Raw genomic sequence first — 226837 nt, 5'->3', positions numbered from 1 at the left:
GAGCGCCGACTCGAGCGGATCGCCCACCACCTGCTCACCGACTCCCCCGTCGAGACCGTGCAGGCCGCGGCCGAACGCGCCGGCTGGGAGCCGCCCAAGACGCTGACCGCCGTGATCGTGCCCGAGTCACAGGTGCGGCCCGTGCTCGCCTCCGTCTCGCCGGCGACGATCGCGGTGGGCGAGGCGCCCGACCTCGACGAGAGCGTGCTGCTGCTGGTGCCCGATGCGCACGGGCACCGGCGTACGGCGTTGCTCCGCACCCTCGGCACCCGTGGGTGCACCGCCGGGCCGGCCAGACCCTGGCTCGAGGTGCGGGCGTCGTACGACCGCGCGCTGCGTGCCCGCGCCGCCGGCCTCGAGCTGGACACCGAGGCGCACCTGGTGCCACTGGTCCTCGAGGCCGACCCGGCCGCCCGCGCCGACCTCCGCGCCCAGCTGCTCGCGCCACTCGCCGACCTGCGCCCCGGCACGGCGGAGAAGCTGACCGACACGCTGCGGTCGTGGCTGCTGCACCAGGGCCGTCGCGAGGACGTCGCCGCCGACCTCTTCGTGCACGCCCAGACGGTGCGCTACCGGATGGGGCAGCTGCGTGAGCTGTACGGCGACCGGCTCGACGACCCGGACATGGTGCTGGCGCTGACGGTGGCCCTGGGCTGAGTCCGAGAACGTCTGCAGGAAGCACACCGTTGCCGACGGGCGAGCGTCATACGAATCGTGGGCCAGAGGCCTCGATTCGTATGACGTCCGCTCAACGGCCGGTGGCGAGCCGATCAGCGCCTCGACCTCGGTCCCGGCGAGCGGCGGCTCCTGTCCGATGGAGCTCCCAGTCATGTGCGGCACACCAATGACATCTCGGACGATCTACTTCCCCGACTGCGCGAGCGCTGCAGGCCCCCGAGCTGATCCAGGCATCCCCGGGGATCACCGCCGACCGGCTCGGCCTCGCGCTCGGCGTGACCGGACGGGCGGCACGGAGGTACGTCGCGGCCCGGGTGCCGCGCCCCGAGGTCGTCGGGGACGCGACCCGGACTGGTGCGCCGTCAGCTCGCCCGGATCCCGGCGGTCGCCGCGCTGGGCCGCCGCCTGATCGCATCAGCGGGTGAATGGATCTAGGGTCGACACATGCTCGAGACCCAGCGCGAGAAGGTCCCCCGCGACGACGACGGCGAGCTCTCCACCGCCCACGCCTTCCTCGACTTCGCACGCGCCTGCCTGCTCAAGAAGGTCGACGGACTAGACGAGGAGCAGCTCCGCCAGCGGCTGGTCGTGTCCGACACCACCCTGCTCGGTCTGGTCCAGCACTGCGCTGCCGGCGAGCGCTGGTGGTTCGCGCACCACGTCGGCGGCGACCCGGCGTACGCCGACATCGACTTCTCCATGGTCGTGCCTCCCGAGCGCACCGCGGCGGAGGTGATCGCGGACTACCGCGCCGCGATCGACGAGGCCGACTGGCACATCGCCGCCGCCGGCTCGCCCGAGACGTTGACGGCCGTCGAGGTCGACGGCCGCCGCAAGACGCTGCGCTGGGTGCTCGCCCACACGACCAGCGAGGTGATCCGCCACGTCGGGCACGCCGACATCCTCCGTGAGCAGATCGACGAGGTCACTGGGCGATAGCCGCCCGAGCGTTGATCTCCGCAGTCAGCTCCGCACGCAGCTCGTCGTGCTGCGGACCGCGCCACTAGGCGGGCCGTTCGAGCCGCCCGAAGCCGCTGCGGTGGAAGACCAGAGGCGTCGTCGCGCCCTCGGGGTCGACGTGCTCCACCGCGTGCAGTGCGAGCAGCACGAGGATGTGGTCGCCGGCGTCGACCTCCTGGTAGATCGTGCAGTCGAAGCGCGCCAGCCCCTCGTCGAGGGTGACCGCACCGTCGTCGCTGACGACGTGCGCGACCCCTGTGAACCGGTCGTCGACCGGGCCGGCGAGCTTGCGGCACACGACGGCCTGGCTGTCGGAGAGCACCGTGACACCGAGGTGGCGGGCCCGGCGCAGGTCGGGCCAGGTCTTCGACGTCCGGGCGAGGTTGATGGAGATCAGGGCGGGCTCGAGGCTGACCGAGGTGAAGGAGCTGGCAGCGAGGCCGACCAGCCGCCCATCGACCTGGGCGGCGACGGCGACCACCCCGGTCGGGAAGATGCCGAACGCCGCCCGCAGTCGGGTCGGGTCGAGATCCTGGTTGGTGGGCAGGGTGATGATCGGCACGGTCATGCCGCACTCCCTCTCGAGTTGGTGGTGACGATGGCGACCCCGCTCAACTGGCGGCCCGCCAGTCCGCGCTCACGACGTCCGGCAGATCGGATCCCAGCTTGAGCGACTCGAGGAACAGCACGATCGTCGCGGCGACCGAGCGGTGCGAGGCGTCGTTGAGCACGTCATGACGACCGTTGTTGACCACGCGCACCCGCACGGTGCCTGCCTCGGCGTACGGCGCGAGGGCCGCGGCCACCGGCGTGATCGGGTCGGCCGAGCCGTGCAGCAGCAGGGTGGGCTTGTCGGAGGGCGCCAGCGAGACCGACGGCCACGGCAGCGCTTCGTTGAGGCCGCCGCGTCCGAAGTCCTGGTCCTGGGAGATCACGCCTCGGTGCACCGGACAGGCGGTGCGCGCCTCCACCTCCTCCTCCCACGACCCGACGCCGGACGAGTCCGGGAGAGCGAGACCGGCGAGCACCACGGCGTCGGCCGGGAGCTCGGGCGCGAGCAGCGCCGCTAGTGTCGCCCCGCTGTCGGTGCCGACGAGCACCTTCGGGCCCGGCAGCGCCTCGTCGGCGAGCAGCTTCTCGACGGTCACCCGGGCGGCGTCGAGGTCGTCGAGCTCAACGGACACCAGGCGCACGCGGTAGGCGTCGGCCGAGAGCCGCCGCCCGAAGCGTTGGTACGACGCGGCGGTCTCACCGCGGCCGGGTAGCACGATCAGGGTGCCGCGCGGCGTGGCGCCGCTCGGTTCGTCCCAGGCAGTGACGGTCATCAACGTGCTCCTCTCAGTGCGCCCACGTGGAGGTGAACCAGTGGACGGCTCCGGTGTCGGGGTCGTACGAGCGGCGCGGGAGGGTGCCGATGTCGGCGCCGTAGACGTGGATCCCGAGGACGGGCTGGTCTCCGCCGCACCGCACCTGGTGGACGTCGTCGTCGGTCGTGCAGCAGACGGTGACCTCGCCCGCCCCCCACTCGTCGGTGCCCTGAGGCGTGAGCGGGAGGTCGGGGATGGTCGGCTTCTCGAAGCGGGTCTCGACCTCGACGCCGCTGTAGATGCCGACGACGCCCCAGGTCTCGTGCCCGTGCACCGGAGTGCCCTGGCCGACGTCCCAGACCGCGCTCGCGATGGAGAAGGAGCCGTCGGGCGCCACGTGCAGCGGGTACATGACGTAGCGCTTCGGGTCCGGCCTGGTCTTGTCGGGCGGCAGCGCGAAGCCCGCCGCCAGGGTCGCCGTCAGCTCGGCCTGGATCGCCGAGGTGAGGGCGCGCTCGTCGAGGCCTCGACCGATCAGGTCCTCGACCGTGCGGGCGAACGCCGCGAGCTCGGGGACGTCGGTGTCGACGGGGATGATCTGCTGGGTCACTGCGTACTCCTTGTCAGGACGGGGGCGGCGTACGCCGCGAGACGGTCGCGCAGGCCGGGCACGGCCACGCTGCGAGCCAGCGCGGCCAGGTCGGCGTCGGCATCGTGCGGCGGACGGGTGGGCGGCCCGGCTCGGAGCACCCGGGAGAGATCGTCGGGCTGCCCGGTGACCAGGTCGGCGCCCAGCTCCGCGCGCCGTACGGCGCCGAGCGCGACCCCGAACGCCGAGCCCGGGAAGCGGAGAGTGACGTCGGGTCCCACGAGCCGGTGGTCGCAGGCGAGCACCAGGTCGGCACCAGCGCCGACGGCCGCGCCCTCGGCGACCGCGACGGTGACGAACGGCGCGGCGATCAGTCGCTCGAGCAGCAGCCCGATCCGCAGGAACCGCAGCGCCAACGACGCGTCCGTCTGCTCGTCGAGGCCACCCAGGTCGACGCCGGCCGCGAAGTGCCGGGCGTTGCCGCGCAGCACCAGCGCCTCGGGCCGCGCCTCCTCGGCGGCGTCGAGCGCATGGTGCAGCGCCTCGACGAGATCGACCGACAGCGCGTTCGCGCGCTCCGGGCGGTCGAGGGTCACCGTCCACACGTCGCCACGATCGATGCGGATGCTCATGTCGTCACCCACTCGTCGTAGACCGCTGCGTCGGCGCCGAGGCGCGGGGCTCCCCGGTCGAGCCGGGGCTGCTGCCCCTCGATCCGAACGGGGAACACCACCGTCGGAGTCGGCCCCGCGACCGGCACGTCGACAGGGGCGACCAGACCGGTGGCCTCCACGTGCGGGTCCGCGAGGATCTCGCCGAAGGTGTTGACGGGACCGCACGGGACGCCGCGGGCGCGCAGCTCGGTGAGCCAGTGCTCGCGCTTCTCGCCCGCGAACCTCTCCTGCAGCAGCGACTCGAGCTCCGCCTGGTGGCGGACCCGGTCGACCTGCGTGACGAAGCGCGGGTCGCCGACCAGCTCGGTCCGGCCGACCACCTCGGCGACGGCGGCCCACAGCCGGTCGTTGCCGGCCGCGACCGTGAAGTCGCCGTCGGCCGCCGAGAAGCCCTGGTACGGCGCGTTGCGCGGGTGCGCCGTACCCAGCCGCTGCGGCTCGCGTCCACTGCCCCAGTACTCGCTCGTCTGGAGGGCCGAGACGCCGAGCAGGCAGTCGAGCATCGGGCAGTCCACGCGCACCGACCGGCCGGTGCCGCGGACCTGCGGCAGCAGGGCGGCGATCGTGTAGGCGGCGTACAGCCCGGCGGTGAAGTCACCGACGGGCACGCCCGCCTTGACCGGGTTGCCGTCCGGCTCGCCGGTCACGCTCATCAGCCCGGACATGCCCTGGATGACAACGTCGTAGGCACCGTCGTCGCGATAGGGGCTGGTCAGGCCGTAGCCCGAGATCGAGCAGTAGACGAGGCCGGGGTGACCTTCGCTGACCGTCGAGTAGCCGAGCCCCAGCCGGTCGAGGACACCCGGCCGGTAGTTCTCGACGACCACGTCGGCGGCCGCGACCAGGGCCTGCGCCCGGGACAGGTCGACCGGGTCCTTGAGGTCGGCGACCACCGACCGCTTGTTGCGGTTGACCGACGCGAAGTTGTGGCTGAACCGCTCCTCGCCGTCGTCGGCGAAGGGCGGCCAGCCCCGCATCTGGTCTCCGGTCGGCGGCTCGACCTTGACCACGTCGGCGCCGAGGTCCGCGAGCAGCATGCCCGCGAACGGCCCGGCGGCCACGTGAGCCAGCTCGACCACCCGCACCCCGTCTAGTGGCCCCACGATCAGACGGCCGCCTTCTCGACCCGGGTGGCCGCGCGGTGGGCGAGCTCCTGGCGGACCAGCGGCAGCAGGTCGCGGCCGTAGTCGATGGCGTCCTGGAGCGGGTCGTAGCCCCGGATGAGCACCGTGTCGACGCCGATCTCGACGTAGTCGAGGATCGCGGCGGCCACCGTCTCCGGCGACCCGACGAGCGCGGTGGAGTTGCCGCCGCCGCCCACCGCCTGGGTCGTCGGGGTCCAGAGGCAGCGATCGTGCAGCTCACCCTTCTCGGCGACGGCGAGCAGCCGCTGGGAGCCGGCGTTCTCGGGTGTCGCACCCTGCGGGTGCATCTGCCCGACCTTCTCCTTGAACTGCGCGCCGACAGCGCCGTTGATCGTGTCGAGGATGCCGTGCGCGCGCTCCCACGCCTCGGCGTCCGTGCGGCCGAGGATCGGCCGGAACGACACCGAGATCCGCGGGCGTGCCGGCCGGCCGTGCTCGTCGGCGAGCCGGGCGACCGAGGCGATCTGGTCGCCGGTCTCCTTCAGCGGCTCGCCCCAGAGCATGTAGGTGTCCGCGTGCTTCGAGCCCACGGCGTACGCCGACGGCGAGCTGCCGCCGAAGAAGAGCTCGAGATGCCGGTCCTCGTAGGGGAAGACCTGGGGCGTCGCGCCCTCGAACCGGTAGTAGACGCCCTCGAAGTCGTGCGTGCCGCGGGTGTCCCAGAGGCTGCGGAGGATCGTCAGGTACTCGTCGGTGCGCGCGTAGCGCTCGTCGTGCGGCACGTAGTCACCCTCGCGGCGCTGCTCCACGTTGCTGCTGCCGGTCACGATGTTGAGGGCGACCCGGCCCCCGCTGAACTGGTCGAGGGTCGTGAACGTGCGCGCGGCCAGCGTCGGGTGCACGACCCCGGGCCGGTGGGCGATCAGCAGGCCGAGCCGCTCGGTGTGCGCTGCGGCGTACGCCGCGACCTGCGTCCCCTCGGACCACCCCGAGCCGTAGCCGATCAGGACGCGGTCGAAGCCGCCCTCCTCGTGGGCCCTGGCGAAGCGCGCCGTGTAGTCCGGGTCGATCACCGGACCGCGGCTCGGGCGGATCTCGGATGCGTCGGCGGTGCCGATCATCCCGAGGATCTCGACGTCGCCATAGCTGTCGGTGTGGCTCATGGGGTTCTCCGTTCGTCGGGGTTACGTCGGTGGCGGTGCGGGTGGGGATGGACGGCTCAGGCCGACTCGCGCTCGGCCTGGTGGCCGCCGAGTCGGTCGCGCCAGGAAGCGGCGACGTGGCAGGCCGCGAGCCGGCCCGGCGCGCGCTGGATCGGCAGCAGCGCCGGCTGGTCGGTGCAGGCATCGTGGGCGAAGGGGCAGCGCTGCGCGAAGACGCAGACGCCGTCGGTGGGCCAGGGCCGGCTGCCCGCTGGCGGGACCAGCTGCTCGGGTCGCAACCGGGCGCTCTGACCGGCACCTGGCTCCACACTCGGGGCGGAGGCCGTCAGCAGCGCGGTGTAGGGATGCGCCGGGCGTTCCAGCACCTCGTGGATCGGCCCCTGCTCGACGATCCGGCCGCGGTAGAAGACCGCGACGCGATCGGCGATGCCGGCCAGGGAGCTGAGGTCGTGGGCGATGATGACGACGGCGAGGCCGAGCTCACGGCGCAGCTGGTCGAGCAGGTTGAGGACCAGGTTGCGGTTGGAGACGTCGAGCGCCGAGACCGGCTCGTCGCAGAAGAGAAGCCGCGGACGGGTCGAGATCGCGCGGGCGATCGAGACGCGCTGGCGCTGGCCGCCCGAGAGCTCACGCGGCTGCCGGTCCCGCATCGCGTCGGGGTCGAGGCCGACCAGCCGGAGCGACTCGTCGACCCGCTCGGCACGGTCGCGCCGAGACAGCGTGCCGGCGATGTCGAGGGGCTCGCGGACCAGGTCGGCGACCGTGAGGTCGGGGTCGAGCGAGCGGAGCGGGTCCTGGAAGACCAGCTGCACCTGCCCCGACCGGCGGAAGGCGCGCAGCGCCCGGCCACGCAGCGCTCCGACGTCCTCGCCGGCGAACTCGATGCTGCCGGCGAGCGGGCGCACCAGCCCCACGGTGGCCCGTGCGAGCGTGGTCTTGCCGGAGCCGGTCTCGCCGACGATGCCGACCACCTCACCGAGCCGGACGTCGAGGTCGGCGTCGGCGAGGGCTGCTCCGGTGCCGAGGCTCGCCGCCTTCCGGGGCGGTGCGTACGACACCGACAGGCCACGCACCTGGAGCAGCGACGCCTCGGCCTCGGCGACGCGTCCCGGCACCCGGACCTCGTGGGTGGTCGTCATGCGGACACCTCCTGGACGGACGGGGCGGACAGGTCGTCGACGAGCACGCAGCGGGCGGAGCGCTCGTGGCCGAGATCGGTCAGCGGCACGGCGCCGGCGACGCACCGGGCGCTGGCGTAGGCGCAGCGCGGCGCGAACCGGCACCCGGGCATCTCCGCACCGGCGGCGGGCGGCTGGCCGGGGATCACGTCGAGCTTGCGCCGTTGCCAGTTGCCGATCGTCGCGACGCCCATCAGGGCCTGGGTGTAGGGGTGCCGCGGGCTGCGCAGCACCTCCTCCGTCGGGCCGCTCTCGACGATCTGGCCGCCGTACATGACGAGGATCCGCTCGCACGTCTCGGCCACCACCGCCAGGTCGTGGGTGACGAGCAGCAGCGAGAGCTGATGGGTCTCACGCAGCCGGCGGAGCAACCCGAGGATCTCCGCCTGGATGACCACGTCGAGCGCCGTCGTCGCCTCGTCCGCGATCAGCAGCTCGGGCTCGCAGGACACGGCGATCGCGATGAGGACGCGCTGGAGCATGCCGCCGGACAGCTGGTGCGGGTACTGGTGGAACACCCCGGCGGGGTCGCGGAGCCCGACCTCGGCGAACAGCTCGACCGAGCGCGCGTGCGCGTCCCGGCGAGACAGCCGCCGCTTGACTCGCAGCTGCTCGGCGAGCTGGTGGCCGACCGTGAGAGAGGGGTTGAGGTATGACGTCGGGTCCTGGAACACCGCGCCGAGCCGCAGCCCGCGCACCCGGTCCCAGGTGCCGCGCTTCGCGTCGGTCAGCTCGACCGTGTCCGCGCCGTCGCCGAGGACGATCCGGCCGCGGTCGACGTGGCCGGTCGCGGGGAGCAGACCGAGCACGGCCCGGCAGGTCAGCGTCTTCCCGCTGCCGGACTCCCCGACGAGCCCGACGGACTCACCGCGGCCGATCGTGAAGGACACGTCCTGCACGGCGACCAGGTGGTCGCCGACGGAGACCTGGAGGTCGGTGACCTCCAGGGTCCGCCGAGGCTGGTGATCAGGCTGGGACGACATCGCTCTGCTCCTCACGGCTCTGCTTCTCCGGGCGTGCGGTCGTACGACGCGGGCGGCGCCGCGGGGCGGTGGTGGCGCCGGTGACGTCGCGCATCGAGTCGGCGAGGAGGTTGAGCGATCCGACGGTGGCCATCATCAGCAGCGCCGGGAAGATCGGCGCCCAGGGCTGCTGGGAGAGGTAGCCGAGGTCGGCCGAGAGCATCCCGCCCCAGGTGGGCGCGGGCGGGGTGATGCCGAGCCCGAGGAAGGCGAGCGACGCGACGACCAGCAGCGCGGCGCCCATCGCCTGCGCCGCGGTCACCGCGACGTTCGGCAGCACCTTGCTCCAGATGTGCTTGCGCAGCGTCCACCACTCGGTGGCGCCCATCAGCTCGGCGGCCTCGACGTACTGCGTCCGGCGCAGGCCGATGGCGGCCGCCCGGGTGACCCGGTAGAAGATCGGGCTCATCAGGACGCCGATCGCGATCATCGCCTGCTGGAGGCCATTGCCGAGCGTGCCGGCGACCGCGATGGCGAACACCGTGAACGGCAGGATCACCAGGGTGTCGCTGATCCGCAGCGTGATCCACTCGAGGCGCGGCCCGAGCCATGCCGACACCAGCCCGGACGGGACCCCGAGCAGGGCGCCGATGAGGACCGCCTCGAGGGCCCCGACCACCGACAGCCGGGTGCCGGCCATCAGCCGGCTCAGCACGTCGCGGCCGACGTAGTCGGTGCCGAGCCAGTGCGCGCTGCTCGGGCCCTGGAGGACCTCGTCGGTGTACTGCTTCAGCGGGTCGTGCGGCGCGAGCGCGCCGCCGAACACCGCGAGGAACGCGATCGCCGCGAGGACCAGGAGCGCCAGCCGCGCGCTCGGGATGCGCCAGAGTGCCTTCAGGGTCTTCATCGGGCTGCCTTCGCCGTACCGGCACCGCGACGCGCGACCGGGTTGAGCGCCGTCTGCAGCACGTTGATCACCAGACTCGCCGCGACCACGATCACCGCGGTTACCAGCAGGGTGCCGAGCACGACCGGGACGTCGCCCTTCTCCGCCGACTGGAGCGCCAGCTGGGCGATGCCGGGCAGACCGAAGAGCTTCTCGGTCATCACCGCGCCGCCGATGATCAGCGGGATCGCGAGGCCGATGACGGCCAGCGTCGGGCCGGCGGCGTTGCGCAGCACGTGCCCGAAGAGCACCCGCCGCCGTCCGAAGCCGCGCATCTCCGCTCCGACCGCGTAGTTCTCGCGCAGCTCGCCGACCAGCGACGTGCGCAGCTGGCGGGCGATCGAGGCCGCCACGTCGAGGCTGAGCGCCAGAGCCGGCAGGATCGAGAACCGCAGCCACTCGCCCGGGTCGACGTTGATCGGCACGTAGCCGCCCGCCGGCAGGACCTGGAGCTTGACCGCGAAGACGACGATCAGCGCCATGCCGATGACGAACGGCGGCAGCGTGCCGAGGATCGAGCAGACCAGCGTCACCGCGCGGTCGATGATCCCGCCGTTGCTGAGCGCGGCACCGATCCCGGCGCCGCCGCCGATGACGAGGGCGAGCACGAGCGCGAGCGCCGCGATCGAGAGGTCGACAGGGAGGGCGGTCTTGATGCTGTCGGTGACCGGGATCGTGGTGAACCAGGACCGGCCGAGGTCGCCGGTGAGCGCATTGCCGACCCACGAGAAGTACTGGACGACCAGCGGCCGGTCGAGTCCGAACTCGTGGTTGAGCCGGTCGATGTCCTGCTGGGTCGCGGTCTCGCCGAGCGCGGCCGCCGCCGGGTTGCTGTCGCTCAGCGCGCCGAGCGTGAAGGTGATGACCGACGCCAGGAAGAGCACCGTCACGGTGACGACCAGGACCCCGAGCAGGGACCGCAGGAACGGCAAGGTGCGGCTGGCCGCCCGTGGCACCTGCGGGGCGCGCGCCACGGCCGCCGGAGCCGGCGCGGCCAGGCTCACGACGCGGTCACTCCCTCGAAGCGGCGCAGGCTCGGCGAGGCCGGTAGCTTCGAGACGCCCTTGCGAACGACGATCGACGGCGTCTGGAAGAGGAAGGTGTTCGGGTACGACGTCACCGCGATCTTGGTCGCCTCCTGAAGGAGCGCGGGGTACTCGGCCGCATCGGTCGGCGTCTCCTTGACCTTCTTCAGCTGTGCCTCGAGCGCCGGGTTGCTCCAGCGGTTCGGGTTCATCAAGCCCTCCGCGCCGAACAGCACCTGGAACGCCTGCACCGGCGACTCACGGCCGGCGAAGCCGTCGTACGTCAGCGCCTTCGAGTGCTCGATGTAGACGAGCTGGGTGTGCTGGGTGCCGGGGATCGTCTCGATCTTCGCCTCGAAGCCGACCTCGTTGAGCTGCGCCTGGATCAGCTCCACCGCCGCGGGAGCGAACCCGGAGCTGGTGAGGACCACCGGGACCGGCTTGTCGTAGCCGGCATCGGCGAGCAGCGAGCGCGCCTTCTCGGGGTCGAAGGCGTAGACCTCGGCGAGGTCCTCGTTGTAGCCGACGTACCCGGGCGGGAACGGCTGGTAGTTGACGTCGCCGATCCCGAAGTTGGCGACCTCCTTGATCTTCTCGCGGTCGATCGCGAACTTGAGCGCCTCGACGGCGGCCGGGTCGTCGAACGGCGCCATGCCGGAGTGGACGTCGAGGCAGCTGACGAACATCGACTCGATCACGTCGACGTCGAGACCGGCCTGCTTGGCCTGCTCGACCTGGGCGCCACCGATGCGGACGAGGTTGAACTGGCCGGACTGCACGGCCGCCACCGCGGTCGCCGGGTCGGGCTGCGGGTAGAGGTCGAACGCCGCGACCTCGATCTCGTCGGCCGCGAAGAAGTGGCTGTTCTTCTTCATGGTGGCGTGGTCGTTCTGCGTGTAGCTCGTGACCGCGAACGGTCCGGAGCCGGCCGGCTGCGTCGCCAGCGAGTCGGCGTCCTTCTCGAACACCGCCGGGTTGACGACCATGCCCGTCTTGCCGGCGAACAGCAGCGGGTACTGATAGTCGACCTCGCTGAGCTCGACCACGACGTCGAGCTCGCCGGAGGCCGAGACCTTCTTGATGGTCGCCAGCTGCGGCGCGATGAGGGACCCGTCCTGGGTCCGGCCGCGCTCGATCGACTTCGCGACCGCCTCGGCGTCCAGCGGACTTCCGTCGCTGAACTTCAGGCCGCTCTTGAGCTTGAAGGTCACCTGCTTGCCCGACTTGTCGTAGGTCCAGGACTCGGCGAGCCAGGGGATCGCGTTGCCCTGCTCGTCGAGAGCGGTGATCGGGTCGTAGGCGAGCGCAAGCATCTGCACGTCCGAGCCGGCGGAGGACGTGACCGGGTCCCAGGTCGTCGGCAGCTGCCAGGCCCACTTGATCGTGCCGCCGCCGGAGCCGCCGCCGGAGCCGCTGGCACCGCCGGACGACGTACCGCCGCAGGCCTCGAGCGCGAGGATCAGACCGGCACCCAGGCTGGCGCCCAGGAAGGTACGGCGGTTCAGGTTCGGCACGTTGGTGCGGGTGGAACGGGAGAACGTCGGCATCGGGCTGGTGCCTTTCGGGGGTTCGGGGAGGGATTCGTACGTAGTGCCGGGCGCCCGACCGGGTGCGGGCCGGGCGCCCGGGCCTTCAGACCGGCACGCCGGCGCCCGCTCGGGCGGCGGTGTGACGGTTGACCGGCACGGGGAGCCCGAGATGGCCCCGCAGCGTGGTCGCGTCGTAGTCGGCGCGGTAGACACCGCGCTCCTGGAGGATCGGGATGACCTCGTCGACGACCCGCTGGAAGTTCGACGGGTGGTCGACCCCGATGTTGAAGCCGTCGCAGGCGCGGGCCTCCCACCACTCGACGAGCTTGTCGGCAACAGTGGTGGCCGAGCCGACGAACTCGCTCTTGCGGAAGTAGCGGGTCGCCTCGACGGTCTGGCGCAGGGTCCAGCCGTTGTCGACGGCGCGGTCGGTGATCGCCTTGGCCTGGGTGTAGAACGAGCGGCGCCCGAGCTCGAGGGTCTCGGCGGGGAAGGGCGCGTCGAGGTCGTACTGGGTGAAGTCGTGCCAGCCGAAGGGGCGACCGAACTCCGCGAGTGCCGCCGCGAAGGTGTGATCGCGGTCGTTGTTGAAGGCCTCGATCTCGCGGGCCTCCTCGTCGGTGTCACCGACGACGACCTTGATGCCCGGCATGATCACCAGGTGGTCGGGGTTGCGCCCGAACCTGTCGCGGGCGCGGCCCTTGATGTCGTCGTAGAAGGCCTGCCCCGCGGGGATGTCCGGCGCGTGGGTGAAGATCCCCTCGCCGACGCTGGCGCCGAGGTCGCGGCCCTGGTCGGAGTCTCCGGCCTGGAAGACCACGGGGTGGCCCTGGGCGGAGCGGACCAGGTTGAGCGGGCCGCGGACCTTGAAGTACTGCCCTTCGTGGTCGAGCACGTGCTGCTTGGCCCGGTCGAGGAAGACCCCGGTCTCGCGGTCACGGACGAACGCGTCGTCCTCGTACGAGTCCCACAGCGCGCGGGCCAGCTCGACGTACTCCTGCGCCCGTCCGTAGCGGGTGTCGTAGTCGTAGTGGTCGTCGAGGCCGTAGTTGCCGGCGGTGCCGGCGTCGCCGGTGGTCACGACGTTCCAGCCGGCGCGGCCGCGACTGATCAGGTCGAGGGAGCCGAAGCGGCGCACCAGGTTGAAGGGGCTGTTGAAGCTGGTGGTGGCGGTGCCGACCAGCCCGATCCGCTCGGTGCGCCCGGCCAGCGCACTCAGCAGCGTCAGCGGCTCCAGGCGGTTGAGGTAATGGGGCGGCGAGTACGGCGTGATGAACTGGCTGTCGACGATGAAGAGCAAGTCGAACTTCCCGCGCTCGGCGAGCGCGGCCACGCCGGCGTACCAGTCGATGTCGACGCTCGCGTCGACCGGGATCTCCGGGTCGAGCCAGAGCGTGTGGCTGCCCGGGCCACCGGTGCCGTAGGGCACCGCACCGAGGTGGATCTGGCGCTGGACGACCATGTCGGCTCTCCCCTGTCCGTCGTTGTTTCTTATGTGTAGCAACTTAGTTGACAAAAGGGCGGGACTCCAACGCGGCTTTGTGATGCGGACCGATCACGAGAAGCAATGGCTCCCTGGGTTACTCTGAGAAATATGAGCGGATCACTCGACATTGCGACGCTGCGCAGCCTGGTGGCCATCGCCGACTGCGGCGGCTTCCAGCGCGCCGCCTCGTCGCTGCACCTGAGCCAGGGCGCCGTCAGCCAGCACGTACGCCGGCTGGAGTCCACGATCGGCCGGCCCTTGGTGGAGCGGCACGGGCGCGGCTCCCGCTTCACGTCCGACGGCGAGCAGCTGGTCGTGCAGGCGCGCCGCATCCTGGCTCTCCACGACGACACGCTGCGCGGCTTCGGCGCCGAGACCGAGGAGACGGTGACGATCGGGTCGACCGAGCACGCCGCCGCACAGCTGCTCCCCGCGCTGGCGGCCGGGCTCGCGGACGCCGCGCCGAGCCACCGGGTCCGCTTCCGGATCGACCGAGGCGCTCGGCTGCGCGAAGGCGTCGCGACCGGCCGGCTCGACCTGGCGTTGCTCCTCAACGCCGAGGGGTCGCGTGCCGAGCTGGTGGGCGACCTCGACCTGGCGTGGTACGCCGCCCCGAGCTGGTCTCGGCCCGACGCTCACGCGTCGGTGCCCGTGGTCGCGTTCGACAGCCCGTGCTCCCTGCGCAACCGGGCCCTGGAGACGCTCTCTGCGCACGACCTGCCTGCGGTGATCAGCGCCGAGGCGACCCAGCTCGCCGGGGTTCAGGCAGCGGTCGGCGCCGGGCTCGGCGTCGCCCTGATGGCGACCCTCGGCCACACCCCCGAGGGGCTCGTCCCCTGTCACGACCTGCCGACGCCGGAGCCGCTCCAGCTCTACGTCTGCTCCCGGCCCGGGCTGCGCGGGCCGATCGCGCGCACCGTGGCCGAGGCCCTTCGACCTCTCCTCGGCGCCGAGGCAGGACTGGCTCGGGGAGCTTAGAGATCCTGCCAGGACGGCTTGCCGGCGTACACCTCGCGGTAGTAGCCGAGGCGTTCGAGCGACGACGCGGCCGCCTCGTCGAGGAGCACGGTCGCGTGCGGGTGCAGCTGGAGGACCGAGGCCGGGCACGACGCGGACAGCGGGCCCTCGACGGCGGCGGCGACCGCCGCGGCCTTGCCCGCGCCGGTGGCGACGAGCAGCAGGTGGCGGGCCCGCAGGATGGTGCCGAGCCCCTGGGTCAGCACGTGCCGCGGGACCTCGTCGACCGAGCCGAAGAAGCGCGCGTTGTCGCGGCGGGTCTGGTCGGTCAGCGTCTTCATCCGAGTGGCGGAGGCGAGCGACGACCCGGGCTCGTTGAAGGCCAGGTGGCCGTCGGCACCGATGCCGAGCACCTGCACGTCCACGCCGCCCGCGGCGACGATCGCCTCCTCGTAGCGGAGGCCGGCGTGCTCGGGGTCGGACGCGTCCGGACTGGCGACCCGGTCGCGCGCGATGCCGAGCCCGTCGGTGAGCTCGCGGAAGATCGTCTCCCGATAGCTCTCCGGGTGGCCGACGGGCAGGCCGACGTACTCGTCCAACGTGAAGCAGCGGACCCCGTCGTACGACGGAGCCGAGCCGTCGCGATGCCGGCGGATCAGCTCCTGGTACGCCGGCAGCGGGCTCGAGCCGGTCGCCAGCCCGAGCACCGCGTCGGTGCGGGCGCGGACCAGCGCCTCGATGGTGTCGGCCGCGACCGCACCGACCTCGGCCGCTGTCGAGAGCGGGACGACCTCCATCAGAGCAGCTCCAGGTCGTCGGTGAGCTCGATCCGCTCCTCGCGGGGCGGGAGGCCGAGCAGCGCGAGCGGGGTCGTCGTGGCGGTGGCGAGCGCTTCCCCGACGGAGCAGCCGGTCTGGGCGACCAGGACGCGCAGGCAGTCGAGCAGAGAAGCGGCCGACCCGGCGAGGGTGCCGTCGTGGAGCCGCACGGTCCCGTCGGCGACGACCACGTCCTGGTCACCGAGCCGGGTCGCACCGTCGGGCAGGCCCAGGGCGGCCGTCGTGTCCGACACGGAGAGGAAGCGCGACGGCCCGAGCGCACGCCAGGCGGTCCGCAGGAAGTCGGGGTGCAGGTGGTGCCCGTCGGCGATCACGCCGGCCACCAGGTCGCCGGCCCCGAGAGATCCACCCAGCGCGACGCCGATCGGGCCGGGCTCGCGGGTCTGCATCGGCGGCATCGCGTTGCCGAGGTGGGTGACGCACCGGGCACCGGCCTCCACGGCGGCACGCACCGCGGCCGTGTCGGCAGCGGTGTGGCCCACCGAGACGACGACCCCCTGGGAGACCAGTCGCTCGATGACCTCCAGCGCGCCCGGCAGCTCGGGCGCGATCGTGGCCATCACCACGCCGGCCTCACGCGACCAGCCGTCGACCAGGTCCAGCGACGGCGGTCGCAGCCAGTGCTCGGGATGCGCGCCCTTGCGGCTGGGCGCGATCATCGGCCCCTCGAAGTGCAGGCCGAGCGGCTCGGCGCCGGTCCACCCCGCCGGCGGTCCGTCGGCGAGGGTGACCAGGGCCAGCTCACGCGCGGCCGGGTCGCTGGTGATGACGGTCGGCACGAACGCGACGACGCCGTACGCCGGCAGCGCGGAGGCGACCTCCCAGAGCCGGTGCGGCTCGGCAGTGAGGTCGATGCCGGCCGCGCCGTTGACCTGGAGGTCGACGAGGCCCGGGACCCTGTGCACTCCCGGGCTCATCGGCCGAGGTAGGCCGCGCCCACGGCGGCGACCGGGTAGTCCGACGGGATGACCCGGAGCCGACCGGCCAGGTCCAGCGAGGCCAGGAACGGCGAGCTCGACGCCTGCGCGAGGAGCGCCTGGGCCACCGACATCCGCAGCGGGTCGCCGAGCTGGGCGACCCCGCCGCCGAGGACGATGCTGGCCGGGTCGACGGCCAGGCTGAGCACCCGGATCGCGCTGGCGACGCCGGCGGAGAACCGGTCCCGGGCCGCGATCGCGGCCGGGTCGCCGGAGCGGGCGGCGGCGAACAGCGCCTGCGCCGGGGGCACTCCGCCCGACGGCCAGGCAGCGGCGAGGGCCGAGCCGGAGGCGATCGTCTCCAGGCAGCCGCGCTGGCCGCACTGGCACACGACGCCCTGTGGGTCGACGGGCACGTGCCCGATCTCGCCGGCGGCACCGTGCTCGCCGCGGCGCAGCCGGCCGTCGAGCATCAGGCCTGCGGCGAGGCCGGTGCCGATGCTGACGTAGACGAGATCGGTGGCGTCGTCGAGGGCCGCGGCACCAAGGGTGGCGGCGTTGACGTCGTTCTCGAGCACCACCGGGACGCCGAGCCGCTCGGCGAGGAGGTCGCGCAGCGGCAGCCAGTCACCGTTCACGCCGAGGTTGACCGCGTGCTTGACCGCCCCCCGCTCGACCTCCACGAGGCCGGGGATCCCGACGCCGACGGTGCCCTCGAGCGGCTGGCCGGTGGCGACCCGCAACGCCTCGAAGACCCGGGCGGCCGAGCGCACGATGCCCTCGGCACCGGGCTCGGTCGGCTCACGGACCTCGGCCAGGATCGCCCCGTCCGGGTCGAGCACGAGCCCGAGCGTCTTCGTGGCCCCGATGTCGAGTCCCACGCTCAGTGCGGCGGTCACCGCTTCCACCCGGCCTTCCTCAGCAGTTCGGTCACGGCGGCTGCCCCGGGACGAGAGTAGCCACGCGTGCAGATCCTCGGCGCGGGTCCGGCGTGCGGACCCGGCCAGCCCCACTCGACGACGACGGCCGCACCATCGACCACGATCTCGGGCCGGCGGTGCGCGTCGCGCACCTGCAGGACGACCGGCCGGCCCGTCGGGGCGGGCTCGCCGGGGGCGATCACCACATCGGGCTCGAGGCCCCACGGGACCTCGCCGATCGCGATGTTGGCGGCTGTGGCGACGCTGACCACGACGGCGTCGCGCAGGTCGGGCAGCTCACCTTCGACCGTCAGCGCCCGGCGGGCGCCCTTGAGCTGGGCGTCCGCGTCGACGGCGTACGCCGCGGGCGCGGCGAGCCGGTCGAGCATCCGGTCGATCCGAGCGACGGCCTCCTCGAGACGCGCGCGGGAGAGGCGTCCCGCCTCCACCGCGGCGACGACGGCGTCCTGGGTCGCCCGCACGGTCGCGACCGCGACGTCGGTGCCGATGCAGAGCAGGTCGGTGCCAGCGGCGAGCGACAGCACCGCGGCCTCCGGGATGCCGCGCCCGGCCGAGGCGCCGGCCATGTCGAGGGCGTCGCTGACGATGACGCCGTCGTACCCCAGCCGGTCCCGCAGCAGCCCGAGCACGGGGGCGCTCAGGGTGCCGGGGAGCTCGGGATCGAGGGCGGGTACGACGATGTGGGAGGTCATCACCGAGGCGATCCCGACCTCGACGGCCGCCGCGAACGGCACCAGCTCGCGGGCGAAGAGGGTCTCGAGGTCGGCCTCGACCGTCGGCAGCTCGAGGTGGCTGTCCTGCGCGGTGTCGCCGTGCCCGGGGAAGTGCTTGGCGCAGGCGGCGACGCCTGCCTCCTGCAGCCCGGTCACCCACGCCGCGACGTGGGCGGCGGCAGGGGCGGGCTCCGTCCCGAAGCTGCGGGTGCCGATCACCGGGTTGTCCGGGTTGGAGTTGACGTCGGCGACCGGCCCGAGGTCGAGGTTGATCCCGGCCGCGGCCAGCTCGGCGCCGATCGCGCGGGCGGTGTCGCGGGTGAGCCCGAGGTCGCCGGCGGCGCCGAGAGCCGCGGGGCCGAGCACCGGGCTGCCGTCGAGGGCGTGCAGCCGGGTGACGTCACCACCCTCCTCGTCCACGGCGATCACCGCGCGGGGGTTGGCGGCCCTGATCGCGGCGCTGAGCTCGGCGACGGCGGCGGGCCCGTCGGAGGTGTTGGTGGCGAAGTAGCAGACCCCACCCAGTCCCTCGGCCAGCAGTTCGGCGTACTCGTCGGGCAGCGTCGTCCCGACGAAGGCGGGGAGCTGGACCTGCAAGGCCAGTGTGCGCAGGCTGGTCATCCCTTCACCGCCCCGGAGGTGAGGCCGCTGACCATCCGGCCCTGGACGATCAGGAAGAAGACGATGACGGGGACGGCGATCAGGGTGGAGCCGGCCATGATGCCGCCCCAGTCGGTGCCGCGGTTGACGTCGGTGAAGGTCGAGAGCCACAGCGGCAGGGTGCGCTGGTCCTCACGGGTCATCACGACGAGCGCGAGGGTGAACTCGTTCCAGGCCTGGATGAAGCCGAAGACGCCGGTGGCGACCAGGCCGGGCGCCAGCAGCGGGAAGGTGATCCGGAAGAACGCCTGCGTGCGTGAGCAGCCATCCATCATGGCCGCCTCCTCCAGCTCGTAGGGCACCCCGGCGACGAACCCGCGCAGGGTCCAGATCGTGAAGGGCAGCACCAGCGACACGTAGACGATGCTGAGCCCGACGACCGTGTTGAGCAGGTCCATCGTCTCCAGCATCTTGTACTGGGAGATGAAGAGCCCCTCGACGGGGATCATCTGGATCACCAGCAGCGTGACGATGAAGGACATCCGCCCGCGGAACCGGAAGCGGGACACCGCGACCGCCGCGACGAACGCGAAGGCCAGCGCGACCACGATCGTCAGCAGGGTGACCATCAGGCTGATCTTGAGCGCGTTGACGAACTGGTCGGTCTCGAAGACGGTCCGGTAGTTGTCCAGGCTGCCCCCGAAGGGGACCCAGGTCGGGACCGGGTTGCGGATCTCGTTGCGGTCCAGGAAGGAGCTGTTGACCATCCAATAGACCGGGAAGACGGTGACCAGGAAGGCGAGGACGCCGAGGGTGTTGGCGGTGATCCGCAGCGAGCGGCGGGGAGCCCGTGCCATCAGTCCTCCTTCTCCTGCTTGAGCATGGACCGGACGTACGGCGCGGTCAGGATGACCGTGAGGACGAGCATGAAGACGGCGACGGCCGCGGCCATGCCGAACTTCCCGCCGCCGATGCCGAGCCGGTAGATGTAGGTGCCCAGGAGGTTGGTGTCGCGAGTCGTCCCGCCGGCCTCCTGGAGGATGTAGATCTGGGTGAACACGCGCAGGTCCCAGATGATCTGGAGCAGGCCGACCACGAGCAGCACCGGCCGGATGGTCGGCAGCACGATGTGGCGCAGGCGCTGGAACGGTCCGGCCCCGTCGATCTCGGCCGCCTCCTCCATGTCCTCGGAGACCTGGGTGAGCGCGGCGTACACGGTGAACGCGACGAACGGGACGCTCATCCAGACGACGATCACGGTCGCGACGAAGAAGAAGGAGAGCGGCTGCAGCAGCCAGGAGTGGCCCTCGTAGTCGAGGCCGATCCCGGTGAGCAGGTAGTTGATGACGCCGTACTGGGTGTCGAAGAGCCACTCCCAGACGGTGAGCGTGGCGACGACCGGCATCGCCCAGGCCAGCAGCAGCCCGGTCTGCACCAGGATCCGCACCGACTTCGACATGTGCCGCATCAGGAGCGCGAGGCCCACGCCGATCAGCAGCGTGAGGCCGGCGTTGACCAGGCAGAAGAGCAGGGACCGCAGGGTGACCCGCCAGAGGTACGGGTCCGTGACCAGGTCGCGGTAGTTCTGCAGCCCGATCCACTCGGGCGCCTTGCCGAACTGCTGCTGCAGGCCGAACTCCTGGAAGGACAGCATCAGCTGGCGCACCAGCGGGTAGCCGAGCGCCAGGCCGAGGGCGGCGACGGCGGGGACCAGGAACAGGTACGGCAAGACGCTGCGGCGTGGCTTCGGCGGACGGCCGAGCTCAGCGTCGGCCTTGACGGTCATGTCGGTCATCGTCTCCTCCCTTCATCTCCGGTTGTCGAGCCTGTCGAGACACACCGGGGCATGGCACGGCCGGGGCGGCGGATCGCACCGCCCCGGCCGTCTTGCTGGTCGAGCTCGTGGTCGCGGCTGGTCAGCCGTTGATCTGCTCGTCCATCTGCTCGTCGGCCTTGGCGGCCAGCTCGGCCACGTCGCCACCCTGGGCGATCGCGACGAACAGGTCCTCCAGGACCCGCGAGCCCTCGACGTTGGCCCAGCCCGGCGCCGCCGGGGTGAGCTTGGCGTTGGAGGCGGCGGCAATGGTGGCCTCGGCGAACTCGTCGTCACCGAGCAGCGGCGCGAGCGAGGTCAGCGCCGGCGTGAGACCGGCCTGGGCCATGATCGTCTGGTAGTCCTCGCTGAGCATCAGCGCGACGGCCTTCTGGGCCAGACTCTGGTTGGCGGACTTGGCCGCGATCGCGATGTCCGAGCCGCCGAGCAGGACCGGGGCGGGCTCGCCGTCAGTGCCGGGCAGGGCGAAGACGCCGATCTCCTTGCCGTAGGTGTCGGGGCACCCGGTCTTCGGGTCCTCGATCAGGCCCTTGATCCAGCCGGGGGCCGACACCATGCCGATCTCGCCGGCGCAGAACGGCGTCCACGAGTCGGCCTCGTTGCCGTCCTTGGGCGCACCCGAGGCCTCGGTGAAGAGCTTCTGCGCGGTCTCGAGACCGGCGACGGAGTCCTCGTCGGCCAGGGCACCGGACCACTCGTCGCCGTCAGCGACCGCCAGGTCGCCACCCGCGTTCCAGATGAAGGCGGCACCGTTGCGCCAGTCCTGTCCGGGGAACCAGAAGCCGGAGAAGTTCGCCGGCTTGGGGTTGTCCTTCTTGAGGGCGATGGCCACGTCGACGAACTCGTCCATCGTCGTCGGCACGTCCAGGCCGGCCGCCTTGAAGAGGTCCTTGCGGTAGAAGATGTACTTCGAGCCGGCGTAGTACGGCACGGCGTACGTCTTGCCGTCGATGGTGGCGCCGTCGACGAAGCCCTGGAGCAGGTCGTCGCCGCCCAGGCTGTCGAGCTGGTCGGACATGTCGGAGAACGCACCGGCCGAAGTGAACGTCGGGGCCTGCGTGTTGCCGATCTCGACGACGTCCGGGGTCTCCGACTCGCTGGAGAGCGAGGTCGTCAGACGCTCGACGAGGCCTTCCCACTCCTGCTGCTCGATGGTCAGCGTGGAGCCGGGGTTCTGGTCCTCGAAGGTCTTCTTGAGCCAGTCGCGGGCCTCCTGGGGCGTGTCCGTCCCGTTGAGCCAGACGCGGATGTCCGCCGTCTTGGGCCCGTCGCTCGACGCGTCACCGTCGCTGCTGTCGCTGCCGCAGGCGGCCAGGGTCGCCGCGGCCATCGCGGCGATGGCCGCGACCGCCAAAGTCTTCTTGATGCGCACCGCTGATTCCTCTCGTCGAGCTTCTCTTGCTGGGTTGTGTGGGTCGTGCCGGTTCCGAGATGGGTGTCAGGAGACGCCGAGCTGTCCGGAGAGGACGAGGACGGCGGCTCCGACGAGGACGACGTCCTCGCCGAGCTCCGAGGTGCGGACCACGAGTCCGGCTGAGCTGACCGGCATGGTCCGCTCGCGGATGCTCCGGTCGGCGGCCTCGAGCAGCGGCCCGTCGAGCAGCTCCTGCGGTCCGCTGAGCACCAGCTCGTGCAGGTTGAGCGTCCCGACGACCGGCGCCAGTGCAGCCCCGAGCTGCTCACCGACGCGGCCGAGGATCTCGTCCGCATCGCCTCCTTCCGCGAGGCGACGACGCAGGTGGGGTACGGCGAGGATCGTCTCGAGGCAGCCCGTGCGCGAGCAGGCGCAGCGCTCGCCGTCGGGGTCGACGACGACGTGGCCGATCTCGCCCGCGGCGCCGAGGTGGCCGTGGAGCAGGGAGCCGCCGAGCACCAGGCCGGCACCCACACCGGTCCCGATCCGGAGCACCATCAGGCCGCCGTCGCCGGAGGCGCCGAAGGTGTGCTCGCCGAGGACGGCGGTGTTGGCGTCGTTCGCGACGAAGACCGGGACGCCGAGGGCGTCGGCGAGACTGGCCGCCAGCGGGGTGTCGGTCCAGGCCAGGTTGGGGGCGTCGATGACCGTGCCGGCGGCGTCGACGACACCGGGGCTGCCGACGCCGATGCCGAGCACCGGGCGGTCGGTCATCGCGATCAGCTCTTGGGCGAGCCGGTGCACGAGCGCGACGGCGGCATCGCCGACGGCTCCATCGAGGGGCAGCTCGTGGCGGGCCTGCACCTTGCCTGCGAGGTTGATGACGGCGCCGGTCATCCGGTCCGTGGCCGACAGGTCGATCCCGATCACGTGGGTCGAGTCGGCGGCCAGCCCGACCAGCATCGGCGGCTTGCCGACCCGACTCTCGGTCGGGGCGCCGAGCTCCTGGACGAGCCCGTCGGTGACCAGCTCGCCGACCAGGTCGGACACGGTGACCCGGGTCAGCCCGCTGGTGCGGGCCAGGTCGGCGCGACTCGCAGGCCCCTCCCGGAAGAGCTGCTGGAGCAGCAGCGACCGGTGATGGCGACGGGCGTCCTCCTGGAGGAGCTTGCCGCGAGGCCGGAGCTGCCGGCCCACTGGTGAGGTCTGGGTCACGTTTGTTAGTTCAGCGCACTTACATATTCGTCGTCAAGCGTTTCGCGGAAATTCGTGGCTCAGGGATACCCGGTCCACCGGGTATCCCTGAGCTTCTGGGCCTTTGCATCGCCCGAGAACTTCATGAAGTGCCCGAGGAGTCACGCCGCTCGCGACCAGGCCGTCAACCGAGCGCCGGCCAGCGCGGCGACCACCGCCAGGCTGATGCAGGTGGTCGCGATCGCGGCCAGCGGCACCCACGGGATGGTCAGGCCCACGGCGGGTACGTCGCGGGTGGTCGCGTAGCGGATCAGCCCGCCGACGAACACCACCACCGCGCCCCCGACGAGCAGCGCAGCGGCGCCCACCGACCCCGCCTCCCAGACCGCCATCCGGCGCAGCTGGTCGGGGGTGGCGCCGAACAGCGCCACGGTGCGCCGCTGCCGCCGGCGCTGCGAGGCGCCGATCAGGACGGCGTTGACGATCGCGATCCCGGCGTACAGCCCGGCCGGACCGAGGAGCACCCACAGTCCGACCTCGTTCGAGGCCCGGGTGCGCGCGTCGACCTCCTCGATCCAGGCGTCGGACGTCAGCACCCGGGCGTCGGTGCCGGCCAGCAGGGTGCGTACTTCGGCGCTGCCCGGGTCCACGAAGACCGGGTCGGGCACGGCCCGCTCGGCCTGCCGCGGCACGAGCCCGCGCGGCAGCAGCACGTCGGCGTACAGGTCGGGTGCGTCCTTCACGACCGCGACCACCGTCGGTCGCAGCGTCCTGCTCCCCACCTGGAGCCGGACGCGACTGCCGAGGACGGTGCCGGAGTCGAGCGCGTAGGTCTCGGTGACGGCGACGTGCCGGTCGCCGACGCGGTCCAGTGAACCGCGCACGGCGGTCAGGCCGCGGGCAGCCGCGGCGGCGGCGACGTCGACGACGTCGATCTCCTCGCGGTCATCCTCGGAGCCGAGCCCGACGGTGATCGTCGTCCGCGGGTCCGCGACCGCGATCCCCGACGCGCCGGCGAGACGTACGGCGGCCTCGCGGTCGCCGTTGGTCTCCACGACCAGCGGCGCGTGCAGTTGCGCCCGGTCCATCGCCGTCGTCCAGTCCGCGGTGAAGCTGAGCGCGACGACGAGCGACCCGGCGATGGCCGAGATCGCCAGGATCGGCGCGGCGATCGCCGCCGGGGTGCGTACGGCGGTGCGCACGTGGTCGCGGGCGAGCCGGGCCGAGACGCTGCGCCCGACGAACGGCCGCACGAGAAGCCCACCCAGCCACGGGAAGAGCAGGCCCCCGAAGCAGACCAGCCCGATCACCACGACCTCCGGCAGCAGCACCGCCATCACCAGCGCGAAGAGCGGGCTGATCTCGCGCGCCACCAGCAGGACGGCGACCGACCCCGCGAGGCAGGTCGTGCAAGCTGCTCGGCCGGCGCCGCGACGACGGGCCGCTCGCGACGCTGACCGAGCGCGAGCGCGAGGTGCTCGCGCTGATGGCCAAAGGCCGCACCAACGGCTCGATCGCCGAGGTGCTCGTGGTCAGCGAGGCGGCGGTGCGCAAGCACGTCGGCAACATCTTCGCCAAGCTGCGGTTCGAGCCCGGCTCCGACCGCCGGGTCTCCGCGGTGCTCGCCTACCTGCGCGGGTCGGCCGACCCGACGGGCTGAGCCCTACGGCGTGAGCGAGGGCATGTCCGGGAACGACAGGGTCAGCACGGCGTCCTCGATCAACGGGTGCTCCTCGATGTCGGCCTCGACCCTGCGCAGGCGCACGGCGAGGTGCGCCTCGGTGTCGTCGCCGACGAGGTCCACGGCCGCGACCACGAAGACCCGCGAGGGACCCACGAACTCGAGGTGCAGGTAGGTCAGGCGCTCGACCTGCGGGTGCTCGAGGATGCCGGCGATCACCCGAGATCGGGTCTCGGCCGACGGCGCCTCGCCGAGCAGGTAGTCCATGTTGCGGCGGATCAGGAAGACCGCGACGAAGGCCAGCAGCACGCCGATCGCGATCGACCCGATCGCGTCGAAGACGGCGTTGCCGGTGAGCTGGTGCAGCCCGATGCCGGCCACCGCGATCAGGATGCCGAGCAGCGCCGAGAAGTCCTCGAAGAAGACGGCGCGCAACGTCGGGTTGGACGTCTGGGTGACGTACCGCAGCGGGTGCATGCCGAAGCGCCGCGACGCACCGTGGATCTGCCTGCTCGCCTGCACGAACGACGTGCCCTCGAGGAGGAACGCGATGCCGAGCACCACGTAGTTGACCAGGAAGCTGGTCTCCTCGGACTCGGAGGTCAGTTGCGTGACGCCGTGCCAGATCGAGACGACGGCGCCGGCGGTGAAGAGCCCGAAGGCGGCGATCATCGACCAGGCGTACGTCGCCCGCCCGTACCCGCGCGGGTGCTCCTCGTCGCGCGGTCGGCTGCCGCTGCGCTCGGCGATCAGCAGGAAGACCTCGTTGCCCGCGTCGGCCCACGAGTGCGCGGCCTCCGCGACCATCGCCGCAGACCCGGTCAGCAGGGCGGCAACCGTCTTCGCGACCGCCAGCACGGCGTTGGCGGTGAGCGCAACCACGACGGTCAGCAGCGACTCGCCTCCGGAGGGCGCGGCCGGGTCGTCGCTGGAGGCCATGGTCGCCAGTATCCGCCCCGCCCGTACGGTCGACGTCATGCGCCGCGCCCTGATCGCCCTGCTCCTGCCGGGGGTCCTTCTCGCCGGGTGCGGCAGCGACCCCGAATCAGCGCCCCCGCCGGGTCCCGCTGAGACGACCGGCAGCCCGGTGGCCGCGCCGACGGCGTACGACACGTACGTCGCGCTCGGCGACTCCTACACCGCGGCCCCGCTCGTTCCGCCGACCGACACCAGCAACGCCTGCCTGCGCTCGGGCGTCAACTACCCCGCCCTGGTCGCCAAGGGGATGCCCGGGACGGCGCTGACCGACGTCAGCTGCAGCGGCGCCGCGACCGAGGACATGACGAGCCCGCAACGCGGGATGACCGGCGCCGTACCCCCGCAGTTCGACGCGCTCCGTCGCGGCACCGACCTCGTCACGATCGGCCTGGGCGGCAACGACGACGGCCTCTTCGCGGCCGTGCTCGGCCAGTGCACCGAGCTGGCGTCGTCGGACCCCACCGGCAGCCCGTGCACCGCCAGGTTCGAGGACCGGACCGACGCGTCGCTCGAGCGGATCCGCAGCAACCTCGCCGACGTCGTGTCGGGCGTCCGCGAGCGCTCCCCGAAGGCCCGCATCCTGCTCGTCGGCTATCCACAGATCGTGCCGGAGTCCGGCAGCTGCGACGAGCTCCCTCTCGCCGAGGGCGACTACGCGTTCGCCCGGCAGGTCAACGAGGACCTGAACGACGCGGTCGAGGAGGCCGCCGGCGACACGGAGGCGGACTACGTCGACCTCTGGGAGCCCAGCGCCGGCCACGACATCTGCGGCGACGAGCCGTGGATCAACGGCCGGGTCACGTCGGCGGGCCGAGCCCTCGCCTACCACCCGCTCGCCGTCGAGCAGCAGGCCGTCGCCGGCCTGGTCCTCGAGCGGCTGCGCTAGCGAGCGTCGCTCACGACGCGGCCGGCGACGGCGGTCAGGGCGACGGGCATGGCCCGGAGCTCGCGGCCGAGCGCGGCCGTGTCCGTCGCCTCCACGTCACGCAGCAGCGGATCGCGGTCGAGGAGCACCAGGTCACCACGGGAGCCGGCGGCGACCGTCGGCTGACCGTCGACGGAGGCGGCCAGCACCTCGCGGACGGTCAGCGCCTGCTCGCCGTGCCACGGCCCGCGGTCGTCGGCGCTGCGGTGCACGGCGGCGGCCATCGCCAGCCACGGGTCGAGCGGTGAGACGGGTGCGTCGGACCCCAGGGCCAGCTCGACCCCGTCGTCGAGCATCCACCGGAAGGCGAAGCAGCGCTCCGCACGCTCACCCCAGATCTTGTCGGTCAGGTCTCGGTCGTCGAGCAGATGTGCGGGCTGCACGCTGGCCCGGACGCCGAGCTGCGCCATCCGCCGTACGTCGTCTCGGCGCGCCATCTGCGCGTGCTCGATCGAGCCGTGCGCGCCGGTCTCGGCGTACGCCTCCAGTGCCTCCCGCACGGCGGCGTCACCGATCGCGTGGGTGGCGATCTCCAGGCCGGCGGCGTGCGCCCGCGCGAGCTGCTCGCGCAGGTCGGCGCCGGAGAGGTTCGGCTGGCCGGACGGGTACTCGAGCTTGTGGGCGTCGCCGTACGGCTCGCAGCACCAGGCCGTCCGGGTGTTGAGCGAGCCATCGCTGATGATCTTGAGCGGGCCCATCGTCGCGCGGTCGTCGCAGCCGGGGAGCACGTCGCCGGTGCGCAGTCCGGCGGCGATCACGTCGTCGAGCAGATGTGAGTACGTCGCGGCGCGGATCCGCAGGCGGTCGCAGCCCTGCACCCACCGCTCGCTCCACTCCTCGATGCCCGCGCCGAACTCGAAGTCGACCAGGCCGGCGATCCCCCGGCCCGCGGCCTCGTCGAGCATCCGGCGGTAGGCCTCGGGCGAGGTGCCGTCGTTGCCGACGAGCGTGACCAGACGGGGGTACGCCGCGAACCACTCGGTCTCGCGCACCACCGAGTCGCGGACCGGCATCGCGAGGTGCAGCAGCGCCGTGGTGTTCAGCCAGGCGTGGTGGCCGTCGCCGCTGATCAGCACCACGGCCGTGTCGCCCGAGACGGCGTCGAGCTCCGACACCGTGACCTCGCGGTGCCACCCGGCCGAGCGGTGGCCCCACCCGATCACCGGGAGGTCGGGGTAGTCCGCGATCCGCTCGGCGACCAGCCGAGTGGCGTCCTCGGGCGAGCGCGCCCCCGCCAGGTCGAGCCGCTGGGACGACAGCGTCCACTGCGCCAGGTGGGTGTGCTGGTCCCAGAGTCCCGGGATCACCCAGCGCCCCTCGGCGTCGATCTCCTCGACCCCATTGGGCCGCTCGAGCGCCGAACCGATCGCCGTCACGACGCCGCGCTCGACCGCGATGTCGACCGGCGCGTCGGGTGCGGTCTCCCCGGCACCCAGCGGCACCAGGCGGGCGTTGCGGATCAGCAGGCTACTCACCGCCCGCACGCTAGCGGGCGGCCTCGCCTCCAGGTCGCGCGGGGAGGGACCCACCGGAGTCGTGGACGAAGCAGACGCCAGCGACGTCACCGTTGGGTTCGAAGTCGTCGGGCGAATCCCAGGCGATGTAGAGGAGGTAGCCCCGCAGCCGGGGCGGGATGCCCGCCTCGCACTGGACAGCGGCGACCTCCCGCTCGTGCTTGGTCGGGTACTCGTCGAGACGACTGTGCCGCGATGGGCGGCGCCACACCAGACCCGATCCACCGCACCCGCCATTGGCCGTTGACCGCGGTCGTCGCGCCGCCGAGCGCGTGGTCGGTGGTGTGGCCGGTGGCGTGGTCAGCCGACGGTGGCCAAGCTCCATTCGAGGTTCTGCGTTGCACGAACGTTCGAACAACGCGAACGTCACGTCATCGCTGAGGGCCGGCGAGGTGACGGCCCACGCGGCCCCCGGTGGTCGAGCCTGCCGAGACCCCCGCAACCCAGACAGGGCCCTCAGGTGCGGGGGCCTCGACGACGCCCGCCCGAGCTCGCTTGCTCAACCACCGGGACACCCGCGTTGTCAGCCAACGGCAGCCAAGCTCCATTCGAGGTTCTGCGTTGCACGAACGTTCGAACAACGCGAACGTCACGTCATCGCTCAGTGAGGGGCCGGCGAGGTGACGGCCCGCGCGGCCCCCGGTGGTCGAGCCTGTCGAGACCCCCGCAGCCCAGACAGGGCCCTCAGGTGCGGGGGTCTCGACGACGCTCGCCGGAGCTCGCTGCTCGACCACCGAGACGCCCCCGTTGTCAGCCGACCGCAGCCAAGCTCCATTCCAGGTTCTGCGTTGCACGAACGTTCGAACAACGCGAACGTCACGTCATCGCTGAGGGGCCGGCGAGGTGACGGCCCACGCGGCCCCCGGTGGTCGAGCCTGTCAAGGCTCGGGCCTAACGGCCATCACACCTCAACCACCGGCACTCACTCAGGCGGCGTCCGGGCAGGGCTCCTCGTCAGGGACGACGGCGTGCGGGTCCATGGTTGCCATCGGCTTGGGCCGCAGGAACACGCCACCGATGATCGCGGCGAGGCCGGCGAAGGCCGCGCCGGCTGCGAACGCGAGCTGGAAGCCGCCATTGAGCGCCTCGAGCGATCCGGCGCCGTCAGCGAGGAGCGAGGAGGTCTGTGAGGACGACAGGCTGACCAGCACGGCCAGGCCGAGTGCGCCGCCCATCATGAAGGACGTGTTGACGACGCCCGAGGCGAGCCCGGACTCGTGCGGCTCGACGTCACCCATCGCCGCCAGCAGCACCGGGTTGAAGGCGATGCCGGCACCGGCGCCGAGCAGCAGCATCGAGGGCAACACGTCAGCGAGGAAGCTCCCGTCGACAGGGGCACGGGAGAAGAGCGCCAGGCTGGCGCAGGCCAGCAACAGACCCGCGACGAGCGGCGGACGGATGCCGAGGCGCAGCACCAGCTTGTCGGAGACCCGCAGCGAGCAGTACGCCATCACGACGCTGGTCGGGACGAACGCCAGCCCGACCTCGAGGGCGTCGTACCCCAGCACCTGCTGGAGATAGAGCGCCGCCAGGAAGAACCAGGCGAACATCGCGGCGGCCCACAGCACGCCGACGACCTGCGACACCACGACGTTGCGGAGGCGGAAGAGCCGCAGCGGGACCAGCGGCTCGGCGACCCGTGACTCCCACAGCACGAACACCGCGAGCAGCACCACGCTGCCGGCGATCAGCCACGCCTCACTCTCGACGATCCCGTAGACCGACAGCATCAGTGCGGCGGTCACCAGGACCGCGCCGAGCACGTCGATCCGGCCGCGCTGCTCGACCACGTCGTCCGCGGGCAGCACGCGACGGGCGGCGATCCACACCCCGACGCCGACCGGCACGTTGACGAGGAAGATCCAGTGCCAGGAGAAGAGGCCGGTGAGCACGCCACCGAGGAGTACGCCGACGGCGCCGCCACCGGACATCACGAAGCCGAAGAAGCCCATCGCCTTTGCCCGCTCGGTCGGATCCTGGAACAACCCGACGATCAGCGAGAGCGCGACCGCGGAGACGGCGGCCCCGCCCAGGCCCTGGACCGCACGGCCGGCGACAAGTAGCCCGGCCGTCGGCGCCAGTCCGCAGGCGACCGACGCGACCACGAAGGCCACGACACCGCCCATGAAGACGCGCCGGTTGCCGAGCAGGTCGCCGAGCCGCCCCGACAGCAGCAGGAAACCGCCGAAGGTCAGCAGGTAGGCGTTGACCACCCATGCGAGCGCCGCCTGGGAGAAGCCCAGGTCGGACTGGATGGAGGGCAGCGCGACGTTCACGATGCTCGAGTCGAGCACGATCATGAGGTCGCCCAGGCACAGCACGTAGAGCGCCAGCCAGCGGGTCTTGACGTCGGTCATCGGGATCTCCTGGGTGGGAGGGTTTCGTCACCTTCTCCACGAACGGGGGACTACGAAATCGACAGACCTGCCGAAACTTCTCGAATCATCGGTGGTTTCACCGCCTAAACGGGCCGACGCGACTGCGCGATCCGGAACCGCGGTGCCACGAAGGCCGCGTCGAGGAAGGTCGCACCCGAGGCGGGGCTGGCGCCGGCGCCGTAGAAGTCCGAGAACGCCGACACCGTGTTGACGTAGACCTGGTCGAGCAGGTTCTCCGACAGGGCCACGCCGACATCGAGGGCGACGTCGCGCACCTCGTCGACGACGGCCGGCGACGTCGAGTAGACCGAGGCCGACACGGCTCCGTGTCTACTGGCCATCAGGTAGAAGAGCGCGATCGACTCCTCCGTGTCAGCGGTCTCGACCAGGTAGCAGACCGCGCCGAGGTTCTCGCCCGAGTAGACGTCGGCGTCGACGGCCTGCAGGCCGACCAGCACCGGAGTGTGCACCTCGGCGTCGGCGTACATCGGGTGGGTGACGCGGCGGCTGGCGATGAGCACCTCACCCTCCTTGGACGCCGACTCGACGAACTCCAGCACCGCCGGACTGGCGAGGGCACCCAGGATCTCCACGGCACTCTCGTCGTCGGACAGCAGTCGGTCGAACGCGGCCGCGAGGCCGTCGGCCACCTCGCGGGGCGACTTGAGGCCCTCGTCGGTCTCGATGCCGTCGCGCGGCACCAGCAAGTTCTGGGGTGCCGTGCTCATCTGGCCCGTGCACAGGGCCAGCGACCTGGCGAGGTGGCCGCACAGGGCACCGAAGTCGTCGGTGGAGTCGAGGATCACGCTGTTGACGCCGGGCGAGTCGGTGAAGAGCACGGCCTGCCCGGCCCGCTCCTCGAGCCAGTTGCAGAAGCTGGCGGACCCGGTGAAGTCGATGATCCGCACCTCAGGACGTACGGCGAGCTGCTCGTGCAGGTGGTCCGCGTGGTCACCGACGGCGAGCGTCACCAGGCCGACGTCGAACCCGGCCTCGGCGAGCACCTCCTGGCAGACCTGCACCGTGATCGCCAGCGGCAACACCGCCGAGGGGTGTGGCTGGACGACGACCCGGTTGCCCGCGGCCAAGGAGGCGAAGAGCGCCGGCCACGCGTTCCACGTCGGGAAGACGTCGCTGCCGATCACCAACGAGGTGCCCCGCGGGATGACGGTGTAAGTCTTCTCCATCCCCCCGCCACCGTCACCCGGCCGCGTCCACACTGCGGTGGGGGCTACCCGGGACTGCGCCTGCCACGACCACGCGAGCGCCTCGAGGCTCCGGTCGAGGGTGTTGGCGACGCTGGACGAGAAGGCGACACCGAACGGCTGGCCACTGGTGTGCCGTACGGCGCTCGCGATCTCGAAGCCCCGGTCGTACAGCCGGTCCAGGATCTGCATGCAGACGCCGACCCGCCCGTCCGGGCCGGCGTCGCGCCACGCTCGGGCGCCCCGGCGGGGAGCGAGCAAGGTCTCGATGTCCGTGACCCGGGGGTACCGCACCCGGAGGTCGAAGCCGAACGGCGAGCGCTCGGTCGCCACCGTCCCGTCCGCACCCGGCGTGGCCAGCGGGAACTCCTCGTCCAGCCAGGACCGAAAGGCCGCGGTACCCGTTCGTCGCGCCGCTGCGCCGGAGGGACCCGGCGAAGGCGAGGCCTCGAAGGCGGAGAAGTAGGTGCGGGCCGCGGACGCGGCGACCGCAGCGTCCAACCGCTCACGGTGTCGATCGATCCAGATCTCGCTCATTCGGTGCCCCTCCGAGTGGTCAGCGCTGTCACACTCTGGCACACGATCCGGCACCGACCAGTCAAACCCGCAATCGACCCGCCCCGTCCGCAGGAGCGGGCGTGCGCGGATACGGTGTGCCGCATGGTGCGCTGGATCGGGTTGGCGCTCGCTCTCGCCCTGATGGCAGGGGCGGTCGGCTACTGGTTGGGCACCGAGCGACCCACCGACCCGACGACGTTCTCCGCCGTCCCGGTCCCGGCCTCGTCACCCAGCTATCCGGTCATCCCGGCCGTCGTGGTCGCCGACAACCTCGCGCCGGCGCTCCGCCCGGACGTGCGCGTACGTCGCCAGACGGTCGGCGCCCCGCCGTTCCAGGTGAAGGTCCCGATCCCGCGAGGCTGGGTGCGCAGCGAAGCAAACGCCAGCGAGTGGAAGTGGTACCCGTCGTGGCGGCTGACCAGGAACGTCTACTTCATCAAGGTCCTCCAGATCGGCAACGGCTACCGCACCATCGACTCGGCGGTCCGCAACCGCATCGCCGACCTCGACAGCGCTGCGGATGTCACCAACCTGGAGGTCGAGCGAGAGCCGGACCGGTTCGCGGCGAGCTACGTGGCCGACAAGCACCGCCGGTTCTCGTACGAGGGCTACCTGTCCCGCCCGGGATCGGGCTTCGCCGACGTCTACATCGGGGTGATCGGGCGGGAGGCGGACCGCCCCGGGCTCAAGGCGCTCTTCGACCGGATGATGTCGGAGACGGACGTCAGCTGAAGCCGTGGGTCTCGACCGAGTCGAGCACCTGGTTGGCCGTCGCCGTGGTGGAGCTCCGGACCTGCACCCACAGCAGCCGGTTGTCGGTGAGCCGGACGACGCGCTCGACCATCACCCCGTCGTCGCACCCGGTGTAGAAGACCGTGATCGCCTCGCGGCCGGTGCCGTCACCATCCACCGGCTCCTGCGCGGTGGTGCACTCGGGGTGTCCGGGCACCCGGGCAGGCAGGTCGGTGCCGGGCAGGATGCCCACGAACACCCCCTGGGAGTCCAGCTCGTCGCTCCAGCCCGGCTCCGTGCCGACCGAGAGTGCCGGGTAGTCCGACGTCTCGTGCGGAGGCTGCCAGCCGTCATCGGCGACCGCGCGCTTCCACCCGATCGGCACCGTGACGGTCAGGGCGCCGTCCTCATCGCTGACCGTCGCCTCGTCCGGACCGTCCCCGGCGGCGACGTAGCCACCGACGCCCGCCAGGGCCACGACCAGCGCGGCAACAGCGAGCCCGGCGAGCCAGCGCCTTCTCGTACGCCGGGGCAGGGCCGGCTCGGGCAGCGGTCCGTCGTCGACCTTCAGCGAGGGCGCCGCACCGAGCTGGGTCAGGTGTGGGTCGAGGGGCAGCCAGACCTCGGCATCGGTCTCGGCGTCCGTGCCGGCGACCGGCACGAGCGCGGCCTCCAGCGCCGCGACGTACGACGCCACGTCGGGCCAGCGGTCCTCGCGGTCGGCCGCCAACCCACGGCACACGACGGCCTCGACCTCGGGCGGGTACGGCCGCTCCTCGGTCGACAGCGGCGGCGGCGGCCCCGGGGTCGCCGCGGCCGACAGCGAGGCGTGGGAGAACGCCGCGCGGGAGGCGAGCATCAGGTAGGTCAGAGCGGCGAGAGAGTACTGGTCGGCGCGGGGGTCGAGCGGCTCGCCCTGCGCCTGCTCGGGGGCGACGAACGACGGCGTCCCGGCGATCACCGTGAGCCGCGACGACACCTCCATCGACTTGCCGAGACCGAGGTCGGCGACCATCGCACGGACGCGCCCGTCGACCGCTCGGAAGAGCACGTTGGCGGGCTTGAGGTCGCGGTGCAGCACTCCGCGCTCGTGCAGGGTCTGCAGCCCGGCGCCGATCTCGCGGATCACCCCCAGCACCTGCGCGGCCGTCAGCCCGTCGATCTCCAACCGGTCGGCGAGGGTCCCCTGGTCGGCGTACGACATCACCAGGTAGGGGCGCCCATCGTCGAGCTCGCCCGCGTCGTAGACGGTCACGACGTACGGCGACTCGACCTTGCGCAGGAAGCGACCCTCCTCCAGGAACCGCCGGCGCACGGCCAGGTCCTCGCTCCAGTTCTCGGCGAGCACCTTGACCGCGACGGCTGAGTCGAGCTGCTCGTCGTACGCCAGCCAGACGGTCGCGAACGCGCCCGCGCCGATGCGGCGGCGCACGGCATAGCGACCGAGACGAGCAGGCATGGGCACGACCGCATTATGGCGGGGCCACGGGTTGGGGCCAGGGGTGCTACCCCGAGAGGACTCGGGGTCGGCTCAGGGATCAGGTGCCCCGTCTCCCCGATGTGGGCACCCCCTCGGGCCCGCGAGGCTCAGGTCATGATCAAGGTCGAGTCCCTCAGCAAGCAGTACGGCGGGTTCGCTGCCGTCGACGATGTCAGCTTCACGGCGCGGCCCGGCCGCGTCACCGGATTCCTGGGCCCCAACGGCGCCGGGAAGACCACCACCATGCGGATCATGGTCGGGCTCACCCCCGCCACGTCCGGATCCGCCACCGTCAGCGGGCGGCGCTTCGCCGACCTGCCCAACCCGGGCCTCGAGGTGGGCGTCCTCCTGGACGCCTCGGCCCAGCACGCCGGACGCACCGGCCGCGAGATCCTCACCGTCGCGCAGCGCACGATGGGGCTGCCCGCGGCCCGGGTCGACGAGATCCTCGACCTGGTCAGCCTGACACCGACCGAGGCCGGTCGCCGGGTGCGCAACTACTCGCTCGGCATGCGCCAGCGGCTCGGCATCGCGGCCGCGCTGCTCGGCGAGCCAGAGGTCTTGATCCTGGACGAGCCGGCCAACGGCCTCGACCCGGCCGGCATCCGCTGGATGCGCGACCTGCTCCGCGGGTACGCCGACCGCGGCGGCACCGTCCTGCTCTCGTCGCACCTGCTGCACGAGATCGAGGTCATCGCCGACGACCTGGTCGTCATCGGCAACGGCCGCATCGTCGCCCAGGGCACCAAGGCCGAGTTGCTCGCCTCCGCGGGCACGCTGGTCCGCACCCGCGACGTACCCGCCCTCACCCGCGGCCTCGTCGACGCCGGCCTGGACTTCTCCCAGATGACCGACGCGCTCAGGGTCGACGCCGAGCCGGACGTCGTCGGGCAGGTGGCTCTGGGAGCCGGTGTCGCCCTGACCGAGCTCCGCGCCGCCGAAGGCGCCGGGCTCGAGGAGATGTTCCTCGAGCTCACCGCAGACACCCAGCGAGAAGGAGTAGCAGCATGAGCGCCACGACCATCGACGCCGTCACCGAGGTGACGCGTACGGCGCGGCCGGCCCCCACGCGGATCCCGATGTCGCGGCTGATGTCCGTCGAGTTGCGCAAGTCGTTCGACACCCGGTCCGGCTTCTGGCTGATGGCCAGCATCGCGATCCTCGCGGTGGTCGCCACCGCTGCGACGATCGTGTTCGCACCCGACAGCGAGCTCACCTACGAGTCGTTCGCCTCGGCGATCGGCTTCCCGATGGCGGTGCTCCTGCCGATCATCGCCGCCCTGTCGGTGACCAGTGAGTGGAGCCAGCGCACCGGGCTGACGACGTTCACCCTGGTGCCCCACCGCAGTCGGGTGATCGGCGCCAAGCTCGCCGTCACGATCGGCATCGGCGTGGTCTCCATGCTGATGGCTGCCGCGATCGGCGCCGTCGGCAACGTGCTCGGCACCGCGATCACCGGCACCGACACGGTCTGGAACGTCAGCGCGACCGAGCTCTCGTACATCATCGTGGCCAACGTCCTCGGCATGCTCGTCGGCTTCATGCTCGGCGTGCTGATCCGCAACTCGGCCGCCGCCATCGTCGGCTACTTCGTCTACGGGTTCGCTCTGCCGCCGCTGACGATGCTGCTCGCCATGAACCAGCAGTGGTTCGAGGACCTGCAGCCGTGGGTCGACTTCAACTTCGCCCAGGGCAACCTCTTCAACGGCGTCATGACCGGCGAGAACTGGGCCCAGCTGGCCGTCACCGGCTTCTTCTGGTTGGTCGTCCCCCTCGCGGTCGGGCTCCGGATGGTCGTCCGGTCCGAGGTCAAGTAGCTCCCGGGCCGACATCGGTCGGGTGAGGTCGCAACCGCATCGTCGGTTGCGACCTCATCCGTTTGTCCTGTGCCTAGCCCAGCTTGGCGGGGTTGCTGCCGGCGCGGACCTCTCGACCGTCGGAGGCGCCCCCGCGGTCGGTGTCCCAGTTCAGCGGGTTGCTCGGCATCCGCCCGTGGCGCTTGTTGCGCTTGCCGGTCACCTCGGCGCGGTCGCCCAGGCCATCGCGGTCGGAGTCCTTCGAGCGCGGGTTGCTGACGTAGCGGACGTGGTAGCGCTTGTTCTTGAAGCCACGCACCTCGACCCGGTCGCCGAGCCCGTCCCGGTCGGTGTCCTTCCGCGACGGATCGGTCCGCACCAGACCGATCCGGTGGGCCTTCTTGCCGTGCACGGAGACCTTCCGCTTGATCTTGATGCCGCGGGCCTCGCGTCGGTCCTTGATGCCGTCACCGTCGGTGTCGGTCTTCAGCGGGTTGGTCCGGACGACGCCGATGCCGGGGATCTTGAACCCGTTGACCTCTCGGCCGTCCTGGATCCGGTCGCCATCGGTGTCGGCCTTGAGCGGGTTCGTCCTGGCCAGGACCTCCTGCCCGTCCTGGAGTCCGTCACCGTCGGTGTCGGCGACAAGGGGGTTGGTCCCCCTGATGCCCTCACCGCCGTCGGAGAGCAGGTCGCCGTCCGTGTCCGGGTTGACGGGGTTGGTGCCGCCCCGCAGCTCGTCGGCGTCGCTCACGCCATCACCATCGGTGTCCGTGCCGGGTGCGCCGGCGCCTGGAGACGCGGAGTCGAGCGGGTCAGAACCGTTGACGACCTCGTATCCGTCCCCGTAGCCGTCACCGTCGGTGTCGGCGTTGCCCGGGTCGGTGCCGTACTGGGTCTCCTGGGCGTTGGTCAGCCCGTCACCGTCCGGGTCCGCGGCGCTGCCGCCACCGGCGCTCCTGGCACAGTCGACACCACCTGCGGGGGCCGTCGCGGCGGCGCTGAGCGGCAGCAGGTCGACGTCGAGGAGCGACGAGCCGGCGAGCCCGAGAGCCACGTGCAGCACGGTCGCCGAGCCACTGGCCGAGCTGCCGTCAGCGCTCTCGGTCTGCGAGGCGAGCCCGGGTGCGGACACCTCGAGGCTCAGGCCCGGGTTGGCCGGGAGAGCGATGGAGACGGGGCTGCCGTTGCTGGGCACGGCGTACGACTGTCCGCCCGCGACGACCGAGACGGCTGGTGCGTCGTACGTGACGTCGGCGCTGCCGCTGGTGCCGCCCGCGGTCGCCGTCAGGACTGCCGGGTCGAGCACCTTGATCGTCGCGGCACCCCCGAGCAGCTCGACGTCGACCGTCGAGCCGGAGGCGGTGGCGCGGACCGCGTCACCGCCGGTGCGGCCGACGAGCTGCGTGTGCTGCGACGTCGCGACGTCCTTCGGCAGCGTCAGCACGCTGACGTCACCCAACCCGGGGATGTTCGCCGGGACCACGGTCGCCCCAGCCGTCGTGGCCGTGGAGGCCGACGACAGTGCACCCACCGGAAGACACGAGCCGTCGGCCGTGGTGCGTGCCTGGGCCGTCGACGTGGAGAGACCGAGGTCGACCAGGCCAGGCACCGTGACGGGCGCGGTGGTCGCGGTCGTCAGGTCGGGCGACGGTGCCCCTGTCGTCGCCTCGCTGTGAGCCGACGACAGCAACGGGAGCGGAGTGCCCGCGAGCCCGGTGCCACCCAGGTTGCGGGCGTCGGCCGAGGCGCGTGGCGTCGCGGTCGAGCCGGCGGCACCGGTCACCCCAAGCGATCGAGAGGTCGGCCACGGAAGGAAGCCCGGGCAGGCTGATCGCATTCACGTGCGCGACCTCGGCGTGCGTCGAGGCGCCGTACGGGCCGGGCGGCGCTGCTCCGGCGGCGGCCGCGAGCAACGGAGCACCTCCGATGCTGAGACCGGCCCACCCCAGTGTGAGCACGGTCGTGACTGCGGCAGGCGTCTTCCAGGAACTGGCTTTCATCGCATCCCCCGAACGAGTCGATGTCGGGCCCTCCGAGTGGTGGCCCTGACCATGACGAACGAGCCGTAGGTGCCCACGGTTACGCGAGTCACCCGCCCTCGGCGAACAACCACCCGTTCGGGTGGGGCCTGCACAATGAGCACACAACGGGGAAGGGTGCGTTCATGACGACCGATGGTCTGGGGCCGGACGAGATCGACGAGCTCGCGCGCCGCGCGCAGGACGGAGACCGAGACTCCCTGGAGGCGCTCCTCACCGCCATCCGGCCCCGAGCGCTCAACGTCTGTCGCGGCGTCCTCCCGCACCTGCCCGACGCGGAGGACGCGTGCCAGGAGGCGCTGCTCAACATCGCCAACAAGGTCGGGTCCTGGAACGGTCAGGGTCGCTTCACCACCTGGATGCACGTGGTCGCGCTCAACAGCGCGCGCTCGACGTACCGCCGGATGAAGAACCTGGCGACGCCCCGCGACCCGATGGAGTACGCCGGCGTCGATCGTCCCGACCCGCGCACGACCAGCGTCATCGCCGGCACCCGCCTCGACCTGCTCGAGGCGATGGAGACGATCGAGCGGGACCACCCCCAGTTCGTCGAGCCGCTCCTCCTGCGGGACGTCTACGGGCTCTCGTATGAGGAGATCGCCCGCCAGGTCGGCGCCCCGCTCGGCACCGTCAAGGCGCAGATCCATCACGGTCGCAAGCTCGCCCGGCCATTGCTGTGGGGCTCCGAGTGAGGGTGGTCGCCGCCCTGGTCGCCGGCGTCCTGCTGCTCGCCGGCTGCACGTCCTCGGACGACGAGCCGGACGGCTCACCGTCGCCGGCGCCCAGCGCACAGGCGACGACGAGTTCGGAGTCGCCGGGTTTGAGCAACCCCGTTGAAGACGGGGTCTATCCCGAGGTGGGCGACCCGGGCGTGGACGCCCTGGAGTACGCGCTCGACATCGCGTGGGACCCCGACACCCGCACCATGACGGGCCGCGAGACCGTGCGGCTGCGAGCCACCGACGACGCCGACCACCTGCAGCTGGACCTCGCCGCCGACCTCGAGATCGGGTCGGTATCGGTCGACGGCTCGGACGCGGCGTACGAGCACCGCGGTAAGGACCTGGTGATCTCGCACGCCGCGCGGGCCGACCAGGTCTACCGGCTGGTCATCGAGTACGACGGCACGCCGACGCCGGTGCCGGCACCCTCTCAGCGCAGGGACATGGACACCATCGGCTGGGAGACCACCGCCGACGGCGAGGTCTGGACGATGCAGCAGCCGTACGGCGCCTACTCCTGGTACGCCGTCAACGACCAGCCCTCCGACAAGGCGCTCTACTCCTTCACCATCACCGCGCCCGCTCCGCTGGTCGGCGTCGCCAACGGCGAGCTGGTCTCGCGCAGCACGACGGCCGGGGAGACCACCACCCGCTGGGAGCTCGACGAGCCGGCGGCGTCGTACCTCGTCACGATCGCGATCGCCGACCTGGTCGAGACGAAGGAGCGCTCGGCGTCCGGCGTCCCGATCGCCTACTGGACGCCCCGCGGGCGCCCCGAGCTCGTCGCGAAGCTCCGGGAGGCACCGGCCGGGCTGGACTGGCTGGAGGAGCGGCTGGGCCCGTATCCGTTCGGGTCGCTCGGCTTCCTGATCGTGGACTCCACGAGCGGCATGGAGACCCAGACGATGATCACCCTCGGCGACTCGGCGTACGCGACGTCACCGGAGGTGCTGGTCCACGAGATGGCGCACCAGTGGTGGGGCGACCAGGTCACGCCGGTCGACTGGCGCGACATGTGGATGAACGAGGGCATGGCGATGTTCATCCAGGGCGCGTGGCAGGCCCAGTCCGACGGCACCACGATCGAGTCGGTGATGGACGAGTGGGCAGAGACGGAGCCGCGGCTGCGCTCGGACCACGGCCCGCCGGCCGACTACGATCCGGAGGCCTTCGGCGCCGGGAACGTCTACTACGGCCCCGCGCTGATGTGGGACGAGCTCCGCAAGCGGTTGGGCGACGACGAGTTCTGGCGCCTGGTGCGCGCGTGGCCGGCCGCCCACGACAACGGCAACGCCGACTACGCCGACATCACGACGTGGTGGTCCGAGCAGACCGGCGAGGACCTGTCGGGGTTCTTCGACGACTGGCTGCTGGGCGAGACGACGCCGCAGCGGAGCTAGGTGGGGGTCGCGGGTTTCCCCGGGCGCCCGGGGAAACCTGCCGACACGCCGCTACGGCGACGGCGCGTCGGCAGGTTTCGGCTGCCAACCCAGCGCCGGACCGAGGCGGGTCGCCATGTCGGTCAGGATCTGCACGTAGTCGGCCTCCTCGAAGGTGAACGGCAGCGCGAAGGCGACCTCGTCGACCTCGCGGAACGCCGCGTGCGCGTTCAGCCGCTCGGCGACATCGTCCGAGGTCCCGACGATGTCGGGCGCGAACATCAGCCGCCCCGGTCCCTGCGGCTCGCTCGTCCGCGCCAGCCGGGACTCGGCGTACGCCGTGTAGCGCGCCCGTTGGTCGGCGGAGGCGCCGTCGGTCGGGATGACGACCAGGCCCTGCGACACGCGGGCGGCGCCATCCAGCGGATGCGCCGCGCGGAACGCGCGGATCTGCGACAGCTGCACCTCTTCGAAGTCCTCCGACTCCTCCGCCTTGACCACGCTGCTGGTCAAGAGGTTGAGCCCCTGCTCGCCGGCCCACCGCGCCGAGCCCAGGGACGCAGCGCCGTACCAGATCCGAGACGCGAGGCCGGGTGAGTGCGGCTCGACGCGATCCGAGAAGTCCTCGATGCCCGCGCGCCCCCGGAAGGGGCTCGCCGGCTCGCCACGCACCAGCCGGAGCAACCGCTCGACCCGCTCGTAGCTGAAGTCCTCGAGGTCGCCGGCGTCCGGGTAGAGCGCCCCGCGGACCTCGTCGTACCGCATCGGCGGCCCGACGCTCAGTCCCGGGTTCAGCCGGCCGCCGGAGAGGACGTCGACGGTGGCCCAGTCCTCGGCGAGGCGCAGCGGGTTCTCCCAGCCGAGGGGGGTGACCGCCGTACCGAGCTCGATCCGGCTGGTGCGCTGCGAGGCCGCCGCGAGCACCGCGACCGGCGACGAGATGCCGTACTGCAGGTGCCGGTGCCGAAGCCACGCGTTGTCGAAGCCGAGCTCCTCCCCGAGCTCGATGATCCGGAGCGTCGACTCGTGTCCCGCAGCCGGGTCGCCGGGGTCGAAGAGTCCGATCGTGAGGAAGCCGAGCCTGTTCACGACCTGCTGCTCCTCTCGGGGTCTGCTGTTGGCTGAATCGCTTGCCTCCTCGCTTCATTCCCGCAAGCGTTGCGGACATGAAGCTCCTGGTGCTCGGCGGTTCGGTGTTCCTTTCCAAGGCGGTCGCGGCGGACGCCGTACGCCGCGGGCACGACGTCACCTGCGCCAACCGCGGTACGTCGGGGTCGGGGTCGGTGCCGGAGGGCGCGCAGCCCGTGAAGTGGGATCGCGCGGAACCCGCGCCGACCGACCTCGCCGACGACTTCGACGCAGTGGTCGACGTCGGCCGCTACCCCTCTTCGACACGATCGGCGGTCGCCGCTCTTCCCAACGCCCACTGGGTCTTCGTCTCCACGGTCAACGTCTACTCCGACGAGTCCACCCCCGGGGGTCGGCCCGGCACCCTGCCGTTGCGCGAGCCCCTCCACGAGGACGTCGACCTGTCCGTCGACCTGGAGGCCTACGGCCCGATGAAGGTCGCGTGTGAGCAGATCGTCCGTGACGGTTCCGCCTCGGCCACCGTCATCCGGCCGGGCCTGATCGTGGGACCGGGCGACCCGAGCGGCCGGTTCACCTACTGGCCTGCGCGGATGGCCGACGGCGGGTCGGTGCTCGCACCCGGTCGCCCCGACGACAGCACGCAGGTGATCGACGTGCACGACCTCGCGACCTGGATCGTCACCGCCGCCGAGTCCCGGCTCGTCGGCGACTACGACGGCGTTGGGCACGCGACGACCATGGTCGACGTGCTCACCGCCGTCGCGGAGGGCTGCGACGCCGAGGTCGAGCTCACCTGGGTGCCGCAGGAGTTCCTGACCGAGCAGGGCGTCGAGCCGTGGGCCGGCCCCGACTCGCTGCCGCTGTGGCTCCCCCGCCCGGCGTACGACGGCATGACCGCTCACGACGCGACCCCGTCGTACGACGCCGGGCTGGTGACGCGCCCGGTCGCCGACACCGCCCGCGAGACCCTCGCCTGGCTGCAGGCGACCCCGGACGCGAAGGTCACGGGCATGAGCCGCGAGCGCGAGTCCGAGGTGCTCGCCGCCTGGCGCGACCGCTAGCGACACCGGTCGTCACGGACCAGTGCGGTGGCACGCCGGCCACCATGCTGCCGAGCTCGCGCAGGAGCGGAAGGATCGGGGGCTCACCCATGCCGGGCGAGCCCCCGAAGGCGCCCCGGCATTCCCCGACCCGACCCGTTAGCCTTCGCTGATGAACGCCCCCACGCCGTCCCGCCTCTCGGCCGCCGAGCTCATCGACCTCGTCCTCGACGAGGGTTCGTGGAGCTCCTGGGACGTGCCGCCGTCGTACGGCGAGATCCCGGAGGCGTACGCTGCCGAGCTCGCGGCCGCCCGGGAGAAGAGCGGCGTCGACGAGTCAGTGCTCACCGGCGAGGGTCTGATGCACGGGCGGCGGGTCGCGGTCGTGATGGGCGAGTTCCGGTTCCTGGCCGGCTCGATCGGGCGGGCGTCCGCGGACCGGCTGGTCGCGGCGATCGAGCGGGCGACCCGCGAGGGGCTGCCGCTGCTCGCCGGCCCGATCAGCGGCGGCACCCGGATGCAGGAGGGCACCCCGGCGTTCGTGCAGATGGTGCGGATCACCCAGGCGGTGGCGGCCCACAAGGCGGCCGCGCTGCCGTACCTCGTCTACCTGCGCCACCCCACCACCGGTGGCGTGATGGCGTCCTGGGGCTCGCTGGGCCACGTGACCGTCGCCGAGCCCGGTGCCTTGATCGGGTTCCTCGGACCGAGGGTCTACGAGGCGCTCTACGGCAAGCCGTTCCCCGAGGGCGTCCAGACCTCGGAGAACCTCTACGCGCACGGCATCATCGACGCGGTCATGCCGCCCGAGGAGATCGCCGGCATCCTGGACCGGGCGCTCTCGATCCTGCTCGCGCCGCGGCACGGCATCAGCCCGGTGCCCGACCCGGTGCCGCTCACGCCGGTCCCCGACGTCGAGACGTGGGACGCCGTCACCCGCTCTCGACGACCCGACCGGCCCGGCGTACGGCGGCTGCTGAAGTACGCCGCCAGCGACGTGATCCCGCTCAACGGCACGGGTCAGGGCGAGCACGACCCCGGGCTGCTGTTGGCGCTGGTGAGCTTCGGCGAGGCGCCGTGCGTGTTCCTCGGGCAGGACCGGCGAGGTCAGACCGCCGAGCACCCGATGGGCCCGGAGGCGTTGCGCGAGGCCCAGCGCGGGATGAAGCTGGCCGCCGACCTCGGCCTGCCGCTGGTCACCGTGATCGACACCCGCGGCGCCGCCCTGTCGGCCGAGGCCGAGAACGGCGGCATGGCCGGCGAGATCGCCCGCTGCCTCAACGAGCTGGTCACCCTCGACGCCCCCACGCTCTGCCTGATGCTGGGCGAGGGCAACGGCGGCGGCGCGCTCGCCTTCCTGCCCGCAGACCGGGTGATCGCGGCCCAGCACGCCTGGCTCTCGCCGCTGCCGCCGGAGGGCGCCAGCGCGATCGTCCACCGCGACCTCGACCACGCACCGGAGATGGCTCGCGCGCAGAAGGTCCGCGCCCTCGACCTGCGCGACCGCGGCATCGTCGACCGGATCGTCGCCGAGTTGCCGGACGCCGCCGACGAGCCCGAGGCGTTCTGCCAGCGCGTGGGTGCGGTGCTCGAGCACGAGCTCGCCGCTCTGCTGGACTCCGGCCCCGGCTCTCCCGCCGACCGGGCCCGCCGCTACGCCTGAGCCGACAACTAGAACGCGTTACGGTTCCGGCCATGAAGACGTACGCCGTCACCGGCGCCGCCTCCGGGATCGGGGCCGCGACCACCGCACTGCTGCGCGAGCGGGGCCATCGGGTGATCACCGTGGACCGACCGGGCACCGACGCCGACCTGACGGCCGACCTGGCGACCGTGGAGGGACGAGCCGCGGCCGTGGCCGGCGTACAGGCGCTGACCGACGTGCTGCACGGGCTGGTACCGGCCGCAGGCATCGCCGGCCGCACCGGCGTACCCGGCGACCTGCTGGTGTCGGTGAACTTCTTCGGCGCGGTCGCGCTCGTCCGCGGGCTGCAAGCCGAGCTCGCCGCGGCGAAGGGCGCGGGCGTCGTGCTCCTCGCGTCCAACTCGATCACCGGCATGCCGGGCTGGAACGCGCCCGCGGCCCAGGCCTGCCTGCGCGACGACGAGCCGCTCGCCCGCGAGGAGGCCGCGAAGGTCGACTCGGTGATGACCTACCCGTCCAGCAAGGCCGCGCTCGCCTGGTGGGCCCGTCGCGAGGGGGTGAAGCCGGAGTGGGCCGGCGCCGGCATCCGCCTCAACGCCGTCGCCCCCGGCGCCACCGAGACCCCGATGGTCGAGGAGATGCGCGCCGACCCGCTGCTCGGCTCGGCGATCGACGCCTACCCCAACGCCATCGGCCGCCTCGGCCGGCCGGAGGAGGTCGCGGCCACCATCGCGTTCCTGCTCTCGGACGGCGCCGCCAACATCGTCGGGGCGGTCATCTTCGTGGATGGCGGCACCGACGCGATGCTGCACCCGATCTCGCCGCCGGGCTGGGAGGTCGGCCCGATCGAGGCCTGACTACACCGGGGCGAACATGTCGGAAACCCCCGACAAGGAGCGCTCCCCCGTGCTGTCCGACAATGCACATCGGGAGCTGGACGGCGCTGGCGTTGCCACAACGGCATGGCTGGTCGGACCCTTCACCGTGGTGGGGTCGACGCTCCGGACGCGTGGACCGCCGACCACGTCGACGGCGCCGGTCAACACCGTGCCCGGCGCGCAGACCCTCGCCTTAGCCGAGGAGCATCCGGGAGCTCCCACCCGCGCTGACTAGGGTGCAGGCATGCCTCCACAGCGCGTCGCCCTGGTCCTGGGCTCCGGTGGCGCCCGCGGCTATGCGCACATCGGCGCCATCGCCGAGATCGAGTCCCGCGGGCACGAGGTCGTCGCGGTGGCCGGCTCGTCGATGGGCGCGTTGGTCGGCGGCCTGTACGCCGCGGGAGTGCTCGACGCCTACACCGAGTGGGTCCGCAACCTGAAGCAGCGCGAGATCCTCCGCCTCCTCGACCCGAAGTGGTCGGCAGGTGGGGCGATCGCCGCCAACCGGATCTTCGCCGAGGTCGAGGAGCTGATCGGCGAGCAGCTGATCGAGGGGCTCCCGATGGCGTTCACCGCCGTCGCCACCGACCTGAGGGCCCGGCGCGAGGTGTGGTTCCAGCGTGGCCCGCTGTTGTCGGCGATCCGCGCCTCGATCGCGATCCCGGGCGTCATCACGCCGGTCGTCATGAACGGTCGCCTGCTGGCCGACGGTGGCCTGATGAACCCCGTCCCGATCGAGCCGACCGCCGCCGCGGCCGCCGACCTCACCATCGCGATCTCCCTCCAGGGCAACCGGAGCGCTCGCGAGCAGAGCAGTCCGGCCCGCGAACCGGCCACCCCGACCTGGCGCGAGGAGATCGTCGACCGGGTACGCCGTACGGTCGGTCGCGAACGCGAGCTCGAACCCCCAGTTTCGATGGAGCCGGTCGAGCCCGATCCGCTGCGGATCTCCGACGTCGTGGGGCTCTCGCTGGACGCCATGCAGGGTCTGGTCGCGCGCTACCGGATGGCCGGCCTGCCGCCCGATGTCCTGGTGACCGTGCCGGTCTCGGCCGCGCGCTCGCTCGACTTCCACCGCGTCACGGAGATGATCGAGCTCGGCCGGCGCCTCACCGCCGAGGCGCTGGACGCGTCCGGCCACTGATCACCAGCGGTTGCGGGCCTCCTCGGCCCATCCGCGCAGGTTGGCGCGGTGCAACGGCGTACGACTCCGGCCGACGGCATCCGGGTTCAGCCGGCCGTCGGGCAGGCACAGGTCGGTTGCCTGGGCGATCCCGCGTTCCACCACGTCTACCGGGGAGGTCGTCAGCTGGAACCTGCCGACACGCCGTTGCTGCAACGGCGTGTCGGCGGGTTTCCCCGGGCGGCCGGGGAAACCCGCCCGCCTCAGAACAGCAGCGCGCTCGCCGGGTCCTCGAGCACCCCGGCCACGTCGGCGAGGAAGCGCGAGCCCTTCTCGCCGTCGATGTGCCGGTGGTCGAAGGAGAGCGACAGGGTGCAGACCTGCCGCACCACGATCTGGTCGTCCACCACCCACGGCGCCTTCTTGACGGCGCCGAAGCACAGGATCGCGGACTCGCCCGGGTTGATGATCGGGGTGCCACCGTCGACGCCGAACGGGCCGACGTTGGTGATCGTGAACGTCCCGCCGCTCATCTCGGCCGGCTGCGTCTTGCCCTCGCGCGCGGTCGCGGTCAGCGCGTTGAGCGCCGAGGCCAGCTCGAGCAGCGAGAGGTCCTGGGCGTCCTTGACGTTGGGCACGACCAGCCCGCGAGGGGTGGCCGCGGCGATGCCGAGGTTGACGTAGCCCTTGAAGACGACCTCGCCGGCCGCCTCGTCCCAGAGCGAGTTGATCTCCGGCGTACGACGCATCGCGAGCATCACGGCGCGCGACAGCACCAGCAGCGGCGAGACCTTGACGTCCCGGAACTCGCGACGACCCTTCAGCCGCTCGACGAACTCCATCGTGCGGGTCACGTCGACGGTCACCCACTCGGTGACGTGCGGGATGGTGAACGCCGAGCTCACCATCGCCTGGCCCATCATCTTGCGGACGCCCTTGATCGGCTCGCGGGTCTCCCGCTCCACGGTCGCCGAGGTGCGAGGCGCGCTAGCGCCGAGCCTCGGAACCTCCGTGGACCCAGCGGCCGCGGCCTCCACGTCCTCCCGGCACACCGTGCCGTTGCGACCGGTCGGCGTCAGCGTGCTGATGTCGACCCCGAGGTCCTTGGCCAGCTTGCGCACCGGCGGCTTCGCCAGGGCGCGTACGGCGGCGGGCGATGCCGGCTCGGGAGCGGCCGCGACAGCGGGCACGGACTCGGGCTCCTCGACGGCCTCCACCATCGGCGCCGCGCCGGACTCGAAGGCCGCCTGGGCCTGCATGTGCGCGGCCACGGCACCCGACGACACCTTGCGCGCCCGCCGGACCGGGCCGCGGTCGGCCTTGTTGCGGCCGACCAACGACTCACCCTCGCCGCCACCGGAGGCGGCCGGGTTGGAGAGGTCGATCTCGGCCGGCGCGTCGTCCCCGATCGCGATGATCGGCGTACCGACGGCGACCATCTCACCCTCGGCCACCATCAGCGCGCTCACGGCACCGGCGTACGGCGACGGCAGCTCGACGATCGACTTGGCGGTCTCGATCTCGACGATGATGTCGTTGATCGCGACGACGTCGCCGACCTTGACCTTCCAGCTGACGATCTCGGCCTCGGTCAGACCCTCGCCCACGTCGGGCAGCTTGAACTCACCCATCAGAACCCCAAGGATCGATCGACGGCATCGAGCACCCGGTCCAGGTCGGGGAGGTAGTCCTCCTCGATCCGCGACGGCGGATAGGGCGTGTCGAACGCGCCGACCCGCAGCACCGGGGCCTCGAGCGAGTAGAAGCACTCCTCGGTGATCCGCGCGGAGACCTCCGCGCCCATGCCGAGATTGACGTGCGCCTCGTGGGCGATGACCGCGCGGCCGGTGCGGCGTACGGACTCGAAGACCGGACCCATGTCGAGGGGCGACAGCGTGCGCAGGTCGATGACCTCGATCGACTTGCCCTCATCGGCGGCCGCCTCGGCGACCTTCATCGCGGTCTTCACCGTCGGCCCGTAGGCGAGCACGGTCACGTCGGTGCCGCGGCGTACGACGCGCGAGGTGAAGAGCGGCTCGGGCGTCGCGGTGTCGTCGAGCTCGGCCTTGTCGGCGTGGTACTGCCGCTTGGGCTCGAGGAAGATCACCGGGTCGTCGCACGCGATGGCCTGCTGGATCATCCAGTAGCCGTCGACCGGGTTGGAGCAGGCGACCACCTTGAGGCCGGGCGTGTGCGCGAACTGCGCCTCCGGCGACTCGCTGTGGTGCTCGACCGCGCCGATGCCGCCGCCGAACGGGATCCGGATGACCATCGGCATCTTGGACTTGCCCTGGCTGCGGAAGGTCATCTTCGCGACCTGGCAGACGATCTGGTCGTACGCCGGGTAGACGAACCCGTCGAACTGGATCTCGACGACGGGCCGGTAGCCGCGCAACGCGAGGCCGACCGCGGTGCCGACGATGCCGGATTCGGCCAGCGGCGAGTCGATGACCCGGTCCTCGCCGAAGTCCTTCTGCAGGCCGTCGGTGATCCGGAAGACGCCGCCGAGCTTGCCGACGTCCTCCCCCATGAGCAGGACCTTCGAGTCGTCCTCCATGGCCTTGCGCAGGCCCATGTTGAGGCCCTTGGCGAGCGTGATCTTCTCCGTCATGAACGTGCCCCCTCGAACGACTCGAGGTAGGCCTCGAAGCCGGCTCGTTGCTGCTCGAGCTCCTCGGTCATCTCGGTGTAGACGTGGTCGAAGATCGACAGCGGCGACGGGTCGGGCAGCGCCTTGCAGCCCTCGCGCAGCCGGGCGCCGAGGTCGTCGGCCTCCTGCTGCACGGCGGCGATGAAGTCGTCATCGGCCAGCCCATTGCGCCGGAGATAGACCTCGACCCGGGCGATCGGGTCCTTGAGCTTCCAGCGCTCGAGGTCGTCGGAGAGCCGGTAGCGGGTCGGGTCGTCGGTCGTGGTGTGCGCGCCCATCCGGTAGGTGTAGGCCTCCACGAACGTCGGCCCCTGGCCGTCGCGGGCCCGCTGGAGAGCCGCCTGCGTGACGGCGTACGTCGCGAGGACGTCGTTGCCGTCGACGCGTACGCCGGGGAAGCCGAAGCCCAAAGCCCTTTGGTAGAGCGGGATTCGCGTCTGACGCTCGATCGGCTCCGAGATCGCCCACTGGTTGTTCTGGCAGAAGAAGACGACGGGGGCGTTGTAGGACGCGGCGAAGATGAAGGCCTCGTTGACGTCGCCCTGCGAGGAGGCGCCGTCACCGAAGTGCGCGATCACGGCCGCGTCGCGGTCGGGGTCGCCGGTGCCGACGACGCCGTCGCGCTGCATGCCCATCGCGTAGCCGGTCGCGTGCAGGGTCTGGGCGCCGATCACGATCGTGTAGAGCCCGAAGTTGTTCTCGGCCGGGTCCCATCGACCCTGGTCGACGCCGCGGAAGAGGCCGAGGAGGTCGAGCGGGTCGACGCCCCTGCACCACGCGACACCGTGCTCGCGGTAGGTCGGGAAGACGTAGTCCTGCGGTCGCAGCGCGCGGCCGGCGCCGATCTGCGCGGCCTCCTGGCCGAGCAGCTGCGCCCAGATGCCGAGCTCGCCGTGCCGCTGGAGCGCGGTCGCCTCGACGTCGATCCGACGGGTGAGCACCATGTCGCGGTAGAAGCCGCGGACCTGGTCGGCGGAGAAGTCGAGGTCGAACTCGGGGTGGTGGATCCGCTCACCCTCGGGAGTGAGGAGCTGGACGAGCTCGGGGCCGCCGTCCTGCTGGGAGGGTCCGAAGACCTCCGCGAGATCCGGGCCGAAGCCTGACTGCTGGGTCACGTGCACTCCTTCGAGGTCACCGGCGTCGGCGGGGTCTCCGCTTGCCGAGGTCATATCGGTCCCGGGTCGTCGGGACGCGGGGGTGGTGCGCCCTGTGACCCGGAACACAATCGTGCCCAATCAACCTATCTGCCGCATCGTCGGCGTCGCCAATCCGGTCCCGCCTAGGTCGTCGACCCGCCCCATCACCACGGCGGCAGCAGGGCGGGGCGGCGTTGAGTGGCTCGTCGAGGGCACGTCGCACCACCCCTTCACAGGTGATGGCGATCTTCCACGGCCCGAGAGCGTGCCAGAAGGTCACTGCAGAGCCATCGCGTCCGGTTGCCGACAGGTATGCGGCGGTCAGCTGGACACCGTGCTGAGCATCTCCTACGCCCTGGAGCAGATCGTGCCGTTGCTCGCCGACCCTTCTTCCGGCACCTGAGGCCTCAGGTCCCGCAGAAGGTCTGGTAAGCCGCCCCGAAGTCAGCCGGCGCAGGGGCGGCGTAGGCCTCGAGACCGGCCCGTTCGTCGTACGGCGCACGCACGGCGACCAGCAGCTGCTGGAGCGGAGCGAGGTCGCCGCCGGTCGCCGCGGTCAGCGCGGCCTCGACCAGGTGGTTGCGTGGGATGTAGACCGGGTTGACCCGCTCCATCGCGTCGGCGTCCGGGCCGGTCGCGAGCCACCGCTCGGCCCAGGCGTCGAAGGCGGCGAGGTCCAGGACCAGGCCGCGGGCGGGCTCGGCATCGCCGCGGGCGGCGTGGCCCAGCGCCCGGAAGAACGTCGTCAGGTCGACCCGGCCGGCCTGCATCAGGACCAGCAGGTCGTTGACCAGCGGGGCCACGACCTCGTCGTCGAGCCCGGCAGGCAGCCCGAGCTTGCCCCGCATCCCGTCCAGCCAGGCGGCGCCGTACAGCTGGCTGAAGGAGGTGAGCGAGGCCGTGGCCAGCTCCACGGCCCGGTCCTGGTCCTCGCTGATCAGGGGCAGGAGCGACTCAGCGAGACGCGCGAGGTTCCACTGGGTGATGCCCGGCTGGTTGCCGTAGGCGTAGCGCCCGCCCTCGTCGATCGAGCTGTAGACGGTCGCGGGGTCGAAGGCCTCCATGAAGGCGCAGGGGCCGTAGTCGATCGTCTCGCCGGAGATCGTGACGTTGTCGGTGTTCATCACCCCGTGGACGAAGCCGACGAGCATCCACTGCGCGACGAGCCGCGCCTGGGCGGCGACCACCGCATCGAAGAGCGCGAGGTACGGCGAGTCCGCCGTCGCGGCCTCCGGGTGGTGCCGGTCGATCGCGAGGTCGGCGAGCCTTCGGATGAGCCCCACGTTGCCCTGTGCCGCCGCGAACTGGAAGCTGCCGACCCGCAGGTGGCTGCTCGCGACCCGGGCGAGGACGGCGCCGGGCAGGACGGTCTCCCGGCGTACGCCGCGTCCGGTCGCCACGACGGCGAGCGCGCGGGTGGTCGGGATGCCGAGGGCGTGCATGGCCTCGCTGACGACGTACTCCCGCAGCATCGGGCCGACGGCCGCGAGGCCGTCGCCGCCACGGGCGAAGGGGGTGCGGCCGGAGCCCTTGAGATGCAGGTCGCGCACCTGCCCGGCGCGGTCGACGAGCTCGCCGAGCAGCAGCGCCCGGCCGTCGCCGAGCCTCGGGTTGAACCCGCCGAACTGGTGGCCGGCGTACGCCTGCGCGACCGGGTGCGCCCCGGGCGGCACGACCGTCCCGGTGAGCAGGCCGAGCCCGTCGGCGCTGCGGAGCGCGGCGGGATCGAGGCCGAGCTCGGCGGCCAGCGGCTCGTTCAGCGCCAGGAGGCTCGGCTCCGGCGCCGGCTCGGCCTGCCAGGGCACCGCCAGCTCCGGAACCGTGCGGGCGAACCGGTCGTCCAAGGCGATGGTCAGGTCGGGCGCGGCTCTCACGTCACCGAGGCTACGTGTCGCGTCGGCACCCGTCGGCGGCGAGACGGAGTTGCGGACGACGGCGGGCCCGCCAACACTTGACCGTTGGCGACGCGCGGGCAGACGGAGGCACAGGTGGATCGGCGGGACTTTCCGACCGGGGTCGGGCTCGGACCGATGACCAGGATGAGCATGGACTCGGTCCAGGCCGTCCTGGACGCCGCGGCCGCGCTTCAGGTACGCCGGAGCGAGGCAGCGGCGCAGGCGACTCGCGGCGAGCTGACCGGCGGCGAGGTCGTCGCCGTCGGCTCCTGGCGGCGCTGGGCGTGAAGTCCCGCTTCGCGGCGGCGACCCGTCTCGCTCGGCTGGAGGTCGGACGATGACCGACCGTCCCGTCGACCTCCCCGTGGGCGTGGGCAACGGGCCGTCGACCCGCCTCAGCGGCGTGGCCGTGCAAGCGGTCCTGGACGCCGCGGCCGCGTTGCAGGTACGCCGGAGCGAAGCAGCGGCCCAGGGGGCACGCGGCGAGCTGACCGGCGGTGAGATCGTCGCCGTCGGGACCGCGGCCACCCACGACTGGCTGCACACGCAGGCGGACACCTGGCGCGAGGTGCTCTCGGTCCGCCCGGCAGCAACCACCACCCAGCTGCGCGCGGGCCTCCCCTACAACCGGGCGTTCGTCGCGTCCGGGGCGCGGATGGTGAGCGTCTTCGACTACTACGGCCTCGACACGGACGCACGCCTCCTGCTCGCCAACGAGCCCGTCGGCGACTACCTCTTCGGCCGGGCGCCGGTGCAGATGAAGATCATCGACCGTCGCTTCGTGCTCCTGGACGGGCCGGTCGTCGACGGTTCGATGAGCCTGATGACGGTGCACTCCGGCGCCTGCCTGGACGCCGCCTGGCGCTACTGGGACGCGATCGTCGCCTCCGCGATCCCGGTCGAGGACGCTGGCATCTCCGACCTGGGCCTCCTCACCAAGCGGCAGCGGCAGGTCGTGGCCCTGATGGCGTCCGACCTGGGCGACGACGCGATCGCGGCCTCGCTCGGCGTCAGCGTCCGGACCGTCCGCTCCGAGGTCGCTGCCATCCTGGCCGCGCTGGGGGTCAAGTCCCGCTTCGCCGCAGGGGTCCGCGTCCAGATGTGGAGCCACGGCTCCTGACCCGTTCTGCAGGAACCTGCAACGGCCGCGACAACGCGGCGGCCTTGGTGTCTGCTGTGTGTGGGCTGAGTCGGCCGATGATCGGGGGAATCGGCCGGCTCACTTCTCGGTCCCGTCTCGGGTGGCCCGACTGACTAGTGGACCTCGCCGAGATCTTCGTGGTCCTGGTGGCTGACCGGCTCGACCTGGAAGGTCGAGTGGCGTACGTCGAAGTGCTCGGCCGTGCAGTCGGCCAGCCGGTCCAGGACGCCGCCGACGCCGTGCTCGTCGAGGACCTCCTGGGTGACGGTCACGTGTGCCGAGAGGCTCGGCATCCCGCTGGTGATCGTCCAGGCGTGCAGGTCGTGGACGTCGACGACGCCGGGCATCTCCATCAGGTGCCGGCGCACGTCCTCGAGGTCCATGCCGGCCGGCGCGTTCTCGAGCAGGATCGAGGCCGACTCCCGCAGCAGGATCAGCGATCGAGGCAGGATCAGCACGGCGATCAGCAGCGAGGCGATCGAGTCTGCGCGGTCCCAGCCCCAGAGGAGGATCACGACACCGGCGAGCACGGCCAGGATCGAGCCGACCAGGTCGGCGAGCACCTCGTTGGCCGCGCCGCGCAGGTTGAGCGACCCGGTCTCCGAGCGGTTCAGGATCACGAGGGAGACACCGTTGGCGACCAGGCCGACGGCTGCGAAGGCGATCATCGGCCCGGCGTCGACCGAGGTCGGGTCAGCCAGCCGCGAGATCCCGGCGTACGCGAGGTAGCCGCACACCACCAGCAGCACCACGGCGTTGAGCATCGCGGCGAGGATCTCGGCACGGTGCAGGCCGAAGGTCGAGCGCGGCCCGGCCGGCCTCGAGGCGACGTACGACGCCCCGAGCGCGAGCACCACGGCGGCCGCATCGGTGGCCATGTGCCCGGCATCGGCGAGGAGGGCGAGGGAGCCGGTGAGGAAGGCACCGACGACCTCGAAGGCCAGGACGACGACCGTGACGCCCAGGACCCAGCGCAGGCGCGAGCGGTCCTCCGCCCGGCCTGCGGCGTGGCCGTGATCGTGCCCGTGTCCCATGCCGCCAGCCTAGGGACTGTCACCCACGACCGTGCGGCTCCAGCCAGACAGTGGGATCGGGGCCCTTGGGCACGATCTGCGTGGGGTTCACCGTCTGGTGCACGACGTAGTAGTGCGTCTTGATCTGCTCGAAGTCGGTGTTGTCGCCGAACGCCGGAACCGCGTAGAGCTCACGCGCGTAGCTCCAGAGGTGCGGCATCTCGGTGAGCTTCTGCCGGTTGCACTTGAAGTGGCCGTGGTAGACGGCGTCGAAGCGGGCCAGCGTGGTCCACAGTCGTACGTCGGCCTCGGTGAGCGCGTCGCCCATCAGGTAGCGCCGGGTCGCGAGCCGGTCCTCGAGCCAGTCCAGCGCCGTCCAGAGCCGGTCGTACGCCGCGTCGTACGCCTCCTGCGAGCTGGCGAAGCCACAGCGGTAGACCCCGTTGTTGACCTCGGTGTAGACGCGCTGCATGACCTCCTCCATCTCCTCGCGGAGGTCGGCCGGCCACAGGTCGGGGGCGTCGGCGCGGTGGTGGTCGCGCCACTCGAAGAAGAAGTCGTGCGTGATCCAGGGGAAGTCGTTGGTCACGACGCCACCCGACGGCACGTCCACGATCGCCGGCACGGTGATGCCGCGCGGGTAGTCCGGGAAGCGCTTGAAGTAGGCCTGCTGGATCCGCTCGATGCCGAGCACCGGGTCGACGCCACCGGGGTCGAGCTCGAAGGTCCAGCTGCGCTCGTCGTGGACCGGGCCGGGGGTGCCGAGGGAGATCACGTCCTCGAGACCGAGCAGCTGGCGCACGATGATCGCCCGGGTCGCCCAGGGGCAGGCCTTCGCGGCGACCAGCCGGTAGCGGCCGGGCGCGACCGGCCACAGCTCCCCGTCGACCGGGCCGTGCTCGGGGCGACGCCCGTCCCGGGTGATCCGGTCGGAGATGTAGCTGGCGTCCCGCTTGAACTCGCCCGCGCTGCTCATCCGCCCAGCGTAGGTGAACGCTCAACGACCAACCGGGCTGCCGGGCGCGCTTGAGCGTGGCGCGGATGCTGCTGTCACCTAGCTAGTCGCGTGGGAGGCGCCCCCAAGCCGATCCGCTCCGCCCGAAGCCAGACCGGCCCGTGTACAAGCCGCCGGCCCCACCTTGCGTCCAACCGGTCACGTAGCCAACGCTGTAGGCGCTGGTGTCGAGTCCAACGAGCCCGGCGAGCACCTAGGCCACGGACTCGGCCTCGTGAAGCATCGTCTTGGCGGCCTGGGCGCGGGCCAGGTCCTCGTCGACGACGATCTCCTTGGTGCCGTCGGTGGTGGTGTAGCCGTTGGTCTCCCCCGGGATCTTCTTGCGGGTGACGGTCCACCCGCGCTCAGCCATCTAGTGGTGATGGTGGTGGTGGACGGGTTGGAGGTAGTGCGAAGCCACATACCTTGCGACGTTCAGACCGAGCGCCTTGCCCTGCAGATCGGCGGTGCGGAAGTGCAGGCCGGCCCAGATGCGTGCTTCGACGATCTCGTCGACCGCCTGCGAGAGGCTGCCGAAGGAGCGGGTCCGAGCATCCGCGGGTCCGAGGAGGGTCGACAGGCTCGTGATCGAGTAGCCACCAGGGATCGTGTCGCCGAAGAACATCCGCAGGATGCGAGTGTGTGCGCCGTCGAGGCAGAGGTGGCCCGATGGGTGCTCGGGGTACGGCGCCGCGATCAGCGGCAGCCAGGCGGCGTCCGGGCTCGTGGCCGGGTTGCCGTCCTCCGCGGCGCGTTGGATCGCGTTCCACGGACGCCAGAAGTCCCAGTGGTACTTGTCGTTCCAGCAGTTGATCGACGCGTCAGCGCCACTCAGGTTCTGCAGTGCGAGTAGGCGGGCAGTGTCGAGGGCATTCAGGCCGTGACGCATCGCGAGCTGGCGGCCAACCTCGTTCCAGCTCTTGGCCGGCGTGCTCTGCCACCAACGGGCGATATAGGTCTGCGTCGCTGTCCGGGTGGTGCTGTTCACCGCGCCGATGGCCTTCACCTCGTTGAGCTCCCTCGCCCACCTGCTGCTGGAGAGCCTGAGTGGGCCACGGGTTCGGAACTGCGAAGGGGACTTCAGGGTGAACGGGTCCACCGCGCCCACCCACGGGGTCGGGTCGAGGATGGGTTGTCCGGTGGCCGGGTCGGTCTGCGGCCACCAGTGCCCCGGAGCGGTGTCGGGCACCCACTGCGATGGTCCGAACCGTCCGTCGTCCGCGCGCGCCGCGATCATGGCAGCCGCAGCGGCCTCCCCGGCTGCCACGCCCTTCGTCTCGGTCCAACCGTCTGGGATTGCGGCCAACGCGCCCGCGTACTGCGTGGCGAGCGTCGCGAGCGCGGTCGTCCGGTTGGCCTCAGCGAGGTTCGGCACCGTTGACACGATGTCGCGGAGCACCCCGTAGGCGGCCGCGGCGACCGCGGCGTCTGTGGAGGCCTGGGCGGGGAAGCGCTGCTTCAGCAGGTAGGACCGGTAGTGCTTGCGCCCGATCGAGTTGACCGCGTCGAAGACCGCTCCCTGAACCATCGCCACATGGACCTGTGCGGCCGGCGGGGCGCCACCGGCAGGGCCGGGGAGGCCGATGAGCGTGTTCACCGCGATCTCGTTCCACGCTCTGACGGCGGCGCCGCTGGCGTTATCGGCGTGACTGTGGCCGATGCGAGCGTCGCTGGACGACGCCGACACGCCGCCGACCGCGAGCACCGCCGCAGTCGTCAGACCTATCAGCTTCCGGTTCGATTTCATCGTCGCTCCTCCAACGTCAGAAGAGGACGCGATCCCCAGGACGGTCCTCTGGGTGGTATCGACGACCTCACCCAACCCGTCCGTAACCGTCAGGACATCGCCCAACTTGGTGATCTTGTCGACCGTCCTGACAAGCCCAAAGTTGGGGAACCTTCAACCGACCGCGGCGCGGGACGTCATCCGAATCGAGGGCCAGGGGCCACGATTCGTATGACGTCCCGCGGGCTGCGAGCTACATGTACACACCGCCCGCGGTGAACGCCGCAGCCACGACCAGGCTGAGCGGGAGGCTGAGCACGAACGCGGCAATGGTGACGACGGGCCGCCGCAGGGACGCGGCCAGCATCGCGAGCGCGAGCAGGACCAGCACCCGCGGCTCGCCACCGACGGCACCGTAGGAGCCGTGCGCAAGCTGCCAGGCGTCCCCGAGCAGCAGCGCGACCCCGACGGCCAGGCCAGCGGCCGCAAGGACAGGCGAACGTCCGGACGCCCACGCGCCGGCCGGACCGAAGACCGCTCCGGCGACGCCCGCGAGGACCAGCCACTCCATGGCGACCGGGGAGGTCAGGACGGTGCGGTCGCTGAACTGGAGCACGACCTCCGCCGCGTAGTAGGCCTCCACGGCCACAGCGAGCATGACGACCGCCGCGACCGCGGCGCGCAGGGCGTCGACCCGCAGGGCCGCTCCCAGGACGAACGCGCAGGCAGCCCAGCCCGCGCAGGAGTTGGCGACCGACGACCAGGCCGACGGGTGGTAGGTCGACCACCACAGGTCGACCACCCCGAGCACGACGCCCGCCGCGACCGCCACCGTGAGCACGGCGGGCGTGGCCGGGCCGGCGTACGCCGAGGACGGGGTCGCGGTCGGCGTGGGCGGAAGGGCGTGGTCCGTGCTCATGTCCTCCAGCCTGCTCCGAAAGGGACCGTCGGACCTCGCCCTCAGGTACCGGACTACGGGCCGGAGGTACCGCCATCGGCCGACCGCAGCGAGGCCACGAAGTCGAGCTTGTCGAGCACCGGCGGCGGGATCACGAACGGGTAGAGGTCGTCCTTGCCCATGCTCCGGTTGACCATGTTGAGCGCGATCGACAGCGGGATCCAGATCCCGCGCACGACGTCGGCGAAGCTGCTGAACGCGGTGACCGGCGCGACCGCCGTGAGGCCGTACTCACCGGCGGTCTCGATCGTGTCGCAGATGTGCAGGTAGTGGGCCCAGGTCTCGGCGAAGTCCTCGAACGGGTGCATGGTGGCGTACGTCGAGATGTAATGCTCCTCCCAATCGACAGGCGCTCCCTCGTCGTAGTGCCGCTGGATCTCGGCCTGGTAGTCCTTCGACTCGTCCCCGAAGAGCTCCCGGCAGCGCACCATCCGCTCGTCGCCCCGCACCAGCTGCCACTCGTAGTAGTGGCCGACCTCGTGCCGGAAGTGGCCGAGCATCGTGCGGTAGGGCTCGGCGAGCTGCGCCCGCACCTTCTCCCGGTAGGCGTCGTCGCTCTCGGCGAGGTCGATGGTGATCAGGCCGTTCTCGTGCCCGATGACGACGTTCGACTCGACAGAGCGGTCGGTGGTGCTGAGGAGGTCGAAGGCCAGGCCGTTCTCGGGATCGGCGCTCTTGCCGACCACCGGGAAGCCGAGGGTGTCGAGCTCGACGACGAGGTGCCGCTTGGCCTGCTCCGCTAGCCGGAACTGCTCCAGCCCCTCGAGGTCGTCGTCCGCCGGACGGGTACGAGTGAGGTCGCAGGCGAAGCAGGTGCCACCCTGCAGCGGCGCCAGCCAGGTGCAGCCCGAGAGGTTGAGGTTGGCACAGACCCACCAGATCGCGCCGGACGGGCCGACGTACCGCCCGGTCTCGTCGACCGGCACGATGGACCGCTCGTCGCGGGAGAACCCGAGCGCCGTGCCGCAGGAGACGCAGACGGAGTTCTCGAAGTAGAGCGGGTTGTCGCAGACGCGACAGCGGTAGGCCTTCACGGGACAGACGTTCCCAGTCGGCGTACGTTCCACGCCACCCGCGTCCCGCTCGTCAGGGAGGGCTTGCAGGAACCTGCAAGGACGGATTCCCGGGTCAGTTACCCACGAGTCGCTTCGGAGGCGCATACTCAGAGGACCGTGAGCACTTCATCCGGGCCCCGAGGCCGACACCTCGCCAGCAGCCCTTTCAAGCCCAAGGTCGAACTCCCGATCGAGAACTTCGAGACCGGCGACCTGGTGTCGCACGACTCCTACGGAGTCGGTCGTGTCGTGGGGATCGAGGCGGACGCAGTGTCGGTCGACTTCCGCGACCAGACCGTGCGGGTCTCCAGCCCGTACCGGAAGATGACCAAGCTCTAGCTCGGCCGCTCAGACCGGCGCGACGTCGACCGACACGTCGAGCGTGGACGTCGTCGCCTCGGTGAAGATCACGCCCTTGACCGGTGGGACGTCGCCGTAGTCGCGACCCCACGCGACCGTCACGTAGCGGTCGTTGACCCACTGGTCGTTCGTCGGGTCGAGCGCGAGCCACTCGCCGGACTCCGACAGCCACACCGCCACCCACGCGTGCGACGCGTCGGCTCCGACGATCCGCTCGCGGCCCGGCGGCGGCTCGGTCGCGAGGTAGCCGCTGACGTAGCGCGCGGCGAGACCGTGCGAGCGCAGGCAGGCGATGGTCAGGTGTGCGAAGTCCTGGCAGACCCCGGCCCGCTCGCGGAACGTCTCCGCCACCGTCGAGGTGACGGTCGTGGCGGTCGCGTCGTACTCGAAGTCGGCGTGGATGCGGTGCATCAGGTCGGTGACGGCCTCGCCGATCGGTCGCCCCGGCAGCAGCGACTCCGCGCCGTACGCGTGGGCCTCGGCGGTCTGCTCGACGGCCGAGGACGGCAGCACGAAGTCGGTGGCTCGCCAGGCGTCCGGCAAGGTCGGGTCGAGCATCGGCCGGGCCCGCTCCCACGGTCTCGCCAGCGCCGCCTCGTCGTACGACGGCATCGAGACCTCGACCTCGGAGCGGCCGCAGACGACCAGCTCACGGTGGGCCTCGGTCACTTGGAAGTAGGTCGCGCTGTTGCCGTAGCAGTCGGTGTCGTAGGACAGGTCCACCGGCGCGGGCAGCACCTCCACCTCCGCCGACGCGACGGTCTGCGACGGCAGCACCCGCGGCAGGAGGTGGGCGACGCCGAGGCTGTCGGTGACCTCGTCGTCGTAGGAGTACGTCGTGGCGTGGGTGACCAGGTATCTCATGACGGAGCTCTCACGAGCCCGCCTCCGACACGAGCGCCGACCCGAGCGAGCCGAGTGGCCGCGGCGGCGGGCCGCTGGCGAAGTGCACCTCGGCGACCGCGTCGGCCACGCGTTCGAGGGTGACCCGGAAGCCGGCGAGGAAGCGCACCAGGTGGGGCCGCTCGACGCCGCCGATGGTGACCAGCTGCGCGACGTCGACCTGCGCGAGCTCGTCGAGGAGGTCCGCGAGCAGGCGCTCGGGTCGCGAGGAGCCGGTCGACCCGGGCAGCCCCGCGAGGTGATCGCGGGCGGTGGCGAGGGAGAACGCGATGGAGCGCGGGTTCTCGGCGTCCATCAGCAGCAGCTCGACGACCCCGGCCGGCCGCACGTAGCCGCGGTAGCGGCGCCGGTGCGTCACCGCGCTCTCCGTCGAGACCAGGACGGCGTCGAGCACCTCACGGTCGACGTCGATGCCGCGTCGCTCGGTCGTGGTGGCGCTCAGCAGGTGGCACACCTGGAGCGCCCGCTCGAGCGAGCGGCCGAGACCGATCGCGTGCCAGCTGGGGTCGCGGATCATGCTCGCGGTCACGCCCTGCAGCGACAGGATCCCGGTCAGCATCCGGCCGGCGCTCTCCGCGACCTGGTGGCTGTGCGGGTTGCCCTCGAGCGCCTCGATCGCGCGGTCGGTGGCGCCGAAGGCGTGCCAGGTGTCGGGCGAGAGCTGGTCGCGGACGCCGCGCAGCACATCGCGCAGCCCATCGAGCCCGTAGGCCACGCCGCCCACCCGGCCGCCGTCGAGGAGCAACGAGCGGAAGTCGGAGTCGAGGTCGTCGGCCACGTACGGCGACGGGCCGGCCATCCGGTGCACCGCACCCATCAGCACCGACAGGCTCGCGCCGCCGGTGGAGCGCGGGCGGGTCACGAAGTCCTCGGCCAGCGCGTGCGCGGCGAGCACCAGCCGCAGCAGGTCCTCGACGCGCTCGGCGTACCGGCCGAACCAGAACATGTCCTCGAGCACGCGCGGCACCGTCGCCGGCACCGACCGCGCCGCCGTCATCGGCAACACCCCGGACAGGCCCTGGTCGGCGTCGCCGGCGTTGGCCTTGAGCACCCACACGTCCTTGCTCGTGGGGGTGGTGGCGTCGAGCCAGCCGCTCGCCATGCCGCCGACCAGCGGGCGGTACGCCGAGCCGTAGCGCAGGGTGAACGTGCGCAGCGTGACCGGCGCCGGCCGAGCGCCCCCGCGCGACCAGGTCGGCGATTGCGAGAGCGGCAGCGCCTCCTGCCCGACATAGCGGTACGGCGCCGCCAGCACGCGCGCGCGGAGCTCGTCGGGCGCCACGTCGGCGAGGGCGTCCGGGCGGCCGTCGATCTCGGTCACGACGAGGTCGTCGAGCCGGTCGAGGACGTGCTCGAGCCCGTCGGGGTCGCCGCACCACCAGGTCGGCACCGACGCCAGCCGGAGCGGCTCACCCAGCAGTGCCTCGCAGGCGGCGGGCAGATAGGGCAGCAGTCCGGGGTTCTCCAGCACGCCGGCGCCGAGGCCGTTGACGACCCGCACCCGGCCGCGGCGTACGGCCTCCACCAGCCCGGCGACGCCCAGCTGGGAGTCACCGCGCAGCTCCAGCGGGTCGCTCCACGCCGCGTCGACCCGGCGCAGGATCACGTCGACCCGCTCGAGCCGGCCGGGCGCGCGCAGGTAGACCCAGCCGTCGCGCACGACGAGATCGCTGCCCTCGACGAGCGGGAAGCCCAGGGCGGAGGCGACGAACGCCTGGTCGTACGCCGTCTCCGACTGGCTGCCCGGCGACAGCACGACGACCCGCGGGTCAGCGAGGTCGCCCTGGGCGGACTGGATCAGTGCGGAGCGCAGCGCCCAGAAGTAGGGCTCCATCCGGTGCAGCCCGGCCTCGCGGTAGAGCTCGGGCATCACCCGCGAGATGACCCGGCGGTTCTCCATGGCGTAGCCGATGCCCGAGGGCGCCTGCGCCCGGTCGGCGATCACCCGCCACTGGCCGTCGGCGTCGCGGCCGAGGTCGGTCGCGGCCAGGACCAGCGGCCGCGGGTCGATGGCCTCGGGGCGAGCGACCACGCGGGTGTAGCCGGAGTGGCCGAAGACGACCGCCGCCGGCACGATGCGCTCGGCGAGCAGCCGCTGCTCGCCGTACAGATCCACGAGGATCGCGTTGAGCAGGTCGGCGCGCTGCGCGAGGCCGACCTCGACCGGCGCCCACGCTGCGGCGTCGATGACCAGCGGCACCGGGTCGAGCCGCCACCGGCCGTGGCCGCGACCGGGCCGGGCGTAGGTGACGCCGTCGTCGGAGAGGAAGCGGCCGATCTCGCCGTGCACCCGCCGCAGGTCGGCCTCGGTGAGACCGACGGCAACCTCGGCCAGACCCTTCCAGGCGGTGCGCAGCGACCCGTCGGGCGCCACCACCTCGTCGTACCGCGCGCTGACGCCCAACGCCGGCTGGGTGACCGCAGCGGCGTAGTCGCGCAGCACGGTCATGCGGGTGGGACCCGTCGGAGGTCCAGCAGCCGCGGGTAGTCCTCGGACGCCGCGCGCCGGCCCGCGTCGATCGCGGCGGCCACGTCGATCCGCCCGGGCGTGTGGCCGCGCGGCTCGAACCGACCGAGGCGCCGCGCCTCCGCCTCCTGGGCGTTGACGGGCGGGTGGTCGTAGGAGCGGCCGCCGGGGTGGACGACGTGGTACGTCGCGCCGCCGAGCGAGGTCTCGGAGTCGACGTCGACCACATCGAAGTGCAGCGGCGCGTGCACGGGGATCGACGGGTGCAGGGCCGACCACGGCTGCCAGGCGCGGTAGCGGACGCCGGCGTAGTGAGCAGCCTCGTCGGCATGGCCGGCGGTCGCGGTCAGGGGCACGGGGACACCCTGACACGTCACCATGTGCCGGGAGGTGTCGATCCCGCGGACCAGCACCTGGAGCCGCTCGACGGAGGAGTCGACGTACCGCGCCGTGCCACCGGCCGTCGCCTCCTCACCCAGCACGTGCCAGGGCTCGATGGCAGACCGGAGCTCGATCTCGATGCCGTCGCCGAGCGTCGCCAGCCCGATGCGCGGGAAGCGGAACTCGGTGAACGGGTCCAGCCAGGAGTCCTCGAACGGGATGCCGAACGCGCGCAGGTCGGCGGCGACCTCGGCGATGTCGCGGGTCGCGCCCTCGGGCAGCAGGAAGTCCTCGTGCAGCCGGGTGCCCCACCGCACCAGCGGAGCGGTGAGGGGCTGCTCCCAGAACATCGCCACCAGGCTGCGCACCAGCAGCGCCTGCACCAGCGCCATCTGCGGGTGCGGCGGCATCTCGAACCCACGCAGCTCCAGCAGGCCGAGCCGGCCGCGGGACGAGTCGGGGCTGTACAGCTTGTCGACGCAGAACTCCGCGCGGTGGGTGTTGCCGGTCAGGTCGGTCAGCAGGTGCCGCAGCGCGCGGTCGACGAGCCACGGCGCTGCGCCGGTGGTCGAGCCTGTCGAGACCCCGGCACCCGCGAGCCGCGCGATCTCGGCCGCCGCGATCTCCATCTCGTAGACGGCCTCGGGCCGGCCCTCGTCGAATCGCGGCGCCTGGCTGGTCGGGCCGATGAAGCGGCCCGAGAAGAGGTACGACAGAGAGGGGTGCCGCTGCCAGTAGGTGATCAGGCTGACCAGCAGGTCGGGCCGGCGCAGCAGCGGCGAGTCCACCGGCTCGGTGCCGCCGAGGGTGATGTGGTTGCCGCCGCCGGTGCCGGTGTGCAGCCCGTCGACGTCGAACTTCTCCGTCGTCAGGGCGCAGTGCCGCGCCGCGTCGTACAGCGTCATGGTGAGGTCGCGCTGCTCGGCCCAGCTCGCCGTCGGCTGCACGTTGACCTCGATGACACCCGGGTCGGGGGTGACCACGAGCTGGGTGAGGCGCGGGTCCGGCGGGGGTCCGTAGCCCTCGAGCACGACCGGACAGCCGACCCGCCGGGTGGCGACCTCGACGAGCCGGAGCAGGTCGGTGTAGTCCTCGAGCCGTTCGGTCGGCGGCAGGAAGACGTGCACCTGCCCGTCGCGCGCCTCGAAGGTCAGCGCCGTCGTCGGAGCACCCTCCGGGTCGCTGAGCCGCACCCGCCGGACGATCGGGTGCAGCGGCGGGCCGGACTCGAGGTACGACGGCTCGCCGGCGTACTCCGGGTCCTTCCACGAGATCGCGTCGAGGGGCAGCCGCAACCCCACCGGCGACGTGCCGGGTGTGAGCACCAGCCGGCCGCGGCGGAACCGCCAGGCCGGGCTCGTCCAGTCGTCCTCACCGGTCGCGAGCGGCAGCACCCAGCCGCGCACCTCGGTGACCTCGGCGTCCAGTGCCTCCACGTCGACGTCCTCATGCGCGGGCTCACCGACCGGCTTGCGCACCTCGGCGACGAGCTCGGCCAGCGGGTCGTCGTACGCCGGGCGCAGCTGGTCGTGCGGGAGCCCGAGGCTCTCGGTGACGCGTCGTGCCAGCGCCTCGGCGTTGGCCGCGGCATCGGGATCGGCCTTGCCGCTCCACGGGTCGGCGAAGAGCTCCGCGTCCTCCCAGAGCGGGACGCCGTCCGTGCGCCACTGGAGCGCGATGTTCCAGCGCGGGAGAGGCTCGCCCGGGTACCACTTGCCCTGGCCGCGGTGCACGACCCCGCCGACGGCGTACACCTGGCGGAGCCGGTCGGCGAGCTCGTTGGCGAGCTCGCGCTTCTCGGGGCCGTCGGCGTCGGTGTTCCACTGGGGCGTGGTCGCATCGTCTCGGGAGACGAACGTCGGCTCGCCGCCCATCGTCAGGCGGACGTCGCCGGCCCGCAACCGCTCGTCGACGGCCTCGCCGAGCGCGTCGATGCGGGCCCACTGGGCGTCGGTGTAGGGCTTGGTGACCCGAGGGTCCTCGTGGACGCGACGCACCTCGTTGTGGAACGAGAAGGTCACCTCCACCGGGTCGGTCGCACCCTCGATCGGGGCGGCGGCGCTCGGGTGCGGTGTCGCGGAGAGCGGGATGTGGCCCTCCCCCGCGAAGAGCGCGGACGTCGGGTCGAGGCCGACCCAGCCCGCTCCGGGGACGAAGACCTCGGCCCAGGCGTGCAGGTCGGTGAAGTCCTGGGCGGTCCCGGTGGGTCCGTCGAGGCCGACCATGCTGTCCGGATCGGCGGCCAGCTGCACGAGGTAGCCGGAGACGAAGCGCGCGGCCAGGCCGTACTGCCGCAGCAGACTCACCAGCAGCCAGGCGCTGTCGCGGCACGAGCCGATGCCGATTCGTAGCGTCTCGTCCGGCGCCTGGACGCCCGCCTCCATCCGCACCGAGTAGGCGACGTCGCGGTTGACGGCGGAGTTGATGCCGGCCAGGAACTGCACGATCGGCACCCCGTCGGCGGGCAGCGGCGGCAGCCCCTCGCGCCAGGCGCCGGCGGCGTCGCTGTCGTCGACCGGCCGGAGGTAGGGCGCCAGATCGGCCGCGAGCGAGGGTTCGTAGTCGAAGGGGAAGCGCTCGGCGTACTCCTCCACGAAGAAGTCGAGCGGGTTGATCACCATCAGGTCGGCGACCAGCCCGACGGTGATGTCGAGCTCGCTGACCTTGTCGGGGAAGACGATCCGGGCCAGCCAGTTGCCGAACGGGTCCTGCTGCCAGTTGAGGAAGTGGCCCTTCGGGCTCACCGTGAGTGAGTACGCCTCGATCGGCGTGCGCGCGTGCGGCGCGGGCCGCAGCCGGACGACGTGCGGCGCGACGTTGACCGGGTGGGCGAAGGTGTACGTGGTCCGATGCTCGAGCGCGACCTTGACCGACATGGTGCCCAGCCTGCACGCCATGCGTTGCGGGAAGGTAACTCGCCCGGCCGTTGATGGCGGTCACGGTGGTTGAGGTGCGAGGAGCGCTGGCGACGAGCCTCGAAACCTCCCTCACCGTCAGAGCAGACCCTGGCGCTCCTTGGCGGTGAGGATGCGGAGGGCCGAGGCCTCGACCCGGGCGCGGAACAACTTGTCCTCACGAGCCCGCTTCAGCACCGCGCGGTACATCGCGGGCAGCGTCTCCGGGTGGACGAGGAGCACGAGGTCGCCACCGGCGGCGATGAACCGCACCGCACGCTGCCCCGCGGGGACGTCGATGACCTGCACCGCGTCGCTGAGGTCGTCGGAGATCACCACCCCCTTGAAGCCGAGGTCGCCGCGGAGGATCCGCCGGACGACGTACGGCGAGAACGCGGCGGGCCGCTTCGGGTCGAGCCGGGCGTAGCGCGCCGTCGACATCATCACGAACGGCGCCCCCGCCTCGACCGCCGCCCGGAACGGCTCCAGGTAGGGGTCGTGGCGCCGGGTGACCCGGTCGACGACGTTGGCCCGGGTGTCGGTGTTGGCGCGCACCCGGCCGAGGCCGGGGAAGTGCTTGACGGCGGTCGCCACCCCGCCGGCGGTCATGCCGCGCAGGAAGGCGAGCCCGTGGTCCGTGACGACCTTCGGGGAGTAGCCGAACTGGCGGTCGTACCCGCCGATCGGTGGGTTGCGCTTCGCCGCTCGCGGGCTCGGGACGGTGTCGAGGACGGGCGCCAGGTCGAGGTTCACGCCCACCTGCCGCAGCTCGCCGGCCCAGCCCTCGGCGGCGGCGCGCAGCTTGGCCGGGCGCCACCGACCCTGCTCGAGCGCGCTCGGGATCTCCGAGAACCCTGGGCCCTGCAGGACCCGGATCACCCCGCCCTCCTGGTCGGTGGCGACGAAGAGCCGGACTCCGGCCGTGGCGGGCTTCGAGACCTGGGCCTGCATCGTCCGCGAGACCCGCTTGGGCAGCCGGACGCCGTCGTAGCTGCGGCGGGTGAGCATCACGTTGCCGACGTGGAACCGGCCGATCTGCGCCCTGGTCCGCGGGTCGACCCGGTCCGCCGGCGTACCGACCATGAAGAGCTGGCCCACCTGCTGAGCCAGGGTCATCCGGTCGAGCCTGACCTCGGCCGCGCTCGGCGCCGGTCGCTCGTGGTGCACCGGGAGCGGCGCCCCGATCGAGGTGGCGAGCAGCGCAGTGGACAGGACGACAGACGGGGAGAACACGCCCGGGACGGTACCGGCCGGTCGGCGGTGACCGGCATTCGCCACCCGGTCGGCCGGGTGAACTCGGGGCCCAGATAGCAAAATTCTGTTTGCAAAGATGGCGACCTGGGCCGACCAGCTGCCGTGCTATTGGACCTACCTGATCACCTTCCTGGTCTGCGGCGCACCGCGCTACGTCGTGTTCGCGCTCGACCGGCGCTGGCGCGAGATCGACGCACGCCCGTCAGGCGATGACGCCGGCCCGGATCGCGAGCAGGGCGAGCGCGACGCGGTCCCGGCTGTCGGTCTTGTCGAGCACGTTGCTGATGTGCGTCTTGACCGTGCTGAGAGAGAGGTGCAGCCGCGCCGCGATCTCCGTGTTGTTGAGCCCGGCGCCGACCAGCGCCAGGACGTCGGTCTCCCGCCTCGTCAGTGAGTACGCCGTCAGGTCGGCCGTGCCCGACGTCCCGCTCGACCGCACCCGCGCCAGGACGGCGCCGGTCACCTCCGGCGACAGGATCGAGTCGCCGGCAGCGACCCGGCGTACGGCGTCGACCAGCTCACGACCGCTGCACCGCTTGAGCACGAAGCCCCGGGCGCCCGCAGCGATCGCGTCGAGCACGTAGGCGTCGTCGTCAAAGGTCGTGACGACGATGACGACGGGCGCGTGCGGGATCGCGGCGAGGGCACGAGTAGCAGCGAGGCCGTCGAGGACCGGCATCCGGATGTCGACCAGGGCCACGTCGATCCGGGGGTCGGCGCGCACCGCGTCGAGGAACTGACGCCCGTCCTCCGCCTGCGCCGCGACCTCCATGTCGGCCTGGGCGCCGAGGATCATCGCGAACCCCTCGCGCACCAGCTGCTGGTCGTCGACCACGGCCACCCGGATCGTCATCGGACCACCGGCAGGTAGGCGTCCACGATCGTGCCGCCGCCGGGGCGTCGACCGATGCTCCAGACCCCGCCGAGTGCGGTGACCCGCTCCGCGATGCCGATCAACCCAGAGCCGCGGGTCACCTCGTCCGGAGGGCCGAGGCCGTCGTCGCTGACCCGTAGCCGCGTGTTGTCGCCCGCCGCCGCGAGCTCGACCCAGACCTGCGTCGCCTGCGCGTGCCGTGCGACGTTCGTGAGCGCTTCCTGGACGATCCGGTACGCCGACAGCGCGGTCATCTCGTCGAGCTCCACCTCGGGGTCGAGCTCGACGATGACGACGACCCCCTGGTGCCGCAGGGGCGCGGCCAGCAGCTCATCGATGTCGGAGAGCCGCGGCGGCGCCGAGACGCTCAGCGGCGAGTCCGGGTCGCGCAGGTGCACGACCAGGGCGTCGAGCTCGCCGAGGGCGGTCCGGCCCAGACCGCCGATCTCGCGCAACGCCCGCTCGGGGTCACCGACCAGCCCGGCCTCGGCCTGCACGACCATCGCCGTCACGTGGTGGCCGACCACGTCGTGCAGCTCGCGGGCCAGGCTGGTGCGCTGCTCCAGCCACGCCGCCTGTCCACGCAGCTGCCTGGTCTCGCCCACCAGCCGGTCGCTGCGGTCGAACGCTCGCACCAGCATGCCCAGCGCGCCACCGAGCGCGACGGCCAGGAACGGCGCCGGGGTCGCGGCGTAGCTGTAGGCGAACAAGGAGGTCACCGAACCGACGCCGCCGGCCACCCAGGCCAGCCAGGGCAGCTCAGCCGGGTCGTCGGCGATCGAGATGTAGACCAGGCCGGTGACGGCCGGCCACAGGAAGACCGCGTCGGGCACATAGACGGCGACCACACCGGCGGCGACCCCGAGCACGACGTAGCGCCAGGCCTTGAGCCACCAGCTCAAGGCCGCCACGACCGGGACCAGGACCGCCAGTGCGGGCGATGCCGTCTCCGGCTCGAAGAGCACCGAGATCGTGAACGACCAGATCGTGGCGATGACCGAGGCCCAGAAGAGCACCCGCCGGACCCGCCCGGGCACCGTCACCGCGCGCCGGACGCGGTCCGCCAGCCCCGTGGTCACATCTCGCACGCGGCCAGTCTCGGCGACAGTTGCCCCGATTGTCCCGGCTGTCCGGCGAAGTCGGTACCGGGGTACCGGTCGACCAGGCACCCGGGGTGGTTCTGGACCGGACCGTTCCGGGCGAGCGTGCTGCCATGACGACCTCGATTCTCGGCCGCCCGGCCATGGCGCCGCTCCCACTGCCGCTGCCCGTCGGCCGGTTCGACACCTGGCCCAACCTGGTCACCCTCCTGCGCACCGCGGTCGCCGTGGTGCTCGGCGGCTACGCGATCGCGACGCACGACCTGCGGATCAGCGCGCTCGCGTACGCGGCGTACTGGCTCGGCGACATCCTCGACGGCTGGCTGGCGCGGCGTCTCGACCAGGAGACCCGCCTCGGCGCCGTCCTCGACATCGTCAGCGACCGCGCCTGCACGGCGCTGCTGTGCGCCGGACTGCTCGCGCACCTGCCGGGCGCGTGGGTGCTCGCGGTCGCGTTCCTGCTGTCCTTCGCGGTGCTGGACACGGTGCTCTCGCTGGCGTTCCTCTGCTGGCCCATCCTCGGACCCAACGACTTCCACCTGGTCGACCCGGTCGTCTGGCGGCTGAACTGGTCCCCGCTCGCGAAGGCCGCCAACACCGCCGGCGTCGTCGTCGCGATCGCCCTCGGGTGGTACGCCGTCGGCCTCCTGGTCGTCGTCGCGGTCGGCGCCGTCAAGGTCTGGTCGGCGGCGCGGGTCCTGCGGATGCTGCCGTGACCGACATCCTCGCCGTCCTGGGTGCGCTCGGGACCGGGGCGGCCTCGGCGCTGCTCCCCCTCGTCAACGCCGAGGCCTACGCGATCCTGGCGGCGACCCGCTCGCATGCGTGGCTGGCCGTGCTGCTCGTGCTCGCCCTCGCGATCGGCCAGACCGCGGGCAAGCTGGTGCTCTTCGAGTCCGCTCGTCGCGGCGCCGGCCGCTGGGCCGCCAAGCTCGCCGACAGCCGCTGGGCCGGTCGGGCGACCGGGCCCTTCGTCGTCCTGGGCTCTGCCACGCTCGGCCTCCCGCCGCTGGCGATCGTCAGCCTGGCGGCAGGCGCGGCCGGCCAGCGCCGACTGACCTTCGGCGTGCTGTGCCTCGTCGGCCGCACCGTGCGGTTCGTGGTCCTGGTGCTGCCGGTCGCCTGGGCGCTCTAGTGTCGCGCGCTGGCTACGCGTGGACCATCGCGACGCAGTCCGGACAGGCACGGCCAGCCGCGTCCAGCTCGTCGAAGACCGCCCGGTCCGTGGTGACCGTGACGAAGTCCTGGCTGCCGTCGGGGGCGCAGACGACGCCACCGTCGTAGTACCAGTGGCACCGGTCGTCCTCATGGACCGACGCGGCCTCGGCCGGCTCTGCTGACTCCCCAGCCGGCGGCGGGCCGAGCGTCGGACCCTGCGTCGGTTCTGACGGCGCGGATCGCCTGGAACGCCTCCTCATGGCCCTGTTTCGGAGCGACATGGTCGTCTGATCTCTCTAGCCCGCGAAGACCGCGGCCACCGAGATGAGCCGGTCGTTGGCCTCGGACTCACCGATCGACACGCGGGCACCCTCGCCCACGAACGGGCGTACGACGATCCCGGCCTCGTCGGCAGCGGACGCGAAGTCCCTCGTCCTCTCTCCCAGCCCGAACCAGACGAAGTTGCCCTGGGCATCGGGCACATCCCAGCCGACGTCCCGCAGTCCGGCGACGACGCGGTCCCGCTCGGCCACCAGCGCATCCACCCGCTCGAGCAGCTCGTCGCGGCGCTCCAGCGATGCGATCGCCGCGGCCTGCGCGATCGTCGAGACGCCGAAGGGCAGCGACAGCGCGCGCAGGGCGGCCGCGATCGGCGCCGGCGCGACGGCGTACCCGACCCGGATTCCGGCCAGGCCGTAGGCCTTCGAGAAGGTGCGCGTGAGCACGACGTTGTCGTGGCGGCGGTACGTCGCGATGCCGTCGACCGCGTCGTCCATCCGGACGAACTCCAGGTAGGCCTCGTCGACCACGACGAGCACGTGCGACGGCACCCGTGCGAGGAGCGCGTCCAGCTCGGCCTGGGTGACGGCAGGACCGGTCGGGTTGTTGGGCGTGCAGACCAGCACCACCTTCGTGCGGTCGGTGACCGCCGCCGCCATGGCGTCGAGGTCGTGGCGACCGTCGGGGAGCACCGGCACCTTCACGGCCGTCGCGGCGGCTGCGGTGACGGCGATCGGGTAGGCCTCGAACGACCGCCAGGCGAAGACGACCTCGTCGCCGGGATCGCAGAACGCCTGCACCAGCTGGTAGATGAGCCCGACCGAGCCGGTCGCGACCGAGAGGTGGTCGGCCGGTACGCCGAACGTCTCGGCCAGCGCGGCGTAGAGGGCGCTGCTGCCCATGTCGGGGTAGCGGTTCATCGCGCCGACGCCGGCCTGCACGGCCTCGATCACGCCGGGCAGCGGCGGGTAGGGGTTCTCGTTGGAGGACAGCTTGTACGACGTCATCCCGGGTCGGATCGTCGGCGGCTTGCCCGCGACGTACGGCGGGATCTCCGCCACGTTCGCTCGGGGCTGGGGGGTGCTCACGTGACCACCCTATTCACGTCGTACGGCGGTAGCGCCAGGGCCGGAGCACCAGAGCCAGCACAATTCCGATGCCCACGCCGAGCGCGGCGCCGGTGACGTTGTCGATCACGTCGGTGACGTCGCAGGCCCGGTCGATCCGGGCCAGGGCGAGCTGGGTGGCCTCGATCCCGATCGAGTACGCCGCCAGACCGGCCAGGCCGAACGGCACCAGGACCCAGGCGGCGCGCCAGCGGGCGCAGGCCAGCACCAGCAGCACACCGGCCGGGACGAACACCACCATGTTGAGCAGCCGCTGCCCGCCGGAGAAGATCCAGAAGCCGTCGGGGGCCGGGCCGCCGATGTCCCACGAGCAGGTGGTCAGCCGACCCTCCGCGGCGACGATGCCCGGGGCGCCGTTGGCCGGGATGAGCGTGATCGACGCGATCACCGCGATCGACCAGACGAACCCGGCGATCGACAGGGCCGACAGCCAACCCAGCCGGGGTCGGAGCACGAGAGCGAGCAGACCGCAGGCCAGGCCCGAGACCGCGACCAGCAGCAGCATCACCCCCACGCCACCGACCGGAAACACGTCGCCGAGGCTACCCAGCGGGTGGCTCGCTCACCCCTCAGGGAGCAAGCGCTGTGAGCAGGTTCATCAGCAGCGGCGCCAGGATCTCGCCCTCGGGGTCCTCGACCACATGGCTCAGGCCGCTCAGCTCGATCATCACGTAGCCGTGCAGCGCCGCCCAGAACTGGCCGGCGACCGCCGCCGGGTCGCCGCGCCGGATCTGCCCGGAGTCCATCACCCGCTCCACCGCGGTCACGAGCTGCCCGAACGCGGCCATGCCGACCTCGAGCTCCTGCTCGGTGAGGCGGTACTCCCCCAGCGAGGCGGAGCCGAACATGACGAAGAACAGGTGCGGGTCGGCCAGCGCGTGCGCGCGGTACGCCGCCGCCGAGGCGACCAGGTCGGCCAACGGGTCGTCGCTCTGTCCGACCTCCGCCACCCGGGCGTAGAGCCGCGCGAACCCCTCGGCCACGACGGCCCGGACCAGTCCCGGCATCCCGCCGAAGTGCGTGTAGACGGCCATCGTCGAGGTGCCGGCCTCGCGGGCGAGGCGGCGGGCGCTGAGAGCGGAGGGGCCCTCCTCGCCGAGCAGGTCGGCGGCCACCTCGATGAGGCGGCGGCGTACGTCGACGTCGGCCGGTCCAGCGGGAGAGCTCATGGTTGCCATGCTGTCATAACGGCGTTATGGTCGATTGATAACGCTGTTATGTCGCGCGTCACCGGCAGAGGAGACGACCATGAACCGCTACCTGCAGGACAGCTTCGCTCCCGTCCACGAGGAGCTCACGGCCTTCGACCTCGAGGTCACCGGGGCGATCCCCGACCACCTCGACGGCCGCTACCTGCGGATCGGACCCAACCCGGCGACCGATCCCGGCGAGGGCTACCACTGGTTCCTCGGCGAGGGGATGGTGCACGGCGTACGCCTCGAGGACGGGCACGCCCGGTGGTACCGCAACCGCTACGTCCGCCAGCACGGCGACGACTTCCCGCCCAACACCAACGTGCTCGAGCACGCCGGGCGCACCCTCGCGATCGTGGAGGCGGGCGCCAAGCCGTACGAGCTCACCCACGACCTCGACACCGTCGGGCCGTGCGACCTCGGCACGGTCACCGGCGGCTACACGGCCCACCCGCACGAGGACCCGAACACCGGCGAGCTGCACGCGGTCTCGTACAACTGGGCGCGCGGCAACCTCGTCGACTACTCCGTCATCGGCACCGACGGCCGGGTCCGGCACCAGGCCGAGATCGAGGTGACGGGCAGTCCGATGATCCACGACTGCGCGCTGACCGAGCACTACCTCGTCGTCTACGACCTGCCGGTCACCTTCGACCTGGGCATGGTCGCGGGCGAGGCGCCGCGTCCGCTGCAGGGCCAGCTCCAGGCGACGGACCGGCTGATCGACCAGACGCTGCGCCGGGGCCGCACCGCGCGGGTCCTGCCGTACTCCTGGGACGCCGACTACCCGGCCCGGATCGGCCTGCTCCCGCGCGAGGGCACCAGCGCCGACGTGCAGTGGTGCGAGATCGACCCCTGCTACGTCTTCCACACCCTCAACGCCTACGAGGAGGGGTCGGACGTGATGATCGACGTGGTCCGCCACGACCGGATGTTCGCCAGCGACTTCACCGGCCCCAACGAGGGCCCGGCGTACCTCACCCGCTTCACCATCGACACCGCCGCCGGCAAGGTCCGCGAGCACCGCTTCGACGAGCACAGCCAGGAGTTCCCTCGCCACGACGAGCGGCTCACGGGCCGCCGGCACCGCTACGGGTACGCCGCCGGCGTGGTCGCGACCGGCGTACGCACCGGCGACTCGGTGCTCAAGCACGACCTCGTCGCCGGCACCACCACCGAGCGCCGACTGGGTGCCGGTCGCGAGGTCAGCGAGTTCTGCTTCGTGCCGTCGGCGCCGGACTCGGCCGAGGACGCGGGCGTGCTGATGGGCTACGTCTTCGATCCCGCGGCCGGCATCAGCGACCTGATGCTGCTCGACGCGGAGACGCTGGAGGACGTGGCCGCCGTACACCTGCCGGGTCGCGTGCCCGCCGGCTTCCACGGCAACTGGGCGTCCACGGGCTGATCCGGCCGGGTTGTCAGCCGAAACCTGCGGACACGCCGTTGCCGCAACGGCGTGTCGGCAGGTTTCCCCGGGCAGCCGGGGAAACCCGTGACGCGTCACACCGGCGGCAGCACGACCTCGCCACCAGGCACGGACGGCAGGTCACGACCGATGCGGACGTCGACCGGGTTGGTCAGGCAGCGGACCGAGCCACCGCCCTTGTGGAACTCGGACAGGTCGAGGATCACGACCTCGAAGCCCCACTCCTCGAGCTGCGCCCGCACCCGGTCGGGGCACGCCGGCATGATCACGACGTTGCCGATGACGATCGAGTTGGCGCAGAACGTCGTCAGCGCCTCCTCCTCGGTCAGCACCAGCGGCTCGGGCACGAGGTCGAGCAGGGCGGCGGCCGAGGCCTCGTCCAGCGCGGCCGGACAGACCAGCGCGCGGCGCTCGTCGAGCGGGCAGAAGGCCAGGTCGAGGTGGTACATCCCCGGGTGCGTGATCCGCAGCCCGCGGACCCGGATGCCGAGGTCGGACGCGAGATGCTTGAGCGCGAGCTCCTCGGTGCGCGGGCCGTAGCCCACGACCAGCGCGTCGCCGAACGCGAACGCGTCACCGGCCTCCAGGTGGGCGCCGACGCCGTCGCGACCGACGTACGACGTCGCGAAGCCGCGCTCGGCGAACCAGGGCTGCGCCGACTCGGTCTCCATCCGGCGCTGCGGGTAGCGCATGTGGGACATCACGACCTGCGGGGTGCCGTCCTCGGCGACCAGGCCGAGGCCGAGGTTCATCGCGTAGACCATGTCGGGGGCGTCGGCCCGCTGCGGGAGCGCGTCGACGGTGCCGCCGCAGCGCTCGATCGTCGCGACGAGCTCGCGCCACTGCGCCATCGCCAGCTCGGGATCGGGCTGGTCGGCGGGGTCCATGAACGGGTTGATGACGTACTCCACGCGGAAGTGCGCCGGCTCGACCATCACGTAGTGACGGCCCCAGCTGAGCTGCTCCATGGATTCCTCCAGACACTGATCCGGCGATTGCCTGATTGTCCGACAATCTGACATAGCGAGTGTAGAGCACAATGGTCGGCATGTCCCATTCCGGAGCCCAGGAGAAGGCGGAGGCTGCCGACTCCCCGTTCGGCTCCCTGCACCTCGAGCTCTCCTCGACCGTGGACCGGGTCGCCGACGAGCTCCGCCGGGCCGTCTTCGACGGGGAGCTCGAGTCCGGCACCCCGCTGCGCGAGGTCGCTCTCGCGGCGTCGCTCGGCGTCTCCCGGCCGACGGTCCGCGAGGCGCTCGGCGTGCTGGTCGCGGAGGGCCTCGCCACCCGCGAGCCCAACCGTGGCGTCTCCGTGTCCACCCCGGACCCGGACTCGGTGCGCGACATCTGCCGCGCCCGCCTGGTGCTGGAGGGCGACGGCGTACGCCGGTGGCCGACCGCCGACGAGTCGCTGCGTGACGCCGTACGCACCTCGCTGGTCCGCTACACGAGCGCGATGCGTGCGGGTGCGACCTACCAGGAGCTCAACGAGCGCCACCTCGCCTTCCACGTGTCGCTCGTCGGGCTCGCCGACTCGCCCCGACTGCTCGCGATGGCCGAGAGCCTGATGGTCGAGCTCAAGCTCGCGCTCGCCCAGGTCGACCGGATCCGCCGCAACGCCCACGACCAGGCCGACAGCCACACCGCGCTGGTGATGCTGCTCGAACGGGGTGACATCGAGGGCGCGTCGACGTTCCTCGAGAAGCACCTCGCCAACGCCGAGTCGTCCATCCTCGACGCGCTGGGCCTGCGAGCGGGACCCGTCGGGGACCGCTGACCCGCTAGCCTGCCGTCGTGGGTTTCCTCAGGTTCATCGGCTGGCTCGCCACCAACGCCATCGCGCTCGCCGTGGCCGCCTGGCTCTTCGACGGCATCGGGTTCCGCGAGGGACCGGACTGGCAGGACAAGATCTGGCCGCTGCTCTTCGTGGCACTGATCCTGGGCATCGTGAACTCGTTCGTGGCCCCGGTCCTGAAGTTCCTCTCCATCCCGTTCATCATCATCACGCTGGGGCTGTTCCTGCTCCTGATCAACGCGCTGATGCTGCTGTTCACGGAGTGGCTGGTCAACCTCTTCGACGTCGACTTCTACGTCAACGGGTTCTGGAACGCGGTCGGCGGCGCCATCGTCATCACCATCGTCACCTGGGTCGTGGGCCTGATCTTCGGCGACGCCGCCGACGACCACGCCGTGGTCTGAGCGATGCCGCCGTCGGCCCTGCCGCCGGCGCGCCGGCCCGGCAGCTACCGGATCGAGCTGGTCTGCCTCGGCAACATCTGTCGCTCGCCGACGGCGCACGTCGTCCTCGAGGACCGGCTGGCCGACGCCGGTCTCGACCGGGTCGAGGTGTCCAGCTCCGGCACCGGCGACTGGCACGTCGGCCACCCGATGGACCGCCGAGCGGCGGCGACCCTGGCCGCCGCGGGGTACGACCCCTCACGCCATCGGGCCCGTCAGCACGACCCGGCCGAGGACGTCGACCTCGTCCTCGCGATGGACGAGGCCAACCTGGCCGACCTCGGTGGCCGCACCGACCGGATCCGCAAGTTCCGCGACCTCGACCCTCTCGAACCCGCGAGCGACGTACCTGACCCGTACTACGGTGGGGACGACGGCTTCGAGGAGGTGCTGACGATGGTCGAACGGACGGCGTCCGCGATCGTCGACGCCCTGCGCCGTGAACGCCCGTGGTCCGACCGGGACGCGCACACACCGTGACCCGGCAGCCGCTGGTCGCCAGGCGTGCCGAGGAGCTCCTCGGGACGTCCGTGATCGCGACCGCCCCCGTGGCCGGCGGCGACATCGCGACGGCCACCCGGCTGCGGCTCAGCGACGGCACCACCGCGCTGATGAAGACGCTGCCGCACGCACCGGAGGACTTCTTCACCGACGAGGCCGACGGGCTGCGCTGGCTGGGCGAGCCGGCCACCGACGGCGGCGCCCAGGTGCCGGCGGTGCTCGGGGCCGATCACGAGTGCCTGATCATCCGGTGGGTGGAGCCCGGCAAGCAGTCGGTCGACGCCGCGACTGCGTTCGGCCGCGAGCTCGCGGCCACCCACGCGGCGGGCGCCGACCAGTTCGGGCTCGGACGCGACGGCTACATCGGCAAGCTCCCGCTGCCCAACCGGCCGACCGACACGTGGGCGGAGTTCTACGCCGTACGCCGCGTGCTGCCCTACCTCAAGCTGGCCCGGGACCGGGGGGCCGTGGACGAGGGCGACGCCGCGACCATCGAGGCCGTGGTCGCCAGGCTCTCGGACCTGGTGCCCACCGAGCCACCCGCCCGGCTCCACGGCGACCTGTGGAACGGCAACGTGCTCTGGGGTCTCGACGGCCGGGTCTGGCTGATCGACCCGGCGGCGTACGGCGGGCACCGGGAGGTCGACCTCGCGATGCTCGCGCTCTTCGGGCTGCCCCACCTGCCCCGGGTGCTCGACGCCTACGTCGAGGCCTGCGCCGACTCCCGGCCGCTCGCCGACGGCTGGCAGGACCGCGCGGCCCTGCACCAGATCTTCCCGCTGCTCGTGCACGCCTGCCACTTCGGCGGGGGCTACGCCGCCCGGGCGGCGCAGGCCGCGGCGACGTACCTCTGAGCTGTTCTCAGTACCGACTCAGGCACGGCTGGCAGAGTGGGGCCGTGAGCACCATGCCTCTCCCCCGCCCTCGTGTCCTCGTCGTCGACGACGACAAGGCGGTCCGTGAGTCGCTGCGCCGGTCCCTGGAGTTCAACGGGTACGACGTGTCGCTCGCGTCCGACGGCGCCGAGGCCCTCGCCGGCATCGCCGCCACCGACCCCGACGTCGTGGTGATGGACGTGATGATGCCGCGGCTCGACGGCCTCGAGGCGACCAGGGCGCTGCGCAAGGCCGGCAACGACCTGCCGATCCTGGTCCTCACCGCTCGCGACGCCGTCGGCGATCGCGTGGAGGGTCTCGACGCGGGTGCCGACGACTACCTGACCAAGCCGTTCGCCCTGCAGGAGCTGCTCGCTCGGCTGCGCGCCCTGCTGCGCCGCGCCGTACCCCGTGAGGACGACCAGGACGAGACCATCGGGTTCTCCGACCTCACCATGGACCTCGCGACCCGCGAGGTGAAGCGCGGTGAGCGGCAGATCGAGCTGACCCGCACGGAGTTCACGCTGCTCGAGATGTTCCTGCGCCGACCGCGCCGGGTGCTGGAGCGCTCGTTCATCCTCGAGGAGGTGTGGGGCTACGACTTCCCGACCACTGCCAACTCGCTCGAGGTGTACGTCGGCTACCTCCGCCGCAAGACCGAGGCGGAGGGCGAGTCCCGGCTGATCCACACTGTGCGCGGTGTGGGCTACGTGCTGAAGGAATCGTGACGATCCTTCCGCCCCCGAGCGCGGACGGGCGCTGGCACTACCGCCGGTCGCTCGCCTCCCGGGTCACGATCCTCACCACCCTGGCCGCCGTCGCGACCGTCGCGCTGATGGCGCTCGGTGCCTACCTCACCGTGCGGATGCAGCTCCAGAGCACCATGGACGACGACCTGTTCCGTCGTGCCGAGAGCGCCTCCACCGACCTCTGCCAGCCGGGGCTGACGATCCCCAAGGGCTACCTCGGTGCCTCGAGCTCGGCCGCCCTCTGCGTCACGCCGGGCGCCGTGCTCGGAAGCGCCTCCGACCTCGGGCTCTCGTCCCTGACCCTGGGTGAACCCGAAGCCAAGGTGATCCGCGGCACGGACGACGAATCCATCCGCACCCTCACCGCCGACGACGGCACCCGCTTCCGCGTGATCGCGCTGGGCCGCGACGACAATCGCACGATGATCATCGCCCAATCCCTCGACTCCCAGGAGGCCCTGCTCGCCAAGCTCGGCAGCGTGATGCTCCTCTTCGGTCTCGCGGGAGTGATCGGGGCAGGCCTTGCGGGCTGGGGTGTGGCTCGCAACGGTCTGCGCCCCGTCCGCGAGCTCACCTCATCGGTCGAGGTGATCGCCCGCACCGAGGACCTCACCCCGCTGCCGGTCGAGGGTGACGACGAGATCGCTCGCCTGGCCACGGCGTTCAACCAGATGCTCACCGCACTGGCGGCATCCCGCGACCGCCAGCGCCAGCTGGTCGCAGACGCCGGCCACGAGCTGCGCACGCCGCTCACCTCGCTGCGCACCAACCTCGACCTGCTCAGCCAGGTCGACGCGGAGGGGACCGGGCTGCCCCCACAGGCACGGGCCGAGCTGCTCGAGGACGTGCACGCCCAGATCGAGGAGCTCACCACCCTGATCGGCGACCTGGTCGAGCTGGCCCGCGACGAGCCACTGACCCACGTGGTCGAGCCGGTCGACGTACCCGAGCTCGTCGACCGGGTGATCGCGCGGGTCCGGCGGCGTGCGACCGGGCTGTCCTTCGACGTCGAGATGGCCCCCTGGTACGTGATCGGCGAGGGCCCCAGCCTCGAGCGTGCGGTCACCAACCTGCTCGACAACGCCGCGAAGTGGAGTCCCGAGGACGGCACCGTGACCGTGCGCCTGCTCGACGGGACGCTCACCGTCGACGACCAGGGCCCCGGCATCGCGGCGGTCGACCGGCCGCACGTCTTCGACCGCTTCTACCGCTCGCAGGAGTCCCGAGGCATGTCCGGCTCCGGCCTCGGTCTCTCGATCGTCCGCCAGGTCGCGGAGCGGCACTCCGGCACGGTCAGTGCCGACGACGCCCCCGGCGGTGGCGCGCGGCTCACCCTCTGGCTCCCGGGCGCCTCCTCGCCGGTGCCGACCTGGACCCCCGCCTGATGCGGGCGCTGATCCTCGTCGCCGCGGTCACCGCGGCGACCGCCCTCGCCGGCTGCTCCTCCGACGGCTCCGACCCGTCGTCCGCCTCCTCACCTGACGCGTCGGACATCGCCGGAGTCGCCTGGAGCCCGTGCGACGACCTCACCGCCGCCTCGGTCAGCCGCCTGGTCGGCGCTGCGGTCAAGGAGGACAACGGCACGCCCGGGGCACCCCGGTGCACGTTCACCCCGGCGCGCACGGGCGGCGCGGCATACGACGTCAGCTATCTGTGGTTCGACGGCGGCCTGGACGCCGCGCTCGACACCATGGGCGCGTCCGGTGCGCAGCTGAAGAAGGTGGACGTCGCAGGAGCCGACGCTGCCCGCCTCGTGGTCAGCGCCAAGAAGGCCGGCGTGCTGGTCACCGGCTTCGTGCAGACCGACGGCCTGGTCCAGAGCGTGAACGCGGTGCAGATCGCGCCGTACGACGAGGAGCAGGTGGTCGGCGGCACAAAGGCACTGCTCGGCGAGCTGGCGAAGCTCGCGCCCGCGTCACCATCGGGGTAGTCCCTGACGGAATGGTCCGATCTCACACGAATAGAGACCAAAACGTCAGGGACTATCCGGACAATGGCCCCGTGACCGACGAGATCTCCTTCTTCACCCACGCCGGGGACGACCTCGTCCCGACGCCCCTCGCCTGCAGCATGTGGAGCGACGACCAGCTGCACGGCGTGGCGGTGAGCGGCGCCCTGGCGCGGGCAGCCGAGCAGGGCCTGGCCGCGACCGGGCGCACCGACCTTCGGCCGGCCCGGTGGGTGGTGGACCTCTTCAAGGCAGCGCGGATGCAGCCGTGCACGTTCGAGACGAGCGTCGTGCGCGAGGGCTCGCGGATCTGCCTGGTGGACGTGACGCTGACCCAGGGCGACGTACGGGTGGCCCGCGCGTCGGCGACCTTCCTGAAGCCGTCGGTCGCGGCGCCGGGCGAGGTCTGGCAGCCCGACGACCGACCGGAGCCGCCGCCGCTCGACGTCGCGCCCGAGACCGACGAGCCACGGGTGCCCTTCATGCGCTCGTCGTCGCCCTGGTCGCAGAACTTCACCGAGCACCAGAACGGCGACCGCAAGGCGTCGTGGAGCAGCGTGATCCCGGTCGTGCCGGACGAGCCGCTGACGCCGTTCCAGGCCGTCGCGTCCGCCGCCGACGGCGCCAGCATGGTGACCAACTGGGGCACCCGCGGCGTGGAGTACATCAACACCGACGTCGCCCTGACCCTCGCCCGTACGCCGGTCGGCGTGGAGATCGGCCTGCTGGCGACCGACCGGGTCGAGCACGACGGCATCGCCTCCGGCACGACCGCCGTCTTCGACCGGGCCGGCGCTCTGGGCACCGTAACGGTGGCCGCGCTCGCCAACGCGAAGCGCACGGTGGACATGGGTGGGGTCGAGTACTCCGACAACGGCGAGCGCCGGGCGACCCGGGTCTGACCCGGGCTAGACGCCGGTGGCGTTGGGGTCGCGCCAGGACCGCTCGAACGGCAGCCGCCAGGCGTGCGGCGCGATCAGCTGGTGGATCGCGTTGGGGCCCCAGCTGCCCGGTGAGTAGGCGCGCACCGGTGACGGGTTCTCGATCAGCGGCGTGGACTTCTCCCACAGCGTCTCGATGCCCTCGGCCGTCGTGAAGAGCGTGTGGTCACCTCGGATCGCGTCGTGGATCAGTCGCTCGTACGCCTCCAGTACCGCGCCCGAGGATGCGGTGTCGTGGGTCGCGAACTGCATCGACAGCTTCTCCAGCTTCATCCCGGGGCCGGGGCGCTTGCCGTAGAACGACAGCGACATCTTCGACTGGTCGGCCAGGTCGAAGGTGAGGTGGTCGGGACCCTGGGTGCCGGCGTTGGACCCGGCCGGGAACATCGTCAGCGGCGGCTCCTTGAACGCGATCGAGATGATCCGCGCGCCCTCGGCGAGCTTCTTGCCGGTGCGCAGGAAGAACGGCACGCCGGCCCAGCGCCAGTTGTCGATCTCGACCTTGAGCGCCACGAACGTCTCGGTGTCGGAGTCGTCGGCGGTGTCGTGGTGCTGGCGGTAGCCGCTGTACTGACCACGGACGACGTTGTGCGGCTCCAGCGGCCGCATCGAGCGGAAGACCTTGTTCTTCTCGTCGCTGATCGGTCCCGGCGCCAGCGAGGTCGGCGGCTCCATCGCCATGAACGCGAGCACCTGCATCAGGTGGGTGACGACCATGTCGCGGTAGGCGCCGGTGGTCTCGTAGAACTTGGTGCGGTCCTCGAGGCCGAGGGTCTCCGGGACGTCGATCTGCACGTGGTCGATGAAGTTGCGGTTCCAGATCGGCTCGAAGAGGCCGTTGGCGAAGCGGAAGGCGAGGATGTTCTGCGCCGCCTCCTTGCCGAGGAAGTGGTCGATCCGGAAGATCTGGCTCTCGTCGAACACCTGGTGCAGGCGGGCGTTGAGCTTCCTCGCCGACTTGAGGTCGGTGCCGAACGGCTTCTCCATGATGATCCGAGAACGCTCGACCAGCTGCGCCTCGTCGAGCTGTCGGACCACGTCGAGGGCGGCCTTGGGCGGGACGCTCAGGTAGTGCAGGAAGTTGACCTCGCGGCCGGGCTCGCTCACCTCCTGCTCGGCCTCGCGCACGGCAGCGGCCAGTGCCTCGGGGCCGGCGGACTGCGGGACGTACCTGAGCATCTCCGAGAACGGCGCCCACCGCTCCTCGGAGACCGGGCGGTGCCCGAACTCGTCGCAGGACGTGCGGGCGATCTTCACGAACGTCTCGGTGTCGATGTCCTCGAGCGACGTGCCGACGATCCGGGAGTCATCGAGCAGCCCCGCCTCCCAGAGGCGCAGCATGCCCGGCAGCAACTTGCGCCGGGACAAGTCTCCCGTCGCTCCGAAGAGCACGATGACGTGCGGGTTCTCCATGACTTCGAGGGTAGACCCGCGGTGTTGCTCAGGCATTACGAGCGCTCGAACACCCGGCGCAGTCGATCGGCCTTCCAGTGCGACTCGGCCCACTCGTCCACGACGTCCGAGCGCACGGTGATCCCACCCCCGGTGCCGAGGAGGTAGCGCCCGTCGCCGGCCGTCATCAGACTCCGGATGACCACACCGAGGTCGGCCCGGCCGTCCGCGCTGATCCAGCCGAACGCGCCGGCGTACGCGCCCCTCGGCGAGTCCTCGACCTCCTCGATGACCTGCATGGTGCGGAGCTTGGGCGCCCCGGTCATCGAGCCGGCTGGGAAGAGCGCGCGCAGCGCCTGCACAGTCGTCACCTCCGGGCGGAGCCGACCGCGGACCGTGCTGACGAGCTGGTGCACGGACTCGTAGGACTCGACCTCCATCAGCGCCGGGACCTCGACCGTGCCGGGCTCGCAGACCATCGAGAGGTCGTTGCGGAGCAGGTCGACGATCATCAGGTTCTCGGCGCGGGTCTTGGGGTCACTCGCGAGGTGGCGGCTCAGCTCCTCGTCCTCGGCGGCCGTCGCGCCGCGCGGCGCGGTGCCCTTGATCGGCTTGGTCTCGAGGGTCCGGTCGGCGCCGACCAGCGCGTAGCGCTCCGGGCTCGAGCTGAGCAACCAGCCCCGCGCGCCCGGCACGTCGTGCTGCACGAACCCGGCGTACGGCGCGGGGTTGAGCTCGCGCAGTCGGAGGTACGCCGTCACCGGGTCCAGGTCGCTCTCGGCCGTCGCCCGGTAGGTCAGGTTGACCTCGTAGCTGTTGCCCGCGTGCAGCTGCTCCTGGACCTGGTTGAAGGCGGCGGCGTAGGAGGGGTCAGCGTCCCAGGGATACCCGGTTAACCGGGTATCCCTGAGGTTCTCGGCTTGCGGAGAGCCCGAGAACCTCCTGAACTGCCCGAGAACCCCGTGGTCGAAGAGCCGCACCCGGCTCGGCCGCATCCACACGGCGTCGGGCAGGCCGGATCCCACCGAGGCCGGCAGGTCCGGACGGCAGGCGTAGCCGAAGTAGCCGAACCACTGGTCGGAGGAGGACCCGGCGGCGAGCTCGGCCTCCAGCACCGCGAACGGGTCGTCGCCGACCACCTCCGCCCGCCCGCCCGCGTGGCGGGTGACCAGGCGCGTGCCGGCGTCGTAGGTCAGCGACACGTCGTCGGGCGCCAGCCACCCCACGAGGGAGCGCCGCCCGGACCACTCGCGCGCCCCGCCACCGTCGAGCCAGAAGCAGCGGGGGTACGCCGCGGCGGTCGAGCGGAAGACCGAGACCGGGTCGGAGGTCATGCCAGATCCAGGAAGTTCGCGACCAGGCGGGCGCCGTGCTCCGACAGGATCGACTCGGGGTGGAACTGCACGCCCTCCAGGGGCAGGGTCCGGTGCCGCACGCCCATCACGACGTCGCCGACGGTCGCCGTCACCTCGAGGACGGACGGCACGACCAGCGCCGCGAGCGAGTGGTAGCGGACGGCGGTCAGCGGGTTCGGGATCCCCGCGAAGACGCCGCGGCCGTCGTGCTCGACCGACGCCACCTCGCCGTGCGCGGGCTCGACCCGACCGACTTCGCCGCCGTACGTCGTCACCAGGCCCTGCATGCCGAGACAGACTCCGAGCACCGGGCGAGTGGCCCGCCGCAGCACCTCGCCGCCGACAGCGAAGTCGGCCGGGTCGGCCGGATGCCCGGGGCCGGGTGAGAGCACCACGTGGGTGTGCGCCAGCACGTCGGACGCGGAGACCTCGTCGTGCTGCACGACAGTGGGCAGCACCCCCGTCACCGAGGCGACCAGGTGCACGAGGTTCCACGTGTACGAGTCGTGGTGGTCGACCACGACCACGTCGACTGGCGGATTCGGCATCGGCACCATCTGTAGGGGTCCACGCTGCTCCGTCATCGGCCCACATCGCTCACGCCCCGGGGGCGGGCGCGTCGCGATGACCAGAAACACCTCGATAAGGTTCCGGAATGCTCTCACACGCCAAACGCGTCGCAGGCTCAGTCCGGGCACTGCCGCGGCATCTCCACTACGACCGCATGGAACGCAGCGGAGTATCACCGTTCGTGTGCACCTCCCCGACACCCCTCTCGAAGTCCGAGGCCCGCTACCAGCTCGAGCATGGCCAGCTGATGGTCCCGAACGTCTCCGGCTTCTACCACGGCATCCTCAAGGGCTGGTGGGAGAAGTACGGGTTGGGAGAGAACTGCCTGCTGATCTCGGAGACGCACGCCGTCGGGGAGGTCTTCCACAAGCGCTACCCCGACACGACGTTCGTGACCACGGACTACTTCGTCGACCTGCAGCCGCACCCCACCTGCGACGTGGTGTGGGACCTCTGCTCCTCGAGCGTGCCCGACGACCTTCGCACCATGCAGTCCGTCGTCTGCCAGGCGACGCTCGAGCACATCCAGGACCCGGTGCAGGTCATGCGGAATCTCGCTGCGGTCCTCGCGCCCGGCGGCATGCTGTACGTCCAGACGCACACGCCGGCGTTCCACTACCACGGCTACCCGAAGGACTACCTTCGCTACTTCCCCGACTGGTTCGTCGACATCTGCCAGATCGTCGACTCACTCGAGCTGGTCGAACTGCTGTGCATCGACGGGCACGCGTTCGCGGCCTACCGCAGAACGGCCGCCTGACCCTCGTCGAGCCGCCCGAGAGCCCGAAACCGGCTCGGAAATGGCGGAGGGCCCGATGAAGCTGGGGGGCAGTCTTCACCGGGCCCACGAACGGCACCGCCGTACGCAGAACCCTACCGTCCGTCACCCGGCGTTGTCGCGGGGTCGGAGGAGAAGGTCACGGACCAATGTGTGGAGCAGGTCGAAGCCGTTCTCGGTGAGGATCGACTCCGCGTGGAACTGGATTCCGCGGTAGTGCGGACCGCGCAGCAGATGGATGTCACCGGTCTCGCCGTCCGCCTCGACCGCGACCCCGTCGGGCACGCCCGCGGCGCCGACCCGGCCCACGAAGGTGTTGTAGAAACCGACCCGCTCGGTGCGCCCGTCGATGCTGACCGGCGACTGGGTGCCCTGGAAGACGATGTCCTTGTAGGCGAGCTCTAGGCCCAGGTGGTGGCACAGCGCCTGGTGGCCGAGACACACCGCGAGGAACGCCCGCTCGGCGGCCATCAGCTCGGCGACGGCGGCCCGCAGCTGCGCCATCTTGGGGTCGTCGCCGTCGCGCGGGTCGCCCGGCCCGGGTCCGACGATCACCAGGTCGAAGCCGTCGAGGCTGCCGGGCACGTAGTCCTCGTGGCGTACGACGGAGCTGCTCATGCCGAAGACGCCGAGCACGTGCCGCAGCATGTTCACGAAGTCGTCCTCGCCGTCGAGGATCACCGCGGACCTGCCGGCCAGCCGTGGGTCCGGGGCAGCCCCGCCCTGGTCGGTCAGCCAGAACCTCGACAGGCGCTGGTTGCGGGCGTTGAGGGCCAGCAGCACGTCCTCGTCGCTGACCAGCTCGGCGACGTTCACGCTCGGGGTGGGAGCGGGCGGCACCAGGCCGAAGGCGCTGAGGATCCCACCGGCCTTCGCGTGCGTCTCCGCGACCTCGTACGCCGCGTCGGAGTCGCGCACCAGGGTCGCGCCGGCGGTGACCGTCAGCCTGCCATCGAGCCCGACGTCGGCGGTGCGGATCACGATCGGGCTGTCGACGACCGGCCCGCCCTCCTCGTCGCGGCCGAGGATCGCGAGCGCGGCACCGTAGTAGCCGCGGCCGACGGACTCGTACTGCTTGATCAGGCGGCACGCGTTCTCGACCGGTGACCCGGTGACGGTCGCGGCGTACATCGTGTCCCGCAGCACCTCGCGCGGGTCGCGGGTGGTGCGGCCGGCGAGGAGGTACTCGGTGTGCACGAGACGGCTCATCGGCTTGAGGAACGGGCCCAGCACCTGGCCGCCCTCGTGGCAGATGTCGCACATCATCTTCAGCTCTTCGTCGACGACCATGAAGAGCTCGTAGATCTCCTTCTCGTCCGCGAGGAAGTCGAGCAGCTCCCGCTTCAGGCCGGGCCCGGCCTCAGCATCGCTGTCGCTCGGGATCCGGAAGGTGCCGCTGATCGGGTTCATCCGGACGTCCCCGCCGTGGATCGACACGTGCCGCTCCGGGCTCGCGCCGACCAGGTAGCGGTCGCCGGTGAAGAAGACGTAGGTCCAGTACGACCCGCGCTCGCGCTCGAGCAGGCGCTTGAAGACGGTGAGCGCCTTGTCGGCTCCCCAGTCGGCGACGCTGGCGCGGTAGTGCCGGCCGATCACCAGGTTGGCGCCCTCGCCCTGGCCGATCTCGTCGCGGATGATCGCCTCGACGAGCTTGCCGTACTCCTCGTCGTCGGTCTCGAAGCCGCCGCGGTCGGAGAACTCCAAGCCGGTGTCGTCGATCGCGTCGATGACCTCGGCCACCGAGAACTCCAGCTCGGCCTCGACGTCGACCACGACGAGCGGCGTGCCGTCGTCGTGCGCCTCGAAGCCACGCTCCCTCACCTGCCGGAACGGGATCGCCACCAAACGGTCGGCGATGTGTCCGGCCTCCGGCACGCCCTCGGCGAGCGGTACGTCGAGGATCGACTCGACGACGCTCCGCCGGCCTCCCACGACGCCGACCGTCGGCCGGTCGCCGGCCCGGGTGGAGCGCCGGATGATCGCCCACGCCTCGTGCCCCTGAATGGCCGCGATGGCTTCCCGGGCGGAGGGTGTCGTCGTCATGGGCCGACTCTAGTTGCGTCCGGTCACCCCACGCGGAGCCGGAACCGATCCTGGACGCACCCGCGGAGGATGACGTTGCCGTGCCGGTGCTGACGCCGGAGCTCGTCGATCCCCTGGACCCGGACCTTCTTGGCACTCCAGGCCTTCGGCACGAAGACCCGCAGCGAGCACGGGTCGGCCCCGGGGTCGCGCTTCCCCACGAGGTCGAAGGTTCCGGCGCGCCCGTCGGACTCCAGCCGCTTGATCCTGCCGGGAACGGCGCGGGCCAGCGGGCGGAAGAGCGCCTCGGCGTACGCCGGCGCGGGAGCCGACGCACGCTTGCCGGACGGGCAGCTGTAGCGGATCAGGCTGGGCGAGATCGGGTCGGGCTGCTCGCCCGGGCGGTGGATGACATGGGGGTCGCCGCACGCCTGCTTCCAGCTCCACCACGCCGAGCCTCTCCGCGGTGGCAGCCTCCGACACGAACCCGCCCTCGATCGTGTTCGGAGAGATCCCCTCGGCGTAGATGTGGGGGGCGAAGACGATGTTCCTGTCCTTGCGGCCGTAGAACCTGCCGAGCGCCGCGGTCTCCGCGCCCGAGTTCGACCCGAGGCCGGGCTCGTTGAGCAGGTCGTAGCCGGCCACCGCGGGGTTGCGCGCGACGTCGCCGGCGAGCCGCGCCCAGGTCCGGACGAGGTGCGTCTGGATGCCTCGGGTGCCGGCGTAGAAGTGGTCCCAGGCACGCTTCACGGCGGGCGCGAGATCTCGGGTGCCGCCGTGGCAGGTGGACTGACCGTCCGTGATCGTCGCCCAGGCGGGCGCCCCGTCCCAGCCGTTCGCCGGGTCGGTGCCGGGCGGGCAGACCTCGCCGGCCCGGGTGTCGACCGCGGGGCCCCACGCGTCCTGGTGCTACAGCCCGTACGACGCCGCCTGCCGCACAGCCTTCTTGATCCGCGCGACGTACGCCTCGTCGTACGCCCCACGCGTGGGCTCGAGCCGCGACCAGCTCACGATGAGCCGGACCGAGTCGAACCCCCGCCGCGCGATCTCGGCGAAGTCCGAGCGCCGGACCGGCACGGTCGTCGCGAAGTCCGGGTTGGCCTGGTAGTACTCACCAAGCCCGTTCACGTTCACGGAGCTCAGGTCGACCCGGGCGCCCCTCTCGTTGAAGATCCCCCGGGCTGTTCCCGGTCGTGGCGTGGAGCCTCGTCAGCCGACCGGGGTCGGCAACGGCGGCTTCCTCGGCGAGCAGACCGACGAGGAGAACGAGGACGAGAGCGGCGACCGCCGTACGAACTGGCCTCACGCACGCATCTTGACTGGCCGGTGTCGCCGCTGGCACGACAACGGACGGGTCCGATCGTAAAATCGCACGGAGCGCCGCAAGCGTTCCCGGGGCTACCGATAGAGTCAGGGCGCCCGTCGGCGGGGCGCCGATCGGAGGACGAGACAAGCGTGCAGAGCACCGAGGTGCCCGCGGGCCGGTCGGCCTCCGCGGGCCGGCGGCGCGCCGAGCGCCCCAGCCCCGCACGTGCGTTGCGCGCGAAGTGGTCCAGTATCGGCGTGCCGCCGGTGACCTCGTGGTCCGGCGCAGTCTGGACCGTGGCGATCGCGCTCGACTTCTTCTGGCTCTCCATCCCGTACGTCTTCACGGAGTTCGACGAGTCTCGGCAGCTCGCCTGCGTGGCGACGGTCATCGCGGTGCTGTTGACACTCCCCCGGATGAGGGTGCGCCGCCCGTCGTGGGCGGTCGTGGCGATGCTCGCCTTCGCCTTCTCCTCGGCGCTCTGGTCAGGCGACCCCAGACTGACGGTCAGTTTCACGACGGACTACCTGGTGATCGCCACCATCGCGACCGTGATCGCCTGGAGCGCCTCGGCCCGCACGGTCGCCCAGGGGATCACGCTCGGCGGGGTCGTGATCTTCACGACCTCGGTCTACGCCTTCCGAGCCGGACTGCCCTTGGCCGACGTACCTCCCGGCGGGCAGGGCTACCTCGCGGGAGTGGGCGCCAACCGCAACATCCTCTCGTACACCCTGGTCCTCGCCCTGTGCTTCGCCATCAGCTTCATGCCGCGGTACTGGTGGGCCCGGTTGATGTGGGCTTTGGGGCTCGGCTCCATCCTGGTGGGGATCTTTCTCGCCCAGTCGAGCACCGGCTATATCGCCGCATTGGTGCTGCTCTGCTCGGCGGCGACGTTGGCATGGCTGGACCGTCCACGCGCTGCAGGCACCGTTCGCACCGCACTACGGGGTCGTCGAGCGCTCCTTCCGCTCGTGGCCGTCGTCGTCGCAGGGGCGGTCGCCCTCGAGATCCTCGGCCGCCTTCTCGGACGGGACACCTCCACCCTGTCGGGCCGGGTCCCGCTGTGGCAGGCGGTCTGGGAGAGCACGACCGGGCTCGACCGTTGGGTCGGGGCCGGGTGGGGAGCGGTGTGGCCACACCCGTGGCACCCTGCCTCGAGCAGCGGTCTCTACACCGACATCATCGACCGTGCGGACATCACGCTGCTGCACGGCCACAACTCGTTCTTCGACCTGTTGCCCGAGGTCGGATTGGTCGGAAGTGCGGTGTTCGCGCTCGTGTACGTCCAGACGGTCTGGTCGGCGCTGCGCCTGCGCGACCCGCGACGGAGGCCCTATCCGGGGCGGGCCGCCGCGTCGCGCGCGATGCTTCTCGGCGTCCTCGCGCTCGTCCTGCTGGGGCTGACCGAGCCCATGTCGACGATCCCGCTCGGCTGGTTCATCGCCGCGCTGCTCGCCACCGGCCTCAGGCCGCCACCTGTCCGACCGGTCACGGTGAAGTCGGCGCCCGGTGCCGACCTGACCCGCGCCTCGCGGCATCGGGGCGGGAGCCGCCGCGCGCGCTGAACAGCGGCAAGCGTCGGCCCCGGCCGGGTCAGGCCCCGGGCTGCTCGGACCACCGGCCGTGGCCAGCGGCGACGTATCCGGCTGCCGGTTCTGGGGCACCTGGCGCCGGGCGGTACGCCACGACCAGCGGGACGAGGAACATCCACAGCAAGGTGGACTCGCGGTTGCCGGTGAGCGCGGGCATGCCGAAGGACGCGCCGACGGTGAGCAGGACGACCGCTCCAGCGAAGAGCGACGTCGACCGCGGCACGATCCGGCGGTTGGACACCCACCGAGCGACGAGCACGACGTAGACCAACAGCATCAGCACGAGACCCACGACGCCGCCGACGATCATCGCCTCGGTCCAGGTCGAGTCGTACGCCACCTGGAGACCACGCGCACCGACGCCGAACACTGGCTGGTTGTCGAGGATCTGATGTGCGACGTCACTCAGGCCCGTCGGGAGCGGTACCTCGGGCTCAGTGGTCGGTCCGCCCGCGCCATCGGTGCCGGACCCGCCTGTGTCGACGGGCGCGGACGGGGTGATGCTCGGGGCCGCACCGTTGTCTCCGGGGGTGCCGAAGCGACCGGCACTGAGCGTGTAGGGGAACGAGTCGCCGGCCTGGATGCTGACCCGGTACCAGTTGAGCATGATCGACGCTCCCCAGGATCCGGCGAGATTGGCCATCCCGAGGCCCGCAGCAACCCCGACCGCGAGGATCCCCACCGGCACCGACTGCCGACGGTTGCGCCGGTCGGTGATCGCCGTGATGAGCGCGAGGACGAGACCCCCGACCACGAAGACCTTCGAGAGGGTGAGCAGCCCGCCGATCACGACGAGGGCCAGCAGCACCCAGAGAACCGGACGCGGAGCCTGCGGTTCGACCCTCGCCAGGAAGAGGATGCCGAGCGCAGCGAGGCTGTAGGCGACACCGGCCTCGGCCGGCTGGTTGAAAACCCCGGAGAAGCGCCCCATCTGCTCGGCCAGCACCGCTACCGAGGAGTCGAATCCACCGGCCCCCCAGAAGCGACCGATGCCGGGCACGGCGTCCAGGCCGAGGTAGGTGGTGACGATCGCGAGCACCGCGTTGGCCCCCATCGCCCACGCGACCACCCACGACACCAGGCGCAGCACGGACTCGCTGCCGGCCAGGCTGGTCCAGAAGGTGAAGACGACAATCGAGGCCAGCGGCAGAAGCGCATTGTCGACACCCGCGACGAGCGAGCCGGACGGCCACGGCATGTGGTTGTCGATGATCAGTCCTCCGCCGACGACCACGACGGCGTACGCCGCCCAGAGCCCCAGGACCAGGAGCGCCGGTCGCAGGATCTGGAACAGCCGAGGCAGCTGGGTCACGACCACCGCGGCCGCCGACCCGTAGATCACCAACTGCTCCGTTCGCGCACCCGAGACGATGTACGGACCGAACACCCCGAGAACGCAGACGATGACCCAGTAACGCAGCCAGGACGGCATGGACGAGTCGCAAATCTTGTCTGACACCTAGCGATGGTAACGTTGTTGACTCCGCTGACCGTCTTCGGGCAGGTGGGAGCGCGCCACGGCCGATTCCCTTATTCGGGTAATCTCAGCGGCCGAGTGGTCCCGGGCGTCGTCGATCTGAAGGACGCCCACGGTTCGAGATTGAGGTCTTTGTGAGCGACTTGGCGCAGCGCACGGTGCTGGTCACGGGCGGTACCGGCTCTTTCGGCTCGACGATGGTCAAGTACCTACTCGACCGTGACGTCCGCCAGGTCCGGGTGCTGAGCCGTGACGAGCTCAAGCAGGACGACATGCGACGGCAGATCAACGACCCGCGCGTCGCCTTCTACCTCGGCGATGTGCGCGACCGCGCGTCGGTCGACCGCGCGACGCGCGACGCCGACTTCGTGTTCCACGCGGCGGCGCTGAAGCAGGTGCCGTCCTGCGAGTTCTTCCCGCTCGAGGCCGTGCAGACCAACATCCTGGGCTCGGCCAACGTCATCGAGTCCAGCCACGCGAACGGCGTACAGCGTGTCGTCTGCCTCGGCACCGACAAGGCCGTCTATCCGGTCAACGCCATGGGCAACTCGAAGGCCCTGATGGAGAAGACGGCGCAGGCATTCGCCCGCAACAACCCGAACTCGGAGACGGTCGTCTCGACCGTCCGCTACGGCAACGTGCTCTGCTCCCGCGGATCCGTCGTGCCGTTGTTCGTCGAGCAGTTGCGCGCCGGTCGCCGGCTGACGATCACGGATCCGGCGATGACCCGCTTCCTGATGTCCCTGGAGGAGGCGGTCGACCTCGTCGACCACGCCTTCCGCGTCTCCAAGCCCGGTGACCTGTTCATCCGCAAGGCTCCGGCGTCGACCATCGAGACCCTCGCCCAGGCAGTCGCCTCGATCCTGGGGCTCGAGCCCGAGGTCGACGTCATCGGCACCCGACACGGCGAGAAGCTCTACGAGACGCTGGCCACCCGCGAGGAGCTCGCGCGCAGTGTCGACCAGGGCGACTACTTCCGGGTCCCGATCGACTCGCGCGACCTCAACTACGGCCAGTACTTCGAAGAGGGCGACTCCGTCGTCGAGTCCGCCGACGACTACCACTCCCACAACACGACGAGGCTCAGCGTCGACGAGGTGATCGAGCAGCTCACGGCGCTCCCCGCCTTCCAACGCCTGCTCCAGTGACCGCCTTCCTCGTCGCGCTCATCGCGTCGGTGGTGCTGGTCGGCGTCGTCACCGCGGCACTGCCCCTGCTGGGCGTCATGGACGTGCCCAACCACCGCTCCTCGCACCGGCGCCCGGTCCCGCGCGGAGGCGGGATCGCACTGGTGCCCTGCATGGCCCTGGGCATCAGCGTGTCGTCCTCGTGGACGTCAGCCCTGGCCTGGCTCGTCGGAGGCGCCTTGGCCCTGGGCATCGTCGGACTGGCGGACGACGTCCGCGACATCCCGGCGCCGGTGCGGCTCGGGCTGCAGCTCATCGTCACAGCGGCAGTCGGCGTCGCCGTGGTCCGTACGCTGAGCGATCTCTCCACCGCAGCGGCAGTCGCGACCGGACTCGTCGGGGCCGTCTGGCTGACCGGGTTGGTCAACGTCTTCAACTTCATGGACGGCGCCAACGGCGTCGCCGGTTTCCAGGCGGTGGTCGCCGGCGGCTGGTTCGCCTACGTGGGTTCACGCGAGGACGTCACGTCACTGCTGGTGGGCGGGCTCGTCCTGCTCGGTGCCGCGCTGGGCTTCCTCCCGTGGAACTACCCGCGCGCCCGGGTCTTCCTCGGCGACGTCGGCTCGTACTCCCTGGGCCTCGTCCTCGGCGCACTGAGCCTCGTGACCGTGCTCAGCACGCACTCGGTACTGCTGGCCGTCGCGCCCGTGTGCGTGTTCCTCGCCGACACGACGCTCACATTGGTACGGCGGGCAGTCGCCGGCAAACCGGTCATGACCGCGCACCGGGAGCATGTCTACCAGCGCCTCACGACGGTCCCGGGCTCGCCCTGGCCGGCGGTCGCACCGACCGCGACGTCCGTCGTGTGCGTCGTGGTCGCGGCAGCGACCCCGCTGACGATCTGCCTGGTCCTCTGGTGCCTCGCCATCGGCACCTACGTCGCCCTGCCCTGGCTCCTCGATCGACAGCGGGCCGCCGGACTCCGCTGATCGCCGGGTCAGCGCGCGATGTCGGCGAGCATCGACTCGACGTGTGCGACGCCTCGGGACAACGAGAACTCGCGCCGGTAGTAGTCGAGGCCGACCGCACCCCACGACTGCAGCTCTGAGCGGTCGCAGGCGGCGACCTGTCGCAGCACGTCCGCGAGAGCGTCCGGGCTGGGGGCGACGATCCCGGCTCCGGACTCCGTGATCACGCGGGCGGCGTCGCCGGCGCCGTTGAGGACCACCGGACGGGCCAACGCCAGCACCGACGGGAGCTTGCTCGGCATCGTGACCCGCATCAGGGGTGTGTCCACGAGAGACACGAGATGGACATCGGCCGCCGAGGACAGGTCGCCCATCTCCTCCGGCGCGCGCCGGCCCATGAAGTGGACGTTGGTCGCGCCGAGGTCACGTGCCAGCGCCCGCAGACCCTCGTCCGCGATCCCGGATCCGACGACCACGAAGTGCAGGCCGGTGTCGCGCACCTCGGAAGCAGCCCGCACCGCGGCATCCAGGCCCTGGACGTGGCCCAGAGCGCCGGCGTACATGAGCACCACGCGAGCGTCACGGGCCGCCTCGGGCAGCACCGAGCGGTCGGCCGGTCGGGGGGAGAAGATGGCCTCGTCGGCCCACACGGGGCAGTACTCCAGCAGGTCGGCCGGGACTCCTCGGGAGACCAGCAGATCCCGTTGACCCGGCGACGTCAGGGCGATGCGCGAGGCTGCGTCGTACCCCCGGCGGACCAGCGCCGACAGGGCGTCGCCGACCCTCGCGGCAGCGCGGCCCTGGTCCACCATCCCGCTCTCGATGACCGAGTCCGGCCACACGTCCATGATGTGCAGGAGGTACGGCACGCCGTACCTCCGCCGGACCCGACGCGCCACCAGGGGGACGGTCGCCGGGGAGTTGAACACCCACATGGCGTCACGGTCGCTGAGGTCGCGAGCCCCGATCGCCGCGGCCGAGCCGGCGAACGAGAGGTAGTTCAGCGAACGCCGGGCGGCGCGCTGGTCGTGGCTGGCGTAGAGCGGCACCCGTCGTACGTCGAGCGAAGGCCGCAGCGTCTCCCGGACGTGGAGTCCCTGTCGGTAGCCCGGGTAGATCCGACCGGTGGGGTAGTTCGGGAACCCCGTCACCACCTGGACGTCGTGGCCGCGATCGACCAGTCCGTTCGCCAGCACCGTCGGCACCGCACCGCCACCCGGCTCCGGTGCGAACCACTGACTCAGGACGCCCAGCCTCATCGATCACGACCTCCTCGGGGTCCTCCACCGCGGCCCGGAGGCAACCCGAGCGCTCTACCTGGACGCAAGGATTGCACGGCGTTGTCGGTAGCATCGCGCCGTCACCACGAAACCGAAGGCAAGCAGCGAGGCGAGGCCAACATGCAGGGCGAAGACCGTGCTCCGACCGACAGCGTTCTGGTTCTGGGAGCGTCGGGCATGCTCGGGCACGCGCTGCTCCACGAGCTGACGGCGGTCCTCCCCGACGCGGCCGTCCACGGCACCGTGCGTTCGCTCGACGGTCTCCCGGCACCCTTCCTCGAGCGGTTCGCCGACCGCCTGGTGCCGGGCGTCGACGTTCTGTCCTATGACACCGTCCAGGCGGCCATCGAGCGCTACCGGCCGACCGTCGTCATCAACGCGGTCGGCGTCATCAAGCAGGCGCCCGGGGTCGACGACCATGTCATCACCACGGAGATCAACGCACTCCTGCCCCATCTGCTCGCACGGTCGTGCACCGCGGCCGGGGCGCGCCTCGTGCAGATCAGCACCGACTGCGTGTTCTCGGGCCGCACCGGCAGGTACATCGAGGACGACGTCCCGGACCCCGTCGACTTCTACGGACGCAGCAAGCTCCTCGGCGAGGTGGGCGCTCCGCACGTGACCCTCCGCACGTCGATCATCGGCCACGAGATGCGGTACGGCGGGTCACTGATCGAGTGGTTCCTCAGCCAACGCGGCCAGCACGTCCACGGGTTCACGAAGGCCATCTATAGCGGCCTTCCCACCGTCGAGCTCGCGCACGTGATCGCCCACCAGGTGCTCCCCCGGCCCGAGATCACCGGCCTCTGGCACGTGGCGTCGGCAGCGATCTCGAAGTTCGACCTGCTCCAGCTCGTCGCGGCCGAGTACGGGTGGGAGGGAGAGGTGAGCCCCGCTGACACGCTCGTCTGCGACCGGTCCCTGTCCGCCGGCCGCTTCGCCGATGCCACCGGCTACACCGCGCCCTCGTGGCCGGAGCTGGTCCACGAGATGCGGGTGTCCCACGAACGCTGGAACCAGGGCTGAGGGGCGCGCGCGTGAAGATCATGACAGTGCTCGGGACCCGTCCCGAGATCATTCGGCTGTCCCGTGTCATTCCCCTACTGGACCAGCTCGCCGACCACGTGCTGGTGCACACGGGGCAGAACTGGGACGACCGGCTGAACGGCATCTTCTTCCGGGAGCTGGGGCTGCGTACGCCTGACCACAACCTGGGCGCCGACACCTCGTCGCTGGGCGCCACTATGGGCGACATCCTCCGCAAGATCGAGGGCGTGCTCGCCGCCGAGCGACCGGACGCGTTCCTGGTCCTCGGCGACACCAACAGCGCCATCTCCGCGGTGATGGCGCGACGCATGCACGTGCCCGTCTACCACATGGAGGCAGGCAACCGGTCGTTCGACGAGAACGTCCCCGAGGAGGTCAACCGCCGGCTGGTCGACCACGTCGCCGACTTCAACCTCGCCTACACCGAGCACGCCCGCCGCAACCTGCTGGCCGAGGGCCTGCACCCTCGTCGGGTAGCGGTCACCGGCTCGCCGATGTGGGAGGTGCTGCAGCACTACAGCGCGGACATCGCGGCATCGACAACCCTGCAGGACCTGGACCTGACCAGCGGTGAGTACTTCGTGGCGAGCATGCACCGGGAGGAGAACGTCGACAGCCGGGCGCGCCTCACCCAGCTACTCGAGTGCCTGCGCCGTCTGGCCGACGACTCCGGGATGCCGGTGATCCTCTCCACGCATCCACGCACGCGCAAGCGGCTCGAGGAGCTCGGCGCGGACGGAGACGACGCCGTCCGCATGCTGCCGCCCTTCGGGTTCTTCGACTACATCGCGCTGCAGCAGGCTTCGCGGTGCGCGGTCTCGGACAGCGGCACCATCTCCGAGGAGGCGGCCATGCTCGGCTTCCCCGCGGTGACCCTGCGTGACTCGATGGAGCGGCCCGAGGCGCTGGAGGCCGGTTCGGTGCTCATGTCCGGCCTGGACCCGGCCGAACTCCTGCGCAACGTCCAGGCGGCGATCGCGTCCGGACCGCAGGTGCCGCCGCCGGCGTACCAGGTGCGGAACACCGCGCAGCGGACCGTGAACTTCATCCTGTCCACCGCCGGTCGACACGGCGACTGGTTCGGTCTGCGCTCGTGAGCTCCGCGGGGACACCTGCTCCGGGCACCGACGGCGGGGGCGTTCCCGAGCGTCGATCGTCCCCCGGGGGCAACGTCGTCACGGGTTCGCTCGCCGCGGTCGGGTTCCACCAGCCCGCGTCCGTCGCGCTCGTCGAGACGGTGCGCCCGCGTCGGCAGCCACTCGACGTGGTGCTGAGCCAGAACGCGTGGAACTTCCTGTCGCGGTCGGAGTTCGCGGCGCTGGCTCGCGACTACGATCCGCGGCGCCGAACCCTCTATCGGGCGCGACGTACCGTCGCGCGGGTCAACACGAGGCGCGCCCGGTCCAACGTGGTGCTGTCCCACTACATGGCAGACCTGCTCACCGCCCGCGGCCTCTCGCCGGTGGTCTCTCCCGTGACCCTGCCGCTCGAGCTCTGCGCCACCGGACCTGCACCGATCCGTGCCCCCGCCGGCATCGACGGTCCGTTCGTGGTGGTCCCGGGCACCCTGACGCCGTACAAGCGCGCGGACTACGCGCTCGACCTGCTGCGGCTGCTCCCTCCGAGCGAGCGGCCGCTCCTCGTGCTGGCCGGCACCGATGACGGCTCAGGCCAGCAGCAGCGCCTCTCCTCGATCCTCGAGACCGCGCAGGTGCGGCACTGGATCGGATCCGTCGACCGCGACGAGATGAGCTGGCTGCTCGCTCACGCGGTCGCCACCCTGGTGCCGAGCCGGCTGGAGAGCCTCAGCTTCAGCGTCGCCGAAGCGCTCGTGCTCTCACCGCGGGTGATGGCCTCACCGCTGTCGGTGCACCGCGAGGTTGCCGAGCGGCTGGGCCTCGATCCGCAGTGGCTCCCGCCCGAGCCGGACATCGAGACCGCTCGAGCGCTACTCGATCCGGTCGCCGCGGCGCCCACGGTCGACCGCGCGGGCTACCGCCAGGAGTGGCACGACCTCGCCGCCCTGATCGCCGAACGATCGGACCAGAAGTGAGCGAGCACGTGGCAGATCCGGTGACGGTGGGTGTCCTGGGGGCCCGCAGCCCCGTGGGTGACGCGGTCCTCGACGAGCTGGCGGGCTCCGGCCGGGTCCTGCGCTTCAGCAGGGAGCAGCGTGAGCCGGACTCCCGCGGCGAGTGGCGGGTCCTCGGCGACCCCGGGGCGGGACCGATCGGGACGGTGATCAGCCTGATGCCGATCTGGGCGCTCGTCGACCAGTTGGGTTGGCTCGCCGAGTCCGGGTGCCGGCACCTCGTCGCCCTGTCCTCGACCAGCCGGTTCACGAAGCAGGAGTCCGCCCGGTCGGCCGACCGCGATCTCGCCGAGCGGTTGCGCCTGGGCGAGGACGCCACCGTGGAGTGGGGACGTCGAGCAGGCGTCGAGGTCACGCTGCTGCGCCCCACCATGATCTACGGGCACGAGCGGGACGGGAACGTCTCGACGATGCGGAACGTCCTGCGTCGTTTCCGCGTCTTCCCTGTGGTCGGCGCCGCAGCCGGCCGGCGCCAGCCCGTCCATGTCGCTGACGTCGCCTGGGCGGCCGCCCGGCTGGCCACCGCACCCGCGGGCACGCTCGGGTCGGCGTACACGATCTCGGGTGCGGAGGTGCTGACCTACCGCGAGATGGTGGACCGGGTCCGCGCGACGGTGCCGGGCCCCACCCTCGTCCTCCGGGTCCCGGCGGCCCTGTTCCGCGGCGCGGAGCGGGTGGCTCCCAGCTCCCGGACGGCACACACGGCCGCCGGCATGGCAGACCGGATGGCGAGCGACATGACGTTCGAGCACCGTGAGGCGCACGACGACTTCGGCTACTCCCCGCGCCGCTTCGACCCGTCAGGCCCCTGAGACCCGCCACTGCTGCGCCACCCGGTCGAAGCTCTCGCCCCGCCCCTGGAGCTGCTGCTCCAGGGCGTTGACGGCCACCTGGATGTCCGGCAGGTCGGTCCGCGTGTAGTCGTAGCGGTAGTAGCCGCGCTTGAAGATCCGGTAGCCCAGCCCACGAGCGCGCCACGCGGCCTCACGGAGCCCGCCGACGACGAAGCCGGCGAGCAGCCCGGGGGCGCGCCACCAGCTGCACCGGACGTTCGCCGCCAGGCTGGCCAGGACGGGCTGCGCGAACTTCGGGTTGTGCACCAATGTCTGGGCATGGAGCCGCCCGACGTTGAGCCGACGGCCGGTCCCCTCCTTGTCGACCTCGTCGAGCGTGGCGAGGGCCGCCTGCGCCCAGACCGTCTGGACTGAGTAGACGGGGGGGACCTGCGGAGGCCAGGTCGCCGCGAACGCCGCGGTCTGGGGCGTCTCGGCCAGGCTGCCCGCGTGCTGCTTCATCCCACTGAGGCCCGCACCGCTCCGCGCGGAGCTCCCGGGCACGAACAGCGGGTAGTCGATCCGCACCAGGGTCCGGACGTACTGGGCCAGGCCGACCGCGCCGGAGATGTCCGGACTGGCGCCGAAGAAGCACCCTCCGGCATCAGCGCGCAGGTCGTCGAGGCAGCTGCGGCGTACGACGCCGTAGTAGATCCGAGGCAGCCGGTCGAAGGTCTGGAAGGAGTTGCGCGCCGACGACCGCAGCTCGGCGGGTGCATCCAACGTCGACACGGCTCCGGAGAAGTCACGGAGCACCAGGCGACCGGCGTCCGAGTCGCCGTAGTAGGCGTGCCGGAAGTCCGGCCAGTTGTACGCCGCCGGCAGCGTGGGTGAGATCGCGTCCCACCCCTGCTCATCGGCCAGCGTCGCCGCCAGCGCCAGCGCCGAGCCGATGCCGTCGTCGTCGCCGACGATGGTCACGAACCTCCCGCGCGCCAGCGACACCGTCTTGTCGAAGGTCTCGGCGAACGACATGGGCGGAGCCGAGTAGACGTAGCGCAGCCGAGCGTCTCCTGCGAATCTGCTGGCGAGCTCGGCCTCCGCCCGCTGCTCGTCGCTGGTGTCGTGGATGACCACCTCCAGGTCGTCACCACCGTGCTCGAGGACGTTGGCCACCGTGTGCACCAGGGTGCCGAGTCGATTGCGGGTCGGGATGAGCACCGACAGCAACGGCTCACGCTCAGTGCCTGCGACGTCCGAGTGGTCAAGAGACATGTTCCGTCCTCGTTCTCAGTTCCTTGACGATCGGGTGCCGCATCAGGTCGATGGCGCCCACCAGCCCCAGTGCCGCGAGCCCACCGACGACCGTCAGCAGGAGCCCGCGCCCGTCCACGGACAGGCTGATGAGCAGGCTCAGCAGCACCACGGCGCCGGCCGCGACCGCGAAAACGACCTGCTCCGCCGGCAGGAGATCGCGGATCTTCAGGCCCGACGTGTGGATGTAGTGCACGTTCACCATAGAGCTCGCGATCACGAGGGCGAGGGCGACTCCGGCCGCCAGCCCGTAGCCGCCGAACCACCAACCGAGGCCGGCACCGGCGACAGCGATCACGGCCAGCGAGGTGTAGTTGGCCGCGATGTTGACCCGGAAGTCGTCGAGCGTCACACCGACGAAGTACGCCGGTCCACACAGGCAGTTCGCGATCCACCCGACCGACAGCAGGACGCCGAACCAGACCACGGTGGCGCTGGTCTCCCCGAACACGAAGGACGACAGGAGCGGCAGGACGACGAGCGCCCCGCCGAAGCCGAGGATGGTCAACGGGAAGATCGCCTGGAAGGACTTGCGGAACGCCTGGGCCGGCTGGAACCCCTCAGCCGAGGCGCGCACGGCGACGACCGGAACGATCGCCTGGTTCGCGGCGTGCACGAGGGCGCTCACCTGCTGGAGCAGCCGGTTGGCGATCTCGTAGTAGGCGATCGCGGAGAGGCCAGCGAACATGTCCAGCAGTGCCTTCGCCAGTGGTTCGTAGGCGAGCGTCGGCAGGGTCAGCACGTGCATCTTCAGGTTGTACCGGGCGACCTCACCGACGTTCGACGGCGTCCGCATCCCCGAGGACAGTCCGCGGGAGAGATAGCTGATGTAGGTCAGCAAAGCCACCACGACACAGGCCTGCTGGGCGAGCGTCCCGTAGGCCAGCGCCACCACGCCGTGGGAGGGCAGCCCGACGATGACGACCGCGAGGTAGACCAGTGACGAGGACATCACGACCGCGGCGCGGGCATAGCTCCGGCTGGTGCCGTCCATCAGCCCCTGCGCCGTCGTGGAAACCGGTGCGAGGCAGGCAGCGGCGAGGATCACCGGCGCGAGCTGGGCTGCCAACCGCCGGTCGTGCGGCGAGAGCGAGGCCAGCGCGTAGACATGGAGGCCCAGATAGATGATCACCGCCATCAAGGCGGCGCCAAGCAAGGTGACGCCCACCGAGAGGAGGACGAGGGGACGAAGGTCGTGCTGGCGCCCCTGCCCCCACGCCACGGCGACGTGCCGCGCCGCGCCTACGCCGAACCCGAGACTGCCGAGCTGCGTCAGCGTGCCGAACGCGAAGTACAGGGAGTACAGGCCGAAGTCGTGCTGGCCGACCGACTGGACCGCGAGCCTGTAGGACACCAGCAGCACGCCACTGATGACCACGACCTGCAGCGCCGAGACGCCTCCGTTGACGAACGCACGCCGAGCCGAGTAGTTGACCCTCAACCTCGGACCCGCCGGATCGGGAGTCGCAGCTCGATCACATCCCTGCTCGTGCCGCGATCTCGAGGTCGATCACGTCCGAGGGGCTGAGAACGGGCACGGAGACCGAGCGGATCATCGGGTGGCCGGTCGCCCGGGCGTGCTCGTCCTCGCTGAACAGCGTCTCGTGCAGCTTCTCGCCGGAGCGCAGACCGGTGAACACGACCTCGACACCTCGGCCCCCCGAGAGCGCGATCATCCGTCGGGCGACGTCGAGGATCTTCACCGGTTCGCCCATCTCGAGGACCATCACCTCGCCCTCACGACCGACGGCGCCGGCCTGGACCACGAGCTCGCAGGCCTCGGGGATGGTCATGAAGTAGCGGGTGACGTCGGGGTGCGTGACCGTGACCGGCCCGCCTGCAGCGATCTGGGCGTTGAAGGTGTGCAACATCGAGCCGCGCGATCCGAGGACGTTGCCGAACCGGACGCTGATGTACGGGCGGCCGGTCTGCTGGGCGTGCCATGCGGTGAGCTGCTCGGCCGCACGCTTGGTCGCGCCGAGCACGCTCGTCGCGTCGGCGGCCTTGTCGGTGGAGATGTTGACGAAGTGGTCGACCTCGAACTCGGAGGAGAGCCGCAGCAGGTTGAGCGTGCCCAGCACGTTGGTCTTCCAGCCTTCGTCGGGGAACCGCTCCAGCATCGGCAGGTGCTTGAGCGCGGCCGCATGGAACACGATCTCGGGCTGGTGCGCCTGGAAGATCTTGCGGAGGCTGTCGACCTCGCGGATGTCGGCCAGCACCGTGTCCGGGCTGTCGAGCAGGCCGTGCCCGTAGATGGCGAGCTGCACCGAGTGCAGCGCCGACTCGTCGCGGTCGAGCAGGATGAGCGTCGACGGACCGAAGTGGTGGACCTGACGGGCCAGCTCGGCTCCGATCGAGCCGCCTGCGCCGGTGATCAGGACCCGCTTGCCACTCAGGTAGCCGGCGATCGCGCTCAGGTCGGTCGAGACCTGGTGCCTCCCCAGGACGTCGCTGATCTCGACCCGTCGGATGTCCGACGCCGCGACTCTGCCGCCGATGAGCTCGCTGACACGCGGCAGCAGGAAGAGCTCTAGGTCGGCGTCGTCGGCCACCTCCTGGACCCGCCCGATGAGGGCGCCGCCGGCACCCGGAACGGCGAGGATGACCGCGTGGGCGTCGTACTCGGCGGCCACCGAGGCCAGGTTGTGGCCGGTGCCGAGGACCGGGATCCCTTGGATCCGCAGGTATCGCTTGGCCTGGTTGTCGTCGACGTAGCCGACGACGCGAAACGAGAGGTCCGGGTCGTTGCGCACCAGTCGCGCGACCTGGCGTCCGGCGTCACCGGCGCCGTAGATGATCGCGTTGCGCACCACGACGCCGGGGCCGCTGCCGGGGGAACCCTCGGTCCGTTCGCGCAGCACGCGGAAGACGTAGCGGCCCGCGGCGCTGATCAGCAGCGCCATTGGCGGGACGAGCACGGGAATGCTCCGGGGCAGGCCGGGATAGAGCAGCGGCGCGGCCAGCAGCGCGAGCACGGCGACGGTCCCGATGTGCAGCGCGAGACCCAGCGCCTCGTCGAACGATCCGACCAGGAAGCGACCGCGGTAGAACTTCGTGGCGTATCCCAGGCCGACCATCAGCGCACCCGCGGTGAGGCCGTAGCGAACGATGGATGCCCACTGGACGTCGGTGATGCTGAAGTCGAGGCGAACGCCGACGATCACCGCGAGAGCAAGCCCCCAGCTGGTCACGTCCAGGGCTGCCAGGGCCGCCCGACGTAGCCACGGTGTCGCAAGCATCAGTGCCCCTAGTCCGCCCCGCTGGTCGACGCGGCGCACGGTCATGTTTTTTCTCCCCCGAGAATACGGCGTTGGCGCGGAGACCCCGCGACAGCAGCGTGCATGGTATCGCGAACGCCAGGTGAACGCCCAGGTCGCGCCCGGTTGACGCGCCGGGGTCGGGAAACGTCAGCCCAGCGTGGTCAGCAACTGCGTCGCGCGGGTCAGTACGACGTACAGGGTTGCCCGACCCGTGACCGACTCGTCCTCGATCTCCTGCGGTCGGACGACGACGATCCCGTCGAACTCGAGTCCCTTGGTGTCGAGGCCGGTCAGCACTACGATCCGGTCCTCACCGGACGGTGTGACCGTCGAGTCGACGGAGGCCCGGGCACCGGCGGCGTCGTCGGCGAACTCGGGCCACGAGGCCAGCCAGGCGTTGACCTCGGAGCGGCGTGCAGCGGGCACCACGATGCCGACCGTGCCGCCGACCTCCGAGGCGATCGCGGCGACCGCCTCGCGGGTCGCGGCCTCGAGCTCCCCGTCGGGGACACCGGTCCGCACGACCGGCTCGATGCCCGTCGAGCGGACAGCGGTCGGGAGGTCGACGTCGAGGCCGACCCGGTCGGCGTACGCCGCGGCGTGGGCGTAGATCTCGGAGGAGTTGCGGTAGTTGGTCGAGAGGTGGAACTCGTGGAGCTCCTTGCCCTCGAGCGCGGCGGCCCGCGCGGCCGCCGACTCCGCCGGCACCGGCCACGACGACTGGGCCGGGTCGCCGACGATCGTCCACGACGCCGTACGGCCGCGACGACCGACCATCCGCCACTGCATCGGGGTCAGGTCCTGCGCCTCGTCGATGAGGACGTGGGCGAACGGGTCGTCCTCGATCTTGTGCGTCGGCGGAGCCCAGGCCCGGCCGGTCGGCGCGAACTCGCGGTCGGCCGCCGTGAAGAGCTCCTGCATGTCGATGCCGCCGTCGAGCAGACCGGTGTCGGCGAGGGTCGCCTCGTCGTCGGTGCGCGCCGGGACGTCGCCGATCGCGTAGCGCAGCTCGTCGAGCAGCGGGACGTCCTGCACCGAGAAGTCGGTCGCGTCGGCCCACGACTTCGTGAGGAGGCGCTGCTCCTCGGGCCCGATCACGCCGTCGCCGACGCGCGCCAGGAACTCAGGGTCGCGCAGCCAGCCGAAGACGTCGGACGCCTCCAGGGGCGGCCACCAGGCGGCGGCGAAGTCGAGGAAGGACTGGTCGGACTGCATGTCGTCGTCGAAGGCCTCACGCCCCCGGTCGCGGCCGCGCTCGCCGCGCACCTGGCGCCACATGGCGTCGAGCAGCGTGCCGACGACGCGCGGGAGCTGGCGGTTGCGGCGGCCCTGCGACATCAGGTTGCGGCGGATGGCGCCGAGCTGGCCGCGGCTGAGCACGATCGTGTCGTCGCGCCAGAAGATCCGGAACTCGCTCGGGCTGCCCGGCGCCTGCTGCCGCGCCGTACGGCGGACCAGCTCGGCCATCGCCGCGGAGCCCTTGACGTCGGCGACCGCCGGCTCGTCGTGCCGCGTGGCGCGCACGCCGTCCACGACCTCGCCGAGCGAGCGCAGCGCGACCGCCGTCTCGCCGAGGCTCGGCAGCACCCGCTCGATGTAGCGCATGAAGACGCCGCTGGGTCCGACCACCAGGACGCCGCCGGTCTCGTAGCGGCGGCGGTCGGTGTAGAGGAGGTACGCCGCGCGGTGGAGCGCGACCACGGTCTTGCCGGTGCCCGGGCCGCCGGAGATCGCGACCACGCCGCGACCGGGAGCCCGGATCGCCTTGTCCTGCTCGGCCTGGATGGTGGCGACGATCGAGTGCATCGACCGGTCGCGGGCGCGCGACAGCTGGGCCATCAGGGCGCCCTCGCCGATGATCGGCAGGGTCGTCTCGGCCTCGGCGTCGAGCAGCTCGTCCTCGACCCCGACGACCTCGCGGCCCGAGGCCCGCAGCACCCGGCGTCGTACGACGCGCTGCGGCTCGGCAGCGGTCGCCTGGTAGAACACGGCGGCCGCCGGGGCGCGCCAGTCGATCAGCAGCGAGTCGCGGTTGGCGTCGCGCAGGCCGATCCGGCCGATGTAGCGGGGGTCGGGGTCGACCTCGGCGAGCATGTCGAGACGGCCGAAGACCAGGCCCTCGTGCGCGGCGTCGAGCTGCGCGATCCGACGAGCGGCCTGGAACACCATCGCGTCGCGCTCGACCAGCCCGCCCTCGTGGCCCAGCCGTCCCCGGCTGTGGCCCTCCTTGGCAAGCTCTTGCGCCGCCTTCGCGGACACCTCCAATTGACGGTAGACCTGATCCACGAACGCCTGCTCGGCCGCGATCTCCCGTTCGACCAGCTCTTCCGACACGCCTGTCCCCTCAACGTTTCAGCGAGTCGACAAGCCTACCCCGCGTCTACTTCTTCCGAGACAGGAACGTCGCCATCGCCTCGCGCGCCTCGTCGGACGCGAAGAGCCGCGAGGACAGCTCCGCCATCTCGTCGCCGTGGGCGTCGATGCGGGCGAGCAGGTCGCGGTTGAGGATCCGCTTGGACTCACGCAGCCCCTGGGCGGCGCCGGTCGCGAGCGATGCGCACACCCGGGCGACCTCGGCGTCGAGGTCGTCGGCCGCGACGGCCTTCGTCACCAGGCCGTACGCCGCCGCCTCGGCGCCGGTGAACACCTCGCCGCCGAGCGTGGTGAGCGCCGCGGCCCGCGGATGCATCCGGGCGTGCACGGTGAGCGAGATGATCGCCGCCGCGAGTCCGAGCTTCACCTCCGTGAGCGCGAACGTGGCGTCCTCGGCCGCGACGACGACGTCGGAGGCTGCGACGATGCCGATGCCTCCGGCCCGGACGGCGCCGCCGAGGCGGGTCACCACGGGCTTGTCCATCGAGACGATCAACCGCTGGAGCGCCACGATCCTGCGGGTGCCCTCGTCCATGCCCTCGGACGACGCCTCGGAGAGATCGGCGCCGGAGCAGAAGACCCGGCCCGCCGACGTGACCAGCACGACCTTGACCTCGGGGTCCGCCGCGGCGGCCTCCAGGCCCGCGAACAGCTCGGAGACGAGCTGCCGCGACAGGGCGTTGCGGTTGTGCTGGGAGTCGAGGGTGATGGTCGCGACCGCGTCGGCGACTGAGTAGTGCACGAGCTCGGGCATGCGGCTCATCCTGCCGCATGCCCGAGCCCGGACATCGATCCGGTCAGCGCCGCAGGCTGACTGTGAACGCCTTCCCGCCGATGCGCAGCGTGACCTTGCGGACCGCCTTCCCGCGCAGCGCCGTCCTGCCCGCCTTGGTCTTGACCAGCCTCAGCTTGGCCTCGGTGCCGGCCTCGACCGAGTAGGTCACCGTGGCCAGCACCGTGCCCTTCTTGACGACGTGTCCGTTCACCTTCGTCCGCTTCGAGGCGACGAGCTGCGCCCGGCCGGTGCAGTCCTCGGCGCCCGAGCAGGAGACCGTCGTGGTCACCGCGGACTTCGAGACCAGCGCCTTGACGGCCACCAGACGCACCGACGACGGCGCGGCAGGAGCGACCGGGTTGTGGGGAACGACCGGGCTCACCGGACTGACCGGCGAGGTGTCGACCTGGAACGCCACGCTCGACGAGTTGTCGTCCGTGGTGGTCTCGGCCGTGCTGGTCGAGACCGTCGCGGTGTTGGTGACGGTGCCGCCGGCGTCCGCACCCTTCTCGGTGCGGTTGGCCAGGCAGTGCAGGTAGAGGTCGGCGTCGAGCGGCTGGTCGGTCGGGTTGAAGAGCTTGAACACCCGGATGACCGGCCGCGGGTCGTTGCCGAGCACGACCAGGCCCGGGTCCACGTCGTACCCCGCCACGACGCCCTTGGCGTCGCCGGCGCAGCTCAGCGTGATCTCGGAGACCTGGCCCGGCCGGACCGTGACCCTCTGCCGCACCTCGTCGAAGCCGAGCTCGTGCTGATGCCCGTCGGCCTCACTGGTGAGCACGTCGAGGCACCGGAGGGTGAAGGTGCCCGCCGAGGCGCCGCCGGCGTTGTCGACCGCGAAGGTCCAGCCGCGCTCACCGTTGGGGTACGACGTGACGACCGGCGCCGCATCGTCGAGCGCCCACCCGGGCTGCACCGGGACCTGGCCCGTGTCGCACGTCAGGGTGACGTCGGTGCGACCCGTCGGCAGGCTCCGCGTCTCGGACTGCTGGTCGCTGGTCACCAGCTGGTGCTGGTGGCCGTTGACGACCTCGCTGTCGCGGGCGACGCAGACCGAGAACACCTTGGCCTGAGCCCGGCCGGTGGCGTTGTTGACGAACCGGGCGGTCCAGCCGTCCTCCCCGACGGCGTGGTTGTCGGTCATCACGACGTCGGCGAGGGTGCCGGTGTCCTGGTCGACGTGGTCGATGCGGCCGGAGCCGTCGGTCGCGACGTACCCGGTCGGGCAGGTGACCGTGCCGGCCGCCTGGCTGCCGGGCTCGACGTCGACGTGGACCTCGGTCTTCTGCACGTCGAACAGGTGCTGGTGGTCGACCCCGGTCACCGGGAGCGGCGAGACTTGCACCCGGACGCCGACGGCCCGGGTCTGGCCGGCGACCAGCGTGCCCAGCTCGCAGCGCACCGTGCTGCCGGACACGGTGCACGGCGCATCGGCGGACTCGAGGGTGACCCCGTCGGGCAGCGCGTCCACGACGACCACGTCGTGGGCCGCGGCCGCGCCGGCGTTGGTGACCGTGAGGGTGTAGGTGACGACGTCACCGACGCGCGGCGTGGCGTCGTCGAGCGTCTTCGTGACCTTCACGTTGGTGACCGTCGGCTGCACCGGGGTGGTCGTCGAGTCGGTGTCCTGGACGGTGCTCCCGCTCGGGGCCCGGCCCGTCGCGGTGGCGGTGTTGTCGACCCGGCCGAGGTCCTGGTCGGCCGCGGTGATCGAGTAGGTCACCGGCGTGCAGTCGACCGAGTCACCCGGCTCGAGCGCGCCGTCCGGGCAGGTGACCGGGCCGACCTTCGGGTCGGAGACGGTCACCGGGTCGAGCCGGACGTTGCCGGTGTTGGCGACGTGGAACGAGTAGACGATCGTGTCGCCCTCATCCGGTCCGTTACCGTCGAGGTCGGTGACCTCACCGGCGGTCTTCACCAGCTGGATCGCGCCGGTGGCCGGCAGCTCCACGACGCGCGTGTCGTCGTCGCCGACCGTCTCGTCCGTCGGCGTCGTACCCGTGGCGGTCGCGGTGTTGACCACCGAGCCGTGGTCGATGTCGTCCTGCGTCAACACGTAGGTGCGCGGGTCGCAGGTCAGCGACTGACCGGGGGCCAGCGTCGTGGCCGGGCAGGTGACCTGGCCGACCTTCGGGTCGCTGACGCCGATCAGGCTCAGCGACACGTTGCCGGTGTTGGTGACCTTGAAGCCGTAGCTGATCGTGTCGCCGGCGTCGAGGCCGTTGCCGTTCACGTCGGTGACGGGGCCGGCCGACTTGGTCAGCTCCAGGGCGCCGTGCGGCGCGACCGGGGTGTGGGTCGAGTCGGTGGCGGTGACCTTCGGCCCGTGCGGCGGAGTGCCGGTCGCCTTCGCGGTGTTGTCCACCTTGCCGGCGTCGACGTCGGCCTGGGTCAGGACGTACGCCGCGGCGGTGCAGGTGGTCGAGGCACCTGGTGCCAGCGTCGTGACCGGGCAGGTCACCTGGCCGACCTTCGCGTCGGCGACGCCGACGGCCGAGAGCGTGACGGTGCCGGTGTTGGTGACCAGGAACGTGTAGGCGATGGTGTCGCCCTTGTCGGGGCCGTTGTCATCGGTGTCAGTGATCGCACCCGCGGTCTTGTCCAGCGCGATCGCCGGGGTGCCGCTGACCGGCGTGTGGGTGCCGTCGGTGTCGGTGACCGGCGAGCCCGTCGGCGGCGTACCGCTGGCGGTCGCCGTGTTGTCCACGGCGCCGGAGTCCACGTCGGCCTGGGTCAGCGTGTAGGTCTTCGAAGTGCAGGTCCGCGACGCGCCAGGCGCGAGCGGCCCGGTGCCGCAGTCGACCGCCCCGCCGAGCATCGGGTCGGTGACCGTGACCGGGTCCAGGGTGACCGTGCCGGCGTTGGTGACCTTGAAGCCGTACGCGATCGTGTCGCCCTTGTCGGGTCCGTTGCCGTCGGTGTCGGTGATCGTGCTCGCGGTCTTGTCGAGGACGATCGCCGGCGTGCCCGGCAGCGTGGTCGTGGTGGTGTCGGCGCCGGTCACCGCCGAGCCCGTCGGCGGCGTGCCGGACGTGCTGGCGGTGTTGACCACCTTGCCGGCGTTCACGTCTGCGTGGGTCAGGGTGTAGGCCTTCGACGAGCAGGTCCGCGACGCGCCCGGCGCGAGCGTCCCGGTCGGGCAGGTGATCGCGCCGCCGAGCAGCGGGTCGGTGACCGTGACCGGATTGAGGGTCACGTTGCCGGTGTTGGTCACCACGAAGCCGTAGGTGATCGTGTCGCCCGCGTCGGGGCCGTTGGCGTCGGTGTCGGTGATCGGGCCCGCGGTCTTGTCGAGGGCGATGACCGGGCGCGAGGTGATCGGCACGGTCACGGAGTCGTCGTCGGTGACGACCACGCCGTTCGAGCCCTTGCCCGTCGCGGTGGCGGTGTTGTCGACCTTGCCCGCGTCGACCTCCGCCTGCGTCACGGCGTACGTCTTCGGCGTGCAGGTGACCGAGGCGCCGACAGCGAGGGCGCCGGTCGGGCAGGTGATCGCGCCGAGCTTCGGGTCGGCGACGCTCACCGGGTTGAGCACGATGTTGCCGGTGTTGGTCACCACGAAGCCGTAGGTGATGGTGTCGCCCGCGTCGGAGCCGTTGCCGTCGGCGTCGGCGAGCGAGCCGGCAGTCTTGTCGAGCTGGATCGCCGGCAGCAGCGGGAGGTTGGTGAAGGTGCAGGTGACGGTGCTGCCCGAGCCGGCCGGCATCGCGAACGTGCCGGTGTTGCCCGTGCCGCTCGCGACCGTGGCGCCGCTGCCACCGGAGACGCACTTCCAGGTGGTCGTGTAGTCACCGAGGTCGGTGCCGCCCGCGGCCGTCTGGGTGATCGTGTACGTCGTGCTGGGCAGCACCACGACCGGACCGGCGACCTCGTCGTCGGTGCTCTGCAGGCCGGAGTCGGTGCCCGCCGTCGTGCCGGTGTTGCCGCTGGAGACGCCGCCGCCCGTGATCGCGACCGTGAACTGGTCGGCGTCGTCGTGGCGGCCCGAGGGCAGATTGACGTTGGCGCTCGCGGTGCTGGGGGTCGAGCAGGAGGCCATGTCGGAGAGCTGCAGGCTGGTCGACTTGGTCGTGACCGCGGCGCCGCTGGACGGGTTGACGCGCAGGATCGTGCCGCTGCCCGTGCCGATCACGAGGTAGCCGCCGCCGTCGAAGGCCATCGACGCGTACTGGCCCGAGTTGCCGGGCAGTGTGGCGAGCTTGGTCGAGGCGAGGGAGCGGGTGCCCGCGGTGGTCGGCAGCGGGCCGTTGACGCGGGCCAGCGTGCCGGACGCATTGGTGCTCGCGTTGCTGACGACGTACAGGTTGCCGACCGCGTCGAAGGCCATGTCGCCGTTGACGGACAGGCCGCTGATCGTCCCCACCTGGCCGATCGCCTGGTTGGTGCCGGTGTCGAAGGCGTAGAGCTTCCACGGGTCGCCGCCGGCGGCGTAGTAGTAGATCCCGGTCGCCGAGTTGATCGCGCCCGCGATCACGCTGCTGGCGCTGCTGTTGGACGGCGGGCTGTAGGAGACGGTGTTGCCCGTGGTGGCGTCGAAGCGCAGCACCTTGTTGGCGGAGCGGTTGAACGCGTAGGCGTACCGGCCACCGCCGCCCGGCAGCGCGAACGCGTTGACCGCGTCACCCGGGTCGGCGTCGAACGAGCCGTTGGAGCTCGATGCCCCGGTCGACGCCGTGACCTTCCGCAGCCCGTGCGAGTCCTGGTCGATGCTGTAGACGGTGTCCGTGGCGCAGACGAAGCTCGACGTCGAGCCGCCCCCCGAACCGCCCCCGGTGGCCGACGCCGGAGCGGTCGGCAGCAGGGCGAGGACCCCTGCGGTGAGACCGATGACGACCGCAGCGGTGCCGCCTCGTCGGGCCCGCGATTCCGGTTTCGCCCGGAAAATTGCGCGCGACAGTGACATGTGTCAGCCCCCCAGCTGTGTGCGCCCAGGTGCGGGCGGTTCGACCTGGGACAGTACGCGTCCGTAATGGCGTCCTGCCCCAGTTGCGGAAACCTTGCAGGTTTCCTGCGGAGATCTTGCCTCAGGGAGGCGGCGGCTCCATCCGATCGCGGCGGCGCCCAGGTCCATCCTGCAACAACAAATCCCCGAAGAAGTTGCCCGCCTGTCCAATCCGTTCGACGACGGGTACCGAACCACTCTCAACTGACGACGCGCGGGCAAGGATCGACACATGGACCACCTCCGACCGGTGAGCTCCGGGGAGCTCGACGGGCCACCCGGGGACGACGCCGGCGCAGCGCCCGACCTGGCCGACCTGCTGAGGCGGGCCGGTCGGGCCGACGAGGCAGCGTTCGCCCGGCTGTACGACGCCACCTCGTCCCGCGTCTTCGGCCTGGCCCTCCGGGTCGTCCGCGACCCGGCCCAGGCCGAGGAGGTGACCCAGGAGGTGTTCCTCGAGATCTGGCGCACCGCCGGGCGGTTCGACGAGACCAAGGGCAGTCCGTTCGCCTGGATCCTGACGATCACGCACCGCAAGGCAGTGGACCGGGTCCGGTCCGCCGAGGCGTCGACCCGCCGCGACACGACGTACCACCAGAGCAATCAGCCGACCGACCACGACACGACCGTGGAAGCGGTCCAGGCGTCGCTCGAGGCGCGCCGCGTCCGCGGTGCGCTGAAGACCCTCACCGACGTACAGCAAGAGGCCATCGGCCTCGCGTACTTCGGTGGCTACACGCACACGGAGGTGGCGACGATGCTCGATCTGCCGGTCGGCACCGCCAAGACTCGTATCCGAGACGGACTCATCCGGCTTCGCGACGCACTGGGAGTCGGCTCATGAGCACCCCACGAGACTGTGGCCGTCCCCCGCTCCGCTCCTCCCGTCCACACTTTCGAGGGGGCCCCGCATGACCACGCCGAACGACATCCACGCTCTCTCCGGCGCCTACGCCGTCGATGCGCTCGACGACATCGAGCGCGCGGGCTTCGAGCGTCACCTGACCGAGTGCGCCGAGTGCCGTGCCGAGGTCGCCGGCCTCCGCGAGGCTGCCGCCCTGCTCGCCGAGACCACGGCCACCGAGCCGCCGGCCGCCCTGCGCGACCGGGTGCTCGCCGACATCACCAAGGTCCGGCCACTGCCGCCCGAGACCCCGGCCGCCCCTCCTGTCCCGGCCCGACGCCAGGGACGCGGCGTCCGGCTCCTGGCAGCGGCAGCCGCAGTCGTCGTGCTCGGCGGTGGCGCCGCGGTGGTTTGGCAGCAGCCCTGGCAGGACAGCACCGGCGAAGCGCCGTCGGTCGCCGACCAGGTCCTGAGCGCCCCGGACGCCCGCAGCACCTCGCTCGACTTCCCGGGCGGCGCCAAGGCGACGGTCACCCACTCCGACTCGATGGGCAAGGCCGTCCTGGTCACGGAGAAGATGCCGCCGCCTCCGAAGGGCATGGTCTACCAGCTCTGGCTGGACCAGCCCGTGAGTGGCATGGTCTCGGCCGGTGTGATGCCGGTGAAGGCCGACCAGAAGATCATGCTCGAGGGCGACGCGAGGACGGCCGACGCGGCCGGCATCACCATCGAGCCGGAGGGCGGGTCCGATCACCCGACCTCCGACCCGATCGCGCTCTTCGACTTCGGGCAGGGCGCATGAGCACAACCTCCGAGCGCCGCGTCGCGGTCGTCGGCTCGGGCGTCGCTGGGCTGACGGCGGCGTACTTCGTGTCCCAGACGGCGTCGGTCACGCTCTACGAGGCCGACGACCGGCTGGGCGGGCACGCCGACACCCACCAGGTCGAGGACCTGGCGATCGACACCGGCTTCATCGTGCACAACGAGCGCGCCTACCCGGTGCTGCTGCGGATGTTCCGCGAGCTGGGGGTGGAGACACAGCCGTCGGAGATGTCCCTGTCGGTGCGCGACGACGCCACCGGCCTGGAGTGGGCCGGCGCGCTGGGTCGGCGCGGGCTCTTCCCCGATCGCCGCAACCTCTCGCGCCCGGCGTACCTGCGGATGCTCACCGAGATCCCCCGCTTCCACCGCCAGGCCCGCAAGCTGCTCGCGACCGAGGGCGCGGACCAGACACTGAGCGCCTTCCTGGACGCCGGCCGCTCCACGCCGTACTTCCGGCGGCACTTCATGGAGCCGCTGGTCGCGTCGGTGTGGTCGTGCGACCCGGCGGTGGCGCTGGACTACCCGGCCCGCTACCTCTTCTCGTTCCTCGACCACCACGGCATGCTCGGCATCTTCGGGTCGCCGGAGTGGCGCACGGTCACCGGCGGCTCGCGGACGTACGTCGAGCGGGTCGCCGCCACCATCGACGAGGTCCGCACCGGCACCAAGGTGACCTCGGTCCTCGAGACCGACGCCGGGGTCGACGTGACCGACGGAAACGGCGTCGTCACGACGTACGACGCCGTGGTGGTCGCGACGCATCCCAGCCACGCGCTGGCGATGCTGGCAGCGCCGACGACCGCGCAGCGCGACGTGCTCGCGGCGCTCCCCTACTCCCGCAACGTGGCACTGCTGCACACCGACGCCTCGGTGCTGCCGAGGGCCGAAGGCGCCCGGGCATCGTGGAACTTCCGGCGCCCGGTCGACGCCACCGACCACGTCACGGTGACCTACGACCTGACGCGGCTGCAGGGGCTGCCCACCACCACGCACTACCTGGTCACGCTCGGCGGCGAAGACGTCGTCGACCCGGCGACCGTCATCGACCGCATGGAGTACGAGCACCCGCTCTACACACCCGAGTCCGTCGCCGCCCGAGCTCGCCTGAGCGAGATCGACACCGAGCGAGTCGCCTTCGCCGGTGCCTACTACGGCTGGGGCTTCCACGAGGACGGCGCGCGGTCGGGACTGGCCGCCGCCGAGCGGCTGGGGCTGACCTGGGGCGAGCCTCCGACTGATTCCTCGGCCGGGGCCGCGACCGGCATCTACGCCACCACGGTCCGGCACACCCGACGTGCGCCGTGGAAGCGGTCGTTCACGCACCGCTCCCAGACCTGGCTGGTCGACCTCGACTCGCTGCCCGACCACGGTGTCCTCAACCCGGTGCTCGGCAGCTTCGAGGCGCGCGACCACCTCGGTGACCCGGACCGCACCATCCGGCAGAACCTTGCGGAGTTCCTGCGGCTCCAGGGCATCGAGCTGGGCGCCGGCCGGGTGCTGATGGCCGCTCAACCACGGGCTTTCGGCTTCTGCTTCAACCCGATCAGCGTCTTCTGGGTGTGGCCGACCGCCAGCGACCCGTGCGTCGTCGTCGAGGTCCACAACACGTACGGCGACCGGCACGCGTACCTCGTCCATCCGGACAAGCGCGGGCGGGCCACGACACCCAAGCAGATGTACGTCTCGCCGTTCCACGGCACCGACGGCACCTACGACCTCGCAGTTCCGGTGCCCGACGACCAGCTGCTGATCAGCGTCAACCTCACCACCGATGACGGGGTCCGGTTCAGCGCAGCGCTGAACGGGCACCGCAGTGGCACGAGTCCACTGCGTGCCGCCCCGGCCGCGCTCCGGGGCGCACTGCTCATCCGCCTGCACGGGGTCGCGCTCTGGCTGCGCCGGCTCCCGATCCGCCCCAGACCCGCACACCACCAGGAGGGAGTCCGGTGACACTCACCCCGACCCGCCCCACGCCCGGCGCCTGGCCCGGACTCGACGCCGTACCCGGCGGTCCGCGCACCGCTGTCTCCGCCGCCGTCGCGCGTCGGCTCTTCCTGGCCGCCGTACGCCGGCTGGCCGTGAGCGTGACCCTCGACGGCGACGTGATCGGCACCGGCGGTCCGGCGATGACCGTGCACCGGCCCGACGAGCTCTTCGCGCGACTCGGTCGCGACGGCCTGATCGGCTTCGGCGAGGCCTATCTCACCGGCGCCTGGGACGCCGAGGACCTGACGCCGTTCCTCACCGTGCTGGCGGCCGACATCGCCGACCTGGTGCCCCGCCCGCTGCAGCGTCTGCGTGGCCTCGTCCAGCACCGGATGCCCCAGCACCACCGCACCTCCAAGGACCAGACCCGCGAGCTGATCGCGCACCACTACGACCTCTCCAACGACCTCTTCCGGCTCTTCCTGGACGAGTCGCTCAGCTACTCCGCCGCGCTCTTCGAACGCGACCTCTCGCTCGACCTGGCGACCGCACAGCAGCGCAAGATCGACCGGCTGCTCGATGTGACGCAGGTCGGCGAGGGCACCCGGGTGCTCGAGATCGGCACCGGCTGGGGCGAGCTCGCGATCCGCGCCGCGGCCCGAGGTGCCACCGTCCGGTCGGTGACGCTCTCGTCCGAGCAGCAGGCCCTCGCCCGCGAGCGGATCGAGGCCGCCGGCTTCGCCGACCGGGTCCAGGTCGACCTGAGCGACTACCGCGACGTCGAGGGCGAGTACGACGCCGTGCTCAGCGTCGAGATGATCGAGGCGGTCGGGCACGAGTTCTGGCCGACGTACTTCTCGACCATCGACGCCCTGCTCGCCCCCGGGGGACGGGCCGGCATCCAGGCGATCCTGATGCCGCACGACCGGATGCTCGCGACCCGCGGCAGCTTCACGTGGATCAACAAGTACATCTTCCCCGGTGGGTTCCTGCCGTCGGCAGAGGCGATCGACGAGGCCACCACGGCACACACGTCGCTGCGGGTCACCGACCGACTGGCCTTCGGCCACGACTACGCCGAGACGCTGCGGCGGTGGGACGAGACCTTCCTGGCCCGTGCCGCCGAGGTGAAGGAGCTCGGCTTCGACGACACCTTCCTGCGGATGTGGCACTTCTACCTCTGCTACTCGCGCGCCGGTTTCGCATCCGGCTACCTCGACGTGGAGCAGGTGCTGCTCGAACGTGCCTGACTACCTCGTCGTCGCCGGGCTGTCGCTGGTCACGGCCGCGATCGTGATGACCCTGACCGCTGTCGCTGCGGCCCGGTCCGGCCACGTCTCCGTGGTCGACACCGCGTGGGGCATCGCCCTCTCCACGGTGTCCGTGGTGTGCGCGGCGTGGTCCGGGACCTGGCAGAGCTGGGTGCTGGTCGCCCTCGTCGGCATCTGGGCCGGTCGGCTCTCCTCGCACATCTTCACCCGCTCACGCGGCCACGGCGAGGACCCGCGCTACCTCGCCGTGCTGGGCGGTCCGCTGTCCGAGGTCGGGCTCGGCGTCGCCGTACGCCGCGTGTTCCTGGTCCAGGGTGCTGCCGTCTGGCTCGTCTCGCTCCCCCTCCAGGCCGCCGCCGTCGCCGACCTCTCCTGGACCTGGGTCGCCTGGCTCGGCGTCGTCGTCTGGGCCGTCGGCGTCCTCTTCGAGACCGTCGGCGACGCCCAGCTCGCGGCGTACAAGCGCGACCCCGTCCGCGGCCCCGTCATGGACCGCGGCCTCTGGTCCTGGTCGCGGCACCCCAACTACTTCGGCGACGCCTGCGTCTGGTGGGGCATCTGGCTCGCCGGCGGCCTCGCCTCCGGCTGGCTGGCCGCCCTCGTGTCGGTGCTCGCTCCAGTCGCCATGACCGTCTGGCTCGTCTGGATCACCGGCGCCCGCTTGCTCGAGAAGACCATGATGAAGCGCCCCGGCTACGCCGAGTACGCCGCCCGCACCTCGATGTTCGTCCCGCTGCCGCCAAGGCGCGCCCGCGCGGGACACCGGCGGTAGAGCAAGCGGCGGCCCGCCGGGACCCCGGTGGTGAGATGTGAGGCGCACTAGCGCCGAGCCTCGAACCCACGCGAGCGCGCATGCCTTCCCTCGCGCCCTCTCACGAGCGCCGCGCGCCGTCGTGGTTGCAGTCGGTAACGCGACGGACGGGATATGTGGTCACCGCCCCAGAAACCCCGCCTGGGCATGGCTGTGGCCCCGCCGGCGGTGCCGGCGGCTCAGAACCCTCTATTTCACTGGGTTCTGGGTCACGACTAGGTCACGATCCCGGGGCTTCATCCACACCACCGGGCATCGCCTGTGGAGGGCTAAGGACGAACGTACGAACAACCGAAAGGTCGGGCACCAGACGACCCGCCTGCGACCGGAAGCCCGGCAAGCAGCCGCCACCACCCGCCCGCCGTACCCGGCGTAGCTGCCTATCGGCGGCCAACCCGGGCGGACCCGCAGACCACGCCCATTGCTCTGCCTGCGCCGAGGATCGGGGGCCGCATCCTGGCGCCGTACGGAAGGACGACGAACCACCAGACCGTGACACTCATTGCCCTGCGCACGCTGCGCTGTTTCGAGGCTCGGCGCCAGCGCGCCTCCCACCTCAACCACCGGGGCCGACCGTCGGCACTACTCGGCGGTGCCGTCGGCCTCGCGCTCGCGCTTCTTCTGCTCGTCGTACTGCTTGCGTTGGGCCTCGGCGCGCTCGCGGACCTGGCGGAGGAAGTCGGCGTCCTGGTCGGGGTCGACGGCGGCCGCGCGGCCGGGGCGGTCGTACTCGGGAAAGTCCGGCTGGGAGCGTTCGTACGCCGAGCGGCGGGCGTTGGTCGACTCGGGTCGGCCGGCGACGATCCAGGCGATCGAACCGATGAACGGGAAGAGCAGGATCAGGATGATCCAGGCCACCTTGGGCAGGTTGCGGACCCGGTCGGACCGGCTGCCGATCGCGTCGACCAGGCAGAACACCCAGAGGGCGAAGGTCGCGATCCCGAAGAGAAGCTCGAGCTTGATCACGGCGAGATTGTGGCGGACGGCGGGTCCCGCCGTCTCCGATTTCGAATGGAAGAGCCGCATGGAAGACTCGGGCAGATGGGCGACCGGGTCTCGGACGCGTTCGCGGCAGTGCCGCGGGAGTGGTTCCTGCCGGAGCGTGAGCGGGACCGGGCGGCGTACGACGGCCCGATCGAGATCGGCCACGGACAGACGAACTCCCAGCCCCGGACGGTAGAGGCGATGCTCCGGTTGCTGGAGGTGCGCCCCGGCGATCGGGTGCTCGACGTCGGCACGGGCTCCGGCTGGACGACCGGGCTGCTCGCCCACCTGACCGGCCCCGAGGGCACCGTCCGGGGACTCGAGCTCGAGCCCGACCTGGTGGCGTTCGGCCGCGCCAACCTGAGCCAGGGCGACTGGCCATGGGCGAGCATCGACGCGGCCGCACCAGGCGTGCTCGGCGACCCCGCCGGCGCGCCGTACGACCGGATCCTGGTGTCCGCCGAAGCACGCAACCTCCCCACCGAGCTGGTCTCCCAGCTCGGTGAGAAGGCGCGGATGGTGCTGCCGGTCGCCGGCGAGATGCTGCTGATCCAGCAGGAGAGCGGATCAGTACAGGTCAGCCGGCACGGCCGCTACCGGTTCGTCCCACTGCGCTGACCCAGTGGGTGGGCTCAGAACGCGTAGGCGTACGCATCGAAGGTCGACCAGTGCGAGCCGTTCGCCGGACGCCAGGAGCCGACGACCTCGTACTCCGACTGCCAGTGGCCCTTCACGCAGATCGACGGCAGGCAGGTCTCGAACTTCCCGTGGGTCACCGGGATGTTGCCACGGTTGCTGTGATCGAGCGTGAAGGCACTGATCTTCCCGCTGCCGAACGACAGATGGACCTTGAGCCCGCTGTGGTCCCTGCCCATGTAGGTGCCGACGTACGGCTTGATCGGCTGCTCGAGGTAGACCGAGAAGTGGGTCCACGAGCCGCCCCCTTCGCGCCACGAGCCGGTGATGTGGTTATCGGTCACCCACATGCCCTTGGTGCAGAAGCCGCCGTGGCAGGTCTCGTGCCAGGCGCCCGTGGACACGTGGGCTCCGCCGATGACCTTGTGGCCGACGGTGAAGTGGGACATGTAGTTGCCGCTGAACGACAGCGTGACCATCCGGCCGCTGTGGTCGACACCGGCATAGTTCCCGTGTGCCGGCAGCACCGACTTCGCGTCGGCGCCGGAGGTGACGACCATGGTCAGGCCGGTGGTGATGGCGATGGCGGCCAGGACGGCCATTACCTTGCGCAGCATGAGAGAGCTCCCCGCTCGAGATGCGTCAGATGGACACAGCCCCGAGGCCGCGCCACACGCTAGGCGACGGAAGTCGTTCACGTGCCGGAAAGCCGGACGTATCTGGACCAGCCCTATGCTGCGGTCGTGAGCAACACCCCGACCTCCGACGCCACCGCGCCTCGCGAGTTGGCCCGCCTGGCCTCCGCCGACAACTTCCGCGACGTGGCCGGCACCGGCGCCGGCTATCCGGTCGCCGGCGGGGGGCGAGTACGACGTGGCGTCTTCTTCAGGTCCAATGAGCTCCAGCTGACGGCGGCCGACGCCGGCACCCTGGCCGACCTCGGGATCGCCCGCATCCACGACCTGCGTGGGCAGATGGAGATCGATGCGCACCCCGACGTCGAGGTCCCGGGCGCCGTCTGGCACCACGTCGAGGTGTCCGGCATCCCGATGGAGATGATCTCGGGGCTCGAGGACTCCGACGCCGCCGTGCGCGTGATGTGCCAGGTGTACGACGCGTTCGTGCGGGCGCCGGCGGCCCGCGCGTCGTACGCCGAGCTCCTCACCGACCTCGCGACCGGCCCGGTGCCACAGCTCTTCCATTGCACGGCCGGCAAGGACCGCACCGGCTGGGCGGCGGCCCTGCTCCTCGAGATCGCCGGGGTCGACCGGGCCACCATCCTGGACGACTACCTGCTGACCAACACGTTCTCGTCGGCGACGCGGGCGAAGTACCTGGCGCTGATCGGCGAGCACCTCGGCGCCGACAAGGTCGCGGTCTACGAGCCGACGATGATCGTCGAGCCCGCCTTCCTGCAGACGGCGTACGACACGGTCACCGAGCTCTACGGCTCGGTCGACGGCTACCTGCGCGACGGGCTGGGTCTGTCGGACGACGTCGTCGCCCTGTTGCGTTCCCGACTGGTCGACTGACGGTCACACTGGTGCGATGACCCGGGCGCCGTACGCCGTCCGCGAGGTCGCGGTCGTCGTGCTCGTGCAGGCCGTGGCCCTGATGGTGCTTGCGCCGTACTACGGTCCGCACCGCGACGAGCTCTACTTCGTCGCCGCGGGAGACCACCCGGCTTGGGGCTATCCCGACCAGCCGGCGTTCACCCCGATGCTTGCCCGCCTCGCCGACCTGGTCGCTCCGTCGAACCTGGTCGTGCTGCGCCTGCCGAGCGTCCTCGCGGTGGCCGCGGTCGTGCTGCTGTCCGTGCAGCTCGCGCGGCTGCTCGGCGCGGCCCGGGCCGGTCAGGTGCTGACGGCCGTGACGGTCGGGTTCTCGGCGATGGTGCCCGGCTTCGGCCACCTGCTGTCGACCGCGACCTTCGACCTGCTCGCCTGGACCGCAATCCTGGTGGTGGTCGCGCAGGCGCTGGTCGACGACCGGCCGAGGCTCTGGCTGCTGGCCGGGGTCCTCGCGGGCGTCGGCCTCAACAACAAGCACGCCGTCGTCTTCTGCCTCCTCGGGATCCTCGTCGGAGTCGCGTTGGTCCGCGAGACGCGGCCGGTCCTGCGCACCCCCTGGCCCTGGCTGGGCGGTCTGCTGGCTCTCGCGATGTGGGTGCCCAACTTGGTCTGGCAGGGCCGGCACGACTGGCCCGTGCTCGACCTCTCGGCCGACATCGCGGACGAGTACGGCGGCCTCGGCGGCCGTCTCGGGCTCGTGCTCCAGGCGCTGGTGATGTTCAGCCCGGTGATCTCCGCGGTCTGGATCCTCGGGATCGTCCGCCTGGTCCGCCGACCGGACTGGGGGCAGGTCCGACCGCTGGCGCTCGCCTTCCTCGTCGTGCTCGCGGTCTTCCTGGTGACCGGCGGCAAGGGCTACTACCTCGCCGGCCTGATCCCGCCGCTGATCGCGGCCGGCGCCACCGACCTCGCCGAGCGCTGGTCGACCCGAGCGGTCACCGTCGCCGGCGCGGTCCTGGTCGCCTCGGCCGCGGTCGCCTACCCCGCGGTCGTCCCGGTGGTGCCCGCCTCGACCTTCGCCAACTCGGTCTGGTCGGACATGAACGACGTCCAGCTCGACACCATCGGCTGGCCCGACTACACCGACCAGGTGCGCGCCGTGGTCGGCGGCCTCAGCCCCGAGGAGCGGCGTACGGCGGTGATCTTCACCGGCAACTACGGCGAGGCCGGGGCGATCTCCTGGTATGACGTCGGCCTGCCGGTCTACAGCGGCCACAACGGCTACCGGTTCTGGGGCCCACCCGCAGACGACGCGCTCCCCGTCGTGCTCGTCCTGCAGGGACCGCCGGACGGGTTCGACGGCTGCGAGCTGAAGGACCGACTGCGCAACGACGACGACACTGACAACGAGGAGGTCGGCGCCGGCATCTGGGTGTGCGACGGTCCGCGCGGGTCCTGGTCCGAATCCTGGGCGGGTCTCGCCCACTACGACGCGTGATCGGCCTGGTCGTCCTCTGACTCGGGGCGTCGCAGGCGCAGCTTCTGAGTGTCGGTGAAGGTGACCTCCACGGTCTCGAAACCCTTGTGACGTTGGGCTCTCGCGTATCCGATGTAGGCACGACGGTCGGCATCGGTGAGCTCGACGTTGTCCGTGAACGGCGTCAGCAGAGCACGCGGCCACAACCGGCGCTCGAGCACGACGTTCACCTCGATGCCGAGCACTCCCGCCGCCGCGGTCAGCCAGATGAGGCCGATGAGACCGAGGACCAGCGCGAAGGTCTGGTTCATGCCGACCGTCTCGCCGATGACGTTGGTGACATAGATGGTCCCCACCTTCTGCAGCCCGATCCAGAGCAGGGAGGCGGCGACGGCGCCCGGGATGGAGCCACGCCAGATGTTGTGGCTGCGCGCGGCCCCGACCCGGAACAGGGCCGTGAGCACGATGGTGTTGACCACCACGGTGAGCAGCGTGATCGGCCACTTGTACGACGACACCGTCTCGCCGAGCACCTCCGTGTTGGCCGCCAGCGTGGAGAGCACCGAGATGGTGAGCACGGCGATGCCGGCGGTGAGCAGCAGGAAGAGGCTCTTCAGCCGGAGCAGGATCGGGTTGGGCCTGCTGTTGCGCGGCACCGACCAGGCGATGTTGAGCGCGTTCTGCAGTGCCTGTCCGAGGCCCATCGCGCCGTAGAGCGCGACGAGGCCACCGATGACCACCACGGTGATGGAGCCCTCGATGCTCTCGGGCCGACCGAGCTGGTCGCCGATGATCGGGAACTGGGCGAGCGCCGAGTCCAGCAGCTCCTTCTGGAGCTCCGGGTTGCCCTCGAGGAAGAAGCCGAGGATCGACGAGCCGAGCAGCAGAAGCGGGAAGATCGCGATGAACGCGTAGTAGGTGATGATCGCGGCGAGATAGTTGCCCTGGTCGTCGAAGTACTTGTAGATCACCGCGATCGGATAGCCGAGCACCGACCAACGGCGCTGCACCCGATCGGCGCCGTCGATCATCCTGCCCACCGGGACAACCTACCGAGGTTCGTCCTCCACCACGCTCAGGTTGCCGTCGACATCGGTCGTGAAGAGCTCCACGCCGTCGGTGACGGCCGCCGCATCGGCCCCGAGGGCGACCGCGATCTTGTTGGCCGCGTTGCGGGCCACGTCGAGCACGACCTCGACGACCTGCTCGGGCGCGAGGTGGGCCAGCGCGTCCTCGGCCACCTGCCGCGGCACGAGGTACGGCGTCCAGATCATCGTGTCGGTGAGCGCGAGTGCGGCCTTCGTGGCGGCGGGCAGGTCGCTGCCGGCGAAGTCGTCGACTGCCTCGAAGGTCGACTCGTCCGCGCCCGCGTCGATGGCCGCGAGCGAGCGTCGGGACCTGCACAGGCGGCACTCGTGCTGGCGCGCGCCACGAAGCCGCACCAGCTCGGTGAGCACCGGGTCGAGCGAGTCGAGCCGCGCCACCTGGCGCATGAACTCCTCGACCAGCGGCCAGAGCTCCGTCGGCTCACCGACCTCGCCGGACCACGACCCACCACCCAGCACCTCGCCGGACACGCTCGCGATCCGCGGCCAGTAGTCGTCGACGTAGATCGCCTGGGTGACCTCGAACGCCGTCGGCCCGGTCGCCTCGAGGAAGCGGCGCCGCAGGTCGTCGTCGATGACCGAGACGTCCACCCCGAACTGGTCGGCGAAGTTCTCGACCCGGGGGTCGTCGAGATCGATGTCCAGTGCCGTGCGAGCGGCGTACACGGCGGACAGGGCAGCCGCGGCCTCGGGTGCGTACTGCTCGATCGGGTTGGACATGGCGTTCAGCGTAGACGCGGCGTCGGACGGTGCTGGCTCGGTCCGGGGCTGCTCGGACCGGGGTCTGGCAGCGTGGGCATCTCCAGGCCTGTGTGCCGGCCCACCAGGACGGCCCGCTTCACCGAGCTCGACCCGAACCGGTCGCGCACCCGGTCCAGCGCGACGTCGAGGCTGCTGGCAGCGGTCTCAGCGGCGAAGAGCGGCAGCTCGAGCTGCTCGTCGGTGCTCGCGTCGACGAGCCCGGAGATGGTGATGCCGAGCAAGGTGCAGCCGCGCTCCTCGATCAGCGGCCAGGCCACGTCGAGCAGCCCGCGACCGGTCTCCAGCCAGGCGGCCGTCGACGCGGTCGACCGCGGGATCGTCGACGAGCGGGTCGCGCGGGTGAAGTCGTCGAACCGCAGCCGCAGCGTGAACGTCCGGCCGATCCGCTCGCCGCCGCGCAGGCGCCGCGCGACCCGGTCGACCAGCCCGGCGAGCAGCGCGTCGAGGTCCTCTTGCGACTTGCGATGACCAGCACGCCCGATCGCGGCCTGCGAGCCGATCGACCGGCGACGACGCCCGACCTCGACCGGGCGGGGGTCCCGCAGGTTGGCGAGCGCCCACAGGTGCCGGCCGGCGGCCTTGCCGACCGCCGCGGTCAGCTCCAGCTCCTGGCGCCGGGCGAGCTCCCCGATGGTGCGGATCCCGTCGGCGTGCAGCTTGGCCGCGGTGATGGCGCCGACTCCCCAGAGCCGCTCGACCGGCAGCGGGTGCAGGAACTCCTGCTCACCGTCCGGTGGCACCAGCAGCAGCCCGTCGGGCTTGCAGACGGCGCTGGCCACCTTGGCGAGGTACTTCGTGCGGGCGATGCCCACCGAGATCGGGAGCCCCACCTCGTCGCGCACCCGCCGACGCAGCGTCGCCCCGATCGTCTCCGGGTCGCCGACGAGCCGGCGCAGCCCGCCAACGTCGAGGAAGGCCTCGTCGATCGAGATGCCCTCGACCAGCGGCGTCGTGTCGTCGAAGACGGCGAAGACCGCCCGGCTCGCCTCGACGTACGCCGAGAAGCGGGGTGACACCACCAGCGCGTTCGGACACAGCCGTTGTGCCTGCCGCCCACCCATGGCCGAGCGCACGCCGTACGCCTTGGCCTCGTAGCTCGCGGCGAGCACGACTCCGGCGCCGACGATCACCGGCCGCCCACGCAGCCGGGGGTCGTCGCGCTGCTCGACGGAGGCGAAGAACGAGTCGAGGTCGGCATGCAGGATGCTCGCCGTCTCGCTGCTCCGGATCTTCGCCACGCCCCATGATCGAACAGGTGTTCGATCAACGCAAGGCGGCGGCGATCCCTTCGGCCGAGCTGCTGGCGGCATCGAGCACGACCTCGACGGCCTGCGCGGGGGTGAGGAGCTCGTGGACGGCCTCGACGGTCGACCCGGGGATCGCGGTCGGCGTCCGGAACATCCCGTCGGTCAGCGCGAGCGCCGCCTGGCCGGCGTCGGTCTGGTCGGCGTCGAGGCTCTCCAGCTGCGCCACCGAGTCGGTGAAACCGCGGATCGCGACCTGTGTGTCGCCCACGGGGTAGCGCCGGCGACCGGGCCACTCGCTCGACGACCCGAACAGCGCATCCAGCGTCTCCCGGATCCTGGGTGAGACGTCGGAGATCCAGACCATGTCGACGACGGCCGCGGCGTGGTCGCCGGTGGCCTGCGCGAACCGGTCCCGGACCTCGGGGTCGATCCGGCCTGCGTCGGCACCGAACTGCTGGGCGAACGCCGCGACCTCGGGCGACTCCAGCAGCTCGTCGTGCACGCCGAGCGGCCGCACCGACACCAGCAGGCCGTACGAGGTCAGCACCTCGGGGGCGTACATCGCGAGCGCGGCTGCTCCTCCGCTGGTCCAGCTGTCGGCGCCACCGTCGTTCGCGTCATCTGTCATCACTCTCGACTGTGACAGACAGGCGTCTACATAGCCATGCCTGCTCAGTAGGACTTGGGCAGCCCCAGGGAGTGCATGGCGACGAAGTTGAGGATCATCTCGCGGCTGACCGGGGCGATCCGGCCGGCGCGGGTCGCGACCAGGAGGCCGGCCATGCCGTACTCCTGGGTGATCCCGTTGCCGCCGTGGGTCTGCACGGCACGGTCGGCGGCGTCGCAGGCGGCCTCGGCCGCGGCGTACTTGGCCATGTTGGCGGCCTCGCCGGCGCCCAGGTCGTCGCCGGCGTCGTAGAGCGCGGCGGCCTTCTGGGTCATCAGGCGGGCCATCTCGATCTCGATGTGCGACTGCGCCAGTGGGTGCGCGACCGCCTGGTGGGAGCCGATGGCGTCCTTGAAGACCACGCGCTCCTTGGCGTACGCCGTCGCCTTGTCGAGAGCGAAGCGCGCCAGTCCGGTGGAGAAGCTCGCGGCCATGATGCGCTCCGGGTTGAGGCCGGCGAAGAGCTGCACGAGGCCTCCGTCCTCGTCGCCCACGAGAGCGTCGGCGGGGAGCCGCACGTCGTCGATGAAGACCTGGAACTGCAGCTCGGGGCTGACGATCTCCATCGGGATCGACTTCGCCTCGAAGCCCTCGGCGTCCGTCGGCACGACGAAGAGGCAGGGCTTGAGCTTGCCCGTCTTGGCGTCTTCTGTGCGCGCGACGACGAGCACGTTGTCGGCCTCGTCGACGCCGGAGATGTAGATCTTGCGACCGTTGAGCACCCAGCCGTCGCCATCTCGGCGCGCGGTCGTGGTGATGTTGTGCGAGTTGGTGCCGGCGTCCGGCTCGGTGATCGCGAAGGCCATCGTGCCGGTGCCGTCGCAGATGCCCGGGAGCCAGCGCTGCTTCTGCTCCTCGGTGCCGTAGCGGGTGATGATCGTGCCGCAGATCGCGGGGCTGACGACCATCAGCAGCAGCGGGCAACCCTGCGCGGCGAGTTCCTCGCAGACCGCCGCGATGTCACCGATGCCGCCGCCGCCCCCGCCGTACTGCTCGGGGATGTTGATGCCGAGGTAGCCGTTCTTGCCGATCTCGAGCCAGAGGTCGGTGGTCTTCTCGCCGGCGCGGGCCTTCTCGGTGAACCAGTCGCGGCCGTACTTGGCGGCCAGCTTCGCGACCTGCTTGCGCAACTCCTGGCGCTCCTCGGCCTCGCTGAACCCGTGGGTCTCGGTCATGCTTCTACTCCTTCGACGACGGCGAGTACTTCTCCCGAGGCGACCTGCGCACCGGTCTTCACATTGATCTCCGCGACGACGCCGGCGTACGGCGCGCTCACGGTGTGCTGCATCTTCATGGCCTCGAGGACGAGCACGGGCTCGCCCGCCTCGACTGTCTGGCCGGTCTCGACCGCGACCCGGACGACGGTGCCGGGCATCGGGGCCAGCAGGCTGCCGCTCGCGACCGCGTCGGCGGGGTCGACGAACCTCGGCACCCGGGTCAGTCGGACATGGCCCCGCGGGCTGTCCACGTTGACGTCATACGAATCGTGGCCTGGGACGCTCACTTCGTATGACGTCCGGACGCCGTCGGTCTCAAGAACGACTCGATCCGGGGACGCCGAGACGACCGCGAGCCCCTCGACGATGTAGCCGTCGCGACCGCCGAACCACTCGACGGTGCATTGCTCGAAGAGGGTTCGCTGCGGCTGGGAGGTGACGTTGCGCCAGGCGACCGGGATGCCGCGCTGGACCGTACGGCGGGCTCGGGTCTGCTCGGCCAGCGCGATCGCCGCAGCGACAGCGGCGTCGCGCGGTGGTTGAGGTGCGAGCTCTGAGTCACTTCTTGGGAGCCCCGAAACCACCCCGGAGGACTCGATGAACTGGGTGCTGACGTCCCCCGCGAGGAACTTCTGGTCCCGCAGGATCGCCACGAGGAGGTCTCTGTTGGTGACGAGCCCGTGGATCCTGGCCCGGCTGAGCACGCCCGCCAGCTTGCGCGCCGCGGCTCGGCGGGTCGGGGCGTGGGCGACCACCTTCGCCAGCATCGCGTCGTAGTGCGTGGACACCTCACTGCCGGTCTCGAACCCGGCGTCCACCCGGACTCCGTCCTCGCGAGGGATCTCGAAGGTGGTGAGCACACCGCTCTGCGGCTGGTAGTCGGCGGACGGGTCCTCCGCATACAGGCGCACCTCGATCGCGTGGCCGACCGGCCGCGCGGCCATCCGGTCCTCCGAGGTGTCCTCGGACCGCTTCTCCATCTCTTCCAGCACCAGGTCGCTGAACCCGTGACCCTCGGCGACGTCGAGCTGCATCTCGACGAGGTCGATCCCGAAGACGGCCTCGGTGACCGGGTGCTCGACCTGGAGCCGGGTGTTCATCTCGAGGAAGTAGAAGCGATCGCGCTCACTGTCGACGAGGAACTCGACGGTCCCGGCGCCCCAGTAGTCGATGGCCTCCGCGGCCCGGCGCGCGGCGTCGAGCAGCTGTTCCTCCAGGGCGACGCTCGGAAGGGCGGGACCCGGGGCCTCCTCGACCACCTTCTGGTGACGACGCTGGACCGAGCAGTCGCGGGTGCCCAGGACGAGGACACCGTCTCGAGTACCGACGACCTGCACCTCGACGTGCCGACCACGCTCGATGTAGGGCTCGACGAACACCGTGCCGTCGCCGAACGCCGACACCGCCTCGGCGGCCGCCTTCTCGATCTCGGACGGCAGCTCCGCGAGGGAGCGCACGATCCGCATGCCGCGACCGCCTCCGCCCGCCGACGCCTTCACGATCAGCGGCAGGTCGGCCTCGGTCGGCTGCTCCGGGGCCTCGAGCAACGGCACGCCGGCGTCGCGCATCAGCTGCTTCGCCCCGATCTTGGAGCCCATGGCCTCGATCGACTCCGGACGCGGCCCGATCCACACCAGCCCCGCGTCGATCACCGCCCGGGCGAACTCGGCGTTCTCCGAGAGGAAGCCGTAGCCGGGGTGGACCGCGTCCGCACCCGTACGGCGAGCCGCGTCGATCACGAGGTCGGCCCGCAGATAGGTGTCGGTGGGCGCGTTGCCCGGCAGATGTACGACGTGGTCGGCCTCGCGCACGTAGGGCAGCTCGGCGTCGGCGTCGGAGTGGATCGCCACGGTCTCGATGCCGAGCGAGCGACACGTGCGGAAGACCCGCGAGGCGATCTCGGCCCGGTTGGCGACGAGCACCCGCTGCAGGGGGGTCGTTCCGATGGTGGTCATGGGCGGAACACCCCGAATCGGTCGGTGCCGGCGTACGGCTTGTTCTCGATGACGGACAGGCAGATGCCGAGGACCGTGCGGGTGTCCCGCGGGTCGATCACCCCGTCGTCGTACAGCATCCCGGAGAGGAAGTGCGGCATCGACTGCGCCTCGATCTGCGTCTCGACGATCTCCTTGACGCCCTTGAACCCCTCGGCGTCGAAGGTCTGGCCCTTGGACTCCGCCGACTGCTGCGCGACGATCTCGAGCACGCCGGCGAGCTGGGCCGGGCCCATGACGGCGGACTTCGCGGACGGCCAGGTGAAGAGGAAGCGCGGGTCGAAGGCGCGACCGTTCATGCCGTAGTTGCCGGCGCCGTACGACGCCCCCATGATCACGCTGAGGTGCGGGACCGTGGAGTTGCTGATCGCGTTGATCATCATCGCGCCGTGCTTGATGATCCCGCCCTGCTCGTACTCCTTGCCGACCATGTAGCCGGTGGTGTTGTGCAGGAAGAGCAGCGGGGTGTCGGTCTGGTTGGCCAGCTGGACGAACTGCGTGGCCTTCTGCGCCTCCTGGGAGAACAACACGCCCTGCGCGTTGGCGAGGATGCCGAGCGGGCGGCCGTGCAGCCGCGCCCATCCGGTCACCAACGACGGGCCGTAGAGCGGCTTGAACTCGTCGAACACGACGCCGTTGGTCTCACTGACGCCGTCGCAGATCCGTCGGATCACCTCACGGGGGTCGAACGGCTCCTTGAGGTCGCCCGGGATCAGGTCGAGCAGGTCGTCGGGGTCCTCGTCGGGCTCGGCGTACTCGAGGACGTCATACGGATGGTGTGTCCCCTTGCTCTGTCCGTATGACGTCCCGCGCTTGCGCCAGTTCAATCGAGCAACGATCCGCCGCCCGATCCGGATGGCGTCGAGCTCGTCCTCGGCGAGGTGGTCGGCGAGGCCCGACGTACGCGCATGCATCTCGGCGCCGCCGAGCGACTCGTCGTCGGACTCCTCCCCGGTCGCCATCTTGACCAGCGGCGGGCCGCCGAGGAACACCTTGGCAGCGCCGCGCACCATCACCGTGTAGTCGGACATGCCGGGCACGTAGGCGCCGCCGGCAGTCGAGTTGCCGAAGACCAGCGCGATCGTGGGCTCCTTGCGGGCACTCGCGCGGGTGATGTCGCGGAACAGCTTGCCGCCCGGGATGAAGATCTCCTTCTGGGTCGGCAGGTCCGCACCGCCGGACTCGACCAGCGAGACCGTGGGCAGCCCGTTCTCCTCGGCGATCTGCGAGGCCCGGAAGATCTTCTTCACCGTCCAGGGGTTGCTCGCGCCACCCTTCACGGTCGGGTCGTTGGCGGTGATCATGCACTCGACGCCCTCGATCACGCCGATGCCGGTGACCACGCTGGCGCCGACGGTGAAGTCGGACCCCCAGCCCGCCAACGGCGAGAGCTCGAGGAAGGCCGACCCCTCGTCGACGAGCAGCTCGATCCGCTCGCGAGGCAGCAGCTTGCCGCGCTTGTGGTGCCGATCGACGGACCGCTCACCTCCACCGGCAACCGCCTTCGCGTGCTCGGTGTCGAGGTCGGCGAGCTTCTCCAGCATCGCTTCTCTGTTGGTCATGACGCGTAGCCCAAGAGCTTCGCGGCCAGGTCGGTGAGCACCTCCGACGCTCCTCCTCCGATCGGCAGGATCCGGGCGTCGCGGTAGTGCCGCTCCACCTCGGTCCCGTGCATGTATCCCGTCCCGCCGTGCAGCTGGACGGCCTGGTCGCAGACGTACGTCGCGCAGTCGACCGCGGTCTGCTTCGCCAGACAGGCCTCGGCGATGACGTCCTCACCGGCGGCATGACGACGGGCGACCTCGCGGGTGTAGGTCCGCGCCACCTCGACCTGACGACGCATCTCGACGAGCTGGTGCCGCACGACCTGCCGGCTGATCAGCGGCCTGCCGAAGGTCTCACGGTCACGGCAGTACGCCGCAGTGAGCTCGAGCGAGCGCCCTGCGATGCCATAGGCATGGACCGCCAGCGCCAGCCGCTCCACGACGAACTGCGCGGCGATCTGCCGGAAGCCCGAGTTCTCGTCGCCGACCAGGTTGGCGACCGGCACCCGCACGTCGACGTACGACAGCTCGGCGGTGTCGGAGCAGTGCCAGCCCATCTTGCGCAGCGACCGGTCGGCAGTGAAGCCGGGCGTGCCCTTCTCGACGACGAGCAGGCTGACGCCACCCGCGCCGGGGCCACCGGTGCGGACCGCGGTGGTCACGAAGTCGGCGCGCACGCCGCTGGTGATGAACGTCTTCGCGCCGTTGACGATGTAGTGACCACCGTCCCGTACGGCGGTCGTGGTGATGCCGCCGACGTCGGAGCCGCCGCCGGGCTCGGTGATGCCGAGCGCGCCGATCGTCTCTCCGGCCAGCGTCGGGCGGACGAACCGGTCGATCAGGTCCGCGTTGCTCGAGGCCGCGATGTGTGGCAGCGCGATGCCGCCGGTGAAGAGCGCGGCCATGAAGCCGCTGGACGCGCCGGCCTCGAACATGCCCTCCTGCAGGTCCACCGAGTCGAGCACGTCGCCGCCTTCGCCGCCGACGTCCTCCGGGACCGAGATGCCGAGGAGGCCCTGCTTCGCGGCCGTGTGGTGGAGAGATCGCGGGACCTCGCCGGCGTCCTCCCACTCCTGGAGATGGGGTGCGACCTCGCGGCGTACGAACTCGGCCCCCAGGGCGTGGAGGTCAGTCATCGTGCGGCTCCTGGGGCGGCGGCGGTGCTGCTGCTGTTTCATCAAGGTATGAAGTCGGGGCCGCACATCCCCCGGCGTGCCCGCCCTGGAAAGTGCGGGCTGACCTGCATCCCTTGATGAACCAGCGGCACCCGCTCACAACAACCCCTCCTGGATGTGCACGACCCGCGAGCGCATCCACTCGCCGAGGCCCTTGGCCTGCGGATCGAAGCGCGTCGACGCGGCGACCCCGTCGCCGAGCAGGCCGCGGACCAGCACGTTGACCCCGCCGAGGTTCGGCAGCACGTGCACCTCGACGTCGAGCTCCGCGGCCTCGGGGAGCAGCTCGCGCACCTTGCGGGGCGTGATCAGCTTGGTCAGCCAGGTGACCCGAGCGTCGTACTTGTCGGAGCCGTCGTGCATCACCCACAGCCCGAGGTTGGCGTCGCCGCCCTTGTCGCCGGAGCGCGCGTGCACGAAGGAGCCGAGCGGAGCGCGTCGGGTGAGCGAGTCACGTGGAGCAGGGAACGGCGACGGTCGCAGGCTGTCGCGGTCGTCGCCGGCGCCGAACTCCGTCGGGTCGGCGACCACCTCGCGCCGCCCGTCGGCGTGCACCACGGTGTGCGCGACGGCCGAGCGGTCGACGTACGCCGCGCGATAGAGGCCGTACGGCGCAGGAGGCGCGGGCGGGGCGGTCATCGTGAAGCCGGGGTACGACGCGAGCGCGAGCTCGACCGCGGCGCTGGTGAAGGCGCGGCCGACCGGGTCCGGCCCGGAGTCCTTGACCGTGCACCGCAGCAGGCAGGACGCGCCCTCCTCGGTGTCGGCGTCGGCCGGCGGCAGCGCGGTGCGGGTCCAGGCCACCTCGCTCGCGGTCAGCGACGGCGTGAGCTGCTCACGCACCCAGTCGGCCTTGGCGTCGATGTCGAGGCCGGTGAGCACGAACTCCACGGTGTTGCGCCAGCCGCCGAGCTCGTTGAGGCAGACCTTGAGCCGCTCGGGCGGCGCCTCACCACGCACACCCGAGACGGAGACCCGGTCGCGGCCGACGTCGCGCAGCTCGACGGTGTCGAGGCGCGTGGTGATGTCGGGGTTGAGGTAGCGCGTCGACTGGATCTCGTAGAGCAGCTGGGCCGTGACCGTGTCGACCGTGACCGCGCCGCCGGTGCCGTCGTGCTTGGTGATCACGCATGAGCCGTCGGCGGCGATCTCGGCGATCGGGAAGCCGAGCGGGCTCTGCAGAATTTCGGGGCGATCGTGGCGGAGCGTCTTGAACCCGGAGAAGTTGCCGCCCGTGGCCTGGGTGCCGCACTCGAGCACATGGCCCGCGACGACGGCGCCCGCCAGCTCGTCGTACGACGTCAGTGTCCAGCCGTGGTGCGCGACCGCGGGCCCCACGACCAGCGAAGCGTCGGTGACCCGACCGGTGACGACGAGGTCGGCGCCGGCGTTCAGGGCTGCGGCGATGCCGAAGCCGCCGAGATAGGCGTTGGCGGTCAGCGCACCCTCGCGGAGGTCGAGCGAGCGGACGTCGTCGCCCTCGACATGGGCGATCGCGGGGTCGAGCCCGAGCCCACGGGCGACCTCGCGGAGCCGGTCCGCGAGACCCGCGGGGTTGAGGCCACCGGCGTTGCTGACGATCTTGACGCCCTGCTCGAGCGCGAGACCGAGGCAGTCCTCGACCTGGCGGACGAACGTCTTGGCGTACCCCAGCGACGGGTCCTTCATGATGTCCTTGCCGAGGATCAGCATGGTCAGCTCGGCGAGGTAGTCGCCGGTCAGGTAGTCGAGCCGGCCGCCTTCCAGCATCTGGCGCATCGCGGCGATCCGGTCCCCGTAGAAGCCGGAGCAGTTCCCGATCCTCACCGCTTGCCTCGTCCCTCACCGGCCGGGCCGGCGAAGGCCTGCGCGATCGTCAGCCACTGCTCGGCGTCCGCGCCCGACGCGACCAGGTCGGTGTCGTCGCGGTGCACCCGCTGGGTGACCAGCAGGCAGAAGTCCCACGCCGATCCGGTCACCGTCTGCGCGGCGTCCTCCGGCCCCCAGCTCCACTGGTCGCCGGACGGGGAGACCAGGTCGGTCCGGAACTCCTCGGTCGGCGGTGGCAGCTCGTGCACGGAGAACGCGAAGTCGCGGGTGCGTACGCCGAGGTGCGCGACATGCCGGATCCGGTCGCTCTGCTCGGGCTCGACGCCGAGCGCGTCGCACACGTCGAGCGCGTGCGCCCAGGTCTCCATGAACCGTGCGGTCGCCATCGACGTCGGCGACATCGGCGGGCCGAACCACGGCATCTTCTGGCCGTTGGGGACCGCTCGCAGCGCGGCGGGCAGTGCCTCGCGCGCCTTGCCCCATCGGGCGAGCAACGCCTCGGGCGAGAGTCGGGCGACCTCGATCGCCTGCTGGTCGACGTACCTGGTCGGGTCCTGGATCGCGACCAGGACGAGCTCGTCCCAGGCGTCCTTGTCCGTGGCCGCCACGACGGCGACCTCGTCGGTCCAGAGCAGGTGCGCCACGGTCGTGGCGACCGTCCACCCGGCCGCGGGCGTGGGTGTCCGCCAGCCGTCGGCGTCGAGGCCGGCAACCGCGTTCCAGAGCTGGTCGCCCTCGAGCTTCAGGTCAGCGAGCAGGTCGTCGAGGAGGCTCATGCCGGTCCCTTCAGGACGGTGTCGAGGGTGTCGGCCCAGGTGTCGAGGATGCGAACGCGCCGACGGGTGTCGTCCGAGATCGTGTTGGCCAGGCCCAGCCCGCGGACCAGGTCGAGGGTTGCCTGCACGAGCTCGCGGACGCCCGGGACGGACTCGTCGGCACCGAGCAGCTCGACCGTGAGCCGGTGCGTCTCGCGCCCGACCCGCTGCTCGAGCGGCCCGACGGCGGCGAGCAGGTGGGCGTCGGTGCGGGCCGCGACCCAGAGCTCCAGTGCGGCGATGAAGACCGGCGACGCGAAATGGTCGCCCAGCATCTGCATCACCGCGCGGGTGTGCCGCGGACCCTCCGGCAGCGACGCGGCAGCCGCTGCCAGCTCGGCGCCGCGCTTCTCGGTCAGGTGCTCGACCGCGGCGACGACCAACGCGTTCTTGGTCGGGAAGTGGTGCAGCTGCGCCCCTCGGCTCACCCCCGCCCGCTCGGACACCAGCGTGGTCGACGTGCCCGCGAACCCGCGCTCCACCAGGCAGTCGACGGTCGCCTCCAGCAGCCGGGCCCGCATCACCCGGGTGCGCTCCTCCTGGGGCACCCGCGTCGGCCCCGCCGCCGTCGTCACCTGGTCAGCATGGTCGACGTGCTAACAAACAGTCAAGCCTGACTTTTATCTGCGTCGACCCAGGCGCACATGCAGAGTGACGGCCGGACGCCCGGGCAGTCCGAAGGCCCGAGGCTCCCGCCTCAATCCGGCGACGGCGGCGAGGCCTTCGGCCGGGGACAGCACCCCCGCCAGCACCCACATCGTCGTCGACTTGCCCGCGCCGTTGCGTCCGAGGAGCGCGGTCGCCTGTCCGGCGTACGCCGTGAGGTCGACGCCCGCCACCGCCTCGACCTCGCCGAACCGCACCCGCAGGCCGCGGACCTCGACGACCGGCATGGCTGCGCTGAAGGGACCTGAGCTCTCCGTCACGCGGCCATCATCGTGACTCCCGGCGCCCCTGTCGCCGGGAAGCCGCAAGAGTCAGCCTTATGGCGTGGTCACGTCCAGGAGGGTGATGCCCGGCGAGTTCGCGTAGGCCAGGTAGCCGAGGTACTTGGACGCCGGGTCGAGGCCGCTCCACGAGACCTGCACCGACGCCTTCTGGTTCGACCTCACCGGGACCGGGTCGGGCGTCACCGCAAGGCTGCCCGCCGTCGCGCTGGCGTCGAGGTCCCAGAAGTCGAAGTCGAAAGCCATCGGGCTGCCCGCATCGCCGGCGGAGAAGCCGCTGACCTCGGCGATGTAGACCCCTGCCGGAGGGTTGCGCAGGGTCACCGCCTCGTCGCCGGACGCGGTGCCCGACTGTCCGGCCAACGCGAACGCGGACTCCGGGTCGCAGCTCTCGGCCGCCAGCACCACGAGGTCGAGGTCGGCCGTGTCGTCGTGGACGTCCACCTGGAACTTCGCGAGCGATGTCCCCGGCGTGACCGTCACGCACTGGTAGCTCTCGGCCTTGGGCGCCACGCTCGCGACGACCGTGTCGGACTTGTCGAGGCCACGGGGGGTGACGTCGAGAGAGCCGGTGAAGCCCGCCGTCACCGTGGCGCTCGCGGAGCCGCTGACGCCGGTCCCCGACAGCGTTGCGGGTGCAGCGACTGAGACCGGCTTGAGCGCGACCGGCAGGCGCACCGCGGTGGGGCCGCTGAGCGTGACGGCGCCCTGGGCGTAGCGGTTGAGCTTCGCGTCCTTGCGGACGAACGTGAACTTCACGTCGACGAGGTCCCCGCGGCGCTCGGAGCGCACCTTGGCCGGCGACGTCTTCAGCCTGAAGCCGGGGACGTCGGACTTGATGCTCCAGACGCCGGCCCGCGTCGCGCGGAAGGTACGGCGGAACGTCGTCTGCGACGTGACCGACCCGTCGCCCATCGACGGCACGTTGACCTGCTTGGGCTGCAGGGCGGGCACGCCGGTGTCGATGCCCTGCTGGGTGAGGAACCCGCGCCACTGCGTGGCGTCCGAGGTGACGAAGAGGCCGGGGTCGAAGAACCTCCGCGGCTTCACCTGACCCGCACCCTGGCCGAGCGCGTCCCGGGACGCCCTGCCCTTGTCGGTCTTGGTCGGGACGGCGGTCGTCATCATCGCCGACTTGATCTCCATCGGCGTCCAGGACGGGTGCACGCTCTGGATGAACGCCGCGAGCCCCGTGATGTGCGGCGCCGCCATGGACGTGCCGGAGTAGAGGTCGTACTTGCGCTTGGAGTTCGACGGCGGCGAGACGGCGGCGAGGATGCTGACGCCGGGTGCGGAGATGTCGGGCTTCAGCAGGTCGCCCTCCGAGACCAGGGTCGGCCCGTGCGCCGAGAAGCCGGCCAGCTGCGGGAGCGGCGTCTTGTGCTTGGTCTGGTTGCCGGGCTCGAACGACGCGGTCGCCTTGGCGCCCAGCTGGTCGACGTACTTGAAGAGCTTGACGCCGTCGGTGTCGGAGATGTGGATCGTCGGGATCGCGTGGAAGTCGGCGTCGAGGCTGTTCTCCGATGGATTGACCAGGATCATCGCGATGCCGCCGGCGCGCTTGACCTCGTCGCTCTTGACGACGCGGTCGTAGGTGCCACGCTGGCAGATCACGATCTTGCCCTGCACCTTGGACCGGTCCAGCGACTTCGGCCCGCACAGGTCGGAGTCACCGGGCGCTGAGCCCGACGCGGCCGCCTTGGCCGAGTCGACCATGCGGGTCTGCTTGACCGACGTGCTCGAGACGGAGGCGCCGACGATCTTCTTGCCGTTGCCCAGCACGATCGTGCCCTCGAAGCGGTAGCTCGTAGACGCGGCGACCGTCGTCACCCACGGTGCCGGGTGGTCGAGCGTGGACGCACCCGGGCCGTCGTTGCCCGCCGCCGCCGACACGAAGATGCCCGCCTCCGCAGCACCCTCGAACGCGACCTCGGTGGCGTCGAGGGTGGGGCTGGCACCACCACCGACGGAGAAGTTGATGACGTCGACGCCATCGATCACGGCCTGGTCGACGGCCGCGACCGAGTCGATGTTGTTGCAGCCGCTGTCGTCCGGGTTGTCGGCCTCCCAGCACACCTTGTAGACGGCGATCCGCGCCGCCGGGGCCATGCCGGTGACGGTGCCGAACTTGCGACCCTCCGTCTTCACGTTGGCGACCCGGTTGCCCGCCGCGGTGCTCGCGGTGTGGGTGCCGTGGCCACCTCCGTCGCGCGCGGAGAGCTGCTCGGTGGCGGCGAGGTCAGCCGCCGGGACGGACGCCAGGAAGCTGTCGCCGTAGTAGCGCGCGCCGATGATCTTGGTGTTGCAGTCGCCCTTGTCCCACTTCTGCGCGATCACGCACTCACCCCGGAAGACGCCACCGTCGGCCTTCTCCATCCGGGTTGCACTGCCGCGCCGGGAGATGTCCCACGGGGTCTTGGCCTTCTTCGTGAGCCGCTCCCCGGAGAACGACTCCGACTCGGGCCAGATGCCGGAGTCGAGGTCGGCGACGACCACCCCCGCACCGGCGGCCTGCCGGCCGCCGTGGCTGGACCAGGCGCCGTTCTTGCCGGTCAGCCCGAGGAACTTCGGACTGTGCCAGGTCGCGGGCTTCAGCGTCCGGGACTTCTCGACCAGCAGCACGCGACGGTCGACGGACAGCGCGCTCGCCTGCTCTCCGGTGAGGTCGGCGGCGAACCCGTTGGAAGCGGCGGTGAAGTTGGCGAGGGGCCGGGCGCCGTACTGCCTGGCGATCGTCGTGTGGGTCTGGCGCAGGTGCGCGCGGTACGACGTGACCCGCGCGGAGCGTGCGTCGAAGGAGCCGGTGGTCGCACCGGCAGCCAGGCCGGTGGCAGAGGGTTCCCGCAGCATCACGATGTAGCGGCCGGCGCCCAGCGCCGGGGCCGCCGCGCTGCCGGCTCCGTCCGCCGCATCAGCGGGACCGGCCGAGACACCGGCGAGCGACGCGGCGACCACGGCTCCGATGGCGACGACGCCGACGATCCGGCGTTGCGCGCGCATGCGACTGACGGGTGCCCACCCAGAGAACTTCACCGACCCACACAAGGCGACAACTCCGGTCTAGTCAAGCCTTCAACGGTAGGTGAGCGCGGCGCCCTCGAGATGGGGGTGATCGTTGAAGGTCAGGAGCCGCGGCCCGGTCGGCCCGACGACCACTCGCGTCACCGACGAGTTCACCAGCACGGTGTTGAAGCGGCTCCACATCCGGGCGTACGCCGTGGGATCCGCGCCCGGGTCCACCAGCGCGGCGCACACGGCTGCGATCGTGCCACCCGAGGTGACCGCGACGGCGGTCTCGCCCGAGCCCGCCAGGCGGCACGCGGCGTCGAACGAGTCCGTCACCCGGGCGTGGAAGGCCGACCACGGCTCGGCGTACTCGCCGTCGTGGCCGCCCGCGGTCCAGCGTGCCGTCGCGAGCTCGAAGACCCGCTGGAACTCGCGTCGGTCGAGGTCGCCGGTCGGCGCGTCCGGGTACGCCGCCACCACCGAGAGGTGGTCGAACTCGTCCCAGCCGCCGTCGACGGCCGCCTCGGGCCAGCCCACCGCACTCTGCCGGATCGCTTCTGCCGTCTCGCGGTGCCGGCGCATGCCGCCGCGCACCACCGCCGTCGGGGTCACGCCGCGCGCACGCAGCCAGTCACCCAGCAGGCGGCCCTGCTCCCAGCCGGTCTCGGACAGGACGTCGTAGTCGGCGGCGCCGAACGACGCCTGACCGTGCCGGACCAGGAGCAGGACCCCCACGGCTACGCGGGGAACGAGCCGCCGGAGGCGGCCAGCTCGCGCAGGTAGTCCGTCGGCCGGAACCGGTCGCCGTACTTCTCGGCCAGCTCATCCGCACGGGCGACGAACGCACCGAGGCCGATCTGGCCCGCAGTGTTCTCGTAGCCCGTCATGAACTGGGCGGCGCCACCGGTCAGCGCCGGGAAGCCGATGCCCATGATCGAGCCGATGTTGGCCGCCGCGGCCGACTCGATGACGCCCTCCTCGAAGCACTTGGCGGTCTCGATCGCCTCGACGAAGAGCAGCCGGTCCTTGATGTCCTGGAACGGGATCGGCTCGGCCGCGACCGGGAAGGTGTCGGCGAGGCCCGGCCAGACGCCGGTGCGCTTGCCGTCGGCGTACTCGTAGAACCCCGCGCCCTTGAGCCGCGACGGGCGGCCGATCTCGATCATCTTGGCGACGACAGCCTCGCCCGGGTGCGGCGTGTAGGTGCCACCGTCGCGCTCGACGGCGTCCTTGCTCGCCTTGCCGATCTTGGCCATCAACTCCAGGTTCAGCTCGTCGCTGAGCTGGAGCGGACCGACCGGGTAGCCGTCCTGCGTGCCGGCCCGCTCGATGCTGACCGGGTGCACGCCCTCGGCGAGCATCGCCAGGCCCTCGTTGACCATCGTGCCGATGACGCGCGAGGTGTAGAAGCCACGGCTGTCGTTGACGACGATCGGGGTCTTGCGGATCTGCTGCACCACGTCGTACGCCTTGGCCAGCGCGACGTCCGAGGTCTCCTTGCCGCGGATGATCTCGACCAGCGGCATCTTGTCGACGGGTGAGAAGAAGTGCAGGCCGATGAAGTCGGCGGGGCGGTCCACGCCGGTGGCCAGCTCGGTGATCGGCAGCGTCGAGGTGTTGCTGCAGAGCAGCGCGTCCGCGTTGACGTACGGCGCGATCTCCGCGAAGACCTGCTGCTTGAGCGCCGGGTCCTCGAAGACGGCCTCGATCACCAGGTCGCAGCCGGCCAGGTCGGCCGGGTCGGCAGTTGGGGTGATGCGGTCGAGCAGCGCCTGCGACTTCTCCTCGCTCAGCTTGCCGCGTGAGACCGCCTTGGCGTTGAGCCCCGCGGAGTAAGCCTTGCCCTTGGCCGCGCCCTCGGCGCTGACGTCCTTGAGCACGACCTCCATGCCCGCACGGGCACAGGAGTAGGCGATGCCGGCGCCCATCATGCCGGCGCCCAGGACGCCGACCTTGACGGCCTTGTAGGGCTCGATCCCCTGCGGGCGGAGCTTGCCGGCTTTGATCGCCTGCAGGTCGAAGAAGAACGCCTGGATCATGTTCTTCGAGCCCTGGTTGACGATCAGGTTGGTCAGGTAGCGCGACTCGATGCGCGACGCGGTCTCGAAGTCGACCGACGCGCCCTCGACGGCCGCGGACAGGATCGCCCGTGGCGCCTGGTAGAGCGCACCCTTCGTCTGCTTGCGCAGCAGCGCCGGGAACGCCGGCAGGAAGGCCGCGAGGGCCGGAGTCTTCGGGGTGCCACCGGGCATCTTGTAGCCGGGCTTGTCCCACGGGTTCTGGGTCTCGTCGGGGTTGGCCTTGATCCATGCCTTGGCGGCGGGGACCAGCTCCTCGCGGGTCGCGACCAGCTCGTCGACCAGGCCCTTCTCCTTCGCGGCGCTGGGCTTGAACTGCGTGCCGGGCAGCAGCACGTCCATCAGGCCCTGCTGCAGGCCGAGCAGGCGTACGACGCGGGTCACGCCGCCGCCACCGGGCAGCAGGCCGAGGGTCGACTCGGGCAGGCCGATCAGGACCTTGTCGTCGTCGACGGCGATCCGGTGGTTGGTGGCCAGGCAGATCTCGAAGCCGCCGCCGAGGGCGGCGCCGTTGATCGCGGCCACGACCGGCTTCGGGAACTTCTCGAGCTTGCGCAGCCCGGCCTTCACGGCGCCGCCCATCGCGAAGACCGAGCCGGCGTCGTCCTTGGTCGCCTGGACCATGCTCTTGAGGTTGCCGCCGGCGAAGAAGGTCTTCTTCGCGCTCGCGATGACAACACCCGTCACGTCGTCTGCCTCGTCGTACAGCCGTTGGACCGCTGCCGCCATCGACTCGAGGTAGAGCTCGTTCATCGTGTTGGCGCTGGCGGTCGGGTCGTCGAGGGTCAGCGTGACGATGCCGTCGGCGTCGCGGTCGTACTGGACCGCGGTCTGCTCAGTGGTGGTGCTCATCAAGGTTCCTGTCTGGAGATCGGTGGTGGCGACGGTGGTTGAGGTGCGAGGGCCGCCAGGCCCAAGCCTCGAAACCACCAGAGGGACGAAGCTCAGACGAGCTCCACGATGGTGGCGATGCCCATGCCGCCGCCCACGCAGAGCGTGGCGAGGCCGCGGCGCAGGTCGCGGCGCTGGAGCTCGTCGACCAGGGTGCCGAGGATCATCGCACCGGTCGCACCGAGCGGGTGGCCCATGGCGATCGCGCCACCGTTGACGTTGGTGATCTCGTGGCTGATGTCCAGGTCGCGCATGAAGCGCATCGCGACCGCGGCGAAGGCCTCGTTGATCTCGAACAGGTCGATGTCGGAGACCTCGAGCCCGGCCCTGGCGAGCGCCTTGCGGGCGGCCGGCGCCGGGCCGGTGAGCATGATCGTCGGGTCGGCACCGGAGACGGCGGTGGCGATGATGCGGGCCCGCGGGGTGAGGCCGAGCTGGCTGCCGACCTCCTCGGTCCCGATCGCCATCAGCGCGGCGCCGTCGACGATGCCGGACGAGTTGCCGGCGTGGTGGACGTGGTTGATCCGCTCGATCCAGTGGTACTTCTCGAGCGCCACGTCGTCGAAGCCCGCGTCTGCACCGATGCCGGCGAAGCTCGGCTTCAGGCCGGCCAGGCCCTCGGGGCTGGTGTCGGGGCGGATGGTCTCGTCGTGATCGAGGATGGTCAGGCCGTTGAGGTCCCTGACCGGGACGACCGCGTTGGAGAAGTAGCCGTTGGCCCAGGCCTTGGCGGCCCGGTGGTGCGACTCGGCGGCGTACGCGTCGACGTCGTCGCGGCTCCAGCCCTCGATCGTGGCGATCAGGTCGGCGCCGATGCCCTGGGGCACGAACCCGGCCTGGAAGGCGGTCGCCGGGTCGGACGCCCAGGCACCACCGTCGGAGCCCATGGCCACGCGGCTCATCGACTCGACGCCGCCCGCGAGGATCAGGTCCTCGAAGCCGCCGCGCACCCGCGAGGCGGCCTGGTTGACGGCCTCGAGGCCGGAGGCGCAGAAGCGGTTGAGCTGTACGCCGGCAACGGTGTCGGGGTAGCCGGCCTTGAGCGCGGCGGTCTTGGCGATGTCGCCACCCTGCTCGCCGATCGGCGAGACCACGCCGAGCACGACGTCGTCGACGCGCTCTGGGTCCAGGGTGGGGTTGCGCACCTTGATCTCGTCGAGCAGGCCGACGATCAGGTCGACGGGCTTGACCTCGTGCAGCGTGCCCGCCGCCTTGCCCTTGCCGCGCGGCGTCCGGATGTGGTCATACACGAGTGCTTCAGCCATGACGTCCTACTCAGTGATGGGGGACCGTGCAATACGAGCCTGTTCGCTCGATTGTGACACTATTACTGTCACCGTCAAGGCGGCGGTCCTGTGGTGCAGGTCACGGACCCACCGGGACGAACGAGGAGAGCCATGGACGACAGCGGCGAGTCACCGCGGGAGCTGCTGACGCTCGACGAGCTGACCGCGAGGGTCGGCATGAGCGTGCGCAACATCCGCTTCTACACGACCAAGGCCCTGGTGCCACCGCCGATCCGGCGCGGCCGCTCGGGCTACTACAGCCCCGACCACGTCTCGCGGCTCGAGCTGGTGCAGGAGCTGCAGACCCACGGCTTCACGCTCTCGGCGATCGAGAAGTACATGGCCCGGATCCCCCCGGCCGCCACACCGGAGGACATCGCGCTGCACCGCGCGATGCTCACCCCCTGGCAGGCGGACCTCCCCGTCGAGATGTCGCGCGCCGAGCTCGACACCCGGGCCGGCCGGACCCTCACCGACGACGACATCACCACGCTGTCGGCACTCGGCATCGTCTTCGCGACCAAGCGCGGCCGCTACGAGGTCGCCGTGTCTCAGCTCTCGGTCAGCGTCGGCCTGCTGGACCTGGGCTTCCCACCCGAGGCCGCGCTCGCCGCCGCGGAGGTGTACGCCGAGCACGGCCGGCAGCTCGCCAAGGAGCTCAACGAGCTCTTCCGGACGATGGTGTGGCCGGTCTACCGCGAGTCGGGCGCCTCGTCGGACACCATCCGCGAGGTCGTCGAACGCCTCAAGCCACTCTCGATCGCCAGCCTGGTCTCGGCGTACGAAGCCGCCATGGACGAGACCCGTCGCGAGGACATCGCCCGCCGCGCCCGCTAGGGGGTGCTGTCCGGCCGCAGGTGCAGCCACGGCCGGCTGAGCTGGAACCGGCGGCCGGCCACGACCTCGGGTGCGATCTCGACGACGTCGTACTTGTCCGGGCCGACCCACGGCCGGAGCGGGACGTTCTCCGCCCGGTGCGCCTCGTCCTCGGGCAGGTGCCGGGCCCGGCCGCGCACGACCACGCTCACCGCCGAGTCGTCGTCGAGCTCGTCGATCTCGAACGCCACCTGCGCCCCGAGTGCGACGGCGAGCAGCTTGCTGCCGGGTGCGGTGCGGAAGAGGAGGGTCCGGCCGTCGACCGCGTAGTTGACGGGGGTGAGGTGCTGCTCGTCCAGGACGGTGAACGCCAGCCGGCCGAGCTCGTGGGTCCGCAACAGCTCCCAGCACTCGTCCTGGGTCAGCTCCACATCAACGTCGTCCGCCATGGGTACACGGTAGTTGTGCCCCCCACCCCAGAGCAGTCCGTCGTCCTCGTCACCGGCGCAACTGGGTTTGTCGGGAGCCGGCTGGTCCCCGAGCTCATCGACCGCGGACTCCACGTCCGGGCGATGACGCGCCACCCCGAGACGTACGACGGCAAGGGCGATCCGGTCGCCGGCGACGTGTCCGACCCGGGCACGCTGGCGGCCCCGCTCGAGGGTGTCGACGTGGCGGTCTACCTGGTGCACTCGCTCGACGACGACGACTTCGAGGCGAAGGACGCGGAAGCCGCACGTGGGTTCGGGCTCGCGGCCGTCGCCGGCGGCGTGCGCCAGATCGTCTTCCTGGGCGGGCTCGGCAAGGACTCCGACGACCTCTCGCCCCACCTCCGCTCGCGCCGCGAGGTCGAGCGGCTGCTCGGGGAGTCCGGCGTGCCGGTGACCGTGCTGCGGGCGGCGATCGTGGTCGGAGCCGGCGGCATCTCCTGGGAGATGACCCGCCAGCTCGTCGAGAACCTGCCCGCGATGATCGTCCCGAAGTGGGCCTCCACCCGCACCCAGCCGATCGCCGTCGATGACGTGGTGCACTACCTGGCCGGCGTCGTCGGCCTCGAGAAGGCCTTCGGCCAGACCTACGAGATCGGCGGCCCCGAGCAGCTCTCCTACGTCGAGATGCTCCAGCAGGCGGCCGAGGTCATCCAGGGTCGGAAGGTCCCGATCATGACGGTCCCGGTGCTGACGCCGGGGCTGTCGTCGCACTGGATCTCGTTCGTCACCGACGTCGACACCACCACCGGCCGCAACCTGATCGAGTCGATGGGCACCGAGGTGATCGTCACCGACCACTCGATCCGCGACGTCGTCCCGGGCGAGCCGATGACGTACGCCGAGGCCGTGCGGCGCGCGGTCGCCGACCACTAGAAGAGCGCGGGTAGCACCAGCAGCATCACCAGCGACCAGGTGACATGGGTGATCGTGGGCGCGATCACGCCGCCGGACCACCAACGCATCAGACCCACCACCAGGCCGAGGAGTGCGGCGGCGAAGACCAGAGCCACGTTGCCGGTCGCAGCGGTGACGAGGGTGTAGACGAGTGTGCTGCCGACCACTGAGTGCTCCGGGACGGCGGCGTAGACGGTCCCGCGGAAGAACAGCTCCTCGGCGGCACCCGTCACGAGCGTGATCGCGACGATCAACGGGCCCGACCCGCGGTCGGAGTACGCCGTGACGGCGGAGACCTGGTCCTCCAGGACCGGCAGCTCGCGCACGATCAATGCGCCGAGCACGAACACGCCGGCCAGCGCGACCCCTGCGAGCAGGGGGAGCACGACGATGCGCTCACCGAGTGGCACCGGGCCGCTCGCGAACGCACCGACCGCCCACACCGCGGCGAGCGCGAGGGCGGTCGGGTAGAACCAGCTGCTGCCGGGTTCGATCCGGAAGGAGATGCCTAGCAGGACGGTCCCGGCCACGAGGACGACGAGCAGAGCGGCTCGGCGTGGGTCCCTCACGCGCCGACTGTATGTCGGCGCGCGAGGGGACACGATCAGCGGCGCCCGGAGCTGAAGGAGGCGCTGCTGTGGCGGGTCTGGCCGCCACCGGAAGACGGCGTCGAGGTGGTGTAGGTGCGACCCGCGCCACCGCCGGCCTTGCCGGCGCCGGACTTCGCCTGGCCGCCTGACTTGCGCTGCCCGCCGGAGCGGGCCTGCCCGCCGGACTTGGGTGCGCCACCGGAGCGACCACCGCCGCCGCCGGAGCGACGGCCACCGCCGCCACCTCCGCCGCGACGTCCGCCGCCGCCACCGCGGTTGCCCTCGGCCGGCGCCTCGACGACGAGGCCGCCGGGCAGGGACCGCTCACCGGGGGCGAGCTCGGCGAGGAGCGGGTGGCTCGCGCCGTTGATCTTGGTCGTGGTCGGCTTGATGCCCGCGGCCCGAGTCAGGTCGCGTACGTCGCGCACCTGGTCGTCGGTCATCAGCGTGATGACGGTGCCCTTGGCGCCGGCGCGCGCCGTACGTCCGGAGCGGTGCAGGTAGGCCTTGTGCTCGACCGGCGGGTCGGCGTGCACGACCAGCGCCACGTCGTCGACGTGGATGCCGCGCGCGGCGATGTCGGTCGCGACCAGGGTCGTGGCCTTGCCGGAGTGGAAGGCCTCCATGTTGCGGGTGCGGGCGTTCTGGCTCAGGTTGCCGTGGAGCTCGACGGTCGGCACGCCGTTGCTGTTGAGCTGCCGGGTCAGCGCCTTCGCACCGTGCTTGGTGCGGGTGAAGACCACGGTGCGCCCGGGGGCGCTCGTCAAGTCGGTGAGCACGGAGACACGGTGCTCACGGGCGAGGTGCAGCACGTGGTGGTCCATCGTGCCGACCGGCGACTGCGCCGAGTCGGCCTGGTGGGTCACCGGGTTCTGCAGGAAGCGCTTGACCAGGACGTCGATCGCCTTGTCCAGCGTGGCCGAGAAGAGCAGGCGCTGGCCGGAGCGGGGCGTCGTGTCCATGATCCGGCGCACGCCGGGCAGGAAGCCGAGGTCGGCCATGTGGTCGGCCTCGTCCAGGATCGTGATCTCGACCTGGCTGAGGTCGACGTGACCCTGGCCCATGAGGTCCTCGAGACGGCCGGGGCAGGCGAGGACGATGTCGATGCCCTTGCGCAGGCCCTGGACCTGCGGGTTCTGGCCGACGCCGCCGAAGACCGTGATGGTGCTCAGGCCGGCGGTCTGGGCCAGCGGCTTGAGCGCGTCGTTGATCTGGTTCACGAGCTCACGCGTCGGGGCCATGATCAGCGCGCGCGGCTTGCGCGTCTGGGGCTTGGTGCCGGACGCGGTGAGGCGGGCGACCAGCGGCAGCAGGAACGCGTACGTCTTGCCGGAGCCGGTACGGCCACGGCCGAGCACGTCGCGACCCGCGAGGGAGTCGGGCAGCGTGGCGGCCTGGATGGGAGTCGGGGAGGTGATGCCGAGGTCCGTGAGGACGGCGGCAAGGGAAGCGGGGACACCGAGGTCGGTGAAGCCCGCAGCAGACACTGCAGTAGACAAGAGAAGATCACTCACTGTTGGCGTGTCTCGCCAAGCTGAACCTCACCGTTGGGCAAGGAGCGGAGCAGCTGCCTCACGAAGTGAGGGGCACGATCTCGAAGAGACCGGCCGAAGCCCGAGGCAAGACTGAACGGGCTGCTTCGACAACTGTAGACGCAGCAGCCCGTCAGACCTGCATCGACGCAGTATGACGCTGGGCTCGTTTACTTGGTGAGGCCGTCCTTGAGGTCGCTCGCGGCGTCCTTGACCTTCTCGCCGGCGTCCTTGACCTTGGACGACGCCTGGTCGCCCTTGCCCTCGGCCTCGAGCTGCTCGTCGCCGGTGGCCTTGCCCGCCGACTCCTTGCCCTGGCCCTTGAGGTTCTCGACCTTGTTCTCTGCCTTGTCCTTCAGACCCATGTCTGCCTCCTAGGTGGTCTCGCCCGGGCGGTGACCGATCCGGGCGTCAGGCAAACCTCAGGACGCCGTCGTCGATGGCGTCGCGGCGGATCTTGCGGACGTCGGTCAGGTAGTTCTGCTTGAGCTGCCACGGCGCCCGGTCGCCCTGCTTGGGCAGCTCGTCGAGCGCGCGCAGGACGTAGCCCGCGGAGAAGTCCATCAACGGCCGCTCTCCGACGCTCGGGTCCGGCTGCGGCGTGGCCACGCGGAGCCCGTTGCGGTCGAGGTGGTCGAGCAGGCGGCACACGTAGTCGGAGACCAGGTCGGCCTTCAGGGTCCACGAGGCGTTGGTGTAGCCGATGGTGAACGCGAAGTTCGGGATGCCGCTCAGCATCATCGCCTTGTAGGCCATGGTCTCGGGGAGCTTCACGGGCCTGCCGTCGACCTCGAGCGGTGCGTTGAGGGCCAGCAGCCTCAGCCCGGTCGCGGTCACGAGGACGTCGGCCTCGAGCTCCTCCCCCGAGGTGAGCCGGACACCCCTGTCGGTGAACGTCTCGATGGTGTCGGTGACGACCGACGCGCTGCCCTTGCGGATGGCGCGGAAGAGATCGCCGTCGGGGACCAGGCAGAGCCGCTGGTCCCACGGGTCGTACGTCGGCTTGAAGTGGACGTCGACGTCGACCTCGGGCGGGAGCTGCTTGACGGTGTTCTTGCGGATGAAGCTGCGCAGGACGTCGGGCTTCTTGCGGCTGAGCTGGTAGATGCCGACCGAGACCAGGATGTTCTTCCAGCGCAGGACCGGGAATCGCACCTTCTCGGGCAGCCGCTGCAGCCGCTCCGCGAGCGGGTCGCGGCCGGGCATCGAGACGATGTACGTCGGGGAGCGCTGCAGCATGGTCACGTGACCGGCGCCGCCGGCGACCATCGCCGGGAGCAGCGTCACCGCGGTCGCGCCGGACCCGATCACGACCACCTTCTTGCCGGCGTAGTCAAGGTCCTCGGGCCAGTGCTGCGGGTGGATCACCTGCCCCTGGAAGTCGTCGATGCCCGGGAAGTCCGGGGTGTATCCGGCGTCGTAGTCGTAGTAGCCACCGCAGTTCCAGAGGAAGCTCGCCGTCAGCATCACCTCGCCGTCCGGGGTCTCCGCCCGTACCGTCCAGCGGGCGGTGTCGCTGTCCCAGCTCGCGCCCACGACCCGGTGGCGGTAGCGGATCAGCCTGTCGACGCCGTACTCGCTCGCGACGTCACGCAGGTAGTCGAGGATCGCGTCGCCGTCGGCGAGCGCCCGCTCGTTGCGCCACGGCCGCCAGCGGTAGCCGAAGGTGTACATGTCGGAGTCCGAGCGGATGCCGGGGTAGCGGAAGAGGTCCCAGGTGCCGCCACTGACCTCGCGACTCTCGAGCACGGCGACCGTCCGGCGGGGTTGCCGCTCGCGCAGCTGGCAGGCGGCGCCGATCCCCGACAGTCCGGCTCCGACGATCAGGACGTCGACGTGCTCGATGCTCATGCCTCGAACCCTACTGAATATCTGTCAACAAGCATAGAGCTCGACGAACCGCGCGAGCAGGCGGGGCGGGTGCTCCACGTGGGCGGCCCGGGCCATGGCGAGCAGGCCGTCGGCCTCGTGCGCCTCGAAGTAGCCGTAGCCGTCGTAGGTCTCGATCCGCAGGCACAACCCCTCGACGTCGAGCTCGGGGTGGAACTGGGTCGCGTAGACGTTGCGGCCGAGGCGGAAGGCGTGCACCGGGCAGTCCGCGCTGGAGGCGAGCAGCACCGCCCCCTCGGGCAGTGCGGTGACTGCCTCCTTGTGGCCGAGGAACGCGTCGAACGACGAGGGCATGGTGCCGAGAAGCGGGTCCTCGCGCCCGGCATCGGTGAGGGTGATCCGCCGGGCGGAGATCGGCTCGGCGTACGTGCGGTCGACGACACCGCCGCGCAGGGTGCCGAGCACGCCGATGCCGTAGCAGGCGCCGAGGAACGGCTTGTCGGCCGCGACGGCGCGGGTCGCCAGGTCGTGGAGCTCCGCCTCGGCCCTGTGCTGTGCGGGACTCTTGGTGTCGTCGGGGTCACTGACGTTGAACGGGCCGCCGCCGAGGATCACCCCGGACCAGTCGGCCAGGTCGACCGGGCCGAGCTCGTCGCGCTCGAGCCGCACCCGTCGTACGTCGGCCTCGTCGAGCCCGGAGCAGCGCAGCACCGCGGCGTACTCGCTGTCCGCCGCGGCGTCCTCGGCACGGGTGCCGATGAAGAGGAACGGCCTCATGCCTGGACGGCGACGCCGCTCTCGATCAGGTCGTCGACGTTGCCGATGCCCCAGGCGGTGAGCGCCTCGCGGGTGTGCTCGCCGGTCGCCTTGGAGGGCGGCAGCGTGAGGCTGGGCTCGGTGCGGGAGAAGCGCGGGGCCGGCATCGGCTGGACCATGCCGTCGCGCTCGACGAAGGTGCCGCGCGCGACCAGGTGCGGGTGCTCGATGGCCTCGGTGAACGGGATGATGCCGGCGACGCAGGCGTCCGTGCCCTCGAAGATCTCGATCCACTCCGCCTGGGTCTTGCTCGCGAACGTGTCGGTGAAGACCCGGCGCATCTCGTCGTACCGCTGCGGCTCGGCCTGCCCGGGGCAGGTGTCCTTCACGCCGAGGATCGTGACGAGCGTGTCGAAGAACTGCGGCTCCAGCGACCCGACCGACATGTGCTTGCCGTCGGCGGTCTCGTAGATGTCGTAGAACGGGACGCCGCCGTCGAGCAGGTTGGCCGCCCGCTCCTCGTGGTAGCCGCCGCTCGCGAGGAACGCCGCGGTCATCGCGTTGAGGTGCGCGGTGCCGTCGACGATCGCTGCGTCGATGACCTGCCCCTTCCCGCTGGTCTTCGCCTCGAGGAGGGCCGCGAGGATGCCGATGACGAGGTACGTCGAGCCGCCGCCGAAGTCACCGACGAGATTGCTCGGGAAGTGCGGGCGCGACTTGTCCTGGCCCATCATCTGGAGCGCGCCGGTGATGGCGATGTAGTTCATGTCGTGCCCGGCTGCCTGCGCCAACGGACCGTCCTGGCCCCACCCGGTCATCCGGCCGTAGACGACCTTGGGGTTGACGGCCTGGCAGTCGTCGGGTCCGAGGCCGAGGCGCTCGGTCACTCCGGGCCGCATGCCCTCGATCACCACATCGGCCTGCCTGACCAGCTCGAGCACGGTGGCCGCGGCCTGCGGGTCCTTGAGGTTGAGCGCGACGCTCGGCCGACCGCGGTTGAGCAGCATCGTCGCGCCGCCCGCCATCGCCTGGCCCCCGGGCCGCTCGACCCGGATCACGTCGGCGCCGAGATCGGCCAGGATCATGCACGCGTGCGGCGCCGGCCCGATCCCGGCGATCTCCACGATCTTCACGCCTCGGAGCGGCCCGGTGCCCTGTCCCAGCTCGTATGTCATGTCCCGCATCATGACAGAAGTGGTGTCACGGTCGCCTGTGATCGTTGTTCGCCGGGCGGCGGTGAGCCAGCAACCATTTCGAGCGTCGTTCGACTCGGAAACGGTTGCCTGCTCACCGCTCTACCGAGCCAGACGGCGTCCACAGGGATCGTCCGACGCCGGCTGATCCACATCGGTACGCCGAGGCGGACCCGCCGGCCGCCTGTTCGACCTGCACTGCTGGCATGCACACGATCCCTTCTCAGCTCCAACACGGACCATTCACCCGCGCCGACGCGGCGCGCGCGGGCGTCACCTCTCGGATGCTCCAGGGCCGCCGGTTCGTTCGCCTTCATCACTGCGTCTGGCGCGTCACGTCCTACAACATGACCGAGGACGACTGGATCACCGCCGCTCGGCTCGCCCTGCCTCCGGCTGCGCACCTCACCGGCCTCACCCGCCTGCAGCAGCTCGGCCTCGACTTCGGCCCGCGGCGGCCGATCCGCTTCGTCGTACAGGGCGACCTGCACCTCGACCTCGACGGCGTGTTCCTGCATCGGACCAGACAACTGGCGCCGACGGACGAGGTCGGCGTGACCGTCGCCGCGGCCTACCTCTCCTACTGCGCTCACGCTCGGGTCATCGACGCGATCAAGGTCGGGGACTGGCTGCTCCACGGCGGCCACACCACGGTTGACGAGATTCACGCACTCGCGTTGTCGGGTCTCTGGCGGCACGGTGCCGATGAGGCGCTCTGGATCCTCGAGCACCTCGACGTGCGGTCGCGATCATTGATGGAGAGCGAGCTCCGACCGATCCTCACCTTCGCCGGGCTCCCGAAGCCCGAGGTCAATGTCGCGGTCCCGGTCGGCGAGGACATCACCCTCATCGGCGACCTCGTCTATCGCGCCTGGCTGACGGTTGTCGAGTACGAAGGCAGCCATCACCAGGAGGACCGCCTGCAGTACAACGCCGACCTCGACCGATACGCGCTGTTCCGCTCTGCCGACCAGCAGTACGTGCAGGTCACCAAGGAACGCATCGCCCGGCCGAAGATCCTGGTCGGAGAGGTCTATCGCACTCTTCTCAAAGGTGGATACGACGGGCCGCCGCCTACCTTCGAGACCCAGTGGCAGCTGTTGTTCCGATCGGTATCCGTCGCGGTCGGACCGCGGCGTGACCGCATCCGCCGCTCAGCACCCCGGGGAGCGGTGAGCTAGCAACCGTTTGTCCACGAAACGACGCGAAAACGGTTGCCCACTCACCGCCGCCCGGCAAAACGACGCAAGAACGGTTGCCTACTCACCGCCGCCCGGCAGCACCCGCCGCAGGAACTCCCGCGTCCGCGCTTCCCGAGGGTTGCTGAAGATCTCGGCGGGCGGGCCCTGCTCGAGGATCCGACCCTCGTCGAGGAAGCAGACGGACGTGGCGACGTCGCGGGCGAAGGCCATCTCGTGGGTGGCGAGCACCATCGTCATGCCGGCCTCGGCCTCGGCGCGCACGATCGACAGCACCTCGCCGACGAGCTCGGGGTCGAGGGCGGCGGTGATCTCGTCGAGCAGCAGCAGGGTGGGCGACGTGCAGAGAGCGCGGACCAGGGCGGCGCGCTGCTGCTGGCCGCCGGACATCTGGTCGGGGTGCTTGCGGGCGTGGTCGGCGAGGCCGAACTTCTCCAGCAGCGACAGGGCGCGCGCCTCGGCATCCGTACGACGTACGCCGTGGACCTTGCGCGGGGCGAGGGTGCAGTTGTCGAGGACGCTCAGGTGCGGGAAGAGGTTGTAGGCCTGGAAGACCATCCCGATGCGCGAGCGCACCTCGCGGGCGTCGACGCGGGGGTCGGAGATCTCCCGGCCGTCGAACGTGATGACCCCGTCGTCGATGTCCTCGAGCAGGTTGAGGCAGCGCAGCAGCGTGGACTTGCCCGAGCCGGACGACCCGATCAGGCAGATCACGTCGTGCGGCTGCACGGTGAGCGAGACGTCGTCGAGGACGACCCGGTCGCCGTACGACTTGCGCAGGCTCGAGACCTCCAGGAGCGCCGTCATCGGGCACCCGCCCTCTCCCGGCGCATCATCCGGCGACCGAGCCAGTCGGTGAAGCGCGCCAGCGGGATGGTGATGACGATGAACATCACCGCGACCACGACGTACGGCGTGTAGTTGAAGAGGTAGCCCGTCGAGTCGCGGGCCGTGAAGACCGCGTCGAAGACGCCCACCACCGAGATCAGAGCCGTGTCCTTCTGCAGCGAGATGAAGTCGTTGAGCAATGGCGGGACGACCCGGCGCACGGCCTGCGGTACGACGACGTGACGCAACGCCTGGGGCCTGCTGAGGCCGAGCGCCTGGGCGCTGGCGATCTGGGAGGGATGGATCGAGTCGATGCCGGACCGGAACACCTCGGCGACGTAGGCGCCGTACGACAGCACGAGCGCCACGCCGGCCCAGAAGTAGCGGTCGTTGGTGAGTCCCTGGAGCTGCAGGGCCGGCACGCCGAAGCCGAGCAGCAGCACGAGCAGGACGGTGGGTACGCCGCGGAACAGGTCGGTGTAGAGGATGGCCACGATCCGCACCGGGGTCAGCCAGGGCGACCTCGAGACCCGCGCAAGCGCCACGGCCAGGCCCAGCACGAGGATGAAGACCTCGCAGATCATGAACAGCTTCACGTTGAGCCAGAAGCCGTCGAGGATGTCAGGGAACGTGTCCTTGGCGATCTGCCAGTCGAAGAACGTCGCCTTCACCGTGTCCCAGCCCGGCGAGGACGCGACGACGGCGCCGACCAGCACGAAGACGGCGACCGTGAGGACGGTCGCGATCAGGACCGAACGGGTCGCGAGCGACTGCCGGACCCGGCGGCGTTCGAGCTCGCGTGGGCTCGGCTGCCAGTCGCTCACTGGAGGACGGGTACGTCCACGACGTCGGAGAGCCATTGCGTCTCGATCCCGTCGAGCGTGCCGTCCTCACGCAGCGCCGCCAGCGCGGAGTTCACGCACGGGACCAGCTGGCTGCCCTTCTCGAACAGCATGCCGAACTCCTCCTGCTCGCCCGTCTCCGGCTGGAACTGTCCGACGATCGTGCTCTTCGGGATCTCGACCGCGGAGATGTAGAAGGCGGTGGGCAGGTCCGCGAGGACCGCGTCGACCTGGTCGTTCTGCAGCGCCTGCTTGGCGGCGTTGGTGTCCTCGAAGACGGCCGGGTCCGTGTCGGGCTGGATGATGTCGCGGATCGCGGTGAGCGAGGTGGTGCCGGTCTGGGCACCCAGGCGCAGGCCCTTGAGGTCGTCGAGGCTGGTCGCCTCGGCGCCCGCGGTGCCCTCGAGCGCGATGACCGCCTGGGCGGCCGAGTAGTAGCCGTCGGAGAAGTCGACGACCTTCTGGCGCGCCGGCGTGATCGAGATCTGGTTGATGTCGAAGTCGAAGTCCTTGGCGCCGGGCGCGTAGGAGGTGTTGAAGGGGACCTTGATCCACTTCACCTGGTCCTTGCTGAAGCCGAGCTGCTCGGCCACGGCGTACGCCACGGCGGACTCGAAGCCCTTGCCGTTGGCCGGGTCGTTGTCGACGAACCACGGCTCGTACGCCGGGGAGTCGGTGCCCACGGTCAGCTGGCCGTCGGTCTTCAGCGGGAGCGTGTCGGTGGCGCACGCATCGGCGCTGGGGCTGGTCGAGTCGGCCGGGTCGGTGGCGGACGACCCACCGTCGGACTCCGGGGCGCAGGCAGCTGCGACGAGGACGAGAGGCAGGACGGCCGCAGCGGCCAGGGTTCGACACCGGGTTCGACGATTGCGCATGGGAGAAGCGTAGAGGCGATGCCCGCGCACCGCCGGACTACGGTCTCACCATGCGCCGCGGGCTCGTCGCCTCCGTCACACTCGTCGCCCTCGCGACCGGGTGCTCCGGAGCGGACCTCGGGATCCCGGACGACCCGCTGGTCACGACGCTCACCGCGACCCCGAGCGCCACCCCGACCACACCGGCGGCCACTCCCGAGACGACGCCCTCCCCCGAGCCGCCCCGGCGTTTCGAGGCCGACCGGGCGATGCGGACGGTCCGTCACCTGGCCGGCACGATCGGCCCGCGGCTCGCGACCGGACCAGCCTTCCGGCGGGCGGCAGCGTACGTCGAGGAGCGGTTCATGGCGGAGGGGTACGCCGTGCGCCGCCAGTCGTTCCCGGTGCCGGCCGGCGACTCGTGGGGCGTCCCGGTCGACGCCGGCACGTCGAGCAACGTGATCGCGACGGCGGCCGACTTCGACCCGGCTGCGCCGTACGTCCTGGTCGGCGCGCACCTCGACACGGTCGCCGTCGCGCCCGGCGCGGAGGACAACGCCTCGGGGATCTCGGTGCTGCTCGAGCTCGCCCGGGTGCTGGGGGGGAGCGGCCAGGTCGTGCTGGTCGCGTTCGGCGGCGAGGAGCCCCGGGGCCCCGGCGAGCTGCACCACTTCGGGTCCAAGGCGTACGTCGCGCGCCTCGGCGAGACCGGGACCAACCTGCGCGCCATGGTCTCGCTGGACCGGGTCGGCGTCGGGAGCGTGGTGCCACTGTCGTCGGTCGACGGTACGCCGGCCGCTCTGCGCAACCGGCTCGCCGACGTCGCGGACTCGGTCGGCATCAGCACCGTGTCCGAGATCGACGCGGCGAGCGACCACGAGTCGTTCGCGGACGCAGGGTTCCTCGCGGCGCGGATCGGCAGCACGCCGTACGCCGGCTACCACTCGGCCGCCGACGTGCCGGCCGTGGTCAACCCGGCTCAGCTGCGCCGCGTCGGGCGGCTGCTCATCGCCTGGATCAACGGGGCGTTGCGAGCGAGCTGAACTCCCAGAACGGGTCGAGGATCGACCCGGCCGCATCACGGGCGACCACCCGCGGCGCGAAGTCGGCGCCGATCCGATAGGGCACGAAGTCGACCGCCATCAATCGGTCGCCCCAGAAGGTCGCCTCGAGCACCAACCCCTCGTTGGTCTGCGGGGTGGTCATGTCGAAGACGAAGTTGCCCAGTGAGTGCACCACCAAGGCGTCGTCGACCTCCTCGACGCCCTGCACCCAATGCGGGTGGCCGCCGACCACCAGGTCGGCCCCGGCTCGCACCAGCGCCCGGGCGACCTCGTGCTGGACCGGCTCCGGCCGGTGCGTGTACTGCTGCCCCCAGTGCGGCATCACCACGACGACGTCGGCCCGACGCTGCAGGCGGCGTACGTCGGAGAGGACCCGGCCCAGCTCACGGCGGTCCAGCGGCCCGGTCCGCGGCGGCATGCTCACCGACAGCGCACCGGGTTGAGCCGGGCCGGCCTCGGCGGTCTCCCCGATCGCGTTGAAGCCGAGGAACCCGAAGCGCACTCCGTGCCGCTCGATCAAGACCGGCTCCCGGGCCTCAGCGAGGTCACGACCGGCGCCGAACGTCGGCCGGCCGCCCTCGCGCAGCAGCTCGATGGTCTGCACGAGGGACTCGTCGCCGTAATCGCCGGTGTGGTTGTTGGCCAGGTCGATCGCGTCGAAGCCGGCCAGCCGCAGGTCGCGGCGCGCCTCCGGCGGCGCGTGGAACGGGTCGCCCTGGACCGGGTTCGGCGGACCGAGCCGCGCGAGCGTGCTCTCCAGGTTGCCGACGGTGATGTCGGCGGACGCGAGTCGGTCGGACATCGGCGCCAGCGCCGGCCGACCGGTCACGCCGCGGCCGAGCATGATGTCGCCGACGACGGTCATCGTGGTGACCAGCCCGGGCGCCGGGCCCTGGACCTGGATCGGGTACGTCGCCGGGTCGCGCAGCGGGTCGACCGTGCCCACGGTCGCGACCCGCACGGCCGGACCGACGGCGTCGGCTGCCACCACCGCGACCGTGTCCATCGGCAGGTGGTCGAGCCGGTCGGTGAGGTCGGTGGTGCGCAGCCGCCCGACCGACTGGCCCAGCTGGCGCCAGTCCGTGATCTCGCCGCGCTCCAGCCGGCGCGCCTGCCGCTCGGTCAGCTCGAGCGGCGGGCGACGGGCGTTGACGGCGAAGACCAGCGGGCGCGTCGTAGGCGGCGTTGCGGGCACGGTCTCGGTGACCCAGGGTGGCGGCGACGAGTCGGCCTCCGGAGGGTCGGTGTCGTCGTCGGTGCAGGCTGTCATCAGGGCGAGGGTCAGGACCCCCACACACCCAGCTCGCCACCACATGCCTCAAAGGTAGGTTGCCGGGGTGATTCGCGATCTCACCGACGACGAGGCCCGCGCCGCCCTGCCCCTCAAGTGGGAGGCCGCGGGCGTGGTGCCGGCGTGGGTGGCGGAGATGGACTTCGCGCAGGCCGAGCCGATCACCGAGGCGCTGGTCGACGCCGTACGGCGAGGAGCGCTGGGCTACCCGCCGCACAGCGAGGAGCTGGGCGCGACCTTCGCCGGGTTCGCCCGTCGCCACTGGGGCTGGGACGTGCCGGCCGACGCGTCGGTCGCCACCGGTGGGGTCGTCGGTGGCATGCGGCTGGCGCTCGAGGTGCTCTGCCCGCCGGGTCCGGTCGTCGTACCGGTGCCGTGCTACCCGCCCTTCCGGGACGTCGTCGAGGTGAGCGGCCGCGAGATCGTGCCGATCGAGCTCGACCCTGACGCCGACGACGCGAGCCTCGACCTGGCGGCGGTGTCGCGGGCGTTCGCGGGCGGTGCCCGCACCCTGCTGCTCTGCAACCCGCACAACCCGCTCGGCTACGTGCCCCGGCGCGAGGAGCTCGCCGCGCTGGCCGCGCTGGCACATGAGTACGACGCCCGCGTGGTCGCCGACGAGATCCACGGTCCACTGGTGCTGCCCCCGCTCGATCCAGCAGGGCCGACGTTCACGCCGTACCTCTCCGTGGACGAGCGCGGCATCGCGGTCACCAGCGCCTCGAAGGCGTTCAACATGCCCGCGACGCACGGCGCCCAGCTCGTGGTCCTCGACCCGGCCGACCGGGCGCGCCTGGACGTGGTGCCGATCCCGGCGCAGAACACCTGGTCGAGCCTCGGCGTGATCGCGAGCGTCGTCGCGTGGCGCGACTGCGACGACTGGCTGGCCGCCCTGGTGGATCGGCTGGCGTCGCAGCGGTCGCTGCTGGCCGAGCTTCTCGACGCCCGGCTCCCGGGCGCACGGACGCGCCCGCTGGAGGCGACGTATCTCGCCTGGATCGACCTGCGGAAGTACGGCGTCGACGACCCGGCCGGGGCGGCGCTCGCCCACGGCGTACGTCTGGCGCCCGGACAGGACTACCAGCCCGGGCTGGCCGGGCACGTGCGGCTCAACCTCGCCACCAGCCCGGAGCGGCTGGAGCGGATCGTCGGCGGGCTCGCGGCCGCGCTAGCCCAGTGACTTCGTCTGCGCGGCGATCACGTCGGCGTACCACTGGAACGAGCGCTTCGGCGTGCGCTTCTGTGTCTCGTAGTCGACGTGCACGAGGCCGAAGCGCTGAGTGAAGCCCTCCGCCCACTCGAAGTTGTCCATCATCGACCACGTGTAGTAGCCGCGTACGTCGACGCCGCGCTGCACGGCGGTGGCGACCGCGCGCAGGTGGGAGTCGAGGTAGTCGATGCGCGGCTGGTCGTCCACGACGCCGTGCTCGTCCGGCCCCATGTTGTAGGCGCAGCCGGACTCGGTGATGTAGATGGGGGGCAGCGCTGCCCGGAAGCGGGCGCGCAGCAGGATCAGCCACTCGCGCAGCGCGTCGGGCACGACCGGCCAGCCGAAGTCGGTGACCGGGTAGCCGAGCAGCTCCCGGAACTCGAACGGCATCTCCGAGTCCTCGCCTGCGGCGCCGATCTTGAACGGGTTGTAGTAGTTGACCCCGTAGAAGTCGAGCGGCTGCCGGATGGTCGCCATGTCGCCGTCCTGGACGATGTCCTCGAAGAGCGGCGCCAGGTCGGCCGGGTAGCGGCCGAGCAGCATCGGCTCGCTGAACATGCCGTTCCACAGCGCGTCGAAGAGCTTGGTCGCGCCGACGTCGGCGGCGTCGTCGCTCGCTGGCCACATCGGCGCGTGGTTGTTGGCACACCCGACGCTGGTCGCGCCGGCGGCGCGCAGCGCCACGGCTGCCCGGCCGTGGGCGAGCAGCAGGTGATGGGCGACCGGCATCGAGTCGAACATCAGCTCGCGGCCCGGAGCGTGCATCCCGCTCGCGTAGCCCATCGTCATCACGACGTTGGGCTCGTTGACCGGGATCCAGTGCTCGACCCGGTCGGCGAACCTCTCTCCGAGGATCGCGGCGTACTCGGCGAACCGGTCGACGGTCGCGCGGTTGAGCCAGCCCCCGTCGTCCTCGAGCGCCTGCGGCAGGTCCCAGTGGTAGAGCGTGACCATCGGCTGGACGTCGTTGGCCAGCAGCTCGTCGATCAGCCGGTCGTAGAACGCGAGGCCCTTGGCGTTGGCAGGCCCGGAGCCGGTCGGCTGGATCCGCGGCCACGACACCGACAGCCGGTAGCCACCGACGCCGAGCCGCTTCATCAGCGCGATGTCCTCGGCGTACCGGTGGAAGTGGTCGCACGCGACCGCACCGCTCGAGCCGTCCACGATCCGCCCAGGCTGCGCGCAGAAGGTGTCCCAGATGCTCGGGCCTTTGCCGTCCTCGGTCGCGGCGCCCTCGATCTGGTACGCCGCAGTGCTGGTCCCGAATCGGAAGCCAGGCGGGAGCTGCGGAAGACCCGAGGTCGGGCGGGAGTCGGGCACGGGCACAATGATGCCTGTGAGCGTCGAGATCCGCCGTGGAACCGGCCGCTTCCTCACCCGGGGTGAAGGTTATTTCACCCGCCACTCGTTCTCGTTCGGTGGGCACTACGACCCGGACAACGTCCGGTTCGGCTCCCTCGTCTGCCACGACGACCACCTGCTCGGCCCGGGCGTCGGCTTCGAGGACCACCCGCACCGCGACCTCGAGATCGTCACGTGGGTGCTCAGCGGGGAGCTGCACCACTCCGACTCGTCGGGTCACACGGGTGTGGTGCGGCCCGGTGAGGTGCAGGTGCTGTCCGCCGGCTCCGGCGTGACCCACGCCGAGATCGCCGGCCCGTCGGGTCCGACCCGGTTCGTGCAGGCCTGGCTTGCTCCCGCGGAGATCGGTACGCCGCCGGCATACTCCGTCACGGCGGTCTCGCTCACGCCCGGCGAGCTGACCGAGGTGGTGCGGATCGGCGACGCGACCTTCCGGGTTGCCCGGTTGTCGGCGGGAGACACCGTGGTGCTGCCCGACGAACCCCTCCAGCACGTCTTCGTCGCCGGCGGTGCCCTCCAGCGCTCGTCGATGGCCCAGCCGCTCGACGACGGCGACGCCTTCCGGATCACCGACCAGCCCGGGCTCGCCGTCACCGCGGCGGCCCGCACCGAGCTGCTGGTCTGGTCCTTCGGTGGTTTCGAGGCTCAGGCGCCAGGGCGCCTTCGCACCTCAACCACCGGGACAGATGACCGCGAGCGCGCCGGGGACGACCTCGACCACGGCGGGCGAGGCACCGAGGGCGGGCAGCTGGCCGAGCGGCTCACCGTCGCCGCCGACGGGGATCGGTGACCGGGCACTGCCCGTGACCTCGACCCGCTTTCCGGAGAGCACGGTGACCTCGTCGAGGTGGACGTGCGCGCCGTCGTACACCTTGGGCAGCGAGCGCATCAGGGCCAGCCGGGAGGCCGCCTCGATCACGATCACATCGAGGACGCCGTCCTCGACCGAGGCGGTCGGCGCGATCTGCATGCCCTTGCCGTAGTACGCCGAGTTCGCGACGACGACCGTGGCGGCGTCGTACTCCCGCGCCTCGCCGTCGACCGACACGACGTAGCGGCCGGGGCGGTAGGTCGCGAGGGCGCGGAGCGCGGCGTACTGGTACTGCAGCGAGCGCGGCAGCCAGGTCGCGCCGTCGACGATCTCGGCCGCCCGGGCGTCGACGCCGGCGTAGACCGAGCCCGCCACCATGCGGGGCGCGCCGAGACCGGAGACCGAGAGCAGGTCGATCCGGCGTACGGCGGACTCGAGCAGCACGCGCGCCTGGCCCTCCGGGTCCTCGGGTACGCCGAGCATCCGGGCGAAGTCGTTGCCCCGCCCCGCGGGGACGACGGCGAACGTCGCGTCCCGCCCGGCGACCAGCCCGGCGAGCGACGACAGCATCCCGTCGCCGCCGACCGAGACCACCACGTCACCGCGGTCGACGGCCTCGCCGACCAGGCGCGCCATCGCCTGCGGGCCCGGTGAGTAGGTGACATCGACGACCGCCCCGGCGTCGCGAAGCGCGCGGGCGACGGGTACGACGGCGCCGGGTGCGGCACCGCCGCCCGACGTCGGGTTGACCAGGAAGGTGAAGGAGCGCGTCATGGGATCAGGACTCCCGGGTTGAGGATGCCCATCGGGTCGAGGTCTGCCTTGACCGCGCGCAGCACCGAGACGCCGACCGGCCCGATCTCCTGCGCGAGCCACGGCTTGTGGTCGGTGCCGACCGCGTGGTGGTGGGTGATGGTCGCACCGGCGGCGATCATCGCGTCGCTGGCGGCGACCTTGGCGCGGTGCCACTGCGCGAGCGGCTCGTCGGCCTCCTTCGCCGCGACGGTGAAGTAGAGCGAGCAACCGGTCTCGTAGACGTGCGAGATGTGGCAGAGCACGATCGACGGGTCGCCGAGCGACGCGGTGAGAGCCGACTTCACGTCGGCGTACAGACGGTCCACGTTCGACCAGAACGTCGCGGTCTCCAACGTCTCGACGAGGACACCGACGTCGAGCATCGAGTCGCGGAGGTACGGCGCGTCGAACCGCCCGTGCGACCACTTCTCGCCGGCGGCCTCACCGACGGAGTCGCCGCCGAGGTCGGCCAGCACCGCGGTGACCGCTGCCCGCTCGGCGGCAACTGCAGTCGGCGTCCCCTCGAAGCCGGTGATCATCAAGCAGCCACTGGCGCCCTCGCCGCCGATCGCACCGGGGTCGGCCAGGTTGATGGCGGTCTCCGCCTCGTCGGACAGTCGGATCACGGTGGGCAGCAGGCCCGACTGCGCGAGGGTGCGCATCGCGGCGGCACCCTCCGCGAAGGACGGCCAGCGCCAGCCCTCGTAGACCTTGACCTCCGGCAGCGCGCGCACCCGGACCGTCACGTCGGTGATCACGCCGAAGGCGCCCTCGGAGCCGAGGATCAGCTGGCGCAGGTCGGGTCCGGCGGCATTGGCCGGAGCACTGCCGAGCTCGAGCCTCCCCCGCGGGGTGGCGACGGTGAGCCCGACGACCAGGGCGTCGAAGCGCCCGTAGCCGGCGCTCGACTGACCACTGGAGCGGGTGGCCGCGAAGCCCCCGATCGAGGCGTACTCCCACGACTGCGGATAGTGGCCGAGGGTCAGGCCCTCCGCCGCGAGCAGCGCCTCGGCCTCCGGGCCGCGCAGCCCGGGCTCGAGGGTCGCGGTCATCGAGGTGTGGTCGACGGCGACCAGGCGCTTCATCCGGACCAGGTCGAGGCTGAGCACTCCGGCGAAGCCCTCGCGACGGGCCACCAGCCCGCCGGTGACCGACGTACCGCCACCGAAGGGCACCACCGCGAGGTGGCGCTCGCCGGCGAGGGCGAGCACTGCGGCCACTTCGTCGTGGCTGCCCGGTCGTACGACGGCGTCGGGCGCGTCGGTCAGGTCGCCGGACCGCATCCGGAGCAGGTCCGGCGTCGACTTGCCACGGGTGCGCAGTCGGCGGGTCTCGTCGTCGGTGCGGACGTGGTCCGGTCCGACGACGGCGGCCAGCTCGGCGAGCACTGCCGGCTCGAGCGCCGACGGGGTGAGGGCCGGGTCGACGAGCGCCGGGCGGTCGTCGAGCCCGAAGACCAGCTCGACCATCCCGCGGGCCGTGTCGGGAAGCGCCTGCGCGCGGTCCGGGTCGCCCCAACGGGACGGGTGCATCTCGCTCTGCTGCTTCGCCTGCATGCGTTACACTGTGACATATGACGTCACTTCGTCACAACCTCCCCGACGACCAGCCGAGCCCGCGCGACGTCTATCTCGACGCGGCCCGCGACTGCATCCTCGACGTCGGCTGGCGGCGTACGACGCTCACCGAGGTCGCCCGCCGCGCGGGAGTCTCGCGGATGACGATCTATCGCACCTGGGCCGACATGCCGCAGCTGCTCTCCGACCTGATGACCCGCGAGTGGGGCGGCGTCGTCGCCGACGCGCTGGCCGAGGAGGACCCGGACACCCCGACCGTCGAGCGCCTGGTCGGCGACATCATCGGCACCGTCCAGCGGCTGCGTGACAACGAGCTCTTCCTCCGGATCGTCGACCTCGACCCCGAGCTGATCCTCCCGTACCTCTTCTCCCGGCGCGGCCGCTCCCAGGACGCGATCCTCGAGCTGACCGTCGCCGCGCTGCGCGAGGCCCAGGCCGCCGGCGAGGTGCGCGCGGGCAACCCAGAGCTGATGGCCCGCGCGATGCTGCTCGCCGCCCACGGCTTCGTGCTCTCGGCGCACACGATGATCGGCGACGAGGTCTCCCTCGACGACCTCGACGCCGAGCTCCGCCGGGCGTTGACCCGGGGCCTCCAGCCATGAGCACCGCGACCCGGATCACGCCCGGTCTTGACGGCGCCCCGACCGACGTCGACGTGGTGGTGATCGGGCTCGGCATCACCGGCACCGGGGTCGCCCTCGACGCGGTGACCCGCGGCCTGTCGGTGCTGGCCGTGGACGCCCACGACCTCGCGTTCGGCACGTCGCGCTGGTCCTCCAAGCTGGTCCACGGCGGCCTGCGCTACCTCGCCCAGCTCCAGTTCGGCGTCGCCCACGAGAGCGCGGTCGAGCGCGGCATCCTGATGGAGCGCACGGCGCCGCACCTCACGCACCCGCTGTCGATGCTGATCCCGCTCGGCTCCGTGACCAGCCGCCGGCAGGCGGTCCTCACCGGCGCCGGCCTGCTCGGCGGCGACGTGCTGCGCCGGGCAGCAGGGACCTCCTCCGCGATCCTGCCGCGCCCACGCCGCCTCCCCGCCGTCGAGGCGCTCCAGCTCGCCCCGCTCCGGACCGCGGGGCTCCGGGGCGCGCTGGTCACCTGGGACGGCCAGCTCGAGGACGACGCCCGGCTGGTCGCCAACGTCGCGCGCACTGCCGCGGCGTACGGCGCCCACGTCCGCACCCGGGCCCGTGTGCTCACCGCCTCCGGCACCGAGGTCGAGCTCCGTGACGAGCTGACCGGCGAGACCACGGCCGTGACCGCGCGAACGGTCATCAACGCCACCGGGGTCTGGGCAGGCGACCTGGTCCCCGAAGTGACGCTGCGCCCGAGTCGCGGGACCCACCTGGTCCTGCGCGGCTCGAGCATCCCGGGCCTCCACACCGCGGTGTTCGCCCCGATCCCCGGCACCACCGGGCGCTTCATCAACGTGCTGCCCCAGCCCGACGGCACGATCTACATCGGCCTCACCGACGAGCCCGTCGACGGCGAGGTCCCCGACGTGCCCGAGCCGTCCGAGCCCGAGATCGGCTTCCTGCTCGACGTCGCGTCGGCGGCGTTCGCGCAGCCGCTGCACCGCAGTGACGTGATCGGGGCGTACGCCGGGCTCCGGCCACTGCTGTCCTCCGGCGACGGGTCCGGCATGACGTCCGACCTGTCCCGACGGCACGCCGTGCTCACCAGCACCACCGGCGTGATCACGATCGTGGGCGGCAAGCTCACGACGTACCGCCGCATGGCGGAGGACGCCGTCGACGCTGCCGTCGACGCGGCCGGGTTCGACGCCGGGCCGTGCCGCACCGCCGAGCTGCCCCTGCTCGGCGCCGCTCCACGACCGCGCCTTGCCGAGCTCGAGGAACCGGCCCGGCTGGTCCGCCGCTACGGCACCGACGCCCGCCTGGTCCTCGACGATGCCCGAGCCGTCAGCAAGCTCGGCGACGACGAGCTGCTCGCGCCGATCGCCGAGGGCGTGCCGGTGACGCTCGCCGAGCTGATCTTCGGCGTGACCCACGAAGGCGCCGCCGACGTCGACGACCTGCTCGACCGGCGCACCCGGGTCGGGCTGATCGCGACCGACCGCGCCCTCGCCGTACCCGCTGCCGCGCGTGCTCTGCGGATCGTCGCCGCAGTGCGCTGAGCCTGCACCGATGACTTTTGCGATCGACGCCTGTCGGTAGTGAGAGGCAGACTGGACGACGCGAGGAGCAGGACCCGATGACGGCGCTGAAGGCGGAACCCGTGACCATCCCGACCGAGCTCGACGACTTCCCCACGCTGACCGCGCGCTACCAGCGCGAGCTGCTCGCCCACTGCTACCGGATGTCGGGGTCCGTTCACGAGGCGGAGGACCTGGTGCAGGAGACGTTCCTGCGGGCGTGGAAGGCGGCCGACAGGTTCGAGGGCCGCTCCTCGGTGCGCACCTGGCTCTACCGGATCGCCACCAACGTCTGCCTCACCAACCTGGAGAGTCGACCCCGGCGCCCGCTGCCGGCGGGGCTCGGCACCCCCGACGCGATGGCGGGCGACGCCCTGGAGCTCGACCACGAGATCACCTGGCTCGAGCCGGTGCCCGACGCGGCGGTCGAGGTCGCCGAGCGGGACACGATCCGGCTCGCGTTCGTGGCCGCCCTCCAGCACCTGCCGGCCCGCCAGCGTGCCGTCCTGATCCTGCGCGACGTGCTGCGCTGGTCTGCCGCCGAGGTCGCGGAGGCCCTCGACACCTCGTCGGCAGCGGTCAACTCCGCACTCCAGCGGGCGCACGCCCAGCTCGCCGAGCGCGGCCTGACCGCCGACACCGTCGAGCCCAACCTGACCGCGGCCCAGCAGCAGATGCTGGAGCGGTACGTCGACGCGTTCTGGCGCAAGGACATCGACTCGATCGTCGGCATGCTCACTGCCGAGGCCACGTGGGACATGCCGCCGTTCACCAGCTGGTACCGCGGCGCCACCAACATCGGCTGGCTCATCGGCACCGAGTGCCCCGGCGGCGCGCACGACATGCCGATGCTGTCGACCGAGGCCAACGGGCAGCCGGCGTACGGCCTCTACATGCGGACCCCGCAGGGCGACTTCGTGCCGTTCCAGCTGCAGGTGCTCGACCTCGACGGTGACCGGGTCCGGCACGTCACGGCGTTCTTCGACCTGTCCCTGTTCGAGAAGTTCGGGCTGCCGGGGAGGTTGCCCGCCGACTACACCTCGCCCGCGCCGAGCACGCCGTGACGGCGACCCTCCCCGCCTCGGTCGAGCTCCTCGACCGGGCGCTCGAATACACCCACTCTCGGCTGGCGGAGGTCCGGGGCGGGTTGCTGGACCGGCCCACACCGTGTGACGAGTGGCGGCTGAGTGACCTGCTGCTGCACATGGAGGACTCGCTCGACGCGTTCACCGAGGCGGCAGGCGGACAGGTGATGGTGCACCTCACCCTCGGCACCGAGGGCCGGATCGCGGCGATCGAGGAGAAGGCCTGCGCCCTGTTGGGGGCGTGGGCCCGCCCCGGCCCCGGCGACGTGCTCGTCGGTGGCCTCGACCTGGCGAGCCCGCTCCTGGTCGCGACGGCGGCGCTCGAGGTCACCACCCACGGCTGGGACGTGGGCCAGGCGACCGCTCCGGCGCGGATCCCGGCAGACCTGGCCGCCGCACTGCTGCCCGTCGCCCACCTGACGGTGGCCCCGGTGGATCGCGGGGTGCGGTTCGCGGAGCCCGTCCGCGTCGCACCGGACGCTCCCGACGACGTCCGCCTGCTGGCATTTCTCGGGCGTACCTGACTAATCCAGGGAAGAGTTTCCTGCATTTCCCCTCGCGGGGGTGCGTCGGTTCCTACGCTCGGCACCATGCCGTCCCCCCAGGTCAGCTCGGGCCCCGAGGTTGTGAAGCGTGCCGCGATCCTGGACGCGGCAGAACTTCTCGGGCGCGGCCTCCTCAACCTCCGCGCCGGCGCCATCGGCGCAGCGCTCGGATACCTCACCCAGGCCGATGAGGCCACCGAGGGCGAGCTCGACGACGCGCACCGTGCCGCGCTGCTCGTCGCGACCCTCGACTGCCGGTTGGCCCGGGGCGAGCTGGCCCAGGCCCGCCACGTCGGCGAGCGGATCGGCGCCTACCTGGAGCGCCCCGGCCCGGCCGGCGCGACCGCCCACTTCGGACGCGGTGAGCTGTGTGCCGCCGTCAACGAGATCGACCTGGCGTCCGCCCACTTCGCCCGGATACCGCGCCTGCTCGAGGACGGCGACGACCCGGACGTGATCCCGTGGCGTACGGCGGCCGCCCTCGCCGCCGTACGCCAGGGACACCGGGTCGAGGGCACCGCGCTCGCGCGCGAGCACCTCACGATCGCGGGCGCCGCCGGCGTCGCCTACCCGATCGCGCTCGGCCTCCGGACCCTGGCAACGGTCGACGCACACACCGACCGCGCCTCGTTGCTCCGCCAGGCACTCGACGAGCTCGACGGGGTGCCGGCCGCGCGCCTGAAGGCACAGATCGAGACCGACCTCGCCGGCCTCTTGCTGCTGTCGGGCGACCGCGGTGCCGCACCGGAGGGCCTGGACCTGCTCCGCGGTGCCGAGACGTACGCCGGCAACGAGAACCTGTGGCCGCTCCTCGGACGGGTCCGCCGCCTGCTCGGCAGGATGGGCGAGGACCCGCGGCCGGTGCTCGGCGAGACCCTGGCGTCGCTCACGGCGGCCGAGCAGCGCGTCGCCCGCCTGGCGGCGACCGGACTGACCAACCGTGAGATCGCCGACCGGCTCGTCGTGACGGTCAAGGCGGTCGAGTGGCACCTCTCCCACGTCTACCGCAAGCTCGGCATCCACTCCCGGAACTCCCTCGCTGCCTCACTCGGGCCGGAGGTCTGAGGCTCTAGGGTTCTCTTCATGCCGGAGCGGATGTCCCACAACGTCGTCCGGATGACGGGCCGAGATCCGCACGAGAGCGGTCGCGCCGCAACCCCGCTCGAGCTGCTCTTCGACCTCACGTTCGTGATCGCCTTCGGGACGGCGGCCGGGGAGCTGGCGCACTTCCTCGCCGCGGGCTACGTGTGGGAAGGGGTCCTCGGCTTCGCGTTCGCGATCTTCGCGGTGAGCTGGGCCTGGATCAACTTCGCCTGGTTCGCGTCTGCGTACGACACGGACGACTGGCTCTACCGGCTGACGACGATGGTGCAGATGGTCGGCGTGCTGATCCTCGCCCTCGGCCTGCCGCAGATGTTCGAGTCGCTGCACGAGGGCGACCACGTCGACAACGGCGTGATGGTGCTCGGATACATCGTCATGCGGGTGCCGATGATCCTCCAGTGGTGGCGTGCCTCGAGACAGGACCCCGAGCGGACCGCGGTCTGCCGCACCTTCATCGTCACCCTGGTCATCAGCCAGGCCGGCTGGATCGTGCTCGCCCTCGCGCCCACGTCGATCCCGGTGACCTTCGTCCTGATCGTGCTGCTGATCCTCATCGAGGCGACCGGCCCGCTGGTCGCGGAGCGGATGATGGCCGGCACTCCGTGGCACCCGCACCACATCGCCGAGCGCTACGGCCTGCTCGTCATCATCGCCCTGGGCGAAGGGTTGATCGGGACCGTCGCCACGCTCAGCGCGATCATCGGCGAAGAGGGCTGGACGGTCGACGTCGCCGCACTCGGCATCGCCGGCGTCGGCGTCACCTTCGGGATGTGGTGGACCTACTTCACGCTGCCGGGCGGCGACCTCCTGCACGCCCACCGGGAGCGCTCCTTCGCCTGGGGCTACGGGCACATCCCGGTCTTCGGCGCACTGGTCGCGGTCGGCGCCGGGCTGCACGCCGCGGCGTACCGTCTCGAGGAGCAGTCCGCGCTCAGCGACACCGAGACCGTGCTGACGGTGGTCGTCCCGCTGGCGGCGTACGTCGGGCTGCTCTACGCGCTCTACGCGCTGCTGACCCGCACCTTCGACCCCTTCCACCTGCTGCTGGTCCTCGGCTCGGCCGCCGTGCTGGCGGTGGGTGTCGCCATGGTCGCCGCCGGCGCGTCGCTGACCTGGTCGCTGCTGGTCGTCGCGCTGACGCCGTGGGTGACCGTGGTCGGCTACGAGACGATCGGCCACCGGCACAACGAGGACGTGTTGAGCTCGCTGTAGGCGCGCTGGGGTCCGCAGGACGTCATACGGACAGTGGGTCCTGGCCCACGATTCGTATGACGTCCGGGCGTCGGCGTCAGTCCAGCGGGTGGGCTATCTCGTCCTGCGGCAGCTTCGCGGCAATGATCGCGACGGCGGCGGCGACCGCCGGCAGGGTGCCCGCGATCAGGAACGTGGTGCGCAGCCCGATCGCCTCGGAGACCGGGCCCGCGAGGGCCATCGAGATCGGCATCAGGCTGATCGAGACGAAGAAGTCCAACGAGGCAACACGGCCCAGCAGGTGCGGGGGCACCCGGCGCTGCAGAAGCGTCCCCCAGATCACCATCGGTGCGGAGAAGAACGCTCCCAGCACGAAGGCCGCGACGACCAGCATCCAGATCTCAGTGGCGATGCCCATCACCGCGAACGGGAGGCAGCCGAGGCCCCACATCAGGTTCATCCAGGTCAGGTAGCGCCGTGGCATCCGCAGCGAGGCCACCGTCATCGAGCCGACCGCGCCGCCGACCCCGAAGGCCGCCAGCACCAGCGCGTGGTCGCCGGGCCCGCCGCCGAGCTTGTCCTTGATCAGGAAGGGAAGCAGCACCTCGAGCGGACCCATGATCAGGAAGACCATCAGCGACGCGAAGAGCAGCGTGGCCAGCAGCCACGGGGTCCGCACCATGTAGCCGAAGCCTTCGCGCAGGTCGTGGAGCATCGACGTCGCCGGCTGGTCGGTGTCGCGGCGTACCGGCGTCAGCGGCACCGTCGCGAGCGCCACGAGGCCGGCCAGCGACGACAACGCGGCCACCGACAGGGCCGCGCCCGGAGAGGCGGCGCCGACGACGACACCGGCGACGGCCGGACCGAGCGCCTGGCCGATCGTCGGGCGGATCATCCCCTCGAAGCCGTTGACCGCGAGCAGGTCCTCCTCGGGCACCAGCGCCGGCAGCCACGCCGAGTAGGCCGGGTAGTAGAACGCCATTGCGGCGCCGATCGCGAAGCCCACCACCGCGAGCTGCCACAGGCGGGTGAGATCGGTGACGGAGAAGACCGCGACCAGGCCCATGCAGGCGACCTCGGTCATGGCGACGCCGAGGAGGATCACCTTCTGTGGCACCCGGTCCGCGACGACGCCGCCGAGCAGCGCCGGCAGCAGCACCCCGACGGCGCTGGCCGTCGACACCAACGACAGCTGCGCGGGCCCACCGCCCAGCCGGATGACCTCCCAGACCAGACCGACCACCCACACGCCACCCGCGAACGTCGCCAGCACCAGGGCGATGGCGAGCCTGCGGTAGGCAGAGTGCCGGAACGGCGTCAGCGCGCGCGGCAACCGCGAGCCCTGCGGCGTGACGTCCGTGTCGGTCATCTCTCCTCCTGGGATGCAGTCTGACTGTTGGGACCGACACTGCCCATTGATTTCAGCGGTGCGACGTCAGGACGACCTTGCCCAGGGCTCGGCGGCCCTCGAGATCGGCGTGCGCCCGGGCCGCGTCGGCGAGCGGGTACGTCGTGATGAGCGGCCGCCACTCGCCGGAAGCCACCCGGTCCAGCGCGCGTGCCGCCAGGCCGGGGATGCCACCGGGCAGCGCCATCATCCGCGGGCCGAGGCTCCATCCCGCGGTGATCGACCGGCCGATCAGGTCGCCGGTGTCGAGCCGGGTCGGCTCCCCCGCCGAGAAGCCGAACATCACGAGGCGGCCACCCGGGCGGAGCAGCTCCAGCGCGGTCCGGCCGACCGCGCCGCCGACCCCGTCGTACACGAGCGTCACGCCGTCGACCTGGTCCTCCCAACCCTCGACGTTGTAGTCGACGACCTGGTCGGGCGCGAGGTCGGCGAGACGCGCCGTACGCTCCGCGCCGCCGGCTGCGGCGATCACGGTCGCGCCGCGCGACTGAGCGTCCTGGACCAGGAGCCAGCCGAGCCCGCCGGCCGCCGACGGCACCAGCACGACGTCGTCGGCCGTGGCGGGCTCCAGCTCGACGACGCCGAGCGCGGTGCGACCGGTGCCGACGGCGGCAACCGCGTCCGCGAACCCGACGCGATCGGGCAGCTGGATGAGCAGGTCGACGCCGGTGACGGCCTGGTCGGCGTACCCACCCGGAACCGGCCCGAGGTGCGCGACGATCCGCCTGCCGAGCCAGGACGCGTCGACGTCCTCGGCGACCGCATCCACGGTCCCCGCGACCTCCCGACCAGGGATGGTCGGCAGCTGAGGCGGCGGGAACGGCCCCGGCTCACCGCGCCGGATCGTGGTGTCGAGCAGGTGCACCCCGCTGGCCTCCACGGCGATGCGCACCTGACCCGCGGCGGGCGTCAGGTCGGGGCGCTCCTCGAGGGCCAGACGATCGGGTGGGCCGAACTCGTGCTGTCGGACTGCGTGCATGCACCCATCCGACAAGTTCAAGGGAACTTGAAGTCAACCACCGCTGGCTAGTGCCACAACAGGCTGCGCCCGTGGCCGTGGGTTCGTCCGACGGCGCGCCCGTCGACAGCGAGGACGAACCCGTGCTCGTCCTCAGGGTGCTCCGGTCCGGTCGCGGTCACGCGGGCCAGCACCCGCGGGCCCTCGTTGCTCACCCAGTGGCAGCGCCCGCCGGCGACCAGCCCGGTCATCAGGTCGTGGAACACCTCGCGCCGCTCCTCGGGCAGGTAGGCGATCACGGCGCTGTGGAACACCACGACCGGGGCGTACGCCGAGGCCTCGTCGACCATCCGAGGGAGCTCGTCGACGAGGTCGCCGCGCACGATCACGGGCGGTTCGGCACGCGCGACCTCGATCGCCGCCGACAGTCGGGCACGTCGGTCCTGGTGCTCGGGCCACACCAGCGTCGCCAGCCACGCCATCTGGTCGACGTCCGTCACGTCGAGGGGACTGAGATCGACTCCACCGCGCTAGGCGATCGTCGGGGTGCGCTCGGGCAGCGGCGCCGGACCGAGCACCCGGCAGGTCAGCTCCGGGCCGCCTCCGGCCCGCCGGACGCCCGCGTCCGTCGACCACGAGTAGGAGTATCGATCGGGGTAGAGGCAGAGCCCGGCGCTGGCGCCGACCTCGATGAGCGCAATCGGACTGCCCGCCGCCACCGCCGCAAACGCCGGGAGGAGGGTCGCCAGCCGACCGACCTCGTTGGTCTGGGTGGCGCGTTCGAGGATCGTGGCGCGGATCCTGCCGTCGTCACCGAGCAGCGCCGATCGCAACCCGTCGTACGGACCCGGCGCCGGTACGCCGTGCCAGCGGGCGGCCGCGAACACCAGGTTGGGCTGCCGCTTCGCCACGGGCAGCTCGTCGAGCCAGGCGAGCAGCTCGGCGTCATGCGCAACCCGCGACGCCCAGTCGTCGAAGCAGGGCGACGCCCCCGCCGGATCCACGAAGTCGAGGTACTGGCTGATGGTGTCCGAGTACACATCCATGGCGGCGATCCATCCTCGTCGTTTCGCGTCCGGCCTCTGCGCGGATAGGCGACCATTCTCGACATGGGGATCGTGGGGGTGCGTCGCGCCCTTGCGATCACCGTGCTCGGCCTGATGCTGGCGGGGTTGACACTGTCCGGTTGCTCCGAGGCCGTCGACGGGGCCCGCGCCGTGCAGACGCGCATCGGCCGCCTCCACCAGGTCGTCGACGTCGACGTCACGACTCCCGGCACCGAGCGGACCGCGGCGATCACGGTCACGTACGACGACAGTGTCGACCAGCCGTCGGTGCTCGCCGGCCTGGTTGCCGCCGTCGTCGAGGTCGCCGACGGCTTGAAGTACCCGGCGTACCCCCTCACGCTCGTCCCGGCGACCGAGCCTGCGTCGACCCTGACCATCGGCGGCGCCTTCCCGCGCCCCGCTGTCGAGGACGCAGTGCTCACCACGTGGTTCACCCTCACCGGCGCGTTGCTGGGCTCGGTCGGGTACGTCGCAGGGCCTGACGGTGAGAGGATCACGGTCGACTCCGCGGGCGGCGCGGCCCACGACCTCGCCGAGGTGCAGCGGATCGGGCACGGGACCGCCCGGACGACGTGGGTGTTCCGGGCCGGCACCGCGACCTTCACCATGGGCGGTCGGGTGCGACCCGCCGATCTGGGACTCTTCCAGGCGGTGCAGCGCAACGCCGGGGTCGAGGGGCAGCCGGTGTGGGCGCGCGGCTGGCAGCTCGACCGTCGGTCCGGCCACGTGCGCCTCGACCTCGACCTCGCGTTCGGCGACGCCGGGCCGACCCTCGGTCAGCTCACGGTCGCCCGCTACGGCCGCACCCTCGCGCCTCTGGCGCACAACTCGCTGATCGCGCTCGACCGCAGTCGGCAACGGGCCTGGCTGACGCTGCACAGCGGGGACGACACCTTCGCCGCCTGGGCCTCCGGACAGACGCCCGGCAGGGGCCGCGACCCACTCGGGCGCGGCTGGGACGTCTGGCTCGTGCAGCAGGCAGCGGGCGTGTCCTAGCCCGCAGGCAGCGCGACGTACGTCGTCTCGAGGTACTCCTCGATGCCCTCGAAGCCGCCTTCTCGACCGAACCCGCTCGCTTTGACGCCGCCGAACGGCGCCGCCGGGTTGGAGATCAGGCCCGAGTTGATCCCGATCATCCCGAAGTCCAGCGACTCCGCCACCCTGATGGTGCGGGCCAGGTCGCGCGTGTAGACGTACGACGCCAGTCCGTACTCGGTGTCGTTGGCCTGCCGGATCGCCTCGTCCTCGGACTCGAACGTGCTGATCGGGGCGACCGGGCCGAAGATCTCCTGCACGTTGATCTCCGAGTCGACCGGGACGTCGAGCAGCACGGTCGGCGGGTAGAAGTAGCCGGGACCGTCGGGGGCCTGCCCGCCGGTGACGACCGTCGCGCCGTCGTGGACCGCGTCGGTGACGAGCTGGCTGACGCTCTCGACGGCCTTCTCGTCGATCAGCGGGCCGACGTCGACGCCGTCGTCCTGGCCGCGGCCGAGGGTGAGGCCACCCATCCGCGCGCCGAGCTTCTCGGCGAACTCCTGCGCCACCGAGCGGTGCACCAGGAAGCGGTTGGCAGCGGTGCACGCCTCGCCCATGTTGCGCATCTTCGCGATCATCGCGCCCTCGACGGCCGCGTCGACGTCGGCATCCTCGAAGACGATGAACGGCGCGTTGCCGCCGAGCTCCATGCTCAGCCGCTGCAGCTGGTCGGCCGACTGACGCACCAGGATCCTCCCGACGCCGGTCGAGCCGGTGAAGCTGACCTTGCGCAGCCGGTCGTCGGCCTGGAGGGTCTGGCTGAACTCCCCGGTGTGGCTGGTGGTGACGACGTTGAGCACACCCTCGGGAAGGCCGGCCTCGGTCAGGACGCCGGCCAGCGCCAGCATCGTCAGCGGGGTCTGGCTGGCCGGCTTGACCACCATCGTGCAGCCCGCGGCGATGGCGGGGCCGATCTTGCGGGTGCCCATCGCGAGCGGGAAGTTCCAGGGGGTGATGAAGAGGCACGGGCCGACCGGCTTCTTGATGGTCAGCAGCCGGCTGCCTCCGGCGGGCGCCTGCATCCAGCGGCCGTGGATGCGGACCGCCTCCTCGGCATACCAGCGGAAGAACTCGACGCCGTACCCGACCTCGCCGCGCGCCTCGGCAACGGTCTTGCCCATCTCGAGGCTCATCAGGTGCGCGAACTGGTCGGCGCGGTCGGTGATCAGGCCGAACGCAGTGCGCAGGATCTCCCCGCGCTCTCGCGGCGGGGTGTTCGCCCAGGCGGACTGCGCGGCCACGGCGGCGTCGAGTGCGTCGACGGCGTCGTTGACCGAGCCGTCGGCGACGTCGGTGAGCACCGAGCCGTCGGCGGGGTCGATCACGTCGAGCCGCTTGCCGCCCTCCGCCTCGCGCCACACGCCACCGATGAAGAGGCCCCGCTGGTCGGGACCGAGAAGGTCGAGTCCGTTCATGTGGCCAGCCTCGCACTCCAGGGCGTGTCTCCCAAGCGTGCCCGCCGGTTCGGAGGTGCGCCCCCAGGTCCCTTCCGGCAAACCGCTGACACCCTCACCACCGGCATGACAACATTGGGACGTCGACTCGGAGGGAGCACCTTGATGTCGGCAAGAGCCCCTTGCTGACCCCATGCAGCGAGGGGCTCGCCTTTGCAGGCCCGATCTGGCGCACCCCCTCGCATCGGATCGGCGAGCCACGAAGGACCGAGGCCCCGGCGTGCACGCCGGGGCCTCGGATCATTTTCTTGCGCTGTCAGACGGAGCTCACAGCGCGTCGTACTGAAGCCTCCTCAGGCTCATCATCGGAATCCGTGCGTGACAGACCTTGTGGTCGCCCGGGAAGAGGAGTTCGCTCGGATCGAGGGGTCAACGGCGACCCCCGGTGCGACCCGGCAGGAGGTTCGGCCATGGCCGACAAGAGCAACAGGAGAGCGTCCGGCCAAGATCTGGGGGCGAGCAGCCCGGACCGGATCAGGAACGTGGTGCTGGTGGGCCCGGCCGGGTCCGGGAAGACCACGCTGACCGAGACCCTGCTCGCCGCCTCGGGTGCGATCACCCGCACCGGGTCGGTGCGTGACGGCACCACCGTGTGCGACCACGACGACGCCGAGCACACGCACGGGCGCACGATCTCCCTCGCGGTCGCGCCAGTGGTGCGCGAGGGCACCAAGATCAACCTGATCGACACTCCCGGGTACGCCGACTTCGTCGGTGAGCTGCGAGCGGGGCTGCGCGCCGCCGACTGCGCGCTCTTCGTCGTCGCCGCCAACGAGGGCGTCGACGACGGCACCCGCGCGCTGTGGCGAGAGTGCGCCAGCGTCGGCATGCCGCGGTCGGTCGTGATCACCAAGCTGGACCAGGCGCGCGCCGACTACGAGGGCCTGCTCGCTCAGGCCCAGGACGCCTTCGGCGCCCGGGTGATGCCGCTCTTCGTCCCGGTCCGTGACGGCGACTCCGTCGTCGGTCTCACCGCGCTCCTCGCCCCGAGCTCCGACCCAGGTGTGGCGGGTCTGCGGGGCGACCTGATCGAGGCGGTCATCGAGGAGTCGGAGGACGAGACCCTGATGGACCGCTACGTCGGCGGCGAGGAGATCGACGAGAAGGTGCTGGTCGACGACCTCGAGCGGGCGATCGCTCGTGCGACGTTCTTCCCCGTCGTACCCGTGTGCTCGCTGACCGGTGTCGGGTGCACCGAGCTCCTCGACCTCGCCGTACGCGGGTTCCCGTCACCGGCCGAGCATCCGTCCCCTGACGTGTTCCTGCCCTCCGGCGCGGCTGCAGCCGCCATCTCGGCAGACCCCGCCGGGCCGTTGGTGGCCGAGGTCGTGAAGACGACCAGCGACCCGTACGTCGGGCGGCTCAGCCTGGTGCGCGTCTTCTCGGGCACCCTCTTCGCCGACCAGTCGGTGCACGTGTCCGGCCACTTCACCGCGTTCTTCGGCGGCGGGGCCGGGCACCCGGACCACGACGAGGACGAGAAGATCGGCGCGCTGGCCCACGTCTTCGGCCGTGCTCAGGTGCCGGTCGAGCGAGTGGTCGCGGGCGACATCTGCGCGATCGGCCGGCTGACCCGGGCCGAGACCGGCGACACCCTCTCCGCCGTCGACGACCCACGAGTGCTGCGGCCGTGGTCGATGCCCGAGCCCCTGCTCCCCGTCGCGGTCGTCGCGCGCAGCAAGGCCGACGACGACAAGCTCTCGCAGGCGCTCGGTCGCCTCGCCGCCGAGGATCCGTCGCTGCGGATCGACAACGACGCCGAGACCCACCAGCTCGTGCTCTGGTGCATGGGCGAGTCCCACGCCGAGGTCACCCTCGAGCGCCTCACCGAGCGCTACGGCGTACGCGTCGACCCGGTCCCGTTCGTCGTGTCGCTGCGCGAGACCTTCGCCGGTCGCGCCGCCGGCCTGGGTCGGCACGTCAAGCAGTCCGGAGGGCACGGCCAGTACGCCGTCTGCCACATCGAGGTGGAGCCGCTGCCCGAGGGCTCCGGCTTCGAGTTCGTCGACAACGTCGTCGGTGGCTCGGTCCCGCGTCAGTTCATCCCCAGCGTCGAGAAGGGCGTCCGGGCGCAGATGGAGCGCGGGGTCCGGATGGGTCACCCGGTCGTCGACGTACGCGTCACCCTCACCGAGGGCAAGGCGCACAGCGTCGACTCCTCCGACATGGCCTTCCAGGCTGCCGGAGCGCTCGCGCTGCGCGAAGCCGCTGCGGCGGCGGCCGTGACGATGCTCGAGCCCTACGACCGCGTCACCGTGTTGATCCCCGACGAGCTGATCGGCCCGGTGATGAGCGACCTCTCCGCACGCCGCGGCCGGCTGCTCGGCACCGACAAGGTCGGCGACCGCACCCAGGTCCTGGCCGAGGTGCCCCAGACCGAGCTGGTCCGGTACGCCGTCGACCTACGCTCCTCGACCCATGGCGCCGGCGTCTTCACCAGGACGTTCGCGCACTACGAGCCGATGCCGGAGGAGGTTGCGCGGACCCTGCCCGAGCGGGGGTGACTGTGCGGTTTCCCCGGTCGGCCGGGAAAATCTGCCGACGCGCCGCTGCGACAACGGCGTGTCGGCGGGTTTCCCCGGGCAGCCGGGGAAACCCGCAGGCTACCCGGCCCGCAGGAACTGCTCCAGGACGGGACCGGCGGTGCCGGAGCCGGAGGCCCCGAGGTCGACGTACACGGCCACGGCGAGGTCACCCTGCGCGGCCACCATCCAGGCGTGGGTGAGCTTCTTGCCGTTGCGCTCGAACTCCGCCGTACCCGTCTTGGCGATCACCGGAGGGCCGGGCACGTCGAGTAACCCGCGGCCGCTGCCGGAGGTGACGACGCCACGCAGCATCTGCTTCAGGGCCGATGCCTCACCGCCGGTGAGCGGCGCCGCCTCCGACGGCACCGACACGTCGACCGACCTCACCAGTCGCGGCACGACGGTCTTGCCCGACTGGATGGACGCCATCACGGTCGCCATCGCCATCGGCGACGCGAGGACACCGCCCTGCCCGATCAGGTCGGCGGCCGCCTCGGTCTCGGACTTCGGCGGCGGCACCTCCCCGAAGTACGCCGGGAACCCGAGGTCGTGGTCGATGCCCAGCCCGAGCGACGCGGCCGCGGCGGCGAGGTCGCCGTCGGCCACCTTGCCGGCCTGGGAGATGAAGGCGGTGTTGCAGGAGTTGGCGACCGCCGTGCTCAGCGGGACGTTGCCGAGGGCACCGCTCGGGTAGTCGTCGTAGTTCTCGAACGGCTTGCCGTCGACGACGATCCGGCTGGTGCACGGCACGACGGTGCTCGGCGTGAGCCCGGCCCGCAGCAGGGCGAGGCTGCTCACGGTCTTGAAGGTCGAGCCCGGAGCCGCCTGGCCGTACGTCGCGAGGTTGTAGCCGTCGGTGCCGGCGCCGTTGGCCGCGGCGAGGATCGCACCGTCCGACGGGCGTACGGCGACCAGCGCGCTCGCCGGTCCGACCCCGGCGAGCGCGGCCTCGGCGTCGGTCTGGCGCTGGAGGTCCATGGTCAGCTCGAGCGGCTGCCCCTGCTGCGGCTCGACCCGGTAGAGCTCGCGCTCCATCCCGTCGGATCCGACGGCGTTGACGACGGCGCCGTCCACGCCCTGCAGCTGCTCGTCGTACCTCGCCTGCAGTCCGGACAGCCCCGCCCGGTCGCCGGCCTGGTAACGGTCCGGGTGCTCCTTGAGCATCTCGGCCGTCACCTCGCCGACGGTGCCGAGGATCGGCGCCGCGAACTCACGCGACGGGGGCAGCGGGACCCGGTCGGGGATGCCGACCGCCCCTTTGATGCGGAAGTAGCTCTGGGCCACAGCAGGCGGCACGTCCTCCTTGCGGAGCGTGATCGCCTCGACGAACGCCTTCTCGCCCGAGGCCTCGACCCGCTTGGCGTAGGCAGCCGCGTCGATGTCGACGAGCCGCGCGAGCTCGCGCGCGGAGTCGCCGGCGCGTGCCTTGGACACCTTGCCGCGGTCGATGCCGAAGCGGACGACGTCGCGGTCCGTGACCAGCGCGGTGCCACGGTTGCCGAGGATGTCCCCCCGCGCCCCCGCGATCGGCGTGGCGTCGAGGACGGTCGCCTTGCGCAGGCTCGGCTCCACCAGGGAGCGGGCCCACGTCGTCTGCCACTCGTCGTCGGCCTTGGTCAGCACGACGTCGGTCGTGTAGCTCCACTCGTCGCCGGCGACCGGCCACACCCAGGCGAGCGTGGCCGTGGCCTTGTCACCGTCCTCGGTGACCCCGCCCGCGGTCACGGTCGGCGTGAGGTCCCCCATGCCCTCGACCACCGCGGCGTAGTCGGTGGTCACCTGTTCGGAGGTCTGCTCACCGGTGAACGCGACGTCGGCGAAGCTCCCCGACGCGAGCGCCGAGGCCAGGGCGTCGGCCGCCTTGTCAGGGTCGGGCCCGGTCGCCTTGTCGCCCGCGTCGCAGCCCGCGAGGGCACCGGCAGTCAGGAGGAGGGCAGCGGCTGTCGAGACGAGGGAACGCACGCCCCCGGTTCTATCAGGCCGTGCTCAGTGATCCTTGTGCCGCGGCTTCTTGCTCGGGCCCGCGTTGTACGACGGGCTTCCGGCGTCCGGAGCCAGCTCGATGAGCTTGCCCGAGATGCGGGTGCCCTTGAGCTTGTCCCAGGCGCCGCCCGGCAGGTCCGCGGGCAGCTCGACCAGCGAGTGGTCGCCGCGGATGTCGATGTGTCCGAAGTCCCCGCGCGACAGGCCACCCTCGTTGGCGATGGCACCGACGATCTGGCGCGGCTCGACCTTGTGGCGCTTGCCGACCGCGATCCGGTACGTCGCCATCGGCACGTCGGTGCGGCCTCGCGGACGGCGCTCGCCCCGCTCGGGCCGGCCACCACGGTCGGGCCGGTCGTTGCGGACCGGGCGGTCGTCGCGCTGCTGCTGGCGCGCGTCCGCGGCCGGGTCGATGAGCAGCGGGGTGTCACCCTGCGCGACCACGGCGAGCGCGGCGGCGACATCGACCTCGGGCACGTCGTGCTCGCGCACGTAGTGGGCGATGATGTCGCGGAACCGCTCGATCCGGGTGGTCTGCTCCAACGCGGACGTGATCGCGTCGTCGAAGCGGGAGAGCCGGGTCGCGTTGACGTCGTCGGCGGTCGGCAGCTGCATCTGGGCGAGCGGCTGACGGGTCGCCTTCTCGATGTGCTTGAGCAGGTAACGCTCGCGCGGCGTCACGAAGGAGATCGCGTCGCCACTGCGACCCGCGCGGCCGGTGCGGCCGATGCGGTGCACGTAGGACTCGGTGTCGGTGGGGATGTCGTAGTTGACGACGTGGCTGATCCGCTCGACGTCGAGGCCACGGGCCGCGACGTCGGTGGCGACCAGGATGTCGAGCTTGCCCGACTTCAGCTGGTTGACCGTGCGCTCGCGCTGGGCCTGGGCGACGTCCCCGTTGATCGCCGCGGCGGAGAAGCCCCGGGCGCGCAGCTTCTCGGCCAGCATCTCCGTCTCGCTCTTGGTGCGGACGAAGACGATCATGCCCTCGAAGTTCTCGACCTCGAGGATGCGCGTGAGGGCGTCGATCTTCTGGGGGTACGAGACCAGCAGGTAGCGCTGGGTGATGTTCGGCGCCGTCGAGGTCTTGTTCTTGACCGTGATCTCTTCGGGGTTGTTCAGGTACTGCTTCGAGATCCGGCGGATCTGCGCCGGCATCGTCGCGGAGAAGAGCGCGACGTTCTTGTCGTCCGGGGTGTCGGCGAGGATCGTCTCGACGTCCTCGGCGAAGCCCATGTTGAGCATCTCGTCGGCCTCGTCGAGCACCAGGAAGCGCAGCTCGGTGAGGTCGAGCGTGCCCTTCTCGAGGTGGTCCATGATCCGGCCCGGGGTGCCGACGACGATGTGCACGCCGCGGCGCAGCGCGCTGAGCTGGACGCCGTACGCCTGTCCGCCGTACACGGGGAGGACGTGCACGCCCTTGATGTGCGCGGCGTACTTCTCGAAGGCCTCGCAGACCTGGAGCGCGAGCTCGCGGGTCGGCGCGAGCACCAACGCCTGCGGCGTCTTCTGCGACAGGTCGAGGCGCGACAGGATCGGCAGCGCGAACGCCGCGGTCTTGCCGGTGCCGGTCTGCGCGAGTCCGACGACGTCGCGGCCCGCGAGGAGCGGTGGGATGGTCGCGGCCTGGATGGCGGACGGCTTCTCGTAGCCGACGTCGGACAGTGCCTTCAGGACCTTGTCGCTGAGCCCGAGGTCGGCGAACGTCACCTCAGGAGTCGACGTATCGTCGTTCTCGTTGTTGCTCACCCGTCAACGGTAGTGCTTTCCAGCACAGGCGCCACCTTCCTCGTCGCGGTGGGCTGGGTCACGACTACTCGACGGTGACCGACTTGGCGAGGTTGCGCGGCTTGTCGATGTCGTGGCCGAGCTGCATCGCGGCGTGGAACGCCAACAGCTGCAGGGGTACGACGAGCAGCACCGGGTCGAGCTCGCGCTCGTTGCGGGGCACGTCGATGCGCGCCAAGAAGTTCGGGCTAGCCTCGACCTCGCCGAGGTCGACGCCCTCGTGAGTGATCACGACCAGGGGCCCGCGCCGGGCGGCGATCTCGTGCAGTGCGCCGACGTTGCGGTCCGTGAGCTCGTCGTCCGGCACGATCGCGACCGTCGGCACCTGCTCGGAGACCAGCGCCAGCGGGCCGTGCTTGAGTTCGGAGGTCTGGTAGGCCTCGGCGTGCCGATAGGAGATCTCCTTGAACTTCTGCGCACCTTCGCGCGCCACCGGGAAGCCACGGACCCGGCCGACGAAGAACAGGCTCTCGGCCGCGGCGAGCTGACTGGCGACCTCGGCGATCTCGGCCTCCCGGTCGAGGATCTCCTGGATCTGCTCTGGGACCCGGCTCAGTCCGTTGATCAGGCGACGCCCGTCGGCGATCGACAGGTCCCGCACCCGGCCGAGCTGGAGGGCAAGCAGGGAGAACCCCAGGAACATGTTGGTCAGCGCCTTCGTCGACGCGACGGCGACCTCGGGCCCGGCGTGCAGGTAGATGCCGCCCTCGCACTCGCGGGCGATCGCGCTGCCGACGACGTTGACCAGGCCGATCACCCGGCCGCCCTTGCGCCGGATCTCCTGGACCGCGAGCAGGGTGTCGATGGTCTCGCCGGACTGGCTGACGGCGACGTACAACGTGTCCGGCTCGATGACGGGGTCGCGGTAGCGGAACTCGCTCGCGGCCTCGGCGTCGGCGGGGATGCGGGCCAGCTCCTCGACCAGCGCGGCGCCCATCTGGCCGACGTAGTACGCCGAGCCGCAGCCCAGGATCTTGACCCGGCGGATCGCGCGGGTCTCACGGGCGTCCATGTTGAGTCCGCCGAGGTGCGCGGTGCCGAACCGCTCGTCCAGCCGGCCGCTCAGCACCCGCGCTGCCGCGGCCGGCTGCTCGAGCATCTCCTTGTGCATGAACGACTCGTGCTCCCCGGCCTCGTACGCCGCCGGGTCGACGTCGACGGTCTCCGCGGTGCGGGTGACGGGTCGCAGGTCGCCGCCGTACGTCGTGAAGCCGCCTGCCGTGACCGTGGCGATCTCGCCGTCGCCGAGGTGCGCGATCGTCGTCGTGTGCCGCACGATCGCGGCCAAGTCGGAGGCGATGTACATCTCCTTCTCACCGACGCCGACCAGGAGCGGGCTGCCGTTGCGCGCCACGACCAGGCGATCGGGGAAGTCGGCGTGGACGACCGCGAGGCCGTACGTGCCCTCCACCGCGGCCAGCGCGTCGACCACCTTGCCCTCCAGGGTCGGTGCCTCGGAGAGGGCGACCAGGTGGGCCAGCACCTCGGTGTCGGTGTCGCTGACCAGGTCGATGCCCTCGTCGCCCAGCCGCTGTCGCAGCGCCGCGGCGTTGTCGATGATGCCGTTGTGGACGACCGCCACCAGGCCCTTGGCGTCGGTGTGCGGGTGGGCGTTGACGTCGTTCGCCGGGCCGTGGGTCGCCCAGCGGGTGTGCCCGATGCCCACCTTGCCCGCGAACCGCTTCGGCAGCCCCTCGGCCAGGTCACGCACCCGGCCGGCCCGCTTGGCCATCTTGATGCCCGTGCTGCCCAGCAGCGCGACGCCCGCCGAGTCGTAGCCCCGATGCTCGAGCCGGGTCAACCCCTCAAGCAGCACCGGGGTGGCCTGCTGGGTGCCGACGTAGCCGACGATTCCGCACATGGGGTGTCCTTTCGACTGTGGTTTCGAGGCTCGGGCCCAGCGGCCCGCACACCTCAACCACCGGGTTCAGCTATCCATAGACCAAGCGGCGGAGCTGCCGCTCGGTGAGCTTCGGAGCGGCGACCACGCGGTCGGCCAGCTCCTCGGCGATGCGCGCGAAGATCTCCGAGTTCTTCGCGCCGTAGGTCTTCAGCTGGGCGTGCCGCCGCCGTACGTAGTCCTCCACCGGCTCGGCGTGGAAGGCGATGACGTCGTCCACCACCCGCGCCGCCTCGGCAGGCGAGAGCCCGGTGCTGGTCGCGATGCGATCGACCAGATCGGGGTCGGAGGATGTCGGCACGGCGACGATCGTCGGTGACACACGGTCAATGTGCAACTTCCTGCCCGATATCGGGCAGGAATGGCCAATTTCTCCCTAGCATCGGGTAGGTGGAGCGCGAAGGACTCAACGCGCCGCTTTCGACCCCTCGAGGTGGGGGGCGGAGTGGACATTTGCCGAAGAGATGACACCGCGGGTGGGGATGGGCTATCGTAGGTGAACAGAAGATGAACACAGTGCGAACGAAGAGGGCGATCCCATGAGCGACCACCTGAAGGCCGGCGGCCTCGTGCAGACGTGGGTGCCGGTGACCGACAGCCAGGGCCGGACTCACCTCGAGGCGCACTGGACCGACGCCTCGGCGCCGGCCACGCACGTCACGCACGCCGCCTGACTCCACTCTCGCTCGACCCCGTCCGGACAAGCTCCGGGCGGGGTCGACGCATGTTCTGACCATGGGTGGGCAGTGGGAATGAATCGGACCGAGGTCCGGTTACGGTAATCAAACGTTCAACCAAAGCCCGCACCAGACCAGGAGTCACCATGTCGTTCTTCAACCGCAAGACCGCCGACGAGCAGTTCGACGCTCCCACCACCGCCGTCGAGGACATCTCCGGCGACTACACCATCGACCCCACCCACACGCGTCTCGGGTTCAGCACCCGCCACGCGATGGTCACCACCGTCCGTGGCCAGTTCACCGAGTTCTCCGGCACCGCTCACGTCGACGCCGCCAACCCGGGCAACTCGACCGTGTCGCTCACCATCCAGACCGCCAGCATCGACACCGGCGTCGCAGACCGCGACGGTCACCTCAAGTCCGCTGACTTCTTCGACGTGGACAACAACAAGGAGATCACCTTCTCCTCCACCAAGGTCGAGCGCGACGGCGACGACTGGGTCATCACCGGCGACCTGACGATCAAGGGCGTGACCAAGCCGATCACGGTCGAGTTCGAGTCCAACGGCTCGGCGCGCGACCCGTTCGGCAACCTGCGCATCGGCTTCGAGGGCGGCACCAGCATCAACCGCAAGGACTGGGGCCTCACCTGGAACGCCGCGCTCGAGACCGGCGGCGTGCTCGTCTCCGAGAAGATCAAGCTCGAGTTCGACGTCTCCGCGATCCAGAACGCTTCCTGACGCAGCTCTGTTCACTGGGGCAACCACCCAGGAACCGACGACGGCCCGTCCCCAGTGGGGCGGGCCGTCGTCGTACGTCGGGATCCGGCCGCTACTGGCCGAGCATGAAGCCGACGCGCTCGCGCTGGAAGCCCGGGAAGACAGCCGCAGTGGACGCGGTCGTGCGGGCGGCGACGATCTCCGCGAGCACGCTGCGGTAGTCGGTGGTGACCGTGAGGTCCGCGTCCAGGCTGTTGGTGAGACCGGGCCAGGTGCCGTAGTAGCGGCCACCCTTCACCCCGGCGCCGGCGGCGAGCATCACGTTGCCCCACCCGTGGTCGAGCCCGCCGTTCGCGTTCTCCTGGACCCGGCGACCGAACTCGCTGATCGTCACCAGCGTCACCCGGTCGCCGACCGGCCCGAGGTCGGTGAAGAACGCGGCGATCGCAGAAGCGAGCTTGCCTGCGTTGCCCTGCATCCAGCCAGCACCTGCAGCGCCCAGCCCGACGTGCATGTCCCAGTCGCCGCTGTCGACGGTGACCGCCGAGACACCGACGTCGGCGCGCAGGGTGCGGGCGACCGACGACAGCGCGTCGCCGAGGTCGTCGTCGGGGTAGAGATTCTTGCGGGCGCGCTGTGCCCGTGCGGGGTCGAGATCGACGACAGCGTCGAGCGCCTCGCGGAAGCCGCTGCCGAGGGCGCTCCGGTCGCGGGTCCACTGAGTGCGCATCGCCTTCATCCGCAGCCCGCGCGGGTCGCTCTTGCGGTCACCGCCCGCGAGGCTCGCGGTGTCGAGATCACGGAACGCCATGATCGGCTCCGGCCCGATCATGGAGGTCGGGATGCCCGCACCGACGGCCAACGCCTGGAGGTTCGAGCTCGCCCGTGCTGTGGCGGGGTCGTTGCCGACGAGGCGGTTGAGCCAGCCGGTCCGCTTGGACGAGCCGGGGTCGGCGTCCTCGAGCGCCTCCATCGCCGCGAAGTGCGACCGGTTCGGCACCGGCAGCCCGGTCGCGTGGATCGCGGCGAGCCTGCCGGCGTTCCACAACGGCACCAGGGGCGCCATCGCCGGATGCATGCCGAAGAAGCCGTCAGTCGCGACGAGGGCACCCGGCTGGATGCCGATGCCGGGACGCGCCTTGTAGTACGTCGGGTCACCGTGCGGCACGACCAGCGACAGCCCGTCCGCCGCACCGCGCAGCGAGAGGACGACCACGGTCGAGGACGGCGTACGCCGGGGTGCGTCCGCGGCCGCGAGGGTCGGCCCCATCGTCACGGCGGCGGAGCCGAACATCGTGGTGGCGCCGGCGAGCGCCGCGCCGCGCAGCAGGGAGCGCCGGCTCGGTGCAAGACCGGCGGGTCGGCAGTCGCACCCGGCGGGCTCGAACCCGTGGGAGTCGGGCGGTTCGAGAGGCAGAACGCTCATCAGGGTCTCCAAAGGATCTGCGCAGGGATCCGCGCGGGGTCAGCGCTGGTAGAAGGCGGGGCTGTCGAGGACGGTCGCGACGACCCGCGGCCAGACCTTCGTGAAGACCGCCGAGCTGCGGCTGACCCGGGTGTCTGGGCGGATCTCGGCAGCCTGGCAGCAGGCCTTCAGCAGCGCCTTGCTCGAGGGCCGCTGCAGCAGTCGGCGGGACAGGTGGTCGACGAGGTCGCGGAACTCCATCGGCCTGGCCCGCGGCATCCAGGAGCGCGGCCGTGGAAAGGCCACGGCGTCCCCGGGCCACCAGCCGTTGACCATGTCCCAGTGGAAGCTCATCGACGCCAGCGCGCGCGACGGTGAGGACCAGGACGCGTTGTCGACGGGCTGGCCGTCCGGGCGGGGCCACGTCAGCGGGGCCAGCCCGATCATCGCGGTCTGCCAGTAGACCTGGTTGGCCGCGGAGGCGTCCGTCCTCGGCTTCTTCACGCCGACGCCCAGGATCCGGTAGGTCGCCAGCACGTCCTCGTCAGCGTCGCGCACCTTCTTGTCCACCGCCGACTTGAACTCCGGTGAACGCACCAGCGCCTTGAGCACCGGCACGATGGCGGTGTCGTTGGCGAGGTAGACCGCCGCCAACCGGTCGACGAGGCTCGCCGGCACGGTGTCGGACACGAAGGCACGCACCAGCTTGGTGGCGATCCGCCGGGCGGTTGCCGGGTGGTGCGCCAGGTAGGAGAGGTACGCCGCGGTGACCGCGCGGCCGTCCTGGTCCGCGTTGTCGTGCTGGAAGCCCATCACCTGCACGGGCCCGGTCCAGTGGTCCTTGGGGACGTACGACGCGGCCCACGTCTTGTAGAGGTCGACGCGGTTGCCGGTCAGGATGCGGGCGGAGTTCTTGACGTCCTCCTCGCCGTAGTTGCCGATGCCCACCGTGTGCAGCTCGAGCAGCTCACGACCGAGGTTCTCGTTGGGGTGCGCCTTCGTCGAGGTCGCGGCCCCCAGGAACATCAGCATCGCCGGGTGCAGGACAGTGGCCTGCAGCAGGTCGTCGAAGCGGCCGAGCGCGTGGGCCCGCACCATCTCGCCGTACTCGATCCGGAAGACGAAGATGTTGTCGGAGTTGGTCGCGACGTGGAAGTGGTTCTCCCAGAACTCCGTCATCACCTCGAGCACCTGGCGGGGCGAGGTCATCCGGCGCATCATCGTGCGGTTGCCGTAGTCCCACATCACCTCCCAGCCACCGCGCACGCCTCCCTGCGTGCGGGACCACAGGTCTACTGCGTCGCGGTGCAGGTCGGGCCACCAGTCGCAGAGGTTGTCCGCACTGCCGTCGTACGCCGTGGCGAGCTGGCGGTCGAACCAGGCGAGGTGGCCACCAGCGGCCTGGACCTCGGCAGCCAGCGCCGGCGTGATGCCGTAGCTGAAGCGGTTCACCAGGTGCCGGGCCGGCGCGCGCAGCACGCGGGTGGGCGGGTAGCGCCCGGGCCGGAAGGAGACCCTCCTGCTTTTCGGCATGGCCTCGGCGGGGAGGGCAGCCGTGGTCGCGGCGATGCCCGCAGCGGTGGCTCCGCCGGCGAGGCGGAGGGCATGGCGGCGCGTGGGCGCTTCAGTAGTCATCTCGGACGTCCGTGTCCTCGGGGGTGATCGAAATCCGTGTCGAACACCGGAACGATCGGCGGAAGAGCCGGGCGCCTGAGGAGTGTCCGGAAAAATCGGCGGACGCGCCTCGCTCTGCTCCGCGAGACTGACGTCCATGTCCGACACGATCAACCTGCCCGCCGGCCTCACCGGCCGGCCGCTGGTGATGTCCGATGCCCGCGCTGTCTTCGAGGTGATGGCCGCCCAGGAGCTCCACGACACCGGCGAGGTCGCCATCGAGGAGGCCGACATCGTCGGCGACTGGCAGCGTCCGTCGTACGACGTCAGCGCCGGCACCTTCGGCGTCTTCGACGGAGACAGGTTGGTGGCGTACGCCGAGCACATGGGCGCCGACCGTGGCGACGCGGCGGTGCACCCCGAGCACCGCGGGCGCGGCATCGGCACCGCGCTGGCCGGGTGGATGCAGGCCCGAGCCCGCGCCGCCGGCGCGAGCGTGGTCGGGATGCCGGTCCCGCGGGGGTCCGACGGCGACCGGCTCCTGGAGGCGCTCGGCTACCACGTGCGCTGGGAGAGCTGGGTGCTGCAGCTGCCCGAGGGGGCGACCGTCCCGCAGCGCACCCTGCCGGCGGGCTACGCGATCCGCGAGGCGACACCGGAGGACTACGAGGCCTGCTGGACGGTGCTCGAGGACGCGTTCCTCGAGTGGTCGGTCCGCGACCGCGAACCGTTCGAGGACTTCCTGGCGCGCACGGTGCGGCGGCCGGGCTTCCAGTCGTGGAACCTGCGCCTGGTCGTCGACGGCGACGGCGCGGCCGTGGGTGCGACCGTGGTCTACCCCTACGGGACCGAGGGGTACGTCGACCGCCTGGCGACCCGCAAGGACCAACGTGGGCAGGGGATCGCGCAGGCGATGCTCGTCGACGCGTTCGCGGTCGCCCGGGAGCACGGCGCGAGGACCTCGGGGCTCAACACCGACTCCCGCACCGGCGCTCTCGGCCTCTACGAGAAGGTCGGGATGCACGTCACGCAGACCTGGGTGAACCGGGCCGTCGACCTCTGACGTCATCGGAGCCTCCTTGCGTGCGCCAGGCGCGCACTACTGCCCATCAGGATCGACAGCGCAGGGTCGAGGCGGACCCGGAGCCAGCCGTGCTACCCCATATCGGGCATGCCCGGTCCAGTCAGGTGCTCACTAGAACAAGTTCCAGTTCTGCTGGTTGACTGGAGCCATGCCGCGCATCCAGTTCGCCACCCGCTTCGACTTCCGCGCCCCCGGGGCCGACCCGGCGACCCGCCAGGAGATCTTCGCGAGGGCAGTCGAGCAGGCGGCGTACGTCGACGCCCACGGCATGGACGCGCTGATGATCTCCGAGCACCACGCCGCCGACGACGGCTACCTGCCCAGCCCGCTCCTGGTCGCGGCGGCGTTCGCCGCGGTGACCAGCCGGGTGCCGATCACGGTGTCGGCGCTGCTGGTCAACCTCTACGAACCGGTGCGGCTGGCCGAGGACATCGCGGTGCTCGACCACCTCAGCAAGGGCCGGGTCGCCTACACCTTCGGGCTCGGCTACCGCCCGGTGGAGTACGAGCTCTACGGGCGGTCCTGGGCCGGCCGCGGCACCGACATCGAGGAGCGCATCAACGCCGTGCTCGCAGCCTGGCGCGACGGCACGACCACTCCGGCGCCGTACTCACAGCCACACCCGTTCCTCTTCTACGGCGGCGGCTCGCTCGCGGCCGCTCGGCGGGCGGCTCGGCTCGGCCTGAACTTTCAGCCCCAGCACGGTTCTGCCGAGCTGAAGGCGGCGTACGAGGAGGCGGCTCGCGCTGCCGGTCGTGAGCCGGGCTTCGTGCTCCAAGCGCCCGACGGCGGACCGGCCAACGTCTTCTGCGCCGAGCGCCCGGACGAGTTCTGGGAGCGCTACGGGCACCACCTGCTCGCGGACGCGCTGGCCTACCAGGAGTGGCACGGCGAGGCCGGGTCGTACGTCGTCGACCACTCGCGCACGGTCGAGCAGATGCGTGCAGCGGGGGTCTACCTGGTGTGCACCGCCGACGACCTCGTCGACCGGTGCCGCTCCGGCGAGGTCCGGCTGGTCACCAGCCACCCGGCGTGCGGGGGGCTGCCCGCCGAACCTTCGTGGGAGAGCCTGCGGGCGGTGTGCGAGACGGTGCGGCCGGCGGTGCGGGGGTAACCCGGGGATACCCGGTTCACCGGGTATCCCGTAGGTTCTGGGCCTCTGCAGTGCCCGAGAACCTACAGAAGTGCCCCAGGAGTCGGGGGCTCACGGTCGTCACGGATGGTCGTGTCGGGGTTGAGGAGAAGCCGGCCCGCGGCGGCGGGTCGACGGGCGTCAGCCGGCCGAGGTCGTGCCCGTCGAAGGTGCCGCTCATCGCGACGACCTCGCGGACGTCGGTCGCGCCGTACCACTCGCGCCGATCGTTGCCGGCCGCGCCGCGGGTGCGTACGCCGCGCAGCGCGACCCGGGCGACCGGGTTGGTGACGCTGCACCACGCCGGGCTCTCCGCGAGTCGCCTCGGCACCATCCGCAACAGCCGGCCCAGCCCGGTGCGACCACCGAGTATCAGGTCGAGGGCCAGCGACGGAGAGCTCAGGACCCAGCCGTTGAGGGCGATCGGCTCGATCCGAACCTCATCGAGCGTGTACGTCGTCGCCACGAACTCGGCCACCTGCTCGGTCGGCGCGAGCAGCACCCGGTGCCCGGCAGCGGTCTCGAGACCATCGCATCCACGAAGGCGCCGTACGGAGACTCGTCCCACCGCCCGACGACCACCCGCACACCACTCGTGGTGCCGACGCCCGCGACGGCGCCGCGGAAACGCCGTCGGCTCATGCCGCCACGAAGCCATGCCCCCGCAGAGCCCCCGTTCGGCGGAGGTTCACCCGTAGCGGCCAGGAGTATCGTCGCTGTTGCAGTCACGGGTGAGGTGTCGGGCCTCTCGTCGCGAACTCCGAGAGCGAGCGGCCCTGTGATCCATCGCGCAGACGGTTCCGGGATCTACGCGCGACCAGTAGGCCGAGGAACCGATCAGGGAGGCGTCGATGGACACCAACGTCGAGCGGAAGCACTGCTCGTTCTGCGGCATCAAGGGCAAGAAGGGCATGCGCTTCGGCGGCGGTCTCGGCGCGATGATCTGCGAAGACTGCGTCGAGCACTACCACGAGGTCTTCCAGTCGGAGTCGAAGACCCGTCAGGGGGCCAAGGCCCCGTGGGAGTCGATGACTGACGCCGAGATCCTCAGCAACCTCCCGCTCATCGCGCAGACCGCGGACCAGGTCTCCGAGTTCCTCGTCGAGTGGGTGGAGCTGGCTCGCTCCCGCAAGATGTCGTGGGCTGCGATCGGCAAGGCCTTCGGGGTCTCGCGGCAAGCCGTCTGGGAGCGCTTCGCACACCGGGTCGAAGACGTCCGGGCCCGCGCCGACACCGCCTAGCCCGACGCCGCGGACGGTAGCCCGCGAGATCTCGGTCCGGGTCGCACGCGACGAGACCCCCGTACCCGTCGCGTGCCGACGCCGACGCGATCGGCCTCGTGGTCGACGTATCGCTCCCCGTCAGTCGGTCCCTGGTCAGGGACATCAGGACGGCATCCCGATCGTCAGGCACAGCATGACACGCGGCAGGGTGCCCCTGACGCGAAACGCCGAAATCCGGGCGGAGATCGCGCTGGCGATCACGTGGGCACACCACAGCGCCGATGGTCCCCTGAGCTCAGGGGACCATCGACGCTCATGGGAGGTGGGTGGTCTATCTGACCCGCAACGTGCGGTCTCCACTGACCGCTGCCACCTGCAGGGCGGTCCCCTGGAGCCGGATCGTGATGGCGTGTCGCCCCTTGGCCAGGAGCGGCAGCGTCACCGTCAGACGTCCCTTGGCGGCCTGCCTGAGAGCCAGCCTCTTGACGACCCTGCCCCCATCACGGACGACGATCCGACCCACGGCGTAGCTGCCGGGGGTGGCGTTGGGAATCGTGGCGAGCACCCGGACCCGAGCGTGCTGCGCCCGCGAGATCGACTTCCGCGCGAGCGTGGCGACGATCTTCGGCTTGGCCTTGGTGACCGTCACCCTCCCGCAGCCGGATGACCTGGCGACCCCGACGGTCCCGCGATACGTCGCGGCGATCGCGTGACCGCCGGGCTTGAGGCCCGCTGGGAGCTGCACCGTGGCCGAACCGCCCGCCAGGGTCTTGGAGGTCGTCCTGCCGAGCAGTTGGATGCGTTGTTGGCAACCGCGCCACTAGTGGGGCTCCACAGCAGCGTTGTGCCGGCCCAGGATCCGCTCGACCTCGAGCAGGCCTTCCCCGCGGTCGATCCACTCGGTGTCGGGGTGCGCCCGCAGCGCTCCCGCCGCGCGGCCGGTTCCTCCGCCGGGGGTGTCGTCGAACAGCGCCAGCGCCATCCGGTCCTCGTCGTGGCGACATCGGTAGGCGAACCCGTCGACGGAGGACAGCGTCTCCAGCAGCCAGGCGGCCCAGGCCCGGGTCTGCTCGTACTGGTCCGCGTCGCTCTTCGTCAGCCACAAGCCGGCGCCGACCTGGGCCACCCATGGCCCGTGCAACGACAGGACGGCCAGGCTGCGCATGACTTCGACGGTGGTGATGCGCCGGCCCTTGATGCGCACGCGGGGCACGAGCCGCGCTGACCCATCGAGAGGTAGATCCCTGGCAACGGTCTCCGCGATGGCACCCTCGTCGTCGTAGCCCAGGTACGTGTAGGCGTAAGAGCCGTCGAGGGAGTCGAACCGTCCGCCCCGCAACCTCGACGGCTGCGCTGTCGGGTTGAAGGTGTCCGCGTCGTGCTCCTCATGCACGCGACGCAGCAGGGTACCGACCGGGATGACGTCGACGTGTGGCTCCCCTGGGATGGCTCGGGGCGGGTCTGGAACCTGGAACGGTCCCGGATCCGGGGTCACTCGTTCGACTCAGCGCGTGCCAGGACGACCAGATCGGACTCGTCTGCGGTCCCGATGAGATCGCGAGGCGCCTTTCCGCCCAGCCTGGGCGATGCGCTGATCCACCATGACGCGACGCCCCACGGGTCATCTGCGGCATCGAGCAGCTGGTTGACCTCCGCGACTACGGGCGCGACTCGCTGGTGGGCGAGGTCGATCTGGAACGCAGGGAACAGGTAGCGGTTCGCCTGCTTGATGCCCACGAGACGGCCGGCCAGGCGGAGCTTGCTGGCCGCTTCACGGCCGTTGGTCCCGGAGCGGCCCAGAGCCTCCCCTACGGCCGTGGACTCGAGGAGTGGCTCGTCGAGCACCGCTCGGTGCGCTGTGGATCGGATGACCAGCTGATGCTGCCTGTCGGCGTCCATGTGCTCGATGACGTCGAACGCAGGGCCAGCGAGGTCGTCGACAAGGCGACCCTCGTTGAGGACCGATGCGACGTAGACGCGGACCCGCGCCCCCGCTGCGATGCCGGCGTGAAGCTCTACGGCTCGCTGCACACTAGACGCCAGGTCGTCCCTGGCCACCTGGGCGAACACGTCCGCATCGGAGTCCGCCTCGACCAGCCGTGGCCGCTGCCGGGTCTTCTTCGCCGTACTCTTCATCTCGCCTCCTACGTTCTCTACGAGAGTGACACCTGTAGATATCGTAGGCAAGGGTCACGAGCTGCCTATCGCCACCTATCGGATCGGAGCCCCGGAGATGGCGCGGGCGATCACGAGGCGCTGGATCTCGGAGGTGCCCTCGAAGATCGTGTAGATCTTGGCGTCGCGGGCGAACCTCTCGACGGGGTACTCGCGGGTGAAGCCGTTCCCACCGAGGATCTGCATCGCCCGCTCGGTGACCTTGACGGCCGTCTCGCCGGCGAAGAGCTTCGACATCGACCCCTCGGCCTGCTCGAACCTCTTGCCCTGGCGGGCCATCCACGCCGCACGCCACACCAGCAGGCGCGAGGCCTCGATGGAGACCGCCATGTCGGCGAGCATGAAGGCGATCGCCTGGTTCTCGATGATCGGCTTGCCGAACTGCTCGCGGGTCTTGGCGTAGTCGAGGGCCACCTCGTACGCCGCCCGCGCGATCCCGATCGCCTGGGCGCCGACGGCGGGGCGGGTGCGCTCGAAGGTCGCCATCGACGCGTTGCCCGCAGCTCGCGTGCCCTGGCGCGCCTTGGCCAGTCGGGCGTCGAGCTTCTCCTTGCCGCCGAGCAGGCAGCGACCGGGCACCCGGACCTGGTCGAGCACGACCTCGGCGGTGTGCGACGCCCGGATGCCGTGCTTGTGGAACTTCTGGCCCTGGCTCAGTCCCTTGGTGCCGGGCGGTACGACGAAGGACGCCTGGCCGCGGGTACGCAGCTCTGGGTCGACCACGGCGGTGACGACGTGGACGTCGGCGATGCCGCCGTTGGTCGCCCATGTCTTGGTGCCGTTGATGACCCACTCGTCGGTGGCCTCGTCGTACCCGGCACGCGTGCGCATCGCGCCCACGTCGGAGCCGGCGTCCGGCTCGGAGGAGCAGAAGGCTCCCAGCTTGAGGTCACCGGGCGCGCCGTACATCTCCGGCACCCACTCGGCGACCTGCTCGTCGGTCCCGTTCGCGCGTACGCCGGCGGCGGCGAGCGATGTGCCGACGATCGAGAGCCCGATGCCGGCGTCACCCCAGAAGAGCTCCTCCATGGTGATCGGGAAGCCGAGTCCGGTCTCGTCCAGGGCCTGCGCGACGATGAAGTCGATCGAGTAGAGACCGGCCTTCGCCGCCTCCTCGAGGACCGGCCAGGGGAACTCCTCCTTCTCATCCCACTCCGAGGCCGCCGGGCGTACGACGTTGGCGGCGAAGTCGTGGACCCATGCCTTGAGGTCGAGGTGGTCCTGGCCGAGGTCGAACGAGGGCTGCGTCGAGTTCTGCGTGGTCACGGGCCGAGGCTATCGGGGCCAGCGTCACGGGCAGTCGCCCCAGATGGGGCACGCCCGCACTGACCCGAAATGACCAGTGCGGCCCCGAACTAGAACTCGTTACAGTGACGCAGGTCACAGCGGATGTGGGGACATACCGGCTGAGGGAGCACCGCACCATGAGTGACGAGACATCAGAAGGCGCGCGCGGGTTCTCCCGTCGGCGCGTCCTCCAGGGCGCAGCCGCGGTGGGAGTCGCCGCCTGGATCCCCTTCGAGCAGATCCCGGCGGCGCATTCGGCACTGCCGACGCCGCCATCCTTCCCGAGCGGCATCTCGCTCTTCCAGCAGTCCTACATGAACTGGTCGGGCGGCATCGCTGTCGACGGCGTCTGGACGTGTACGCCGAACAACCCGGCCGACGTGGTCACGCTGGCCAACTGGGCGCGAGCCAACGGCTGGCGGCTGCGCGCCAAGGGCAGCTCGCACAACTGGTCCCCGCTCTCCCTCGCCGTCGACGGCAGCGACGCGTCGAAGGTCGTGCTCGTCGACACGAAGACCAAGCTGACCGCCATCTCCGTGGACACCTCGACCTCGCGGGTGCGGGTGCAGACCGGCGCCACGATGCTGGCGATGATGACCGCGCTGGAGAGCAACGGGCTCGGCATCACCGCATCGCCGGCGCCCGGAGACCTGACGGTCGGCGGGGTCCTCGCCATCGACGGGCACGGCACCGCCGTCCCGAAGGCCGGTGAGGTGAAGCCGACCGGCCACACGTACGGCTCGATCAGCAACCTGGTGCAGCAGATCACCGCCGTGGTGTGGAACGCCGCGACCTCGTCGTACGTGCTGCGCACCTACAGCCGCAACGACGTCGAGGCCGGCGCGCTCATGGCGCACGTGGGTCGGTCGTTCATCACCGAGGTGGTCCTGCAGGCAGGCGCCAACCAGCGGCTGCGCTGCCAGAGCTGGTTCAACATCCCTGCGACCGAGCTGTTCGCGAACTCGACCAGCGGCCGGACGTTCGCGAGCTACCTCAACTCGGCGGGCCGCGTCGAGGCGATCTGGTTCCCGTTCACGTCCAACCCGTGGCTGAAGGTGTGGAGCGTCGCGCCGTCCAAGCCGCTGCTGTCGCGGCAGGTCAACAGCCCGTACAACTACTCGTTCAGCGACAACCTGCCGCAGTCGATCTTCGACCTGTCGGCACAGATCGTGTCGAGCAACCCGGCGAACACGCCGAGCTTCGGCGACCTCAACTACAACATCGTCGCGGCCGGCCTCGTGACGACGCTGACCTACGACATCTGGGGCTGGTCCAAGAACCTGCTGCTCTACGTACGCCCGTCGACGCTGCGGGTCACCGCCAACGGCTACGCGATCGTCTGCAAGCGCGCCGACGTGCAGCGGGTCATCCAAGAGTTCACCTTCCGCTACTCGACGCGGCTCAACGACTACCGCAACCAGGGCAAGTTCCCGATGAACGGACCCGTCGAGATCCGGGTCACCGGGCTCGACAAGCCCGGCGACGTCGGCGCGACCCGGTCGCCGCAGCTGTCCGCGCTCCGGCCCCGCCCCGACCACCCCGAGTGGGACTGCGCGGTCTGGCTGGACATCCTCACGCTGCCGGGCACGCCGTACGCCGACGTGTTCTACGCCGAGATGGAGCAGTGGATCTACAGCAACTACGCGTCGTACGCCGACGTACGACCCGAGTGGTCGAAGGGCTGGGGCTATACGGCATCCGGCGCCTGGACGTCCGGCCCGGTCATCGACACCACCGTGCCGAAAACCTTCCGGGCCGGCTACCCCGTCAACGACAACTGGGACTCGGGGCGCGCGATGCTCGACATCCTCGATCCGGCGCGGGTCTTCAGCAGTGCCTTCGTCGATCGACTGCTGTTGTAGTCCGAGAACGCGTTCTACCGTGCCGACATGACCACCGTCGATCCGACTGTCCGGGACCTGCCGGCGCCGCCCAAGGGGTTGCCGATCATCGGCCGCAGCCTGGAGTACGCCCGCGACCCGGTCGCGCTCTTCCACAAGCAGTGGGAGGCGTACGGGCCGGTCTCGCCGATGAGCATGGTCGGCGGGGACCCCTGGGTGATGCTGCTCGGACCCGACGCGTGCGAGCAGGCGATGCGCAACGCCGACAAGGCCTTCGCGAACGGGCCGGCCTGGACCTTCCTGGTCGGCCCGTTCTTCGGCCGCGGGCTGATGTTCCTGGACTTCGAGGAGCACCACCTGCACCGGCGGATCATGCAGCAGGCGTTCACCCGCGACCGGCTCGAGGGGTACGTCGCACCGATGCACTCCGCCGTCTCTGCTGGGCTGTCGCACTGGCAGGACGGCGACGGCTTCCAGGCCTACTGGGCGCTCAAGGACCTCACGCTCGGGATCGCGACCGAGACGTTCATGGGCGGCGCGGAGCACACGTCGTCCGAGGAGATGGACCGCGTCAACCAGGCCTTCATCGCGTGCGTGCAGGCCGCCGCCTCGATCGTGCGGCACGACGTGCCGTTCACCCGGTGGCACCGGGGCATGAAGGGCCGTCGGGTGCTCGAGGAGTTCGTCCGCGGCTACCTGCCGGCGCGGCGCGCGAACGCCTCCGACGACCTGCTCTCGGTGCTCTGCCACATCGAGTCCGACACCGGCGAGCGGTTCAGCGACGACGACGTCGTCAACCACATGATCTTCCTGATGATGGCGGCGCACGACACCTCGACGTACACGCTGTCGGTCATGCTCGAGAAGCTCGGCCAGCACCCGGAGTGGCAGGGCCGCTGCAGAGCCGAGGCGCTCGCCCTCGCCGAGCGGGTCGGCAACACCCCGTCGCTGGCCGACCTCGACGGCCTGGAGTCGATCGACCTGGTGATGAAGGAGTGCCTGCGGATGCGCCCACCTGTGCCGGTGGTGCTGCGCAAGACCGTCAAGGACACCGTCGTGCTCGACACCCGGATCCCGGCGGGGACGTACTGCACCGTCGGCCTCCAGTACAGCCACCTGATGCCCGAGCTGTGGACCTCGCCCGAGTCGTTCGATCCGGAGCGCTTCAACGCCGAGCGGCGCGAGGACCGCTCGCACCGCTACGCCTGGGAGCCCTTCGGCGGCGGCGTCCACAAGTGCCTCGGGATGTTCTTCGCCGGCGCCGAGGTCAAGGCCTTCATGCAACGCTTCCTGCTCGACTTCGAGTGGCACGTCGACCCGTCGTACGTCGCCCCGCTCAACAACCACTCGCTGCCGTTCCCCAAGGACGGTCAGCCGATCGACCTGCGTCGTCGGTGAGCTCGACCGGATAGCCACGGACGAAATGGCTGTCAGAACGCTCACCCGACAACCATTTCGTCCGTGGGTAGCCGCCTAGGCGTGCGCTGGCGCTTCCGGATCGACCTCCTCCACCACGCCCGGGTCGCCGGCATCGGCGTGGTAGTCCTGCGGCCGGGTGCGGTCGACCCCCTCGTCCACCTTCATCGTGCGGAAGACGAAGGTCAGGACGATCGCGACCAGCAGGTTGAGGAGGAACGCGATCAGCGCGATGTAGACCTTGGTCTCCGTGCCCGGGAAGTTCACCAGCGGGCCGCCGAAGTGATCCTGCACGGGCGACTTCACGCCGTACGCGAGCCAGGTGCCCCACGCCATCCCGACGGCCCAGCCGGCCATCAGCGCCCACCGGTGCATCCACCGCGTGTAGAGGCCGATCACGATCGCGGGCATGGTCTGCAGGATCCAGACGCCGCCGAGCAGCTGCAGGTTGATCGCGAAGTCCTTCGACAGCGCGAGCACGAAGACCAGCGCACCGAACTTCACCACCAGCGAGACGAGCTTCGCCTGGGTTGCCTCCTGCTGGTGCGTCGCGTTGCGGTTGATGAAGGCCTTGTAGATGTTGCGGGTCCACAGGTTCGCGGCCGCGATCGACATGATCGCCGCCGGCACCAGCGCGCCGATGACGATCGCAGCGAACGCGACGCCCGCGAACCACGGCGAGAACTCGTTCTCGAAGAGCTGCGGCACCGACTGCTGCGGGTTCGCTACCTTCACCCCGGCTGCGATCGCGACGAAGCCGAGCAGCGCGAGCAGGCCCAGGAGGAAGGAGTACGCCGGCAGCAGCGCGGCGTTGCGCCGGATGACGGAGCGGCTCCTGGTCGAGAGCACGCCGGTCACCGAGTGTGGGTACATGAAGAGCGCGAGCGCGGAGCCCAGCGCCAGGGAGGCGTAGGCCCACTGCGCGGCGGCCGGCGGGATCATCGCCTTGGGCGCCGCGTCACCGGCTGCGATCGCGTCGGCGTTCTCCTTGTTGAACGACGCGAAGCTGTCGTTGGCCGACGCGAAGATGCTGTCCCAGCCGCCGAGCTGCGAGGGCAGGTAGAGCACGGCGACGATGATGACGATGTAGATCAGCGTGTCCTTGACGAACGCGATCAGCGCCGGGGCCCGGAGCCCGCTCGAGTAGGTGTAGGCCGCGAGGACGATGAACGCGATGAAGAGCGGGATGTCCTTGACGAACCAGTTGTCACTGTCCGCGCCAATACCCATCACCTCGAGCACGACCTGCATGCCGACCAGCTGCAGCGCGATGTAGGGCATCGTCGCGAGGATGCCGGTGACGGCCACCGCGAGCGCGAGCGGCCGGCTGTCGTAGCGGCCCTCGACGAAGTCCGCCGGTGTGACGTAGCCGTGGCGGTGACTCACCGACCACAGACGCGGCAGGAAGAGGAAGATCAGCGGGTAGACCACGATCGTGTACGGCACCGCGAAGAAGCCGACCGCGCTGCCGGCGTACAGCGTCGCGGGTACCGCGATGAACGTGTACGCCGTGTAGATGTCGCCGCCGATGAGGAACCAGGCGATGAAGGTGCCGAAGCCGCGACCACCCAGGCCCCACTCGTCGAGGCTGTCGAGCGACTTCGCGCGGCGCCAGCGCGCGGCCGCGAAGCCGAGCACCGTGACGAGCAGAAACAGGAAGATGAAGACGGCGAAGACCACGCCGTTGACGTCGTCGATCATCGCTCGTCACCGGCCTTGCGGTCGGTGCCGGTGCCGTCGGGCACAGCGGGAAGGCCGTGGCGCACCCGGTCGCGACGGTCAGCGTGGATGGCCAGGAAGTACGCCGGGAGGGTGAGCGCGACCGCCAGGAGGATCAGCGCGAACTGGAACCAGAAGAAGAACGGGAACCCGAACAGCGTCGGGTCCTTGCGGTCGTACAGCGCGACCCAGAGCGGCAAGATGACCGCCGGGGCCAGCAGCGCGTAGATCGGCAACCAGCGGCGCGACAATGACGGGCCGGGACTTGCGGGCACGTCGGACATGAACACCTCCGAGTTGGGCGAGCGGTGGTGACGCATGTCACCAACAAGAACTCGTACCCACTCGAGCCGGTCCGAACACAACCGTCACCTGGGCCAGTGCTGCATCCCGCGCATCGTTGCGAAGCGGTGCCGGCGCCGGGAGACGACGAAGATCGCGACCAGGACGCCGGCCAGCACGAAGGGCAGGTGGGTCAGCACGGTGAGCACGACCAGGACCGCGAGGACGGCGAAGAAGAGGCGCGGCGGACCGCCGTGCCTCGCCTGGTATCCGCGGGTGCGGGTGTCCGGCGTCGTACGGCGCGCGGGGTCGGGCAGGTCCCGGAAGACCGGCTGGAGGTCAGCGCGGGTGCGGGCGGCCCAGATCTGGTCCAGCCGCTCGGCGTGCTCCTCCGCGGTGATGCGGCCCTGGGCGAAGTGCTCGGCCAGGGCCGCCGTCGCGTGCTCGCGCTCGGCGTCGCCGATCCGGAGCTGCTCGTCACTCATCGGTCGCGTCCGGGGCGATGTCGTCACCCTCGGCGAGGAGGCCGTAGAGCCGACGCCGGGTGTCCGCGAGGATCTCGGCCGCGGCCGCTCGCTGCTGGTCGCTGCCGGTCGTCATGACCTGCCAGACAGCACCCATCACCTGGCCGATCTCCGGCTTGATGTCGGCGAACGCGTCGCCCTCGGCGGTGCGCTCCTCCTGGAACGGCACCCACACGGCGGCAAGCTCGTCGGCGTGCTCGGCGACGTACGTCTCGCCGGTGGCGGTCAGGCGCAGGCTACGGCGACCGCGGGTGTCGTCGGTCTCGACGAGCCCTTCGTCCTCGAGCTGGGAGATGGTCGGGTAGACCGAGCCGGGGCTCGGGCGCCAGCCGCCGTTGCTGCGCTCCGTGATCTGCTGGATGACCTGGTAGCCGTTGACCGGTTCGTCGGTCTCGTGGGCGGTGCGCACCACGTCGAGGATCGCGGCCCGCACGTCACCGCGACGGACCCGCGGCCCGCGCTGCCGGTCGCCCTGGGCGAGGCCGAAGAGGCCGGCCACCCACGGCGGCGGACCAGGGTGTCCCGGGCGACCGAAGCCACCCGGCCCGGCCCACGGGCCTCCGCCCCACGGCCCGCCGCCACGGCGGCCTCCGTGCTGACGGCGCTCCTGGTCGCCGTACTGCGCCCACTGTCGATTGAATCCTGGGCGTCCCATGTCGGAACTCCTTCTCCTGTGTCTGATGGATTGGGTATCGCGGGGCGACAGTTCTGGAACTGTCGTCAACCTGTCGCGATATATCGTGAGCGTACGCCGATAGAGGTGTCGACACAAGGCGGAATCCCCGGTCGACCGGGGAAACCGCCAGACACGCCGTTGGTGGCACGGCGTGTCAGCGGGTTTCCCCGGGCAGCCGGGGAAACCCCGCCCCGGGCGACCTACCGAGCCAGCCAAGCGGCGTACGCGTCGAAGGTGTACGGCCGGCCGAGGAAGTCGGCGACCAGGTCGGCGGCGTCGCGGGTGCCGCCGGGGGTGAGCACGCGGTCGCGGTAGCGCCCGGCGACCTCGGGGGCGAAGAGGTCGTCGGGGTCGAAGGCGGAGAAGAGGTCCTTCGCGATCACCAGCGACCACATGTAGGTGTAGTACGCCGACGAGTAGCCGCTGAGGTGGCCGAAGCTGGCGAACATGTGGGTGCCGTCGATGTAGGCGAACGGCGAGTAGCGCGCCTGCAGCTCCCGCATCGCGGCGGTGAGGTCGCCCGGCCGGTCGGTGTGGAACCAGTAGGACATCGCGGCGTAGAACATCTGCGTCCGCGCCTGGTAGCCCTTGCCGAAGTCGTCGGCGGCGCGCATCCGTGCGACCAGATCGGCCGGGATCGGCTCGCCGGACGCGTCGGTCGCAAAGGTCTGCAGCACGTCGGCGTCCCAGGCCCACTCCTCGAGCATCTGGCTCGGCGCCTCGACGAAGTCCCACTCGGTGGCGACGCCGGCGAACCGGGTCCACTCCCCCGAGCCCGCGAGCACGTGGTGGAGCAGGTGGCCGAACTCGTGGAAGAGCGTGACGACGTGGTCGTGCTCCATCAGGCCGCGGGAGAAGTTGCAGACCAGCACGCCCTCCGCCAGCTGCCGCCCGGCGAGGCCGTCGGCGAGGGTGAACTGCGCGGCGTGCTTGTACTTCCCCTCGCGCGGGTGCAGGTCGAGGTAGATCCGGCCTATCCGCGCGCCGTCACGGAGCACGTCGTACGCCGTCACCTCGTCGTGCCACACCTGCGCGTCGGCGACGGGTTCGTAGGAGAGGCCGAAGAGTCGCCCGGTCACGTCGAGCAGTCCCTGCTGGACCTTCGCGAAGTCGAAGTAGGTGCGCACCCGCTGGGCGTCGACGTCGTGCCGCTCCTGACGCACCAGCTCCTCGTAGTAGAGCGAGTCCGCGGTGTCGATCGCGGTCGCACCGGGGACGTCGCGGCGGTAGCGTTCGAGCAGCAGCTCGAGGTCGCGGCGCATGGGCCCGTCGGCGGCGTCGGCGATCCGGTCGATGAACTCCGGGATCGCCGAGCCCTTCTTGATCATCTTCACGTCGGCGTCGTACGACGCCCAGTCGGCGTAGCCGACCAGAGTCGCCAGCTCCTGGCGCAGCGCGAAGAGCTCGTCCAGCCGGCCCTCGTTGACCGGCCACCCGCGCTGCAGGAAGGCCACGGTGACCTCACGGCGTACGTCGGCGTCGTGCACGAACATCCGCGCCGGCAGCGAGTCCGGGTAGTCGGTGGTGACGGTGACGAGCCCGTCGTCCTCGGCGGGGTGCGAGTCGAGCCAGTCCTGGGGTAGGCCGGCGAGGCGCTCGGGCGCGACCCGGACGGTGCGGACGTCGTCTCGGATCGTGCGGCCGAACTGCTGGCCGATCGCCGTCAGTCGCTCGTTGATCTCGGTCAGCCGATGACGGGTCGCGCCGTCGAGGTCGACGCCCGCTCGCCGGAAGTCGTCGAGGGTCTTGTCGAGCAGCCGGGCCGCTGCCGCGTCGAGCCCGGTCGCGTCGGCCGCGGCGAAGATCTCGAAGAGCGCCCGGTCCTGGCGCAGCTCGGTCACGAACCGGTCGGCCTCGACCTCGCTCTCCTCGCAGGACGTGCGCACCTTTTCGGCGGGGTGGACGTTGGCCAGCAACGACGCCACCGCGGCGACGCCGCCGAGCTGCCGCGAGATCTCGTCCCACTGCCGCAGCAGCTCGATCGTCGTCTCCGGCGGCGCGCTCCGCAGCTGGTCGACCAGGTCGCGGGCGACCGCGATCCCTTCGCGGGCGTGGGTCTCCACCCACGCCCGGGCGTCGTCGGACGAGGGCAGCACGAGGGGAGCGAGCGTCATGGCGCCAGACTGCCACGCCGCCGGGAGAGGTAGGCGCGCTCGGCCGAGTTCTCGGTCGCCGCGATCGCCGCGTCGTACGCCGCCCGCGCCTCGGCGCTGCGGCCGAGCCGGCGCAGCAGGTCGGCGCGAGTGGCGTGCCAGGCGTGGTAGGTCGTCAGGCTGGGCTGGATCCCTGGGAGCCGGTCGACCTCCGCGAGCGCGACCTCGGGCCCGTCCAGCTCGGCGGTCGCGACCGCGCGGTTCAACGCGACGATCGGGGTGGGCGCGACGGCGTACAGCTGGGCGTAGAGCGCGGCGATCTGCGACCAGTCGGTGGCCGACGCCTCCGGGGCGTCGGTGTGGACGGCGTTGATCGCGGCGAGCAGCTGGTACTGCCCCGGCCCCTGCCCTGTCCGCAGAGCACGCGCCAAGCACTCCCGCACCAGGTCGTGCCCCTCGGCGATCAGGGCTCGGTCCCACCCGCCGCGGTCCTGCTCGTGCAGGGGCACCAGCTCGCCGCCCGCGACCCGGACCGTACGCCGGGCCTCGGTGAGCAGCATCAACGCCAGCAGGCCGGCGACCTCCGGCTCCTCGGGCAGCAGCGCCCGCAGGATCCGGCTCAGCCGGATCGCCTCCGCCGTGAGGTCCTCGCGCATCGGGTCGGCGTCCGCCGACGACGACAGGTAGCCCTCGTTGAAGACCAGGTAGACGACGGCGAGCACGGCCGCGAGCCGGGTCGGGAGGTCGTCGGCCGCCGGCACCCGGAAGGGGATGTGCGCGTCCTTGATCTTGCGCTTCGCGCGGGTGATCCGCTGCGCCATCGTGGTCTCGGGGACCAGGAACGCCTGGGCGATCTCGGCCACCGTCAGCCCTCCCAGCAGCCGCAGCGTCAGCGCCACCCGGGCCTCGGGCGCCAGCGCCGGGTGACAGCAGGTGAAGATCAGCCGGAGCCGGTCGTCCTCCACCAGGCCGGTCGGCTCGTGCGGGGTGTCGTCGTACATCTTCAACGCCGCCTGGTGCTTCGCGTCGCGGTGCGACTCCCGGCGGATCCGGTCGATGGCGCGGTTGCCTGCGGTCGTCGTGAGCCAGCCGCCGGGGTTGGGGGGTACGCCGTCGACGGGCCATCGCTCCAACGCGACGAGCAGCGCCTCGGCCGCCGCGTCCTCGGCGAGATCGAGGTCACCGAAGCGGCGGACCAGGGAGGCGACGACGCGGCCGTACTCCTCGCGGTAGATGCGGTCGACGGCCGCGCCGGCATCGCTCATGCCTCGGGCTCGTCCTGGAAGGGACGCACCTCGACCCGGCCGGCGCACGCCTTCGATCCCTCGGCCGCCCACTTGAGTGCGGCGTCGAGGTCGGGCGCCTCGATGACCCAGAACCCGCCGATCCACTCCTTGGACTCGACGAACGGACCGTCGGTGATGACCGTCTCCGCACCCGTGTTGTCGACGGTGGTGGTGCTCTCGATCGGCTGCAGACCACCGGCAAAGACCCACGCACCCTCGGCCTTGAGCTTCTCGTTGAACACGTTCACGGCCTCGAAGATCGGTTGGATCTCCTCCATGGTCATCTGGGCCTGGGCCTCGACATCAGCCGCGGATCCGTTGACGGCGAGCAGGTACTGCGACATGGGACTCTCCTTTTCGGGGGCGGGGCCGGGCGGCCCTCACCCTCTCCACGAACGCGATCAGGCGGGTACGACAGCCTTCCCGAAAATCGTCGAGATGCCTACGGCGGAGGCATGTCTGACTCCGGGCACGACCGGGCGAACGTCTGGGGCTTCTCGCGCCGGTCGCGGACCCAGATGCAGGCGTGGGGGCTTCCCCTCTGACCCGACCAGCTCGACGACCTCTGCATCTTCGGCCCTCGCGAGGACGACCAGCCCGTACCCTGAGGCAATGCTCCCTCGGTCCCGGCTGCCGCGCGCCGTCGCGCTGCTCGCGGTCCTCGGCCTCACGATGCTGGGACTCACCGCTCCGGTCGAGGCCAAGCCGGCCAAGGATCCGCGCCGGACGCAGGGGCTCTTCGTCGACCCGTTGATGCCGGCATACCAGCAGGGTGGGACCTACCGAGCGGAGATCGGGAAGCGCCCGCAGGCGCTTTGGCTCAGCAGCGATTACTACTCGCGCGGTCAGGTGACCGGTGTCGTGAAGAACTACACGGCCCGCGCGAAGCGGGCAAAGAAGACGCCGATGCTGGTGGTCTACTCAATCCCCGACCGAGACTGCGGTGGTGCCTCGCAGGGCGGACTCCCGGGCGCCGCGGCCTACAAGTCGTGGGTTCGGGCGGTCGCGAACGGGCTGCGTGGGTCCAAGAGTCTCCTCGTCCTCGAACCTGACGCCATCCCGTTCTACGGGAACGCGGGCTGCCAGAACGCATCCGGCAGGCTCGGCCTGATCCGCTACGCCGCGAAGGTGCTCAGCAGGACCGGCACCTGGGTGTATCTCGACGCCGGCCACTCGAACTGGACGCCGTACGACGGGCGCGCGGCCCTCTTGAAGCGGGCCGGCATCCAGTTCGCTCGCGGCTTCAGCACGAACGTGTCGAACTTCCGCCCCCTCGCCGACGAGAAGACCTACGCCTCCACCCTCCTGAGGGATCTGCGCGGGCTCGGCGTCAAGGGGGCCAGATATGTCGTCGACACCTCCCGAAGCGGCGCGGTGCCTTCGTCGGACGGCAACGACGTCTGCAATCCGCCTTGGGCGCGAGTGGGTGCCAAGCCGCGTCTGGCCTTCAAGGGCGCCTTCGACGGCACCCTCTGGGTGAAGCATCCCGGTGAGTCCGATGGTGACTACGACCCGAACCGCGACTGCCACGGCGGCCCACCCTCCGGGCAGTGGAGCAATGCCCTCGCCGACGGACTGCTGAACCGGTAGCACGATGGCGACGTACGCGGTCAACCCCGACGCCGTCGCCCACGTGCGCGCGCTCATCGACAAGTTGCAGTACGTCCTGGACAGCGACTGGGGCGAGGTCCAGCCGAGCGCCGACGCGCAGAACGCCTACCTCGAGCGGCACTCCTGGGCGGAGTACGCCGCCTGGCACCTCGGCCTGACCGAGGGGGCGAACGACGAGACGAAGGCGCGCTACGCGTTCGTCTGCGGTGACCTGCGCCGGGTGCACCGATCAGGGCTGATCGCATGCGTCTACCGGGCTGCTGAGTGGCGGCACAAGAAGGTCGAGCTTGCCGCGCACGAGCTGCTGCAGCACCTCGACCGGACCGCCGGCATCGGTGGTTGAGGAAGGAAGACGTCCTGTCTCGAAACCCGAAAGCTAGGCTCTACGTCGGCCGCGGGTCTCGGGCTTCGTGGCGCCGGTGATGCTCTCCGCGATCCGGCGCCGGTGGGAGTAGGAGAGCCGCGCTGGGTCGACGGCCCGCGCCGAGCCCGTCCACGACGTCGTGCCGTTTCGACCGCCGTCGCTCCGGGATCTCATCGGTCACCAGCCGGCCGTGCCGGGACCACCCTTGAACGGGCCGACGATGCGGGCGGTGATCCAGCCGCCGTAGAACCCGCCGGGCTGCGGCACGACCACCTCGCCGTCGACCGTGCACCGGTCGACCAGTGCGGGCATGACCGCGACCGCCCCGGCGATCACCTCGAAGCCGGGTGAGGGCAGCTCGTAGTACCAGCCGGCGCGGGACGCGACGACGTCACCGGCGCTTCCCTTGACCACGAGGTCGACGTACGACGCCTGCCCCTTCCACTCGCACCACGTGCGGCCGGTGGCCGGGCGCAGCGTGCCGGCGACGAAGGCGGTCCGAGGCAGGTAGTAGGTGGGCGGGTGACTCGTCTCGAGGACTCGCCAGGAGGCGTTCGTGCTGGCGACCACCTGGCCGCCGAGCTCGACCTCGACCAGCTCGCTGCTGGGCTCGACCCGCGGCGGCCGCGGGTAGTCCCACACCGACTCGACCGTGGCCTTCGTCATGGACCGACGCTACCCCTGCGGGGAACGTCGGGCATCGGGGTTAGGTTCGGGGATCGTGCGCACGCTCCGTGGCCTGGTGGCCGACACCCGACCCCTGCGCGACGAGCACTTCCGCCGGCTCTGGATCGCCAACATCATCACGGTCGTCGGCGCCCAGCTGACGGTCGTCGCGGTCCCCGCCCAGATCTACGCCGACACCGGCTCCTCGGCGTACGTCGGGCTCACTGGACTCTTCGGCCTGGTCCCGCTGGTGGTCTTCGGGCTCTGGGGCGGTGCGCTCGCCGACGTCTTCGACCGGCGCACGATGCTGGTGATCACGACCACCGGCCTGATCGTCACGAGCGGGCTGTTCTACCTGCAGGCGGCCGCCGGCAACACCAACGTCTGGCTGCTGCTCTGTCTCTTCTCGGTGCAGCAGGCGTTCTTCGCGGTCAACCAGCCCACCCGCAGCGCGATCCTGCCCAAGCTGCTGCCCGCCGAGCTGCTGCCGGCGGCGAACTCGCTCAACATGACGATCTTCCAGGCCGGTGCGATCGGTGGCCCGCTGGTGGCGGGCGTGCTGATCCCGGTGATCGGCTTCGAGTGGCTCTACCTGATCGACACCTTCACGCTCTTCGCGACGCTGAGCGCCGTCGTACGCCTGCCGAAGCTGCCGGTCGAGGACGCCGCCAAGGGGACGCCCGGGCTGCGCTCGGTGATCGAGGGCTTCACCTACCTGCGCGGGCACCCGGTCCTGATGATGTCCTTCGTCGTGGACCTGATCGCGATGGTCTTCGGCATGCCGCGCGCGCTCTTCCCCGAGATCGCCCACCTGTCCTTCAGCGGGCCCGACGAGGGCGGCCTGGTCTTCGCGCTGCTCTTCGCGGCGATCCCGGTCGGTGCGGTGATCGGCGGCGTCTTCTCCGGCTGGGTGTCGCGGGTGGAGCTGCAGGGCCGGGCCGTCATCGTCTGCATCCTGATCTGGGGCGCCGCGATGGTGGGCTTCGGTCTGGCGGTCGGGCTCGCCGGCCACTGGCCGACGACGATGCTCGTGATCGCCCTGCTGATGCTGGTCATCGGCGGTGCGGCCGACATGGCCTCTGCAGCGTTCCGCACGAGCATGCTCCAGAGCGCCGCCGACGACTCGGTGCGCGGGCGGCTCCAGGGGATCTTCGTCGTGGTCGTGGCCGGTGGTCCCCGGATCGCGGACGTGGTGCACGGCGCCAGCGCCGCGGTGGTGGGCACGGCGGCAGCAGCGGCCGGCGGCGGTGTGCTCGTGGTGATCGGGACGGTCGTCGCGGCGATCCTGGTGCCGTCGTTCATTCGTTACCGGATCACCCGAACACCTACCATCTCCGGGTGATCGACCCCGACGACCTGGCCACGACCGTGCGCGTGCTCGGCCAGCTGCACCACCTCGACCAGGACGACCCGGACCTCGTGACGGTGAAGCGCGCGGCCTCGCACATGTACAAGGCGCTCAAGGCCGAGCGACGTACCCGCAAGCGCCAGGCCGAGCTGGCCCACGACCGCGCGATCACCGAGGCCACCGCGACCGGGTCACCGATGCGCATCGACGACGAGACCCTCGGGATCCCGCTGGTCTCGACGGCGCCGGGCGCCTTCGCGGGCGAGCTGCTCAACCCCCGCGGCTGCTACATCTGCAAGAACGACTACACGCTGGTCGACGCGTTCTACCACTACCTCTGCCCGAGCTGCGCGGCCATGTCGCACGCCAAGCGCGGCCAGGGCACCGACCTCACCGGGCGCCGTGCGCTGCTCACCGGCGGCCGCGCCAAGATCGGCATGTACATCGCGCTCCGGCTGCTCCGCGACGGAGCGCACACCACGATCACCACGCGCTTCCCGCACGACGCCGTACGCCGCTTCTCGGAGCTCGAGGACAGCGCCGAGTGGATCGACCGGCTCAAGATCGTCGGCATCGACCTGCGCGACCCCACCCAGGTGATCGCGCTCGCCGACGAGGTCGCCGCGGCCGGCCCGCTCGACATCCTGATCAACAACGCGTGCCAGACGGTGCGCCGTACGCCGGGCTCCTACGCGCCCCTCGTGGACGCCGAGCGCGCGCCGCTGCCGACCGGCATCACGCTGCCGGAGATCGTCAGCTTCGACCGGATCAGCGAGGCCCATCCGGCCGCGCTCGCCGGCACGCTGAAGCAGCACGCGGTCGCGCACCACGAGACGCCCGCGCACACGCCGGCCTCGATCACCGCGCTCGCGCTCAAGGCGGGCAGTGCCAGTCTCGAGGCCCACCTGGCCGGGACCGCTGTCGACGCCGGCGGGCTGCTGCCCGACCTGCAGACCACGAACTCCTGGACCCAGACGGTCGACGAGGTCGACCCGCTCGAGCTGCTCGAGGTCCAGCTCTGCAACGCGACCGCGCCGTTCCTGCTGATCTCGCGGCTGCGCGCATCGCTGAGGGCGTCGCAGGCCCGGCGTACGTACGTCGTCAACGTGTCGGCCATGGAGGGCCAGTTCTCCCGGTCCTACAAGGGTCCCGGGCACCCGCACACCAACATGGCCAAGGCGTCGCTCAACATGCTGACCCGCACCAGTGCGGGCGAGATGTTCGAGTCCGACCAGATCCTGATGAACGCCGTCGACACCGGCTGGATCACCGACGAGCGCCCGCACCAGGAGAAGCTGCGGATCGCCGCCGAGGGCTGGCACGCACCGCTCGACCTGGTCGACGGCGCCGCCCGCGTCTACGACCCGATCGTGCGTGGCGAGGCCGGCGAGGACCTGTACGGGCACTTCCTGAAGGACTTCGAACCAAGTCCCTGGTGACGCTGCCGACATCCAGGAACAACGTCGAGCGCGACGCCGTTCGCCCTTCATGACCACCATCGGCTTCATCGGCAGCGGCAACATCGGCGGCACCCTGGCCAAGCTCTTCGCGGAGCAGGGGTACGACGTCGTCATCAGCAACTCGCGCGGGCCGGAGACGCTCGCCGACCTGGTGTCCGAGATCGGCGACCACGCCCGCGCCGCCACGGCAGAGGAGGCGGCCGAGGACGGCGAGATCGTCGTCGTCTCGGTCCCGTTCCTGGCCGTCGACAAGGTGCCGGTCGCGCCGCTCGCCGGCAAGGTCGTCATCGACACCAACAACTACTACTTCGAGCGCGACGGCCACGTCGCCGAGATCGACAGCGGGGCCACCACTCCCAGCGAGGTGCTTCAGGCGCGCCTGCCGGAGTCGCAGGTCGTGAAGCTCTTCAACGCCATCCAGTCCGGGCACCTCGCCACCCAGGGCGTGCCCGCCGGCACCGCAGGCCGCCGCGCCCTCCCGATCGCCGGTGACGACGACGCCGCGAAGGCGACGGTCACCGCGCTCACCGACGAGATCGGGTACGACGTCGTCGACGTCGGCCCGCTCGCCGAGGGCTGGCGCTTCGACCGCGACCAGCCGGCGTACGGCCCCGAGGTCGACGCCGCCGGCCTCACCGAGCTGCTCGCACAGGCGAAGCGCGCCTCCGCCTGACGAGCACAGCGGGTCGTGAGTCTGAGAGTGCGCCCCGGCGCGCGCTCGGACTCACGACCCGTTTGATGGTGGGATACTCGCGCCCATGGACGGCATGGAGTGCGACAACTGCGGCGCGACGATGCGGTGGGAGACCTCGCACTCGCGCTGCGACCGATGCGGCTACATCCGGCCGTGCTGCGAGGGAGCCCCGGTGACGGCGAGCTGCGTCGTACCGGCGTCGAACACGAGCACCACGCCCTGAACGGCTAGTCCTCCAGCAGTCCCCGCAGGTAGGCCGCCTGCCCGACGTGCTGCGCGTCGTCGTCGGCGATGCTGACGAGCCGGACCCCCCGAGTGACCGGCGGCGTCCAGCTGCGGTCGATGACCTCGTCGAGGTCGGCCTCGGTCACCGTGCGCAGGTAGGCGACGGTCGCCTCGTGCGACGCACGCAGGTAGTCGGCCAAGAGCTCCGCGCTGGCGCGCACCTTGCCGACCTGCTCGCTGGTGTGGCCGTAGCCGTGGTCGGCGGGATCGATGTCGAGGCCGAACTTCTCGACCCAACCCTGGGTGAGCCACACCTCCTCGGTGCCCGCCGAGTGCGCGATCTGGGCGTCCTGCACCCGCGCCGTGTGCCAGATCAGCCAGGCGATCGAGTTGGCGTCGGGCGCGATCCGGTGGGCCAGCTGCTCGTCGGTGAGACCGTCGACGGCGGCGACGCCGTTCTCGAGGATCCGCTCGAAGAAGTCGATGTAGACGTCTGCTGGGGTCATGCTCCGACGGTAGCGTCGATCCATGACTGACGACCCGACCCTCTATGAGTGGGCCGGCGGTGGACCGGCGCTGCGCCGGTTGATCGACTGCTTCTACGACCGGGTGGAGCGCGACGAGCTGCTCAGCGGCTTCTTCCCCGGTGGTGTCACCGAGGAGCACCGCGCGCACGTCGCGGCCTGGTGGTCGGAGGTCTTCGGCGGGCCGGCCACCTACACCGACGACCTCGGCGGCTACGAGCGGATGCTGGCGCACCACCGCGACCTCGGGATCACCGCCGAGCAGCGGCACCGGTTCGCGTCGACGATGAGCCTGGCTGCCGACGACGCCGACCTGCCGTCCGACCCGGAGTTCCGCGCGGCGCTCGTCGGCTACCTGGAGTGGGGCACCCGCCTGGCGCTCGAGAACTCGCAGCCCGGTGCCGAGGTGGTCGAGCAGGCACCGGTCCCCCGCTGGGGCTGGGGTGTCGCGCCGCCGTACCGACCCTGAGGGTCAGAGCCCGATCCGCAGCTGGACCGACGCGCCACTGCCGTCCGCGGGTGCCGTGACGCCTCCCACGACGCCGACGACGACCGCGATGGCGATGACTCCGCCGAAGGCCCGGCTCGGTGGCTGCGTCCGGTCGCGCTGCCCGCGGAAGTACGGCGTGGCGCAGAGGGCCGCGAGCGCGACCACCTGACCGATCGACACCAGCAGGTCGAGCAGCGCACGCGGGCCGGGCTCCGAGAGGGTGCCGAAGACCCGGAGCAGCACGGACAGGCAGAGCAGGATCCACGCGATCACGAGCCGGACCCGGCGAGCCTGGAGGACCCCCGCCGAGAACCACCCGACGACCAGGGCGCTGAGCACCACCGACAGCAGGACCCACACCGGGTCGGAGTCGGTCAGGCCACGGAGCTGGAGCTGCAGGAGCTGGTCGGCGAGGCACAGCCAGCCGAGCACCCACGCCGAGCGCGGCATCCGCCCGGCGGCCGAGGGCCCGAGATCCGTCACAGACCAGATCATCGCCTGCCGACGACGCCGTCAGGGCGGAATCTGCCGATCAGCCCCGCATCCGCTCCAGCCGGGTGGCGAGCAGCGCCTCGCGGTGCGCGTTGCCGGGCAGGTCGACGTACCGGTCCCCGAACGCCGCGAGCAGGGCGTCGTCGAGGCGGCGTACGGCGCCGGGCGGGTACCGGTAGTCCATCCGCGCCGTGACCTGGTCGGCGTCGACGCCGGCGAGCACCTCGCCGAGCCCGGCCAGCGTGGTGATGCCGAGCTCGGGCAGGAGGCTCGTGATCCAGGCGTAGTGGTCGGTGCGGGACCACTCGGCGTCGGGGTACTGCCCGGCGAGGTACGCCGCGAGCTCGCGCGGCGTGATGCCGTCGGCGTCGATCTCGGGCTCGGCGACGGACCCGCCGCGGAGGCGGTCGCGGATGGTCGTGAACTCCTGGTCGGCGAGCTCCAGCAGCCCGGCCGCGAGGGTGAACCGCCGGTCGAAGTCGCGGGCGTGCTCCTCCGGGACGGTGCCCTTGTAGCGGATGTCGTGCTCGAACTCCGCCCACGCGTGCTGCAGCACCGTGCGCACCTGGACCTGGGCGGTCGGGCCGCCGTTGCGGGCGACCTGGAGGTGCCGGCTGGCGTAGCCGAACCGTCCCTCGCTCGCGGTCTCCTGGCCGAGGTCGCGGTCGTCGAGCACCGTCAGCTGCGAGCCGAGCACCTCGGCGACGGCAGCCACGTCGCTGCGCACGTAGGTGATGACGCGGATGCCGATCTGGTCGGTGATGTCGCGCAGCGGGTCGGCGTAGACCGGAAGCCCGTCGGCGGTGCGGCCGGCCTTCGCGGCGAACGACTCGACGGACTTCGCCCGGCCGGTGACGGTGAGATAGTTGATCCCGGCCTCGTCGAGGATCTCGGTGACCAGCGCGACGTACTCGTGAGCATCCTGGACCCGGGTCGGGTACTCCCGGGTGTACTCCTCGATGGCCGCCCGGATCGTGGCGTGCGCGTCGGGCAGCGTGGGCGTGACGATGTAGCCGCGCTCGAAGTCGCCGTACGTCGTGGTCCGCTCGGGCCAGCGCTCGGCGTAGAGCGCGACGTAGGCGCAGACGACCGCGTCGACCTGGTCCTCCACGAGGCGCAGGTCGACCTTGCGCGTCGCGGTCTCGACCCGCGTGCGCAGCTCGCGCCAGGTCCGTTCGGTGGTGACGAGCCGCTCGACGTGGTCCATCAGCAGGAGCAGCTCGGAGCGCAGCAGGTCGAGGCTGCGCCCCGGCTTGGCCTTGTACTTCAATGTCTTGCCGAGCCCGAAGAGCACGACGGTCGCGGGGTGCGGGTAGACCTCGATCGCGCGCCGCTTGCGGCCCGAGCGCGGGTCCATGTCGAGGCCGAACATCTTGCAGATGCGCGCGCCGCGGGTGCCGTTCGCGAACTCCGGCTTGCCGGTGTTGGCGGGGTGCGCGCCGGCCTCGAACCGGCGGAAGTCGCGGGTCAGCTGCTGCTCGGCGGGTCGCGACCCCGTGGGGTTGACGACGATCAGCGGCGCGTCGATCCCGACCACGCACGCACCCTCGACGTACGGCGTCAGCGCGGCGCGGATCTCCTCGTCGGTGCGCACCGTGGAGATGTGCAGGAGGTGAGCGTCCTCGTCGAGGACCGCGAGCCCGGTGGGCTGGCGGTCGCCCCAGGCGAGATCGACCCCGACGAAGTGCATGGCAGCAGCCTGCCCTATGTCCGATCGCGCAGGACCCCGGGCACGACGTACCTCTCGATGATCGCGCGCTCCTCGGCATCGTCGCGGCCGGGCACGATGAGCAGGGAGACGATGACCCGCACCAGCCACCGGGCGGCGTCCGGGTCGCCGACGGCCCGTAGCCCGAGGCCCTCGATGACCTCGTCGGACTGGGCCAGCTCGGCGGTGGTGCCGGCGTCGGCCGCACCGAACCACGCCAGCAGCGCGGGGACCTCGCGGACCAGGCGCACCGCGACGAGCACCGCGGCCGCCAGCCGCTCCCCGGGGTCGCGCAGCGGTGCGGTCTCGGCGGCCACCCGGACCCCGATGCGGCGGGCCTCCCGGCGCACGAAGGCGAGGTGCAACGCGTGCCGGTCCTCGAAGTAGCGGTAGAGCGTGGCCCGCGAGCAGCCGGCCGCACGGGAGATCTCGCCCATGCCGACCGCGGTGACGCCGTCGCGGGCGAAGAGCTCCGCGGCGGCGTCGAGGATGCGCTCGGCCTGGTCGATCTTCATGGCTTCATCCGGATGGGGACCGTCGTGGGACGCCGCACGTACGGGCCCGGAGCCCACTGCACCGCGTCGAGGTCGACCGTGAACTCGGGGCAGCGCGCGAGCAGCTCCTCCAGCGCCACTCTGGCCTGCAGCCGCGCGGCCGCGGCACCGAGGCAGTGGTGGTTGCCCTGACTGAAGGTCAGCAGCTGGCCGGGGCGACGGCGTACGTCGAGCTCATCGGCGTCCGGCCCGTAACGACGCGGGTCGCGGTTGGCGGCGGCGTACAGCAGGAGGACGCGGCGTCCCGCGGCGATGACGCTGTCGTGCAGTTCGACCTCGGTGGTGACGGTGCGGGCGAGGCCCTGGACCGGCGAGGTCAGCCGCAGGAGCTCCTCGACCGCGTCGGGAACGAGAGCGGGATCGTCGAGCAGCAGTCGCCGCTGGTCGCGTTCGGTCTCGAGCAGCTGGACCGCGCCGCCGAGCATCCCGGTCGTGGTGTCGTTGCCGCCGGTGACCACCGTGAAGACGTAGCTGAGGATGGAGAGGATCCCGGCGTCGTCGTCCCCGACGCCAGCGGCGACGAGGTGGGAGACCGTGTCGTCGCCGGGCTCGGCCCGCCGCCGCTCGATCAGCTCGGAGAAGTAGCCCATCATCTCGACGATCGCATCGGTTGCGGCGCCGATGGCGCCCTCGGAGCTGGCCGAGACGATCGCGTCGGTCCAGTCGTCGAAGCGCTCGCGCTCGCCCTCCGGGACGCCGAGGTAGTGGGCGACGACCATGCTCGGCATCGGCTTGAAGAGCGCCTCGACGATGTCCCCCCTCACCCGCGTCTCGAAGCCGGTCGAGTCGGTCCACGACGAACGCCCGCACCTCCGGCTCGAGCGTCGTCACCTGGCGGGGTGTGAATCCGCGCGCGACGAGCTTGCGGAAGGCGGTGTGGTCGGGCGGGTCCATCATCACCAGCGGCGGGTTGTCGGTGAGGCCGATCGTCTCGAGCTCGTCGTACTCGACCGTGAGCCCCCGCGCCGAGGAGTACGTCGCCGTGTCGATCGCCGCCGCCATCACGTCGGCGTGCCGGGACAGCACGTAGTAGTCCCGGCCACCCGGCCGGTCGACGTGGTGGACCGGGTCGTGGTCACGCAGGTCGGCGTACATCTGCCAGGGGCTGGCCCAGGTCTCGGCCGTGCTCGGTCGGTACTGCATGTCGGCATCGTGAGACAAATCGGCGCATTTGTCCAACGACGACCGTCAGCGGGTCATCAGAGCCCGGCGCGCTGCAACGCCACCCGCGCGGAGCGCGCCGCGTGCACGGCCCGGTCGGCCCGGCGCGTTCGGCGGGCGTTGACCGCCCTGCTCTCGGGGCCGGACCGCAGGGCGTGGTCCAGGACGATCGCGGGGTTGACGGTGAGGGGGTTCATGACTGCCTTCTCGTGGGTGCTGGATGGGTGCTCAGGCAGTCGACCCTCCCCGATGAGGTGCTGCCCAGATATCGGGAGGAGTCCCGATATCGCGGCCAGATACTCTGATGTCAACGGATTCTGAGGTGCCTCAGCATCGAGCCGACTGATCCGGTCGCGAGGGGTCTACGCCCGGGCCGCGATCTCGGTTGCATCGGTTCCCGAACTTTCTCGGCGCCGGTGACCGAGGCGTCCGGCGGGTGATGGCCGAACGGGACGCTGTCGGCGTAGCCGAGGGCGGCGAGGACGCTGGGCAGCATCGCCTTCGCCGTACGCCGGTAGCCGGCGCCGGACGGGTGAAAGCGGTCGAGGGCGAACATCTCGTCGGGCTGGGTGATGAAGAACGGTCCCACCACCTCGGCCAGCGACACTGCGCGGCCACCGAGCTCGGTGGTGACCTCGCGCTGGGCCGCCGCGAGCTGCCGCGACGCCCGCGCGCCCAGCGAGCGCAGCGGCTGGGGCAGCGGGCGCAGGGCGCCGAGGTCGGGACAGGTCCCGACGACGACCTCGACCCCTTCCGCGCGCAGCGCCCCGATCGCCTCGCCGAGCTGGCGACGCGAGTCGACGACCCGCACCCGGTGGGTGATGTCGTTGCCGCCGACCACGATGACCGCGACGTCGGCCCGGTAGCCCGGCTCCAACGAGGCCAGCTGGTCAGGGAGTCCGGAGGTCTCGGCGCCGACGACGGCCGCCGTGTGGAGGCGTACGGCGCGCCTCGTCTCCTTGGTCAGACGCCGGGCCAGCTCGCCGCCGAGTGTGTTCCCGGGGTCGTCGGCGCCCAGTCCGGCGGCGATCGAGTCGCCGAGGAGGAGGAGGTCGATCGGGTCGCCGTACTTCTTCTTGTAGACGCGGTCCGCGGCGAGCGCCTCCTCGCCGAGCGGCTTGCCGATGATCCTGCGGGCGATCCGGGCCTGGGCCTTGAGGGTCGCGCCGGCCGCGACGACGGTCGCCGCCAGACCGACCGCCACGACACCTGCCCCCGTCCCGGCACGCCGCCAGGCACGTCGGCTCACGCGGCGGCCGCGGCGCCGTCCAGCACCGCGCGGTAGTGGACATCGGCGAGCTCCCCGACGACGCGCGCCCAGGTCCGGTCGGCCACAGCGACCCGGGCGCGGTCGGCCAGGCCACGGCGGAGTCCCGGCGTGGCGAGCAGCTTCGCGACGCAGTCGCGCAGCGTGGCGAGCTCGGTCGGGTCGAACAGCAGACCGGTGCGCCCCGGATCCACCAGGTCCAGCGGCCCGCCGGCAGCAGGGGCGACCACCGGGACGCCGCTCGCCTGGGCCTCCTGCACCGTCTGGCAGAAGGTCTCGCTGTCGCCGGTGTGCACGAAGGCATCGAGGGAGGCGTACGCCGCGGCGAGTTCGGCGTCGCGCAGCATCCCGGTGAACACGGCACCCGGCAGGTGCCGCTGCAGCTCCTGGCGCGCGGGGCCGTCGCCGACCACCACGAGCTGGACGCCGGGCAGGTTCGCGACGACCGCGAGCCGGTGGACCTGCTTCTCGTGCGCCAGGCGCCCGACGTACCCGACCGCCATCCGGCTGCCGTCGGTCCACTGCTGGTGCAGCGTCGGGCTGCGGCGCGAGGGGTCGAACAGGTCGAGCGCGATGCCGCGCCGCCACAGGTGCAGGTCGCGGACACCGAGCGCCGCGAGCTGGTCCATGGAGGCGGTCGACGGCACCAGGGTGCGGTCCACGCGTCGGTGCAACCGACCGACCCAGCGGTCGACCACCAGGTCGGCGCGGAGTCCGTATTGCCGAGCGAACCCGGCGATGTCGGTCTGGTAGACCGCGACCGTCGGCACCCCGAGCCGGCGCGCGGCACGCAGCCCGACCACGCCGAGCGCGATAGGGGACGCGAGGTGCACCAGGTCGGGACCGAACCGGTCGAGGCTGTGGCGTACGGCGGTGTCGGGCAGGCCGATCGGGAACGACCGGTAGCCGGGCATGCCGACGGAGCGGACCCGCACCACCGGCACCCCGGCGTGGTGGGCCGGCCCGGGTCCGGGCGCGACGACCAGGACCTCGTGGTGCGCGTCGACGAGCTCGTCGACGACGTGACGCACGGTGTTGGAGACACCGTTGACCTGCGGCAGGAAGGACTCCGTCACGATGGCGACGCGCATGACCTTCACGGTGCGCGGCGTGAGTGAACGACGGGCGACCTACGCGGAAGTGTCGCGCGAAGAGCTGGCGGCCGGCGGGTCGGGGAAGTCCGGGATACCCGGTCCACCGGGTATCCCGGACGTTCTGGGTCTGTGCAGTGCCCAAGAAGCTCACGAAGTGCCCGAGGAGTCGGCGCCATTCAGCCACCCGTCAGCCGGCGTACTCCACCGCGATCGCCGCGCCCAGCCGCGCGTTGTGGCGCACCAGCGCGATGTTGGCGGTCAGCGAGGCGCCGCCGGTGATCTCGATGATCCGGCCGAGGAGGTACGGCGTCGCGTCCTTGCCGCGGATGCCCAGCGCGTCCATGTCGCCGAGTGCCTGGTCGATGATCGCGCCGATCTCGTCGGCGGGGATCTCGTCCTCCGCGGGGATGGGGTTGGCGATGACGACGCCGCCCTCGATGCCCAGGTCCCACTTGGTGCGCATGACCGCGGCGACCTCGGCCGCGGTGTCGACGCGCATCGGCGCGGCGTGCCCGCTGGAGCGCGAGTAGAACGACGGGAACTCGTCGCTGCCGAACGCCAGGACCGGCACGCCCAGGGTCTCCAGGGTCTCGAGGGTCAGGCCGATGTCGAGGATCGACTTCACGCCGGCGGAGACGACGGCCACCGAGGTCTGCCCGAGCTCGGTCAGGTCGGCACTGACGTCGAACGTCTGCTGAGCGCCGCGGTGCACACCGCCGAGACCGCCGGTCACGAACGTCCGGATGCCCGCCATCGCCGCCAGGCGCATGGTCGCGGCCACGGTCGTGGCGCCGTGCTGACCCCGCGCGACGACGTACGGTAGGTCGCGCACGCTGACCTTGGTGACGTTGCCGTCGCTGGCGAGCAGCTCGAGCTGGTCGGGCGAGAGGCCGATGCAGAGGCGCCCGTCGAGGATCGCGATCGTGGCGGGCACGACGCCGTGCTCGCGGACGATGCCCTCGACCTCGGTCGCCATCGCGACGTTCTGCGGGTAGGGCATGCCGTGGCTGATGATCGTGCTCTCCAGCGCGACGACCGGTCCGCCCGCGGCGAGCGCCTCGGCGACCTCGGGCGCGATCTGGAGGGCGGGATGCGGCGGGGTGCTCATGCGTGGGTGCTCCTGATGAGGCGGTCGGTGAGGTCGGGGCGGACGGTGTGGGGACTGGCGATGGTGAGGGCGGCGGCCACGTGCCCGTACGCCGCGGCGGCGGCCGGCTCGGCCCCGTCGAGCAGGGCATGGCAGAACGCGGCGAGCATCGCGTCGCCGGCACCGGTGACGTCGGTGACCTCGGCCGGTACGGCGTCGAGCGTGACGGCCCCGTCGGCCGAGCTGAGCAGCGAGCCTGCTGAGCCGAGCCGCACCCAGACCAGGGCGACGCCGCGGTCGTGCAGGGCGCGCGCGGCCTTCTCGACCTGGCGGGAGGTGCGCGTCGGCAGGCCGGTCAGCGCCGCGAGCTCGTCACGGTTGGGCGTGATCGCGTGCAGGGGGCGGTCGGCGGCGACCAGGTGGGCAAGCGCGGCGGCCTTCGGGACGCTCACCGGCTCCAGGACGACCCGCACCCCGGCGGCGGTGGCGAGGTCGAGCGCGAACGCGAGGGTGTCCGTCGCCAGGTTGCCGTCGAGCACGACCAGCGAGGCGGCGGCGATCAGGTCTCGCGCGGCGTTGACGTGGTCGGTCGACAGCTCGTCGGTGGCGGCCATGTCGGCGACCGCGACGACGAGCTCGCCGTCGGTGTCGAGCACCGCCGTGTAGGTGCCGGTCGCGCGCGCGGAGCGGCGTACCTGCTCCACGTGGACGCCGGCGCCCGACGTCGCGGCCAGCACCTGGTCGCCGAGCCCGTCGGCGCCGATCGCGGCGACGAGGTGCGTGCGGGTGCCGAGGCGGGCGAGGTTCTCGGCGATGTTGCGTCCGACGCCCCCGGGCGACATCGCGGAGGTGCCGGGGTTGCTGGTCGCCGACACGATGCTGCGACGGCTGCGGGCCTTCACGTCCATGTTGGCGCCACCGACGACGACCACGGACTGCTGCTCGCTCAGCACGTAGCCACGTCCGAGGATGACGCCCTTCTTGCCCAGGTTGGACAGGTGCACGTTGACGGCGGCCCGGGTGGTGCCGAGCTCGCGCGCCAGCGCGGCCGACCCGATCAGGGGGTCACGCCGGAGCAGCGCGACGATCTCACGCTCGCGGTCCGTGAGGCTCATGCTTGTCAGCATAAGCCATGCTTATTCCAGCAAGGGATCCGTTGTGCGCGACGTCGCCGCGACGAGCGCCGCGATCCCCGTGGTGAGGGGTACGGCGAGCACCAGCCCGATGCTGCTCGCGAGTGTGCGGACGATCTCCTGGGTGATGTCCTCGGTCGTGAGGAGGACGTCCCACGGCAGGCCGTAGAGGCGCAGGATCAGCAGCACGGCGAGCGCCGTACCGGCGTAGGCGAAGACGATCGTGTAGATCGTGGACGCGATGTGGTCGCGGCCGATCCGCATGCCGCTCGCGAAGAGCTGCGCGCGGCCCATGCCCGGGGAGGCCGCCCGGATCTCCCACACCGCGGACGACTGGGTGATCGTGACGTCGTTGAGCACGCCGAGGCCGGCGATGATCGCCGCGCACGCGAAGAGGTCCTGGAAGCTCAAGTCGCCGACGAGCGAGGACAGGATGCCGGCCTGGTCGTCACCGATGCCGGTGAGCCGGGTCGCGCCGGTCGCCAGGACGCCGATGCCCGCGATCACTGCGACGCCGACCAGGGTGCCGGCGAGGGCCGCGCTGGTGCGCAGCGAGAACCCGTGCGTCGTGTAGAGGACGACGAACATGATCAGCGCCGAGGCGGTGAGGGCGACGGCGACGCCCGACTCCCCGGTGAGCAGCGCGGGCAGCACGAACTTCCAGATCACCACGCCGCTGAACGCGAGGCCGACGAGCGCGAAGAGGCCACGCCAGCGGGCAACGACCAGCACCAGCCCGCCGAAGACCAGCAGCAGCACGAGCAGCGGGCCGCCCCGCTCGGTGCCGAAGTAGGTGTACGTCGGGTCCGCGTCACCCTCGCCGGGGATGCGCTGGAGCCGTACGTTGTCGCCGGCTGAGAGCCCCGAGTCCAGGACCTGCGGGGAGACCTGGACCGTGGCCTGGTCCCCTTTGCCGGCGCCGTCGTCGACGGTGATCTCGATCCGGCCGCAGTCACCGTCGGAGGCGACCTCGGCCTGAGGGCATGAGGCGTGGATGCTGTCCACGGTGCCGGTGGGGAAGGTCACGCCGGGAGCCGCGAAGTTGGCGCTGTCGGCGATGCGGTCGACCTCGGCGCCGTCGGGCCACAGCAGCAGGAGCCCCATCAGTGCCGCGATGCCGGCCACGGCGAGCGAGCCGAGGAGCGCGAGCCGCGGACCGCGCGGCACCTCGAGGTCGCCAGCACCGCCGGAGTGGCTCGCTCGGTGCGACCCGTGCGAATGTCCGGCGCCCATGGCGACATCCTCCCCCAAGGTGAAACCCGGTGCGGCTTGGACGGGCGACCGTCACAATAGGCGCATGCCGACGACGAACCAGTGGCTCGCCTTCGTGGTGGCCAGCATCCTCTTCATCCAGGTGCCGGGCCCGAGCCTGCTCTTCACGATCGGTCGCGCCCTCACGGTCGGCCGCCGCGACGCCCTGCTCTCGGTCGTCGGCAACGCGCTCGGCATCACCACCCAGGTGTTCCTGGTCGCCGTCGGTCTCGGCGCGGTGGTCGCCGCCAGCGCCCAGGCCTACATGACCCTGAAGATCGCCGGAGCGGCGTACGTCGTGTGGCTCGGCATCCAGGCCATCCGGCACCGCGCCGACGCCAGGGCCGCGCTCGGCGCCGTCGACCACCTCGAGATCGCCCGTGCGTCGGCCCGCAAGTCGCTGCGGGTCGGCTTCATCGTCGGCGTCACGAACCCGAAGACGATCGTCTTCTTCGTGGCCTTCCTGCCGCAGTTCGTCAACGAGCCCGCCGGCCATGCCGGCGCGCAGCTGGCCCTGCTCGGCCTGGCGTTCGGGGCGATGTGTCTCGCGTCGGACTCGGTGTGGGCGCTCGCGGCGAGCAAGGCCCGCGACTGGTTCGCCCGGCGACCCCAGCGGCTCGACACCCTCGGCGTCGCCGGCGGCGTGATGATGATCGGTCTCGGCACGACCATGGCGGTCGCGTCGGAGTAGTCGCCGGTCGGCGATGAGTTCCGACCCCCGTGGTGGCCGGATCGGCGTGACTCCCGATGCTGCCCAGGCCGCCGTACGTGCCGAGCGCCTACCCTCGCCGACCTCCTCGACGACCTCGCGCCATCCGAATGGGCGGAGCCGTCGCTCTGCGCGTCGTGGCCGGTGCACGACGTCGCGCACCTGACCACGACGACGCGCGAGACACCGTGGGACGTGCTGCGTGTCCTAGCGGTCGTGCTGCAGGAGTGGTTTGATCGACCTGTGGCCAACTGGCTGCTCCGGATCGTGGTCGCGGTCGCGCTGGCTGGTGCGGCCGCGATGACGTACGCCGCGGCCTGGCAGCGCTGGTGGCCGGCCTGCCCGCGAGGCGGCTTCGACTCGGATGCCTGCCTGCGCCTGCAGAGCCACGAGTACGACTTCCAGTTCCCGGGCGATCCCTGGATGCCCATCGGGCAGGCGGCCGAACTGTACGGCGGGGCGCTCCTCGCTCTCGCGGTCGCCGCTGCGCTGCTGCCGACGGTGCTGCCGCCCGACCGGCCTCGCCGGCACACAGGCGTCGGGGTGCGGTGGCGGCGCTTCGCGACCTTGGTCGCCGTCGTCCCCGCGGTGAGCCTCGCACTGCTCGGCGTCTACACCCTGCGGTCGGGCCAGGCCGGCGAGCTCGTGAGCATGCCTGGGGTCGGTCTCGTCTTCGTGGTCTGGTGCCTCGCGTGGCCGGCCTGCCTGACGGCGCTCGCCGCCGCTGCTCCCGGCGTACGCCCCAAGCGGGCTCTGCCGGTCGCCGTCCTGCTCGGGTTCGCCACGCCGATCCCGGCGGCGCTGCTCTTCGGACCGGTCTTCGCCGGCTACGTGTCCTACGACACCGCACCGTGGACCGAGGCGGCGTCCGCCCCTCTCCTGCTGGCTGCCGCCGTGGCCGTGCTGTTCGTCGCACCACGGTCCGGACAGAACGCTCAGCCCGGGTTCGCGACGAGCCTGCGCACGGTGCGCTCGCCCTTGTAACGCGGTTACAACTCGCGGCCCTGGTCGTACGCCAGCAGCGCGACCCCGAGGGAGAGCCGGGAGGCGGGGTCGTCCAGAGGATGACCGACCAGCTCCTCGAGCCGCCGCAGGGCCGGATAGAGCGAGGTGCGGTTGCGGTGGGCGACCCGGGCGAGCTCGGCCTTGTTGCCGCCGACGGCGAGGAACTGGCGCAGCAGGGTGACCAGCCCGCCTCCGTGGCGGGCCTCGTGCTCGAGCAGGCGGCCCAGCTCGGCCTCGGCGAACTCCTGCAGGCGCGCGTCCTCGCGCAGCGACATCAGCAGGCCGGGGAGCCGGATGTCGGCCTGCCGCACGCAGCCGGCGTACGGCGGCATCGACGCGGCCACGTCGGCGACCACCCGCGCGGACCGCAGCGAGGTCGCGGCCGCGAGCACACCGGTGACCGGCGGTCCCGCTGCCAGCACGGCGTCGGGCTCGACGCCCATCAGGACGCGAGCCGCCGCGTCCAGGTCGACGCCGACGGGGACGAGCAGTCCGACGTGGACCGCGTCGAGCACGCCGACCAGTCCCGGCACGTTGCCGAGCGCGGACACGAGCCGGTCCACCGACGGCTCGGACCGCAGACGCGCGGCCGCGCCGACGTACGAGCCCGACTCGGGCACGCCGAGCACACGCAGCCTCGCCGCGGCCGCGGCCTCGCTCCCGAGCCGTCCGCCGAGCAGGTCGAGCAGGAACCCACCGTGCACGCGCAGCTGGACCGACGTCTCGTCGCGCTCGATCATCCGGCCGAGCTCGACGGCCTGGGCCGCGCGTTCGAGCACCTGAACTGCCCGGCCCCCGCGGCGACCGCCCGGCTGGACCAACCGACCCCACGCGCCGCCCTGGATGCCGACCGGCGTGGTCAGCCAGCGCTCCGGCCCGCCGCTGCCGCTCTCCTTGAGGTACGGCGTGAGCCGCGACCGTCGCTCCCAGTCGACGAGCAGCCGGTCGACCGGCTCCTCCCGGGCAGCCGCGACCAGCACCCGGCGCGAGAGGTCCTCGAGCACGATCGACTGCCCGATCAGGTCGGCCGCCGCCTCGACCAGTCGCGCCATCGGTGCCCGCGCCAGACCGAGCTCGGTGAAGGTCTGGTGCACCTCTCCGGCGAAGCGCAGGTCGTCGTACTGGTCCGCCACGATCGCGCGGTGCACCTGCTCGGTCACCTCGACGAACCGCACCTTGCGGTTGAGCACCACCACCGGCAGGCCGGCCGCGCGGGCCCGGCGCAGCGCCAGCTCGGGGACGCTCGGGTACGCCGCGCTCAGCTCGACCACCAGGCCGGCCGCACCGACCGTGACGAGCTGGTCGACGAAGTCGGCCGCCGCCTCCGGTGAGGCGGCCATGCCGAGGCCGGTGGTGAGCACCAGCTCGTCGCCGACCAGCAGCGCGCCGATGTCGCGGACCTCGGAGACGTGCACCCAGCGGAGGTCGGCGTCCAGGCCGGCGCCGCCGCCCCCGTCCCCGCTGAGCACGACCGGGTCGCCCGCGGCGAGCACGGGGAGGTCGAGTGCTTCTCGCACGGTGACGGGCATACGACGTACTGTCCCACGATGACGCCGATTGGCGACAGACCGTCCCTCGCCCGAGGCGGGCGAGCGGGGGCACGATGGCGACATGACCACCATCTCTCACTGGATCGACGGCAAGGCCCACCCCGGCAGCAGCGACCGCACCGGCGACGTCACCAACCCCGCGACCGGGCTCGTCACCGCTCAGGTCGCCTTCGCCGGGCCCGAGGAGATCGAGGCCGCGGTCGCCTCCGCCAAGAAGGCGGCCAGCGACTGGGCCCGCACCTCGGTCAGCGCGCGCACCCAGGTGGTCTTCCGCTTCCGTGAGCTGCTCAACTCCCGCAAGGCAGAGCTGGCCGCGATCATCACCGCCGAGCACGGCAAGGTCCTCTCCGATGCCCTCGGTGAGGTGTCCCGCGGCCAGGAGGTCGTCGAGTTCGCGTGCGGCATCCCGCACCTGCTCAAGGGCGGCAACTCCCCGCAGGTCTCCACCGGCGTCGACGTCCACTCGCTGCGCCAGCCGCTCGGCGTGGTGGGCATCATCAGCCCGTTCAACTTCCCGGCCATGGTGCCGATGTGGTTCTTCCCGATCGCGATCGCGGCCGGCAACGCGGTCGTGCTCAAGCCGAGCGAGAAGGACCCGTCCGCCGCGATCTGGATGGCCGAGCTGTGGCAGGAGGCCGGTCTGCCCGACGGCGTCTTCACCGTCCTGCAGGGCGACAAGGTCGCCGTCGACGGGCTGCTCGACCACCCCGACGTCGCGTCGATCAGCTTCGTCGGCTCGACGCCGATCGCCGAGTACGTCTACGAGCGCGCCAGCCGTGCCGGCAAGCGGGTGCAGGCCCTCGGCGGTGCCAAGAACCACATGGTCGTCCTCCCGGACGCCGATCTCGACCTGGCCGCCGACGCCGCCGTCAGCGCCGGCTACGGCTCGGCCGGCGAGCGCTGCATGGCGATCAGCGTCGTGGTCGCCGTCGGCGACACCGGCGACACCCTCGTGCAGAAGATCGCCGAGCGCACCGCCACGCTCACGATCGGCGACGGCGCACTCGACACGGACATGGGCCCGCTGGTCACGAAGGTGCACCGCGACAAGGTGGCGTCGTACGTCGACGCCGGCGCAGCCGAGGGCGCGACCCTGGTCGTGGACGGGCGTGAGGTCGACGCCGAGGGCGCGGCCGACGGCTTCTGGCTCGGCCCGACCCTCTTCGACCACGTCACGCCGACGATGAGCGTCTACACCGACGAGATCTTCGGCCCGGTGCTCGCCGTCGTCCGCGCCGGCACCTACCAGGAGGCGCTCGACCTGGTGAACGCCAACAAGTACGGCAACGGCACCGCGATCTTCACCAGCAACGGCGGCGCCGCGCGCGCCTTCGAGACCGACGTGCAGGTCGGCATGGTCGGCGTCAACGTGCCGATCCCGGTGCCGATGGCCTACTACTCGTTCGGTGGCTGGAAGGCGTCGCTCTTCGGCGACACCCACGCCCACGGCACCGAAGGTGTGCACTTCTTCACCCGGGGCAAGGTGGTGACGACCCGATGGCCCGACCCGGGCACCGTCGGCGGCCTCGAGCTGGCCTTCCCCAAGAACCACTGAGAATCTCATCGGCCGACCGACGAGACTCTTCGCCCTCCGAGAGGATCGAACCATGAGCACCGCGTACGAGCTGGACCGCAAGCACGTCTTCCACTCCTGGTCCGCCCAGGCCGAGATCAGCCCGATGGTCATCACGGCCGCCCGCGGGTCCTACGTGTGGGACGACGAGGACCGCCGCTACCTCGACTTCTCGAGCCAGCTGGTATTCACCAACATCGGCCACCAGCACCCGCGGGTGGTCGCGGCGATCAAGGAGCAGGCCGACCGACTGTGCACGATCGCGCCCGCCATGGCCAACGAGCAGCGGGCGCAGGCCGCGGAGCTGATCGCCGGCATCGCACCCGACCGGTTCGAGAAGGTCTTCTTCACCAACGGCGGCGCCGACGCCAACGAGCACGCCGTCCGCATGGCGCGGCTGCAGACCGGGCGCTTCAAGGTGCTGACGACCTACCGCAGCTATCACGGCGGCACCCAGACCGCGATCAACCTGACGGGCGACCCGCGCCGCTTCGCCAACGACACCGCGACCGCCGGCGCCGTGCACTTCTTCGGTCCGTTCCTCTACCGCTCGGAGTTCCAGGCGACGACCGAGGAGGAGGAGTGCGAGCGCGCGCTCGCCCACCTGCGCCGCACGATCGAGGCCGAGGGCCCGCAGACGATCGCGGCGATCCTGCTCGAGACCATCCCCGGCACCGCGGGCATCTTCGCGCCGCCGCCGGGCTACCTCGCCGGCGTTCGCGCGCTGTGCGACCAGCACGGCATCAAGCTGATCCTCGACGAGGTGATGGCCGGCTTCGGTCGCGCCGGCAGCTGGCTCGCGCTGGACCGGTACGACGTCCGCCCGGACCTGATCACCTTCGCCAAGGGCGTGAACTCCGGCTACGTCCCGCTCGGGGGCGTCATCATCAGCGACGAGATCGCGTCGACGTTCGACCACCTGCCGTACCCCGGCGGGCTCACCTACTCCGGCCACCCCCTCGCCTGCGCGGCCGCGGTCGC

General features: G+C 71.3%; 209 protein-coding genes and 1 pseudogene (2 of these 210 only partly in view). 78 read left to right on the top strand and 132 right to left on the bottom strand.

The genetic code is table 11. The features are described from left to right. Together ABEA33_RS19565 and ABEA33_RS19560 are read left to right on the top strand one after the other, a co-directional pair. Positions 1–657, top strand: the 3' portion of a protein-coding gene (locus ABEA33_RS19565; protein ID WP_345528613.1) for a PucR family transcriptional regulator. The gene continues 507 nt to the left of window position 1, outside the view; 657 of the gene's 1164 nt are visible here — the last part of the coding sequence; its start codon lies beyond the left edge, outside the window; the stop codon is at positions 655–657. 465 nt (positions 658–1122) lie between these two features. Continuing rightward, positions 1123–1617 carry a DinB family protein gene (locus ABEA33_RS19560; protein WP_345528612.1) on the top strand — a complete coding sequence of 165 codons (495 nt, stop codon included), beginning with the start codon at positions 1123–1125 and terminating at the stop codon, positions 1615–1617. Positions 1618–1681: 64 nt separating this feature from the next. Here the strand turns inward: ABEA33_RS19560 and ABEA33_RS19555 are convergent, their stop codons facing one another. From ABEA33_RS19555 to ABEA33_RS19500, 12 genes are all read right to left on the bottom strand, one after another. Then, positions 1682–2206 (bottom strand): flavin reductase family protein, encoded by a 525-nt coding sequence (locus ABEA33_RS19555; RefSeq protein WP_345528610.1) that lies wholly within the window; start codon positions 2204–2206, stop codon positions 1682–1684. A 43-nt stretch (positions 2207–2249) separates the two neighbouring features. Continuing rightward, positions 2250–2963 (bottom strand): alpha/beta hydrolase, encoded by a 714-nt coding sequence (locus ABEA33_RS19550; protein WP_345528609.1) that lies wholly within the window; start codon positions 2961–2963, stop codon positions 2250–2252. Positions 2964–2976: 13 nt separating this feature from the next. Continuing rightward, entirely contained in the window at positions 2977–3555 is a 579-nt protein-coding gene (locus ABEA33_RS19545) for a cysteine dioxygenase family protein (protein WP_345528608.1), read from the bottom strand. Continuing rightward, on the bottom strand, positions 3552–4166 hold the full coding sequence (locus ABEA33_RS19540) for an enoyl-CoA hydratase/isomerase family protein (RefSeq protein ID WP_345528607.1): 615 nt from the start codon (positions 4164–4166) through the stop codon (positions 3552–3554). Before ABEA33_RS19540 ends, ABEA33_RS19545 begins: the two co-directional genes overlap by 4 nt. Then, on the bottom strand, positions 4163–5311 hold the full coding sequence (locus ABEA33_RS19535) for a CaiB/BaiF CoA transferase family protein (RefSeq protein WP_345528606.1): 1149 nt from the start codon (positions 5309–5311) through the stop codon (positions 4163–4165). Before ABEA33_RS19535 ends, ABEA33_RS19540 begins: the two co-directional genes overlap by 4 nt. Positions 5312–5313: 2 nt before the next feature. Continuing rightward, positions 5314–6456 (bottom strand): LLM class flavin-dependent oxidoreductase, encoded by a 1143-nt coding sequence (locus tag ABEA33_RS19530; RefSeq protein ID WP_345528605.1) that lies wholly within the window; start codon positions 6454–6456, stop codon positions 5314–5316. Positions 6457–6512: 56 nt separating this feature from the next. Further along, positions 6513–7595, bottom strand: a complete 1083-nt coding sequence (locus ABEA33_RS19525; protein WP_345528604.1) for an ABC transporter ATP-binding protein — start codon at positions 7593–7595, stop codon at positions 6513–6515. Beyond that, positions 7592–8617, bottom strand: coding sequence for an ABC transporter ATP-binding protein (locus ABEA33_RS19520; protein ID WP_345528603.1), 1026 nt, complete (start codon positions 8615–8617; stop codon positions 7592–7594). The genes ABEA33_RS19525 and ABEA33_RS19520 overlap by 4 nt, the downstream gene beginning before the upstream one ends. Then, positions 8601–9503 carry an ABC transporter permease gene (locus tag ABEA33_RS19515; protein WP_345528602.1) on the bottom strand — a complete coding sequence of 301 codons (903 nt, stop codon included), beginning with the start codon at positions 9501–9503 and terminating at the stop codon, positions 8601–8603. Before ABEA33_RS19515 ends, ABEA33_RS19520 begins: the two co-directional genes overlap by 17 nt. Continuing rightward, positions 9500–10546 carry an ABC transporter permease gene (locus tag ABEA33_RS19510; RefSeq protein WP_345528601.1) on the bottom strand — a complete coding sequence of 349 codons (1047 nt, stop codon included), beginning with the start codon at positions 10544–10546 and terminating at the stop codon, positions 9500–9502. The genes ABEA33_RS19515 and ABEA33_RS19510 overlap by 4 nt, the downstream gene beginning before the upstream one ends. Then, positions 10543–12114, bottom strand: a complete 1572-nt coding sequence (locus tag ABEA33_RS19505) for an ABC transporter substrate-binding protein (RefSeq protein WP_345528600.1) — start codon at positions 12112–12114, stop codon at positions 10543–10545. Before ABEA33_RS19505 ends, ABEA33_RS19510 begins: the two co-directional genes overlap by 4 nt. A gap of 85 nt (positions 12115–12199) precedes the next feature. Further along, entirely contained in the window at positions 12200–13558 is a 1359-nt protein-coding gene (locus ABEA33_RS19500) for an NtaA/DmoA family FMN-dependent monooxygenase (RefSeq protein WP_345528599.1), read from the bottom strand. A gap of 132 nt (positions 13559–13690) precedes the next feature. Between ABEA33_RS19500 and ABEA33_RS19495 the strand changes: the two genes are divergently transcribed. Further along, positions 13691–14560, top strand: coding sequence for a LysR substrate-binding domain-containing protein (locus tag ABEA33_RS19495; protein ID WP_345528598.1), 870 nt, complete (start codon positions 13691–13693; stop codon positions 14558–14560). Here ABEA33_RS19495 and ABEA33_RS19490 read toward each other — a convergent pair. From ABEA33_RS19490 to ABEA33_RS19450, 9 genes are all read right to left on the bottom strand, one after another. Continuing rightward, a complete protein-coding gene (locus tag ABEA33_RS19490) occupies positions 14557–15336 on the bottom strand; it encodes a glucosamine-6-phosphate deaminase (protein ID WP_345528597.1) in 780 nt (259 codons plus the stop codon). The genes ABEA33_RS19495 and ABEA33_RS19490 overlap by 4 nt on opposite strands. After that, a complete protein-coding gene (locus ABEA33_RS19485) occupies positions 15336–16283 on the bottom strand; it encodes an N-acetylglucosamine-6-phosphate deacetylase (protein ID WP_345528596.1) in 948 nt (315 codons plus the stop codon). The genes ABEA33_RS19490 and ABEA33_RS19485 overlap by 1 nt, the downstream gene beginning before the upstream one ends. Positions 16284–16291: 8 nt before the next feature. Further along, the gene (locus ABEA33_RS19480) at positions 16292–17203 is read right to left on the bottom strand and encodes an ROK family protein (protein ID WP_345528595.1); all 912 of its coding nucleotides are present in this window, start codon (positions 17201–17203) and stop codon (positions 16292–16294) included. Beyond that, a complete protein-coding gene (locus ABEA33_RS19475) occupies positions 17191–18570 on the bottom strand; it encodes a glycoside hydrolase family 3 N-terminal domain-containing protein (protein ID WP_345528594.1) in 1380 nt (459 codons plus the stop codon). Before ABEA33_RS19475 ends, ABEA33_RS19480 begins: the two co-directional genes overlap by 13 nt. After that, positions 18567–19406: a carbohydrate ABC transporter permease gene (locus ABEA33_RS19470; RefSeq protein WP_345528593.1), complete on the bottom strand. Its 840-nt coding sequence runs from the start codon at positions 19404–19406 to the stop codon at positions 18567–18569. The genes ABEA33_RS19475 and ABEA33_RS19470 overlap by 4 nt, the downstream gene beginning before the upstream one ends. Continuing rightward, complete coding sequence (locus tag ABEA33_RS19465) at positions 19406–20344, bottom strand: carbohydrate ABC transporter permease (protein ID WP_345528592.1); 939 nt, start codon at positions 20342–20344, stop codon at positions 19406–19408. Before ABEA33_RS19465 ends, ABEA33_RS19470 begins: the two co-directional genes overlap by 1 nt. Positions 20345–20465: 121 nt before the next feature. Further along, the gene (locus ABEA33_RS19460; RefSeq protein WP_345528591.1) at positions 20466–21755 is read right to left on the bottom strand and encodes an extracellular solute-binding protein; all 1290 of its coding nucleotides are present in this window, start codon (positions 21753–21755) and stop codon (positions 20466–20468) included. A 66-nt stretch (positions 21756–21821) separates the two neighbouring features. Next, a complete protein-coding gene (locus ABEA33_RS19455; RefSeq protein WP_345528590.1) occupies positions 21822–22952 on the bottom strand; it encodes an ROK family transcriptional regulator in 1131 nt (376 codons plus the stop codon). A gap of 140 nt (positions 22953–23092) precedes the next feature. Then, the gene (locus ABEA33_RS19450) at positions 23093–24304 is read right to left on the bottom strand and encodes an FtsX-like permease family protein (protein WP_345528589.1); all 1212 of its coding nucleotides are present in this window, start codon (positions 24302–24304) and stop codon (positions 23093–23095) included. Positions 24305–24345: 41 nt separating this feature from the next. Between ABEA33_RS19450 and ABEA33_RS19445 the strand changes: the two genes are divergently transcribed. Next, the gene (locus ABEA33_RS19445; RefSeq protein WP_425577453.1) at positions 24346–24591 is read left to right on the top strand and encodes a response regulator transcription factor; all 246 of its coding nucleotides are present in this window, start codon (positions 24346–24348) and stop codon (positions 24589–24591) included. A 3-nt stretch (positions 24592–24594) separates the two neighbouring features. Here the strand turns inward: ABEA33_RS19445 and ABEA33_RS19440 are convergent, their stop codons facing one another. Further along, positions 24595–25551, bottom strand: coding sequence for a cation diffusion facilitator family transporter (locus ABEA33_RS19440; RefSeq protein ID WP_345528588.1), 957 nt, complete (start codon positions 25549–25551; stop codon positions 24595–24597). Positions 25552–25588: 37 nt separating this feature from the next. Between ABEA33_RS19440 and ABEA33_RS19435 the strand changes: the two genes are divergently transcribed. Continuing rightward, a complete protein-coding gene (locus ABEA33_RS19435) occupies positions 25589–26476 on the top strand; it encodes an SGNH/GDSL hydrolase family protein (RefSeq protein WP_345528587.1) in 888 nt (295 codons plus the stop codon). Here the strand turns inward: ABEA33_RS19435 and ABEA33_RS19430 are convergent. The 4 genes from ABEA33_RS19430 to paaN all read right to left on the bottom strand — a co-directional run bounded on the left by ABEA33_RS19430 (position 26473) and on the right by paaN (position 32149). Continuing rightward, positions 26473–27990 carry an amidohydrolase gene (locus ABEA33_RS19430; protein ID WP_345528586.1) on the bottom strand — a complete coding sequence of 506 codons (1518 nt, stop codon included), beginning with the start codon at positions 27988–27990 and terminating at the stop codon, positions 26473–26475. The two genes, ABEA33_RS19435 and ABEA33_RS19430, sit on opposite strands and share 4 nt — an antisense overlap. Positions 27991–28000: 10 nt before the next feature. Then, positions 28001–28240, bottom strand: a complete 240-nt coding sequence (locus tag ABEA33_RS19425) for a hypothetical protein (protein WP_345528585.1) — start codon at positions 28238–28240, stop codon at positions 28001–28003. A gap of 715 nt (positions 28241–28955) precedes the next feature. Next, positions 28956–30386 (bottom strand): DHA2 family efflux MFS transporter permease subunit, encoded by a 1431-nt coding sequence (locus ABEA33_RS19420; RefSeq protein WP_345528584.1) that lies wholly within the window; start codon positions 30384–30386, stop codon positions 28956–28958. A gap of 104 nt (positions 30387–30490) precedes the next feature. After that, positions 30491–32149: a phenylacetic acid degradation protein PaaN gene (gene paaN / locus ABEA33_RS19415; RefSeq protein WP_345528583.1), complete on the bottom strand. Its 1659-nt coding sequence runs from the start codon at positions 32147–32149 to the stop codon at positions 30491–30493. A gap of 123 nt (positions 32150–32272) precedes the next feature. On the opposite strand from paaN, the gene ABEA33_RS19410 reads away from it, so the two are divergent. Next, the gene (locus ABEA33_RS19410) at positions 32273–32902 is read left to right on the top strand and encodes a hypothetical protein (RefSeq protein WP_345528582.1); all 630 of its coding nucleotides are present in this window, start codon (positions 32273–32275) and stop codon (positions 32900–32902) included. Here ABEA33_RS19410 and ABEA33_RS19405 read toward each other — a convergent pair. Beyond that, the gene (locus ABEA33_RS19405) at positions 32895–34361 is read right to left on the bottom strand and encodes a serine/threonine-protein kinase (RefSeq protein WP_345528644.1); all 1467 of its coding nucleotides are present in this window, start codon (positions 34359–34361) and stop codon (positions 32895–32897) included. The two genes, ABEA33_RS19410 and ABEA33_RS19405, sit on opposite strands and share 8 nt — an antisense overlap. Positions 34362–34496: 135 nt before the next feature. On the opposite strand from ABEA33_RS19405, the gene ABEA33_RS19400 reads away from it, so the two are divergent. Then, positions 34497–35393, top strand: coding sequence for an ABC transporter ATP-binding protein (locus ABEA33_RS19400; protein WP_345528581.1), 897 nt, complete (start codon positions 34497–34499; stop codon positions 35391–35393). Next, entirely contained in the window at positions 35390–36199 is an 810-nt protein-coding gene (locus ABEA33_RS19395; RefSeq protein WP_345528579.1) for an ABC transporter permease, read from the top strand. The genes ABEA33_RS19400 and ABEA33_RS19395 overlap by 4 nt, the downstream gene beginning before the upstream one ends. 73 nt (positions 36200–36272) lie before the next feature. Here the strand turns inward: ABEA33_RS19395 and ABEA33_RS19390 are convergent, their stop codons facing one another. Continuing rightward, entirely contained in the window at positions 36273–37964 is a 1692-nt protein-coding gene (locus ABEA33_RS19390; RefSeq protein ID WP_345528578.1) for a binary toxin-like calcium binding domain-containing protein, read from the bottom strand. Positions 37965–38345: 381 nt separating this feature from the next. Between ABEA33_RS19390 and ABEA33_RS19385 the strand changes: the two genes are divergently transcribed. Continuing rightward, on the top strand, positions 38346–38912 hold the full coding sequence (locus ABEA33_RS19385; protein ID WP_345528577.1) for an RNA polymerase sigma factor: 567 nt from the start codon (positions 38346–38348) through the stop codon (positions 38910–38912). Beyond that, entirely contained in the window at positions 38909–40342 is a 1434-nt protein-coding gene (locus ABEA33_RS19380) for a M1 family metallopeptidase (protein WP_345528576.1), read from the top strand. The genes ABEA33_RS19385 and ABEA33_RS19380 overlap by 4 nt, the downstream gene beginning before the upstream one ends. Before the next feature lie 51 nt (positions 40343–40393). Here ABEA33_RS19380 and ABEA33_RS19375 read toward each other — a convergent pair whose 3' ends face one another. Then, the gene (locus ABEA33_RS19375; protein ID WP_345528575.1) at positions 40394–41410 is read right to left on the bottom strand and encodes an LLM class flavin-dependent oxidoreductase; all 1017 of its coding nucleotides are present in this window, start codon (positions 41408–41410) and stop codon (positions 40394–40396) included. A 77-nt stretch (positions 41411–41487) separates the two neighbouring features. Here ABEA33_RS19375 and ABEA33_RS19370 point away from each other — a divergent pair, with 77 nt between their 5' ends. From ABEA33_RS19370 to ABEA33_RS19350, 5 genes are all read left to right on the top strand, one after another. Next, entirely contained in the window at positions 41488–42471 is a 984-nt protein-coding gene (locus ABEA33_RS19370) for an NAD-dependent epimerase/dehydratase family protein (protein ID WP_345528574.1), read from the top strand. 151 nt (positions 42472–42622) lie between these two features. Continuing rightward, positions 42623–44113 (top strand): carboxyl transferase domain-containing protein, encoded by a 1491-nt coding sequence (locus ABEA33_RS19365; RefSeq protein ID WP_345528573.1) that lies wholly within the window; start codon positions 42623–42625, stop codon positions 44111–44113. A 32-nt stretch (positions 44114–44145) separates the two neighbouring features. Then, positions 44146–44952 (top strand): SDR family oxidoreductase, encoded by an 807-nt coding sequence (locus ABEA33_RS19360; protein WP_345528572.1) that lies wholly within the window; start codon positions 44146–44148, stop codon positions 44950–44952. A 16-nt stretch (positions 44953–44968) separates the two neighbouring features. Further along, positions 44969–45208 (top strand): hypothetical protein, encoded by a 240-nt coding sequence (locus ABEA33_RS19355; protein WP_345528571.1) that lies wholly within the window; start codon positions 44969–44971, stop codon positions 45206–45208. A 9-nt stretch (positions 45209–45217) separates the two neighbouring features. Further along, complete coding sequence (locus tag ABEA33_RS19350; RefSeq protein WP_345528570.1) at positions 45218–46117, top strand: patatin-like phospholipase family protein; 900 nt, start codon at positions 45218–45220, stop codon at positions 46115–46117. Here the strand turns inward: ABEA33_RS19350 and ABEA33_RS19345 are convergent, their stop codons facing one another. From ABEA33_RS19345 to pdhA, 4 genes are all read right to left on the bottom strand, one after another. Then, on the bottom strand, positions 46118–46258 hold the full coding sequence (locus tag ABEA33_RS19345; RefSeq protein WP_345528569.1) for a hypothetical protein: 141 nt from the start codon (positions 46256–46258) through the stop codon (positions 46118–46120). A 101-nt stretch (positions 46259–46359) separates the two neighbouring features. Then, positions 46360–47727 carry a dihydrolipoamide acetyltransferase family protein gene (locus tag ABEA33_RS19340; protein ID WP_345528568.1) on the bottom strand — a complete coding sequence of 456 codons (1368 nt, stop codon included), beginning with the start codon at positions 47725–47727 and terminating at the stop codon, positions 46360–46362. After that, positions 47727–48707, bottom strand: coding sequence for an alpha-ketoacid dehydrogenase subunit beta (locus ABEA33_RS19335; RefSeq protein ID WP_345528567.1), 981 nt, complete (start codon positions 48705–48707; stop codon positions 47727–47729). The genes ABEA33_RS19340 and ABEA33_RS19335 overlap by 1 nt, the downstream gene beginning before the upstream one ends. Continuing rightward, positions 48704–49861 (bottom strand): pyruvate dehydrogenase (acetyl-transferring) E1 component subunit alpha, encoded by a 1158-nt coding sequence (pdhA, locus tag ABEA33_RS19330; protein ID WP_425577448.1) that lies wholly within the window; start codon positions 49859–49861, stop codon positions 48704–48706. The genes ABEA33_RS19335 and pdhA overlap by 4 nt, the downstream gene beginning before the upstream one ends. Positions 49862–49955: 94 nt before the next feature. Here pdhA and ABEA33_RS19325 point away from each other — a divergent pair, with 94 nt between their 5' ends. Then, a complete protein-coding gene (locus ABEA33_RS19325; RefSeq protein WP_345528565.1) occupies positions 49956–50285 on the top strand; it encodes a hypothetical protein in 330 nt (109 codons plus the stop codon). A 4-nt stretch (positions 50286–50289) separates the two neighbouring features. Here ABEA33_RS19325 and ABEA33_RS19320 read toward each other — a convergent pair whose 3' ends face one another. Continuing rightward, the gene (locus tag ABEA33_RS19320) at positions 50290–51756 is read right to left on the bottom strand and encodes a protein adenylyltransferase SelO (protein ID WP_345528564.1); all 1467 of its coding nucleotides are present in this window, start codon (positions 51754–51756) and stop codon (positions 50290–50292) included. A 171-nt stretch (positions 51757–51927) separates the two neighbouring features. On the opposite strand from ABEA33_RS19320, the gene ABEA33_RS19315 reads away from it, so the two are divergent. Together ABEA33_RS19315 and ABEA33_RS19310 are read left to right on the top strand one after the other, a co-directional pair. After that, positions 51928–52065, top strand: a complete 138-nt coding sequence (locus tag ABEA33_RS19315; protein ID WP_345528563.1) for a hypothetical protein — start codon at positions 51928–51930, stop codon at positions 52063–52065. A 49-nt stretch (positions 52066–52114) separates the two neighbouring features. After that, complete coding sequence (locus ABEA33_RS19310) at positions 52115–52897, top strand: helix-turn-helix transcriptional regulator (RefSeq protein WP_345528562.1); 783 nt, start codon at positions 52115–52117, stop codon at positions 52895–52897. A 134-nt stretch (positions 52898–53031) separates the two neighbouring features. On the opposite strand, the gene ABEA33_RS19305 is transcribed toward ABEA33_RS19310, so the two are convergent. The 6 genes from ABEA33_RS19305 to ABEA33_RS19280 form a co-directional block, all read right to left on the bottom strand. After that, on the bottom strand, positions 53032–53952 hold the full coding sequence (locus ABEA33_RS19305) for a cation diffusion facilitator family transporter (protein ID WP_345528561.1): 921 nt from the start codon (positions 53950–53952) through the stop codon (positions 53032–53034). A gap of 19 nt (positions 53953–53971) precedes the next feature. Beyond that, positions 53972–54907 (bottom strand): glutathione S-transferase family protein, encoded by a 936-nt coding sequence (locus ABEA33_RS19300; protein WP_345528560.1) that lies wholly within the window; start codon positions 54905–54907, stop codon positions 53972–53974. A gap of 232 nt (positions 54908–55139) precedes the next feature. Further along, positions 55140–55298 (bottom strand): hypothetical protein, encoded by a 159-nt coding sequence (locus ABEA33_RS19295; RefSeq protein ID WP_345528559.1) that lies wholly within the window; start codon positions 55296–55298, stop codon positions 55140–55142. Continuing rightward, entirely contained in the window at positions 55299–56672 is a 1374-nt protein-coding gene (locus tag ABEA33_RS19290) for a vanadium-dependent haloperoxidase (RefSeq protein WP_345528558.1), read from the bottom strand. It abuts the gene before it with no gap. A gap of 232 nt (positions 56673–56904) precedes the next feature. Continuing rightward, entirely contained in the window at positions 56905–57570 is a 666-nt protein-coding gene (locus ABEA33_RS19285) for a DUF6518 family protein (RefSeq protein WP_345528557.1), read from the bottom strand. A 53-nt stretch (positions 57571–57623) separates the two neighbouring features. After that, positions 57624–58643 carry a zinc-binding metallopeptidase family protein gene (locus ABEA33_RS19280; protein ID WP_345528556.1) on the bottom strand — a complete coding sequence of 340 codons (1020 nt, stop codon included), beginning with the start codon at positions 58641–58643 and terminating at the stop codon, positions 57624–57626. Between the two features lie 138 nt (positions 58644–58781). Between ABEA33_RS19280 and ABEA33_RS19275 the strand changes: the two genes are divergently transcribed. After that, positions 58782–59003 carry a CarD family transcriptional regulator gene (locus ABEA33_RS19275; protein WP_345528555.1) on the top strand — a complete coding sequence of 74 codons (222 nt, stop codon included), beginning with the start codon at positions 58782–58784 and terminating at the stop codon, positions 59001–59003. 9 nt (positions 59004–59012) lie between these two features. Here the strand turns inward: ABEA33_RS19275 and ABEA33_RS19270 are convergent, their stop codons facing one another. The 6 genes from ABEA33_RS19270 to ABEA33_RS19245 all read right to left on the bottom strand — a co-directional run bounded on the left by ABEA33_RS19270 (position 59013) and on the right by ABEA33_RS19245 (position 68885). Then, positions 59013–59888, bottom strand: coding sequence for a transglutaminase family protein (locus ABEA33_RS19270; protein WP_345528554.1), 876 nt, complete (start codon positions 59886–59888; stop codon positions 59013–59015). Between the two features lie 10 nt (positions 59889–59898). After that, positions 59899–62376 carry a circularly permuted type 2 ATP-grasp protein gene (locus tag ABEA33_RS19265; RefSeq protein WP_345528553.1) on the bottom strand — a complete coding sequence of 826 codons (2478 nt, stop codon included), beginning with the start codon at positions 62374–62376 and terminating at the stop codon, positions 59899–59901. After that, positions 62373–65651: a transglutaminase family protein gene (locus tag ABEA33_RS19260; RefSeq protein WP_345528552.1), complete on the bottom strand. Its 3279-nt coding sequence runs from the start codon at positions 65649–65651 to the stop codon at positions 62373–62375. Before ABEA33_RS19260 ends, ABEA33_RS19265 begins: the two co-directional genes overlap by 4 nt. Positions 65652–65768: 117 nt before the next feature. After that, positions 65769–66902: a glycoside hydrolase family 3 N-terminal domain-containing protein gene (locus tag ABEA33_RS19255; RefSeq protein WP_345528551.1), complete on the bottom strand. Its 1134-nt coding sequence runs from the start codon at positions 66900–66902 to the stop codon at positions 65769–65771. Positions 66903–67125: 223 nt separating this feature from the next. Beyond that, positions 67126–67776, bottom strand: a complete 651-nt coding sequence (locus ABEA33_RS19250) for a response regulator (RefSeq protein ID WP_345528550.1) — start codon at positions 67774–67776, stop codon at positions 67126–67128. Further along, positions 67773–68885: a sensor histidine kinase gene (locus ABEA33_RS19245; RefSeq protein ID WP_345528549.1), complete on the bottom strand. Its 1113-nt coding sequence runs from the start codon at positions 68883–68885 to the stop codon at positions 67773–67775. Before ABEA33_RS19245 ends, ABEA33_RS19250 begins: the two co-directional genes overlap by 4 nt. 125 nt (positions 68886–69010) lie before the next feature. Between ABEA33_RS19245 and ABEA33_RS19240 the strand changes: the two genes are divergently transcribed. Then, entirely contained in the window at positions 69011–69613 is a 603-nt protein-coding gene (locus ABEA33_RS19240) for a CDP-alcohol phosphatidyltransferase family protein (protein WP_345528548.1), read from the top strand. Beyond that, the gene (locus tag ABEA33_RS19235; RefSeq protein ID WP_345528547.1) at positions 69610–70032 is read left to right on the top strand and encodes a hypothetical protein; all 423 of its coding nucleotides are present in this window, start codon (positions 69610–69612) and stop codon (positions 70030–70032) included. Before ABEA33_RS19240 ends, ABEA33_RS19235 begins: the two co-directional genes overlap by 4 nt. Positions 70033–70045: 13 nt before the next feature. Here ABEA33_RS19235 and ABEA33_RS19230 read toward each other — a convergent pair whose 3' ends face one another. Genes ABEA33_RS19230 through ABEA33_RS19215 form a run of 4 tightly spaced genes read right to left on the bottom strand, consistent with a single transcriptional unit; the run spans position 70046 to position 72630 of the window. Then, positions 70046–70315, bottom strand: a complete 270-nt coding sequence (locus ABEA33_RS19230; RefSeq protein ID WP_345528546.1) for a hypothetical protein — start codon at positions 70313–70315, stop codon at positions 70046–70048. A gap of 36 nt (positions 70316–70351) precedes the next feature. Then, positions 70352–71422 carry a histidinol-phosphate transaminase gene (hisC, locus tag ABEA33_RS19225; RefSeq protein WP_345528545.1) on the bottom strand — a complete coding sequence of 357 codons (1071 nt, stop codon included), beginning with the start codon at positions 71420–71422 and terminating at the stop codon, positions 70352–70354. A 13-nt stretch (positions 71423–71435) separates the two neighbouring features. Then, positions 71436–71993, bottom strand: a complete 558-nt coding sequence (locus ABEA33_RS19220; protein ID WP_345528544.1) for a VanZ family protein — start codon at positions 71991–71993, stop codon at positions 71436–71438. Between the two features lie 37 nt (positions 71994–72030). Continuing rightward, complete coding sequence (locus ABEA33_RS19215; RefSeq protein WP_345528543.1) at positions 72031–72630, bottom strand: TetR/AcrR family transcriptional regulator; 600 nt, start codon at positions 72628–72630, stop codon at positions 72031–72033. 79 nt (positions 72631–72709) lie between these two features. Between ABEA33_RS19215 and ABEA33_RS19210 the strand changes: the two genes are divergently transcribed. Continuing rightward, the gene (locus tag ABEA33_RS19210; RefSeq protein ID WP_345528542.1) at positions 72710–74059 is read left to right on the top strand and encodes a carotenoid oxygenase family protein; all 1350 of its coding nucleotides are present in this window, start codon (positions 72710–72712) and stop codon (positions 74057–74059) included. Between the two features lie 95 nt (positions 74060–74154). On the opposite strand, the gene ABEA33_RS19205 is transcribed toward ABEA33_RS19210, so the two are convergent. Beyond that, the gene (locus ABEA33_RS19205) at positions 74155–75048 is read right to left on the bottom strand and encodes a dimethylarginine dimethylaminohydrolase family protein (protein ID WP_345528541.1); all 894 of its coding nucleotides are present in this window, start codon (positions 75046–75048) and stop codon (positions 74155–74157) included. Between the two features lie 80 nt (positions 75049–75128). On the opposite strand from ABEA33_RS19205, the gene ABEA33_RS19200 reads away from it, so the two are divergent. The 8 genes from ABEA33_RS19200 (at position 75129) to ABEA33_RS19165 (ending at position 81293) form a co-directional block, all read left to right on the top strand. After that, complete coding sequence (locus tag ABEA33_RS19200; RefSeq protein ID WP_345528540.1) at positions 75129–75857, top strand: GntR family transcriptional regulator; 729 nt, start codon at positions 75129–75131, stop codon at positions 75855–75857. 17 nt (positions 75858–75874) lie between these two features. Then, entirely contained in the window at positions 75875–76279 is a 405-nt protein-coding gene (locus ABEA33_RS19195; RefSeq protein ID WP_345528539.1) for a phage holin family protein, read from the top strand. A gap of 3 nt (positions 76280–76282) precedes the next feature. Further along, positions 76283–76798: a low molecular weight protein-tyrosine-phosphatase gene (locus ABEA33_RS19190; RefSeq protein ID WP_345528538.1), complete on the top strand. Its 516-nt coding sequence runs from the start codon at positions 76283–76285 to the stop codon at positions 76796–76798. Further along, a complete protein-coding gene (locus ABEA33_RS19185) occupies positions 76795–77673 on the top strand; it encodes a fructosamine kinase family protein (protein WP_345528537.1) in 879 nt (292 codons plus the stop codon). The genes ABEA33_RS19190 and ABEA33_RS19185 overlap by 4 nt, the downstream gene beginning before the upstream one ends. A gap of 53 nt (positions 77674–77726) precedes the next feature. Beyond that, the gene (locus ABEA33_RS19180) at positions 77727–78422 is read left to right on the top strand and encodes a response regulator transcription factor (RefSeq protein ID WP_345528643.1); all 696 of its coding nucleotides are present in this window, start codon (positions 77727–77729) and stop codon (positions 78420–78422) included. Continuing rightward, positions 78419–79828 carry a sensor histidine kinase gene (locus tag ABEA33_RS19175; protein WP_345528536.1) on the top strand — a complete coding sequence of 470 codons (1410 nt, stop codon included), beginning with the start codon at positions 78419–78421 and terminating at the stop codon, positions 79826–79828. Before ABEA33_RS19180 ends, ABEA33_RS19175 begins: the two co-directional genes overlap by 4 nt. Then, positions 79828–80373, top strand: coding sequence for a DUF3558 family protein (locus ABEA33_RS19170; RefSeq protein ID WP_345528535.1), 546 nt, complete (start codon positions 79828–79830; stop codon positions 80371–80373). Before ABEA33_RS19175 ends, ABEA33_RS19170 begins: the two co-directional genes overlap by 1 nt. A 71-nt stretch (positions 80374–80444) precedes the next feature. Then, positions 80445–81293: an acyl-CoA thioesterase domain-containing protein gene (locus ABEA33_RS19165; protein WP_345528534.1), complete on the top strand. Its 849-nt coding sequence runs from the start codon at positions 80445–80447 to the stop codon at positions 81291–81293. 6 nt (positions 81294–81299) lie between these two features. Here the strand turns inward: ABEA33_RS19165 and zwf are convergent, their stop codons facing one another. From zwf to ABEA33_RS19150, 3 genes are read right to left on the bottom strand one after another with little or no spacing between them, the layout of a single operon-like run. Then, entirely contained in the window at positions 81300–82745 is a 1446-nt protein-coding gene (gene zwf, locus ABEA33_RS19160; RefSeq protein ID WP_345528533.1) for a glucose-6-phosphate dehydrogenase, read from the bottom strand. Between the two features lie 35 nt (positions 82746–82780). Next, positions 82781–84058 carry an anthranilate synthase component I family protein gene (locus tag ABEA33_RS19155; RefSeq protein ID WP_345528532.1) on the bottom strand — a complete coding sequence of 426 codons (1278 nt, stop codon included), beginning with the start codon at positions 84056–84058 and terminating at the stop codon, positions 82781–82783. Beyond that, the gene (locus ABEA33_RS19150) at positions 84055–84627 is read right to left on the bottom strand and encodes an anthranilate synthase component II (RefSeq protein ID WP_345528531.1); all 573 of its coding nucleotides are present in this window, start codon (positions 84625–84627) and stop codon (positions 84055–84057) included. Before ABEA33_RS19150 ends, ABEA33_RS19155 begins: the two co-directional genes overlap by 4 nt. Before the next feature lie 203 nt (positions 84628–84830). Between ABEA33_RS19150 and ABEA33_RS19145 the strand changes: the two genes are divergently transcribed. After that, positions 84831–85409, top strand: a complete 579-nt coding sequence (locus tag ABEA33_RS19145; protein ID WP_345528530.1) for a class I SAM-dependent methyltransferase — start codon at positions 84831–84833, stop codon at positions 85407–85409. Between the two features lie 123 nt (positions 85410–85532). On the opposite strand, the gene ABEA33_RS19140 is transcribed toward ABEA33_RS19145, so the two are convergent. From ABEA33_RS19140 to ABEA33_RS19130, 3 genes are all read right to left on the bottom strand, one after another. Next, positions 85533–87470 (bottom strand): anthranilate synthase family protein, encoded by a 1938-nt coding sequence (locus ABEA33_RS19140; protein ID WP_345528529.1) that lies wholly within the window; start codon positions 87468–87470, stop codon positions 85533–85535. Between the two features lie 23 nt (positions 87471–87493). Continuing rightward, the gene (locus ABEA33_RS19135; RefSeq protein WP_345528528.1) at positions 87494–87670 is read right to left on the bottom strand and encodes a hypothetical protein; all 177 of its coding nucleotides are present in this window, start codon (positions 87668–87670) and stop codon (positions 87494–87496) included. Positions 87671–88358: 688 nt separating this feature from the next. Further along, positions 88359–88583: a hypothetical protein gene (locus tag ABEA33_RS19130; protein ID WP_345528527.1), complete on the bottom strand. Its 225-nt coding sequence runs from the start codon at positions 88581–88583 to the stop codon at positions 88359–88361. 321 nt (positions 88584–88904) lie between these two features. Between ABEA33_RS19130 and ABEA33_RS19125 the strand changes: the two genes are divergently transcribed. After that, on the top strand, positions 88905–90320 hold the full coding sequence (locus ABEA33_RS19125; protein ID WP_345528526.1) for an O-antigen ligase family protein: 1416 nt from the start codon (positions 88905–88907) through the stop codon (positions 90318–90320). A 28-nt stretch (positions 90321–90348) separates the two neighbouring features. Here the strand turns inward: ABEA33_RS19125 and ABEA33_RS19120 are convergent, their stop codons facing one another. Further along, a complete protein-coding gene (locus ABEA33_RS19120) occupies positions 90349–91806 on the bottom strand; it encodes a hypothetical protein (RefSeq protein WP_345528525.1) in 1458 nt (485 codons plus the stop codon). 152 nt (positions 91807–91958) lie between these two features. Between ABEA33_RS19120 and ABEA33_RS19115 the strand changes: the two genes are divergently transcribed. Then, positions 91959–92972: a polysaccharide biosynthesis protein gene (locus ABEA33_RS19115; protein WP_345528524.1), complete on the top strand. Its 1014-nt coding sequence runs from the start codon at positions 91959–91961 to the stop codon at positions 92970–92972. After that, positions 92969–93940, top strand: coding sequence for an MraY family glycosyltransferase (locus ABEA33_RS19110; protein WP_345528522.1), 972 nt, complete (start codon positions 92969–92971; stop codon positions 93938–93940). The genes ABEA33_RS19115 and ABEA33_RS19110 overlap by 4 nt, the downstream gene beginning before the upstream one ends. Positions 93941–93948: 8 nt before the next feature. Here the strand turns inward: ABEA33_RS19110 and ABEA33_RS19105 are convergent, their stop codons facing one another. Then, complete coding sequence (locus tag ABEA33_RS19105; RefSeq protein WP_345528521.1) at positions 93949–95178, bottom strand: glycosyltransferase family 4 protein; 1230 nt, start codon at positions 95176–95178, stop codon at positions 93949–93951. A 141-nt stretch (positions 95179–95319) separates the two neighbouring features. Between ABEA33_RS19105 and ABEA33_RS19100 the strand changes: the two genes are divergently transcribed. The 4 genes from ABEA33_RS19100 to ABEA33_RS19085 are packed head-to-tail and all read left to right on the top strand — an operon-like array spanning position 95320 to position 99150. Continuing rightward, positions 95320–96225 (top strand): dTDP-4-dehydrorhamnose reductase family protein, encoded by a 906-nt coding sequence (locus ABEA33_RS19100; protein ID WP_345528520.1) that lies wholly within the window; start codon positions 95320–95322, stop codon positions 96223–96225. A gap of 20 nt (positions 96226–96245) precedes the next feature. Continuing rightward, on the top strand, positions 96246–97343 hold the full coding sequence (wecB, locus tag ABEA33_RS19095; RefSeq protein WP_345528642.1) for a non-hydrolyzing UDP-N-acetylglucosamine 2-epimerase: 1098 nt from the start codon (positions 96246–96248) through the stop codon (positions 97341–97343). Next, positions 97340–98299 (top strand): glycosyltransferase, encoded by a 960-nt coding sequence (locus ABEA33_RS19090; protein WP_345528519.1) that lies wholly within the window; start codon positions 97340–97342, stop codon positions 98297–98299. The genes wecB and ABEA33_RS19090 overlap by 4 nt, the downstream gene beginning before the upstream one ends. After that, entirely contained in the window at positions 98296–99150 is an 855-nt protein-coding gene (locus ABEA33_RS19085) for an NAD-dependent epimerase/dehydratase family protein (protein ID WP_345528518.1), read from the top strand. Before ABEA33_RS19090 ends, ABEA33_RS19085 begins: the two co-directional genes overlap by 4 nt. Here the strand turns inward: ABEA33_RS19085 and ABEA33_RS19080 are convergent. From ABEA33_RS19080 to ABEA33_RS19055, 6 genes are all read right to left on the bottom strand, one after another. Beyond that, on the bottom strand, positions 99139–100386 hold the full coding sequence (locus tag ABEA33_RS19080; protein WP_345528517.1) for a glycosyltransferase: 1248 nt from the start codon (positions 100384–100386) through the stop codon (positions 99139–99141). The genes ABEA33_RS19085 and ABEA33_RS19080 overlap by 12 nt on opposite strands. Beyond that, entirely contained in the window at positions 100376–101866 is a 1491-nt protein-coding gene (locus tag ABEA33_RS19075; RefSeq protein WP_345528516.1) for a lipopolysaccharide biosynthesis protein, read from the bottom strand. Before ABEA33_RS19075 ends, ABEA33_RS19080 begins: the two co-directional genes overlap by 11 nt. Before the next feature lie 34 nt (positions 101867–101900). Then, positions 101901–103664 (bottom strand): polysaccharide biosynthesis protein, encoded by a 1764-nt coding sequence (locus ABEA33_RS19070; protein WP_345528515.1) that lies wholly within the window; start codon positions 103662–103664, stop codon positions 101901–101903. A gap of 168 nt (positions 103665–103832) precedes the next feature. Next, a complete protein-coding gene (locus tag ABEA33_RS19065) occupies positions 103833–106019 on the bottom strand; it encodes a HelD family protein (protein ID WP_345528514.1) in 2187 nt (728 codons plus the stop codon). Positions 106020–106065: 46 nt separating this feature from the next. Next, a complete protein-coding gene (locus ABEA33_RS19060) occupies positions 106066–106812 on the bottom strand; it encodes an enoyl-CoA hydratase-related protein (RefSeq protein WP_345528513.1) in 747 nt (248 codons plus the stop codon). 43 nt (positions 106813–106855) lie between these two features. Beyond that, on the bottom strand, positions 106856–111736 hold the full coding sequence (locus ABEA33_RS19055; protein ID WP_345528512.1) for a beta strand repeat-containing protein: 4881 nt from the start codon (positions 111734–111736) through the stop codon (positions 106856–106858). A 271-nt stretch (positions 111737–112007) separates the two neighbouring features. Between ABEA33_RS19055 and sigK the strand changes: the two genes are divergently transcribed. From sigK to ABEA33_RS19030, 5 genes are all read left to right on the top strand, one after another. Then, positions 112008–112619: an ECF RNA polymerase sigma factor SigK gene (gene sigK, locus ABEA33_RS19050; RefSeq protein WP_345528511.1), complete on the top strand. Its 612-nt coding sequence runs from the start codon at positions 112008–112010 to the stop codon at positions 112617–112619. Positions 112620–112686: 67 nt separating this feature from the next. Beyond that, a complete protein-coding gene (locus tag ABEA33_RS19045) occupies positions 112687–113421 on the top strand; it encodes an anti-sigma factor (protein WP_345528510.1) in 735 nt (244 codons plus the stop codon). Beyond that, entirely contained in the window at positions 113418–115391 is a 1974-nt protein-coding gene (locus ABEA33_RS19040) for an FAD-dependent oxidoreductase (RefSeq protein WP_345528508.1), read from the top strand. The genes ABEA33_RS19045 and ABEA33_RS19040 overlap by 4 nt, the downstream gene beginning before the upstream one ends. Then, positions 115388–116617: a class I SAM-dependent methyltransferase gene (locus ABEA33_RS19035; protein WP_345528507.1), complete on the top strand. Its 1230-nt coding sequence runs from the start codon at positions 115388–115390 to the stop codon at positions 116615–116617. The genes ABEA33_RS19040 and ABEA33_RS19035 overlap by 4 nt, the downstream gene beginning before the upstream one ends. Further along, complete coding sequence (locus ABEA33_RS19030; RefSeq protein ID WP_345528506.1) at positions 116610–117410, top strand: DUF1295 domain-containing protein; 801 nt, start codon at positions 116610–116612, stop codon at positions 117408–117410. Before ABEA33_RS19035 ends, ABEA33_RS19030 begins: the two co-directional genes overlap by 8 nt. A gap of 621 nt (positions 117411–118031) precedes the next feature. Here the strand turns inward: ABEA33_RS19030 and ABEA33_RS19025 are convergent. Next, positions 118032–118415 carry a PLD nuclease N-terminal domain-containing protein gene (locus ABEA33_RS19025; RefSeq protein ID WP_345528505.1) on the bottom strand — a complete coding sequence of 128 codons (384 nt, stop codon included), beginning with the start codon at positions 118413–118415 and terminating at the stop codon, positions 118032–118034. A gap of 75 nt (positions 118416–118490) precedes the next feature. Here ABEA33_RS19025 and ABEA33_RS19020 point away from each other — a divergent pair, with 75 nt between their 5' ends. Continuing rightward, complete coding sequence (locus tag ABEA33_RS19020) at positions 118491–119051, top strand: protein-L-isoaspartate O-methyltransferase family protein (protein ID WP_345528504.1); 561 nt, start codon at positions 118491–118493, stop codon at positions 119049–119051. 14 nt (positions 119052–119065) lie between these two features. Here the strand turns inward: ABEA33_RS19020 and ABEA33_RS19015 are convergent, their stop codons facing one another. Further along, complete coding sequence (locus tag ABEA33_RS19015) at positions 119066–119686, bottom strand: hypothetical protein (RefSeq protein WP_345528503.1); 621 nt, start codon at positions 119684–119686, stop codon at positions 119066–119068. 126 nt (positions 119687–119812) lie between these two features. On the opposite strand from ABEA33_RS19015, the gene ABEA33_RS19010 reads away from it, so the two are divergent. Next, positions 119813–120601: a tyrosine-protein phosphatase gene (locus tag ABEA33_RS19010; RefSeq protein WP_345528502.1), complete on the top strand. Its 789-nt coding sequence runs from the start codon at positions 119813–119815 to the stop codon at positions 120599–120601. Between the two features lie 16 nt (positions 120602–120617). After that, positions 120618–122078 carry a glycosyltransferase family 39 protein gene (locus ABEA33_RS19005; protein WP_345528501.1) on the top strand — a complete coding sequence of 487 codons (1461 nt, stop codon included), beginning with the start codon at positions 120618–120620 and terminating at the stop codon, positions 122076–122078. Here the strand turns inward: ABEA33_RS19005 and ABEA33_RS19000 are convergent. From ABEA33_RS19000 to ABEA33_RS18925, 16 genes are all read right to left on the bottom strand, one after another. After that, entirely contained in the window at positions 122066–123088 is a 1023-nt protein-coding gene (locus ABEA33_RS19000; protein ID WP_345528641.1) for a YihY/virulence factor BrkB family protein, read from the bottom strand. The genes ABEA33_RS19005 and ABEA33_RS19000 overlap by 13 nt on opposite strands. 18 nt (positions 123089–123106) lie before the next feature. After that, complete coding sequence (locus tag ABEA33_RS18995; RefSeq protein WP_345528500.1) at positions 123107–123883, bottom strand: carboxymuconolactone decarboxylase family protein; 777 nt, start codon at positions 123881–123883, stop codon at positions 123107–123109. A gap of 5 nt (positions 123884–123888) precedes the next feature. Then, the gene (dinB, locus tag ABEA33_RS18990; protein ID WP_345528499.1) at positions 123889–125163 is read right to left on the bottom strand and encodes a DNA polymerase IV; all 1275 of its coding nucleotides are present in this window, start codon (positions 125161–125163) and stop codon (positions 123889–123891) included. Between the two features lie 25 nt (positions 125164–125188). Beyond that, positions 125189–125800 carry a hypothetical protein gene (locus tag ABEA33_RS18985; RefSeq protein WP_345528498.1) on the bottom strand — a complete coding sequence of 204 codons (612 nt, stop codon included), beginning with the start codon at positions 125798–125800 and terminating at the stop codon, positions 125189–125191. Positions 125801–125844: 44 nt separating this feature from the next. Next, positions 125845–127014, bottom strand: a complete 1170-nt coding sequence (locus ABEA33_RS18980; protein ID WP_345528497.1) for an acyl-CoA dehydrogenase family protein — start codon at positions 127012–127014, stop codon at positions 125845–125847. Beyond that, positions 127011–129011 carry an ATP-binding protein gene (locus ABEA33_RS18975; RefSeq protein WP_345528496.1) on the bottom strand — a complete coding sequence of 667 codons (2001 nt, stop codon included), beginning with the start codon at positions 129009–129011 and terminating at the stop codon, positions 127011–127013. The genes ABEA33_RS18980 and ABEA33_RS18975 overlap by 4 nt, the downstream gene beginning before the upstream one ends. After that, the gene (locus ABEA33_RS18970) at positions 129008–130612 is read right to left on the bottom strand and encodes an acyl-CoA carboxylase subunit beta (protein ID WP_345528495.1); all 1605 of its coding nucleotides are present in this window, start codon (positions 130610–130612) and stop codon (positions 129008–129010) included. Before ABEA33_RS18970 ends, ABEA33_RS18975 begins: the two co-directional genes overlap by 4 nt. Continuing rightward, complete coding sequence (locus tag ABEA33_RS18965) at positions 130609–131730, bottom strand: acyl-CoA dehydrogenase family protein (RefSeq protein ID WP_345528494.1); 1122 nt, start codon at positions 131728–131730, stop codon at positions 130609–130611. Before ABEA33_RS18965 ends, ABEA33_RS18970 begins: the two co-directional genes overlap by 4 nt. A 135-nt stretch (positions 131731–131865) precedes the next feature. Further along, entirely contained in the window at positions 131866–133575 is a 1710-nt protein-coding gene (locus ABEA33_RS18960; RefSeq protein WP_345528493.1) for an acyclic terpene utilization AtuA family protein, read from the bottom strand. Continuing rightward, the gene (locus tag ABEA33_RS18955) at positions 133572–134354 is read right to left on the bottom strand and encodes a TIGR03084 family metal-binding protein (RefSeq protein ID WP_345528492.1); all 783 of its coding nucleotides are present in this window, start codon (positions 134352–134354) and stop codon (positions 133572–133574) included. Before ABEA33_RS18955 ends, ABEA33_RS18960 begins: the two co-directional genes overlap by 4 nt. Next, a complete protein-coding gene (locus ABEA33_RS18950) occupies positions 134351–134968 on the bottom strand; it encodes a TetR/AcrR family transcriptional regulator (RefSeq protein ID WP_345528491.1) in 618 nt (205 codons plus the stop codon). Before ABEA33_RS18950 ends, ABEA33_RS18955 begins: the two co-directional genes overlap by 4 nt. A 45-nt stretch (positions 134969–135013) precedes the next feature. Continuing rightward, on the bottom strand, positions 135014–135319 hold the full coding sequence (locus ABEA33_RS18945) for an ATP-binding cassette domain-containing protein (protein WP_345528490.1): 306 nt from the start codon (positions 135317–135319) through the stop codon (positions 135014–135016). Between the two features lie 57 nt (positions 135320–135376). After that, complete coding sequence (locus ABEA33_RS18940) at positions 135377–138373, bottom strand: S8 family serine peptidase (protein WP_345528489.1); 2997 nt, start codon at positions 138371–138373, stop codon at positions 135377–135379. 39 nt (positions 138374–138412) lie between these two features. Further along, positions 138413–139081 (bottom strand): histidine phosphatase family protein, encoded by a 669-nt coding sequence (locus ABEA33_RS18935; protein WP_345528488.1) that lies wholly within the window; start codon positions 139079–139081, stop codon positions 138413–138415. Positions 139082–139083: 2 nt separating this feature from the next. Beyond that, entirely contained in the window at positions 139084–141276 is a 2193-nt protein-coding gene (locus ABEA33_RS18930; RefSeq protein WP_345528487.1) for a 3-hydroxyacyl-CoA dehydrogenase NAD-binding domain-containing protein, read from the bottom strand. 92 nt (positions 141277–141368) lie between these two features. After that, positions 141369–142580: an acetyl-CoA C-acetyltransferase gene (locus ABEA33_RS18925; RefSeq protein WP_345528486.1), complete on the bottom strand. Its 1212-nt coding sequence runs from the start codon at positions 142578–142580 to the stop codon at positions 141369–141371. A 132-nt stretch (positions 142581–142712) separates the two neighbouring features. Between ABEA33_RS18925 and ABEA33_RS18920 the strand changes: the two genes are divergently transcribed. Continuing rightward, complete coding sequence (locus tag ABEA33_RS18920; protein ID WP_345528485.1) at positions 142713–143438, top strand: MerR family transcriptional regulator; 726 nt, start codon at positions 142713–142715, stop codon at positions 143436–143438. Here the strand turns inward: ABEA33_RS18920 and ABEA33_RS18915 are convergent. Then, the gene (locus ABEA33_RS18915) at positions 143435–143866 is read right to left on the bottom strand and encodes a pyridoxamine 5'-phosphate oxidase family protein (protein WP_345528484.1); all 432 of its coding nucleotides are present in this window, start codon (positions 143864–143866) and stop codon (positions 143435–143437) included. The two genes, ABEA33_RS18920 and ABEA33_RS18915, sit on opposite strands and share 4 nt — an antisense overlap. A 15-nt stretch (positions 143867–143881) precedes the next feature. On the opposite strand from ABEA33_RS18915, the gene ABEA33_RS18910 reads away from it, so the two are divergent. Continuing rightward, positions 143882–144781 carry an NAD(P)H-binding protein gene (locus ABEA33_RS18910; protein ID WP_345528483.1) on the top strand — a complete coding sequence of 300 codons (900 nt, stop codon included), beginning with the start codon at positions 143882–143884 and terminating at the stop codon, positions 144779–144781. On the opposite strand, the gene ABEA33_RS18905 is transcribed toward ABEA33_RS18910, so the two are convergent. The 6 genes from ABEA33_RS18905 to ABEA33_RS18880 all read right to left on the bottom strand — a co-directional run bounded on the left by ABEA33_RS18905 (position 144778) and on the right by ABEA33_RS18880 (position 150685). Then, the gene (locus ABEA33_RS18905) at positions 144778–145371 is read right to left on the bottom strand and encodes a CPBP family glutamic-type intramembrane protease (protein WP_345528482.1); all 594 of its coding nucleotides are present in this window, start codon (positions 145369–145371) and stop codon (positions 144778–144780) included. The two genes, ABEA33_RS18910 and ABEA33_RS18905, sit on opposite strands and share 4 nt — an antisense overlap. A gap of 35 nt (positions 145372–145406) precedes the next feature. Then, complete coding sequence (locus tag ABEA33_RS18900) at positions 145407–146879, bottom strand: DEAD/DEAH box helicase (protein ID WP_345528481.1); 1473 nt, start codon at positions 146877–146879, stop codon at positions 145407–145409. A 215-nt stretch (positions 146880–147094) separates the two neighbouring features. Then, positions 147095–147289: a CsbD family protein gene (locus ABEA33_RS18895; protein ID WP_345528480.1), complete on the bottom strand. Its 195-nt coding sequence runs from the start codon at positions 147287–147289 to the stop codon at positions 147095–147097. Positions 147290–147335: 46 nt separating this feature from the next. Beyond that, positions 147336–148775: a flavin-containing monooxygenase gene (locus tag ABEA33_RS18890; protein ID WP_345528479.1), complete on the bottom strand. Its 1440-nt coding sequence runs from the start codon at positions 148773–148775 to the stop codon at positions 147336–147338. A gap of 24 nt (positions 148776–148799) precedes the next feature. Beyond that, positions 148800–149531 (bottom strand): glutamine amidotransferase, encoded by a 732-nt coding sequence (locus ABEA33_RS18885; RefSeq protein WP_345528478.1) that lies wholly within the window; start codon positions 149529–149531, stop codon positions 148800–148802. After that, entirely contained in the window at positions 149528–150685 is a 1158-nt protein-coding gene (locus ABEA33_RS18880; RefSeq protein ID WP_345528477.1) for a CaiB/BaiF CoA transferase family protein, read from the bottom strand. Before ABEA33_RS18880 ends, ABEA33_RS18885 begins: the two co-directional genes overlap by 4 nt. A 224-nt stretch (positions 150686–150909) precedes the next feature. On the opposite strand from ABEA33_RS18880, the gene ABEA33_RS18875 reads away from it, so the two are divergent. Continuing rightward, complete coding sequence (locus tag ABEA33_RS18875; protein WP_345528476.1) at positions 150910–151884, top strand: hypothetical protein; 975 nt, start codon at positions 150910–150912, stop codon at positions 151882–151884. A gap of 78 nt (positions 151885–151962) precedes the next feature. Here the strand turns inward: ABEA33_RS18875 and ABEA33_RS18870 are convergent, their stop codons facing one another. Genes ABEA33_RS18870 through ABEA33_RS18860 form a run of 3 tightly spaced genes read right to left on the bottom strand, consistent with a single transcriptional unit; the run spans position 151963 to position 154447 of the window. After that, the gene (locus tag ABEA33_RS18870) at positions 151963–152709 is read right to left on the bottom strand and encodes an amino acid ABC transporter ATP-binding protein (protein ID WP_345528475.1); all 747 of its coding nucleotides are present in this window, start codon (positions 152707–152709) and stop codon (positions 151963–151965) included. Further along, a complete protein-coding gene (locus ABEA33_RS18865; RefSeq protein WP_345528474.1) occupies positions 152706–153554 on the bottom strand; it encodes an amino acid ABC transporter permease in 849 nt (282 codons plus the stop codon). Before ABEA33_RS18865 ends, ABEA33_RS18870 begins: the two co-directional genes overlap by 4 nt. Beyond that, positions 153551–154447: an ABC transporter substrate-binding protein gene (locus tag ABEA33_RS18860; RefSeq protein WP_345528473.1), complete on the bottom strand. Its 897-nt coding sequence runs from the start codon at positions 154445–154447 to the stop codon at positions 153551–153553. Before ABEA33_RS18860 ends, ABEA33_RS18865 begins: the two co-directional genes overlap by 4 nt. A gap of 50 nt (positions 154448–154497) precedes the next feature. Between ABEA33_RS18860 and ABEA33_RS18855 the strand changes: the two genes are divergently transcribed. Continuing rightward, a complete protein-coding gene (locus tag ABEA33_RS18855; protein WP_345528472.1) occupies positions 154498–155469 on the top strand; it encodes a M28 family metallopeptidase in 972 nt (323 codons plus the stop codon). Here ABEA33_RS18855 and ABEA33_RS18850 read toward each other — a convergent pair. Continuing rightward, complete coding sequence (locus ABEA33_RS18850; RefSeq protein ID WP_345528471.1) at positions 155444–156760, bottom strand: CapA family protein; 1317 nt, start codon at positions 156758–156760, stop codon at positions 155444–155446. The genes ABEA33_RS18855 and ABEA33_RS18850 overlap by 26 nt on opposite strands. Positions 156761–156827: 67 nt before the next feature. On the opposite strand from ABEA33_RS18850, the gene ABEA33_RS18845 reads away from it, so the two are divergent. Beyond that, positions 156828–157961 (top strand): aminotransferase class I/II-fold pyridoxal phosphate-dependent enzyme, encoded by a 1134-nt coding sequence (locus ABEA33_RS18845; protein ID WP_345528469.1) that lies wholly within the window; start codon positions 156828–156830, stop codon positions 157959–157961. Here ABEA33_RS18845 and ABEA33_RS18840 read toward each other — a convergent pair. Further along, positions 157950–159311 carry a GH1 family beta-glucosidase gene (locus ABEA33_RS18840; protein ID WP_345528468.1) on the bottom strand — a complete coding sequence of 454 codons (1362 nt, stop codon included), beginning with the start codon at positions 159309–159311 and terminating at the stop codon, positions 157950–157952. The two genes, ABEA33_RS18845 and ABEA33_RS18840, sit on opposite strands and share 12 nt — an antisense overlap. A 16-nt stretch (positions 159312–159327) precedes the next feature. Between ABEA33_RS18840 and ABEA33_RS18835 the strand changes: the two genes are divergently transcribed. Beyond that, positions 159328–160143, top strand: a complete 816-nt coding sequence (locus ABEA33_RS18835; RefSeq protein WP_345528467.1) for a pirin family protein — start codon at positions 159328–159330, stop codon at positions 160141–160143. On the opposite strand, the gene ABEA33_RS18830 is transcribed toward ABEA33_RS18835, so the two are convergent. Continuing rightward, entirely contained in the window at positions 160024–160938 is a 915-nt protein-coding gene (locus ABEA33_RS18830; RefSeq protein ID WP_345528466.1) for a diacylglycerol/lipid kinase family protein, read from the bottom strand. The two genes, ABEA33_RS18835 and ABEA33_RS18830, sit on opposite strands and share 120 nt — an antisense overlap. After that, positions 160935–162515, bottom strand: a complete 1581-nt coding sequence (locus ABEA33_RS18825) for an FAD-binding oxidoreductase (protein ID WP_345528465.1) — start codon at positions 162513–162515, stop codon at positions 160935–160937. Before ABEA33_RS18825 ends, ABEA33_RS18830 begins: the two co-directional genes overlap by 4 nt. Before the next feature lie 17 nt (positions 162516–162532). Here ABEA33_RS18825 and ABEA33_RS18820 point away from each other — a divergent pair, with 17 nt between their 5' ends. From ABEA33_RS18820 to ABEA33_RS18795, 6 genes are all read left to right on the top strand, one after another. Next, the gene (locus ABEA33_RS18820; RefSeq protein ID WP_345528464.1) at positions 162533–163138 is read left to right on the top strand and encodes a TetR/AcrR family transcriptional regulator; all 606 of its coding nucleotides are present in this window, start codon (positions 162533–162535) and stop codon (positions 163136–163138) included. Continuing rightward, positions 163135–164673, top strand: coding sequence for a glycerol-3-phosphate dehydrogenase/oxidase (locus ABEA33_RS18815; protein WP_345528463.1), 1539 nt, complete (start codon positions 163135–163137; stop codon positions 164671–164673). Before ABEA33_RS18820 ends, ABEA33_RS18815 begins: the two co-directional genes overlap by 4 nt. A gap of 101 nt (positions 164674–164774) precedes the next feature. After that, complete coding sequence (locus ABEA33_RS18810) at positions 164775–165755, top strand: sigma-70 family RNA polymerase sigma factor (protein WP_345528462.1); 981 nt, start codon at positions 164775–164777, stop codon at positions 165753–165755. Continuing rightward, positions 165752–166300, top strand: a complete 549-nt coding sequence (locus ABEA33_RS18805) for a TIGR03086 family metal-binding protein (RefSeq protein ID WP_345528461.1) — start codon at positions 165752–165754, stop codon at positions 166298–166300. The genes ABEA33_RS18810 and ABEA33_RS18805 overlap by 4 nt, the downstream gene beginning before the upstream one ends. Before the next feature lie 66 nt (positions 166301–166366). After that, entirely contained in the window at positions 166367–167386 is a 1020-nt protein-coding gene (locus ABEA33_RS18800) for a LuxR C-terminal-related transcriptional regulator (protein ID WP_345528460.1), read from the top strand. 18 nt (positions 167387–167404) lie between these two features. Next, positions 167405–168637 (top strand): low temperature requirement protein A, encoded by a 1233-nt coding sequence (locus ABEA33_RS18795; protein WP_345528459.1) that lies wholly within the window; start codon positions 167405–167407, stop codon positions 168635–168637. Positions 168638–168713: 76 nt separating this feature from the next. Here the strand turns inward: ABEA33_RS18795 and ABEA33_RS18790 are convergent, their stop codons facing one another. The 3 genes and pseudogenes from ABEA33_RS18790 to ABEA33_RS18780 all read right to left on the bottom strand — a co-directional run bounded on the left by ABEA33_RS18790 (position 168714) and on the right by ABEA33_RS18780 (position 172028). Beyond that, complete coding sequence (locus tag ABEA33_RS18790) at positions 168714–169985, bottom strand: MFS transporter (protein ID WP_345528458.1); 1272 nt, start codon at positions 169983–169985, stop codon at positions 168714–168716. Positions 169986–170037: 52 nt separating this feature from the next. Continuing rightward, positions 170038–171003, bottom strand: a complete 966-nt coding sequence (locus ABEA33_RS18785; protein ID WP_345528457.1) for a zinc-binding dehydrogenase — start codon at positions 171001–171003, stop codon at positions 170038–170040. A 47-nt stretch (positions 171004–171050) separates the two neighbouring features. Further along, positions 171051–172028: pseudogene (locus ABEA33_RS18780) on the bottom strand (DUF2332 domain-containing protein). A 63-nt stretch (positions 172029–172091) separates the two neighbouring features. Between ABEA33_RS18780 and ABEA33_RS18775 the strand changes: the two are divergent. Beyond that, positions 172092–173045, top strand: coding sequence for a hypothetical protein (locus ABEA33_RS18775; protein WP_345528456.1), 954 nt, complete (start codon positions 172092–172094; stop codon positions 173043–173045). Here the strand turns inward: ABEA33_RS18775 and ABEA33_RS18770 are convergent. Beyond that, positions 173042–174499, bottom strand: a complete 1458-nt coding sequence (locus ABEA33_RS18770; protein WP_345528455.1) for an NAD-dependent succinate-semialdehyde dehydrogenase — start codon at positions 174497–174499, stop codon at positions 173042–173044. The two genes, ABEA33_RS18775 and ABEA33_RS18770, sit on opposite strands and share 4 nt — an antisense overlap. A gap of 449 nt (positions 174500–174948) precedes the next feature. Between ABEA33_RS18770 and ABEA33_RS18765 the strand changes: the two genes are divergently transcribed. Further along, positions 174949–177042, top strand: coding sequence for an elongation factor G-like protein EF-G2 (locus ABEA33_RS18765; protein WP_345528454.1), 2094 nt, complete (start codon positions 174949–174951; stop codon positions 177040–177042). A gap of 99 nt (positions 177043–177141) precedes the next feature. Here the strand turns inward: ABEA33_RS18765 and ABEA33_RS18760 are convergent, their stop codons facing one another. The 4 genes from ABEA33_RS18760 to ABEA33_RS18745 all read right to left on the bottom strand — a co-directional run bounded on the left by ABEA33_RS18760 (position 177142) and on the right by ABEA33_RS18745 (position 183056). Beyond that, positions 177142–179025, bottom strand: coding sequence for a penicillin-binding transpeptidase domain-containing protein (locus ABEA33_RS18760; protein WP_345528453.1), 1884 nt, complete (start codon positions 179023–179025; stop codon positions 177142–177144). A gap of 24 nt (positions 179026–179049) precedes the next feature. After that, complete coding sequence (locus ABEA33_RS18755) at positions 179050–180795, bottom strand: DEAD/DEAH box helicase (protein ID WP_345528452.1); 1746 nt, start codon at positions 180793–180795, stop codon at positions 179050–179052. Between the two features lie 64 nt (positions 180796–180859). Then, a complete protein-coding gene (gene glmS / locus ABEA33_RS18750) occupies positions 180860–182695 on the bottom strand; it encodes a glutamine--fructose-6-phosphate transaminase (isomerizing) (RefSeq protein WP_345528451.1) in 1836 nt (611 codons plus the stop codon). Between the two features lie 70 nt (positions 182696–182765). Then, the gene (locus tag ABEA33_RS18745) at positions 182766–183056 is read right to left on the bottom strand and encodes a hypothetical protein (protein ID WP_345528450.1); all 291 of its coding nucleotides are present in this window, start codon (positions 183054–183056) and stop codon (positions 182766–182768) included. 217 nt (positions 183057–183273) lie between these two features. Here ABEA33_RS18745 and ABEA33_RS18740 point away from each other — a divergent pair, with 217 nt between their 5' ends. Together ABEA33_RS18740 and ABEA33_RS18735 are read left to right on the top strand one after the other, a co-directional pair. After that, positions 183274–183408, top strand: a complete 135-nt coding sequence (locus ABEA33_RS18740; RefSeq protein WP_345528449.1) for a hypothetical protein — start codon at positions 183274–183276, stop codon at positions 183406–183408. 149 nt (positions 183409–183557) lie between these two features. Further along, a complete protein-coding gene (locus tag ABEA33_RS18735) occupies positions 183558–184154 on the top strand; it encodes a YceI family protein (protein ID WP_345528448.1) in 597 nt (198 codons plus the stop codon). Positions 184155–184245: 91 nt separating this feature from the next. Here ABEA33_RS18735 and ABEA33_RS18730 read toward each other — a convergent pair whose 3' ends face one another. Continuing rightward, complete coding sequence (locus ABEA33_RS18730) at positions 184246–185559, bottom strand: DUF1501 domain-containing protein (protein ID WP_345528447.1); 1314 nt, start codon at positions 185557–185559, stop codon at positions 184246–184248. 39 nt (positions 185560–185598) lie between these two features. Continuing rightward, the gene (locus ABEA33_RS18725) at positions 185599–187173 is read right to left on the bottom strand and encodes a DUF1800 domain-containing protein (protein WP_345528446.1); all 1575 of its coding nucleotides are present in this window, start codon (positions 187171–187173) and stop codon (positions 185599–185601) included. A 136-nt stretch (positions 187174–187309) separates the two neighbouring features. Between ABEA33_RS18725 and ABEA33_RS18720 the strand changes: the two genes are divergently transcribed. Beyond that, the gene (locus ABEA33_RS18720; RefSeq protein WP_345528445.1) at positions 187310–188215 is read left to right on the top strand and encodes a GNAT family N-acetyltransferase; all 906 of its coding nucleotides are present in this window, start codon (positions 187310–187312) and stop codon (positions 188213–188215) included. A 169-nt stretch (positions 188216–188384) separates the two neighbouring features. After that, complete coding sequence (locus tag ABEA33_RS18715; RefSeq protein ID WP_345528444.1) at positions 188385–189350, top strand: LLM class flavin-dependent oxidoreductase; 966 nt, start codon at positions 188385–188387, stop codon at positions 189348–189350. A 16-nt stretch (positions 189351–189366) separates the two neighbouring features. Here the strand turns inward: ABEA33_RS18715 and ABEA33_RS18710 are convergent, their stop codons facing one another. Further along, a complete protein-coding gene (locus tag ABEA33_RS18710; protein WP_345528443.1) occupies positions 189367–189936 on the bottom strand; it encodes a hypothetical protein in 570 nt (189 codons plus the stop codon). A 283-nt stretch (positions 189937–190219) separates the two neighbouring features. On the opposite strand from ABEA33_RS18710, the gene ABEA33_RS18705 reads away from it, so the two are divergent. Continuing rightward, the gene (locus tag ABEA33_RS18705) at positions 190220–190609 is read left to right on the top strand and encodes a ClpX C4-type zinc finger protein (RefSeq protein WP_345528442.1); all 390 of its coding nucleotides are present in this window, start codon (positions 190220–190222) and stop codon (positions 190607–190609) included. 313 nt (positions 190610–190922) lie between these two features. Here ABEA33_RS18705 and ABEA33_RS18700 read toward each other — a convergent pair whose 3' ends face one another. The 4 genes from ABEA33_RS18700 to ABEA33_RS18685 form a co-directional block, all read right to left on the bottom strand. Further along, the gene (locus ABEA33_RS18700; protein ID WP_345528441.1) at positions 190923–191336 is read right to left on the bottom strand and encodes a hypothetical protein; all 414 of its coding nucleotides are present in this window, start codon (positions 191334–191336) and stop codon (positions 190923–190925) included. 75 nt (positions 191337–191411) lie between these two features. Next, positions 191412–191984 (bottom strand): RES family NAD+ phosphorylase, encoded by a 573-nt coding sequence (locus ABEA33_RS18695; RefSeq protein WP_345528440.1) that lies wholly within the window; start codon positions 191982–191984, stop codon positions 191412–191414. 98 nt (positions 191985–192082) lie between these two features. Then, complete coding sequence (locus ABEA33_RS18690; protein WP_345528439.1) at positions 192083–192727, bottom strand: hypothetical protein; 645 nt, start codon at positions 192725–192727, stop codon at positions 192083–192085. 75 nt (positions 192728–192802) lie between these two features. Further along, on the bottom strand, positions 192803–194032 hold the full coding sequence (locus ABEA33_RS18685; protein WP_345528438.1) for an acyl-CoA dehydrogenase family protein: 1230 nt from the start codon (positions 194030–194032) through the stop codon (positions 192803–192805). Between the two features lie 158 nt (positions 194033–194190). On the opposite strand from ABEA33_RS18685, the gene ABEA33_RS18680 reads away from it, so the two are divergent. Continuing rightward, entirely contained in the window at positions 194191–195915 is a 1725-nt protein-coding gene (locus ABEA33_RS18680; protein ID WP_345528437.1) for a cholesterol oxidase substrate-binding domain-containing protein, read from the top strand. A 27-nt stretch (positions 195916–195942) separates the two neighbouring features. Further along, the gene (locus tag ABEA33_RS18675) at positions 195943–197292 is read left to right on the top strand and encodes a cytochrome P450 (RefSeq protein ID WP_345528436.1); all 1350 of its coding nucleotides are present in this window, start codon (positions 195943–195945) and stop codon (positions 197290–197292) included. 75 nt (positions 197293–197367) lie between these two features. Here ABEA33_RS18675 and mctP read toward each other — a convergent pair whose 3' ends face one another. The 7 genes from mctP to ABEA33_RS18640 form a co-directional block, all read right to left on the bottom strand. After that, entirely contained in the window at positions 197368–199011 is a 1644-nt protein-coding gene (gene mctP / locus ABEA33_RS18670) for a monocarboxylate uptake permease MctP (RefSeq protein ID WP_345528435.1), read from the bottom strand. After that, entirely contained in the window at positions 199008–199313 is a 306-nt protein-coding gene (locus ABEA33_RS18665) for a DUF3311 domain-containing protein (protein ID WP_345528434.1), read from the bottom strand. The genes mctP and ABEA33_RS18665 overlap by 4 nt, the downstream gene beginning before the upstream one ends. 84 nt (positions 199314–199397) lie before the next feature. Next, positions 199398–199796, bottom strand: a complete 399-nt coding sequence (locus ABEA33_RS18660) for a DUF1707 SHOCT-like domain-containing protein (RefSeq protein WP_345528433.1) — start codon at positions 199794–199796, stop codon at positions 199398–199400. After that, positions 199789–200490, bottom strand: a complete 702-nt coding sequence (locus ABEA33_RS18655) for a PadR family transcriptional regulator (protein ID WP_345528432.1) — start codon at positions 200488–200490, stop codon at positions 199789–199791. Before ABEA33_RS18655 ends, ABEA33_RS18660 begins: the two co-directional genes overlap by 8 nt. Before the next feature lie 221 nt (positions 200491–200711). Next, positions 200712–202625: a M3 family metallopeptidase gene (locus ABEA33_RS18650; protein ID WP_345528431.1), complete on the bottom strand. Its 1914-nt coding sequence runs from the start codon at positions 202623–202625 to the stop codon at positions 200712–200714. After that, the gene (locus ABEA33_RS18645; protein ID WP_345528430.1) at positions 202622–203869 is read right to left on the bottom strand and encodes an RNA polymerase sigma factor; all 1248 of its coding nucleotides are present in this window, start codon (positions 203867–203869) and stop codon (positions 202622–202624) included. Before ABEA33_RS18645 ends, ABEA33_RS18650 begins: the two co-directional genes overlap by 4 nt. Continuing rightward, positions 203866–204234, bottom strand: a complete 369-nt coding sequence (locus tag ABEA33_RS18640) for a YciI family protein (protein ID WP_345528429.1) — start codon at positions 204232–204234, stop codon at positions 203866–203868. The genes ABEA33_RS18645 and ABEA33_RS18640 overlap by 4 nt, the downstream gene beginning before the upstream one ends. Before the next feature lie 268 nt (positions 204235–204502). Here ABEA33_RS18640 and ABEA33_RS18635 point away from each other — a divergent pair, with 268 nt between their 5' ends. Both ABEA33_RS18635 and ABEA33_RS18630 read left to right on the top strand, forming a co-directional pair. Continuing rightward, on the top strand, positions 204503–205480 hold the full coding sequence (locus ABEA33_RS18635; protein WP_345528428.1) for a glycoside hydrolase family 6 protein: 978 nt from the start codon (positions 204503–204505) through the stop codon (positions 205478–205480). A gap of 4 nt (positions 205481–205484) precedes the next feature. Next, positions 205485–205844: a hypothetical protein gene (locus ABEA33_RS18630; RefSeq protein WP_345528427.1), complete on the top strand. Its 360-nt coding sequence runs from the start codon at positions 205485–205487 to the stop codon at positions 205842–205844. 198 nt (positions 205845–206042) lie between these two features. Here the strand turns inward: ABEA33_RS18630 and ABEA33_RS18625 are convergent, their stop codons facing one another. Beyond that, complete coding sequence (locus ABEA33_RS18625; protein WP_345528426.1) at positions 206043–206531, bottom strand: DUF427 domain-containing protein; 489 nt, start codon at positions 206529–206531, stop codon at positions 206043–206045. A gap of 55 nt (positions 206532–206586) precedes the next feature. Here ABEA33_RS18625 and ABEA33_RS18620 point away from each other — a divergent pair, with 55 nt between their 5' ends. The 4 genes from ABEA33_RS18620 (at position 206587) to ABEA33_RS18605 (ending at position 210264) form a co-directional block, all read left to right on the top strand. Then, positions 206587–207873: an MFS transporter gene (locus tag ABEA33_RS18620; RefSeq protein WP_345528425.1), complete on the top strand. Its 1287-nt coding sequence runs from the start codon at positions 206587–206589 to the stop codon at positions 207871–207873. Further along, positions 207870–209318 (top strand): SDR family NAD(P)-dependent oxidoreductase, encoded by a 1449-nt coding sequence (locus ABEA33_RS18615; protein WP_345528424.1) that lies wholly within the window; start codon positions 207870–207872, stop codon positions 209316–209318. Before ABEA33_RS18620 ends, ABEA33_RS18615 begins: the two co-directional genes overlap by 4 nt. A gap of 49 nt (positions 209319–209367) precedes the next feature. Beyond that, positions 209368–210012: an NADPH-dependent F420 reductase gene (locus tag ABEA33_RS18610; RefSeq protein WP_345528423.1), complete on the top strand. Its 645-nt coding sequence runs from the start codon at positions 209368–209370 to the stop codon at positions 210010–210012. Positions 210013–210138: 126 nt separating this feature from the next. After that, positions 210139–210264, top strand: a complete 126-nt coding sequence (locus tag ABEA33_RS18605) for a hypothetical protein (RefSeq protein ID WP_345528422.1) — start codon at positions 210139–210141, stop codon at positions 210262–210264. Here the strand turns inward: ABEA33_RS18605 and ABEA33_RS18600 are convergent. After that, positions 210261–210764, bottom strand: coding sequence for a mycothiol transferase (locus ABEA33_RS18600; RefSeq protein ID WP_345528421.1), 504 nt, complete (start codon positions 210762–210764; stop codon positions 210261–210263). The two genes, ABEA33_RS18605 and ABEA33_RS18600, sit on opposite strands and share 4 nt — an antisense overlap. A gap of 22 nt (positions 210765–210786) precedes the next feature. Between ABEA33_RS18600 and ABEA33_RS18595 the strand changes: the two genes are divergently transcribed. After that, positions 210787–211251 carry a group II truncated hemoglobin gene (locus tag ABEA33_RS18595; protein ID WP_345528420.1) on the top strand — a complete coding sequence of 155 codons (465 nt, stop codon included), beginning with the start codon at positions 210787–210789 and terminating at the stop codon, positions 211249–211251. A gap of 3 nt (positions 211252–211254) precedes the next feature. Here ABEA33_RS18595 and ABEA33_RS18590 read toward each other — a convergent pair whose 3' ends face one another. The 10 genes from ABEA33_RS18590 to ABEA33_RS18545 all read right to left on the bottom strand — a co-directional run bounded on the left by ABEA33_RS18590 (position 211255) and on the right by ABEA33_RS18545 (position 221001). Then, positions 211255–211755, bottom strand: a complete 501-nt coding sequence (locus tag ABEA33_RS18590) for a hypothetical protein (protein WP_345528419.1) — start codon at positions 211753–211755, stop codon at positions 211255–211257. A gap of 49 nt (positions 211756–211804) precedes the next feature. Beyond that, complete coding sequence (locus tag ABEA33_RS18585; protein ID WP_345528418.1) at positions 211805–213454, bottom strand: DUF429 domain-containing protein; 1650 nt, start codon at positions 213452–213454, stop codon at positions 211805–211807. Positions 213455–213468: 14 nt separating this feature from the next. Beyond that, complete coding sequence (locus ABEA33_RS18580) at positions 213469–213987, bottom strand: TetR/AcrR family transcriptional regulator (RefSeq protein WP_345528417.1); 519 nt, start codon at positions 213985–213987, stop codon at positions 213469–213471. Further along, the gene (locus ABEA33_RS18575; RefSeq protein WP_345528416.1) at positions 213984–214790 is read right to left on the bottom strand and encodes a cytochrome P450; all 807 of its coding nucleotides are present in this window, start codon (positions 214788–214790) and stop codon (positions 213984–213986) included. The genes ABEA33_RS18580 and ABEA33_RS18575 overlap by 4 nt, the downstream gene beginning before the upstream one ends. Before the next feature lie 435 nt (positions 214791–215225). After that, positions 215226–215384 carry a hypothetical protein gene (locus ABEA33_RS18570; protein ID WP_345528415.1) on the bottom strand — a complete coding sequence of 53 codons (159 nt, stop codon included), beginning with the start codon at positions 215382–215384 and terminating at the stop codon, positions 215226–215228. 110 nt (positions 215385–215494) lie between these two features. Beyond that, a complete protein-coding gene (locus ABEA33_RS18565; RefSeq protein WP_345528414.1) occupies positions 215495–216436 on the bottom strand; it encodes an SGNH/GDSL hydrolase family protein in 942 nt (313 codons plus the stop codon). After that, the gene (locus ABEA33_RS18560) at positions 216433–217545 is read right to left on the bottom strand and encodes a glycosyltransferase family 4 protein (protein WP_345528412.1); all 1113 of its coding nucleotides are present in this window, start codon (positions 217543–217545) and stop codon (positions 216433–216435) included. Before ABEA33_RS18560 ends, ABEA33_RS18565 begins: the two co-directional genes overlap by 4 nt. Positions 217546–217735: 190 nt before the next feature. Beyond that, complete coding sequence (locus ABEA33_RS18555) at positions 217736–218656, bottom strand: pseudouridine-5'-phosphate glycosidase (RefSeq protein ID WP_345528411.1); 921 nt, start codon at positions 218654–218656, stop codon at positions 217736–217738. Beyond that, positions 218653–219750 carry a carbohydrate kinase gene (locus tag ABEA33_RS18550; RefSeq protein WP_345528410.1) on the bottom strand — a complete coding sequence of 366 codons (1098 nt, stop codon included), beginning with the start codon at positions 219748–219750 and terminating at the stop codon, positions 218653–218655. The genes ABEA33_RS18555 and ABEA33_RS18550 overlap by 4 nt, the downstream gene beginning before the upstream one ends. Before the next feature lie 21 nt (positions 219751–219771). Beyond that, positions 219772–221001 carry a YibE/F family protein gene (locus ABEA33_RS18545; RefSeq protein ID WP_345528409.1) on the bottom strand — a complete coding sequence of 410 codons (1230 nt, stop codon included), beginning with the start codon at positions 220999–221001 and terminating at the stop codon, positions 219772–219774. A gap of 64 nt (positions 221002–221065) precedes the next feature. Between ABEA33_RS18545 and ABEA33_RS18540 the strand changes: the two genes are divergently transcribed. Beyond that, complete coding sequence (locus ABEA33_RS18540) at positions 221066–221710, top strand: LysE family translocator (protein ID WP_345528408.1); 645 nt, start codon at positions 221066–221068, stop codon at positions 221708–221710. A 162-nt stretch (positions 221711–221872) separates the two neighbouring features. Then, positions 221873–222712, top strand: coding sequence for a hypothetical protein (locus ABEA33_RS18535; RefSeq protein WP_345528407.1), 840 nt, complete (start codon positions 221873–221875; stop codon positions 222710–222712). Positions 222713–222717: 5 nt separating this feature from the next. Here the strand turns inward: ABEA33_RS18535 and ABEA33_RS18530 are convergent, their stop codons facing one another. Further along, positions 222718–224262 (bottom strand): PucR family transcriptional regulator, encoded by a 1545-nt coding sequence (locus ABEA33_RS18530; protein WP_345528406.1) that lies wholly within the window; start codon positions 224260–224262, stop codon positions 222718–222720. Between the two features lie 82 nt (positions 224263–224344). Here ABEA33_RS18530 and ABEA33_RS18525 point away from each other — a divergent pair, with 82 nt between their 5' ends. Both ABEA33_RS18525 and ABEA33_RS18520 read left to right on the top strand, forming a co-directional pair. Beyond that, the gene (locus tag ABEA33_RS18525; RefSeq protein WP_345528405.1) at positions 224345–225838 is read left to right on the top strand and encodes a CoA-acylating methylmalonate-semialdehyde dehydrogenase; all 1494 of its coding nucleotides are present in this window, start codon (positions 224345–224347) and stop codon (positions 225836–225838) included. A 52-nt stretch (positions 225839–225890) separates the two neighbouring features. Further along, positions 225891–226837, top strand: the 5' portion of a protein-coding gene (locus ABEA33_RS18520) for an aspartate aminotransferase family protein (RefSeq protein ID WP_345528404.1). 358 nt of this gene lie beyond the right edge of the window; 947 of the gene's 1305 nt are visible here — the first part of the coding sequence; the start codon lies at positions 225891–225893; its stop codon lies off the right edge, out of view.

Source organism: Nocardioides endophyticus (assembly GCF_039543845.1).
Classification (GTDB): domain Bacteria; phylum Actinomycetota; class Actinomycetes; order Propionibacteriales; family Nocardioidaceae; genus Nocardioides; species Nocardioides endophyticus.
This window is presented reverse-complemented; position numbering and strand designations above follow the sequence as displayed.

What these genes read in the sequence shown, in the direction of transcription:
- ABEA33_RS19400 (WP_345528581.1), top strand. Translation starts at nt 34,497, where the DNA reads ATGATCAAGGTCGAGTCCCTCAGCAAGCAGTACGGCGGGTTCGCTGCC.
- ABEA33_RS18825 (WP_345528465.1), bottom strand. Translation starts at nt 162,515, where the DNA reads ATGCAGGCGAAGCAGCAGAGCGAGATGCACCCGTCCCGTTGGGGCGAC.
- ABEA33_RS18730 (WP_345528447.1), bottom strand. Translation starts at nt 185,559, where the DNA reads ATGAGCGTTCTGCCTCTCGAACCGCCCGACTCCCACGGGTTCGAGCCC.
- ABEA33_RS19365 (WP_345528573.1), top strand. Translation starts at nt 42,623, where the DNA reads ATGAACGCCCCCACGCCGTCCCGCCTCTCGGCCGCCGAGCTCATCGAC.
- ABEA33_RS18770 (WP_345528455.1), bottom strand. Translation starts at nt 174,499, where the DNA reads ATGAACGGACTCGACCTTCTCGGTCCCGACCAGCGGGGCCTCTTCATC.
- ABEA33_RS19475 (WP_345528594.1), bottom strand. Translation starts at nt 18,570, where the DNA reads ATGACCAGCCTGCGCACACTGGCCTTGCAGGTCCAGCTCCCCGCCTTC.
- ABEA33_RS18985 (WP_345528498.1), bottom strand. Translation starts at nt 125,800, where the DNA reads ATGACAGATGACGCGAACGACGGTGGCGCCGACAGCTGGACCAGCGGA.
- ABEA33_RS18880 (WP_345528477.1), bottom strand. Translation starts at nt 150,685, where the DNA reads ATGACATACGAGCTGGGACAGGGCACCGGGCCGCTCCGAGGCGTGAAG.
- ABEA33_RS18820 (WP_345528464.1), top strand. Translation starts at nt 162,533, where the DNA reads ATGACGTCACTTCGTCACAACCTCCCCGACGACCAGCCGAGCCCGCGC.
- ABEA33_RS19215 (WP_345528543.1), bottom strand. Translation starts at nt 72,630, where the DNA reads ATGAGCTCTCCCGCTGGACCGGCCGACGTCGACGTACGCCGCCGCCTC.
- ABEA33_RS18995 (WP_345528500.1), bottom strand. Translation starts at nt 123,883, where the DNA reads ATGTCCAACCCGATCGAGCAGTACGCACCCGAGGCCGCGGCTGCCCTG.
- ABEA33_RS19230 (WP_345528546.1), bottom strand. Translation starts at nt 70,315, where the DNA reads ATGAGGAGGCGTTCCAGGCGATCCGCGCCGTCAGAACCGACGCAGGGT.
- ABEA33_RS19395 (WP_345528579.1), top strand. Translation starts at nt 35,390, where the DNA reads ATGAGCGCCACGACCATCGACGCCGTCACCGAGGTGACGCGTACGGCG.
- ABEA33_RS19015 (WP_345528503.1), bottom strand. Translation starts at nt 119,686, where the DNA reads ATGCTGCGCAAGGTAATGGCCGTCCTGGCCGCCATCGCCATCACCACC.
- ABEA33_RS18765 (WP_345528454.1), top strand. Translation starts at nt 174,949, where the DNA reads ATGGCCGACAAGAGCAACAGGAGAGCGTCCGGCCAAGATCTGGGGGCG.
- ABEA33_RS19305 (WP_345528561.1), bottom strand. Translation starts at nt 53,952, where the DNA reads ATGGGACACGGGCACGATCACGGCCACGCCGCAGGCCGGGCGGAGGAC.
- ABEA33_RS18645 (WP_345528430.1), bottom strand. Translation starts at nt 203,869, where the DNA reads ATGAGCGATGCCGGCGCGGCCGTCGACCGCATCTACCGCGAGGAGTAC.
- ABEA33_RS18560 (WP_345528412.1), bottom strand. Translation starts at nt 217,545, where the DNA reads ATGCGCGTCGCCATCGTGACGGAGTCCTTCCTGCCGCAGGTCAACGGT.
- ABEA33_RS18655 (WP_345528432.1), bottom strand. Translation starts at nt 200,490, where the DNA reads ATGGGACGCCCAGGATTCAATCGACAGTGGGCGCAGTACGGCGACCAG.
- ABEA33_RS19200 (WP_345528540.1), top strand. Translation starts at nt 75,129, where the DNA reads ATGTCCCATTCCGGAGCCCAGGAGAAGGCGGAGGCTGCCGACTCCCCG.
- ABEA33_RS18675 (WP_345528436.1), top strand. Translation starts at nt 195,943, where the DNA reads ATGACCACCGTCGATCCGACTGTCCGGGACCTGCCGGCGCCGCCCAAG.
- ABEA33_RS18650 (WP_345528431.1), bottom strand. Translation starts at nt 202,625, where the DNA reads ATGACGCTCGCTCCCCTCGTGCTGCCCTCGTCCGACGACGCCCGGGCG.
- ABEA33_RS19250 (WP_345528550.1), bottom strand. Translation starts at nt 67,776, where the DNA reads ATGACGATCCGGGTGGCCGTGGTCGACGACCAGCAGCTGGTGCGCGAG.
- ABEA33_RS18555 (WP_345528411.1), bottom strand. Translation starts at nt 218,656, where the DNA reads ATGAGCACCCCGCCGCATCCCGCCCTCCAGATCGCGCCCGAGGTCGCC.
- ABEA33_RS19540 (WP_345528607.1), bottom strand. Translation starts at nt 4,166, where the DNA reads ATGAGCATCCGCATCGATCGTGGCGACGTGTGGACGGTGACCCTCGAC.
- ABEA33_RS19525 (WP_345528604.1), bottom strand. Translation starts at nt 7,595, where the DNA reads ATGACGACCACCCACGAGGTCCGGGTGCCGGGACGCGTCGCCGAGGCC.
- ABEA33_RS18955 (WP_345528492.1), bottom strand. Translation starts at nt 134,354, where the DNA reads ATGAGCCTCCTCGACGACCTGCTCGCTGACCTGAAGCTCGAGGGCGAC.
- ABEA33_RS18850 (WP_345528471.1), bottom strand. Translation starts at nt 156,760, where the DNA reads ATGACAGCCTGCACCGACGACGACACCGACCCTCCGGAGGCCGACTCG.
- ABEA33_RS19105 (WP_345528521.1), bottom strand. Translation starts at nt 95,178, where the DNA reads ATGAGGCTGGGCGTCCTGAGTCAGTGGTTCGCACCGGAGCCGGGTGGC.
- ABEA33_RS19420 (WP_345528584.1), bottom strand. Translation starts at nt 30,386, where the DNA reads ATGACCGACGTCAAGACCCGCTGGCTGGCGCTCTACGTGCTGTGCCTG.
- ABEA33_RS18815 (WP_345528463.1), top strand. Translation starts at nt 163,135, where the DNA reads ATGAGCACCGCGACCCGGATCACGCCCGGTCTTGACGGCGCCCCGACC.
- paaN (WP_345528583.1), bottom strand. Translation starts at nt 32,149, where the DNA reads ATGAGCGAGATCTGGATCGATCGACACCGTGAGCGGTTGGACGCTGCG.
- ABEA33_RS18705 (WP_345528442.1), top strand. Translation starts at nt 190,220, where the DNA reads ATGGACACCAACGTCGAGCGGAAGCACTGCTCGTTCTGCGGCATCAAG.
- ABEA33_RS18635 (WP_345528428.1), top strand. Translation starts at nt 204,503, where the DNA reads ATGCTCCCTCGGTCCCGGCTGCCGCGCGCCGTCGCGCTGCTCGCGGTC.
- wecB (WP_345528642.1), top strand. Translation starts at nt 96,246, where the DNA reads ATGACAGTGCTCGGGACCCGTCCCGAGATCATTCGGCTGTCCCGTGTC.
- ABEA33_RS19340 (WP_345528568.1), bottom strand. Translation starts at nt 47,727, where the DNA reads ATGGGTGAGTTCAAGCTGCCCGACGTGGGCGAGGGTCTGACCGAGGCC.
- ABEA33_RS19045 (WP_345528510.1), top strand. Translation starts at nt 112,687, where the DNA reads ATGACCACGCCGAACGACATCCACGCTCTCTCCGGCGCCTACGCCGTC.
- mctP (WP_345528435.1), bottom strand. Translation starts at nt 199,011, where the DNA reads ATGATCGACGACGTCAACGGCGTGGTCTTCGCCGTCTTCATCTTCCTG.
- ABEA33_RS18870 (WP_345528475.1), bottom strand. Translation starts at nt 152,709, where the DNA reads ATGACGGCGCTCCTGGAGGTCTCGAGCCTGCGCAAGTCGTACGGCGAC.
- ABEA33_RS19355 (WP_345528571.1), top strand. Translation starts at nt 44,969, where the DNA reads ATGTCGGAAACCCCCGACAAGGAGCGCTCCCCCGTGCTGTCCGACAAT.
- ABEA33_RS19040 (WP_345528508.1), top strand. Translation starts at nt 113,418, where the DNA reads ATGAGCACAACCTCCGAGCGCCGCGTCGCGGTCGTCGGCTCGGGCGTC.
- ABEA33_RS18580 (WP_345528417.1), bottom strand. Translation starts at nt 213,987, where the DNA reads ATGAAGATCGACCAGGCCGAGCGCATCCTCGACGCCGCCGCGGAGCTC.
- ABEA33_RS18530 (WP_345528406.1), bottom strand. Translation starts at nt 224,262, where the DNA reads ATGCCCGTCACCGTGCGAGAAGCACTCGACCTCCCCGTGCTCGCCGCG.
- ABEA33_RS19520 (WP_345528603.1), bottom strand. Translation starts at nt 8,617, where the DNA reads ATGTCGTCCCAGCCTGATCACCAGCCTCGGCGGACCCTGGAGGTCACC.
- ABEA33_RS19310 (WP_345528562.1), top strand. Translation starts at nt 52,115, where the DNA reads ATGACCGACCGTCCCGTCGACCTCCCCGTGGGCGTGGGCAACGGGCCG.
- ABEA33_RS19240 (WP_345528548.1), top strand. Translation starts at nt 69,011, where the DNA reads ATGACGACCTCGATTCTCGGCCGCCCGGCCATGGCGCCGCTCCCACTG.
- ABEA33_RS19560 (WP_345528612.1), top strand. Translation starts at nt 1,123, where the DNA reads ATGCTCGAGACCCAGCGCGAGAAGGTCCCCCGCGACGACGACGGCGAG.
- ABEA33_RS18595 (WP_345528420.1), top strand. Translation starts at nt 210,787, where the DNA reads ATGACTGACGACCCGACCCTCTATGAGTGGGCCGGCGGTGGACCGGCG.
- ABEA33_RS19555 (WP_345528610.1), bottom strand. Translation starts at nt 2,206, where the DNA reads ATGACCGTGCCGATCATCACCCTGCCCACCAACCAGGATCTCGACCCG.
- ABEA33_RS19300 (WP_345528560.1), bottom strand. Translation starts at nt 54,907, where the DNA reads ATGAGCAGCGCGGGCGAGTTCAAGCGGGACGCCAGCTACATCTCCGAC.
- ABEA33_RS19465 (WP_345528592.1), bottom strand. Translation starts at nt 20,344, where the DNA reads ATGACCGACATGACCGTCAAGGCCGACGCTGAGCTCGGCCGTCCGCCG.
- ABEA33_RS19205 (WP_345528541.1), bottom strand. Translation starts at nt 75,048, where the DNA reads ATGGAGCAGCTCAGCTGGGGCCGTCACTACGTGATGGTCGAGCCGGCG.
- ABEA33_RS18630 (WP_345528427.1), top strand. Translation starts at nt 205,485, where the DNA reads ATGGCGACGTACGCGGTCAACCCCGACGCCGTCGCCCACGTGCGCGCG.
- ABEA33_RS19100 (WP_345528520.1), top strand. Translation starts at nt 95,320, where the DNA reads ATGCAGGGCGAAGACCGTGCTCCGACCGACAGCGTTCTGGTTCTGGGA.
- ABEA33_RS19440 (WP_345528588.1), bottom strand. Translation starts at nt 25,551, where the DNA reads ATGGCCTCCAGCGACGACCCGGCCGCGCCCTCCGGAGGCGAGTCGCTG.
- ABEA33_RS19020 (WP_345528504.1), top strand. Translation starts at nt 118,491, where the DNA reads ATGGGCGACCGGGTCTCGGACGCGTTCGCGGCAGTGCCGCGGGAGTGG.
- ABEA33_RS19210 (WP_345528542.1), top strand. Translation starts at nt 72,710, where the DNA reads ATGAACCGCTACCTGCAGGACAGCTTCGCTCCCGTCCACGAGGAGCTC.
- ABEA33_RS18860 (WP_345528473.1), bottom strand. Translation starts at nt 154,447, where the DNA reads ATGCGCAATCGTCGAACCCGGTGTCGAACCCTGGCCGCTGCGGCCGTC.
- ABEA33_RS19000 (WP_345528641.1), bottom strand. Translation starts at nt 123,088, where the DNA reads ATGATCGACGGCGCCGATCGGGTGCAGCGCCGTTGGTCGGTGCTCGGC.
- zwf (WP_345528533.1), bottom strand. Translation starts at nt 82,745, where the DNA reads ATGGAGAACCCGCACGTCATCGTGCTCTTCGGAGCGACGGGAGACTTG.
- ABEA33_RS18665 (WP_345528434.1), bottom strand. Translation starts at nt 199,313, where the DNA reads ATGTCCGACGTGCCCGCAAGTCCCGGCCCGTCATTGTCGCGCCGCTGG.
- ABEA33_RS19530 (WP_345528605.1), bottom strand. Translation starts at nt 6,456, where the DNA reads ATGAGCCACACCGACAGCTATGGCGACGTCGAGATCCTCGGGATGATC.
- ABEA33_RS18915 (WP_345528484.1), bottom strand. Translation starts at nt 143,866, where the DNA reads ATGGCGGACGACGTTGATGTGGAGCTGACCCAGGACGAGTGCTGGGAG.
- ABEA33_RS18680 (WP_345528437.1), top strand. Translation starts at nt 194,191, where the DNA reads ATGAGTGACGAGACATCAGAAGGCGCGCGCGGGTTCTCCCGTCGGCGC.
- ABEA33_RS19435 (WP_345528587.1), top strand. Translation starts at nt 25,589, where the DNA reads ATGCGCCGCGCCCTGATCGCCCTGCTCCTGCCGGGGGTCCTTCTCGCC.
- ABEA33_RS18545 (WP_345528409.1), bottom strand. Translation starts at nt 221,001, where the DNA reads ATGGGCGCCGGACATTCGCACGGGTCGCACCGAGCGAGCCACTCCGGC.
- ABEA33_RS18930 (WP_345528487.1), bottom strand. Translation starts at nt 141,276, where the DNA reads ATGAGCACCACCACTGAGCAGACCGCGGTCCAGTACGACCGCGACGCC.
- ABEA33_RS18965 (WP_345528494.1), bottom strand. Translation starts at nt 131,730, where the DNA reads ATGACTGACCTCCACGCCCTGGGGGCCGAGTTCGTACGCCGCGAGGTC.
- ABEA33_RS19350 (WP_345528570.1), top strand. Translation starts at nt 45,218, where the DNA reads ATGCCTCCACAGCGCGTCGCCCTGGTCCTGGGCTCCGGTGGCGCCCGC.
- ABEA33_RS18715 (WP_345528444.1), top strand. Translation starts at nt 188,385, where the DNA reads ATGCCGCGCATCCAGTTCGCCACCCGCTTCGACTTCCGCGCCCCCGGG.
- ABEA33_RS19500 (WP_345528599.1), bottom strand. Translation starts at nt 13,558, where the DNA reads ATGGTCGTCCAGCGCCAGATCCACCTCGGTGCGGTGCCCTACGGCACC.
- ABEA33_RS19190 (WP_345528538.1), top strand. Translation starts at nt 76,283, where the DNA reads ATGCCGCCGTCGGCCCTGCCGCCGGCGCGCCGGCCCGGCAGCTACCGG.
- ABEA33_RS19155 (WP_345528532.1), bottom strand. Translation starts at nt 84,058, where the DNA reads ATGACCTCCGACCCGGTCTCGGTCTTCCGCTCGACCGCCGCGGCGTAC.
- ABEA33_RS18980 (WP_345528497.1), bottom strand. Translation starts at nt 127,014, where the DNA reads ATGACCGAGACCCACGGGTTCAGCGAGGCCGAGGAGCGCCAGGAGTTG.
- ABEA33_RS18720 (WP_345528445.1), top strand. Translation starts at nt 187,310, where the DNA reads ATGTCCGACACGATCAACCTGCCCGCCGGCCTCACCGGCCGGCCGCTG.
- ABEA33_RS18585 (WP_345528418.1), bottom strand. Translation starts at nt 213,454, where the DNA reads ATGCACTTCGTCGGGGTCGATCTCGCCTGGGGCGACCGCCAGCCCACC.
- ABEA33_RS19315 (WP_345528563.1), top strand. Translation starts at nt 51,928, where the DNA reads ATGGACTCGGTCCAGGCCGTCCTGGACGCCGCGGCCGCGCTTCAGGTA.
- ABEA33_RS19370 (WP_345528574.1), top strand. Translation starts at nt 41,488, where the DNA reads ATGAAGCTCCTGGTGCTCGGCGGTTCGGTGTTCCTTTCCAAGGCGGTC.
- ABEA33_RS19070 (WP_345528515.1), bottom strand. Translation starts at nt 103,664, where the DNA reads ATGCTTGCGACACCGTGGCTACGTCGGGCGGCCCTGGCAGCCCTGGAC.
- ABEA33_RS19335 (WP_345528567.1), bottom strand. Translation starts at nt 48,707, where the DNA reads ATGACGGAGAAGATCACGCTCGCCAAGGGCCTCAACATGGGCCTGCGC.
- glmS (WP_345528451.1), bottom strand. Translation starts at nt 182,695, where the DNA reads ATGTGCGGAATCGTCGGCTACGTCGGCACCCAGCAGGCCACCCCGGTG.
- ABEA33_RS19515 (WP_345528602.1), bottom strand. Translation starts at nt 9,503, where the DNA reads ATGAAGACCCTGAAGGCACTCTGGCGCATCCCGAGCGCGCGGCTGGCG.
- ABEA33_RS18690 (WP_345528439.1), bottom strand. Translation starts at nt 192,727, where the DNA reads ATGAAGAGTACGGCGAAGAAGACCCGGCAGCGGCCACGGCTGGTCGAG.
- ABEA33_RS19290 (WP_345528558.1), bottom strand. Translation starts at nt 56,672, where the DNA reads ATGAAATCGAACCGGAAGCTGATAGGTCTGACGACTGCGGCGGTGCTC.
- ABEA33_RS19470 (WP_345528593.1), bottom strand. Translation starts at nt 19,406, where the DNA reads ATGGCACGGGCTCCCCGCCGCTCGCTGCGGATCACCGCCAACACCCTC.
- ABEA33_RS19360 (WP_345528572.1), top strand. Translation starts at nt 44,146, where the DNA reads ATGAAGACGTACGCCGTCACCGGCGCCGCCTCCGGGATCGGGGCCGCG.
- ABEA33_RS18920 (WP_345528485.1), top strand. Translation starts at nt 142,713, where the DNA reads ATGGACGACAGCGGCGAGTCACCGCGGGAGCTGCTGACGCTCGACGAG.
- ABEA33_RS18625 (WP_345528426.1), bottom strand. Translation starts at nt 206,531, where the DNA reads ATGACGAAGGCCACGGTCGAGTCGGTGTGGGACTACCCGCGGCCGCCG.
- ABEA33_RS18970 (WP_345528495.1), bottom strand. Translation starts at nt 130,612, where the DNA reads ATGACCAACAGAGAAGCGATGCTGGAGAAGCTCGCCGACCTCGACACC.
- ABEA33_RS18775 (WP_345528456.1), top strand. Translation starts at nt 172,092, where the DNA reads ATGGGGATCGTGGGGGTGCGTCGCGCCCTTGCGATCACCGTGCTCGGC.
- ABEA33_RS18640 (WP_345528429.1), bottom strand. Translation starts at nt 204,234, where the DNA reads ATGTCGCAGTACCTGCTCGCCGTCAACGGATCCGCGGCTGATGTCGAG.
- ABEA33_RS19180 (WP_345528643.1), top strand. Translation starts at nt 77,727, where the DNA reads ATGCCTCTCCCCCGCCCTCGTGTCCTCGTCGTCGACGACGACAAGGCG.
- ABEA33_RS18855 (WP_345528472.1), top strand. Translation starts at nt 154,498, where the DNA reads ATGCGCCGCGGGCTCGTCGCCTCCGTCACACTCGTCGCCCTCGCGACC.
- ABEA33_RS19140 (WP_345528529.1), bottom strand. Translation starts at nt 87,470, where the DNA reads ATGACGACGACACCCTCCGCCCGGGAAGCCATCGCGGCCATTCAGGGG.
- ABEA33_RS19005 (WP_345528501.1), top strand. Translation starts at nt 120,618, where the DNA reads ATGACCCGGGCGCCGTACGCCGTCCGCGAGGTCGCGGTCGTCGTGCTC.
- ABEA33_RS19060 (WP_345528513.1), bottom strand. Translation starts at nt 106,812, where the DNA reads ATGCCCGAGCTCGTGCACTACTCAGTCGCCGACGCGGTCGCGACCATC.
- ABEA33_RS18735 (WP_345528448.1), top strand. Translation starts at nt 183,558, where the DNA reads ATGTCGTTCTTCAACCGCAAGACCGCCGACGAGCAGTTCGACGCTCCC.
- ABEA33_RS19505 (WP_345528600.1), bottom strand. Translation starts at nt 12,114, where the DNA reads ATGCCGACGTTCTCCCGTTCCACCCGCACCAACGTGCCGAACCTGAAC.
- ABEA33_RS18790 (WP_345528458.1), bottom strand. Translation starts at nt 169,985, where the DNA reads ATGACCGACACGGACGTCACGCCGCAGGGCTCGCGGTTGCCGCGCGCG.
- ABEA33_RS18540 (WP_345528408.1), top strand. Translation starts at nt 221,066, where the DNA reads ATGCCGACGACGAACCAGTGGCTCGCCTTCGTGGTGGCCAGCATCCTC.
- ABEA33_RS19490 (WP_345528597.1), bottom strand. Translation starts at nt 15,336, where the DNA reads ATGGAGGTCGTCCCGCTCTCGACAGCGGCCGAGGTCGGTGCGGTCGCG.
- ABEA33_RS18890 (WP_345528479.1), bottom strand. Translation starts at nt 148,775, where the DNA reads ATGAGCATCGAGCACGTCGACGTCCTGATCGTCGGAGCCGGACTGTCG.
- ABEA33_RS19410 (WP_345528582.1), top strand. Translation starts at nt 32,273, where the DNA reads ATGGTGCGCTGGATCGGGTTGGCGCTCGCTCTCGCCCTGATGGCAGGG.
- ABEA33_RS19385 (WP_345528577.1), top strand. Translation starts at nt 38,346, where the DNA reads ATGACGACCGATGGTCTGGGGCCGGACGAGATCGACGAGCTCGCGCGC.
- ABEA33_RS18725 (WP_345528446.1), bottom strand. Translation starts at nt 187,173, where the DNA reads ATGACTACTGAAGCGCCCACGCGCCGCCATGCCCTCCGCCTCGCCGGC.
- ABEA33_RS19405 (WP_345528644.1), bottom strand. Translation starts at nt 34,361, where the DNA reads ATGCCTGCTCGTCTCGGTCGCTATGCCGTGCGCCGCCGCATCGGCGCG.
- ABEA33_RS18785 (WP_345528457.1), bottom strand. Translation starts at nt 171,003, where the DNA reads ATGCACGCAGTCCGACAGCACGAGTTCGGCCCACCCGATCGTCTGGCC.
- ABEA33_RS18795 (WP_345528459.1), top strand. Translation starts at nt 167,405, where the DNA reads ATGCCGGAGCGGATGTCCCACAACGTCGTCCGGATGACGGGCCGAGAT.
- ABEA33_RS18740 (WP_345528449.1), top strand. Translation starts at nt 183,274, where the DNA reads ATGAGCGACCACCTGAAGGCCGGCGGCCTCGTGCAGACGTGGGTGCCG.
- ABEA33_RS18875 (WP_345528476.1), top strand. Translation starts at nt 150,910, where the DNA reads ATGCACACGATCCCTTCTCAGCTCCAACACGGACCATTCACCCGCGCC.
- ABEA33_RS18600 (WP_345528421.1), bottom strand. Translation starts at nt 210,764, where the DNA reads ATGACCCCAGCAGACGTCTACATCGACTTCTTCGAGCGGATCCTCGAG.
- ABEA33_RS19295 (WP_345528559.1), bottom strand. Translation starts at nt 55,298, where the DNA reads ATGGCTGAGCGCGGGTGGACCGTCACCCGCAAGAAGATCCCGGGGGAG.
- ABEA33_RS19150 (WP_345528531.1), bottom strand. Translation starts at nt 84,627, where the DNA reads ATGCCGAATCCGCCAGTCGACGTGGTCGTGGTCGACCACCACGACTCG.
- ABEA33_RS18925 (WP_345528486.1), bottom strand. Translation starts at nt 142,580, where the DNA reads ATGGCTGAAGCACTCGTGTATGACCACATCCGGACGCCGCGCGGCAAG.
- ABEA33_RS19260 (WP_345528552.1), bottom strand. Translation starts at nt 65,651, where the DNA reads ATGTCGGTCAAGGTCGCGCTCGAGCATCGGACCACGTACACCTTCGCC.
- ABEA33_RS18885 (WP_345528478.1), bottom strand. Translation starts at nt 149,531, where the DNA reads ATGAGGCCGTTCCTCTTCATCGGCACCCGTGCCGAGGACGCCGCGGCG.
- ABEA33_RS19170 (WP_345528535.1), top strand. Translation starts at nt 79,828, where the DNA reads ATGCGGGCGCTGATCCTCGTCGCCGCGGTCACCGCGGCGACCGCCCTC.
- ABEA33_RS18975 (WP_345528496.1), bottom strand. Translation starts at nt 129,011, where the DNA reads ATGACCACCATCGGAACGACCCCCCTGCAGCGGGTGCTCGTCGCCAAC.
- ABEA33_RS18610 (WP_345528423.1), top strand. Translation starts at nt 209,368, where the DNA reads ATGACCACCATCGGCTTCATCGGCAGCGGCAACATCGGCGGCACCCTG.
- ABEA33_RS18800 (WP_345528460.1), top strand. Translation starts at nt 166,367, where the DNA reads ATGCCGTCCCCCCAGGTCAGCTCGGGCCCCGAGGTTGTGAAGCGTGCC.
- ABEA33_RS19055 (WP_345528512.1), bottom strand. Translation starts at nt 111,736, where the DNA reads ATGTCACTGTCGCGCGCAATTTTCCGGGCGAAACCGGAATCGCGGGCC.
- ABEA33_RS19080 (WP_345528517.1), bottom strand. Translation starts at nt 100,386, where the DNA reads ATGTCTCTTGACCACTCGGACGTCGCAGGCACTGAGCGTGAGCCGTTG.
- ABEA33_RS18570 (WP_345528415.1), bottom strand. Translation starts at nt 215,384, where the DNA reads ATGAACCCCCTCACCGTCAACCCCGCGATCGTCCTGGACCACGCCCTG.
- ABEA33_RS19285 (WP_345528557.1), bottom strand. Translation starts at nt 57,570, where the DNA reads ATGAGCACGGACCACGCCCTTCCGCCCACGCCGACCGCGACCCCGTCC.
- ABEA33_RS19265 (WP_345528553.1), bottom strand. Translation starts at nt 62,376, where the DNA reads ATGACCGTGCTGCGCGACTACGCCGCTGCGGTCACCCAGCCGGCGTTG.
- ABEA33_RS18895 (WP_345528480.1), bottom strand. Translation starts at nt 147,289, where the DNA reads ATGGGTCTGAAGGACAAGGCAGAGAACAAGGTCGAGAACCTCAAGGGC.
- ABEA33_RS18525 (WP_345528405.1), top strand. Translation starts at nt 224,345, where the DNA reads ATGACCACCATCTCTCACTGGATCGACGGCAAGGCCCACCCCGGCAGC.
- ABEA33_RS18550 (WP_345528410.1), bottom strand. Translation starts at nt 219,750, where the DNA reads ATGAGCCTCACGGACCGCGAGCGTGAGATCGTCGCGCTGCTCCGGCGT.
- sigK (WP_345528511.1), top strand. Translation starts at nt 112,008, where the DNA reads ATGGACCACCTCCGACCGGTGAGCTCCGGGGAGCTCGACGGGCCACCC.
- ABEA33_RS18830 (WP_345528466.1), bottom strand. Translation starts at nt 160,938, where the DNA reads ATGACGCGCTCCTTCACCTTCCTGGTCAACCCGACGTCGGGCGGCGGT.
- ABEA33_RS19495 (WP_345528598.1), top strand. Translation starts at nt 13,691, where the DNA reads ATGAGCGGATCACTCGACATTGCGACGCTGCGCAGCCTGGTGGCCATC.
- ABEA33_RS19270 (WP_345528554.1), bottom strand. Translation starts at nt 59,888, where the DNA reads ATGAGATACCTGGTCACCCACGCCACGACGTACTCCTACGACGACGAG.
- ABEA33_RS19550 (WP_345528609.1), bottom strand. Translation starts at nt 2,963, where the DNA reads ATGACCGTCACTGCCTGGGACGAACCGAGCGGCGCCACGCCGCGCGGC.
- ABEA33_RS18660 (WP_345528433.1), bottom strand. Translation starts at nt 199,796, where the DNA reads ATGAGTGACGAGCAGCTCCGGATCGGCGACGCCGAGCGCGAGCACGCG.